231 protein-coding genes, 3 tRNA genes, 1 other RNA gene, 12 pseudogenes and 1 CRISPR repeat array (2 of these 248 running past the window's edge) are annotated in these 223108 nt (G+C 63.5%); of the genes and pseudogenes, 82 read left to right on the forward strand and 165 right to left on the reverse strand.

Annotation, left to right across the window (positions count from 1 at the left end):
• The 7 genes from JHW40_RS01145 to JHW40_RS01175 all read right to left on the reverse strand — a co-directional run.
• Positions 1 to 198, reverse strand: the 5' end (the start) of a protein-coding gene (locus JHW40_RS01145) for an MYG1 family protein (RefSeq protein ID WP_090617320.1). 744 nt of this gene lie to the left of the window's left edge; only the first 198 of its 942 coding nucleotides appear in the window; it begins with the start codon at positions 196 to 198; its stop codon lies off the left edge, out of view.
• A 170-nt stretch (positions 199 to 368) separates the two neighbouring features.
• The gene (locus JHW40_RS01150) at positions 369 to 680 is read right to left on the reverse strand and encodes an ETC complex I subunit (RefSeq protein WP_090617317.1); all 312 of its coding nucleotides are present in this window, start codon (positions 678 to 680) and stop codon (positions 369 to 371) included.
• A gap of 132 nt (positions 681 to 812) precedes the next feature.
• Positions 813 to 1322 carry a CarD family transcriptional regulator gene (locus tag JHW40_RS01155; protein ID WP_090617314.1) on the reverse strand — a complete coding sequence of 170 codons (510 nt, stop codon included), beginning with the start codon at positions 1320 to 1322 and terminating at the stop codon, positions 813 to 815.
• Positions 1323 to 1692: 370 nt separating this feature from the next.
• Positions 1693 to 2031, reverse strand: a complete 339-nt coding sequence (gene fdxA / locus JHW40_RS01160) for a ferredoxin FdxA (protein ID WP_090617312.1) — start codon at positions 2029 to 2031, stop codon at positions 1693 to 1695.
• A 32-nt stretch (positions 2032 to 2063) separates the two neighbouring features.
• Positions 2064 to 2360, reverse strand: coding sequence for an RNA-binding S4 domain-containing protein (locus JHW40_RS01165; protein WP_090617309.1), 297 nt, complete (start codon positions 2358 to 2360; stop codon positions 2064 to 2066).
• Positions 2357 to 5293: a helicase-related protein gene (locus tag JHW40_RS01170; protein ID WP_090617307.1), complete on the reverse strand. Its 2937-nt coding sequence runs from the start codon at positions 5291 to 5293 to the stop codon at positions 2357 to 2359. Before JHW40_RS01170 ends, JHW40_RS01165 begins: the two co-directional genes overlap by 4 nt.
• A gap of 10 nt (positions 5294 to 5303) precedes the next feature.
• On the reverse strand, positions 5304 to 5837 hold the full coding sequence (locus JHW40_RS01175; protein ID WP_090617304.1) for a tetratricopeptide repeat protein: 534 nt from the start codon (positions 5835 to 5837) through the stop codon (positions 5304 to 5306).
• A 113-nt stretch (positions 5838 to 5950) separates the two neighbouring features.
• Here JHW40_RS01175 and JHW40_RS01180 point away from each other — a divergent pair, with 113 nt between their 5' ends.
• The 3 genes from JHW40_RS01180 to JHW40_RS01190 all read left to right on the forward strand — a co-directional run bounded on the left by JHW40_RS01180 (position 5951) and on the right by JHW40_RS01190 (position 7659).
• A complete protein-coding gene (locus JHW40_RS01180) occupies positions 5951 to 6235 on the forward strand; it encodes an SCP2 sterol-binding domain-containing protein (RefSeq protein WP_090617302.1) in 285 nt (94 codons plus the stop codon).
• Positions 6236 to 6246: 11 nt separating this feature from the next.
• The gene (locus JHW40_RS01185; protein ID WP_090617299.1) at positions 6247 to 7188 is read left to right on the forward strand and encodes an alpha/beta fold hydrolase; all 942 of its coding nucleotides are present in this window, start codon (positions 6247 to 6249) and stop codon (positions 7186 to 7188) included.
• Positions 7189 to 7305: 117 nt separating this feature from the next.
• Entirely contained in the window at positions 7306 to 7659 is a 354-nt protein-coding gene (locus JHW40_RS01190) for a hypothetical protein (RefSeq protein ID WP_090617296.1), read from the forward strand.
• A 52-nt stretch (positions 7660 to 7711) separates the two neighbouring features.
• Here the strand turns inward: JHW40_RS01190 and JHW40_RS01195 are convergent, their stop codons facing one another.
• The 9 genes from JHW40_RS01195 to gatC form a co-directional block, all read right to left on the reverse strand.
• Positions 7712 to 8353, reverse strand: a complete 642-nt coding sequence (locus tag JHW40_RS01195) for a hypothetical protein (protein WP_090617294.1) — start codon at positions 8351 to 8353, stop codon at positions 7712 to 7714.
• Positions 8354 to 8363: 10 nt separating this feature from the next.
• Complete coding sequence (locus JHW40_RS01200; protein WP_090617329.1) at positions 8364 to 8798, reverse strand: ElaB/YgaM/YqjD family protein; 435 nt, start codon at positions 8796 to 8798, stop codon at positions 8364 to 8366.
• Positions 8799 to 8970: 172 nt separating this feature from the next.
• The gene (locus tag JHW40_RS01205; protein WP_090617291.1) at positions 8971 to 10110 is read right to left on the reverse strand and encodes a Hint domain-containing protein; all 1140 of its coding nucleotides are present in this window, start codon (positions 10108 to 10110) and stop codon (positions 8971 to 8973) included.
• Positions 10111 to 10553: 443 nt separating this feature from the next.
• A complete protein-coding gene (gene rpmG, locus JHW40_RS01210) occupies positions 10554 to 10721 on the reverse strand; it encodes a 50S ribosomal protein L33 (protein WP_011750518.1) in 168 nt (55 codons plus the stop codon).
• 134 nt (positions 10722 to 10855) lie between these two features.
• An RNA gene (gene rnpB / locus JHW40_RS01215) (RNase P RNA component class A) lies at positions 10856 to 11230 on the reverse strand.
• Positions 11231 to 11279: 49 nt separating this feature from the next.
• Positions 11280 to 11993, reverse strand: a complete 714-nt coding sequence (locus JHW40_RS01220; protein WP_473094005.1) for an N-acetylmuramoyl-L-alanine amidase — start codon at positions 11991 to 11993, stop codon at positions 11280 to 11282.
• Positions 11990 to 12583, reverse strand: a complete 594-nt coding sequence (locus JHW40_RS01225) for a hypothetical protein (protein WP_090617288.1) — start codon at positions 12581 to 12583, stop codon at positions 11990 to 11992. Before JHW40_RS01225 ends, JHW40_RS01220 begins: the two co-directional genes overlap by 4 nt.
• Before the next feature lie 33 nt (positions 12584 to 12616).
• Positions 12617 to 14098 (reverse strand): Asp-tRNA(Asn)/Glu-tRNA(Gln) amidotransferase subunit GatA, encoded by a 1482-nt coding sequence (gene gatA / locus JHW40_RS01230; RefSeq protein ID WP_090617286.1) that lies wholly within the window; start codon positions 14096 to 14098, stop codon positions 12617 to 12619.
• Positions 14095 to 14382, reverse strand: a complete 288-nt coding sequence (gene gatC, locus JHW40_RS01235; RefSeq protein ID WP_090617323.1) for an Asp-tRNA(Asn)/Glu-tRNA(Gln) amidotransferase subunit GatC — start codon at positions 14380 to 14382, stop codon at positions 14095 to 14097. Before gatC ends, gatA begins: the two co-directional genes overlap by 4 nt.
• A gap of 78 nt (positions 14383 to 14460) precedes the next feature.
• On the opposite strand from gatC, the gene JHW40_RS01240 reads away from it, so the two are divergent.
• Entirely contained in the window at positions 14461 to 15408 is a 948-nt protein-coding gene (locus tag JHW40_RS01240; RefSeq protein WP_170851960.1) for an AEC family transporter, read from the forward strand.
• 120 nt (positions 15409 to 15528) lie between these two features.
• Positions 15529 to 15603: transfer RNA gene (locus tag JHW40_RS01245), tRNA-Glu, on the forward strand.
• A gap of 14 nt (positions 15604 to 15617) precedes the next feature.
• Here JHW40_RS01245 and JHW40_RS01250 read toward each other — a convergent pair.
• Together JHW40_RS01250 and JHW40_RS01255 are read right to left on the reverse strand one after the other, a co-directional pair.
• A complete protein-coding gene (locus tag JHW40_RS01250; protein ID WP_090617282.1) occupies positions 15618 to 16490 on the reverse strand; it encodes a tyrosine-type recombinase/integrase in 873 nt (290 codons plus the stop codon).
• Between the two features lie 59 nt (positions 16491 to 16549).
• Positions 16550 to 17440, reverse strand: a complete 891-nt coding sequence (locus tag JHW40_RS01255; protein ID WP_272849019.1) for an IS5-like element ISPlc1 family transposase — start codon at positions 17438 to 17440, stop codon at positions 16550 to 16552.
• 99 nt (positions 17441 to 17539) lie between these two features.
• Between JHW40_RS01255 and JHW40_RS01260 the strand changes: the two genes are divergently transcribed.
• The gene (locus JHW40_RS01260; RefSeq protein WP_244519410.1) at positions 17540 to 18133 is read left to right on the forward strand and encodes a hypothetical protein; all 594 of its coding nucleotides are present in this window, start codon (positions 17540 to 17542) and stop codon (positions 18131 to 18133) included.
• Positions 18072 to 18365, forward strand: coding sequence for a hypothetical protein (locus JHW40_RS01265; RefSeq protein WP_139208312.1), 294 nt, complete (start codon positions 18072 to 18074; stop codon positions 18363 to 18365). The genes JHW40_RS01260 and JHW40_RS01265 overlap by 62 nt, the downstream gene beginning before the upstream one ends.
• 137 nt (positions 18366 to 18502) lie before the next feature.
• On the opposite strand, the gene JHW40_RS01270 is transcribed toward JHW40_RS01265, so the two are convergent.
• The 7 genes from JHW40_RS01270 to JHW40_RS01300 form a co-directional block, all read right to left on the reverse strand.
• Complete coding sequence (locus tag JHW40_RS01270; RefSeq protein WP_090617997.1) at positions 18503 to 18967, reverse strand: hypothetical protein; 465 nt, start codon at positions 18965 to 18967, stop codon at positions 18503 to 18505.
• 299 nt (positions 18968 to 19266) lie between these two features.
• Positions 19267 to 19752, reverse strand: coding sequence for a pyridoxamine 5'-phosphate oxidase family protein (locus tag JHW40_RS01275; protein ID WP_090617998.1), 486 nt, complete (start codon positions 19750 to 19752; stop codon positions 19267 to 19269).
• Positions 19753 to 20394: 642 nt separating this feature from the next.
• Positions 20395 to 20754 carry a hypothetical protein gene (locus JHW40_RS01280; protein ID WP_090618002.1) on the reverse strand — a complete coding sequence of 120 codons (360 nt, stop codon included), beginning with the start codon at positions 20752 to 20754 and terminating at the stop codon, positions 20395 to 20397.
• Between the two features lie 307 nt (positions 20755 to 21061).
• The gene (locus tag JHW40_RS01285) at positions 21062 to 21184 is read right to left on the reverse strand and encodes a peptidoglycan-binding domain-containing protein (RefSeq protein WP_211657462.1); all 123 of its coding nucleotides are present in this window, start codon (positions 21182 to 21184) and stop codon (positions 21062 to 21064) included.
• 27 nt (positions 21185 to 21211) lie between these two features.
• Positions 21212 to 21721 (reverse strand): N-acetylmuramoyl-L-alanine amidase, encoded by a 510-nt coding sequence (locus JHW40_RS01290; protein WP_090618006.1) that lies wholly within the window; start codon positions 21719 to 21721, stop codon positions 21212 to 21214.
• A gap of 908 nt (positions 21722 to 22629) precedes the next feature.
• Positions 22630 to 22932, reverse strand: a complete 303-nt coding sequence (locus tag JHW40_RS01295; protein WP_090618008.1) for a hypothetical protein — start codon at positions 22930 to 22932, stop codon at positions 22630 to 22632.
• A gap of 496 nt (positions 22933 to 23428) precedes the next feature.
• Positions 23429 to 23950, reverse strand: coding sequence for a hypothetical protein (locus JHW40_RS01300; protein ID WP_139208313.1), 522 nt, complete (start codon positions 23948 to 23950; stop codon positions 23429 to 23431).
• A 113-nt stretch (positions 23951 to 24063) separates the two neighbouring features.
• On the opposite strand from JHW40_RS01300, the gene JHW40_RS01305 reads away from it, so the two are divergent.
• A complete protein-coding gene (locus tag JHW40_RS01305) occupies positions 24064 to 24996 on the forward strand; it encodes an IS5-like element ISPlc1 family transposase (RefSeq protein WP_076612002.1) in 933 nt (310 codons plus the stop codon).
• A gap of 564 nt (positions 24997 to 25560) precedes the next feature.
• Here the strand turns inward: JHW40_RS01305 and JHW40_RS01310 are convergent.
• The 3 genes and pseudogenes from JHW40_RS01310 to JHW40_RS01320 all read right to left on the reverse strand — a co-directional run.
• Positions 25561 to 26519 (reverse strand): IS630 family transposase gene (locus tag JHW40_RS01310; RefSeq protein WP_272849013.1). Its coding sequence is split into 2 segments (ribosomal slippage): positions 25561 to 26175 and positions 26178 to 26519, totalling 957 coding nucleotides; the frame shifts between segments, so codons are not numbered across the junction.
• A gap of 67 nt (positions 26520 to 26586) precedes the next feature.
• A pseudogene (locus JHW40_RS01315) lies at positions 26587 to 27566 on the reverse strand (IS5 family transposase).
• 133 nt (positions 27567 to 27699) lie between these two features.
• Positions 27700 to 27864 (reverse strand): annotated as a pseudogene (locus tag JHW40_RS01320) (transposase); the annotation flags it as partial.
• A gap of 9 nt (positions 27865 to 27873) precedes the next feature.
• Here JHW40_RS01320 and JHW40_RS01325 point away from each other — a divergent pair.
• From JHW40_RS01325 to JHW40_RS01335, 3 genes and pseudogenes are all read left to right on the forward strand, one after another.
• The gene (locus JHW40_RS01325) at positions 27874 to 28455 is read left to right on the forward strand and encodes a sugar phosphate isomerase/epimerase family protein (RefSeq protein WP_272849020.1); all 582 of its coding nucleotides are present in this window, start codon (positions 27874 to 27876) and stop codon (positions 28453 to 28455) included.
• 141 nt (positions 28456 to 28596) lie between these two features.
• Positions 28597 to 29948, forward strand: a pseudogene (locus tag JHW40_RS01330) (IS5 family transposase).
• 39 nt (positions 29949 to 29987) lie between these two features.
• Entirely contained in the window at positions 29988 to 30920 is a 933-nt protein-coding gene (locus JHW40_RS01335; RefSeq protein WP_026155396.1) for an IS5-like element ISPpa3 family transposase, read from the forward strand.
• 400 nt (positions 30921 to 31320) lie between these two features.
• Here the strand turns inward: JHW40_RS01335 and JHW40_RS01340 are convergent, their stop codons facing one another.
• The 13 genes from JHW40_RS01340 to JHW40_RS01400 form a co-directional block, all read right to left on the reverse strand.
• Positions 31321 to 31614, reverse strand: coding sequence for a hypothetical protein (locus tag JHW40_RS01340; protein WP_139208316.1), 294 nt, complete (start codon positions 31612 to 31614; stop codon positions 31321 to 31323).
• 30 nt (positions 31615 to 31644) lie between these two features.
• Positions 31645 to 32079, reverse strand: coding sequence for a hypothetical protein (locus tag JHW40_RS01345; RefSeq protein WP_090618047.1), 435 nt, complete (start codon positions 32077 to 32079; stop codon positions 31645 to 31647).
• Between the two features lie 10 nt (positions 32080 to 32089).
• Positions 32090 to 34312, reverse strand: coding sequence for a hypothetical protein (locus JHW40_RS01350; protein ID WP_090618045.1), 2223 nt, complete (start codon positions 34310 to 34312; stop codon positions 32090 to 32092).
• 15 nt (positions 34313 to 34327) lie between these two features.
• The gene (locus tag JHW40_RS01355) at positions 34328 to 36523 is read right to left on the reverse strand and encodes a phage tail protein (RefSeq protein WP_170852001.1); all 2196 of its coding nucleotides are present in this window, start codon (positions 36521 to 36523) and stop codon (positions 34328 to 34330) included.
• 10 nt (positions 36524 to 36533) lie between these two features.
• A complete protein-coding gene (locus JHW40_RS01360) occupies positions 36534 to 37949 on the reverse strand; it encodes an IS4 family transposase (RefSeq protein WP_272848964.1) in 1416 nt (471 codons plus the stop codon).
• A gap of 126 nt (positions 37950 to 38075) precedes the next feature.
• Complete coding sequence (locus JHW40_RS01365) at positions 38076 to 38426, reverse strand: DUF6950 family protein (RefSeq protein WP_419182455.1); 351 nt, start codon at positions 38424 to 38426, stop codon at positions 38076 to 38078.
• A 33-nt stretch (positions 38427 to 38459) separates the two neighbouring features.
• The gene (gene tnpC / locus JHW40_RS01370; protein WP_272849022.1) at positions 38460 to 40025 is read right to left on the reverse strand and encodes an IS66 family transposase; all 1566 of its coding nucleotides are present in this window, start codon (positions 40023 to 40025) and stop codon (positions 38460 to 38462) included.
• 68 nt (positions 40026 to 40093) lie between these two features.
• Positions 40094 to 40447 (reverse strand): IS66 family insertion sequence element accessory protein TnpB, encoded by a 354-nt coding sequence (gene tnpB / locus JHW40_RS01375; protein WP_119752217.1) that lies wholly within the window; start codon positions 40445 to 40447, stop codon positions 40094 to 40096.
• Positions 40447 to 40863, reverse strand: a complete 417-nt coding sequence (gene tnpA / locus JHW40_RS01380) for an IS66-like element accessory protein TnpA (protein WP_119752218.1) — start codon at positions 40861 to 40863, stop codon at positions 40447 to 40449. Before tnpA (JHW40_RS01380) ends, tnpB (JHW40_RS01375) begins: the two co-directional genes overlap by 1 nt.
• 259 nt (positions 40864 to 41122) lie before the next feature.
• Positions 41123 to 42373 (reverse strand): Hint domain-containing protein, encoded by a 1251-nt coding sequence (locus JHW40_RS01385; protein ID WP_244519313.1) that lies wholly within the window; start codon positions 42371 to 42373, stop codon positions 41123 to 41125.
• Positions 42374 to 42598: 225 nt separating this feature from the next.
• Positions 42599 to 43192, reverse strand: coding sequence for a hypothetical protein (locus tag JHW40_RS01390; protein WP_090616118.1), 594 nt, complete (start codon positions 43190 to 43192; stop codon positions 42599 to 42601).
• On the reverse strand, positions 43183 to 43968 hold the full coding sequence (locus JHW40_RS01395; protein ID WP_090616115.1) for a hypothetical protein: 786 nt from the start codon (positions 43966 to 43968) through the stop codon (positions 43183 to 43185). Before JHW40_RS01395 ends, JHW40_RS01390 begins: the two co-directional genes overlap by 10 nt.
• Positions 43968 to 44129, reverse strand: coding sequence for a hypothetical protein (locus JHW40_RS01400; protein ID WP_170851921.1), 162 nt, complete (start codon positions 44127 to 44129; stop codon positions 43968 to 43970). Before JHW40_RS01400 ends, JHW40_RS01395 begins: the two co-directional genes overlap by 1 nt.
• A gap of 32 nt (positions 44130 to 44161) precedes the next feature.
• Here JHW40_RS01400 and JHW40_RS01405 point away from each other — a divergent pair, with 32 nt between their 5' ends.
• The 4 genes from JHW40_RS01405 to JHW40_RS01420 all read left to right on the forward strand — a co-directional run bounded on the left by JHW40_RS01405 (position 44162) and on the right by JHW40_RS01420 (position 45803).
• Positions 44162 to 44323, forward strand: coding sequence for a hypothetical protein (locus JHW40_RS01405; protein WP_170851920.1), 162 nt, complete (start codon positions 44162 to 44164; stop codon positions 44321 to 44323).
• Positions 44323 to 44598, forward strand: coding sequence for a hypothetical protein (locus JHW40_RS01410; RefSeq protein ID WP_090616111.1), 276 nt, complete (start codon positions 44323 to 44325; stop codon positions 44596 to 44598). The genes JHW40_RS01405 and JHW40_RS01410 overlap by 1 nt, the downstream gene beginning before the upstream one ends.
• An 11-nt stretch (positions 44599 to 44609) precedes the next feature.
• Positions 44610 to 44825, forward strand: coding sequence for a hypothetical protein (locus JHW40_RS01415; protein WP_090616107.1), 216 nt, complete (start codon positions 44610 to 44612; stop codon positions 44823 to 44825).
• Between the two features lie 126 nt (positions 44826 to 44951).
• A complete protein-coding gene (locus tag JHW40_RS01420) occupies positions 44952 to 45803 on the forward strand; it encodes a site-specific integrase (protein ID WP_090616104.1) in 852 nt (283 codons plus the stop codon).
• A 76-nt stretch (positions 45804 to 45879) separates the two neighbouring features.
• Here the strand turns inward: JHW40_RS01420 and JHW40_RS01425 are convergent.
• Both JHW40_RS01425 and JHW40_RS01430 read right to left on the reverse strand, forming a co-directional pair.
• A tRNA-Arg gene (locus JHW40_RS01425) sits at positions 45880 to 45956 on the reverse strand.
• 61 nt (positions 45957 to 46017) lie between these two features.
• Entirely contained in the window at positions 46018 to 47439 is a 1422-nt protein-coding gene (locus JHW40_RS01430) for a sensor histidine kinase (protein ID WP_090616101.1), read from the reverse strand.
• 268 nt (positions 47440 to 47707) lie between these two features.
• Here JHW40_RS01430 and rpmH point away from each other — a divergent pair, with 268 nt between their 5' ends.
• From rpmH to JHW40_RS01480, 10 genes are all read left to right on the forward strand, one after another.
• Positions 47708 to 47842 carry a 50S ribosomal protein L34 gene (gene rpmH / locus JHW40_RS01435; RefSeq protein WP_090616098.1) on the forward strand — a complete coding sequence of 45 codons (135 nt, stop codon included), beginning with the start codon at positions 47708 to 47710 and terminating at the stop codon, positions 47840 to 47842.
• Positions 47843 to 47934: 92 nt separating this feature from the next.
• Entirely contained in the window at positions 47935 to 48312 is a 378-nt protein-coding gene (rnpA, locus tag JHW40_RS01440) for a ribonuclease P protein component (protein ID WP_090616133.1), read from the forward strand.
• Positions 48309 to 48554 carry a membrane protein insertion efficiency factor YidD gene (gene yidD, locus JHW40_RS01445; RefSeq protein WP_090616096.1) on the forward strand — a complete coding sequence of 82 codons (246 nt, stop codon included), beginning with the start codon at positions 48309 to 48311 and terminating at the stop codon, positions 48552 to 48554. The genes rnpA and yidD overlap by 4 nt, the downstream gene beginning before the upstream one ends.
• A gap of 12 nt (positions 48555 to 48566) precedes the next feature.
• Positions 48567 to 49442, forward strand: coding sequence for a tRNA 2-thiocytidine(32) synthetase TtcA (ttcA, locus tag JHW40_RS01450; RefSeq protein WP_090616092.1), 876 nt, complete (start codon positions 48567 to 48569; stop codon positions 49440 to 49442).
• A 59-nt stretch (positions 49443 to 49501) separates the two neighbouring features.
• Positions 49502 to 50791, forward strand: a complete 1290-nt coding sequence (locus JHW40_RS01455; RefSeq protein WP_139208228.1) for an EAL domain-containing protein — start codon at positions 49502 to 49504, stop codon at positions 50789 to 50791.
• Positions 50792 to 50929: 138 nt separating this feature from the next.
• Complete coding sequence (gene yidC, locus JHW40_RS01460) at positions 50930 to 52783, forward strand: membrane protein insertase YidC (RefSeq protein WP_090616086.1); 1854 nt, start codon at positions 50930 to 50932, stop codon at positions 52781 to 52783.
• A complete protein-coding gene (locus JHW40_RS01465; protein ID WP_090616083.1) occupies positions 52780 to 53523 on the forward strand; it encodes an MOSC domain-containing protein in 744 nt (247 codons plus the stop codon). The genes yidC and JHW40_RS01465 overlap by 4 nt, the downstream gene beginning before the upstream one ends.
• Positions 53520 to 54170, forward strand: coding sequence for a ribosome biogenesis GTP-binding protein YihA/YsxC (yihA, locus tag JHW40_RS01470; protein WP_090616080.1), 651 nt, complete (start codon positions 53520 to 53522; stop codon positions 54168 to 54170). The genes JHW40_RS01465 and yihA overlap by 4 nt, the downstream gene beginning before the upstream one ends.
• Before the next feature lie 76 nt (positions 54171 to 54246).
• Positions 54247 to 55146 (forward strand): acetylglutamate kinase, encoded by a 900-nt coding sequence (argB, locus tag JHW40_RS01475; RefSeq protein ID WP_090616076.1) that lies wholly within the window; start codon positions 54247 to 54249, stop codon positions 55144 to 55146.
• A gap of 96 nt (positions 55147 to 55242) precedes the next feature.
• A complete protein-coding gene (locus JHW40_RS01480) occupies positions 55243 to 55761 on the forward strand; it encodes a SixA phosphatase family protein (RefSeq protein ID WP_090616073.1) in 519 nt (172 codons plus the stop codon).
• 67 nt (positions 55762 to 55828) lie between these two features.
• Here JHW40_RS01480 and JHW40_RS01485 read toward each other — a convergent pair whose 3' ends face one another.
• From JHW40_RS01485 to JHW40_RS01575, 19 genes are all read right to left on the reverse strand, one after another.
• A complete protein-coding gene (locus tag JHW40_RS01485) occupies positions 55829 to 56617 on the reverse strand; it encodes an amino acid ABC transporter ATP-binding protein (RefSeq protein ID WP_090616070.1) in 789 nt (262 codons plus the stop codon).
• Positions 56618 to 56626: 9 nt separating this feature from the next.
• Positions 56627 to 58081 carry an amino acid ABC transporter permease gene (locus JHW40_RS01490; RefSeq protein WP_090616066.1) on the reverse strand — a complete coding sequence of 485 codons (1455 nt, stop codon included), beginning with the start codon at positions 58079 to 58081 and terminating at the stop codon, positions 56627 to 56629.
• Position 58082: 1 nt separating this feature from the next.
• A complete protein-coding gene (locus JHW40_RS01495; RefSeq protein WP_090616063.1) occupies positions 58083 to 59339 on the reverse strand; it encodes an amino acid ABC transporter permease in 1257 nt (418 codons plus the stop codon).
• Between the two features lie 154 nt (positions 59340 to 59493).
• Positions 59494 to 60510: an amino acid ABC transporter substrate-binding protein gene (locus tag JHW40_RS01500; RefSeq protein WP_090616060.1), complete on the reverse strand. Its 1017-nt coding sequence runs from the start codon at positions 60508 to 60510 to the stop codon at positions 59494 to 59496.
• A 168-nt stretch (positions 60511 to 60678) separates the two neighbouring features.
• A complete protein-coding gene (locus JHW40_RS01505) occupies positions 60679 to 61392 on the reverse strand; it encodes an ATP12 family chaperone protein (protein ID WP_090616057.1) in 714 nt (237 codons plus the stop codon).
• Positions 61389 to 62045, reverse strand: a complete 657-nt coding sequence (locus tag JHW40_RS01510) for an HAD-IA family hydrolase (protein ID WP_090616052.1) — start codon at positions 62043 to 62045, stop codon at positions 61389 to 61391. Before JHW40_RS01510 ends, JHW40_RS01505 begins: the two co-directional genes overlap by 4 nt.
• On the reverse strand, positions 62042 to 63091 hold the full coding sequence (locus tag JHW40_RS01515) for an RluA family pseudouridine synthase (RefSeq protein ID WP_090616050.1): 1050 nt from the start codon (positions 63089 to 63091) through the stop codon (positions 62042 to 62044). The genes JHW40_RS01510 and JHW40_RS01515 overlap by 4 nt, the downstream gene beginning before the upstream one ends.
• Complete coding sequence (crcB, locus tag JHW40_RS01520) at positions 63088 to 63462, reverse strand: fluoride efflux transporter CrcB (RefSeq protein ID WP_090616047.1); 375 nt, start codon at positions 63460 to 63462, stop codon at positions 63088 to 63090. The genes JHW40_RS01515 and crcB overlap by 4 nt, the downstream gene beginning before the upstream one ends.
• A gap of 31 nt (positions 63463 to 63493) precedes the next feature.
• Positions 63494 to 64810, reverse strand: coding sequence for a replication-associated recombination protein A (locus JHW40_RS01525; RefSeq protein ID WP_090616044.1), 1317 nt, complete (start codon positions 64808 to 64810; stop codon positions 63494 to 63496).
• 60 nt (positions 64811 to 64870) lie between these two features.
• Positions 64871 to 65461 carry an acyl-homoserine-lactone synthase gene (locus tag JHW40_RS01530; RefSeq protein ID WP_090616040.1) on the reverse strand — a complete coding sequence of 197 codons (591 nt, stop codon included), beginning with the start codon at positions 65459 to 65461 and terminating at the stop codon, positions 64871 to 64873.
• A 65-nt stretch (positions 65462 to 65526) separates the two neighbouring features.
• On the reverse strand, positions 65527 to 66138 hold the full coding sequence (locus JHW40_RS01535) for a helix-turn-helix transcriptional regulator (protein ID WP_090616129.1): 612 nt from the start codon (positions 66136 to 66138) through the stop codon (positions 65527 to 65529).
• 323 nt (positions 66139 to 66461) lie between these two features.
• Positions 66462 to 66887: a 50S ribosomal protein L17 gene (gene rplQ, locus JHW40_RS01540; RefSeq protein ID WP_090616038.1), complete on the reverse strand. Its 426-nt coding sequence runs from the start codon at positions 66885 to 66887 to the stop codon at positions 66462 to 66464.
• A 114-nt stretch (positions 66888 to 67001) separates the two neighbouring features.
• Entirely contained in the window at positions 67002 to 68018 is a 1017-nt protein-coding gene (locus tag JHW40_RS01545; RefSeq protein ID WP_090616036.1) for a DNA-directed RNA polymerase subunit alpha, read from the reverse strand.
• A 115-nt stretch (positions 68019 to 68133) separates the two neighbouring features.
• On the reverse strand, positions 68134 to 68523 hold the full coding sequence (rpsK, locus tag JHW40_RS01550) for a 30S ribosomal protein S11 (RefSeq protein ID WP_090616034.1): 390 nt from the start codon (positions 68521 to 68523) through the stop codon (positions 68134 to 68136).
• 12 nt (positions 68524 to 68535) lie between these two features.
• A complete protein-coding gene (rpsM, locus tag JHW40_RS01555; RefSeq protein WP_090616032.1) occupies positions 68536 to 68904 on the reverse strand; it encodes a 30S ribosomal protein S13 in 369 nt (122 codons plus the stop codon).
• A gap of 205 nt (positions 68905 to 69109) precedes the next feature.
• Entirely contained in the window at positions 69110 to 69757 is a 648-nt protein-coding gene (locus JHW40_RS01560) for an adenylate kinase (protein ID WP_090616030.1), read from the reverse strand.
• 34 nt (positions 69758 to 69791) lie between these two features.
• Positions 69792 to 71162: a preprotein translocase subunit SecY gene (secY, locus tag JHW40_RS01565; protein ID WP_090616027.1), complete on the reverse strand. Its 1371-nt coding sequence runs from the start codon at positions 71160 to 71162 to the stop codon at positions 69792 to 69794.
• Between the two features lie 108 nt (positions 71163 to 71270).
• Complete coding sequence (rplO, locus tag JHW40_RS01570; protein WP_090616023.1) at positions 71271 to 71747, reverse strand: 50S ribosomal protein L15; 477 nt, start codon at positions 71745 to 71747, stop codon at positions 71271 to 71273.
• Positions 71748 to 71884: 137 nt separating this feature from the next.
• Positions 71885 to 73054, reverse strand: a complete 1170-nt coding sequence (locus JHW40_RS01575; protein WP_090616019.1) for an HPP family protein — start codon at positions 73052 to 73054, stop codon at positions 71885 to 71887.
• Positions 73055 to 73242: 188 nt separating this feature from the next.
• On the opposite strand from JHW40_RS01575, the gene JHW40_RS01580 reads away from it, so the two are divergent.
• A complete protein-coding gene (locus tag JHW40_RS01580) occupies positions 73243 to 73848 on the forward strand; it encodes a hypothetical protein (RefSeq protein WP_090616015.1) in 606 nt (201 codons plus the stop codon).
• Between the two features lie 10 nt (positions 73849 to 73858).
• Here JHW40_RS01580 and JHW40_RS01585 read toward each other — a convergent pair whose 3' ends face one another.
• The 23 genes from JHW40_RS01585 to JHW40_RS01695 all read right to left on the reverse strand — a co-directional run bounded on the left by JHW40_RS01585 (position 73859) and on the right by JHW40_RS01695 (position 85946).
• Entirely contained in the window at positions 73859 to 74482 is a 624-nt protein-coding gene (locus JHW40_RS01585) for a hypothetical protein (RefSeq protein ID WP_244519312.1), read from the reverse strand.
• A gap of 241 nt (positions 74483 to 74723) precedes the next feature.
• Positions 74724 to 74909, reverse strand: coding sequence for a 50S ribosomal protein L30 (gene rpmD / locus JHW40_RS01590; protein WP_090616012.1), 186 nt, complete (start codon positions 74907 to 74909; stop codon positions 74724 to 74726).
• A 12-nt stretch (positions 74910 to 74921) separates the two neighbouring features.
• Positions 74922 to 75500, reverse strand: coding sequence for a 30S ribosomal protein S5 (gene rpsE / locus JHW40_RS01595; protein ID WP_090616009.1), 579 nt, complete (start codon positions 75498 to 75500; stop codon positions 74922 to 74924).
• A 104-nt stretch (positions 75501 to 75604) separates the two neighbouring features.
• A complete protein-coding gene (gene rplR, locus JHW40_RS01600; RefSeq protein ID WP_090616005.1) occupies positions 75605 to 75964 on the reverse strand; it encodes a 50S ribosomal protein L18 in 360 nt (119 codons plus the stop codon).
• A 12-nt stretch (positions 75965 to 75976) separates the two neighbouring features.
• Entirely contained in the window at positions 75977 to 76510 is a 534-nt protein-coding gene (rplF, locus tag JHW40_RS01605) for a 50S ribosomal protein L6 (protein WP_090616002.1), read from the reverse strand.
• Between the two features lie 12 nt (positions 76511 to 76522).
• Positions 76523 to 76921: a 30S ribosomal protein S8 gene (gene rpsH / locus JHW40_RS01610; protein ID WP_090616000.1), complete on the reverse strand. Its 399-nt coding sequence runs from the start codon at positions 76919 to 76921 to the stop codon at positions 76523 to 76525.
• A 9-nt stretch (positions 76922 to 76930) separates the two neighbouring features.
• The gene (rpsN, locus tag JHW40_RS01615; protein ID WP_090615996.1) at positions 76931 to 77236 is read right to left on the reverse strand and encodes a 30S ribosomal protein S14; all 306 of its coding nucleotides are present in this window, start codon (positions 77234 to 77236) and stop codon (positions 76931 to 76933) included.
• A 19-nt stretch (positions 77237 to 77255) separates the two neighbouring features.
• Positions 77256 to 77816, reverse strand: a complete 561-nt coding sequence (rplE, locus tag JHW40_RS01620; RefSeq protein WP_090615993.1) for a 50S ribosomal protein L5 — start codon at positions 77814 to 77816, stop codon at positions 77256 to 77258.
• On the reverse strand, positions 77816 to 78121 hold the full coding sequence (gene rplX, locus JHW40_RS01625; protein ID WP_090615990.1) for a 50S ribosomal protein L24: 306 nt from the start codon (positions 78119 to 78121) through the stop codon (positions 77816 to 77818). The genes rplE and rplX overlap by 1 nt, the downstream gene beginning before the upstream one ends.
• The gene (gene rplN, locus JHW40_RS01630) at positions 78121 to 78489 is read right to left on the reverse strand and encodes a 50S ribosomal protein L14 (RefSeq protein ID WP_010400243.1); all 369 of its coding nucleotides are present in this window, start codon (positions 78487 to 78489) and stop codon (positions 78121 to 78123) included. Before rplN ends, rplX begins: the two co-directional genes overlap by 1 nt.
• A 78-nt stretch (positions 78490 to 78567) precedes the next feature.
• Positions 78568 to 78813 (reverse strand): 30S ribosomal protein S17, encoded by a 246-nt coding sequence (gene rpsQ, locus JHW40_RS01635; RefSeq protein WP_090615986.1) that lies wholly within the window; start codon positions 78811 to 78813, stop codon positions 78568 to 78570.
• A 12-nt stretch (positions 78814 to 78825) separates the two neighbouring features.
• Positions 78826 to 79032, reverse strand: a complete 207-nt coding sequence (gene rpmC / locus JHW40_RS01640; protein WP_090615982.1) for a 50S ribosomal protein L29 — start codon at positions 79030 to 79032, stop codon at positions 78826 to 78828.
• Positions 79033 to 79239: 207 nt separating this feature from the next.
• Positions 79240 to 79653 carry a 50S ribosomal protein L16 gene (gene rplP / locus JHW40_RS01645; protein WP_090615979.1) on the reverse strand — a complete coding sequence of 138 codons (414 nt, stop codon included), beginning with the start codon at positions 79651 to 79653 and terminating at the stop codon, positions 79240 to 79242.
• 13 nt (positions 79654 to 79666) lie between these two features.
• The gene (rpsC, locus tag JHW40_RS01650; protein ID WP_090615976.1) at positions 79667 to 80377 is read right to left on the reverse strand and encodes a 30S ribosomal protein S3; all 711 of its coding nucleotides are present in this window, start codon (positions 80375 to 80377) and stop codon (positions 79667 to 79669) included.
• Complete coding sequence (gene rplV, locus JHW40_RS01655) at positions 80377 to 80757, reverse strand: 50S ribosomal protein L22 (protein ID WP_090615973.1); 381 nt, start codon at positions 80755 to 80757, stop codon at positions 80377 to 80379. Before rplV ends, rpsC begins: the two co-directional genes overlap by 1 nt.
• 5 nt (positions 80758 to 80762) lie before the next feature.
• A complete protein-coding gene (rpsS, locus tag JHW40_RS01660; RefSeq protein ID WP_090615969.1) occupies positions 80763 to 81041 on the reverse strand; it encodes a 30S ribosomal protein S19 in 279 nt (92 codons plus the stop codon).
• Between the two features lie 3 nt (positions 81042 to 81044).
• Entirely contained in the window at positions 81045 to 81884 is an 840-nt protein-coding gene (gene rplB, locus JHW40_RS01665) for a 50S ribosomal protein L2 (RefSeq protein ID WP_090615965.1), read from the reverse strand.
• Between the two features lie 96 nt (positions 81885 to 81980).
• Positions 81981 to 82277 (reverse strand): 50S ribosomal protein L23, encoded by a 297-nt coding sequence (locus tag JHW40_RS01670; protein ID WP_090615962.1) that lies wholly within the window; start codon positions 82275 to 82277, stop codon positions 81981 to 81983.
• Positions 82274 to 82894 (reverse strand): 50S ribosomal protein L4, encoded by a 621-nt coding sequence (gene rplD / locus JHW40_RS01675; protein WP_090615958.1) that lies wholly within the window; start codon positions 82892 to 82894, stop codon positions 82274 to 82276. The genes JHW40_RS01670 and rplD overlap by 4 nt, the downstream gene beginning before the upstream one ends.
• Positions 82894 to 83757 carry a 50S ribosomal protein L3 gene (gene rplC / locus JHW40_RS01680; protein ID WP_090616122.1) on the reverse strand — a complete coding sequence of 288 codons (864 nt, stop codon included), beginning with the start codon at positions 83755 to 83757 and terminating at the stop codon, positions 82894 to 82896. The genes rplD and rplC overlap by 1 nt, the downstream gene beginning before the upstream one ends.
• Positions 83758 to 83767: 10 nt before the next feature.
• Complete coding sequence (rpsJ, locus tag JHW40_RS01685; protein WP_042247848.1) at positions 83768 to 84076, reverse strand: 30S ribosomal protein S10; 309 nt, start codon at positions 84074 to 84076, stop codon at positions 83768 to 83770.
• A gap of 491 nt (positions 84077 to 84567) precedes the next feature.
• Complete coding sequence (locus JHW40_RS24070; protein WP_419182466.1) at positions 84568 to 84879, reverse strand: transposase domain-containing protein; 312 nt, start codon at positions 84877 to 84879, stop codon at positions 84568 to 84570.
• On the reverse strand, positions 84819 to 85946 hold the full coding sequence (locus JHW40_RS01695) for a helicase-related protein (RefSeq protein WP_170851919.1): 1128 nt from the start codon (positions 85944 to 85946) through the stop codon (positions 84819 to 84821). Before JHW40_RS01695 ends, JHW40_RS24070 begins: the two co-directional genes overlap by 61 nt.
• A 94-nt stretch (positions 85947 to 86040) precedes the next feature.
• On the opposite strand from JHW40_RS01695, the gene istB (JHW40_RS01700) reads away from it, so the two are divergent.
• A complete protein-coding gene (istB, locus tag JHW40_RS01700) occupies positions 86041 to 86796 on the forward strand; it encodes an IS21-like element ISPve1 family helper ATPase IstB (protein ID WP_272849023.1) in 756 nt (251 codons plus the stop codon).
• A gap of 175 nt (positions 86797 to 86971) precedes the next feature.
• Positions 86972 to 88647: direct repeats of the CRISPR family, unit length 29 nt; unit sequence CGGTTCATCCCCGCGCATGCGGGGAACAG.
• A gap of 59 nt (positions 88648 to 88706) precedes the next feature.
• Here istB (JHW40_RS01700) and hpbA read toward each other — a convergent pair.
• Positions 88707 to 90743 carry an N-methyl-L-proline N-demethylase HpbA gene (hpbA, locus tag JHW40_RS01705; protein WP_090615125.1) on the reverse strand — a complete coding sequence of 679 codons (2037 nt, stop codon included), beginning with the start codon at positions 90741 to 90743 and terminating at the stop codon, positions 88707 to 88709.
• A gap of 146 nt (positions 90744 to 90889) precedes the next feature.
• On the opposite strand from hpbA, the gene JHW40_RS01710 reads away from it, so the two are divergent.
• The 9 genes from JHW40_RS01710 to JHW40_RS01750 all read left to right on the forward strand — a co-directional run bounded on the left by JHW40_RS01710 (position 90890) and on the right by JHW40_RS01750 (position 102432).
• On the forward strand, positions 90890 to 91513 hold the full coding sequence (locus JHW40_RS01710) for a TetR/AcrR family transcriptional regulator (RefSeq protein ID WP_090615128.1): 624 nt from the start codon (positions 90890 to 90892) through the stop codon (positions 91511 to 91513).
• A gap of 55 nt (positions 91514 to 91568) precedes the next feature.
• Positions 91569 to 92237, forward strand: coding sequence for a GntR family transcriptional regulator (locus JHW40_RS01715; RefSeq protein ID WP_090615131.1), 669 nt, complete (start codon positions 91569 to 91571; stop codon positions 92235 to 92237).
• An 84-nt stretch (positions 92238 to 92321) separates the two neighbouring features.
• Positions 92322 to 92879: a biotin transporter BioY gene (locus tag JHW40_RS01720; protein ID WP_090615135.1), complete on the forward strand. Its 558-nt coding sequence runs from the start codon at positions 92322 to 92324 to the stop codon at positions 92877 to 92879.
• Complete coding sequence (gene bioB / locus JHW40_RS01725; protein WP_090615142.1) at positions 92876 to 93862, forward strand: biotin synthase BioB; 987 nt, start codon at positions 92876 to 92878, stop codon at positions 93860 to 93862. Before JHW40_RS01720 ends, bioB begins: the two co-directional genes overlap by 4 nt.
• A 269-nt stretch (positions 93863 to 94131) precedes the next feature.
• Positions 94132 to 94554, forward strand: a complete 423-nt coding sequence (locus JHW40_RS01730; RefSeq protein ID WP_090615145.1) for a DcrB-related protein — start codon at positions 94132 to 94134, stop codon at positions 94552 to 94554.
• Between the two features lie 24 nt (positions 94555 to 94578).
• Entirely contained in the window at positions 94579 to 99324 is a 4746-nt protein-coding gene (locus JHW40_RS01735) for an RHS repeat-associated core domain-containing protein (protein WP_090615148.1), read from the forward strand.
• Positions 99325 to 99332: 8 nt separating this feature from the next.
• Positions 99333 to 99863 carry a hypothetical protein gene (locus tag JHW40_RS01740; RefSeq protein ID WP_139208214.1) on the forward strand — a complete coding sequence of 177 codons (531 nt, stop codon included), beginning with the start codon at positions 99333 to 99335 and terminating at the stop codon, positions 99861 to 99863.
• A gap of 149 nt (positions 99864 to 100012) precedes the next feature.
• The gene (locus JHW40_RS01745; protein ID WP_090615154.1) at positions 100013 to 101995 is read left to right on the forward strand and encodes a type VI secretion system Vgr family protein; all 1983 of its coding nucleotides are present in this window, start codon (positions 100013 to 100015) and stop codon (positions 101993 to 101995) included.
• Complete coding sequence (locus JHW40_RS01750) at positions 101995 to 102432, forward strand: DcrB-related protein (protein WP_090615157.1); 438 nt, start codon at positions 101995 to 101997, stop codon at positions 102430 to 102432. Before JHW40_RS01745 ends, JHW40_RS01750 begins: the two co-directional genes overlap by 1 nt.
• 3 nt (positions 102433 to 102435) lie before the next feature.
• Here the strand turns inward: JHW40_RS01750 and JHW40_RS01755 are convergent, their stop codons facing one another.
• Both JHW40_RS01755 and JHW40_RS01760 read right to left on the reverse strand, forming a co-directional pair.
• On the reverse strand, positions 102436 to 102816 hold the full coding sequence (locus JHW40_RS01755) for an MliC family protein (RefSeq protein WP_090615160.1): 381 nt from the start codon (positions 102814 to 102816) through the stop codon (positions 102436 to 102438).
• Between the two features lie 9 nt (positions 102817 to 102825).
• Positions 102826 to 103320: a GNAT family N-acetyltransferase gene (locus JHW40_RS01760; protein WP_244519296.1), complete on the reverse strand. Its 495-nt coding sequence runs from the start codon at positions 103318 to 103320 to the stop codon at positions 102826 to 102828.
• 148 nt (positions 103321 to 103468) lie between these two features.
• Between JHW40_RS01760 and pdxY the strand changes: the two genes are divergently transcribed.
• The 10 genes from pdxY (at position 103469) to JHW40_RS01810 (ending at position 114380) form a co-directional block, all read left to right on the forward strand.
• A complete protein-coding gene (pdxY, locus tag JHW40_RS01765; RefSeq protein ID WP_090615162.1) occupies positions 103469 to 104338 on the forward strand; it encodes a pyridoxal kinase in 870 nt (289 codons plus the stop codon).
• 191 nt (positions 104339 to 104529) lie between these two features.
• On the forward strand, positions 104530 to 105723 hold the full coding sequence (gene sucC, locus JHW40_RS01770) for an ADP-forming succinate--CoA ligase subunit beta (protein WP_090615165.1): 1194 nt from the start codon (positions 104530 to 104532) through the stop codon (positions 105721 to 105723).
• Between the two features lie 6 nt (positions 105724 to 105729).
• Positions 105730 to 106614, forward strand: coding sequence for a succinate--CoA ligase subunit alpha (gene sucD / locus JHW40_RS01775; protein WP_090615166.1), 885 nt, complete (start codon positions 105730 to 105732; stop codon positions 106612 to 106614).
• A gap of 65 nt (positions 106615 to 106679) precedes the next feature.
• Positions 106680 to 107081 carry a hypothetical protein gene (locus JHW40_RS01780; RefSeq protein ID WP_090615169.1) on the forward strand — a complete coding sequence of 134 codons (402 nt, stop codon included), beginning with the start codon at positions 106680 to 106682 and terminating at the stop codon, positions 107079 to 107081.
• A 65-nt stretch (positions 107082 to 107146) separates the two neighbouring features.
• Positions 107147 to 110113, forward strand: a complete 2967-nt coding sequence (locus tag JHW40_RS01785; RefSeq protein WP_090615171.1) for a 2-oxoglutarate dehydrogenase E1 component — start codon at positions 107147 to 107149, stop codon at positions 110111 to 110113.
• A gap of 4 nt (positions 110114 to 110117) precedes the next feature.
• Complete coding sequence (gene odhB / locus JHW40_RS01790) at positions 110118 to 111665, forward strand: 2-oxoglutarate dehydrogenase complex dihydrolipoyllysine-residue succinyltransferase (RefSeq protein WP_090615174.1); 1548 nt, start codon at positions 110118 to 110120, stop codon at positions 111663 to 111665.
• A gap of 57 nt (positions 111666 to 111722) precedes the next feature.
• Complete coding sequence (locus tag JHW40_RS01795; protein WP_090615178.1) at positions 111723 to 111977, forward strand: hypothetical protein; 255 nt, start codon at positions 111723 to 111725, stop codon at positions 111975 to 111977.
• A gap of 4 nt (positions 111978 to 111981) precedes the next feature.
• Positions 111982 to 112371, forward strand: a complete 390-nt coding sequence (locus tag JHW40_RS01800; RefSeq protein ID WP_090615259.1) for an MAPEG family protein — start codon at positions 111982 to 111984, stop codon at positions 112369 to 112371.
• Positions 112372 to 112444: 73 nt separating this feature from the next.
• Positions 112445 to 113836, forward strand: a complete 1392-nt coding sequence (gene lpdA / locus JHW40_RS01805) for a dihydrolipoyl dehydrogenase (RefSeq protein ID WP_090615181.1) — start codon at positions 112445 to 112447, stop codon at positions 113834 to 113836.
• A gap of 85 nt (positions 113837 to 113921) precedes the next feature.
• Positions 113922 to 114380, forward strand: coding sequence for a lytic transglycosylase domain-containing protein (locus JHW40_RS01810; RefSeq protein ID WP_090615185.1), 459 nt, complete (start codon positions 113922 to 113924; stop codon positions 114378 to 114380).
• 36 nt (positions 114381 to 114416) lie between these two features.
• Here JHW40_RS01810 and JHW40_RS01815 read toward each other — a convergent pair whose 3' ends face one another.
• Positions 114417 to 115373 carry a PepSY-like domain-containing protein gene (locus JHW40_RS01815; protein ID WP_090615189.1) on the reverse strand — a complete coding sequence of 319 codons (957 nt, stop codon included), beginning with the start codon at positions 115371 to 115373 and terminating at the stop codon, positions 114417 to 114419.
• Positions 115374 to 115483: 110 nt separating this feature from the next.
• Here JHW40_RS01815 and JHW40_RS01820 point away from each other — a divergent pair, with 110 nt between their 5' ends.
• The 4 genes from JHW40_RS01820 to JHW40_RS01835 all read left to right on the forward strand — a co-directional run bounded on the left by JHW40_RS01820 (position 115484) and on the right by JHW40_RS01835 (position 118307).
• Positions 115484 to 115879, forward strand: a complete 396-nt coding sequence (locus tag JHW40_RS01820; protein ID WP_139208215.1) for a PepSY domain-containing protein — start codon at positions 115484 to 115486, stop codon at positions 115877 to 115879.
• Between the two features lies 1 nt (position 115880).
• Positions 115881 to 116543, forward strand: a complete 663-nt coding sequence (locus tag JHW40_RS01825; protein WP_090615198.1) for a response regulator transcription factor — start codon at positions 115881 to 115883, stop codon at positions 116541 to 116543.
• On the forward strand, positions 116543 to 117841 hold the full coding sequence (locus JHW40_RS01830; protein ID WP_090615202.1) for a sensor histidine kinase: 1299 nt from the start codon (positions 116543 to 116545) through the stop codon (positions 117839 to 117841). The genes JHW40_RS01825 and JHW40_RS01830 overlap by 1 nt, the downstream gene beginning before the upstream one ends.
• A gap of 91 nt (positions 117842 to 117932) precedes the next feature.
• Complete coding sequence (locus JHW40_RS01835) at positions 117933 to 118307, forward strand: glycosyltransferase (protein ID WP_090615205.1); 375 nt, start codon at positions 117933 to 117935, stop codon at positions 118305 to 118307.
• Here JHW40_RS01835 and JHW40_RS01840 read toward each other — a convergent pair.
• The 9 genes from JHW40_RS01840 to JHW40_RS01880 form a co-directional block, all read right to left on the reverse strand.
• Entirely contained in the window at positions 118246 to 120579 is a 2334-nt protein-coding gene (locus JHW40_RS01840; protein WP_090615208.1) for an aldehyde dehydrogenase family protein, read from the reverse strand. The two genes, JHW40_RS01835 and JHW40_RS01840, sit on opposite strands and share 62 nt — an antisense overlap.
• A 7-nt stretch (positions 120580 to 120586) precedes the next feature.
• Positions 120587 to 121528, reverse strand: coding sequence for a deoxyribose-phosphate aldolase (gene deoC, locus JHW40_RS01845; protein ID WP_090615262.1), 942 nt, complete (start codon positions 121526 to 121528; stop codon positions 120587 to 120589).
• Positions 121525 to 122217: a DUF1523 family protein gene (locus JHW40_RS01850; RefSeq protein WP_090615213.1), complete on the reverse strand. Its 693-nt coding sequence runs from the start codon at positions 122215 to 122217 to the stop codon at positions 121525 to 121527. Before JHW40_RS01850 ends, deoC begins: the two co-directional genes overlap by 4 nt.
• 13 nt (positions 122218 to 122230) lie before the next feature.
• Entirely contained in the window at positions 122231 to 122512 is a 282-nt protein-coding gene (locus tag JHW40_RS01855; RefSeq protein ID WP_090615216.1) for a hypothetical protein, read from the reverse strand.
• A gap of 2 nt (positions 122513 to 122514) precedes the next feature.
• Positions 122515 to 123900, reverse strand: a complete 1386-nt coding sequence (locus tag JHW40_RS01860) for a DUF6638 family protein (RefSeq protein ID WP_211657367.1) — start codon at positions 123898 to 123900, stop codon at positions 122515 to 122517.
• On the reverse strand, positions 123897 to 125822 hold the full coding sequence (locus tag JHW40_RS01865) for an AAA family ATPase (RefSeq protein ID WP_244519297.1): 1926 nt from the start codon (positions 125820 to 125822) through the stop codon (positions 123897 to 123899). Before JHW40_RS01865 ends, JHW40_RS01860 begins: the two co-directional genes overlap by 4 nt.
• Before the next feature lie 34 nt (positions 125823 to 125856).
• Positions 125857 to 126990: a hypothetical protein gene (locus JHW40_RS01870; RefSeq protein ID WP_090615225.1), complete on the reverse strand. Its 1134-nt coding sequence runs from the start codon at positions 126988 to 126990 to the stop codon at positions 125857 to 125859.
• A 6-nt stretch (positions 126991 to 126996) separates the two neighbouring features.
• On the reverse strand, positions 126997 to 128070 hold the full coding sequence (locus tag JHW40_RS01875) for a hypothetical protein (RefSeq protein ID WP_090615229.1): 1074 nt from the start codon (positions 128068 to 128070) through the stop codon (positions 126997 to 126999).
• 112 nt (positions 128071 to 128182) lie between these two features.
• Positions 128183 to 130549, reverse strand: a complete 2367-nt coding sequence (locus JHW40_RS01880) for a UvrD-helicase domain-containing protein (RefSeq protein WP_090615232.1) — start codon at positions 130547 to 130549, stop codon at positions 128183 to 128185.
• A 167-nt stretch (positions 130550 to 130716) separates the two neighbouring features.
• Between JHW40_RS01880 and JHW40_RS01885 the strand changes: the two genes are divergently transcribed.
• On the forward strand, positions 130717 to 130884 hold the full coding sequence (locus tag JHW40_RS01885; RefSeq protein ID WP_090615235.1) for a hypothetical protein: 168 nt from the start codon (positions 130717 to 130719) through the stop codon (positions 130882 to 130884).
• 5 nt (positions 130885 to 130889) lie between these two features.
• Here the strand turns inward: JHW40_RS01885 and mtaB are convergent, their stop codons facing one another.
• Positions 130890 to 132143, reverse strand: a complete 1254-nt coding sequence (gene mtaB / locus JHW40_RS01890; protein ID WP_090615238.1) for a tRNA (N(6)-L-threonylcarbamoyladenosine(37)-C(2))-methylthiotransferase MtaB — start codon at positions 132141 to 132143, stop codon at positions 130890 to 130892.
• On the reverse strand, positions 132140 to 132979 hold the full coding sequence (gene dapF / locus JHW40_RS01895) for a diaminopimelate epimerase (RefSeq protein ID WP_170851901.1): 840 nt from the start codon (positions 132977 to 132979) through the stop codon (positions 132140 to 132142). The genes mtaB and dapF overlap by 4 nt, the downstream gene beginning before the upstream one ends.
• Before the next feature lie 84 nt (positions 132980 to 133063).
• Between dapF and JHW40_RS01900 the strand changes: the two genes are divergently transcribed.
• Positions 133064 to 133139, forward strand: a tRNA-Lys gene (locus tag JHW40_RS01900).
• 147 nt (positions 133140 to 133286) lie between these two features.
• Here the strand turns inward: JHW40_RS01900 and JHW40_RS01905 are convergent.
• From JHW40_RS01905 to JHW40_RS01915, 3 genes are read right to left on the reverse strand one after another with little or no spacing between them, the layout of a single operon-like run.
• Positions 133287 to 133613, reverse strand: a complete 327-nt coding sequence (locus JHW40_RS01905; protein WP_090615242.1) for a DUF2190 family protein — start codon at positions 133611 to 133613, stop codon at positions 133287 to 133289.
• A 3-nt stretch (positions 133614 to 133616) separates the two neighbouring features.
• A complete protein-coding gene (locus JHW40_RS01910) occupies positions 133617 to 133832 on the reverse strand; it encodes a phage head-tail joining protein (RefSeq protein ID WP_090615270.1) in 216 nt (71 codons plus the stop codon).
• Positions 133833 to 133834: 2 nt separating this feature from the next.
• Positions 133835 to 134791: a phage major capsid protein gene (locus JHW40_RS01915; protein WP_139208216.1), complete on the reverse strand. Its 957-nt coding sequence runs from the start codon at positions 134789 to 134791 to the stop codon at positions 133835 to 133837.
• Here JHW40_RS01915 and JHW40_RS01920 point away from each other — a divergent pair.
• From JHW40_RS01920 to JHW40_RS01945, 6 genes are all read left to right on the forward strand, one after another.
• Positions 134696 to 135547, forward strand: a complete 852-nt coding sequence (locus JHW40_RS01920; protein ID WP_244519299.1) for a DUF4123 domain-containing protein — start codon at positions 134696 to 134698, stop codon at positions 135545 to 135547. The two genes, JHW40_RS01915 and JHW40_RS01920, sit on opposite strands and share 96 nt — an antisense overlap.
• 367 nt (positions 135548 to 135914) lie before the next feature.
• Entirely contained in the window at positions 135915 to 136967 is a 1053-nt protein-coding gene (locus JHW40_RS01925) for a hypothetical protein (RefSeq protein ID WP_272849024.1), read from the forward strand.
• Positions 136961 to 137719 carry a hypothetical protein gene (locus JHW40_RS01930; protein WP_090615250.1) on the forward strand — a complete coding sequence of 253 codons (759 nt, stop codon included), beginning with the start codon at positions 136961 to 136963 and terminating at the stop codon, positions 137717 to 137719. Before JHW40_RS01925 ends, JHW40_RS01930 begins: the two co-directional genes overlap by 7 nt.
• 102 nt (positions 137720 to 137821) lie before the next feature.
• A complete protein-coding gene (locus JHW40_RS01935; protein WP_090615253.1) occupies positions 137822 to 138328 on the forward strand; it encodes a Panacea domain-containing protein in 507 nt (168 codons plus the stop codon).
• Between the two features lie 90 nt (positions 138329 to 138418).
• A protein-coding gene (locus JHW40_RS01940) for an IS630 family transposase (RefSeq protein WP_272848954.1) occupies positions 138419 to 139377 on the forward strand; the annotation gives its coding sequence in 2 pieces (ribosomal slippage) (positions 138419 to 138760 and positions 138763 to 139377; 957 coding nt in all).
• Positions 139378 to 139395: 18 nt separating this feature from the next.
• Positions 139396 to 139785, forward strand: a complete 390-nt coding sequence (locus tag JHW40_RS01945; RefSeq protein WP_211657467.1) for a hypothetical protein — start codon at positions 139396 to 139398, stop codon at positions 139783 to 139785.
• Positions 139786 to 140017: 232 nt separating this feature from the next.
• On the opposite strand, the gene JHW40_RS01955 is transcribed toward JHW40_RS01945, so the two are convergent.
• The 14 genes from JHW40_RS01955 to JHW40_RS02015 form a co-directional block, all read right to left on the reverse strand.
• Entirely contained in the window at positions 140018 to 141739 is a 1722-nt protein-coding gene (locus JHW40_RS01955) for a SulP family inorganic anion transporter (protein ID WP_090618064.1), read from the reverse strand.
• Between the two features lie 75 nt (positions 141740 to 141814).
• A complete protein-coding gene (locus JHW40_RS01960; protein ID WP_090618062.1) occupies positions 141815 to 142075 on the reverse strand; it encodes a helix-turn-helix domain-containing protein in 261 nt (86 codons plus the stop codon).
• A 449-nt stretch (positions 142076 to 142524) separates the two neighbouring features.
• A complete protein-coding gene (locus JHW40_RS01965) occupies positions 142525 to 144507 on the reverse strand; it encodes a 3'-5' exonuclease (protein ID WP_272849025.1) in 1983 nt (660 codons plus the stop codon).
• Positions 144501 to 144872 (reverse strand): response regulator transcription factor, encoded by a 372-nt coding sequence (locus JHW40_RS01970; protein WP_090618066.1) that lies wholly within the window; start codon positions 144870 to 144872, stop codon positions 144501 to 144503. The genes JHW40_RS01965 and JHW40_RS01970 overlap by 7 nt, the downstream gene beginning before the upstream one ends.
• On the reverse strand, positions 144872 to 145369 hold the full coding sequence (locus JHW40_RS01975) for a hypothetical protein (RefSeq protein WP_090618068.1): 498 nt from the start codon (positions 145367 to 145369) through the stop codon (positions 144872 to 144874). The genes JHW40_RS01970 and JHW40_RS01975 overlap by 1 nt, the downstream gene beginning before the upstream one ends.
• Positions 145370 to 145376: 7 nt before the next feature.
• Positions 145377 to 147188, reverse strand: coding sequence for a DUF294 nucleotidyltransferase-like domain-containing protein (locus JHW40_RS01980; protein ID WP_090618070.1), 1812 nt, complete (start codon positions 147186 to 147188; stop codon positions 145377 to 145379).
• A gap of 62 nt (positions 147189 to 147250) precedes the next feature.
• The gene (locus tag JHW40_RS01985; protein ID WP_090618090.1) at positions 147251 to 149062 is read right to left on the reverse strand and encodes a sodium:solute symporter family protein; all 1812 of its coding nucleotides are present in this window, start codon (positions 149060 to 149062) and stop codon (positions 147251 to 147253) included.
• Between the two features lie 13 nt (positions 149063 to 149075).
• A complete protein-coding gene (locus tag JHW40_RS01990; protein ID WP_090618091.1) occupies positions 149076 to 149333 on the reverse strand; it encodes a DUF4212 domain-containing protein in 258 nt (85 codons plus the stop codon).
• A 101-nt stretch (positions 149334 to 149434) separates the two neighbouring features.
• Positions 149435 to 151390, reverse strand: a complete 1956-nt coding sequence (acs, locus tag JHW40_RS01995; protein ID WP_272849026.1) for an acetate--CoA ligase — start codon at positions 151388 to 151390, stop codon at positions 149435 to 149437.
• Between the two features lie 270 nt (positions 151391 to 151660).
• Positions 151661 to 151942 (reverse strand): Ldh family oxidoreductase, encoded by a 282-nt coding sequence (locus tag JHW40_RS24075; protein ID WP_211657476.1) that lies wholly within the window; start codon positions 151940 to 151942, stop codon positions 151661 to 151663.
• A 69-nt stretch (positions 151943 to 152011) separates the two neighbouring features.
• A complete protein-coding gene (gene istB, locus JHW40_RS02000; RefSeq protein WP_272849101.1) occupies positions 152012 to 152716 on the reverse strand; it encodes an IS21-like element ISPve1 family helper ATPase IstB in 705 nt (234 codons plus the stop codon).
• Positions 152614 to 152979, reverse strand: coding sequence for a hypothetical protein (locus JHW40_RS02005; RefSeq protein WP_170852012.1), 366 nt, complete (start codon positions 152977 to 152979; stop codon positions 152614 to 152616). Before JHW40_RS02005 ends, istB (JHW40_RS02000) begins: the two co-directional genes overlap by 103 nt.
• 352 nt (positions 152980 to 153331) lie before the next feature.
• Positions 153332 to 153748, reverse strand: coding sequence for a hypothetical protein (locus JHW40_RS02010; RefSeq protein ID WP_090618164.1), 417 nt, complete (start codon positions 153746 to 153748; stop codon positions 153332 to 153334).
• 60 nt (positions 153749 to 153808) lie between these two features.
• A complete protein-coding gene (locus JHW40_RS02015; RefSeq protein WP_090618166.1) occupies positions 153809 to 154045 on the reverse strand; it encodes a hypothetical protein in 237 nt (78 codons plus the stop codon).
• A 168-nt stretch (positions 154046 to 154213) separates the two neighbouring features.
• Between JHW40_RS02015 and JHW40_RS02020 the strand changes: the two genes are divergently transcribed.
• From JHW40_RS02020 to JHW40_RS02040, 5 genes are all read left to right on the forward strand, one after another.
• Positions 154214 to 155242: an IS110 family RNA-guided transposase gene (locus tag JHW40_RS02020; RefSeq protein ID WP_090618173.1), complete on the forward strand. Its 1029-nt coding sequence runs from the start codon at positions 154214 to 154216 to the stop codon at positions 155240 to 155242.
• Between the two features lie 317 nt (positions 155243 to 155559).
• Entirely contained in the window at positions 155560 to 156492 is a 933-nt protein-coding gene (locus tag JHW40_RS02025; protein ID WP_272849027.1) for an IS5 family transposase, read from the forward strand.
• Positions 156493 to 156838: 346 nt separating this feature from the next.
• Positions 156839 to 157066: an AbrB/MazE/SpoVT family DNA-binding domain-containing protein gene (locus tag JHW40_RS02030; RefSeq protein ID WP_090617708.1), complete on the forward strand. Its 228-nt coding sequence runs from the start codon at positions 156839 to 156841 to the stop codon at positions 157064 to 157066.
• On the forward strand, positions 157056 to 157454 hold the full coding sequence (locus tag JHW40_RS02035; RefSeq protein WP_090617711.1) for a PIN domain-containing protein: 399 nt from the start codon (positions 157056 to 157058) through the stop codon (positions 157452 to 157454). Before JHW40_RS02030 ends, JHW40_RS02035 begins: the two co-directional genes overlap by 11 nt.
• A 369-nt stretch (positions 157455 to 157823) precedes the next feature.
• A complete protein-coding gene (locus JHW40_RS02040; RefSeq protein ID WP_170851983.1) occupies positions 157824 to 158468 on the forward strand; it encodes a DUF4123 domain-containing protein in 645 nt (214 codons plus the stop codon).
• Here JHW40_RS02040 and JHW40_RS02045 read toward each other — a convergent pair.
• The 3 genes from JHW40_RS02045 to JHW40_RS02055 all read right to left on the reverse strand — a co-directional run bounded on the left by JHW40_RS02045 (position 158403) and on the right by JHW40_RS02055 (position 160355).
• A complete protein-coding gene (locus JHW40_RS02045; RefSeq protein ID WP_090617714.1) occupies positions 158403 to 159164 on the reverse strand; it encodes a hypothetical protein in 762 nt (253 codons plus the stop codon). The two genes, JHW40_RS02040 and JHW40_RS02045, sit on opposite strands and share 66 nt — an antisense overlap.
• An 86-nt stretch (positions 159165 to 159250) precedes the next feature.
• On the reverse strand, positions 159251 to 160009 hold the full coding sequence (locus tag JHW40_RS02050; RefSeq protein WP_090617716.1) for a DUF2515 family protein: 759 nt from the start codon (positions 160007 to 160009) through the stop codon (positions 159251 to 159253).
• Positions 160002 to 160355 (reverse strand): hypothetical protein, encoded by a 354-nt coding sequence (locus JHW40_RS02055; protein ID WP_090617718.1) that lies wholly within the window; start codon positions 160353 to 160355, stop codon positions 160002 to 160004. Before JHW40_RS02055 ends, JHW40_RS02050 begins: the two co-directional genes overlap by 8 nt.
• A 679-nt stretch (positions 160356 to 161034) precedes the next feature.
• Here JHW40_RS02055 and JHW40_RS02060 point away from each other — a divergent pair.
• A complete protein-coding gene (locus JHW40_RS02060) occupies positions 161035 to 161343 on the forward strand; it encodes an alpha/beta hydrolase (protein ID WP_090617720.1) in 309 nt (102 codons plus the stop codon).
• A gap of 68 nt (positions 161344 to 161411) precedes the next feature.
• On the opposite strand, the gene JHW40_RS02065 is transcribed toward JHW40_RS02060, so the two are convergent.
• The 3 genes from JHW40_RS02065 to JHW40_RS02075 are packed head-to-tail and all read right to left on the reverse strand — an operon-like array spanning position 161412 to position 163755.
• A complete protein-coding gene (locus JHW40_RS02065; RefSeq protein ID WP_090617722.1) occupies positions 161412 to 162755 on the reverse strand; it encodes a sensor histidine kinase in 1344 nt (447 codons plus the stop codon).
• 8 nt (positions 162756 to 162763) lie between these two features.
• Positions 162764 to 163426, reverse strand: a complete 663-nt coding sequence (locus JHW40_RS02070; protein ID WP_090617724.1) for a response regulator transcription factor — start codon at positions 163424 to 163426, stop codon at positions 162764 to 162766.
• Complete coding sequence (locus tag JHW40_RS02075) at positions 163426 to 163755, reverse strand: PepSY domain-containing protein (protein ID WP_244519396.1); 330 nt, start codon at positions 163753 to 163755, stop codon at positions 163426 to 163428. Before JHW40_RS02075 ends, JHW40_RS02070 begins: the two co-directional genes overlap by 1 nt.
• A 135-nt stretch (positions 163756 to 163890) precedes the next feature.
• On the opposite strand from JHW40_RS02075, the gene JHW40_RS02080 reads away from it, so the two are divergent.
• The 4 genes from JHW40_RS02080 to JHW40_RS02095 all read left to right on the forward strand — a co-directional run bounded on the left by JHW40_RS02080 (position 163891) and on the right by JHW40_RS02095 (position 165860).
• A complete protein-coding gene (locus JHW40_RS02080) occupies positions 163891 to 164553 on the forward strand; it encodes a calcium-binding protein (RefSeq protein WP_090617726.1) in 663 nt (220 codons plus the stop codon).
• A 291-nt stretch (positions 164554 to 164844) separates the two neighbouring features.
• Complete coding sequence (locus JHW40_RS02085) at positions 164845 to 164997, forward strand: hypothetical protein (protein WP_170851984.1); 153 nt, start codon at positions 164845 to 164847, stop codon at positions 164995 to 164997.
• 221 nt (positions 164998 to 165218) lie between these two features.
• Positions 165219 to 165380, forward strand: a complete 162-nt coding sequence (locus JHW40_RS02090; RefSeq protein WP_170851985.1) for a hypothetical protein — start codon at positions 165219 to 165221, stop codon at positions 165378 to 165380.
• Between the two features lie 252 nt (positions 165381 to 165632).
• On the forward strand, positions 165633 to 165860 hold the full coding sequence (locus tag JHW40_RS02095; protein WP_139208290.1) for a hypothetical protein: 228 nt from the start codon (positions 165633 to 165635) through the stop codon (positions 165858 to 165860).
• A gap of 188 nt (positions 165861 to 166048) precedes the next feature.
• On the opposite strand, the pseudogene JHW40_RS02100 reads toward JHW40_RS02095, so the two are convergent.
• Positions 166049 to 166454, reverse strand: a pseudogene (locus JHW40_RS02100) (IS66 family transposase); the annotation flags it as partial.
• A gap of 59 nt (positions 166455 to 166513) precedes the next feature.
• Here JHW40_RS02100 and JHW40_RS02105 point away from each other — a divergent pair.
• A pseudogene (locus JHW40_RS02105) lies at positions 166514 to 166894 on the forward strand (transposase); the annotation flags it as partial.
• A gap of 91 nt (positions 166895 to 166985) precedes the next feature.
• Here the strand turns inward: JHW40_RS02105 and JHW40_RS02110 are convergent.
• Together JHW40_RS02110 and JHW40_RS02115 are read right to left on the reverse strand one after the other, a co-directional pair.
• Positions 166986 to 167138 (reverse strand): annotated as a pseudogene (locus JHW40_RS02110) (TrmO family methyltransferase domain-containing protein); the annotation flags it as partial.
• A 143-nt stretch (positions 167139 to 167281) separates the two neighbouring features.
• Positions 167282 to 167551 (reverse strand): annotated as a pseudogene (locus JHW40_RS02115) (transposase); the annotation flags it as partial.
• Between the two features lie 412 nt (positions 167552 to 167963).
• Between JHW40_RS02115 and JHW40_RS02120 the strand changes: the two are divergent.
• Complete coding sequence (locus tag JHW40_RS02120; protein WP_090618173.1) at positions 167964 to 168992, forward strand: IS110 family RNA-guided transposase; 1029 nt, start codon at positions 167964 to 167966, stop codon at positions 168990 to 168992.
• A gap of 304 nt (positions 168993 to 169296) precedes the next feature.
• On the opposite strand, the gene JHW40_RS02125 is transcribed toward JHW40_RS02120, so the two are convergent.
• The 3 genes from JHW40_RS02125 to JHW40_RS02135 form a co-directional block, all read right to left on the reverse strand.
• On the reverse strand, positions 169297 to 170229 hold the full coding sequence (locus JHW40_RS02125) for an IS5-like element ISPpa3 family transposase (protein ID WP_026155396.1): 933 nt from the start codon (positions 170227 to 170229) through the stop codon (positions 169297 to 169299).
• 99 nt (positions 170230 to 170328) lie between these two features.
• Positions 170329 to 170787 carry a hypothetical protein gene (locus JHW40_RS02130; protein WP_272849028.1) on the reverse strand — a complete coding sequence of 153 codons (459 nt, stop codon included), beginning with the start codon at positions 170785 to 170787 and terminating at the stop codon, positions 170329 to 170331.
• A gap of 9 nt (positions 170788 to 170796) precedes the next feature.
• Positions 170797 to 171720, reverse strand: a complete 924-nt coding sequence (locus JHW40_RS02135; protein WP_272849029.1) for a hypothetical protein — start codon at positions 171718 to 171720, stop codon at positions 170797 to 170799.
• A gap of 46 nt (positions 171721 to 171766) precedes the next feature.
• Here JHW40_RS02135 and istA point away from each other — a divergent pair.
• Together istA and JHW40_RS02145 are read left to right on the forward strand one after the other, a co-directional pair.
• Positions 171767 to 172380 (forward strand): annotated as a pseudogene (istA, locus tag JHW40_RS02140) (IS21 family transposase); the annotation flags it as partial.
• A 64-nt stretch (positions 172381 to 172444) separates the two neighbouring features.
• The gene (locus JHW40_RS02145) at positions 172445 to 172930 is read left to right on the forward strand and encodes a hypothetical protein (RefSeq protein ID WP_170852008.1); all 486 of its coding nucleotides are present in this window, start codon (positions 172445 to 172447) and stop codon (positions 172928 to 172930) included.
• A 63-nt stretch (positions 172931 to 172993) separates the two neighbouring features.
• Here the strand turns inward: JHW40_RS02145 and JHW40_RS02150 are convergent, their stop codons facing one another.
• A complete protein-coding gene (locus JHW40_RS02150; RefSeq protein WP_419182480.1) occupies positions 172994 to 173203 on the reverse strand; it encodes a hypothetical protein in 210 nt (69 codons plus the stop codon).
• A 52-nt stretch (positions 173204 to 173255) separates the two neighbouring features.
• Positions 173256 to 174013 (reverse strand): annotated as a pseudogene (locus JHW40_RS02155) (IS5 family transposase).
• A 153-nt stretch (positions 174014 to 174166) separates the two neighbouring features.
• Between JHW40_RS02155 and JHW40_RS02160 the strand changes: the two are divergent.
• Positions 174167 to 175125, forward strand: a protein-coding gene (locus tag JHW40_RS02160; RefSeq protein WP_272849030.1) for an IS630 family transposase whose coding sequence is annotated in 2 segments (ribosomal slippage) — positions 174167 to 174508 and positions 174511 to 175125 — 957 coding nt in all. Because the reading frame shifts where the segments join, the coding sequence is not laid out codon by codon here.
• A 102-nt stretch (positions 175126 to 175227) separates the two neighbouring features.
• Here JHW40_RS02160 and JHW40_RS02165 read toward each other — a convergent pair.
• From JHW40_RS02165 to JHW40_RS02205, 9 genes and pseudogenes are all read right to left on the reverse strand, one after another.
• Positions 175228 to 175401, reverse strand: a pseudogene (locus JHW40_RS02165) (IS110 family transposase); the annotation flags it as partial.
• Positions 175402 to 175638: 237 nt separating this feature from the next.
• Positions 175639 to 176361: an urea ABC transporter ATP-binding subunit UrtE gene (gene urtE, locus JHW40_RS02170; RefSeq protein ID WP_090617873.1), complete on the reverse strand. Its 723-nt coding sequence runs from the start codon at positions 176359 to 176361 to the stop codon at positions 175639 to 175641.
• Position 176362: 1 nt separating this feature from the next.
• Positions 176363 to 177103: an urea ABC transporter ATP-binding protein UrtD gene (gene urtD / locus JHW40_RS02175; RefSeq protein ID WP_090617871.1), complete on the reverse strand. Its 741-nt coding sequence runs from the start codon at positions 177101 to 177103 to the stop codon at positions 176363 to 176365.
• Positions 177100 to 178335: an urea ABC transporter permease subunit UrtC gene (gene urtC / locus JHW40_RS02180; protein WP_090617869.1), complete on the reverse strand. Its 1236-nt coding sequence runs from the start codon at positions 178333 to 178335 to the stop codon at positions 177100 to 177102. Before urtC ends, urtD begins: the two co-directional genes overlap by 4 nt.
• 1 nt (position 178336) lies before the next feature.
• On the reverse strand, positions 178337 to 180262 hold the full coding sequence (gene urtB, locus JHW40_RS02185; RefSeq protein ID WP_090617867.1) for an urea ABC transporter permease subunit UrtB: 1926 nt from the start codon (positions 180260 to 180262) through the stop codon (positions 178337 to 178339).
• 57 nt (positions 180263 to 180319) lie between these two features.
• Positions 180320 to 181603, reverse strand: coding sequence for an urea ABC transporter substrate-binding protein (urtA, locus tag JHW40_RS02190; RefSeq protein ID WP_090617865.1), 1284 nt, complete (start codon positions 181601 to 181603; stop codon positions 180320 to 180322).
• 694 nt (positions 181604 to 182297) lie between these two features.
• Entirely contained in the window at positions 182298 to 183890 is a 1593-nt protein-coding gene (locus JHW40_RS02195) for a GMC family oxidoreductase (RefSeq protein ID WP_090617861.1), read from the reverse strand.
• Positions 183891 to 184076: 186 nt separating this feature from the next.
• Positions 184077 to 184832, reverse strand: a complete 756-nt coding sequence (gene istB, locus JHW40_RS02200) for an IS21-like element ISPve1 family helper ATPase IstB (RefSeq protein WP_272849031.1) — start codon at positions 184830 to 184832, stop codon at positions 184077 to 184079.
• A pseudogene (locus tag JHW40_RS02205) lies at positions 184829 to 185287 on the reverse strand (IS21 family transposase); the annotation flags it as partial. The gene istB (JHW40_RS02200) and the pseudogene JHW40_RS02205, both read right to left, overlap by 4 nt.
• A 74-nt stretch (positions 185288 to 185361) precedes the next feature.
• Between JHW40_RS02205 and JHW40_RS02210 the strand changes: the two are divergent.
• A complete protein-coding gene (locus JHW40_RS02210; protein ID WP_090617070.1) occupies positions 185362 to 186525 on the forward strand; it encodes a recombinase family protein in 1164 nt (387 codons plus the stop codon).
• A complete protein-coding gene (locus tag JHW40_RS02215) occupies positions 186477 to 187292 on the forward strand; it encodes a recombinase zinc ribbon domain-containing protein (RefSeq protein ID WP_090617072.1) in 816 nt (271 codons plus the stop codon). Before JHW40_RS02210 ends, JHW40_RS02215 begins: the two co-directional genes overlap by 49 nt.
• Positions 187293 to 187505: 213 nt before the next feature.
• Here JHW40_RS02215 and JHW40_RS02220 read toward each other — a convergent pair whose 3' ends face one another.
• Together JHW40_RS02220 and JHW40_RS02225 are read right to left on the reverse strand one after the other, a co-directional pair.
• A complete protein-coding gene (locus JHW40_RS02220) occupies positions 187506 to 188516 on the reverse strand; it encodes a nucleotidyl transferase AbiEii/AbiGii toxin family protein (protein ID WP_090617074.1) in 1011 nt (336 codons plus the stop codon).
• Positions 188509 to 189102, reverse strand: a complete 594-nt coding sequence (locus JHW40_RS02225; protein ID WP_090617076.1) for a DUF6088 family protein — start codon at positions 189100 to 189102, stop codon at positions 188509 to 188511. The genes JHW40_RS02220 and JHW40_RS02225 overlap by 8 nt, the downstream gene beginning before the upstream one ends.
• A gap of 100 nt (positions 189103 to 189202) precedes the next feature.
• On the opposite strand from JHW40_RS02225, the gene JHW40_RS02230 reads away from it, so the two are divergent.
• Positions 189203 to 189604 carry a tyrosine-type recombinase/integrase gene (locus JHW40_RS02230; RefSeq protein ID WP_244519359.1) on the forward strand — a complete coding sequence of 134 codons (402 nt, stop codon included), beginning with the start codon at positions 189203 to 189205 and terminating at the stop codon, positions 189602 to 189604.
• Between the two features lie 15 nt (positions 189605 to 189619).
• On the opposite strand, the gene JHW40_RS02235 is transcribed toward JHW40_RS02230, so the two are convergent.
• The 7 genes and pseudogenes from JHW40_RS02235 to JHW40_RS02275 form a co-directional block, all read right to left on the reverse strand.
• Complete coding sequence (locus JHW40_RS02235; RefSeq protein ID WP_090617081.1) at positions 189620 to 189871, reverse strand: hypothetical protein; 252 nt, start codon at positions 189869 to 189871, stop codon at positions 189620 to 189622.
• A 162-nt stretch (positions 189872 to 190033) separates the two neighbouring features.
• Positions 190034 to 190708: a YcbK family protein gene (locus JHW40_RS02245; RefSeq protein ID WP_090617083.1), complete on the reverse strand. Its 675-nt coding sequence runs from the start codon at positions 190706 to 190708 to the stop codon at positions 190034 to 190036.
• A 73-nt stretch (positions 190709 to 190781) separates the two neighbouring features.
• Positions 190782 to 191069, reverse strand: a complete 288-nt coding sequence (locus JHW40_RS02250) for a DUF6127 family protein (RefSeq protein ID WP_085378178.1) — start codon at positions 191067 to 191069, stop codon at positions 190782 to 190784.
• 19 nt (positions 191070 to 191088) lie between these two features.
• The gene (locus tag JHW40_RS02255; RefSeq protein ID WP_090617085.1) at positions 191089 to 192165 is read right to left on the reverse strand and encodes a DUF2793 domain-containing protein; all 1077 of its coding nucleotides are present in this window, start codon (positions 192163 to 192165) and stop codon (positions 191089 to 191091) included.
• A gap of 10 nt (positions 192166 to 192175) precedes the next feature.
• Positions 192176 to 195784 (reverse strand): annotated as a pseudogene (locus tag JHW40_RS02260) (baseplate multidomain protein megatron); the annotation flags it as partial.
• A gap of 378 nt (positions 195785 to 196162) precedes the next feature.
• A complete protein-coding gene (locus JHW40_RS02270) occupies positions 196163 to 196885 on the reverse strand; it encodes an ImmA/IrrE family metallo-endopeptidase (RefSeq protein ID WP_090617087.1) in 723 nt (240 codons plus the stop codon).
• A gap of 10 nt (positions 196886 to 196895) precedes the next feature.
• Complete coding sequence (locus JHW40_RS02275; protein WP_090617089.1) at positions 196896 to 197222, reverse strand: helix-turn-helix domain-containing protein; 327 nt, start codon at positions 197220 to 197222, stop codon at positions 196896 to 196898.
• Between the two features lie 124 nt (positions 197223 to 197346).
• Here JHW40_RS02275 and JHW40_RS02280 point away from each other — a divergent pair, with 124 nt between their 5' ends.
• From JHW40_RS02280 to JHW40_RS02295, 4 genes are all read left to right on the forward strand, one after another.
• Positions 197347 to 198573 (forward strand): metallophosphoesterase family protein, encoded by a 1227-nt coding sequence (locus JHW40_RS02280; protein ID WP_090617090.1) that lies wholly within the window; start codon positions 197347 to 197349, stop codon positions 198571 to 198573.
• Positions 198573 to 201998 carry an ATP-binding protein gene (locus JHW40_RS02285; protein ID WP_090617092.1) on the forward strand — a complete coding sequence of 1142 codons (3426 nt, stop codon included), beginning with the start codon at positions 198573 to 198575 and terminating at the stop codon, positions 201996 to 201998. The genes JHW40_RS02280 and JHW40_RS02285 overlap by 1 nt, the downstream gene beginning before the upstream one ends.
• Before the next feature lie 75 nt (positions 201999 to 202073).
• Positions 202074 to 203873 carry a DUF262 domain-containing protein gene (locus tag JHW40_RS02290; protein ID WP_090617093.1) on the forward strand — a complete coding sequence of 600 codons (1800 nt, stop codon included), beginning with the start codon at positions 202074 to 202076 and terminating at the stop codon, positions 203871 to 203873.
• Positions 203870 to 206227: a DUF262 domain-containing protein gene (locus JHW40_RS02295; RefSeq protein ID WP_090617095.1), complete on the forward strand. Its 2358-nt coding sequence runs from the start codon at positions 203870 to 203872 to the stop codon at positions 206225 to 206227. The genes JHW40_RS02290 and JHW40_RS02295 overlap by 4 nt, the downstream gene beginning before the upstream one ends.
• A gap of 270 nt (positions 206228 to 206497) precedes the next feature.
• Here the strand turns inward: JHW40_RS02295 and tnpC (JHW40_RS02300) are convergent, their stop codons facing one another.
• The 12 genes from tnpC (JHW40_RS02300) to JHW40_RS02355 form a co-directional block, all read right to left on the reverse strand.
• On the reverse strand, positions 206498 to 208063 hold the full coding sequence (gene tnpC, locus JHW40_RS02300; protein ID WP_272848971.1) for an IS66 family transposase: 1566 nt from the start codon (positions 208061 to 208063) through the stop codon (positions 206498 to 206500).
• 68 nt (positions 208064 to 208131) lie between these two features.
• Complete coding sequence (gene tnpB / locus JHW40_RS02305) at positions 208132 to 208485, reverse strand: IS66 family insertion sequence element accessory protein TnpB (RefSeq protein WP_119752217.1); 354 nt, start codon at positions 208483 to 208485, stop codon at positions 208132 to 208134.
• Entirely contained in the window at positions 208485 to 208901 is a 417-nt protein-coding gene (gene tnpA, locus JHW40_RS02310) for an IS66-like element accessory protein TnpA (RefSeq protein WP_119752218.1), read from the reverse strand. Before tnpA (JHW40_RS02310) ends, tnpB (JHW40_RS02305) begins: the two co-directional genes overlap by 1 nt.
• Positions 208902 to 209200: 299 nt before the next feature.
• Complete coding sequence (locus JHW40_RS02315) at positions 209201 to 209578, reverse strand: hypothetical protein (protein WP_272849033.1); 378 nt, start codon at positions 209576 to 209578, stop codon at positions 209201 to 209203.
• 248 nt (positions 209579 to 209826) lie between these two features.
• Positions 209827 to 210738, reverse strand: a complete 912-nt coding sequence (locus tag JHW40_RS02320) for an SRPBCC family protein (RefSeq protein ID WP_090617334.1) — start codon at positions 210736 to 210738, stop codon at positions 209827 to 209829.
• Between the two features lie 27 nt (positions 210739 to 210765).
• Positions 210766 to 211605 carry a phosphoenolpyruvate hydrolase family protein gene (locus tag JHW40_RS02325; RefSeq protein ID WP_090617336.1) on the reverse strand — a complete coding sequence of 280 codons (840 nt, stop codon included), beginning with the start codon at positions 211603 to 211605 and terminating at the stop codon, positions 210766 to 210768.
• Positions 211602 to 212798 carry a Tm-1-like ATP-binding domain-containing protein gene (locus JHW40_RS02330; protein WP_090617339.1) on the reverse strand — a complete coding sequence of 399 codons (1197 nt, stop codon included), beginning with the start codon at positions 212796 to 212798 and terminating at the stop codon, positions 211602 to 211604. Before JHW40_RS02330 ends, JHW40_RS02325 begins: the two co-directional genes overlap by 4 nt.
• A gap of 34 nt (positions 212799 to 212832) precedes the next feature.
• On the reverse strand, positions 212833 to 213543 hold the full coding sequence (locus tag JHW40_RS02335; protein ID WP_090617342.1) for an ABC transporter ATP-binding protein: 711 nt from the start codon (positions 213541 to 213543) through the stop codon (positions 212833 to 212835).
• Positions 213543 to 214313 (reverse strand): ABC transporter ATP-binding protein, encoded by a 771-nt coding sequence (locus JHW40_RS02340; RefSeq protein ID WP_090617345.1) that lies wholly within the window; start codon positions 214311 to 214313, stop codon positions 213543 to 213545. The genes JHW40_RS02335 and JHW40_RS02340 overlap by 1 nt, the downstream gene beginning before the upstream one ends.
• A gap of 72 nt (positions 214314 to 214385) precedes the next feature.
• The gene (locus tag JHW40_RS02345) at positions 214386 to 215645 is read right to left on the reverse strand and encodes an ABC transporter substrate-binding protein (RefSeq protein ID WP_090617368.1); all 1260 of its coding nucleotides are present in this window, start codon (positions 215643 to 215645) and stop codon (positions 214386 to 214388) included.
• A gap of 22 nt (positions 215646 to 215667) precedes the next feature.
• Positions 215668 to 216660, reverse strand: coding sequence for a branched-chain amino acid ABC transporter permease (locus tag JHW40_RS02350; protein WP_090617347.1), 993 nt, complete (start codon positions 216658 to 216660; stop codon positions 215668 to 215670).
• On the reverse strand, positions 216657 to 217541 hold the full coding sequence (locus tag JHW40_RS02355; RefSeq protein WP_244519372.1) for a branched-chain amino acid ABC transporter permease: 885 nt from the start codon (positions 217539 to 217541) through the stop codon (positions 216657 to 216659). Before JHW40_RS02355 ends, JHW40_RS02350 begins: the two co-directional genes overlap by 4 nt.
• 193 nt (positions 217542 to 217734) lie before the next feature.
• On the opposite strand from JHW40_RS02355, the gene JHW40_RS02360 reads away from it, so the two are divergent.
• Positions 217735 to 218439: a phosphoenolpyruvate hydrolase family protein gene (locus tag JHW40_RS02360; RefSeq protein ID WP_170851963.1), complete on the forward strand. Its 705-nt coding sequence runs from the start codon at positions 217735 to 217737 to the stop codon at positions 218437 to 218439.
• Positions 218436 to 220169 (forward strand): phosphoenolpyruvate hydrolase family protein, encoded by a 1734-nt coding sequence (locus tag JHW40_RS02365; protein WP_090617354.1) that lies wholly within the window; start codon positions 218436 to 218438, stop codon positions 220167 to 220169. The genes JHW40_RS02360 and JHW40_RS02365 overlap by 4 nt, the downstream gene beginning before the upstream one ends.
• 8 nt (positions 220170 to 220177) lie before the next feature.
• Here JHW40_RS02365 and JHW40_RS02370 read toward each other — a convergent pair whose 3' ends face one another.
• From JHW40_RS02370 to JHW40_RS02385, 4 genes are all read right to left on the reverse strand, one after another.
• Positions 220178 to 220303, reverse strand: coding sequence for a heme-binding protein (locus JHW40_RS02370; protein WP_272849034.1), 126 nt, complete (start codon positions 220301 to 220303; stop codon positions 220178 to 220180).
• 316 nt (positions 220304 to 220619) lie between these two features.
• Complete coding sequence (locus JHW40_RS02375; RefSeq protein ID WP_090617359.1) at positions 220620 to 221162, reverse strand: hypothetical protein; 543 nt, start codon at positions 221160 to 221162, stop codon at positions 220620 to 220622.
• A gap of 22 nt (positions 221163 to 221184) precedes the next feature.
• On the reverse strand, positions 221185 to 222039 hold the full coding sequence (locus tag JHW40_RS02380; RefSeq protein WP_139208273.1) for an SH3 domain-containing protein: 855 nt from the start codon (positions 222037 to 222039) through the stop codon (positions 221185 to 221187).
• Positions 222036 to 223108, reverse strand: partial view of a vWA domain-containing protein gene (locus JHW40_RS02385; RefSeq protein ID WP_170851964.1) — the end only. 1210 nt of this gene lie beyond the right edge of the window; the window shows 1073 of its 2283 coding nt (coding positions 1211-2283); its start codon lies beyond the right edge, outside the window; its stop codon occupies positions 222036 to 222038. The genes JHW40_RS02380 and JHW40_RS02385 overlap by 4 nt, the downstream gene beginning before the upstream one ends.

Consider the following 223108-nt stretch of genomic DNA (forward strand, 5'->3'; position numbering starts at 1 on the left):
GTGGTCGAAGATCCCCGCATCGGCATCATAGGCCCCGCCGACATCATAGATGATGCGGTCAGGGCCGGGCGTGATCCATTCGGCCGCCCGGCTGCGGATGAGCTGTGCCTGAGGATAAAGCCGCGTCAGGATGACGGTCGAAAAGACCTCATCCGCATGAAAGCCGCCGGAATGGGTGACGAGATAGGCGGGGGGCATGGCTGATAGTCCTTGATGATGATGGACCGACCCTGAGCCCGTCCCCGGAACAGAAAAACGCCGGGGCCGGAAATCCGACCCCAGCAAAATCAAAGCGTTGACAAAACTATGCCCCGAATCCGGCCAAAACCACCCCGAGCCGGCACTAACTTTCGCCCGATTTACACAGGTCAGTGCGTCCAGGGGGCGCGGCGGTCGGTGGCGAAGTTCTCGCCATAGCCGCGGGGGCGGATGTTGGGGGCGCGTTTTTGCGGTTCCTGCACGACGAAATCCAGACCATGCGCACGGGCGTATTCCTCGGCCTGTTTGCGGGTCTCGAAGCGCAGGCGGACCTGGCTCTGCATGTCGTCGCTGATGGTCCAGCCCATCAGCGGGTCGATCTCGCGCGCGTCGGCCGACGGAAATTCCAGAACCCACAGCTTCGTCCGGGCAGAGCCGGATTGCATGGCGTTGCGGGCAGGTTGATAGATGCGTACTCGCATGGCGGTTTCCCTTGGCTGGTCGCGCAGGCGGTTATCGCCAAAATCACGCCGCGCTTCAAGTCCATGCAGTGATCCCGCATGAACAAGGGCCGGCCCGCAAGCCGACCCCGATCCGACCGGAACTGTAAAGGCTCAGGCCGCGCGCGACACCAGAACCTCGCCCACGCGTTGTTGCGCGGCGCCTTCGTCCAGCCCGCCGACAGCCGCGACCTCGCGGGTCAGGCGGTCCAGAGCGGCCTCATAGAGCTGACGCTCGGAATAGGATTGCTCGCGCTGGTCGTCATTGCGGTGCAGGTCGCGCACCACTTCGGCGATCGACATCAGATCGCCCGAGTTGATCTTCTGTTCATATTCCTGCGCACGGCGCGACCACATGGCGCGCTTGACACGGGCCTTGCCCTTCAGGGTTTCCAGCGCCCGGTCGATCGCGTCGGGCGACGACAGGCCACGCATGCCGATTTCGGTGGCGCGGGCGGTGGGCACGCGCAGGGTCATCTTGTCCTTGTCAAAAGAGATGACGAACATCTCAAGCCGCAGCCCCGCGACCTCCTGCTCTTCGATCGAGACGATCCGGCCAACACCATGAGCCGGATAGACGACAAAATCATCGGGGCGAAATTCGTTCTTCTTGGTCTTGGACATTTGGCTTCCTCTAGGTAGCGCCCCAAGCGATGGGACACAAAAAGACCGCAAGCGGCGATGCCGCCTTCGGATCCTGTTCTTATCTGTTCTTGAGCCTGCGACGGGCAGAAGACGCAGGGTCGGCAGCATGACCACCGCAACCCCCGGCCCCGCCCTGAAAGCGGTTAGGATGAATTACGACAGTGGCCTGAACATATCACGAATCGGGCACAAAAAAAAGCGCCGCGGCAGGAGGGCCGAAATGGCGTTTTCCTGTTACCTGTCAATGGCTTGGTTACATTCTCACGGATTCGCGAGAATCATCGATAAGCGAATCTTCCGCAAAACCGCATCGCGTGCAAGCCGGGCGGGCGGCAATCCGCCCGTCGGCTCAATCGCCCTCGCCCGGGGCCTCCGAGAAGTATTTGTCCAGCTTGCCCTCGACCCCGTCCAGTTCGGTGGCGGTGGGCAGCGGGTCCTTCTTCTGGGTGATGACCGGCCAGATTTCGGAGTATTTGCGGTTGAACTCGACCCATTCGTCCATAGCCGGCTCGGTATCGGGGCGGATGGCATCGGCCGGGCATTCGGGTTCGCACACCCCGCAATCGATGCATTCGTCGGGATGGATCACCAGCGTGTTTTCGCCTTCATAGAAGCAGTCCACCGGACAGACTTCCACGCAGTCGGTATATTTGCACATTATGCAGTTATCGGTCACCACGTAGGTCATCTGGCGCGCTCTCGCTTGATCCTTGCGGGCATTCACCTAGTCCCTTCATCCGGATCAATCAACCCATCCGTATGTTCAAGATAGAGACATTGTGCCTCAGTCGCGGGTCCCCGGCGGGTGCCAAGGGCCAGAACGCGCATGGCGCGCACATGGCCATGCGCTGAAATCGTCACCTCGTCGCCGACATGCAGCGACCGGCCCGGCTTGCGGCAGGGCTGGCCATTGATGCGGATTCCGCCGGCCTCGATCCGGGCTGTGGCCAGTCCGCGCGACTTGAAGAACCGCGCGAAAAACAGCCATTTGTCCAGACGCTGGCCGCCCTCGCTCACTTCTTGTCTTTGAGCGTCGCGAGGATGGCGAAGGGGCTGTCCGGGTCGATCCGGCGTTCCGGGCGTTCGGGTCGCGACGAGAAGGTCTTGGGCTTGGGTGCGCCTTTGGGCCCCTTTTTCGGCCCGCCCTTGCCGCGTGGCTTGCCGCCATCGCGGGCGGCACGGTCGCCGCCAGTTTCACCAGAACGGCGCTCGGCACGCTCGCCGCGCGGCTGACCACCTTGACGGCGGCCCTGTCCGGCTTCTTGCCCCTGGGCCTGCTGCGGGCGGCGATTGCCTCCGCGCGGACGCGGCGCCCAGCGGAAGGTATAGAACACCTCGGTCTCGGGCGCGTCTTCGGCCGCATCCGCTGCCGCTTCGTCGCCGGTCGGCTCGGTTGCCTGTTCAGGCGTCTCCGCGGCCTCGGCGGCGGCGGCCTCTGCCTCGATCCGGCGTTTCTCGGCCTGCTCCGTTTCCCATTTGGCGCGGGTTTCGGCGGCCAGAACGCTTTCCTCTTCGGTCAGCGGCGCGTCCGAGGGCTCGGCCTCGGGTGCGGGTTCGGCCACGGGGGCCTCGGCCGTCTTGACCTTCGCCCGCTCGCCCTTTTCGGCGGCATAGCCCAGACCCTGCATCAGTGCCGCGAATTGCTCCAGCGTCATGCCGGTGATCGACAGCATGTCGGGATTGGCCTCGAATCCACCGCGCGTATCCTGCGTACGCAGAAGGTCGGCCAGCCGTTCCAGCATGTCGATGCGGATCGCACGGTCACCTGCGGGGTGATAGCCCGACAGCGTGTAATAGCCCTGCGGCACCTCGGGGATATGCGGGATGGTGACCAGACCGGGGGGCGGGCTTTCGGGGAATTCGTCCAGCCCCTCGGCCAGCGACCACAGCACCAGCCGCAGCCGGGTCGGCGCGGGCTTCAGCAGCGCGGGCAGGAAAATGGTGAACTGGCCAAAGCGCACACCGTGCTTGCGCAGCAACCCGCGCATCTCCTGATCCAGTTCCTTGACCTCATTCGCCACGCCTTCGCGCGGCAGGATGCCCAAAGCCTCGACCAGACGGAAGGCAAAGCCTCGCGCCAGCCCGGTCAGTCCGTCATCCTTCTGCATCGCCAGCAAAGGCTCGAACAACGCCGCCACCTTGCGGTCGATGAAATGCTGCAAACGGCGGCGGACTTTCTCGGCGATATCGGAACCGGCCTCGTCATCGACGAAAACCTCGATACCGGGATGCAGCGCGTCGCTGCCCTTGACCAGCTTGCCGATGGCGGCGTCGCCCCACATCAGCCCACCCTGTTCGGTGAAATCCAGCTCGGTATCGGGGGCGTTATAGAAACGGTCCGCGCGCAGATGGAATTCGGGACGCAGCGCCTCGTATCCGGCGCGGTTCAGCATCCTGGCCTCGTCCGCCGTCGCGGTCTGGTCGGGGCGAAACCGGAACCCTTCAAGACGGCCGGCGAATTCACCCTCGACCGTCACTTCGCCCTTGTCATTCACTTCGGCCACAAGGCTCTCCTTCTGATTGAGCCGGCGCAACAATACCGAGGTGCGCCGGTCCACGAAACGTTGGGTCAGCGCCGCATGCAGCGCGTCTGACAAACGGTCTTCTACAGCGCGAGTTTCCCCGCGCCAATGGCTTTCGTCCTGCACCCAGCCGGTTCTTTGCGCAACATAGGTCCAGGTGCGGATATAGGCGAGCCGTTTTGACAGCGCGTCGATATCGCCATGGGTGCGGTCGATACGCTGAACGGCGCGGGCCAGCCAGTCCGAAGGAATCGCGCCCTCTTGCAGGAAACCGAAGATCCGCGCCAGCAGCCCGGCATGTTCACTGGCAGAAATACCACGAAAATCGGGCACCCGGCAAACGTCCCAAAGCAGCCGGACATCGCGCCCGCCCTGCACCCGGTCGCGGATCTCGGGCAGGTCGCGCAGCGTCTTCAGCGCAGCCAGATCGTCGGCCTCGCGCCCCCGGCCCAGCAATTCATGGCCCGAAGGCGCCTCAAGACTGGAGACCAGCCGCTCGGTGGTGCCGAATTCCAGCGCCGCGTTACGCCAGACCAACCGCTGGATCGGCGCAAAGCGGTGATTCTCGATGGCGTCGATCAGCCCTTCGTCAAGAATGCGCGCATCGCCGGTGACGCCGAATGTGCCCGCCTCGGTATGGCGCCCGGCGCGCCCGGCGATCTGGCCGATCTCGTGCGGGAACAACTCGCGCACCCGGCGGCCGTCGAATTTATGCGTGGCAGAAAAGGCGACATGGCGGATATCGAGGTTCAGCCCCATGCCGATGGCGTCGGTGGCGACCAGATAATCGACCTCTCCGGCCTGATACATGGCGACCTGCGCATTGCGGGTGCGGGGCGACAGCGCCCCCATCACCACCGCGCAGCCGCCCTTTTGCCGCCGGATCAGCTCGGCCATCGCATAGACGTCATCGACGGAAAACCCCACGATGGCCGAGCGTGCCGGCATCCGCGACAGCTTTTTCGAGCCCGACCATGTCAGCGTCGAAAACCGTTCGCGCCGCTGGAACTGCACATCGGGCACCAGCGCGGCGATGGCCGGGCGCATGGTGTCGCTGCCCAGAAACAGCGTCTCGTGCAGACCGCGCATATGCAGCAGGCGGTCGGTAAAGACATGGCCGCGTTCCGGGTCGGCGCAAAGCTGGATCTCGTCTATGGCGACGAAATCGGGGGCGATGTCGGGCATGGCCTCGGTGGTGGCGACCCAGTATTGCACCCGCTCGGGCACGATGCGCTCCTCGCCCGTGACCAGCGCCACGACCGAAGGGCCACGCATTTTGACGATGCGGTCATAGACCTCTCGGGCCAGCAGACGCAGCGGCAGGCCGATCACACCGGTCCGATGGGCCAGCATGCGTTCGATGGCATAATGCGTCTTGCCGGTATTGGTCGGCCCAAGCACGGCCGTGACCCGGCCCTTTGAAAGCATGTTCATGTGATCAGATCCGGGTGCCCGACGTTTCGCGTTCCAGCCGGGCGACGGCATCAAGCGCCTCTTGCTGGTAAGGATGGATCTTCAGGCTGGCGCGATAGGCCGCCAGCGCACGATGGGTATCGCCCATCTCTTCCAGCAGCGCGCCCAGTTGCGTCAGGGCGACGAAATGCCGCGGTTCCAGTTGCAGCGCGCGGCGCAGATCCTCGATGGCGGGGCCGGTCTGGCCCAGCATCGCAAAGGCCGCCGCCCGCGCCTGCCAGCCCGCCGCGAAATCCGGCGCGTGATCGGTCAGCGCGGTCAGATGACCGATGGCGCTTTCGGGATCGCCGATATCCAGCGCGCCCTCGCCCCGTTGCAGCAGCATGTCCATCGCGGCGGAACCCGATTTCGACCATTCGCGCAGAATGTCGGTTTCCGCGATGCGCCAGCCCTCGCCCTCGGGCGCGGCCAGCTTGCTGAACATTTCGTCAATTGCGTCGCCATCCTGCGCATAGGCAGTGGTCAGCACCGCAAGGTTCAGGCAAAGTGCAATCGACAAACGGCGAAATGCCGTTACGAAATGGTGGTAATGGAATCCGCAGGCGCCCATATACCAACTGTAACCCAGCCCGCGCGGCGGGCGCCAGAGATAGCGCGACCAAGAGGATGCAAATGAGCGATGTTGTGAACGCGGCGGTCACGAAACTTCAGGAAAAGCTGGGCAGTTTCTCGTCCACGGCGAAGTTCGTGATCGAGGATGAGGGGGCGATCATGATCGATTCCGACGGCGTGCGCGCCGGAGACGAGGACGCCGAGGTCACCCTGACCGCCAGCCGCGAGACCTTCGAGGGCATCCTGGACGGCAGCGTCAACCCGACCATGGCCTTCATGAGCGGCAAGCTCAAGCTGGACGGCTCGATGGGGGTCGCCATGCAGCTGGGTCAGGCACTGAGCTGAGCCGTTACCAGGTGGAACCCGCCCCCTTCCGTCAGTTTCCCGATGATTCGCGCGAACCGGCCTCTGCCTTCTGGGTCAGGGCCGATGACGGGCTGCGGCTGCGGCTGGCACTGTGGCGGGGCGGCGATGCCCCCCACGGCACCGTTCTGTTGTTTCCCGGCCGCACCGAATATGTCGAGAAATACGCCACCCTTGCCCATGATCTGAATGCGGCGGGTTTCGCCGTGCTGACGCTGGACTGGCGCGGTCAGGGATTGTCAGAGCGGTTGCAGGACGATCCGCTGCCCGGCCATGTCGGGGAATTCGCGGATTACCAGCGCGACGTGATCGAAATGATCGTGGCGGGGACCGATCTGGACCTGCCGCGTCCCTGGCATCTGCTGGCGCATTCCATGGGCGGCTCGATCGGGTTGGCCGCGCTGCATGCCGGGCTGCCGGTCGAACGGGCGGTGTTTTCCGCCCCGATGTGGGGGATTCAGCTGGGACGGCTGCCCACATGGTTCGTGCGCGCCATCACACAGCTGGCCGACCGGGCAGGCCGTGGCGGTCGGATCGCACCGCAAAAGGGCGGCGCGCGCAGCTATGTGCTGGATGATTCCTTCAACGCCAATCTGCTGACCCATGATGTCGATAACTGGACCCGCATGGTGCGCGAGGCCGCGACATGGCCGGAACTGACCATCGCCGGCGCCAGCTTTGGCTGGGTGTTCCACGCCATCGCCGAATGCCGCCGCCTGTCGGACCTGCCGCCGCCCGACCTGCCCACGCTGATCGCGATGGGCCAAGAGGAACGGATCGTTTCGCCCGGAGCCATCCGGCAGATGGCGGATCGCTGGCCCAGTGCCCGGCTGATGGAAGTGGCAGGCGCCCGGCACGAGTTGATGATGGAAATCCCGCCGCTGAGGCAGGCATTTCTGGAATCCGCCATCGACCATTTCCTGTCCGGCAGCTAGGCGTCACCAGCCGCTGCCCCTTCCGGGCGGGCAGAACGGATTTACCATTTATTATATTGTCTTGCGCCAAGCCGAAGATAATCTGTCAGTATTATGGCACATCACCACGCTCACTTCATGATTGTCGAGACCGACCCCTTCATCGCCCGCGACATGAGCGACGGGCTGATGGAAGCGGCGCCGGGCTGCACCGTCGAAATCTTCAGGTCAGCCGAGGAATTGGCTGATCTGCCTTCTGCCCCGGCGGCCCCGCATCCGGTGATCGTCACCAAGCTGTCGCTGGAGGCCATCGAGAGCAGCGGGCTGGCCACCACCGCCGCGCGAATGGGGGCCACGATCGTGGTGCGTCAGGGCGAGGACCCGCCGGAGGCCGTAGCGGCGCGCGGCTGGCTCAGCCTGCCCACGCCCTTCACCTGCGAAGACCTGTTTGAACTGGCCTCGTCGCTGCGGCTGAGGATTTCAGCCGCCTGAGACGACAAAAGGCCCCCGACGGGGGGCCTTCGGGTGATTCGAGGCGCGGCCTTCACACCAGATCGTCATCGTCGCGCCGGTTTTCGCGCAGTTTCGCGGCCAGCGTCACCCCTACCGCGAATGCCGCCAGCAACTTGGCCATGCTGCCTGCATTGCTGTTCGCCGCGACCCTTGCCTTGTCCGAGGCACGCCCCGCAGCCTGCCGCGCGGCGTCAACGTTTTCAGGCGTCAATCCGGCCTTGCGGGCGGTATCGCGGGCAAGGTCCTGCACCCGGCGCTCGGTATCGCTGGCGAATTTATTGGCGCGGAACGAGGCCTGATCCATGACGGAATGGACCTTGTTTTCGGCCATATCGACCATGCGAGAGGCTTCGGACCGGGCGCGGTTGACAGCCGCATCCGCCGCCAGATTGACCCGCGCCTGCACCTCTTTCTTCAGATCGTCGGTGGTGGGCATCCGGTGACGCGGGCGCGTCAGCAGCAGCAGGACCAGCCCGATGACGACGAAGCCAGCCCCGATCGCCAGCGAGGCATTGACCGACCCCCAGCCCAGACCGGTGGCAAGCCAGCTCCACAAGGCGGCCAGAAGGAAACCCGCACCGATGGCGAAAAGAACGCCCGCCACCGCCTTGAAGGCTGATCGGCGGGCGACATCACCCAGCGCGAGCTTCAGGCGCTGCGCGTAATCCAGCATGTGCCCGTCCTCAGCGACGCGCCAGAATCAGGCCGACAAGAAAGCCCACGCCCGCCGCGATGCCCAAGGCCTGCGCCGGATGGCGGCGCACCATCTCGGACACCTCGTCATAGCGTTCCTCGGCATAACCGGCGACTTCATGGGCGCGGCGCTGGCCTTCCTCATACAGATGCTCGGCCTGCGCGCGGGCGCGCCCGGCATATTCCTCGCCCGCCTCACGCGCGCGTTCGGCATATTCGCGGCCGGTTTCGCGCACGGAATCGGCCAGTTCGGCGCCGCGTTCCTTCAGCCGTTCGACCGGGGCATTGTCGGCGACCCGCCGCGCGGTTTCGCGCACATCATCGGCCACCTTGCGGGCACCGCTGCGCAGATCCTCGGCCGTTTCCTCGGCGGCGTCCCGGACGTCTTTTTTCATGTCTTCGGCGGTTTTTTCGATCTTTGCCATCTTCGGTTCCCTTTCGGTGTCGATGCCGTTTCGCGGCATCACCATTCGACAGCATTAACACGCGGAGGCAAGGCATCGTTCCCGTGTTCGCAAGAAATAACGCGCCTGCGACCCGGGCAGCAAAAGGCCGGGCGCAGGGCGCCCGGCCAAAGCGTTTCACACCGGTATCGGCTCAGTTGACCAAAGCGCGGCTGTTTTGCAGATGGCGCATGGCCAGCTTGCGGCCCTGACGGCCCGACGCCAGAATACGCGCAGCCTGCGGCGCGACATCGCTGTCGCGCAACTCGGGGAACAGGGCGAAGATTTCTTCCTTGGCTGCCGACCCGACCGCCTTCAGCGCCTCGGCACCGGTATAGAGCGATTCCGTCTCGGCGCCGTTCGAGAACACCACCTCGTGCCGGTCGAACAGCATGTGGAAATATTCCACGCCATCCGCCGCATCTGCAATGTCCACGCCCTCGATGGTCAGCAATTGCTTGGCCGCCACCAGAACCTCGCTGGTGCCGAACATGCGCTGCGCGATCCGCGACCGCACCAGAACCCGGTGCTGCGGCGAGACCAGCAGATCCTGCGCCGGAGTCGAGGCACCAAGCGCCCCTGCGGCAATGCGGATCGGACGCAGCGTCGGTTCCGCCGCCAGACGGTCGGCCGAAACCCCGACCGAGCCGATCCAGCGCACCGGCTGCAAGCCGTTGTCGCGGGTCATGACCAGATCGCCTTCGGCCAGATCCTCGATGGCCCGCAACCCCGCATCGGTCAGGATCATGGTGCCGCGGGTAAAGCAGGGCAGGTTGTTCTGATCGTGCGGCATCATCTTCTGGCGATCAACCGCGCTGCCCGGCACATAGGTCAGTTCCGAACCCGCATTCGGGAACTGCTGCAGGTCGAAAAATTTGCCTTCATAACCTTCAGGAGCGATGGCCTCGAAGGTGAAGCCGACGATGGTGTCGGTCTGCTGCCCGGGCGCATTGATGCTGATCGCGTTGACCCGGAACTCTGTTCCGTTCTCGTCGGTGACGCGGAACGAATATTCAAGCTCAATGGTATGACCGGCGGGCCAAGTCACGCCATCCAGCGTGATCCCCTCCTCCAGATGCTGACCCCAAGTGGGGTCATCCGAAAGGATTTCTCTTTCCGAGTAGACACTCGCCGGCACCATGCTGCCGGGGGCAAAGCTGAAGGTGGGCGGTGTGCCGTTATCATCCCAGCTGTCGCCCTGGCCGTCCTGCCAGTAAGTTTCGGGCGCTGCATCGCCGCCGGTAAAGGTAAACGCATCGATCGGAATGATCGGCAAAAGGAAATTGATGGGCATAACTGCTCCGTTCCTGAACTACTGGTGACAGACCCCCGAAGGGATCGACGTAGACCGAAGACGGAATAAGCCTGTGAGGAGGAGACGGATCTGTGCCCTGAAAAACAGGTGGGCTGAACTCATCACTTCGCTGCAGACGGCATCCGCACATCGAACCCGGCGCGAACACAGCATCGGGTAAGATTGCATTAACCACGCGGTGGCGCGGCTGGAAAGCTGTCTGTTAGGGCAGGTATGGCAATCCGGTAATGACCGGACCCGCCCGCGTTACAAATTGCAGGCTGGACGGGAAAGTTATCTGAAAAGACTGCATAAATGCACAGATGCCGGGGCGAATCAGGCCGCCTGATCGGGATTGCCGGGCAGGTCAGTGGCAGCGTCGCATGCCAAAAGACCGCACCCGGATGGGCGCGGCCTTTTTCATCGTCGGCAGGAAGGCGATCTTACTTGATCTTGCCTTCCTTGTATTCGACATGCTTGCGCACGACCGGATCGTATTTGTTGACCGTCATCTTCTCGGTCATCGTGCGGGCGTTTTTCTTGGTGACATAGAAATGCCCGGTTCCGGCCGTCGAGTTCAGACGGATCTTGATCGTCGTCGGCTTCGCCATGGTGCTTGCTCCTGCTGCGGGGCCGGACGCGCGGTGCAAACCCCGTGGAATTCTTGGAAGCCCGCCTTTTAGCGTGCGGGCAACGGAAGTCAACCGCGAATCGCCCCCGATCCGGGGGGCAATTCGGCGGTGTTGCGCGCGGAGGGCCTGTAAGCCGGATTCTGTCCACCGCTTGCGCGGCTGGATGACCATTCCTCTGGTCCGGCCGTTGCCGACCGGATCGTGCTGCCTACCCGGACCTGCTGGGGCAAGGCGGCCCCGCGAGGTTGCCCCCGCGCGCGGTCCCTATTCGGCATTGCTCCCGGTGGGGCTTGCCATGCGGGGGCTGTTACCAGCCCCCCGGTGGGCTCTTACCCCACCGTTTCACCCTTGCCGCTGCACGCAGCGGCGGTCTGTTCTCTGTGGCGCTTTCCCTGGGGTTGCCCCCGCCGGGCGTTACCCGGCACCGTCGCCTCATGGAGTCCGGACTTTCCTCGACAGTTGCCTGCCGCGGTCATCCGGCCCTCCGCGCAGGGGGGATATGGTGGGAAACGGGGGCGGGGTCAATGGGGCGACGGTTCAGGTGGGGCGCTGCCCCGTCGCGCTGGCGCGCGACCCCCCGGGATATTTGTTCGCCAAAGATGGGGCGGGTCGTTTGGTGATGGCGGCCAGCGCGGCGGCTGCGCGGCGGTCGGCCGGGGCTTCGGGGCCTTGCGCCCAGGGGCGGTAGTGCAGGCGAAAGGCGGCGAGGCGCGTTTCGGGATCGGCGGCGGGATAACCGATCGTGTCGAGGCTGAGGGGCAGCGGCTGATCGGGGCCGTCGGCGGGCCAGAGTGCAAGCCCGTCGCGGGCAAGCGCCTGCCAGTCGAAGCGCGGGCCGGGGTCGCATTTGCGGTCGGGGGCCATGTCGGAATGGCCGATGACAGCATCGGGACCGAGGGTCCAGCGGCGCATGATCTGGCGTAGCAGGTCGCGCAGGGCCGTCATCTGAGGTGCAGGGAAGGGGCAGTTGCCGGGATTGACGATCTCGATCCCGATGCTGCGGGAATTGATGTCGTCGCGCCCCTGCCACGACCCTGCCCCGGCATGCCATGCTCGACGCGATTCGGGGACCAGCGCCTCGGTGCGGCCGTCTTCGTGGACAAGCCAGTGGGCGCTGACCTCGGCTGCCGGATCGCAAAGGCGGGCGCGGGCCGAGGGGCCGTCCTCCATGCCGGTATAGTGCAGCACGATCAGTTCGGGTCGCTGGCCGCGCCGGTCACCGTGGTTGGGGCTGGGGAAGCCGTCGCTCAAGGCTGGCGCAGCGGGCGCGGGTCCCAGCCGCAGACGAAGCCGTCGCCATCGGGGTCCATGCCGCGCGTATCGGTCTGCGGGCCGCCTGCGCCGAGAAAGGCGATCTGCGCCGCCTCGGGGTTCTGGAAGCTGGCACAGACGCGCGCGGCCTGCTGGGTCGAGTCCGCGCCGCGCGGATAGACCGCCTGACCGGGCGCATGGCTGGTGGCAGCGGCAAAGCCCGATAGCACCGGGACCGAGCCCGGATAGGGACCGTCATTGGCCGCCAGCGGCTGGCCGGACGGACGGCGTGCGGGAGCCGCAGGCGCAGCAGGGGTGGCCGCGACCGTGATGCTGCGCCGGGCCGTCACGCCCATCGTGGCGGGAACCGGCACCGGCGATCTGCCTGCGATCCGTTCGGGTGTGGGTGCCTCGAACGGACGCACCAGCGGGATAGTCGAGGGGGCGTCGCCATTGCTGACCAGCGCGGCCTCGCGTTCAGCCAGATAGGTGCCATAGGGTGAGCCGCCGAACTGATAATTCGGGTTCACGCCCAGATGCTCGCCACAGCCGGCCAGCGCCAGCACCGAAATCAAGACCCAGCCGCGCATACCGCCTCCGTTATGTCCCTGTCTGGCCGAACCCTACCACCAGCGTTCCGGCTTGGCTACAAATCCTGCCGCGCGTTCCAGAACCAGCGCGTGATTCAGCAGGTCGCCCTCTTCGAAAGGCCGCCCGATCAGTTGCAGGCCAAGGGGCAGGCCCTGGCTGTCCAGCCCGACCGGAACCGAGATCCCCGGCAGACCGGCAAGGTTCAGCGTCACGGTAAAGACGTCGTTCAGATAGGCCTGCACCGGATCGGACTGGTCCAGCGACCCCAGCGCGAAGGCCGCCGAGGGCGTGGTCGGCGCAAGGATCGCGTCGATGCCATCCGCGAAAGCCTGATCGAAGTCGCGCTTGATCAGCGCACGGACCTTGCGGGCGCGGTTGTAATAGGCGTCATAGAAGCCCGCCGACAGCACATAGGTGCCGATCATCACGCGGCGCTGCACCTCGGGGCCGAAGCCTTCGGCGCGGGTCTTTTCATACATCTCGGTGATGCCGTCGCCCGCGCCCAGTTTCGCACGGTGGCCATAGCGCACGCCGTCATAGCGGGCGAGGTTCGAGGACGCCTCGGCGGGCGCGATGACGTAATAGGCCGGCAGCGCGTATTTCGTATGCGGCAGGCTGATCTCGACCACCTCGGCGCCCGCGTCACGCAGCATGTCGGCGCCCTTCTGCCACAGCGCGTCGATCTCGGACGGCATGCCGTCCACGCGGTATTCGCGCGGAATGCCGATGCGCTTGCCGCGAATGTCGCCGGTCAGCGCGGATTCGTAATCCGGCACCGGATGGTCGGCGCTGGTCGAATCCTGCGGGTCCACCGAGGCCATCGCACCCAGCATGATCGCCGCGTCGCGCACCGTCTTGGTCATCGGCCCGGCCTGATCGAGGCTGGAGGCATAGGCGATCACGCCCCAGCGCGACACGCGGCCATAGGTGGGCTTCAGCCCGACCGTGCCGGTAAAGGCCGCGGGCTGGCGGATCGAGCCGCCGGTATCGGTCCCGGTCGCCGCAAGGCACAGATCAGCCGCCACCGCCGCCGCCGAGCCGCCCGACGAGCCGCCCGGCGTCAGTTGACGCCCGTCCACCTTCCACGGGTTCACCGCCGGGCCATAGCAACTGGATTCATTGGCCGAGCCCATGGCGAACTCATCCATGTTCAGCTTGCCCAGCATCACCGCGCCCGCATCCCACAGGTTCCGGGTCACGGTCGATTCATATTCGGGGGTAAACCCTTGCAGGATCCGGCTGGCAGCCTGACCGGGCACGCCCTCGACGCAGAATACATCCTTTACCCCGACCGGGATGCCGGTCATCGGGGTTGCGTCGCCCGATTTCAGCCGCTGATCGGCGGCGCGGGCCATGTCGCGGGCACGTTCGGACGTGTGATGCACGAAGGCGTTCAGCGCCCCAGCCCCTTCTATGGCTGTCAGGCAGGCATCGGTCAGCTCGACCGAGGTCACATCGCCCTTGGCCAGCGCGTCGCGGGCATCAGCGATGGTCAGTTTGTTCAGATCGCTCATTCCATCACCTTCGGCACGGCAAAAAACCCCTCGCGCGCGTCGGGGGCGTTCGACAGGATCCTGTCGGGCATGCTGCCCGTGGTCACGACATCCTCGCGCCGTTTCAGCCGCATCGGGGTGACGCCGGTCATCGGCTCGACCCCTTCGACATCGACCTCGTTCAGCTGCTCCATGAAATGCAGGATGCCGTTCAGTTCCCGCGCCAAGGCGGGCAGCGCGGCGTCATCGACCGCGATGCGCGACAGATGTGCGACCTTGCGGGCCTCGTCTTCGGTGATCGACATGGCTTTTCCTTTCGTTGCAGCGCGGTCTACAACCGCACGGGCGAGGCTGCAAGAAGCCCGCGCAGCAAGGAGAAGATCGTGCATGCCGCCCTGACGATCCTGCCCGTCATCCTTCTGATCGTCGCGGGTCATCTGGCCAGACGCTGGAACATCATCGCGCCGGACAACTGGCCGGGGGTCGAGCAACTGGGCTTTCGCCTGTTGTTCCCGGCGATCCTGCTGACCTCGGTCTATCGGGCGGAACTGTCGCCCGGCGTGCTGGCCCCCTATCTGGGCGTGTTGCTGCTGACCTTCGCCGTCACCGGCATCGCCGCGCTGCTGATGCGCCGCCCGCTGAGGCTGACCAACCCGCGGCTGACATCGCATTTCCAAGGGGCGTTGCGTTTCAATTCGCTGCTGATTCTGGCCGTCGCGGCGCAGGGGCTGGGCCAGTCGGCGGTCAGCGATCTGGCGGTGGCGCTGGCGATCCTGATTCCGCTGTTCAATATCGCCGCCATCATCGCCCTGACGCTGTGCCCGCCGGAAAACCCGGATATGCCGCGTATCGCAAGGGCACAGGCGCTGCGCCGAATCACCGCCGAGATCCTGCGCAATCCGCTGGTGCTGGGCTGCGCGCTGGGGCTGGCGCTGAACCTGTCGGGGGTCGAGCTGCCGCCCTGGGTACTGTCGCCACTGGACTGGCTGGGTCAAGGCGCGCTGGCCGTCGGGCTGCTGACCGTCGGCGCGGGCATCCAGTTGCGGCGGCTGATCAACCGTGACCCGGCGCTGTGGGTATCGGTGGGCATGCGACTGGTTTTCTGCCCGCTGCTGTTTCTGGCTCTGGCCTTTGTCGCTGGCCTGCCCGGAGGCCAGATCGCCTCGGGCCTGCTGGCCACCGCCGCACCGGGCGCCTCGGTCGGCTATATCCTCGCACGCCAGATGGGCGGAGACGCCGAGTTCTTTGCCGACATCTTCACATGGCAAACGATTCTGGCGGCGATCAGCCTGCCGCTGTGGCTGTCTGTCGGCAGCGCGCTGGCGGGCTGAGGCCCGTTCCGGCGGCCCCCAAAATTTTCGACGGCGGGCGGATTTTTCCCCTTGCGCCTTCCGACGCCCTCGCCTAAACACCGCCCCACGCCGCCGGACACACCGGCAGAGCTGAAAAGCGGCCCGTTCGTCTATCGGTTAGGACGCCAGGTTTTCAACCTGGAAAGAGGGGTTCGATTCCCCTACGGGCTGCCACTTCACTCCTCAATTCATTGATTATCATTGATAATTTCTCCATCCACGTCCAACTTCTCTGACGGGTTGGACAATTTCCCAAGTTTTTCGAAGCCGCTGTCTGCCAGTTTCGAACGGTTGGCCTTACGCGTGTAGACCCTTGCTTGGGTCGTGTCGGCATGCGCCAGATAGGACGCGATTTCCCACTCGGAAGCTCCTGCATCTGCCAGCCTCGTCGCGCCAGCCTTGCGCAGTCCATGGATCGATCCGGGCACGCCCGCTTCCTGGCAACGCTTGCGAAACCAGTTACCGAACGAGGTAACCTTGTAGGGAAGCAGAGAACCCTCCTGAGTGACGAACAGGTTCTGCTCTACTGGCAGCTTAGCGATTTCTTCCGCCAATTCCGGGAGGATCGGCAGATCGGCTGCCACCGAGGTCTTTCCCCGCGCATAGGCGATCCGCAGCTTGCCATCGCGAACAGAAATCATATGGCGACCAGCCCCGCACAGGTCCTGACGCGCCATGCCAGTGTTAAGCGCGACCAGAATAGCCATTCGCGCCTTTGTCCCTGACCCGTGGCGCTCCAGAAACCGTGCAACCTCGGATTCGGTCCATGTGTGGTAACCTGCCGTATTCTCTTTCAGTCGCTCGGCGAATTTCGCCGGGTTGGGTCCGTCGTAGTCAAGCTTCTGGGCGGCGAAGTTGTATAGCATGGACATGTTCTTCTTCACGCCGTTCGCGGCGCTTGGTCCGGCTTTCTTCGCCATCAACGCTTCGACATGCCGGACCTTCATCTGCGCAAACGGAAGGTCACCGGCCTGCGCCCTGACCGCAACCTCCTGAAGCGTAAGACCCCGTAACTTTCTGATCTCTGCAATCCGGTTCTTCATCCTGCCAAAAATCAACATATCGTGACTCTGTTGCACAAATCGGGTGATGGCCGAGGTTCCCCCTTCCCCGGACGGACTTATCCCACAGCTTCCGTGACGGGTATGCCGAGCGCGGTGTAACCGTTCAGGACAGCGATACGGACCTGGAGTTCGGCGACCTGGCGGTCGAAGTCCCGCGCCATGAGGCGCTGGCCCAGCAGTTTCACACAATGCATCTTTGTTTCGATGCGGCTTCGGCGGTGATATCCGCTCCATCGTCGCCAGAGGGTGCGCCCCAGATATTTCGCGGCGCGAAGGGCTTCGTTTCGGGCCATGGCTCCGGCTGTGATAGCTTTCCAGGGCTTCGCGTTCTTGCGGGGCGGGATGACGGCATGAGCGCTGCGGTCGGCGATCGCATCGTGGCATTTGCGCGTGTCGTAAGCGCCGTCGGCGGTGACGCTGCCGATCTCCTGGTCCTCCGGGATTTGACTGAGAAGATCGGGCAGAACGGGCGCATCACCGATGTGGCTCCCGGTGACCTCGACAGCCCTGACCTCCAGCGTTTGCTCGTCGATCCCGAGATGAATCTTGCGCCAGACACGCCGCTTCGGGCCACCGTGCTTGCGCGCATGCCACTCGCCTTCGCCCTCGACCTTGATGCCGGTGCTGTCTATCAGCAGGTGCAACGGCCCTTTGGAACCACGATACGGGATGTTCACGGCGAGGGTCTTCTGACGGCGGGACAGCGTGCTGAAATCCGGCACTGCCCAGTTCAGGCCGACCAGCTGCAGCAAGCTCTCGACGAACCCGGTCGTCTGCCGCAAGGCCATGCCGAACAACACCTTCATCGACAGGCACGTCTGGATCGCGGCATCGCTGTAGCTCTGCTGGCGGCCACGCCTGCCTGACGGCGCGGCATCCCAACTCATCTCGGGGTCAAACCAGATCGTCAGCGAGCCGCGGCGCTTGAGCGCTTCGTTATAGGCCACCGATTGGGACCTGTCCACCCGCTATGGTCAGCCGCGCGCCTATCGTGTCGGCCTGCCCGAGATCGGCGGCGGGCGCTCCGAAACCGTTCTGGCCCCGAGGTGCTGCACTTCCGTATCGGCTGCGATGCCGTCACCCCTTGGGCCGGATCGGCACCGCTGGCCCGTGCCAAGCTGTCGGCGTCCCTGCTGGACGAAATCACCATTGCCCTGCGCGACGTGTTCCGGGATGCGCCCATCGGATCGCAGATCATCCCCGTTCCCGAAAGCAGCGCCGACGACATGGAGACCATACGGCGCAGTTTCCGGGGCAATCGGGGCGCGTCATTGGTCATTGAGGGCGTTGCGCAAGCAACCTCTGCCGGAATGAACCCGAATATCGGCAAATCACCGGACCAGCTTTCGCCTCACCTCGACAAGACGCTGGCCGACAAGCTGCTGACCGAGGCCAAGGGCGAGATTTACAACGTCTTCGGCATCCTGCCCGGCCTGACCAACCCGGCGACCACGGGACCTCTGGTGCGCGAGGCGCAGCGCCATCTGGCGCACCCGCCCCGATGGCCGTCCGTGGTTCACCGAACGCAACGACAAGGAGCTGGGCAAGCAATGGTCAGCGCACATGGTTGCCTGCGGATTGCGCCCGGAAGGCTATGCCGAGCTGCCGAAAGCGAAGAAGGCAGAGCATCTGCGTTTTAACGACGTGCGCGGAACGGCCGTCACGCTGCTGGCCGAGGCCGGAACCGCCATCCCACAGATTTGCGCCGTCACAGGCCATACACTGCAATCGGCGACGCGAATTCTGGAGAAATATCTGGCGATGACCCCTGCCCTGTCGAAGGCGGCGATCCTCGCGTTTGAGAACAGCCCGGCAACAGCTTTTGCAAACCGGCTGCAAACCGCCGCGCCGAACAGCAAGGAGGGTTTATAAATGTCACATATCTTCAATGAGATAAATGGCGGACCCGGAGCGATTCGAACGCCCGCCCCCCAGATTCGTAGTCTTACAAAAAGGCTGAGAAACCAAGGGCCGTTGAAATGGGCGTGGGCGGCCAGTCCGCCCTACCCTCACTTATCCGGCCACACCTCTTTCACTTTCGGCCTCTCGCCAGCCTCGTACCGTTGCCGCGTTCCGTCAGGCCAGACCAAATAGCCGCCGAGGGCCGGACGGTCATCCGCGGCTGATATGACTGTCGCGCTGACAACGCCGAACCACCCGCAGGCACTGCATCGGGCGCGGCGCTTTATGCCGTCAAGCAGCAGGTCAAACGGCACCACGATGACGGCCTCATGGCCGCACCGGCACCGGACCAGGCTGTAATGATCAGGGCCGATCGCCGGATGCCGCCCTACCGCCATAGCGGAGGCCTCGGCTGCACCAGTGCGCCGACCGGCTTCGCGACCGTCCACAATGTCGATTTCTACGATGCTGAGGATGGCCCCGGCGTCCAAGGCTACGAGGCTGACGGGAATGGCGTCTGGATTATCGATGGCGAATGATCGACCGATGAACCTCAAGTCCTCAAAGGCCATATCAGACCTGGTGGCATCGGGCCGTGCTTGGGGTGGTCACAATGCGATACCCCGAGGGGCAGTAGAAGGCCTTGTTGCGCGTGCTGAAGCTGGTGAGCGCCCCTATCAGGTCGCCCGCGATATGGGCATATCTTGGTCTGGTCTGCATGGCGCCCTCAAGAGGTATCCAGACCTGCATGACCGATACAAGGCCCTGCCTGTGAAGCGTGGGCGAAAGAAGCCCGCTGGGTGACGCCCAACGCGGGTCTGGTTTCGAGTTTTAGTGTCGCAAGAGTCATGGCGGGATTCCTTTCATGTCGTCAGCGTAGGTGATCAACCTTCGCGTTCTCGACCAGCTCAACATCGGCGCCGACCAGCCTTTCTGCGAGGATCTTGGCCCCGGTGATCACAAGGTGGCTGCCGTCCCACAGTTCGGCACTGTCGGGGTGAACCGTGACGACCCGAAGGTCAGGATTGTCAGGGGATTTGAAGAATGTCTCGTCGCTATATCGCCAAAGATCCTTCGCCTTAGCCGCATCTTGTTCGACCTTGGCGGTGCCATGGATCACTGCGTAGTCGTTACCACGCTCATCCGAGAATGCCAGCAAGACGGCAGGGTTTTCAGCGATCTGATCCAGTTTGTGGCCGTTGATGTCCGTCAGGACATAGATCGCCCCTTCATTCTTTCTCACACGTGCAAAGACCGGCCTGGCATGCGCCCTGTCGTTGGTGGTCGTAACGAACATGCAAGGGTCCATACGATCGGCCAACGCCCAGATGCGGTCGATAACGTCTTGGTCGTACATAATAATCTCCTTCAGTCTGCCATGCGCCGCGGTGCTCAAGATTGTTCAACCCAACGTCGAAAACCGCACTGAGGTTTCGCCAATTGCCAAGTCGATTGTCCACACAAGAACATTTGGCGCAGATCGGGGCGTAAATTAGCGGAGAGCGGGCCTCGTCTTGGGGTTGATGTTAAGCGGCGAGCTTGCGGTGCTGCAGGCGCCGATGTTTGATGTCCAGCACGGCTTTACCGCCGTGCCAGGCTGTCAGCCCCTCCCGCGTGATCGAGTAGGTCGCGGGAGGGGTCATGGACCTTACAAAAATCGCAGTCGCTCCTGTTGTGGATTAGTGGCAGTTGCCCGACGTACAGGACAGGCCACCAGCGACTGCACCAATGAGGGCGCCCTTGGTTTTCGACCCGCCGACAGAATCCGCCACCAGCGCGCCAGCACCCGCCCCGCCCACTGTGCGAACCGCCGCGCTGTTCATCGGGCTATTGTAGCCACCACCGCAACCGGCCAGCGCCAAAGTAAGCCCCAGAATAATCGCGTTTCTTTTCTGCATCTCGCTCTGCCTCATTTTTTGATTGTTGACGAGATGAGGGCTACACTTCTATGTCCATCAAGTGAAGTCTTGCCCCACTTCGACCGGCAGCGGCCGGCGCTTCAGCGCGCGATGGCATTGTGGAACGCGCCCGTCAGCATGTCCTGCGCATCCTTCAGCTTCGCCTCGGCCAAGTTCTGCAGCACCGCCGCGCTCGGCTTGAGCGCCCCGATCGCGTCCGGCACGCTGCTGCGCACATAGCCGAGGGTCAACTCCAGCGCCGCACGGCCGGTCAACTCGCGGGCAATCGCTAGCTGCGCCCCGGTCATCAGGGCGGAATGCAGCGCATCACGATGGCGCGCGGCGATGTCGATGCCCCATTTCTGGCGCGCCGTGGTGGCGGCCCAGCCGATGATGCCGGTCAGCGCGAGGCCGAGGATTTCGAGGACATGCGGCATGGCCGCGTTGATGATGGTTTGCATTTTCGTTCTCCATGATAAAAAAACCCGCGCGAGGCGGGACAAAATTGGGCAGTACAGGGCAAGGCTTGGATCAACTTTTGGCCAGCAGGGTTTGTGTGATGGCGCGGGCTCACTACGTTGGGCTCTTGCGAAGCAACTGACCCAAACCATTGGCCGGAATCATGAACGAAACCGTCCGAACACTAATTGCGCTGGCCTGCGTTGCACTTCTGATCACGGTCTCTTGGTCCGCCATGGATGACCTCAAGGAGGCTCACGACCGGAAGCACCGAGCGAACATCGTATTCGATGAGCGGGACGATTGAACTCAGCCCAGCAGCACGGCCCAGCTTTTCGGGCCGATGATGCCGTCGGCGCTCAGGCCGTTGGCACACTGGAATTGGCGGGTGGCGGCCTCGGTCTGCGGACCGAAGATGCCATCGGGGGCCACGTCATAGCCCCGGGCCTGCATGCGGCGCTACGCGGTCATGACGTGCTGGCCGCGCGAACTGCGCCGGATCGTCGGCGGGATCTCGGGGGTGGTGACGGTGCTGGCGCTGCCGGTATCGACCGAGGCCCACCAGCTGCGCACATCGAAGCCCGGGCATTGCGTCGGGCCGAGATCGCGGTGACCGACCACCTGGGCGCCGGGGTGCGTGGCCAGCAGATCGCGCACCAGCCGGATCGTCGCCGCCTTCTGCGCATCCGTGCGATTGTCCACGCCGACATTCGGGCCGGTGGCGCGCTCCAGCCCGCCGATGCAGCAGATGCCGAGGCTGCCGGTGTTGTGGCCAGCGACATGGGCGCCGACGATGCTATCGGCCCGGCCTTTCTGGACGGTGCCGTCGCGCTTGATGATGTAATGGTAGCCGACATCAGAAAACCCGCGGTCGAGGTGCATCCTACGGATGTCTTCGACGCCCAGATCCAGATCGGCATAGCTCGCGCTATAGTGCAGCACGATGTAGCGCACCGGTGCGTTGGTCATTGTCAGTTCTCCATGAAAAAACCCGCCGGTGAGGGCGGGCCGTGTCGGATCAGCTTGTCGGCGGCTGTTTGATCAGGCATCGACCCTCGCAATAGCTCGGATAGACGGGCATGTGTTTCTCCCATGCAAAAGTAGCCCCCGAGAGCATTCTTATATTGTGCATACAATTTAGCGGGTTATTGTTTGCGGGCCCTGCATGCTCGGGGTGGACCAAGGCGGTGTTCCCGCCTCACGCTATCCGCCTTGGTCCGGCCCCGAGTTCACACGCCGGTCAGGAATACCTGACCATAAGGACAAGATGACTTCCGCGTCAGCTTCGTCCAGAACAGCGTCACAGCCGAGCGACATGGTAAGCGTGTTTTCGAGTGACCGTGTTGTGGTATCGAGTGGCGTCGCTCGGCTGAAAAATCCCTATCGACGGAACATTTGCCGCCAGATGCAGTTGCCCACGCGTCTCCGGTTGTGCTGGCTGCAGCGGAGACGGCGGGGCGAGCGTCGGGATGCGTCAACTGCTCGCCCCGTTCGCGGCCCGGCATCGGTAATGCTGCCTATTGTCTGCTCTTAATCTTCGGCGTAGCGTCGCAATTGATGGGCCAGGCGGTTCCGCTCAAGTTCCCCCTGCCCATCATCCCCATCCCTTGTCAGTCTCGGTTGCCCCTCCATCGGGCATGAATATCTTCGCAATGCGCGGCTTCCCCGAACAGGAAGTTCATCGCCCGCATGAAAGCGCTGCGCCAGACTGAAGGTGGCTGCCGATAGACGCGAGAGCAGAGGGGTTCGCCCCTGCTACCGCAAAGCGCGCGATTGATCGTCACCGAAGTCCGCCACCAAGCATTCATGGCCGCCTCTCTCGCTGTTTGGGGCGGATATAGCGCCGAAATGTGACGGCATCGCAAAATGTACTGCATTCACCTCGGCGGCAGCGTCTTGTCGTTCCAGTGCTGGATGCGCCGCTGATCCGAGATCTGCCCATAGATGCGGTCGAGCGTCAGCTTGATGCCCGACAGCGATTCCTCGATCCGGGCGAGCTGCAATGCCTGCTGCTGTTGCGTCGTTTCGAAATGGGTCAGGCGACCTTCATGCCGGTCCAGCCTCTCGCTGTGGTCTTTCGTGCGAAGGTCGATCTTACGGCTCCACCAGACGATGTAGAAAATGGCCAGCAGCTGTGGCCAGCCCGAGCTGATCGTGCGGAAAACATCATTTTCGGGCATCACGCCTCCTGCGCATCACAAAGCCCCGCGCAGGGCGCGAGAGAAGTCGGTCAAAGTAAACATATGTCAAGTTGAGGTCGCCGCCGGTCATAGGTAAGGAAACCCCCACCAGCGTTACGGCATCCGGGCCGCCGCCCGCATCCAGCCTATATTAGGCGGTTGGACGTTTCGCTGCGCAGCCCGGCTCGAGGTACCATCAATACAGTGAGCCGGGCGCTATTCCGGGCGCCCGCGATCGAGCGCCACAGGTTGGGATCGTCGGCCATCGCGGCTCCTATTGATGTGCAGATATGTCGCAGCAGGACCTGCCCTTGGCCATCTTGGAATATTCGCCGCTAAAGGTAAGGTTTTCCTTACCAGCGATTCGGCAACCTTCCCGCACGGCCGCTGGCAGCCCGGCTCAGGTACCGTCAATTCTATGAGCCGGGCGCTATACCCCACAGCGCATAGAAAAACCCGCCACTAGGGCGGGTCGGGCGGCGAGGCAAGATTGCTTTTAGGCGGGTATCGGCCATTCCTTTGGGTTGATGGGGATAGGGTCATCGCCAATCATTACATGAAATGCCGCGGCAGATTTTCGCTCTTCAAAGGGAACGCCGAGCAGCGTTTCCCATATGCGACGCGCATTGAATGGGATGAAAGCCTCTGCATAGAAGTCTCTCTCGAGCATGTTCAGCCCATGCCACGCCGTCATCCTATGCTCCCAATAAAACTGATCAATGATATCTCGAGCAGCATTGAAATCACTATCGCAAAGAAACTCACTAAAATATTTTTCAGAGGCCTCGCGATATCGATCGATACCATATGCGTCTATTTCATCGCGTGAACCACGGGGCATCGTTTTGCGATGCAGCTCACACATTGTCTCGCACGAGGTTGGAGGCTCTGCCGTGTGCTTCGCATAGAACGTTCGACCAATTTCTAAAAGATTCGCTGTCATACACAGCTCGCCGTTAAACCGTTCAGACAGTGCTCCAACTGCTCCATAATGATGACTAGCATAGCTGGCAGCCATTAGCTTCCCACGCAGATCCGTCGCTGGCTGCTTTGTCGGGATCGCCAAGTGGCTCTGTTGCACAAATCCCGTGAGGGATTCATCTTGTGAATCCAGTGTGGTAGCTGTGATTCATGAGCAGACCCAAGCCCCCGACCTACAAGACCAGGAACTGGCCAGCCTATAACGAAGCGCTCAAGCGCCGCGGCTCGCTGACGATCTGGTTTGACCCCGAGATGAGTTGGGATGCCGCGCCGTCAGGCAGGCGTGGCCGCCAGCAGAGCTACAGCGATGCCGCGATCCAGACGTGCCTGTCGATGAAGGTGTTGTTCGGCATGGCCTTGCGGCAGACGACCGGGTTCGTCGAGAGCTTGCTGCAGCTGGTCGGCCTGAACTGGGCAGTGCCGGATTTCAGCACGCTGTCCCGCCGTCAGAAGACCCTCGCCGTGAACATCCCGTATCGTGGTTCCAAAGGGCCGTTGCACCTGCTGATAGACAGCACCGGCATCAAGGTCGAGGGCGAAGGCGAGTGGCATGCGCGCAAGCACGGTGGCCCGAAGCGGCGTGTCTGGCGCAAGATTCATCTCGGGATCGACGAGCAAACGCTGGAGGTCAGGGCTGTCGAGGTCACCGGGAGCCACATCGGTGATGCGCCCGTTCTGCCCGATCTTCTCAGTCAAATCCCGGAGGACCAGGAGATCGGCAGCGTCACCGCCGACGGCGCTTACGACACGCGCAAATGCCACGATGCGATCGCCGACCGCAGCGCTCATGCCGTCATCCCGCCCCGCAAGAACGCGAAGCCCTGGAAAGCTATCACAGCCGGAGCCATGGCCCGAAACGAAGCCCTTCGCGCCGCGAAATATCTGGGGCGCACCCTCTGGCGACGATGGAGCGGATATCACCGCCGAAGCCGCATCGAAACAAAGATGCATTGTGTGAAACTGCTGGGCCAGCGCCTCATGGCGCGGGACTTCGACCGCCAGGTCGCCGAACTCCAGGTCCGTATCGCTGTCCTGAACGGTTACACCGCGCTCGGCATACCCGTCACGGAAGCTGTGGGATAAGTCCGTCCGGGGAAGGGGGAACCTCGGCCATCACCCGATTTGTGCAACAGAGTCTCGCCAAGTGCTCAACACCGGCCCGCCTGGCGAGCTCCGAAGCCACCGCTGCGTCCCGGATGGTGCCTCCTTCCTTGCTGACATAGGTGTAAACGCCAAATTCCCGACCGCTTTGCGAGGCAAGGGTGAACATCACCCGACTATCCAGTCCCGCAGTCATCGCAAGTCGAAACGGCCTGCCTGCATTGCGTATGGATTGTATGACCCAACTTGACACGTCGCGGGCGGCGCTCTCCGCAGTTTGTGCTGGGATTGCATGCCGCGGCCAATACCTTTCGACCTTGCAGTTCGCGATCATCGTATTCGCAGTCAGTATCTTGACTCCGACATACGGTGTTCCGTTTCCTGGGAATCCATAACGAAACGGAAGGTCGGACTCTAGCTCCTCACCTTTCAATAGCCCGGCGTGGGATGCTATCGCAGACATATCGGATTGGCGTTGTTGCGCAACTATCGCTTGAGGCGTGACTGCCCCTTCCCCCACTCAACTCAGGCTAAAGCATTTCTGTTTTAACCTGCGACATATCCTGCGGCCTTGAAGTAGTTCCAACATTCGCCGGGATCGAAGAGATCACAGACTTCGCCGATGGCCTTGAAGACGTCGGTAAATGTTCTTGCCCCGATCCTGCGCAGGTGCGCCTTGAGTTTTGCGAATGCCATTTCGATGGGGTTCAGGTCCGGCGAATATGGCGGCAGATAGAGAAACCAGCAGCGATGGGCACGCAGAGCCTCAGCAGCCTGCTTGTTGTGGTGGGTGGCAAGGTTGTCGAGGATCACCACGGTTCCCGGCTCGATCTCCGGGATCAGGACCTCGCGAACCCAGGCTGCGAAGGCGGGGCCGTCCATTGCGCCCCGGATGCACCAGGGCGCAATCAGGGCATCCGGTGTGAGCCCGGCGATCAGGGTCTGTGTTCCCCAGCTGCCGAAGGGCGCATCCATGGTCAGGCGTGTGCCGCGCAGGGCACGACCCCGCAGACGGGTGAGATTGGTCTTCACCGAGGTCTCGTCTATGAAAACCACGCGTTCCGGCCGATCCGCGATGGCTGGCAAGCGATGCTCGAACCAGTCGGTTCGCCGCTGTCTTACCCTGGCACCACGGCGTTCGGCGGCCACCAGCGACTTTTTTTATAGGTGAACCCAAGCCGCGACAGCAGACTGGCAATGGACGAGTGATGGACACGAACGCCTTCCGCTGCGACCAGCGCGTCCCTGAGTTCGAACAGCGTGATGTCGGGATCCTGTGCGAGCAGTTCCTCGAAAAAGGCCCGGTGCGGGGCAAGCTTTCCATGCCCTTTGGGACGTCCCTGGGGCAATGGTTCGGCATGCCCCCTGGTCCTGATCGCCCGGCCCCAACGTGCTCCGGTCGCCGGCGAGAGTTTCAGCCGCAGCGCCGCCGCCCGACCGCTTAAACCTTCCTCGATATATCGCTGAAACCGCGTCCGGAGCGCCGACGGCAATGGTGCTGACATGATCTATCCTCCCAGACAGAAGGGAATCACGATCCGCGCTGCGACGGAACCCCAAACGATTCAGGGTTCAGTAGAAATGCTTTAGGCGGACGATGTCGGCTTTGCCGAGGGCGTTGAAGCGGTTCATGAGTGCGACGCGGATGTGGACTTCGGCGGTCTGGCGATCCGGGTCTCTCGCCATGATGCGTTCGCCGAAGGATTTCAGGCAGCGCATCCTCGCCTCGATCCGGCTGCGGGCGTGGTATCCAGTCCAACGTTTCCAGAAAGCCCGACCGTAATGTCGGGTGGCGCGCAGGGTGTCGTTTCGGGCGCGTGCCGCCGGGCAATCTTCCTTCCACAGCCGCCCGTTCTTGCGGATCGGAATGATCGGGGTGGCCTCACGCGCGAGGATAGCGGTGTGGCAGCGGCGCGTGTCATAGGCGTCGTCGGCGGTGACCGTGCCGATCTTCTCGTCCGCCGGGATCTGGTCGAGTAGGTCGGGCAGAACGGGGCTGTCGCCGTCACGGCTAGGGGTGAATTCCACCGCGCGGATGTCGGACGTGGCCGGGTCCATCGCCAGATGCACCTTGCGCCATTGGCGCCGCCCCTGCACCCCGTGCTTGCGCGCCTGCCATTCGCCGTCGCCGAGGAACTTGATGCCCGTGCTGTCGACCAGCAGGTTGAGCGGCCCGTCGGCGCGGCGATAGGGGATCTGCACGGCCAGGGTCTTCTGTCGGCGGCACAGCGTGAAAAAGTCAGGCACCGGCCAGTCCAGCCCCGCCAGCTTCAGCAGGCTCGCCACCATCCCGCCTCGCCAAGGTTCCTCGAACCAGTGGCGGAACCTGGCTCGATCTGGCGAAGCGGCAGCTTGAACAGGACCTTGATCGACAGGCAGAACTGTATCGCCGCATCGGAAAACACCGCTGGCCTCCCAGGCCTCCCATCACGCGGCGCAAGCCAGGTCATGTCCGTGTCCACCCAGATCAGCAGCGACCCCCGCTTGCGCAGCGATGCGTTGTAGCTGGACCAGTTCGTCGTGCGATAGCGGGCGGGTGATGGCTTGCTCATGCAGCGCGTCTAACGGCATGGATTCGCAAAGTGAATCACTTGCCGTCAGGCTTGTGCAACAACGCCGAGCGACAGGCATCGGTGTTCAGGTAGTCTCCACGCGCGAGACGGCGCCCGGAGCCGCTTATCGGGCTCATGCTGGTAGCAGCCGAGGCAGTCTGGCGAGGTTGTTGGCGGCCATCGTCAGGATGAAGCGAGAACGCATCCGCTCGACGCCACGATAGACGGTTTGGACCATGCCGCCGACAGTCTTGGCCCAACCGAACGCCTCTTCGATCCGTTTGCGGCGCTTTATGGAAAGGCGGTGATGGACGATTTTCACGCCTCGATCGACATGGCGGCGGAACTGGGCGCGCCGGTCCTGACCATCGTCACCGGCGGGGTTCAGTCCGGAACGCGCGGCGTCACCGACAGCCTGCGCCTGGTGACCGACCGTGTGGCCGAGGCCGCCCCCTACGCCGCCTCGCGCGGCGTCAGGCTGGCGCTCGAGCCGCTGAACCCGGTCTATGGCGGCGACCGCTCCTGCCTGACCACCCTGCGCGACGCGCTGGACATCTGCGATGCCGTCGGCGCGCCCAATCTCGGCGTGGCGGTCGATGTCTATCATGTCTGGTGGGACACCGACCTGCCGCGCCAGCTGGCCCGCGCGGGCGACCGTATCCTCGGCTATCATCTCTGCGACTGGCTGGCCGATACCTCGGATGTGCTGCTGGATCGCGGCATGATGGGCGACGGCGTAGCCGATCTGAAGGCCATCCGCTCCGCGGTCGAGGCGGCGGGCTATGAAGGTCTCTGCGAGGTCGAAATCTTCTCGGCAAACAATTGGTGGAAGCGCGATCCGGCCGAGGTGCTGGATATGATTGTCATGCGTTTTCGGTCAGTTTGCTGATCTGTAACTGGAGGAAATCATGAGTCGACTCTGACCAACGCGGAACGCGTTGATATTGCGTGATCATCCTGCGGTTTTGTTGGTGTTTTCTTGCAGGATTTTGTAATCTTGACGCAGAAACCCTGCAATTTGTGATCGCCAATGAAGCCCCATTTCCGGACCGCCGAACAGGATGATCTTCTGCGCCCCAGGCTGGTGGATATGATCGATCCGCGCCACGAGTTGGTGAAGCTCGCGGCGCTGATCGACTGGGAGTTCTTCGAGCGGGAATGGGCCGGGTTCTTCCCCTCGGCGACGGGGCGCCCGGCGACTTCTCCGCGTCTGATCGCCGGGCTGATGTATCTGCAGCATGCGTTCAAGCTGTCGGACGAGGCGGTGGTCGCCCGTTGGGTCGAGAACCCCTACTACCAGCATTTCACCGGCGAGACCTTCTTTCAGCATCGCCCGCCTATTGATCCGTCATCGCTGGTGCGCTGGCGCAAGAGGATCGGTGAGTGAGGCGTGAGCCGCCACTGGTTCAAGGCCACGCCGAACGCGTGGAATGGCTGTTGACCAAGACGATCGAGGCTGGCCGCAGTTCCGGGACGATCACCGACAAGGTCCTGAAACGGGTGGTGGTCGATACGACGGTCATGGAAAAGAACATCGCCCATCCGACGGACGCCCGGCTCTACGAGCGGGCCCGCGCCCTGCTGGTTGGTCTGGCGAAGAGGGCCGGGATCGAACTGCGCCAGAGCTATGCCCGTCTTGCACCGCGGCTGGCGATCCAGGTCGGGCGCTACGCCCATGCCCGCCAGTTCAAACGCATGCGCAAGGCGCTGCGCCAACTCAAGGGCCATGTCGGCCGGGTGCGTCGCGATCTGCGCCGGCACCTGCAGGACATCCCGCAAAGCCCCCTGCGCGAGAGGGTTGTGGACGCCCTCTGGCTGGTCGGCCGCCTGCTGGAACAGGGACCAAAGAGCCGCGACAAGGTCTATTCCCTGCACGAGCCCGAGGTCGATTGCATCTCCAAAGGCAAGGCACGGGTGCGATACGAGTTTGGCACCAAGGTCAGCCTCGCCACGACCCTTGTCGGCGGCCTCATAGTTGGCGCCCGCAGCTTTCCCGGCAATCCCCATGACGGCCACACCCTGGCACCGGCCCTCGAACAGGTCGAAATTCTGACCGATACGAGGCCCACACTCGCCCTGGTCGACCGCGGCTATCGCGGGCATGGCATCGAGACCACCCGCGTCCTGATCAGCGGCCAGCGGCGCGGTATCACCCCGGCGCTGGCGAAGCTCCTCAAACGGCGCAGCGCCATCGAGCCCGAGATCGGCCACATGAAATCAGACGGCAGATTGACCAGATGCCCCCTGAAGGGCAGGATCGGCGATGCCATCTTCGCCGTGCTCTGCGCCTGCGGCCACAACATCCGAAAGATCCTCGCCCATATCAGGGCTCTTTGGGCCTTCGTCATCCGCTTGGCGTTGTTGCAGAACTCCGTTTTCTGAGGGATTCACACTGCGAATCCAGTGGGCTAAGGGGCGAGTATGAGCAAGCCTGAGCCGACCCGCTACCGCACGATGAACTGGAAGTCCTACAACGATGCCTTGAAGCGGCGCGGGTCCCTTCTGATCTGGCTGGACAAGGACATGGTTTGGCGCGCACCCAAATCCGGATGCAATGGTCGGCCGCCGGTCTTCTCTGATGCCGCGATCCAGTTCTGCTTGATGGTGAAGGTTCTGTTCGGCCTGCCTCTGCGGCAAACGACAGGGATGGTGGCGAGCATCCTTTCGATGGCCGGGCTCGACTGGCGGGTGCCCGATTTCTCGACCCTGAGCCGCAGGCAGAAGCGCATCACGGTTCAGATCACGAGCCGCCGTGCGCCGGGGCCGCTGAACCTGCTGGTGGACAGCACCGGGATCAAGTTTCTTGGTGATGGGGAATGGCTTGCCCGCAAGCATGGCCCGCATCGCCGACGCCAATATCGTAAGGTTCATCTGGCGATGGACACGGCTACAGGTGACATCCGCGCCGTCGAATTCACCTCAAGCCGTGAAGGCGACAGCCCTGTTCTGCCCGACCTGCTCAACCAGATCCCAGAGGATGAACAGATCGGCACCGTCACCGGCGACGGTGCCTTTGACACCCGACGCTGCCACACCGCGATCCTGGATCGAGGCGGCACCGCCATCATCCCGATCCGGAGGAATGGCCGTCTCTGGAAGGAGGATTGCCCCGCAGCCAGGGCGCGCAACGAGATCCTCCGGGCAACCCAGCGCTTGGGCAGGGCCATATGGAAGCGCTGGTCAGGTTATCACGTCCGAAGCAGGATCGAGGCAAGGATGCGCTGCCTCAAGGCCTTCGGTGAACGCATCTCATCACGAGACCCGGACCGCCAGACCGCCGAAATCCATATCCGCATCGCCCTCATGAACCGCTTCAATGCCCTCGGATCCGCCGAGATCAAACGCGTGGCATGAACTCAACGCGGAAAGGGAAAACTGCGCTCACACACTGACTTCTGCAACAACGCCCATCCGCTTCATCCTCGGCATCATCGTGGTCGTTAACAGACCACTTCAGATGCAGGGCGCGGCATAACCGCGTTGTTCAGAACCGACGATGTAGCCGGTTTCCGCCGATTTTTCTGTTCGAGCGCAAGTGCTGCAAGCAGACGGGGGAATCGATGTGCCAGAACCGCCCAACTGACGCTTGGGCGTCATTCTCAAAGTGCGGCGCCACGATCCTTTTTTCTGATCGCCACCTCGCAACATTCGCGGGGGATGGCGATCATGATTTCTGGCATTGTCGTCGATGCAACGACCCGGAATGGCAGTCGCTCTCGCCTCTTGATGCCTTGCGCGATCTGGCGAAACGGCCTTAGCTGATCCCGTATTTGCCCAGCAGGAATGCCTCCATGCGGCGTCGATAACCGGCATTCTCGGCCAGCCCGAGATCGGTCGCGAGAACGCCGCTCATGCCAATATTTATGCGGGAGGCATAGTGCCAATACCATTGTCCTGCCGCCGTGCCATCTGTCATCCGCGCGTCAATATTTCCACGGGCGACCTCCTCTCCATCCAGCCAGATGCTGGCACCGTGGGCGGAGCCGCAGAACATGACCAGTGCCGGACGCCCCACCAAGCTGCCGCTGGGTAGAGCATAGGTCAGCAAGATATTATCGGACCCAGAGACCCCGCCGCTTCAGATCGTGAGGGCGGTGGCCGTGTTATTCAGTCCCATCCGCACCGACTTTCTTGTCGGGTCGGCCTGATCGGTTACGGAGCGGGCCAGAAGCTTGTCGCCAGCACTCTCCGTGACCTCCACCACCGCAAATACAGTCCAGAAGGGCCGGGGAAATTGGCTGGAGGGCAACATCCGTCTGGGGGTCCCGTCCGGAATGCTAAATGCAGGCTGTCCGTTGATGACCCCATATGACAGCGATGCGCTATCGATCGGCACAACGCTATTAGCCCGCGTCCGATCCAGCGTCGATCCGCCAGACGGATAGTCGGGATCGGTGAAGATTTCCCATCCGGGAACACCGCCCATGGCGGCACCCTCGGGCGTGCGGGTGATCTGCGGCAAGGCGGCATCAGGTGCGATGGCGATTCCGGGGTGATTGATGATAGGGCGCATGCACTGATCCTCAGTTTACGGTGACGGTGATATCTTGATGGCAGGCCCAATTGCGGAGTGGCCGGCCGTCAAAGAGTGAAATGTCGGGCGCAGAGTCGCGGACATTTCCGCGCGGAATGGTCGCTTCTTCGCGGGGTGTGCCGTCATGCCCCAGCGAGGCATAAAGCACCTGCTCGGATGTCCCGCTCGGAGCCGACGCCAGAGTCAGCGTGATCTGGGCCGGGCCGGTGACAGCGGCGCTGGCGATCGCGATCGACCCGGTGCTGTCCTGATAGCGAAATCCTGCCACGTCCCGCTCTGGCACGGTCACAGTGTCGATGACCAGCGGCGCGACCGGCACCTCGTAATCGATCACGACGCTGGTGCCGGTGCGCGTGGCGGACAGCATCTGCGTGATCGATGATTTGCCTTGCGAGGACCACAGCACCTGCCGCCATGCGCGGGCCAGATACTCGCCAGACACAAAATATCCCGGCCCGGTCATATGAACGAAATCGGTGTGGTAGAGGTCAGCGAACGGATAATCCGGGCCGCAGAGATTAATGTGCGGATTGGCATTATGTGCATCCAGCATGCGGCGAGAAGCATTCCCCGGACCGGAAAAGCTGCTGGTCTGTGCCACAACGAATTTGACCGTCGCATCCTGACCGGTGATCGCTTTGACATCGTCATCAACATCAGACTGCCATTCGGTCAGCATCTGGTCATAGATATTGCTGGTCGCGTCACCCTCTCCGTGCCTGACCACGCATCCGTCCACTATGACCCGCCATCCCTGCGCCTCGGCAAGCGCCTGTGCGCGCTGGAGCGCCAGCAGCATATTGGTGTAGGTCTGGGTGCCCTTTTTCAGACTATTGTAAGGGGTCCCGCCCATCGCTGCGGTAAAGGCGAGCATGCGGTGCCGCGCATTCAGCGCCTTGGCCTGCGCCTGCAAAGCCCGACAAAGCGCCTCTATCGGCGTCTCGCCCCGCGATCCAGCACCTTGCCCGACACGAGCAACAAGCGGCTCGAAGCCGATCAGGTCATCGGGATCGAGCGCCGGTGCGCCGTCGCCATCCGAAGTCACGAGACCCATGCGCACATCCGACAGCCCGTCACCGCGCCTGAACATCATCACCCAGTCCGGCCAATTCTGCTCGGTCGAAACCAGAGACGATGCCGAGGTCGAGCCGACCATCAGAGACTGACCGAGGCCGATCATGACATGCAGAACCTGCTGTTGATCGGGCACCAACAGCCCGGCGCCAGCAGCCACCACCCGAGACGGACCAAGCGCCGGCCAGTCGATGATCGCACGCACTGATGCAGGCGATCCACCGTCAAGGGCCAGCGCCTGATAGCTGCCAAGGGGCGCCGCAACCTCATCCGTCGCACCCACGGCTCGCAGGTCGGTGCCATCGACATAGCCGATCAGGGGGCTGCCAGCAGACGGGCCACCGCTGCCGATGGGATTTCCGTCTGCGTCGATCAGCATCAGCGCCCGATCACCCGCCGCCAGCACATAGGACCAATCATCGGCATAGCCGTGAAATTCGGAATCGACCGCCGGAACAACCTGACCCGTGCCATCGACGCGGATCAGGGTGTTGTCGCCAGTGGTCAGCGCCGCCTGCCACCCCTCATCGTAGCCGTGAAATTCGGCTTCGCCCGGCAGCAGAAACCGAGCGTCCTGATCGACCAGCGCGTAGGCCTCGCCGTTGATCATCAGCGGAGTGAATTGCCGATCTTCCGGGCCACTGTGAAACTCTGCGTCTTGCATGGCCCCGACGGTTGCCAGTTCGATGGACGCTTCGTCCCCTTCGACACGGGATTGCGCTTCCGCATCAAGACCAAGCGCCAGAGCGTCATCCGCAGCCTCCCGCTGAGCCGCTTCGGCGGTCAGTTCGGCAACGTCCGCCTTGTCATCGAGCAAAGCAGCACTCGGCACCCGCAGCATCACCCCCCAGCGAGGCGCGGTCGCGAACAGTGGATCATCTGCGGTCAGTCCCGGCGCACGATAGACGATGTAATCGCCCTCGCGTGTGGCGATCATGCCCAGAGTGTTGGGCAATGCAGCCTGCCCGGCGCTGACGGCGGCGGCGCGGGTGTGGAAGGATTTGGCGGTATTGGTCTGAAACGCATCATACACTTCATCCACAAACGCCTGAACCGCCGCTTCCAGCGCCTGTTCGGTCGAATACTGGTTCGGTGCCGAGCCATAGGTCGGCAGATTGAAGGTGGCCGGTGCGGGCATGTGTCCCTCTCGATGTCAGGCTGTGGTTGCGCTGGCGCTGTCGGTGAAACCGGACAGGTTCCCAAACTGGTCGCGAGCGCGCGCGAAATAGTATCGGGTGGTGGCGCTGCTCAGACCGGTTTCGGACCGCGTGACCGACACGGATGCGCCGGCGGCAACGGTCCAGAGCAGCTCGGCCGTCAGTGAAGTGTTCACGTCATTGCCGTAGATCAGCAGATGCCGGGCGTTGTTGTCGCTGGCCTGGGTGGTGGTGATATTGATCCGGTTTGCACTCTGGGCTGTGGCCGTGATCGCGGCAGGGACGGCAACCGCGGACGATGGTCCTGCCGCGATTATCGGATCTGATGTGATCCAGTCGGATTCGCCATAGATGCCGATCGAGCGCACCCGGATCTGGTATTCAGCGCCGATCACCACGAACTGCAGCGGGACCGTAAACACGCCCAGTTCGTCCGCCGCATCCAGCGGCAGCTTGCCACCGGGCCGGATTGCAAGCGTGAAGTTCAGCAGGCTATGCTCGATCCATTCATACTCATAGCCAGTGACCGATGCCGAGGTAGATCCGTTCCACGCCGCGATCACACCCGGAATGACCGTGTCGCCGCTTTGCTGAGCCGCAGCCGTGCCAGTCGTCATCACGATCGCTGGTGGTGGCTGGACGCGACCAATGCCACCATCGAAAGCGCCCGGCATGACATCCTGTTCATCCGTGGCCGGGTTCCAGGCAAAGACCGCGTCCGAGCTTTCGGCCAATGTCACCGGCAGGCGGATGGTGATCGATTCATCATCGTTGATGCCTGCGGTCGGGGCGATACTCTCGACTTCGTATTTCCCCTGCCACGATCCATAGGGCGCGCCCAGATCAACGTCGCAGACAGATCCGGCCACCAGATCGAAGCAATCGGGGAACAGCTCGCCGCTGATCCTGCGCTGCAACCGGCTGCGTTCCACCGCAATCTTTGCCAAGCGCCCGGCCTGCCGGTAATCGGTCACGAAATCCAGATCGAGTTGCAGGCGCTTGGCCACGCCGCCATCGGCAGCCTGTGCGCCCGGCACGACATAGACCGGGGTCTCGGCGCTTTCATAGGCGCGGTCGGGGGCCGGATAGCGGGCGACAGCCTCGGTATAGAGGTCATCCGATGATCCCCAGCGCACCAGATCCAGCGGCTGGCCATCGGTGAAATCGGTGATCGTCCTGACACTGGCGCGAGGCGTGGCCGGGATGATGCCCAGCCTGCCGCCGATCCGGGTCAGACGCGATCCGCCCGCTGCCAACAGTGGCTCCAGCTGATCCTCCAGCTCGGCGCCGTCGCTGAACACCAGCACCCCGTCGCAGCGATAACACGGGATGGTGCCGCCGACCTTGACCGGCACGGTCTGATCCGCAACATCCGCCGCCCAGGAAAATGTGTCGAGACGCAGATAGCGATCATCATAGGGCCGCACCGGGTTGTTGCGCAGCGCATCCAGAACGATCAGCGCCTGATTGCGCGAGAAACTGGCCGCCCCGCCGCTGCGCGGATCCTCGACCAGCGACCAGTTGCCATCGACGTTCAGTTCGGGCGGGCTGGCAGGCCAGCGTTCCCGCGCGCTTTCGTCGGGGCCGAATTCCAGCCGCGCCCAAAGAACCGTGCGGCCCCGCCATGCATCCGAGGCAGTGAAATACCCATCCGTTTCACTGACGATCCGCGCCGGGCATGTGGTCTGGTCACCCCTGCCGATCCAATAGGTGGCATGGGAGGCGAAACCACCGGGCCAGCTGAAGGGCGAATTGGTTGCCCGTGCCCCGCCATTCACCCCGAAATCGAACTCATTGCCGTCTTTCTCGACCTGCCGCTTGTCGAAGAGGACGGTGAACGGCCCCGCCGATGGCCGACTGTTCAGCAGGTAGCAGATATAGAGCACACGCCCGACCACCTTGAAGCCGACCGGCGTGCCGGGTGCCCAGGTCTTGCCATAGACAAAGCGATAGGCGGGCAGCGATGTCGGGCGGGTCAGTTCGGCCCGGACGGCCTCTTGCTTTGGTTTGCCGCGCAGCTTCTGGGCAATCAGGTTGATGCCGACCGAGATCGCCATGGTGACCACGCCCGCGACAACGGCAAAGGCGGCGGTCCCGGCGCTGAGACCGATCGCGGAAGCGACCCAGACGCCGACCGGTGCCGCCTCGGCCGGTTCGGCCATGGAAAAGCCGACCAGCGCAGTGGTGATCATCAGCTTGCAGTTACCCATATGTCTCGGATGATGGTGTTTCGGCGATGCGAGCGCCTTCGACAAGATCGGCGAGGCGGGAGAGGCCGCGCCATATGACGGTGGTTCCTGGTGGCGCATCGGAGGTCCGATCGAGATAGCCGCCGAGCCGCGCGACGAGTCTGACATAGAAATCGAGGTCACGCGGAAGCTTTTGCTTGCTCTCGGGCGCTGTGCGCTCGAGCAGTTGGCGTTCGGCGTCGGTGAAGACGGCAGCAGGCGATGCTTTCGGCACCTCTCGGCCGAGCATCGTCATCCATGACACGCGCCAGGACACGACGCAGCACAACGCGATACAGTTTGCCAGTCGATCAGCCGTGGCCAGGCGCAGCTCTTCGATCCGGCACCCGGTCTTCAGGGTCCGGAAGAATGTCTCGATCTTCCAGCGCAGCGCATACCATTGGAGCTTGTGGATTGCGTCCGCGTGGGTCGCCACCGGCAAGTTCGTGATCAGCTTCCAGAAGACGGGCACCCGGCCTTCCGGCGGGTCAAGCTCCTCGGCATGGATGATCTGAAGATTCTGATGCCGGTATTTCCGCTGCTTTCCGATCGGCGGGCGGACCGTCATTGTAGCGTGCCGGACCGAGAGCACGGCGCAATGATCCTTGCCCTGCGCATCGCGGAACCGGACCTCGTGGGTGCCGCTGGACTGCACCTCTGCCATCACCTTGGCAATGGTCGTGCCGCCATCCTCCGCCAGACGGTCGACGCAGCTGCGGACGAGGAACCCGGTCCCGAGTTCTTCGGACAGGCAGTAGAGTTCGTATATGTCGCTTTCCCGATCACCGATATGCACGCAGCGCTCTGGCACCCCTGTCAGTTCGGTGGACAGGCGCAGATTGTCGAGCCAGCGCATGCTTTCCTTCTGTTCGATCGGCACCCGGGTCGGATTGATCTTCCGTTTAAGAGCGGCGGTTCCCTTGAACTTGCTGCGCGACCAGAACTTGGCCGCCGTCAGGCCGAGCGGCAGCCCATCCGGCGTGATGGCCATGCTGGCATGCATCAAAAGCCCGCAGACCGCATGTTTCTGATAGCGACCTTCCTTCAGTTTGCGTCCAGTCGACACCGTCGTGAACCCCACCTTCTCCGGAGCCGAACGCTTGAAGGAGAATTCCGTGGTGTCCTGCAGGATCAGGATGGGACCATCGGTTGCCCGGATGCGCAGGGCAGAGGCAGCGAAATGGCCCTCGAGGATCTTGTCCTCGCTGACATTGCCGTTAGCAAAGAAGCGGTAGGCGGCCTTGGTATTCGACCAGTCCTGGAATGCCGTCGGCAGCGATTTTCCCGGCCGTTCCCCGAGGGCCTCGAGCATTGCCTCAAGCCGCCTGTTCAGCCTGACATCTCCCAGATCGCATCCGGCCGTTTCCGTTTCCACCCAACTCTGTCCCATGTCTGCACCTCAATTATTCGGTGCCACATGACGAATCATGATCGCTTGTGCTCAGGCAAGGCCAAGTCTGGTGGGTGAATCAATTCGCCGCACCACTTGTGGGTAACTGCAAGGATCATCAGCAGTTTACGCATGCCAGCCCTTGTCGGCGCATCGCAGGATCGCGAAGCCGTTTGGTGATTTTCCGGCCCAGAAGCCCGGCTCAATACAGATCAGGATCGACGGGCGCCCCGATGGTGCGGAAGGCGTGACGATCGCCAGCCCGCCGACGGCGTGGCCTTCCCGCAGGCCCGCACGGCGGGTCAGATCATCTGCCAGCGCGGCAAGACCACCGGGACGGGCCATCAGCTGCGCGGCCTCGCGCGCGCCGTGATAGCCGCGCACCGGCGCCATGGGATCGAATCCCCACAGCGCCGCGAACACATCACATGCGGCGGTGCAGCAGTCGCACCGCCCCCATTCGAACGGGCGCGACATGACGCGTTCGACCGTAAGCGCGACGTTGCGGCCCTATGCTGCGAGGCTTGACGGCTGGTTGAAGCGCCATGGCATGAGGTCTTCGATACCGCTTTGTGGGTGACCGTCGAGGATGGCGCGCAGTGTGGCGGCGAGATGGTCGACCGGGTTCACGTCGGACATCTTGCAGGTAGCGACCAGCGAGGCGAGCATAGCCCAGTTTTCGGCGCCGACTTCATTCCCGGCGAAGAGTGCATTTTTTCTTGTCAGGGCAATCGGCCTGATCTGGTTCTCGACCGGGTTGGTGTCGAGTTCCAGCATGCCGTGCTCGAGGAAGCGGATCAGTCCGGGCCAGTGCGCGAGGGAGTAGCGGATGTCTTCGGCAAGCTGGGATTTCTGCGGTATGCGCGAGAGTTGGGCTTCCAGCCAGGGTTTCAGCGCCGCGATGATCGGGGCCGAATGCTCACGCCGGGCAGCAAGGCGCATAGCGGCCTCCTTGCTCCGCACGGACTTCTCGATCTGATAAAGCAGCGCGATCTGGCGCAGCATTTCCTCGGCAATGGGTGAACCATCGCTCTCGAAGCGCTTTACGAAGCGGCGGCGGACATGGGTCCAGCAATAGACCAGTTGCCACGGGCCATTGTCGCGCGCGATCTCGGTCATCGCGTTGTAGGACTGGTAGGCGTCGCATTGCAGGAAGCGGCCGTGGTATCCGGCGAGGAAGTTCAGCGGATGCGCCTTACCCCGGCCAGGGGCATAGTGGAAGAGCACGATGGGTGGGCCAGCCCCGCCATGGCCGCGATCATCGGATACGACGGCCCAGAAGAATCCGCTCTTGGTGCGTTTCAGGCCCGGTTCCAGCACCGGCGCGCGGGTTTCATCCACGAAGATGCGGTCTGCGCCACGCAGATGGGCACGCATCTGGTTGATGACGGGCATCAGGTGGAAACAGGCGCGCCCGACCCAGTTGCCGAGTGTGCCGCGGTCCAGATCGATCCCTTGCCGCTTGAAGATCTCGGCCTGCCGATAAAACGGCAGGTGGTCACCGAACTTCGAGACGATAATCCAGGCGATGAAGAGTTCCGTGGGCAGCCCGCCGGGCACGACATGCTCGGGGGCATGGGCCTGCGCGACAGCTTGCGAGCAACGGCGGCAGGCGTATTTCGGGCGCCGCGTGACCAGCACCCGGAACTGGGCGGGGATCACGTCGAGACGTTCGGACACGTCTTCCCCGATCCTGGACATCTCGCCGCAACCGCAGGGACAGAGCGTGCTGGCAGGCTCGATCACGCGCTCAACCCGAGGCAGATGGGACGGCAGATGCCCGCGGTTGCGCTTGGGCTTGCGGGGTGTTTCCCCGCGCGCCCGCTGCATCGCCGCTTCGGCCTTTTCTTGTGCTGCCTCGAGCACACCTTGAGCAAATTCGGCATCTTCCAGGGGCAGGTTGAACTGGTCGGGCGAGAGCTTTTCGGAGCGCTTGCCGAATTTCTCGCGCTGCGCCGCGTGCAGGATATCCTGCAGCCGCCGATTGGCCTCTTGCGTCTCGGCCAGCGTCGCCTCCACCTCGGCGAGGCGGGCCTTCAGCAGGGCGTTTTCGCGCGCAAGATCAGCTGTTTCCATGGCGGGAAGTGAATCACAGGATGCCCTTGCAGGCCAGCAAAAACAGGCGTTTCGACGCAGCCTGCCAGTCACCCCGCCGCCAGCGGGCGCCGCGCCCGTTCGGGTCGGACCAGCCGCCAATCCACGCCCTCAAACAGCGCTGCAAACTGCGCTCCGGACATGCGCATGACCCCGTCGCGCACCTGTGGCCAGACGAACTTGCCGCCCTCGAGCCGCTTGTGAACCAGCACCATCCCGGTCTGATCCCAGATCAAGAGCTTGATCCGATCCGCCCGCTTCGCTCGGAACACAAAGGCGGCTCCGCAGAACGGGTCCATCCCGAACATCTCCTGCACCGCCAGTGCCAGACCGTCGATCCCCTTGCGAAAGTCGACAGGCCGGGTCGCCACGAAGACCTTCACCGGGCCGCCCTGGCCGAACATCACGACGCCGCTGCCCGTGCCGCGCGGATTGCCCGGGTCAGTTGGCCCTCGTCGACACCAGGACCCGCGCGGATGACGATGTCGCCCACCACGATTTCGAGATCAGACCCGGGGACGGCCGCCGAAGCCTCAGTCGCGCTGTCATCAACCACCAGTTCCGCGAAGAACGGCAAGGCCGCCACGCTTTCGGGCACCACCAAATTACCTTTGCGTATCTGCTTGCGCCAATCGTAAATCTGCCAGCGGGTCGTGCCGTGCTTGCGCGCAGTATCTGCGACCGTCACCCCGGGCATCATGCTCTCCGCCGCGATCCGCGCCCGCTCTGCCTTCGTCCGCCGCCGACGACCGCTTGGCCCCCCGATCACCTCAAGCCGCGAGACCCCGACGCCTATAGAGCCGTCCAATTGGACGCCCATTTTGCCGTCTCTCTCCAAATCCAAAACCTCCGCCGCACATGTGCGTGGAGAATGAAGGCATCAACTCAAAAATGGCAGGAGGGGATCGGCGTCGCGCTTACGTTCGACCTCGGACATGACGTGAGCCGGAGTTTTCGCCAAGCTGCGCTCCAAATAACAAGGCCCCGAAGCCTGCCCGAATGAGCCTGCCGCGGAGCCAATGAAGAAGGCCGGAGCTTTGCCCCGGCCTTGTATTTGTCGTTGATCTAATCGCTCTGGATCAGTTGACCACAGCCTGTTTGTTCTGCATCAGCCGCATTGACAGTTTGCGTGCCTGCCTACCCGAAGGAATGGTCCGCGCCGCCTCTGCAATTGCGCCAACTTCTTCAAGCATGGGGAACAACTCAAGGATTTCTGCGCGGGCGGCCTCGCCAACCGCTTCAAGAGCTTGTGGGCCCGTGAACAGGCTTTCGGTTTCGGCACCGTTCGATACGATCACCTGGTGCTTGTCGAACAGAATGTGGACATATTCCACAGACGCCACGCCGTCGTCATAATCGATACCATCCAGCTGCAACAGCTGCTTGGCAGCGACCAGAACCTCGACCGTTCCAAACATACGCTGCGCAATGCGCGAGCGGACCAGAATGCGGTGCTGTGGTGAAACGAGCAGGTCAGAACTCGGAACATCCTCGCCCAATGCGCCTGCCTTGATCCGGATCGGGCGAAGGTTCGGTTTGCGGCTCAACGTGACGGCGGGGATTCTGGCAGTGCCGATCCATCGGATCGGTTGGTAGCCTTCATCCTTGGTCAACACCATGTCCCCGATCTCGAGATCCTCGACTGCAACCGGCCCGTTCTGCGTTTCGATCATCGTGCCTGCGGCAAAGCAGGTAAACTGACCTTCCGGAATGTCGAAAGTTCCGTCGGGATTGTAGGACATGTTCTGGATGGCGGCATCCAGGGTGCTCTGAACGGCATTCATGGCCAAATCAGTGATCTGGTTTGTGAGAGCGCCGATCAAGGGAATATCTCCGATGGTGTCGGCCAATGCATCTTCCAACCCTGAAATCGGCACAGTGATCGTTGGAGCGTTCAGCCCAAGCAGGCTGAAGTCAACCGTGACACTGAGGTGATCTTCGTCCAGCGGTTCGTCGGAAACAAAATATACGTTTCCCTCGGCATCGGACATGATGCTGCCGGTCACGGGATTCAGCGTAACGTTCAAAGAGCCAAAATCTGCGGGGATGGGAGGAAAAAGCGGGTTGGTAAGTGTTACCCCTGCATTCGCATTCGACGTCGTCGCCTCTCCACCGTAGGTCAGGTTCTGTAGGGGGTTCTCGTTTTCGTCGAGTAGCGAAACGCCCTCCCCACGCTCCAAAGTATCGTCGCCACCGACCCCAACATCGAAGAAGCTGAATTCTGTCGAATCTGGCAATGTGTTCAACACGGTATTTTCACCAATCGAAAGTATTGGCGTGTCCAGATCCAGATCAAGCAGGGAGTCAGGTAGGGTAGTAAAGTAGGGCATTTTCCGTCCTTTTCAGAAGGTCGTGCAATCACGACATTTCGATGGACTCGTTACCGCAAACAGGCGCAAAATCGCTTATGCGCTCAGGCAAGAAGACGCCTAAATCAAACATTTGCAACCATTAGTTGCGCAACGTCACTCTTTTTAGTTGGTTTTCCTGTCAATCTTTGCTGATTCCGGTGTTCGCAAGAACCTGCCTCGTCAACCTTAGGTAGATTTTTCCGCTCACGGCTCTGGCCAGTAGGTCTTTTCTGCCAGCGACTGGGCGAACATCAGGTGGCGCCCGGCGGTGTCGGCCGGGTATTGCCGCGACTGATCCTCATGGCTGTGGGCAATGGCGGCCATCGAGCGATAGGAGGGACCGGTGGTGACGGTGACCCGCAGCCCGAACATGGTGACCGGCTGGCCGTTTTCGTCGGTGACCTCGACCGTCATGCCAAGCCCGTCTGCCGTACCGGTGGACACCTCGACCGCGCCGATCAGGCTGTTGCCGCCGCGCTCAGACACCTCGCCCATGTAGATCGAGGCATCGGCGCCCTTGATGGCGGTATCGGTATAGGCCTCAAGATCAGGGAAATCCGTGACCAGCATCATGGTGAACTCGGTCGGAATACCCGCGGCGGCCTCCTCGGGCACATCCACCGATCCGAACTTGCCGACGCCCAGCCAGGTCTGTCCGTCCCAACTGATATTGCCACGGCCGCTATGGGCACGCAGCGGCGCGCCGGGCCAGTCGATATAAGCCAGAACCACCGGGTGGAAATATCCGCCCGAAATGGCGGTCATCAGGGCGGGCGGAACGTCTCGGGTCAGTTCCATGTGTTCGGCCTTTCGCTGAGACCGCCGACCTCTTCGGCAAAGACCTCGCGGAAATTCCACGTATAGGACCAGTCGCCCGAGATCGGCTGGACGGCGCGCGGCAGCGCACCATCGACCCGGAACACCGCCTCATCCTGACCTGCCATGCTGATGCGCCCATTCGATATCGACGGCATGCGATCCAGCTTCAGGGCCACTTCGCCAGCCGCATTGGTCACCGCCTCACGCATCAGCCGGGCCACTTCGCTGACCGAATCGTCGGCCAGATCATGGATCCGGATAAAGTCACCCGGCGCACCGACGCGCGTCCGGGCAGGCAGCCCCCAAGCCGGAAGCGTGGTCCATGCTCCGGACGCCGAAGGAACGCCCCCGCGCACGACGATGCCGCTATACCAGCGCAGAGGGTTGGGCCCCGGGCCAACCTGCCATGCCAGAGGGTTCGGGCCGCTGCCTGCCCGCCACGCAAGTGGCATGGAATTCATCGTCGCGCCCCGCCGCGCCAATTCATCCAGCCACCAGTTGATCGGCGAGGATTGCAGCCGGACGGCGTGGATGCCTCCGTCGAGAAGCTGTTTCAGCATCTCGCAATAGCCCGCGCCCATGCGCCCGGCGGCCAGCGCCGACACCGTGATCGTGGCGACCCGACGCCTCGGTTGCGAGGCCTGCATCTGATCCCGCCCGGTCAGTGCCGAACGCAGCCGGGCCACCGGAGCGATATGGGTCCATTCCGCCCCGACGACGCCGACCGGGGGCCAAGGATAGACGAATATCGCCATCAGAGACGCCCCCCGAAAGACTTGGTCTGGCGCATGGCCCGACCGGCACCCGCGACCGAATCCCTGACGATGGTCTGACGCGCCGACGACACAACGTTGCCCGCGATGTCATACATGGTCGCGGTCAGGTCCCCGGTCGATTGGTCGAAGCCGATCGACATATGGCCGTCACCCGTCCAGCTGGTGCTACCTAATGCGCTGGAAGCTGGACTTCACCGGCGAGGGAAGCCCACCGCAGCGCAATGCATGGTTCATCTGGGACCGGCGCGATCCGCGCGGGCGAACACAGGGCAAGGCAGACCCGGATTTCCGGTGGATGGACAGGATCGATGCACGACAGGAGGTGATGTTCTGATGGGCAAGCCAGCAAGTGACAGGACCTTCGATGCCGTGGCAGCCTACGGCTCCGAACACTGGATTGCTGCTCGTTTTGGTCGATCCCACGATTGGCTGAAGCGCGAGCGGCAGCGCCTCGAGGCCGAGGGCTTTCCGCCGCGCGACCCCCTTACAGGGTTTACGCTGAAAGCGGATGTTGATGCATGGCTTGCCAAGCGTCGGCGCGTTGCCGACCCTGCCGGTCGTCAGGATTTCCCTGACAGAATCGGCGGGGTCAATCTCGCCAAGCTTTAGGAGGAACCGCGATGGACTATCGCCCTGCCCTCTGGGACGGCAGCGATCCGCTGTACGCCCCAAACACAGCCAGAACCAAGGACTGGCTATACTGGAAGCCCACCAAAAAATTCGTGGATGCGGGCTTTCCGAAAACCCCAAGGCGGCTGCCGGGCCGTATCGGCGATGACAACGGTGAGATGCGCGCTCAACTCGCGCGAGAATACACGCGGGAAATGCTGCGCTGATTCGACAACGCAGAACCCAAGATCGAGCCGGGCACCTGGAAACACCTGATCGCGGCATATCTTACCGACGATTTCAGCCCGTTTCAGGACCTGAAGGAGAACACCAAGGTAGAATACCGCCGCAACATGACGCGCTGGGAAGAAGCGATCGGCACAGCCATGGTCCGCGATGGCACGCTGCCCGAGATCAAGGGCTGGCAGCGCGCCATGGCAACCAACGGCCGATCTACCGCCTATCAGAAGCGGCAGTTCACGGCGCTTCGCATCCTGATCAGCTATGGCGTGTCCGTTCATTTCGAGGGCGCAAAAGCAGTTGAGGATGTGCTGCGGAAGATCCGCGTGAAGGGCGTTCGCGCTAGGGCCGTCTCGCCGACCGAGGCGCAGATCACGGCCATTATCGCAGCCGCCGACGACGCCATGGATCATATGTTCGCCCTCGGCCTGTCGCTTCAGTGGTGGCTGACCTTGCGGGCGGTCGATGTGCGTGGTCAATGGCTGGCCGGGGATGTCGGCGGCATCAGGAAGAACGGCAAGTATTGGGCCGATGGCCTCACGTGGGACATGATCGACCGCGATCTGACCGTTCTGCGCAAGACGCCATCGAAGACCGAGGAGACCCTTCCCGACGAGCTGGTCTACGACCTGATGCTGGTCCCGGATCTCCGCAGGCGCCTGGCCGAGATCCCCAATGGAAGCCGGGTCGGGCCGGTGATCGTGCAGAGGAATGGCGTCCCCTATTCGAAGCGGAGATGGGCAACGCTGTTCGCGCGCTATCGGAAGGCGGCGCAGGTTCCAGATCATATCTGGTGCATGGACACTCGGGCGGGTGCGATCAACCACGCCAAGCGCGCTGGGGCGTCCCACATCGAGCTGCAGCACCAAGCGAACCATGCGCAGGCCTCGACCACGGATCGCTATATCCGCGAACGCAGCGAATCGGTGAACAAGGTGATCCAGCTGCGCACGAGAACTGGTTGAGAACAGATGAATCAACCGGCGTTTCAACCGCGTCTCAACCGCCCCGAAGGGCACTTGTCTAAGTATCTGGAAAATATGGCGGACCCGGAGCGATTCGAACGCCCGACCCCCAGATTCGTAGTCTGGTGCTCTATCCAGCTGAGCTACGGGTCCGTCGTAGGGCGGTGATCTATCCCTCTGCCTCGGGGGATGCAAGAGGGGATCGAGAAAAAATTCAGCGTGCCGCCGCGCCGTGGCGCAGGGGCATGATGCCGATGTCGCGCGGCAGGTGGATCATGAACTCGCTGCCCTCCTCGTCGCTGCGCAGCAGCTCCAGCCGGCCGCCATGGGCGCGGATCAGGTCGGCGGCGATGGACAGGCCCAGACCGGTGCCGCCCTTGCGGACGCTGCCGGTGAAGGGCTGGAACAGGTATTCGCGCGCCTTCTCGGGCAGGCCGGGGCCGGTATCGCCGACGCGCAGCCACCATTCACTGTCGGTTTCGCCTGCACCGATCTCGACCGTGCCGGGCTGGCCGGTGCCCTCGATCGCCTGCCTGGCATTGCGCGACAGGTTGGACAGCACCCGATACAGCTGGTCGCGATCGGCGCGGATGGTCAGGCTGGGCGGGATGTCGGTCAGGAACTCGACCCGGCCTGCGGCCTCTCCGGCAAGGGTTTCGGCCTCGATCACCTCGGTCACCAGTTGCGACAGGTTGAAGCGTGACAGAAGCGGCGCCGGTTCCTCGGCCTTGCCGAAGGCCAGCGTGGTTTCGCACAGATTGACCGCACGGCTGATCGAGTTGACCAGCTTTGGCGCGGCGCGGCGCACCTTGGGATCGGCGCTGTCCTCAAGCCGGTCGGCAAAGATCTGCGCCGTGGTCAGGATATTGCGCAGATCGTGGCTGATCTTGGCCACCGCCTGCCCCAGCTGGGCCATACGCTCCTTCTGCTTCAGCGAGGACGTGACGGTCTTCTGCATCGCCTCCAGCGCGGACTCGGCCTCGCGCAGTTCGGCCAGCCGCGCATCGGGGGTGATGATATGGCGCACATCGTCGGGCGATTTGGCATAGGCGGTGACATTGCTGATGACCCGGCGGATCGGCACCAGAATCAGCCGCTGCGCCGCAAGGTTCAGAAGGGTGGCGGTCAGGATCGCGAATGTCGCCGACAGCACCAGCAGGCGCAGCGCGAATTCGATCATGGCATCGCGCAGGGGTTCGGTCGGCATGGTGATCTCGATCAGCTGCCCGGCCTGATTGACCGGCGCCCCGATCACCCGGATCACCCGGTTTTCACTGTCCGCCAGCGTCCACAGCGCATCGCGGATGGCGCCGGGCATCCCGTCTTCGCGCAGGTCATGGGTCGCCGCGACCGGGCCGGGAATGGGCGAGGACAGCACCAGCTGCCGGATATCGTTCCGCCGCAGGACGACGTTGAAGACCCCCGCATTCTGCAGCAGTTCCGATTCCAGATCGCTGGCCAGCGAATCATCCGTTGCCAGCAGCGCCAGCGAGGCGATCTGCCCCCGCTCCAGCCGGGTTTCCAGATAGTCCAGCCGAAAGCTTGCCAGGGCCGGAAGCAGGATGAACAGTTCGGCCAGCAGGACAAATATGATCGTCACCGCCGCGAATCGGCCGGAAATCGTGTTCAGTCGCATGTCGCCCCGGTTGTGACGTCCTTTGGCCAGCTTTTCAGCCCCGAACTGCTGGATTGCACATCAAACGAATGTGATCGCACGGAAGTTCCCCTGTCTTTGCCCCTCTGCACGCCGTAAAGGAAATTCCATCCATTGCAGGTTGACGGCAAGGCCGGTCTGCACTATCCAGCCGACTTCAAATAACCGGCGTGCATGCGCGCAGGATGGGACGAGCTGTCCGATTCTGTGCCTTTTCGCCAACCGCAAGCTATCACCCGGAGACCTGACCATGAAGCGCACTTTCCAACCCTCGAACCTTGTTCGTGCGCGCCGTCACGGCTTTCGTGCCCGCATGGCCACCAAAGGCGGCCAGCGCGTGCTGAACGCCCGCCGCGCCAAGGGCCGCAAACGTCTGTCGGCCTGACCCCATCGGGCAGGGAAACCTGCCGATTCAAGGCTTTCGTGATGCCGTCATCGTCCCATCCCAATGCTGAACGCCAGCCGGGGGATGCGGTCATGACGGCGTTTGTCGTGGAAGATCCGGCCGGGCGAGAGAAGGCACACCCCCTGCCCGTCCTGCGCAAGCGCGCCGATTTCCTCGCCGCTGCCCGTGCGCGCCGTCAGGGAACCGCGGGCTTTCTGTTGCAGGCCCGCAACCGGGGCGACGATGGCCCGGCGCGTGTCGGCTTTACCTGCTCGAAAAAATTGGGCAATGCCGTCGCCCGCAACCGCGCCAAGCGCCGGCTGCGCGAGGTGGCAAGGCTGGGTCTGCCCGGACTTGCGCGCGCCGGTTGGGATTACGTCCTGATCGGGCGGCCACAAGCCACGGCCGGCCGCGATTTCGCCGATCTGTGCAACGATCTGGCCTTTGCCCTGCGCAAGGTTCATAAATGAGCCCGCTGGCGCATCTGTTGGCGCTGCCGGTCCGCGGCTATCGGCTGCTCTTTTCGCCCTGGGTGGGGCATGGCTGCCGGTTCCAGCCGACCTGTTCCGCCTATGCGCTGGAGGCGTTGGAGCGTCATGGCGCGTTTCGCGGCGGCTGGCTGGTGCTGCGGCGGATCGGGCGCTGTCATCCCTGGGGCGGGCACGGCTTCGACCCCGTTCCCGATAACAAGCAGCCGGACAAGACCCGCTGAAGGACCCCCGCGATGCTGGACGATACCGACGATACCGAGATCCACCCGCTGTTTGCGGGCGCCCCTTCCTCGACCGAGTTCCGCAAGCTGCGCAAGCGTCTGGTCCGCGAGACCCGCGCCGCGATCGAGGATTACGGCATGATCCGGCCCGGCGATCGCTGGCTGGTCTGCCTGTCGGGTGGCAAGGACAGCTATACCCTGCTGGCGGTGCTGCACGAGCTGCAATGGCGCGGCTTGCTGCCGGTCGATCTGCTGGCCTGCAATCTGGATCAGGGCCAGCCGGGTTTTCCCGCGACGGTCCTGCCGGAATTCCTGAAACGGCGCGGGGTCAGGCACCGGATCGAATATCAGGACACCTATTCCATCGTGAAGGAAAAGGTGCCGCAGGGCCGGACCTATTGCGCGCTGTGTTCGCGGCTGCGGCGCGGCAACCTGTATCGGATCGCGCGCGAGGAAGGCTGTTCCGCCGTGGTTCTGGGGCATCACCGCGACGATATTCTGGAAACATTTTTCATGAATCTGTTTCACGGCGGACGTCTGGCAACGATGCCGCCCAAGCTGTTGAATGAAGAGGGTGATCTGACCGTGTTGCGGCCGCTGTCCTACGTCGCCGAGGCCGATTGCGACCGTTTCGCCCGCGCCATGATGTATCCGATCATTCCCTGCGACCTGTGCGGCAGCCAGGAGGGTTTGCAGCGTGTGCAGGTCAAGAAGCTGCTGGATGAATGGGAATCGCGCAGCCCCGGCCGCCGTCAGGTCATGTTCCGGGCGCTGATGAATGTGCGGCCCTCGCATCTGCTGGACCCGAAGCTGTTCGATTTCAGCCAGCTTTTCCCCGATGATTCAAATGCCACCGAAATTCCTCGCCTGCGGCCTCAGGAACATTAACCTAACATAAGGCTTTCGGCGCTAATCCTTGTCAGGTGATTCCATGACGGGGACATGCTGTGACTGACACATCGCATTCGCGCTGGCGGACCTTCTGGGACCGTATTCTGCCCTCTCGCCACAGCGAAGGGTGCAATACCGTGCTGCTGCTGCGGGTCGAAAACCTGATGCTGCTGGCCAACCGGCTGGGACAGGCCGGGCTGACACAGCTGTTGATGCAGGTCCTGATGCGGTTCGGCGGGGGGATCCGTCAGCAGGATGCCATCCGGATCGTCGGACAGGGGCAGTTCTGCATCACCATATCCGACCGGTCAGAGACCGAGGCGATGCGTATCGCCTTGCGATTGCAGGATCAGGGCCAGCAGCCTGTGGGCGTGGCCGGGCATCAGGCCCATCCCGTGCTGACCGGGGTGCTGATCCGTGACGGTGAGGCGGCGTCCGAGGACATGATCCAATGCGCCCACCAGCGGCTGTCGATGCTGCCCGCCGACCGGCTTGGCCGCATCAGCCTGTTCGATCTCTACTCCGCCGCCCCTGACAGCCACCTGCCCGCAACGGTGGCGCAGGCCGCGTCAGAGGGTCAGATCACCGCACTCTTCCAGCCGCAAATCTGCTGCGATTCCGGGCGCGTGACGGGGTTCGAGGCTTTGGCACGCTGGAATCACCCCACGCGCGGGCTGTTGAACCCCGCAGCCTTCATGCCGGGAATGTCCCCGGCAGATCATGGCGCGCTGTCGCTGTGCATCCTGCGCCAGTCGTTGACGGCGCTGAAACGCTGGGATCAGGCCGGGCACAGCGTCCCGACCGTCTCGCTCAACATCTCGGATTGCGAGCTTTCCGATCCGGATTTCGCCTCGGCCATCCTTTGGGAGCTGGACCGACAGGATCTGCTGCCCTCGCGGCTGGTGCTGGAGGTGCTGGAAACGGTCGGCCCGATCAACTGCTCGGATCAGGCGCGGCGCAATCTGGCCCGGCTGTCGCAATCCGGCTGCCATCTGGATCTGGACGATTTCGGCACCGGCTATGCCAGCCTCGACGCCATCCGCCAGTTCGGCGTCCACCGCATCAAGATCGACCGCAGCTTCGTGACCGCCTGCGATCACGATCCGGCCCAACAACGCATGGTGCTGGCCATTCTTGCGCTGGCCGACAGGCTGGGCATCGCTACGCTGGCCGAAGGCGTCGAAACGAAAGAGGAACATTCCTTTCTGGCCCAGATCGGCTGCGATCAGGTGCAGGGCTTTGCCATTGCCCGCCCGATGCCGTTCAGCGACACGCTTGGCTTTCTGGAAAACCACGAACGCCACATCGGACCGATATTGCCCCTTGCGCGCAAAGGGACGGGCTGACACCGTCGGCCCTGCCGAAACAGGTCGGATTCGTAAAAACCCCTTGTGCCGGGGCCGATCGGGGGCAAATCCGCTTGACCTTTGATGGCCCCTTCTGTTGAACCGGCGCGACTGACGCGGAAGCACGGTGGAAACGGAATGAACGACAACAACCGCAATCTCATCCTGGCGACGGTGCTGTCGTTTCTGGTGATCCTGGTCTGGTACACCGTATTCGCACCGGAACCGGTCGAGCAACGGCCCGATCAGCCCGCGATCACCCAGACCGAGGACGGGGCCGCCGTCCCGCCCGGCACCGCAACCAATGGCGGCGCGGATCTGGGCGACAGCGAGGCCGAGACCCCGCGTGCCGCCCGCGTCAACATCGAATCGCCGTCGCTGGCGGGGTCGATCTCGCTGGCCGGTGGGCGGATCGACGATCTGCAACTGACGCAATACAAGGAAACCCTCGACGCCGGTTCGTCCGCCGTGCGGCTTCTGGCGCCCTCTTCCGCCACCGCCGAACCCGCAATCGACAGCGCCGGGTCGAAACCCTATTATGCGGTCTATGGCTGGACGCCCGGTGCCGGTGTCGATCCGTCGCTGGTGCCCGGCCCCTCGACCCTCTGGACGCTTGAATCGGGCGAAACCCTTGCGCCGGGCCAGCCGGTCACGCTGATCTGGGACAACGGCGCCGGTCAGGTCTTCCGCCGCACCTTCGAGCTGGACGAGCATTACCTGTTCACCGTCTCGCAAAGCGTGTCCAACAATTCCGACGCCCCCTTCGTCGCAGCCCCCTATGGCATCATCGCCCGTCATGGCCAGCCCGACACGCAGAACTTCTTTGTGCTGCATGAAGGCGCCGTCGGTATGCAGGATGGTCAACTGGTCGAGCTGAAATACAAGAAGATCGCCGATCTGGACCCCGTGGACCGCGAAGGCCGCGCCGAGATCCTGAATATCGACGCCAATGGCTGGATCGGATTTACCGATAAATACTGGATGACGACGCTGGCACCCGCGCCCGGTCAGGCCTTTACCGCCGTTATCAAATACGCCGACAGTGCCGACATCTATCAGACCGAGGCGCGTTATCCGATGCAGACCGTGCCCGCGGGCGGCGAGCATACATCCAGCGGCTATCTGTTCGCCGGCGCCAAGGTGTGGGAGGTCATCAACGACTATCAGGAGGCCCCCGGCATCCAGCGATTCGTCGATTCGATCGACTGGGGCTGGTTCCATTTCCTGACCAAACCGATCTTCCGCCTGCTGCACTGGCTGCATGGCATGATCGGCAATATGGGCTGGTCGATCATCGCGCTGACCTTCATTCTCAAGCTGCTGGTCTTCCCGCTGGCACGCAAATCCTACATCTCGATGGCCAAGATGAAGGAATTGCAGCCGCAGATGGAGCAGTTGAAAGAGCGTACCGGCGACGACCGCGCAAAGTTCCAGAAAGAGATGATGGAACTGTACAAGCGCGAGAAGGTGAACCCCGCCGCCGGCTGTCTGCCAGTGCTGCTGCAAATCCCGATCTTCTTTGCCCTGTACAAGGTGATCTTCGTCACCATCGAATTGCGACACGCGCCCTGGGTCGGCTGGATCCGCGACCTTGCCGCGCCCGACCCCTCCAGCCTGCTGAACCTGTTCGGGCTGCTGCCATTCGCCGCGCCGGCGCAGGGCACGCTGCTGCATTCGCTGTCGCTGCCGGTTCTGGCCATCGCCCTGGGCATCAGCATGTGGGTGCAGCAAAAGCTGAACCCGGCGCCCACCGATCCGGCACAGAAGATGATCTTCGCCTGGATGCCGTGGATCTTCATGTTCATGCTGGGCGGTTTCGCCTCGGGGCTGGTGCTGTACTGGATCACCAACAACGTGATCACCATCGGCCAGCAATATACGATCATGTCGATGCACGGCCACCGGCCCGACCTGTTCGGCAATATCCGGTCCTCGCTGCCCGCCCGTTCGCGCAAATCCGCACAGGACAAGGGCGAGGGTAAGGGCAAGTGACCGCCACGCTGGCCCATATCCACCGCCACCCGATCAAGTCGATCGGGGGCGAGGGGCTGGCCAGCGTCACGCTGTCCCCCGGTCGCCGCCTGCCCGGCGATCGCGAATGGGCCGTCCTGACCGAAACCGGAGAGCGTCACGCCACGGATCCGCAACGCTGGCTGCCCAAAACATGTTTCCTGCGCGGCGTCGCCTCATTCCCGCTTCAGGCGGTCAGCGGCGGCTGGCAGGGTGACCGGATCGTGCTGAGCCATCCCGACCGGCCCGAACTGTCATTCGACCCGCAAAGCGACGGCGATGCGCTGCTGGACTGGCTGCGCCCGCTGTGGCCCGCCGATGCGCCCGCGCCCACGCGCCTGCTGCATGGCGCGGCGATCTGGACCGACCAGAAATGGCCCTGGCTGTCGATCCTGTCGCTGAACAGCCTGGCCGATCTGGAACAGCGCAGCGGCCAAAGCCTCGGCCTCGACCGCTGGCGCGGCAATCTGTGGATCGACGGCTGGGAACCTTTTGCCGAGCGTGATCTGATCGGCCACACCTTCCATATCGGCCCGGTCGAGCTGCGCGTCACCGACCATATCGGCCGTTGCGAGGCGACCAGCGCCAATACCGGCAGCGGTCAGCGCGACATCGACATGCTGGACACGCTGAAACGGCATTACGGCGATACCAATTTCGGCATCTTCGCCGAAGTGGTCACCGGCGGCGCCATCACCATCGGAGACAAGGTGCAATCATGAAGGTCGCCTTCCCCACTGCCCCCGATCCCGACCCCGATACCGCCGAGGCCGCGCGCCAGCTGTTCGCCGGGCCGGTCGATTTCGTCAAGGGCGTGGTCGCCATGGACGGCCTGCCCGGCGCCGACCGCCCCGAGGTCTGTTTCGCGGGTCGCAGCAATGTCGGAAAGTCAAGCCTTATCAACGCTCTAACCGGTCGTAAGGGGCTGGCCCGCGCATCGAACACGCCGGGCCGCACGCAGGAAATCAACTATTTCGCGCTTGGCGATCAGGCCTATCTGGTCGATCTGCCCGGCTATGGTTTCGCCAAGGCGCCGGTCGCCGTGGTGGCGAAATGGCAGGCGCTGCTGAAATCCTATCTGGCCGGGCGCCAGACCCTGCGCCGCGCCTTCTGCCTGATTGATTCGCGCCACGGCGTCAAACCCGTGGACCACGAGATCATGACGCTGCTGGACCGCTCTGCCGTGCCGTTCCAGGTGGTCATGACCAAGGCCGACAAGCTGGGCCCCAACGCGATGCAGCCCGTTCTGGCGCAGGTCGAGACCGAATTGCAGAAGCACCCCGCCGCCTTTCCGCAGCTGATCGTCACTTCTTCGGACAAGGGTCAGGGTATCGCCACCCTGCGCGCGATCATCGCCAATCTCGACTGACGGCGGCTGGACGCTGCCACGCACCGGCTCTAGGGTCGCCATGTCGCATAAGGGCCTCAACATGAGAAAGCAGAAGATGAACCGGGACTGGATCGCCACCGCTCGTACCCTGTCGGAAGCCCTGCCCTATCTGCAACGCTATTCCGATGCGGTCGTCGTGGTCAAATTCGGCGGCAACGCGATGGGCGATGACGAGGCGATGGCCGAATTCGCCCGCGACCTCGTGCTGATGAAACAGGTCGGCATGAACCCCATCGTCTGCCACGGCGGCGGCCCGATGATCAACGAGATGCTGGCCAAACTGGGCATCGAAAGCACATTCGTGCGCGGCAAACGGGTGACCACCAAGGAAACCGTCGAAGTGGTCGAGATGGTGCTGTCCGGTCTTGTCAACAAGCGCATCGTGCAGGCCATCAACGACGCGGGCGGGCGCGCGGTCGGCATCAGCGGCAAGGACGACGACATGATGGTGTGCGAGGCCGACGACCCCGAACTGGGCTTTGTCGGCCGCCCCGTTGAAATGAACGTCCAGATCATCCGCGACCTCTACGGCGCCGGCATGATCCCGGTCATCGCCCCGGTCGCGACGGGGATGGCGGATAACGAGACCTTCAACGTCAATGGCGACACCGCCGCCGGCGCCATCGCCGGCGCGCTGCAGGCCGACCGGTTGCTGCTGCTGACCGATGTCGCCGGTGTCAAGGACGCCTCGGGCGAGGTGCTGACCCAGCTTCACCCCGGTCAGGTCCGCTCGATGATCGCCGACGGCACCATCGCGGGCGGCATGATCCCCAAGACCGAAACCGCCCTGAAGGCGATCGACGAAGGCGTCCGCGCCGTGGTCATCCTCGACGGTCGTGTGCCCCATGCCTGCCTGCTGGAACTGTTCACCGAACACGGCGCGGGCAGCCTGATCCGCTCGACCGAACCGCGCGTGAAACCCCACGGATTGCGTCAGGGCGAAACCGGCCTCTAGGACAGATCGTCCAGCGGCGATCCAAGGGTGCTTGCCCTTATGGCAGGCGCTGTGGCAGGCTTCCGCCAACCGGCTTGGCAAATAGGGCAAACCCACATGACCCCACTCGGACATCGCCGCCTGATCCTGACCCGTCATGCCAAATCGGCATGGGACGATCCGACGCTGGCAGATCACGACCGCCCGCTGAACGCGCGCGGCCGCCGCGCGGCACGAGAGCTGGGAGACTGGATGGCATCGCGCGGCTATGAACCCGAAGAAGTGCTGTGCTCTTCCTCGCGCCGCACGCAGGAAACATGGGCGATGGTCGCCGGCGCCCCGCTCGAGGTGCGCCCGCTGCTGCGGCTGGAACCCGGCCTCTATCACGCCAGCCCGGAAAAGATGCTGATGATCCTGAAAACGGCCTCGCATCCGACGGTGATGATGCTGGGCCACAATCCGGGCATCGCCGAATTCGCGGCGATGCTGCCCGCGCGCGTGCCGCTCGACCCCGATTTCCGCCGCTATCCCACCGCCGCCACACTGGTCGTGGACTTTCAGGTGGACAACTGGTCCCAGATCGCACCGGGCCTTGGCAGCGTGATGGATTTCGTCCGCATCGACGGCCGGGACTAGATCCCCTCGCACTCCTTTCAAATACCTCGCGGGGGTCCGGGGGCGCGAAGCCCCCGGGGTTTGCCGCTCAATGCCCCAGAATCTGGCTGAGAAACAGCTTGGTCCGCTCGGATCGCGGGTTGTGAAAGAAATCGTGCGGGTTGTTCTGCTCGACGATCTGGCCCTGATCCATGAAGATCACCCGGTTCGCCACCGCCTGCGCGAATCCCATCTCGTGGGTCACGCACAGCATGGTCATCCCTTCTTCGGCCAGCTCGATCATCGTATCCAGCACTTCCTTGATCATCTCGGGGTCCAGCGCCGAGGTCGGCTCGTCGAACAGCATGATCCGGGGCTGCATGCACAGTGACCGCGCGATGGCGACGCGTTGCTGCTGACCGCCTGACAGCTGGCCGGGATATTTCAGCGCCTGATCGGGGATCTTGACCTTCTCCAGATAGCGCATCGCCGTCGCCTCGGCCTGCTTCCTCGGGATCTTGCGCACCCAGATCGGCGCCAGCGTGCAGTTTTCCAGCACAGTCAGATGCGGGAACAGGTTGAAATGCTGAAACACCATCCCGACTTCCGAGCGGACCTTGTCGATATTCTTGATATCGCTGGTCAGTTCCACACCATCGACGACGATCCGCCCGGCCTGATGCTCTTCCAGCCGGTTGATGCAGCGGATCAGCGTCGATTTCCCCGATCCCGAAGGACCGGCGATCACGATCCGCTCTCCGCGATGCACGGTCAGGTCGATGTCGCGCAGCACGTGAAAGGTGCCATACCACTTGTTCATCTTGTGGATCTCGATCGCCACCTCGTCGCTGATCTGCATCTGACTGCGGTCGATCTCGCGGGTAATGGGCTCGCTCATTACGGCCTCCTATCTGTGGTCACGGGCCAGCCGGCGTTCGAGATACATCGAGTATCGCGACATGCCGAAGCAGATGATGAAGAAGATCACGCCGACGAAGATATAGGGCTCCCAATAGATGCCCTTCCAGGACACACTGGCGCGAACCGCGTCGGACATGGATTTCAGCGGATCATAGAGGCCGACGAAGGTCACCAGCGTCGTATCCTTGAACATGCCGATGAAGGTCGAGACGATGCCCGGAATGCTGATCTTCAGCGCCTGCGGCAGGATGATCAGCCGCTGCGCCTTCCAGTAATCCAGCCCCAGCGAATCGGCCGCCTCGTATTGCCCGCGCGGCAACGCGGCCAGCCCGCCCCGGATCACCTCGGCCATATAGGCGGCGGCAAAGATCGTCACCATGATGATGACCCGCAGGATGATGTCGAAATTCGTCCCCGGCGGCAGAAAATAGTTCAGCAGCAAGGACGCCACGAACAGCAGCGTGATCAGCGGCACACCACGGATGAACTCGATGAACATCACCGCCAGCGACTTGACAAGGAACATGTCCGAACGCCGCGCCAGCGCCAGAATGATCCCCAGAGGCAGCGACATGGCGATGCCCGCCAGCCCGATGGTGATCGACAGAAGAAAGCCGCCGAACTGGTCCGAACGCACGAAGGGAATGGCGAAGGACAGCAGGTTTTCGGCATCCCGCGCTGCGCGGGCGCTGTAGAGCAACCACCAGCCGAAGGTCACCACCGCGCCCGCCACCGGCGCCAGCAGCGGGATGAAACGGGCCACCAGCCGCCAAGCCAACAGGCCCAGCAACGGCCCGGCCAGCGCCATGATCGGCGACCACAGCGAACCGCCCCACAAAAACCAGACCCCAAGGAAGGGATACAGCACCGAGAAGATCAGCAGCCAGCTGACATTGCGCTCGGATATCAACAGCCCGCCCAGAAACACGACGGCGGCAAAGATCATCCATGCGCCCGGCGCGTTCAGCCGCAGCATCATCCACAGGGTCAGCACCGTGGTGACGATCAGCACCGTGCGGCGGATCTTTTGTGATTCGGAAAACAGCACCGGCGCCAGCGCCACGAACAGCAACCCGAAACCCATCGTCGGGCGCCAGTACAGCGCAGGTGGATAGAAGCCGAACATATACTGGTTCCAGCGTTCGCGGATAACGGCGAAACAGGCGCCGCGCTGACCCTCGCCCCAGGTTTCGGCGATGATCTGGCGGCATTGGCTGAGGCTGTCGGCATTCCAGACACTGTGACTGAACCAATCCCCGAAATGGCGCAGCATGAACCAGACGATGGCCAGCGCCAGCAGGGTCAGCACGGTATTGACCGGCCCCGAGAACAGGTTTTCGCGCAGCCATTTCACCACCCCGGCTTCGGCGATGGGGGGTGGCGCGGGCGGCAGCATGGTGTCGCGGACAAAGGCGACGGTTTGGGCATGGGTCTCGCTCATCTCACCGCTCCTTCAGCTTGACGCGCGCATTGAAGATGTTCATCCCGGCCGAGATCAGCAGGCTGAGCACCAGATAGATGCCCATCATCAGCACGATGGCCTCCAGCTCTCGTCCGGTCTGGTTCAGCGTCGTGCCGCCAAGCGTGCCGCGCAGGTCCATATAGCCCACCGCGATCGCCAAAGAGCTGTTCTTGGTCAGGTTCAGATATTGCGAGATCAGCGGCGGAATGATCACCCGCAGCGCCTGTGGCAGAATCACCAGCGACATGGTGCGGCGGGGGCGCAGGCCAAGCGCGAATGCGGCCTCGCTCTGACCGTGGCTGACGGCCAGAATCCCGGCGCGGACGATCTCGGCGATGAAGGCGCCGGTATATAATGTCAGCGCCAGCCAAAGCGCCACGAATGAGTTCTGCACATTGACGCCGCCGGTAAAGTTGAAGCCTTGCAACGATGGCGGCTCAAGATGCAGGCCGAACCAGAAGATCAGCAGCAGCGACGGCAGCACCATCACCGCAAGGTTCTTCCACCACGTTTTCGGACGCAGGCCGGTGCGGTCCTGCACCGCCTGCGCGTGTTTCAGGATCGCACGGCGGATGAACCAGCCGCCCACCAGCACGACGACAAAGGCGATGGTGGCCCAGCTGATGGTGATCCGCGCGCCCAGATCCAGCACCCCGGGATCGTTGGTCATGCCCAGGCCCGGGATCGCGGTATAGCGGTTGGTCAGCGCCACATTGTCGAAAAAGATCATCGAGGCGGCGGGATCGTCGCCGCGATAGGCGTTGGGCGGCGGCATGACCTCGGTAAAGACCGCATAGAGGATCAGGATCCACAGCAGCAGCGGCACATTGCGGAACGCCTCGACATAGACGGTCATCAGCCGCGCGAACAGCCAGTTCTTCGACAGCCGCGCGACGCCGACGGCAACGCCCAGAAAGGTCGCCGCGACGCAGCCCAGAACGGAAATGATGATGGTGTTCAGCAGGCCGACAAAGGTGGCCCGCAAATGGGTGTCGTCGGATGTATAGGGTATCGCGGTCTGCGGAATGTCATAGCCCGCGCGCTGGAAAAGAAAGCCGAAATTGAAATCCTTGCCAAGAACCGCAAGGTTCCGGATGGTGTTGTTCACCAGCCACCATGCTGCGGCCATGACCAGAATGAACACGATGACCTGAAATGTCAGCGACCGGTATCGACGGTCATAGATCAGCATGCTCAGACGGAACGGTGGGTCCACCGATGCCGTGACATCTGTCATTGTTTTTCCCCTGTTGTCGCCTGTGTTTCAGCCCTCTGGGAGGAAGGCCCGGCTTTTTATCTTTGGACCGAAGGCAGGGCGGCGCCGCGCCTTCGGCAGTGTCGAGGGTTTCGGGCAGGATCACCGGCCCGATGGGATCACCGGTCCGACCGGATCACCGGAACGGCATCGCGTACATCAACCCGCCCTGCGTCCATTGCGCGTTCAGGCCACGTGCCAGCCCGATCGGGGTCTGTTCGCCGATATTGGCGGCGAAGATCTCGCCATAGTTGCCGCCGGCCAGAATGGCGCGTTTCGCCCATTCGGCATCCAGCCCGATCATCGCGCCCAGATTGTCGGTCACGCCCAGCAGGCGCTGCACTTCGGGGTTCTGCGAGGATTTGGTCAGTTCCTCGATGTTTTTCGAGGTCACGCCATATTCCTCGGCTGCGATCAGCGCATAAAGCGTCCAGCGCACGACATCGCCCCAGTTGTTGTCGCCATGACGCACGGCGGGGCCAAGCGGCTCTTTCGAGATGATCTCGGGCAGGATGATGTGGTTTTCGGGATCGGCGAATGCCGCACGGGTCGCCGCAAGCCCGGATGCGTCGGTCGTATAGGCATCGCAGGCCCCGGCCATGTATTGCTGTTCACCCTCGGCATTGCTGTCGATGCTGACCGGCTGATAATCCATGTTGTTGGACTTGAAGTAATCGGCCAGATTCAGCTCGGTCGTGGTGCCGGTCTGGATGCAGATCGTCGCGCCTTCCAGTTCCTTGGCCGAGGTCACGCCCAGATCCTTGCGCACCATGAAGCCCTGACCGTCATAATAATTGACGCCCACGAAATCGAGCCTCAGATCGGTATCGCGCGAGAAGGACCAGGTCGAGTTGCGCGCCAGCAGATCGACCTCGCCCGAGGACAGCGCGGTAAAGCGCGTCTGACCGGTGGTCGGCACGAATTTCACCTTGGTCGCATCACCCAGAACGGCGGCCGCCACGGCCTTGCAGATCGCGACATCGAAGCCCGTCCAGTTGCCATTGGCATCGGGCGCGGAAAAGCCGACAAGGCCGGTATTGACGCCGCAGTTCAGCTCTCCCCGAGCCTTCACATCGTCCAGCGTGTCGGCCATACCCATCCCCGCCACCAGACTGGCGGCAATGGCGGTGCCCAGAAATACCGAGTGGTTCATATCTACCTCATTGTTGGATCGCCGGTCCGGTTGCCGAAACCGGCGCATCAGGGCAATGCTCCCGCCCCGTTCAGGTCGGACCTGCCTGTTTGGGGTTGCGGGTCCAATAGGCAACAATGTGCCGATCGCCCCTGACACGTCAAGTAAAAGCCCGGCAACGGTGGTCGTTCAACCGGCGCGCGACAGGCTGCGGAACCGCGCCGCGGTCAGCATGGCATGGCGGCGATTCGCGGCGGCCTCTTCAGCCTCTTCGTCGCTGCCCCAGCGTTCGGCCTGGAATGTCTCGTCGATGCGCGACAGCCGGAAGGCCTCGTCCGCGTCGATGCGCTGATGCAGGACGGCCAGCCCGATGACCAACGATCCGGGCAATGTCACAAGGTCATGCAGCGCGGTCAGCGCGAATTCGTCCAGCCCGTCCAGATGGCCGCGCAGCCGCGCCAGCACCGCCGGATCCTGCGCCACGGGCAGGATGCCGTGGGTGATCCGCAACGGCGCCTGCAAGCCCGTCGCGGCCCAGTCGATCAGCGGATCCCAGGCTTCGGCCTGACGTTGCACCAGTTCCTCGGGCTGCTCTGCCCGATAGGACAGCAGGTCGGTGCCGCCATATTCGGCCAGCATGTCGGCCACGGCGGCAGTATTGGGACGCACCCTTTCGATGGCCGAGTTCGCGGCCCGGGTCAGCGGCATCGCGCCGGGGTCGATCACATCCGCCTGCGCATCCCATTCGGCGCCGATGGCGCTGGCAAGGGCCTCGGTTGGCAGGATCAGCGGTTGCTTGCCGGGCGTGCGCAGGGGGCGGTCGTCCAGCACGACCTCCCACCCCTCGGCCGTTCTGCGGATCGAGGCCAGTTTCCAGAAACGCCGGGCCTTCCATTCGCTCATTGCGCCCACTCCTCGAGCGCGCGGGTCAGCGCGGGAAAATCGCCCGCCACCAGCGACGCCCCGGCGTCCGTCAGGATCTGCGGCGGGTGATAGCCCCAACCGACGCCGAAACCAGCCATGCCCGCCGCCTGCGCCATCTCGATGTCAAAGCTCGTGTCGCCGATCATTACCGCGTCCCGCGCGTCGATCCCGGTCTGCGACAGGATGCGTTGCAACATCGACGGATGCGGCTTGGACGGATGTTCATCCGCGGTCTGCGTGCAGATGAACCGGCCTTGCAAGCCATGCGCCGCGATCATCGCATCCAGCCCGCGCCGTGCCTTGCCGGTGGCGATGCTCAGCAGCCAGTCGTCGCGCCGGGCCAGCGCGTCCAGACACTCCAGCGCGCCCTGATACAGCGGCGAATGCCCCGCCGTCCGCGCCGCGATGAAGGCCGCGCGATAGCCTGCGACGATGCTGTCCTGCTCGACCGCGCCAAGCGCCGGGGCCAGCCGCGCCACAGCGACGGGCAGCGACAAGCCGACAATGGACAGGATCGCCTCTCGTTCCGGCGCGGACTGCCCCGCCGCGTCAAAGGCCTGCACCATAGAGGCGCAGATCATGTTCTGGCTGTCGATCAGCGTGCCATCGACATCGAAAACGATCAGTTTCATTCAGTCTCCGCAAAGGGATCGTCGGGCACGTCGTTCTCGTGCCAGCCAAGCGATTGCCATGTGCGCCGCATGTGATCGGGCAAGGGCGCGGTCAGGGTGACGCGCTTTTTGGTGATCGGGTGATCGAAGGACAGGCTGCGAGCGTGCAGATGCAGCTTGCGGCTGATCTCTCCGCCCAGCTGCGCGCCCCAGCCATCGCCAAGGTTTTCCTGACCCGAGCCACCATATTTGCCGTCGCCCACGATCGGGTGGCCCATCTCGGCCATATGGGCGCGCAGCTGATGGGTGCGGCCGGTGATCGGCACCAGCGCGCACCAGCTGGCCCGCGTTCCCAGCGCGTCCAGCACCGCGTAATCGGTGGTCGCGCGCTTGGCGCCCTCGGTCCTGTCGATGTCGCGCGGGTGGACGGCCAGCATCTTCTCGCCCTCGCCGCCCCGCCCGTGACCCGGTGCCTTGACCAGACCAAAGCGGATCGTGCCCATGCGCGGATTGGGCACGCCGGCGACGGCGGCCCAATAGATCTTGCGGGTGGCGCGGGACCGGAACGCCTCGGACAGGGCGCGCGCGATGCGGTCGGTACGGGCCAGCAGCAGCACGCCAGAGGTGTCCTTGTCCAGCCGATGAACCAGCTTGGGCCGATCCTTGAAACCGAATTTCAGCGCCTCGGCCAGCCCATCGACATGGCGGTTGCCCTGCCCGCTGCCGCCCTGCGACGGCAGACCCGGCGGCTTGTTCAGCGCGATGATATGTTCGTCCCGCCACAGCACCGCGCGCTGGATCATCTGCTGATCGCTCTCGGCGATGCGCGGACGGGGCGCCTGCGCCGTGGCGGGGGTGGCGTCGGGCAAGGGCGGCACGCGCACTTCCTGCCCCGCCTCGATCCGGGTCGCGGGTTTGACCCGGCCACCATTGATGCGCAACTGCCCGGTGCGGCACAGCTTTTCCACCGCGCCCTGCGTCAGTTGCGGGAAACGCTTCTTCAGCCAGCGATCAAGGCGCTGCTCGCCCTCGTCCATGCCGATGACGATCACCTGAACGCCGCTCATGCCCATATCCCCCTGCCGATGATCAGTCCCGCCCCGACGGCCAGCAGGCACAGCAGGACCGACCCCAGAACATAGATCCCCGCAGCCCCCGGCTGGCCCTGTTCCCACAGCGTTGCGGCATCCAGCGAAAAGGCCGAAAACGTGGTAAACCCGCCAAGGACGCCGGTCGCCAGCAGCGGCGCATAGGCATGACCCCAGCGCAGCGCCATCAGCGCGGTCAGCAGCCCCATCAGGAAACTGCCCGCCACATTGACGGCCATCGTCGCCACCGGAAAGCCCGAAGCGCCCACCGGCATCGCCCGATAGACCGCATAGCGCGCAACCGAGCCGAACGCCCCGCCAATCGCCACCTGAAGGAATGGATTCATCATGGCGCGTAACTGTGGCGCGGCGGGCGCAAAGTCAACCGCCGCGCTTCAGACGTTGTGCCACGAACCAGTCGAGGCGCTTCTTCAATTCCCGCTCAAAGCCACGCTCGACGGGGACATACAGAACCGGACGCTTCATGCCCTCGGGGAAATAGTTCTGGCCGCTGAACCCGTCCTCGGCATCGTGGTCATAGGCATAGCCCGCGCCATAGCCCTGCTCCTTCATCATCTTCGTCGGCGCGTTCAGGATATGGGCGGGCGGCATCAGGCTGCCGGTGCGCCGCGCCTCGGCCCGCGCGCCCTTATAGGCGACGTAACCCGCGTTCGATTTTGGCGCCAGCGCCAGATAGATCACCGCCTGCGCCAGCGCCAGTTCCCCCTCGGGGCTGCCAAGGCGCTCATACATCGCCCAGGCATCCAGACAATGACGCTGCGCGCCCGGGTCGGCCAGCCCGATATCCTCAACGGCCATGCGGGTGATGCGCCGCGCCAGATAGCGCGGATCCTCGCCCCCCTCCAGCATCCGTCCAAACCAGTAAAGCGCCGCGTCTGGGTCGCTGCCGCGCACCGATTTGTGCAAGGCCGAGATCAGGTTGTAATGCTCATCCCCCGACTTGTCGTATTTCGCCGCCCTGCGCATCAGGCGCTGCGCCATGGCCTGCGCGTCGATGGGCGCATCGGTTTTCCACGCCGCCACCTGCTCGATCAGGTTCAGCGCCGCGCGGCCGTCGCCATCGGCCATCTCCAGCAGCGCCTCTCGTGCCTGCGCGGTCAGCGGCAGCTTGCGGCCTAGTTCGCGCTCGGCCCGCTGCGCCAGCAGTTCCAGATCCGTCAGCCCCAGCCGCTGCAACACGATAACCTGCGCGCGCGACATCAGCGCGGCGTTCAACTCGAATGACGGATTTTCGGTCGTGGCGCCGACCAGCAGGATGGTGCCATCCTCCATATGCGGCAGGAAACCGTCCTGCTGCGCCTTGTTGAAACGGTGGATCTCATCGACGAACAGCAGCGTCCCGCGCCCCTGCTGGCGGCGCAGCTTTGCGGCCTCGAACACCTTGCGCAGCTCCGGCACGCCGGTGAAGATCGCGCTGATCTGCACGAAGGCCAGATCGGTCTCATCCGCCAGCAGCCGGGCGATGGTGGTCTTGCCCACACCGGGCGGCCCCCACAGGATCAGCGAGGACAGGCTGCCCGCCGCCAGCATCGAGCCAAGCGGGCCGTCCTGTCCCAGAATCGCCTCTTGCCCGATCACATCGCCAAGCGATGCGGGGCGGATACGGTCGGCCAGAGGCCTCGTCGCGGGACGAGGCGCCGGTTCGTTTGCGGGGCTGGTATCGAACAGATCTGCCATGACAACGCCATTCTAGGCGCAGCACGGCAGGCCGAACAGCCCCGAAGCGGTCATTGCGACTTAATGCAGCTTGTCCGCCAGATTGATCGAAACGCACTGGAAATTGCCGTCATCGATCCACATGACCCGGCCGATCGCCTCGGCATGCAGACCACAGCGGCCATACCAGCGCGGCCATGTCGCCCCGGTCAGCGCAATCAGCCTGGTGGCGCCCAGTTCGCGTGCAGCGCCCGTCATCGCCTCGACCATCTTGAAATGCACCTTGCGGCGAACCGATTGCGGCACGGCGTGGTTCACGAAAACCCGCGAACATTCCCAGACCCCTTCATCCACCGGCGCCTCTTCATACAGCAGGTCCTGCGGGATCGACCCGCCCAGAACCCCCCGCTGCGCGTCGCGGATCATATAGCTGTAGAGCCCGCATTTCGCGGTGGTGGGCGTCAGCCGGAACCCGGCCAGAACCTCTCCGACCTCGTGGATCGCGATCCAGCGGCTTTGCGGCGTGTCGTACTGGTCGAACTCCATATCCTCGGATTCGGGCAGGTCCCAGTTTTTCTGGACGATGAAGCTTTGCTTCCGGGCCCGGAACAGATTGGCGAACAGCTCTCCGTGGTTATGTAGGTTCGCGAATGAAAGGGTCGTGGTCTGCATGTTACTTTACTCCTGGGGTGTGAGGTGACCCCTCACTGCCTCACGGACCCCTTGGGCGATGCCTCCTACAACAGACGATATTCCTTGGCCCTCTGCAGCGCCTCGGCGGTGGTTCGGGCCATCAGCCTTTCCCGGACCGATATCAGTCTTGCCTTGAACGCGCTTTCGGTAATGCCAAGTTTGGCCGCTGCCGCTGCATGACGATCGCCCTCCGCGATGCACCGAAGGGCTTCTTTCTGAGCCTTTGTCAGGCTCGTCGGCGGCTCCGTGATTTCGTGAAGCCGACGAACTGTGGTCGAGATCTCTTCGATCTCGGCATCCTCGAACTCGCGATCGGCACGCGCACAGCTGACGATCGAGCGGGAATTGATCGGACCGTAGGACACGGTCAGCCCGAAGGTCAGGCCGTGATTGGCTGCCTCCTTCAGAATGTTGAACGGATCGGGAATAGGCAGCGCGGACCAGCGGCAGGCCCCAGTGGTCGAAAAGCCCCAGGCGATCGTCGGATCGCGGAGAGCATAGCCATTGTTCGAATAATGTTCCGCCCATTCTTCGGGATAAGTCTGAAATTGCATGAGCGGCGCGGCAAAACGGATGTGCAGACCGACGAAATAGCCGGCCGACGCAACCTTGCTCAGCTTCCGCAACCCGGCATTTACATCTGCGCGTGAGGACATGATCATTTATACAAATTGTTTAAGGTACCATCGCCGCTAAAATAGTAGTCGCATGATTTACTTGCCAGACCGTTAACGTCTGGGGGAAGTTTTATTCCTGCGGCGGGAAAGCGCCGACAGGGGGTATGTGCAACCGGTAATGGTAAAGAAAACAACAGGGTTCAGCTCTCTATCCGCAGATTCGAGCAGACAAATGGATGTCGGCCGGCCACGCCCAAAATCCCGCGACAATCCGTCATCGCCCCAAAATGCCTGTTTCCGAACGGAAAATCCCCGCAATCCAGTGAATTGCGGGGACGGTGATTCGGTAGGCGCGGCGTCGATCAGTCCTGATCTGCGTTCTCGGCCTCATCTTCCAGGCGGGCGCGGTCGGCAGCGCCCTTGGCGGCGGGATCGCGATCGACCAGTTCGATGATCGCCATCGGGGCCATATCACCATAGCGGAAGCCGGCCTTCAGGATACGGACATATCCGCCCTGACGTTCCTTGTAACGCTCGCCCAGAACGCCGAACAGTTTGGCAACGTGCAGGTCCTGCTTCAGTTGGGCATCGGCCTGACGGCGCGCATGCAGATCGCCGCGCTTGGCCAGCGTGATCAGCTTTTCAACGATCGGGCGCAGTTCCTTGGCCTTGGGCAGGGTCGTCTTGATCTGCTCATGCTCGATCAGAGAGCCGGCCATATTGGCGAACAGCGCCTTGCGGTGTTCGTGGGTGCGGTTGAGGCGGCGATAGCCACGGGCGTGACGCATGATGATTCTCCGTTTACGTCTTTTGCTTTGTCCGGCGGCCCATGCGTGCGGGCCACTCTCCTTGGGGCGGAATGCCCGGATGACAGGGAGGGTCACCCCTCCCCGCCTGTCAGATCAGAACTGGTCGTCGAAACGCTTGGCCAGATCCTCGATGTTTTCCGGCGGCCAGTCGACGACATCCATGCCCAGATGCAGACCCATGCCCGACAGCACTTCCTTGATCTCGTTCAAGGACTTGCGGCCGAAGTTCGGGGTCCGCAGCATCTCGGCCTCGGTCTTCTGGATCAGATCGCCGATATAGACGATGTTGTCGTTCTTCAGGCAGTTGGCCGAACGGACCGACAGCTCCAGTTCGTCCACCTTCTTCAGCAGACGCGGGTCGAATTCCAGACCATCGTCGCTGTCCTGACGGTTGGCCGATTCCGGCTCGTCGAAGTTCACGAAGACCGACAGCTGGTCCTGAACGATGCGCGCGGCATAAGCCACGGCGTCTTCCGGGGTCAGCGAACCGTCGGTTTCGATCTTCATCGTCAGCTTGTCATAGTCCAGCACCTGACCTTCGCGGGTCGGCGTGACCTCATAGCTGACGCGCTTGACCGGCGAGAAGATCGCGTCGATCGGGATCAGCCCGATGGGCGCATCCTCGGGACGGTTCTTGTCGGCGGCGACATAGCCCTTGCCCGTGGCGACGGTCAATTCCATGCTCAGATCCGCACCGTCATCCAGATGGCAGATGACGTGATCGCGGTTCAGCACGGTGATGCCCGCGGTTTCCTGAATGTCGCTGGCCTTCACCTCGCCCGGACCTTTCGCGGTCAGGGCCAGACGTTTCGGGCCTTCGACGTCCATTTTCAGCGTGACGCCCTTGAGGTTCAGCACGATGTCGGTCACATCCTCGCGGACGCCCGCCACGCTGCTGAATTCGTGCAGCACGTTGTCGATCTGCACCGAAGTGATGGCGCCGCCCTGCAACGAGGACATCAGCACCCGGCGCAGCGCATTGCCGAGCGTCAGGCCAAAGCCCCGCTCCAGCGGTTCGGCGACCAGCGTCGCGGTGCGGGTGGCATCCGCGCCCGGCTTGACGACCAGCTGGGTAGGCTTGATAAGCTCGGCCCAGTTCTTGTGGATCATGGGTTTGCCTCCATACTTGTCCCCGACCCATGACCAGGCCGGAAACGCCCGAGGTTGAAAGCGAAAAACCCGAACCGCGCAAACGGGTGCGCGATCCGGTCAATCTGGACTGAAATCAGACCCGGCGGCGTTTCGGCGGGCGGCAGCCGTTATGGGCGATCGGGGTCACGTCGCGGATGGCGGTGATGTTGAAACCAACAGCCGCCAGCGCACGCAGCGCCGATTCACGGCCCGAACCCGGGCCCTGCACTTCGACTTCCAGCGTTTTCACGCCATGTTCCTGTGCCTTGCGACCCGCATCCTCGGCGGCCATCTGCGCGGCATAGGGGGTCGATTTGCGCGAACCCTTGAAGCCCATCGTTCCCGCCGACGACCAGGCAATCGCATTGCCCTGCACATCGGAGATCAGGATCTTGGTGTTGTTGAAGCTCGAATTCACATGAGCAACGCCAGTGGCGATGTTCTTGCGCTCTTTACGCTTCATGCGGGTCTTGTCGCGTGCCATGTCCGTTCCCCCTTATTTCTTCTTGCCGGCGATAGGCTTCGCCGGGCCCTTGCGGGTGCGGGCATTGGTGTGGGTGCGCTGACCGCGGACCGGCAGGCCGCGACGGTGACGCAGACCGCGATAGGAACCCAGATCCATCATCCGCTTGATGTTCATCTGGGCTTCGCGGCGCAGATCGCCCTCGACGGTCAGATTTGCATCGATATATTCGCGGATCTGCAGGATTTCGGCATCCGACAGATCATTGACGCGACGGGCGCGGTCGATACCGGCGGCCTCGCAGATCTGTTCGGCGAACATCGGGCCGATTCCGTGGATATAGGTCAGTGCGATGGGGACACGCTTCCCCGTCGGAATGTTGACGCCAGCAATACGAGCCACGCGCTTTCCTTTTCAGTTGCGGTTCCGTAGCACCGGAACCTTTTTTCACAACGCAAGGCCCGAAAGCCATGCCTTCGGGCCATTCGATGGGCCACCCGATTCTGCGGGTGATTCTCTTACGAGATGTCGTGACTTAAAGGTCAACCCCGCCATGGTCAAGGGGCGGGGTCACAATCTTTTCATCAGCGGGAACCGGTGCCAGCGGTCAGCCGTCCAGCGCCTTGGAAATCTCGGCGGAAACCTCGTCCATCTCGGCCAGGCCATCGACGGAAACCAGCTGATCCTTGGCGTAATAATAGCCGATCAGCGGCGAGGTCTTCTTGTAATATTCCAGCAGACGGGTCTTGAGGCTGTCCTCGTTGTCATCCGCCCGCCGCTTCAGATCGGTCGAGCCACAGACATCGCAGGTGCCGGCGACCTTGGTCGGGCGGGTCTCGTCGTGATAGACCTCGCCGCAATTGCCGCAGGTAAAGCGACCGGTGATGCGGCGCACCAGCGCCTCGTCATCGACCTGCATCTCGATCACCGAATCAAGGCCCTGCCCGGTTTCGTCCAGCAGTTTCCCCAGCGCGTCGGCCTGCGCCAGCGTGCGCGGGAAACCGTCGAAGATGAAGCCCTTGCCGCCCTCGGCCAGCTTTTCGCGGATCAGGCCGATCACGATCTCATCGGTCACCAGCTGGCCGCGATCCATGACTTCGGCCACGCGCTTGCCCATCTCTGTCCCAGAAGTGCGGGCCGCGCGCAGCATGTCGCCGGTGGACAGCTGCACCATGCCGCGTTCTTCGACCAGACGGCGTGCCTGCGTACCTTTACCGGCACCCGGAGGCCCGAGCAAAATGATATTGATCGTCATCTTCTGTCCCCTTCGGCTGGCCTTTTCGGCCGGTTCAGCGACGCGTCGGAGCGCGACGAGGTTTGGTCGAACCCGCTTTGCGTTTACCACGCAGTTGCGATTTCTCAATCAGGCCTTCGTACTGGTGGGCCAGCAGATGGCTTTGAACCTGATTGATCGTGTCCATCGTCACCGACACAACGATCAGCACCGAAGTGCCGCCGAAATAGAAGGGCACAGACCACTGGCTACGCAGGATTTCAGGCAACAGGCAGACGGCGGTCAGATAGGCCGAGCCGATCACCAGAACACGGTTGACCACATAATCCAGATAGTCCTGCGTCCGCTGGCCGGGACGGACCCCTGGAATGAAGCCGCCCTGATTCTTCAGGTTCTCGGCCACTTCCTCGGTCTTGAAGGACACGTTCTGGGTATAGAAATAGGTGAAAAAGATGATCATCGCCGCGAAGAACAGCAGATAGAGCGGCTGTCCCGGGCCGAAATAGGCCAGCAGCAGCGACATGGCCGGACCGCTTTCCTGGCCCGAGAAGGTCGAGATCGTCACCGGCAGCAGCAGCAGCGAACTGGCGAAGATCGCGGGAATGACGCCCGCCGGGTTGACCTTGATCGGCAGGTGGCTGGACTGGCCGTCATAGACCTTCATGCCAACCTGACGCCGCGGATACTGGATGCGGATCTTGCGCAGCGCCCGCTCCATGAAGACGACAAAGCCGATCACCACCACAACCATCAGGATCACGCCCAGAATCACCGGGGTCGAGATCGCGCCCGAACGGCCCTGCGCAAAGAAGGCGGCCAGTGCGGCGGGAATCTCGGCGATGATGCCGACGAAGATGATCAAAGAGATACCGTTGCCGATGCCGCGCGCGGTGATCTGCTCACCCAGCCACATCAGGAACATGGTGCCGCCGACCAGCGTGATGACGACCGACGCCTGGAAGAACAGCCCCGGTTCATGCGCCAGCCCGCCCGCCTCAAGGCTGCGGGCAAGGCCGTAAGCCTGAAACAGCGCCAGCGCGACCGTGCCATAGCGCGTATATTGGTTGATCTTCTTGCGCCCGGACTCGCCCTCTTTCTTGATCGCCTCCAGCGAAGGCACCATGGATGCCATCAACTGCACGATGATCGAGGCCGAGATATAGGGCATGATCCCCAGCGCGAAGACGCCCATCCGTCCCAGCGCGCCGCCGGTGAACATCGACAGGATGCCGCCGATGCCCGACTGCGCCTGGTCCATGAAGTTGCGCAGCGCGATGCCGTCGATTCCCGGCACGGGAATATATGTGCCAAGGCGATATATGATCAGCAGGCCGATCGTGAACCAGATGCGCTGGCGAAGTTCCGTGGCCTTGCCCAGAGCCCCCCAGGAGAGGTTCGCGGCCATCTGTTCTGCGGCTGACGCCATGTTTATCCGTCCCGTGTCATGACAGCGCCGCCGACCCGTTTCCGGGGACCGGCGGCGCCTGGAAAACCTTGTTGCTATCTATGGGGCGCGCTGACCCCATTCAACAGCTTATTCGGCCGCCACGGCTGCCGCCGCCAGCGTCACCTTGCCGCCGGCTTTCTCGACCGCCTCGACAGCGGCTTTCGACGCGCCGGTCACGGCGATGTTCAGCTTGGCGCTCAGTTCGCCCTTGGCCAGCAGGCGCACGCCGTCCAGCTTGCGGCGCACCAGACCCGAAGCGACCAGCGCATCCTCGGTCACGTCGGCGCTGGCGTCGATCTTGCCCGCATCGATAAAGCCTTGCAGCTGGCCCAGATTGATGACGGCGAATTCCAGCCGGTTCGGCTTGCTGAAGCCGCGCTTCGGCAGGCGCCGGTACAGCGGCATCTGGCCGCCTTCGTAACCGTTCAGCGCGACGCCCGAACGCGATTTCTGGCCCTTGATACCACGGCCGGCGGTCTTGCCCTTGCCCGAACCGGGACCACGCGCGACGCGCTTTTTCTTGCGGTTCGCGCCTTCGTTGTCGCGAATTTCATGCAGTTTCATATCGCTTCTCCTTGCCGGACGCGCCCCCGAAGCGAAACAGGACGGCCACGGCGTTTCTTGATTGTGAGTCGGTGCCATCACGGGCACCCGGCGCGTATAAACGGAACCGCCGGTCCGGGCAAGTCCCGCCCGCGTGCCTATTTGTCACGCAGACTTTGGCGTGCAAGGGCGGCGATCAGGTCGGTCTGCGTCACCACGCCGACGATGCGCGACCCCTCCAGCACCGGAACCGCATCCATCCCGCTGGTCGCCAGTTGTGGCAGAACGGCGGCGATGGGCGTCTGCGGCGTGGTCGCCACCGGCGCGACATCCATGATCGCCGAGGCGACCATGCCATTGCCCTTCGGGGCCCGCAGCCGGGCGCGGATCTGCCGCAACAGCGACCCTTCGGCGGGCCTTTCCTTGCCAAAAGCCGCGCCGATCATATGCAGCTGAAAGATCACGCCCAGAAACTGATCGTCCCGACCCACCACCGGCAACGAGGTAAAGCCGTGCCGCATGAACAGTTCCGCCACCTTGTCTGCGGGCATGTCGGGCGGCACAGTCACCAGATCGCGCGACATGATGTCACCCACCTGTTGCGGTCCGTCCAGATGGCCCGCCGCCTGCATCTCGGCCGCCGCGATCAGCCGCGCCAGATCCTCGACCCCAAGGTTCAGCGACTGGCGATAGCGCGACAGGATCCCCGACAGTTCCTCTTCGCTGAGGCCCAGACGCTCGGTCGCGACCGGGTCCAGCGTACCGTTGGGGTTCACTTCGCCGAACTGCCGCAGGGGATAGCGTCGCCCGGTCAGCCAGGCATAGAGGATCCCGGTCAGCACCAGCGCCAGCGTGCCCGCCGCCACCGGCATCAGCGCGAAGCCGAAACCATAGGGCAGGATGTTCTCGGCCCCCAGCGCGACCGTCATCGCCACCGCGCCGCCGGGCGGATGGGTCGCGCGCAACAGCGCCATCGCCATGATCGCCAGGGCCACGGCCAGAGGGATGCTCAGCAACGGTTCCGACACCATCTTGCAGGCGGCAATCGCGGCCAGCGCCGAAGCGGCATTCCCGACAATGGCGGGCCATGGTTGCGCCAGCGGGCTGTTCGGCGCTGCAAAGATCAGCACCGAAGTCGCCCCGAACGGCGCCACCAGATAGATCACCAGCCATTTCTCGGGCGACAGCAGCAACGCCAGCCCCGCCGTCACCGCCAGACCGATGGCCGCGCCTAGCCCGGCGCGGATCGCCTCGCGCGGCGGAACGGCGGCCACGGGCCCCAATGCACGCAGCCGCAGATGGCCGGACAGATCGGCAATGTTTCGCATTCGTCCCTCGTGCGGCTGCTGCCTGTTCGCTAGGCGGTTGTGCCTAAATTTGCAACATCGGCCATGGGCGATCCGCCATCATCCGACTTCTGGCGGATGCCGCACATCACCCGAACCGGACAAGCGGATGTGAATTGCCGATTTACGGCACGGGTCTATGACGGCGGCAGACAGCGACGGATCGTGCCATGCCCCTTGTTCTTCTTCTGCTGATTGCCGTTCTGCTGGGCACGCCCCCGGCGCAGGCGGCCAGCTTCTGTTCCGCCCGGATCAGCGGGCAGGATGTCGTGCTGGCCTATGACCGGGACGAGCCGGGCCTGCGGGATCACTTCACCCGGCGCGAGATCCTGTCCTCGACCTGGGGGCGCGGCACTTGCCCCAGCTATGTGGTGCTGCGCAGCCTGACGCCCGAGCTGACCGACGATCAGCGCGGCCCCTTCTGCCTGCGCCACGATGCCGACAGCGATTCGATCATCGGACATGATCTGGGGCGGCGGGATGCCAATGGCCATTGCGTCCAGCCCGCGAAAACCGTCTGCCAGCGCGTGAACCAGACCAGGGATGCCGCCGTTGCGATCAGCGGCGCGGCGGCCCGGGGCGCGGTCAGCGGCGCCCGCGCGCTGCCCGACGGGTCCGGCGCGGTGATCCTCAGCGGCTCGAAAGGGTATATTTCGGGCGCGCTGTCCTCTATCGGCGGGGCGGCGGCGGGGCTGGCCTCGTCCCCGGCCATCGTGGCGGGCGCGGCGGTGACGGTGGTCGCGGTCGGTGGCGCGGTCTATGCCTGCCGAGACTGAGCCCGCCGCATCAGAACGCGAACCATGTTCCGGCGCGCAGGGCGTATTCGCCCTCTCCGGCGACGGGGGCGATGACACCAAGCTCCAGCTTGACCGGGCCGCCGATGTCGCGAACGATCGAAGCGCCCAGCTTGGCTGAAAACGCCATGTCCTGCCGATCCTCCAGCCGCAACTGATTGATCAGCATCATCTTTGGCGTTGCATTCCAGCCAAGCGTCACATCGGCCTTGGCGGTGTATTCCGGCGTCAGATAGCCATATTCGACCACGGTCATTCCCTGTCGCAGGATAACGCTCTCGGTCTCTGCGGTGACTTTCAGCCGGGCCTCGACAGAGATCCAGCCACCGCCCGGCAGCCGGTCCAGCCCCCTGCCCCATGCCACGCCGACCTGCCCCAGGGGCACCAGTTCGCCGTCGCGCTCGATCACGCCCACACCTGAGGACACCGTCCAGCGATTCGCCCCGGTGCCATCATCCAGCGCACGTTGCAGCCACAGAAGCGCGCTGACCTCTCCGGCACTGGCATGGCCCAGTTCCAGCCCCAGCGTGCTGCGCGCACTCAACCCGTATTCGCCATAAAGCCCGGTATAGGAATTGCCGTCGCGGTCATGTTCAGTCGAAATCGACAGGAACACGGTCTTTTCCTGCCGCGGCCACGGGCCGGCCAGAGCAGCCCCGGCCTGCAAAAGCAAAAGGCAACTGACCCATATACGCAGCACAAGCGCACCCCTTACACAACAGAGTCATTCACCCTGAAGTATAATTGATCGCCATCAACACATCCAGAAATAAGCGCGGGGGACCCGGGCGTCAGCGCAAAACAAAACGCCCCGGAACAGGTCCGGGGCGTTTATATCTGTGTGAAACGGCCTGAATTCAGGCGCGTTCTTCGATGATTTCAACCAGATGCGGGATCTTGGCGACCATGCCGCGGATCGCGGGCGTGTCTTCCAGTTCCCGCGTGCGGTGCATCTTGTTCAGACCCAGACCTTTCAGCGTCGCGCGCTGGTCGGCGGGGCGCCGGATCGGAGAACCGATCTGCTTGACAACGATCGTAGCCATTCTTGCCTCTCCTTACGCTTCGACAGCGGCTTCGGCCGGCTTTTCGGCAGAATTCGTGGACGAGGGCAGGATATCCGCCACCTTCTTGCCGCGACGCTGCGCGACAGCACGGGGGCTGGCGCCGCTTTTCAGACCGTCAAGCGTGGCACGGATCATGTTATAGGGGTTTTGCGACCCCAACGATTTGGCCACGACGTCCTGAACGCCCAGCATCTCGAACACGGCACGCATCGGACCGCCGGCGATGATCCCGGTACCCGGAACGGCGGTGCGCATCACCACCTTGCCAGCGCCGTGACGGCCCTCGACATCATGGTGCAGCGTGCGACCATCGCGCAGCGGCACGCGGACCATGCTGCGCTTGGCCTGCTCGGTCGCCTTGCGGATCGCCTCGGGGACCTCTTTGGCCTTGCCCTTGCCGAAGCCCACGCGGCCCCGCTGGTCGCCGACAACGACCAGAGCGGCAAAGCCGAAGCGCTTGCCGCCCTTGACGGTTTTCGACACGCGGTTGATCGCGACCAGGCGATCGGCAAATTCCGGGGTTTCGTCACGGTCTTCGCGACGGCCCCGACGGTTATCACGTTCTGCCATAAGGCATTCCTTATACGCTGGCGCACATCCCGCGCCGTTGAATCCAATCCAGGTGGGCCGGTCGCCCCCGGATCATCGGGGTGGCGTGACCGCCACCCGCAGCATCAGAACTTCAGACCACCTTCGCGGGCGGCGTCGGCCAGTGCCTTGATCTTGCCGTGGAACAGGAAACCGCCACGGTCGAAGACGACTTCTTCCACACCGGCTTTCTTCGCACGTTCCGCAATCGCGGCGCCGATTTTCGCGGCGGCCTCGACATTGTTCTTGCCGACCAGACCAAAATCCTTCTCCAGCGTGCTGGCCGAAGCCAGGGTCACGCCCTTCAGGTCGTCGATGACCTGAACCGAAAGGTTCTTGGACGAACGGTGAACCGACATCCGCGGACGGCCATTGGCCATCGCCCGCAGTTTGTTCCGCACGCGCAGGCGGCGCTTCTGGAACAGCTCTTGCTTTTTCAGTGCCATTTCATGCGCCCCTTACTTCTTCTTGCCTTCCTTGCGGAAGACGAACTCACCCTTGTAGCGGATGCCCTTGCCTTTATAGGGCTCGGGGCGGCGCCACTCGCGGATATTCGCAGCCACCTGACCAACAATCTGCTGGTCGATGCCTTCCACAACGATTTCGGTCTGCTTGGGCGCCGTGATCGTGACACCTTCCGGCGTCTCGAAGTTCACGTCGTGGCTATAGCCCAGTTGCAGCTTCAGGGTCTTGCCCTGCATCTGCGCGCGGTAACCCACGCCCTGGATCTCCAGCTCGCGCTTGAAGCCTTCCGACACGCCGACGGTCAGGTTCTCCACCATCGAGCGGGTCATGCCCCATTGCTGACGCGCACGTTTCGACAGACCACGCGGCTTGACACTGATGGCGCCGTCTTCCAGCACCAGATCAATATCGTCGGTCGCGGTAAAGCTGCGGGTGCCTTTCGGCCCCTTCACTTCGATGGTCTGGCCCTTGATTTCGGCCGTCACGCCCTTGGGCAGTTCGACCGGTTTTTTACCAATCCGAGACATCTGCTGCCCTCCTTAGAACACGGTGCAGAGGACTTCGCCGCCGACATTGGCATTGCGAGCCGCTGCATCCGACATCACGCCTTTCGGCGTCGAGACGATCGAAACGCCCAGACCCTGACGGACCTGCGGGATCTCCCGCGCGCCGGCGTAAACGCGGCGACCGGGTTTCGACACGCGCGACAGCTCACGGATAACCGGAGTGCCGTCGTGATACTTCAGACCGATTTCCAGCTCTTTATGGCCGGCATCGGTGGTCACTTCCTCATAGCCACGGATGTAGCCTTCGGATTTCAGCACATCCAGCACCCAGGCACGCAGCTTGGAGGCGGGGGTGCGGACGGTCGATTTGCCACGCATCTGCGCGTTGCGGATGCGGGTCAGCATATCGCCGAGAGGATCGTTCATCGACATATTGCCCCCTTACCAGCTCGATTTGACCATGCCGGGGATCTGACCGAACGAGCCAAGCTCGCGCAGCATGATCCGCGACAGTTTCAGTTTGCGGTAATACGCATGCGGACGACCGGTCAGTTGGCACCGGTTGTGCAGACGCGTTTCCGACGAATTGCGCGGCAGTTCGGCCAGCTTCAGCGTGGCCTTGAAGCGCTCTTCCATCGGCAGGGACTGGTCCTTGATGATCTCGTTCAGCGCGGCACGCTTCTCGGCGTATTTCGCGACCAGACGTTCGCGCTTCTTCTCGCGCTCGACCATGGATTTCTTAGCCATATCTTCTTTCCCTCCGCGATCAGCTGTTGAAGGGCATGTTGAATTGCTTCAACAGCGCTTTCGCTTCCGCGTCGGTCGGCGCGGTGGTGCAGATGATGATGTCCATCCCCAGAACTTCGTCGACCTTGTCGAAGTTGATTTCCGGGAACACGATATGTTCTTTCAGGCCCATGGCATAATTGCCGCGACCATCGAACGATGTGCCCTTGACGCCGCGGAAGTCGCGGACGCGGGGCAGCGCGATGTTGATCAGGCGATCCAGGAATTCATACATCCGGTTGCCGCGCAGGGTCACCTTGGCACCCAGCGGCATTTCCTCGCGGACGCGGAAACCTGCGATCGAGTTCTTGGCCTTGGTGATGACAGCCTTCTGACCGGCGATCAGGGACAGCTCTTCGGCGCCCTGTTTCACCTTCTTGGTGTCCTTCACCGCCTCGCCGATGCCCATGTTCAGGACGATCTTGTCCAGACGCGGGATCTGCATGTCGTTCTTGTAACCGAACTCTTCCTTCAGAGCGGCACGGAACTGTTCGCGATAGGCCAGCTTCAGGCGCGGCGTGTATTTGCTTGCGTCCAGCATCAGATCACGTCTCCCGTGGTCTTGGCGAAACGGACCTTCTTGCCGTCTTCCTCGCGGAAGCCGACGCGGGTCGCTTTGCCGTCCTTGTCCATCAGCGCCAGGTTCGACAGGTCGATCGGCATCGCCTTCGGCACCCGGCCGCCCTGAGAATTCTGGGTCTGGCGCTGGTGACGGATAGAAATGTTGATGCCGTCAACGATGGCTTTGTTGTCCTTGGGCATGACAGCGGTGATTTCGCCCTGCTTGCCCTTGTCCTTGCCGGCCAGCACGACGACCTTGTCGCCCTTTTTCAGCTTGGCAGCCATTACAGCACCTCCGGCGCAAGCGAGATGATCTTCATGAAGTTCTTGGCACGCAGCTCGCGCACGACCGGCCCGAAGATACGGGTGCCGACCGGTTCGCCCTGGTTGTTCAGGATGACGGCGGCGTTGCGGTCGAAGCGGATCGAGGTGCCGTCCTCGCGCTTCACTTCTTTCGCGGTGCGGACGACGACGGCCTTGCGGACATCGCCTTTCTTGACCCGGCCCCGCGGGATGGCTTCCTTGACGGAAACGACAATGATGTCGCCCACCGACGCATAGCGACGGTGCGAACCACCCAGGACCTTGATGCACTGAACCCGGCGAGCGCCGGAGTTGTCAGCAACATCCAGATTGGTCTGCATCTGGATCATTTGGTTTCTCCCGACCTTTGGGGACCGGCCTTATTCCGGCCCCAGGGTTTCGATCATTTCTGATCTGTGATGATGGACTTATGCGGTAGCCGCTTCGTCCGTCAGGACAGTCCAGCGTTTGGTCTTCGAGATCGGCGCGCATTCGATGATGCGAACGGTATCGCCAACCTTGAAGCGGTTCTCTGCATCGTGCGCCCGGTATTTCTTGGACGAACGGACAGTCTTGTGCAGCAGCGGGTGCTTGAAGCGGCGCTCGACCAGAACGGTAACGGTTTGTTCGTTCTTGTCGCTGGTCACGCGGCCTTGCAGGATGCGTTTAGGCATGGGCCGGTCTCCTTAGTTCGAGGCCGCGGCTTCCGCCGCTTTCTGGTTCAGAATCGTTTTCACACGCGCCACATCGCGGCGCACGGCGCGCATGCGGGCGGTGTTCTCAAGCTGGCCGGTGGCCTGCTGGAAACGCAGGTTGAAGGCTTCTTTCTTCAGCGCGACAAGCTGATCCTTCAGCTGATCGGGCGTTTTCGACGCGAAATCTTGCGCAGCCATTGCGCTGGTCCTTTCCAACATCACCGGAGAGCCCCTGACACGCAGGGCCACCCTGATTCCCGGTGGAGTTTCGTGATGAAGGCCTGCGCATACAGCCAGACCCCGTTTCATGCAAGCCCTTTCCCGGCGTTTCACCGGAAAAAGACAAACCCCGCCGTTGTCCCGGCGGGGTTCTGGGTTCATGGAACGCGCCTCGGCGCGCCCCGATCACCAATCTTCGCGAGCAACGATGCGGGTCAGCACCGGCAGCTTCTGCGCGCCAAGGCGCAGGGCTTCGCGGGCGATCTCGTCGGCCACGCCGTCGATCTCGAACATGATCCGGCCGGGATGGACGCGGGCGGCCCAGAAATCGACCGAGCCCTTGCCCTTACCCATCCGCACTTCGGTCGGCTTGCCCGTGACCGGAACGTCCGGGAAGATCCGGATCCAGACCCGGCCCTGACGTTTCATGTGACGGGTGATCGCGCGGCGGGCCGCTTCGATCTGGCGGGCGGTCACACGCTCGGGCTCGGTCGCCTTCAGGGCGTAAGAGCCGAAGTTCAGATCGAACCCGCCCTTCGCCTGACCGTGAATCCGGCCCTTGTGCTGTTTGCGGAACTTTGTCCGTTTTGGTTGCAGCATCTTGTTCTACTCCTCAGCGCGCGTCGCGACGCGGGCCACGCGGCGCCGGCCCTTCCTGGGCCTCGGCTGCGCGACGGTCGCGGGCTTGCGGATCATGTTCCATGATCTCGCCCTTGAAGATCCAGACCTTCACACCGATGATCCCGTAAGGGGTCGTGGCTTCGGCCAGCGCATAGTCGATATCGGCCCGCAGCGTATGCAGCGGCACACGGCCTTCGCGATACCACTCGGTCCGGGCGATCTCGGCACCGCCAAGACGGCCACCGACATTCACGCGGATCCCCAGCGCACCCATGCGCATCGCGTTCTGGACCGAGCGCTTCATGGCGCGGCGGAACGAGACACGACGCTCGAGCTGCTGGGCGATCGATTCGGCGACCAGCGCCGCGTCGACTTCGGGCTTGCGAACTTCGACGATGTTCAGGTGCAGCTCGGAACCGGTCAGATTGGCCAGTTTGGTGCGCAGCACCTCGATATCGGCGCCCTTCTTGCCGATGATCACGCCCGGACGCGCCGCATGAATGGTCACGCGGCATTTCTTGTGCGGCCGTTCGATGATGACGCGGCTGATACCGGCCTGCTTGGCTTCCTTCTTGATGAAGTCCCGGATCTTCAGGTCTTCAAGCAGCAGATTGCCATAGTCCTTGTCATCGGCATACCAGCGGCTGTCCCAGGTGCGGTTGACCTGCAGGCGCATGCCGATCGGATTGACCTTCTGACCCATTACGCTTGCTCCTCGACTTGGCGCACCTTGATGGTGATTTCCGAAAACGGCTTCATGATCTTGCCATAGCGGCCACGCGCCCGCGGACGGCCACGCTTCATCACCAGGTTCTTGCCGACCCAGGCTTCGGCGACGATCAGGTTATCGACGTCAAGGCCGTGGTTGTTTTCGGCATTCGCGATTGCCGATTGCAGGCATTTCTTCACATCGCCGGCCACACGCTTGTGCGAGAAGGTCAGATCGGCCAGCGCGCGATCGACTTTCTTGCCGCGGATCAAAGCTGCCACGAGGTTCAGCTTCTGCGGCGAGGTGCGAAGCATCTTGATCTTCGCGAAGGCCTCGTTCTCCGCCACGCGGCGCGGATTTTGTTCCTTACCCATGACGATTACTTCCTCTTGGCTTTCTTGTCCGCCGCGTGACCGTAATAGGTCCGGGTGGGCGAATATTCACCGAATTTCTGACCGATCATCTCTTCGGTGACGTTCACGGGGATATGCTTGTGCCCGTTATAGACGCCGAAGGTCAGGCCGACGAATTGCGGCAGGATGGTCGAACGACGCGACCAGATCTTGATGACGTCGGATCTTCCCGACTCGCGGGCCTTTTCCGCCTTCTTGAGCACATAGGCATCAACAAAGGGGCCCTTCCAAACAGAACGTGCCATGGATTAACGCCCCTTCTTCTTCGCGTGACGCGAACGCAGGATATATTTGTCGGTCGCCTTGTTGCTGCGGGTCCGCTTGCCCTTGGTGTCCTTACCCCAGGGCGTGACCGGCGTGCGGCCACCGGACGTGCGGCCCTCACCACCACCATGCGGGTGGTCGATCGGGTTCATGGCAACACCGCGAACGCTGGGACGGATGCCCTTGTGGCGGTTGCGGCCAGCCTTGCCGAAGTCCTGGTTCGAATGGTCGGCATTCGACACGGCACCGATGGTGGCCATGCATTCCTGACGCACCAGCCGCAATTCGCCCGAGGACAGGCGGATCTGGGCATAGCCGCCGTCGCGGCCGACGAACTGGGCATAGGTGCCAGCCGAACGCGCGATCTGGCCGCCCTTGCCGGGCTTCAGTTCGACGTTGTGGACGATGGTGCCGATCGGCATGCCGCTGAAGGGCATGGCGTTACCGGGCTTCACATCGACGCGGCTGCCGGCGACGACCTTGTCGCCCACGGCCAGACGCTGCGGCGCCAGGATATAGGCGCGCTCGCCATCTTCATAATTGATCAGCGCGATGAAGGCGGTCCGGTTGGGATCGTATTCGATCCGCTCGACCACCGCGGTCACGTCGAACTTGTTGCGCTTGAAATCGACGATGCGATACAGGCGCTTCGCCCCGCCGCCAATGCGGCGCATGGTGATCCGTCCGGTGTTGTTCCGGCCGCCGCTTTTGGTCAAACCTTGCGTAAGGGATTTGACCGGGCGACCTTTCCAAAGCTCCGAACGGTCGATCAGAACCAGCCCGCGCTGGCCAGGCGTCGTCGGCTTATACGACTTCAATGCCATCTTTCTGTCTTCCGTTGCTTTGGACCGAGGTGGTCCGTTTCTTCCAAAAGATCAGCGGCCCCGGGATACCCGGAGCCGCAGATTCGTGACCTGCTATCAGAGTCCGGTGGACACGTCGATAGTGTTCCCCTCCTCAAGGGTCACATAGGCCTTCTTCACGTCGCTGCGGCGGCCCAGCTGGCCCCGGAAGCGTTTCTGCTTGCCCTTGGTGATGGTGGTGTTCACCGCCTTCACCTTGACACCGAACAGGGCCTCGACCGCTTCCTTGATCTGCGGTTTGGTCGAATCCTTGGCCACCTGAAAGACCACGCCGTTGTTTTCCGACGTCATGGTGGCTTTTTCGGTGATGACCGGCTTGACGATCACGTCGTAATGTTCAGCTTTCGCGCTCATTTCAGGCGAGCCTCCAGAGCTTCGACACCCGCCTTCGTGATCACCAGCGTGTCACGCTTCAGGATGTCATAGACATTGGCGCCCATCGACGGCAGGATATCCACTCCTTCGATATTGCGGGCGGCACGGGCAAAGCCCTCGTTCACATCGGCGCCGTCGATGACCAGAACGCGTTTCCAGCCATTTTCCTTGACCGCCTTGGCAACGGCCGAGGTCTTGGCATCGGCGAGGTTCAGATCCTCGACGATCACCAGTTCACCAGCGGTGGCCTTGGCCGACAGCGCGTGTTTCAGACCCAGGGCACGGACCTTCTTGGGCAGATCGAAAGCATGCGAACGCGGGGTCGGGCCTTTATAGACGCCGCCGCTGCGGAAGATCGGCGCCTTGCGGGAACCGTGGCGTGCGCCGCCGGTGCCTTTCTGGCGATAGATCTTCTTGGTCGAATAGCTGACTTCGGATTTCGTCAGCACCGAATGGGTGCCCTGCTGCGCCTTGGCACGCTGCCAGCGAACGACGCGCTGCAGGATGTCGCCGCGCGGCTCCAGCCCGAAGATCTCGTCGGCCAGCTCGATTTCACCGGCCTTGCCGGCGTCCAGCTTGATCACATCGAGTTTCATCACTTGTCTCCTTCGGGCGCAGCACCGCCGTCGTCAGCCTTGTCGGCCTCGATCGAGGCTTCGGCTTCCTTCAGCGCGGCTTCCTGCTCGGCGGCGGCGGCTTCTTCAGCGGCCTTGCGGGCGGCTTCTTCCTCGGCGGCGGCCTGGGCGGCAGCCTCCTCGGCCAGACGCTTCGCTTCCTGGGCTGCCGATTTCAGCGCGGCGGGATAGATCACGTTGTCAGGGGTCGGTTTCTTGACCGCATCCTTGATCGTGACCCAGCCACCTTTCGAGCCCGGAACCGAACCCTTGACCATGATCAGGCCACGGTCGGCATCGGTACGCACCACTTGCAGGTTCTGCGTGGTGATGCGTGCGGCACCCATATGACCCGCCATCTTCTTGCCCTTGAACACCTTGCCGGGGTCCTGGCACTGGCCGGTCGAACCGTGCGAGCGGTGACTGATCGACACGCCGTGCGAGGCGCGCAGACCACCGAAGTTGTGGCGCTTCATCGCACCCGCGAAACCCTTACCGATCGAGGTGCCCGCGATATCCACGAACTGACCGGCAAAGTAATGGTCAGCGGTGATTTCCTCACCGACATTGATCAGGTTTTCTTCGGCGACGCGGAATTCCGCGATCTTGCGCTTGGGTGCAACCGACGCCTTGGCAAAGTGACCACGCATCGCGGCGGTGGTGCGCTTGGCCTTGGCCTCTCCGGCGCCCAGCTGAACGGCGGTATAGCCGTCACGTTCGGCGGTGCGCTGATCGACGACCTGCAGGCTGTCCAGCTGCAGGACGGTGACGGGAACCTGACGGCCGTCGTCCATGAACAGACGGGTCATGCCCAGTTTCTTGGCGATAATACCAGTACGCAGCATCATCCCCTCCTTACACCTTGATCTCGACATCCACGCCGGCGGCGAGGTCGAGCTTCATCAGCGCGTCAACGGTCTGCGGGGTCGGATCGACGATGTCCAGCAGACGCTTGTGGGTACGGATTTCCCACTGGTCGCGCGACTTCTTGTCGATATGGGGACCGCGAAGAACGGTGAATTTCTCGATCTTGTTCGGCAGCGGAATCGGGCCGCGAACGGTCGCACCGGTACGTTTGGCCGTGTTGACGATTTCCTGGGTGCTGGCGTCCAGCACGCGGTAATCGAACGCCTTCAGCCGGATGCGGATATTCTGGCTTTGCATAGTCATCCCTCTTGCGGGGAGTTCCAGTCGAGAGGCTGACCACGCACCACGCGAAGCCAGCGTCGGACCGTATAAAAACTGCAAGGCCGCCCATCTACATGGCGGCCACACGCAAAGCAACCGATTCGCCCTATATGAAAAGGCCGACGGCAGCGATGCCTGCGCCATACAGAGTTCACCACCCCACGTCAAGCGCCCCGACGGCATCTGAACCCGCAGATGCGAACCGGTTCATTGTCACTGCCGCTGCGTCCGGGGTCCGTCGGCTTGCCCAGACAATGTGGCTCCATCTTCGCCCACTGGGCGTCCGTCAGTACGAAGCGATCCATCAAAAGCTTGAATCATATCCAACCGCTTTTGTGAATCCCCACAGACCTTAGACAAGGTGAACAGTGCTGGTTCTCATCAGGATCGGCACCGGCTTGCATTAAGCTTCGGCACCCAGTGCATGACCTTCGGCACCGGGAGCCACTGAAGTACCGCTCGCAGCGTTAGCGAAGGCGAGAAGCGCGGAGACCCCAGCTATCGCAGCGGTTCTCGCCTTCGCGGTTACGGAAAGCATCGAAGAAGAAAGGGCGGAAGGACGAAGCCGCTCGCGCGGCATTGGCGCCTGTTGCCGGCTGCCGGTTCCAGTGCCACGGGAGCAGGTCATCGTGCTTGTTGATCTTGTAGTCCGGGATGCGGGCGAGGGTGTCGGCGAGCCAGGCGTTGGGATCGACGGCGTTGAGCTTGGCGGTTTCGATCAGGGTGTAATCCCCTCCGGGAAGAGGGCGATGATGCGTCGAAGCTTGGGGCGCCTGAATGGGAGACCTGAAACCACGACGTCAGCCGCAAGTTTCTTGCACAGCACGTCAAGAGTCGAACGCTCAGCAGTAGTGGGCGAGAAGCTGCCATTCTCTCCGGGCTCCATGCTGTTTAGCCGCACCAGCAGTTCCCAATCGCGAAGCGCCACCGCTGCATCGCCGCTGCCCTCAATTCCGACAACGATCCTGTGCACCGTTGCGCCGGTCCCGGTGATCTCATCCTCCACCTGAGCGACGAGAAGGGGGGCCGAAATACCGCGAGTGCGTGACAGGAACACCTGCTGGTCCATGCTGTGTGCGATTGCACGGTCGAGCAAGGGATGGCCAACGCCAATAAGCTTGGCCAGGGCGTTATCCGCGCGCATGAAGCGATCAAAGGTCAGCGCATCATATCTATCGCGTAGCTCGACGCCTCCTCGCCATGCCTCAGGTGTGGCGACCGAAAGCCCCTCATCGCCTTTTGTCACGCGGCGGCCAGCCAGCGCCATGGCGTTGCGGAAGAAGGGCTCTAATGCCGGCAGGTCGAGTTTGGGGATTTCCGCCCCTGCCGACTGAAAGTCGTAGCGGGCGACATTCCCGAGCATGGCACGCACTGTTTCAACAGCATCACGGCCGCCAAATTGCTGCGTATTCTGGTCGAACCAGCCTGCAAGGCCGTTGCTTCTTCGTGTGGCCCCCTGTGAGTAGAGGTCATCAAAGAACTGGCTGCCGGCCATACCGATGACCAGCTGAGAAATGTCTTCTGGATCATCCATCGAGGCGGAAAGGGTCTCCTGAATCCGTGAAAGTTTCTCCTGCAGGAGAGACCAGATCCGTGCCTCCACCGTCTGCGGATTGCGCAGCAGGAAGACGCTGACGGCGCGCTTCTGACCATAGCGGTTGAGCCGGCCTACCCGTTGATGCAGTCGCATCGGATTCCATGGCATGTCGATATGGACCAGCACGGCACAGCGTTCCTGCAGGTCAATGCCTTCGCCGCCAGCCTCGGTGGAAATCAGAAAGCGGGTCCGACCGGCATTGAAATCGTCAGCAGCAACGTCGCGTGAAAGCGAGAGAACCGTTTCCATGTCGTCGGTATCCCTACCTGCCCAAGGCAACGGTCGAGAAGACCGAGGCCCGCTCCTACATGCGGCTGCTGTCTGGCGGCGCGGAGGGCGCGGCATGAGCGATGCCCCGGAAATCCTGCTTGCCCATCACCTCAAGGCTCTCAAGCTGCCCACGTTCCTGCGCGAGCATCAGAAGCTGGCCCGGCAATGTGCGGCGGAAGGCGTGGACCATGTCCGGTATCTCGCCCGGCTGGTCGAACTGGAACTGATCGACCGGGAGCGGCGGATGGTCGAGCGCCGCATCAAGGCCGCCAGGTTCCCGGCCGTCAAAAGCCTGGACAGCTTCGACTTCGCGGCCATTCCCAAGCTGAACAAGATGCAGGTGCTGGAACTGGCCCGCTGCGAATGGATCGAGCGGCGCGAGAACATTATTGCCCTCGGCCCCAGTGGCACGGGCAAGACGCACATCTCGCTCGGCCTTGGTCTGGCCGCCTGCCAGAAGGGCCTGTCCGTCGGCTTCACCACCGCCGCGGCCCTGGTCAGCGAGATGATGGAAGCCCGCGATGAGCGCCGCCTGCTTCGCTTCCAGAAGCAGATGGCCGGATACAAGCTGCTCATCATCGACGAGCTCGGCTTCGTGCCCCTGTCGAAGACTGGGGCGGAACTGCTGTTCGAACTGATCTCGCAACGCTACGAGCGCGGATCGATCCTGATCACCAGCAATCTGCCCTTCGATGAATGGACCGAGACCTTCGGTTCCGAGCGCCTGACCGGCGCGCTGCTCGACCGCATCACCCATCACGTCAACATCCTCGAGATGAACGGCGAAAGCTACCGTCTCGCCCACAGTCGCGCCAGAAAGGCCGACTGACCCACCCTCGAAAATCGCCAACGACGCCGGCACGGAACTCTGGTCGGGCTACCCCCTCCCGACGTTCCGTGCCGGCGTCGCTAACTGGCAGACTTTTGCGCCGCCCCGTGGCAGGTTTTTACGCCGCCGTTGACAGGGAACAGCCAGCGGCTCTATTTTGCGCGCTGGCGGGCATCGGTTCATCCCCGCGCATGCGGGGAACAGAGTGAAAAAATCGTTGTGCTGGCCCGTGCTGACGGTTCATCCCCGCGCATGCGGGGAACAGGCTTCCTCGGCCTTACTGTCGGCAGCGACCGCCGGTTCATCCCCGCGCATGCGGGGAACAGGTCATCGACAGCGAGATCGGAACAGCGGCCTGCGGTTCATCCCCGCGCATGCGGGGAACAGTGGGCGGGGACGTCGGCTCCGGGGTCGTGTGACGGTTCATCCCCGCGCATGCGGGGAACAGGATAAGATGCTCGTGCTCAGCTACACACAGGGCGGTTCATCCCCGCGCATGCGGGGAACAGAGCGCCAGCCCGTAGGCCAGCGCGCGCTGGTACGGTTCATCCCCGCGCATGCGGGGAACAGCCGAGGTGCGTATCATGGACCATATCTCAAGACGGTTCATCCCCGCGCATGCGGGGAACAGGACCACGGCGCTGGATAACGGCGCACTTCCAGCGGTTCATCCCCGCGCATGCGGGGAACAGTCCGGCGCGGGTGCGTCAGTCATGGCAGTTTCCGGTTCATCCCCGCGCATGCGGGGAACAGTCACCACCAGCCGCTTTGTGCCGGTGGATGTTCGGTTCATCCCCGCGCATGCGGGGAACAGAAGGAGGTTATGTCTGACCCATCAGTTGTGAACGGTTCATCCCCGCGCATGCGGGGAACAGAGGGTGAAGTTCCAGAAGATAACATGCTACAGCGGTTCATCCCCGCGCATGCGGGGAACAGGTAGTTCACAGAACCTGTTTCAGTTGGGTAGTCGGTTCATCCCCGCGCATGCGGGGAACAGTGCTGATGGATCGCTCAATGCGACCGCTGCGGAGGTTCATCCCCGCGCATGCGGGGAACAGTTATGGCGATCCGAAGGGCCGCTAAGCGTGGCCGGTTCATCCCCGCGCATGCGGGGAACAGGGGGGCGCGCTTAGGTGGAGGCCGCACATCTTCGGTTCATCCCCGCGCATGCGGGGAACAGGCGACCTCCGCGATTACGATTACGCCGCCAAGCGGTTCATCCCCGCGCATGCGGGGAACAGATCATGCCCTGGGCGAACAGTCGCCCCGCCGCCGGTTCATCCCCGCGCATGCGGGGAACAGGTATCGCGCTGGTCGCGCAACGGGATCAGCTGCGGTTCATCCCCGCGCATGCGGGGAACAGTCCCTGCTGAGCTGCCGGTTGTCATTGGCGGCCGGTTCATCCCCGCGCATGCGGGGAACAGGGCGCGTCTTTACCTGCCGGGCGGTTCAGCCGCGGTTCATCCCCGCGCATGCGGGGAACAGTTCGTGGGGTTGAGTTCGGCCAGCAGTTCAGCCGGTTCATCCCCGCGCATGCGGGGAACAGTTCGTGGGGTTGAGTTCGGCCAGCAGTTCAGCCGGTTCATCCCCGCGCATGCGGGGAACAGCACGTCCTGCAATAGGACATTGGCCCAACCGCCGGTTCATCCCCGCGCATGCGGGGAACAGCGGCGCTGAACAACATCACCGCTGGCATGACGCGGTTCATCCCCGCGCATGCGGGGAACAGTCCGCGAAAATGATGACCCCGCCGTTCTTCGACGGTTCATCCCCGCGCATGCGGGGAACAGTCGATCAGAAGGTTCTCGAATGCGCCGGTGCGCGGTTCATCCCCGCGCATGCGGGGAACAGCAGCCGCCCGTCGAAAAGGCGGCGCTCGACGCCGGTTCATCTCGCGACCACACTCGACGTTACAGATCCTTCACCAGCCGCAATGCGTCATAGATCGCGGCGTGGGTGTTGCGGGCGGCGATGGCGTCGCCGATGCGGAACAGGCGGAACCGGGCTTCGGGATTGGGGCGCAGCCCCTGCGCCGTCCCCGCGATCAGCGCGTCGTAATCGACCTCGCCCAAGTTCGACGACAGCGGCCTCAGCTCGAAATAGAGATCATCCAGCGGCCTTGTGCCGTGGTTGACCACCACCTGATCGACGATCCGGTCGCGGCTGAAGTCTCCGTAATCGCTGCCCAATGTCGCGCGCAGCATGTTGCCTTCGCGCGCCACCGACATCAGCCGCCACGTCACGGTGAAGGTCGTGTCGCGCTGTTGCAGGTTGCGCATATAGGGAACCAGATTCATCGCCATCACCTCGGGCGAGAAACTGCGGTCGGGGGTGACGATCTCGACCGCCGCACCGGTGCTTGAGATCAGATCGGCGGCTTGCAGCGCGGCGTGATCGCCCGCGTCATCGAAGATCAGCACGTTCTGGCCCGGCTTCACATCGCCCGACAGGATATCCCAGGCCGAACAGATCAGGTCATTGCCCGCGCTGAGCACCTCGATATGCGGCAGCCCGCCGGTGGCCACGATCACCTCGTCGGGGTCGGTCGCCAACACGTCCCCGGCATCTGCGAAGGTGTTGAAGTGGAACCGCACGCCGTGCTTTTCGCATTGTGCCTGCCGCCATGCGATGATCGAGATCATCTCGCGCCGGCGTTCGTCCAGCGCGGTCAGGCGGATCTGGCCGCCGGGCTGGTCGGCGGCCTCGAAGACCGTCACCTCATGGCCGCGCTCGGCGGCGACGCGGGCGGCCTCCATCCCCGCAGGTCCGGCGCCGATGATGGTGATGCGCTTAGTTGCGGGCGCGGGCGGGATGGTATGGGGCATGGTTTCCTCGCGCCCGGTCGCGGCGTTGTGCAGGCAGAAGGCCAGCCCGCCCTGATAGATCCGGTCCAGGCAGTAATTCGCACCAACGCAGGGGCGGATATCATCCTCGCGCCCCTCTATCACCTTACGGACCAGATGCGGGTCGGCCATATGCGCCCGCGTCATGCCGACCATGTCCAGCAGGCCCGAGGCGATGGCATGACGCGCGGTCGGCACATCGGGGATTTTCGCGGCGTGGAAGGTGGGGAAGTTCGTGGCCTTCCTGATCTGGCCCGCGAATTCCAGATGCGGCGCATTGCGCATCCCCTGCACCGGGATCACGTCGGTCAGCCCGGCATCGGTGTCGATATGGCCCTTGACCACGTTCAGGAAATCGACCAGCCCACTGTCCTTCAGCTTTTGCGAGATGGTGATGCCGTCATCCGCCGTCAGCCCGCCCGGCAAATCCTCGTCGCCGGTATAGCGGACGCCGACGATGAACTCCTCGCCGCAGCGTTTGCGGATTTCGCGCAGAATATCAAAGGTAAAGCGCAGCCGGTTGTCCAGGGAACCGCCATAGGGATCATCCAGATCATTGGTCAGCGGCGACCAGAACTGGTCCATCAGGTGGCCGTAAGCCTGCAATTCGATCCCGTCCAGACCCGCCGCCTTCATCCGCTCTGCCGCGTCGGCGTAATCGCGGATGATCCGCGAAATGTCCCAGTCCTCCATCTTCTTGGGGAAAGAGCGGTGCGCCGCCTCGCGCTCATGGCTGGGCGAGACGACCGGCAGCCAGTCGGCCTTGTCCCAGCGGGTGCGGCGGCCCAGATGGGTCAGCTGGATCATCACCGCCGCGCCGTGATCGTGACATTCGTCCACAAGCTGCTTCATCCAGCCGACGACCTCATCCTTCCACGCAAGGATGTTGTTGAAGACCGGCGGGCTGTCCCTGGACACCGCCGCCGACCCCGCCGTCATGGTCAGCGCCACACCGGCCCGGGCGCGCTCGACATGATAGGCACGGTAACGCCCCTTCGGCATACCGTCCTCGGGATAGGCGGGTTCATGGCTGGTGATCATGATCCGGTTGCGAAGCGTCAGGTGCTTCAACTGATAGGGCTGCAAAAGGGGATCGTTCGACATGGGATCTGCCTGTGAAGGTGGAGCGTCGCCCCTCAGGTTCGGTAAAATGTTCACTTGTGTCAATTAAAAAATCATGGATGAACATAACGCGGTCATCTCAGGACATTTTTCTTGAAGCGGGGCCTTGGCCGGACTAGAAAAACACCATGAAAAGCCCGGCGACAGTTGACAGTGGATGGCGTGGATCGCGCGAAGGGTGGTTGGAAACCGGCTATCAGGCGCTGATCGACGGCGGCGTCGATGCGGTCAAGATCCAGCCTCTGGCGAAACAGCTGAACCTGTCGCGCACCAGCTTTTACTGGTTTTTCGAGGATCGCGAGGCCCTGCTGACCGCCCTGATCGAGGGATGGGCGGAACGCACCACCGCGCCGCTGATCTCTGCCACGCAGGAATATGCCGAATCGCGGGCCGAGGCGATGCTGAACGTGCTGGCCTGTTTTCTGTCCGGCGCTTTCGACGCGCGGCTGGAGTTTGCGGTGCGCAGCTGGGCCTTGCAGGATGAGGGCGTCGCCGAACGGGTGCGGATCGCGGATGAGGCCCGGCTGAACGCCCTTCGCGACATGCTGATACGCTGGCACCAGCCCCGGCAAGAGGCCGATATCCAGGCGCGGACGATCTATCTGACGCAGATCGGCTATATCTCGATGCGCGCACAAGAGGATATCGAGACACGGCTGGCCCGGATCCCGACCTATGTCGAGATCTATACCGGCCAGACCGTCCAGCCGCGAGAGATGGCGCGCTTCACCGCCCGGATCAGAAGCGCATAGTGCCCGCCGGAAGGGGTCATTGCCACCTGGCCGCGCATGAATTATCTATAATCCTATGAAAACGCCGCCAGACGAGACACAGCCCGCCCGCATCGCCCGCATTCTTGCGGACCGGATCATCTCGGGCGCGATCACTCCGGGCACCCGCCTGCGGCAAGAGCACGTCGCAGCGGAATTCGGGGCCAGCCATGTCCCGGTACGAGAGGCGTTCCGGCATCTGGAATCGCAGGGGCTGGCCGAAAGCCTGCCGCGTCGCGGGGTCAGGGTCACGGATTTCGACATGGCGGAACTGCGCGAGGTCGCGGAAATGCGCGCCAGCCTTGAATCGCTGGCCTTGCGCCATGCCGCGCCCAATATGACGCGCGATATTCTTGATGAAGCAGAAGAGGTTACGCGCCACGGCGACCGCGCCGACAATGTTCGTGACTGGGAGGCCGCGAACCGGCATTTTCACCGGCTGATCCTGTCGCCCTGTCGTATGCCCCGGCTGTTACGCAGTATCGAGGATCTGCAAACCGCCAGCGCCCGCTTTCTGTTCGCGGCATGGCGGCAGGATTGGGAAGCCCGCACCGACCACGATCACCGCGCCATTCTGGATGCGCTGCGCAAACGGCAGACCGATCTGGCCTGCGCCACATTGGCGCGTCATGTCGGCTGGATCGGAAAGCGCAAGGCACCCGCAAAAAGCGGTGAGTTCCGAATGGTTTACGGGATTTCCGGATAATTATCTACAATTCGCATTGCCGCCCCAGCATAACCCATCCGTAAATATAGATAGATTCGCTGTCTGCTTTCGGAGGGTTCCGCCATGACAACATTTATCCGCCCCGCGTCTCATTGGGTCACGCGCTGGCGCAACCCGGCCATTGCGCTGTGCGGCGCGGCGCTGATCACCATCGGCGCCAAGTTGCAGGTGCCGTTCTGGCCGGTTCCGATGACGCTGCACACGCTGGCGGTGTTCCTGATCGCTGCCGCGCTGGGGCCGCGTCTGGGGCTGGCGGCGATGGCCACCTATCTGGGCGCGGGAGCAATGGGGCTGCCGGTCTTTTCCGGCTCGCCCGAGCGTGGCGTGGGGCTGGCCTATCTGGCGGGGCCGACGACGGGCTATCTGCTGGGCTATCTGGCGGCCTCGGGGCTGATCGGCTGGCTGGCTTGTGGTCGCGGCGTGATGGCGCTGGGGGCTGCGATGCTGGCCGGGCTGGCGGTGGTCTATGCCGCAGGCATCATCTGGCTGGCCGCCTTCGTGCCGGCGGGACAGTTGCTGGCTGCGGGCGTGCTGCCCTTTCTGGCGGGCGATCTGGTCAAGATCGTGCTGGCCTGCGCGCTGCTGTCGGGACTGCACCGCCTGACGGGGCGCAGCCAATGACGCGCGGGATCAGGACCGACTGGACGCTGGACGAGGCAACGGCGATCCACGCCCTGCCGCTGCCCGACCTGATGGCCCGCGCCGGACAGGTCCACCGGGCGCATTTCGACCCCTGCCGGATCGAGACCGCCAGCCTGCTGTCGATCAAGACCGGCGGCTGTCCCGAGGATTGCGGCTATTGCTCTCAATCGGCCCATCACCAGACCGGCGTGAAGGCCACCCGGCTGATGGATGCCGACGAGGTGATCGCCGCCGCCCGGCGCGCCAAGGCATCGGGGGCGCAGCGGTTCTGCATGGGCGCGGCATGGCGCAGCCCCAAGGATCGCGACATGGACAAGCTGTGCGACATGGTGCGCGGCGTCGCCGATCTGGGGCTGGAAACCTGCATGACGCTGGGAATGCTGTCGTCCGCGCAGGTCGCAAGGCTGAAGGCGGCGGGGCTGGATTTCTATAACCACAATATCGACACCTCGCCGGATTATTACCCGCAGATCGCGGCCACCCGGACGATGGAGGACCGCTTGCAGACCGTCGATCATGTCCGCAGGGGCGGCATCAAGGTCTGCTGCGGCGGCATCATCGGCATGGGTGAATCCGATCAGGACCGGATCGCCATGCTGGTCACGCTGGCCACCCTGCCCGCCCATCCCGAAAGCGTGCCGGTGAACCTGTGGAACGAGATCGAGGGCGTCCCCGTACAGTCCCGCGCCCGCCCGGTCGATCCGTTCGCGCTGGTGCGCACCGTGGCGCTGGCGCGGATCCTGATGCCGGCCTCGGTTGTGCGACTGTCGGCCGGTCGCACGGGGATGAGCGACGAGTTGCAGGCGCTGTGCTTTCTGGCCGGGGCCAATTCGGTCTTCGTGGGTGACCAGTTGCTGACGACCGAAAACCCCGCCGCGTGGAAGGATGCCGATCTGTTCGCCCGGCTGGGCCTGCATGTCGCGCCGGTGGCCGCCCGCGCCGAACCCGTGGCGGCGGAATAGGCCGCGTTTTTCCGTCCCGCGCGGGAATCCGCCAATCCTTCCGCCCATCCCGTCCCGGCCGGTTGCGATTCCGGTCGGGAGGCCGCAAAGTCCCGGCAGGCTGCCTCTGGTGTGGATATGGCGGCTTGGTTGCCAGCAGGAAGGCGGAAGATCGTGTCCGACTGTTCACAGCTTCTCGGTGTCTTTTCCGCAACCCGCCCTGTCATCCCTTCACATGCTTTTGCGCATGGATCGCATCGCAGCCCCCTGATATCGCGGAGGCCGCGCTGATGTATCTGATGAACGAATGCTCGATCGAGCTGCCCGAGGGCTGGAACGACCAGTCGATCAATGTCGTCTCTTCCAATTCCGCGATGGCGCCGGGCCTGACCCTGACGGTGACCCGCGACAACCTGCCCTTTGGCATGTCGTTTCAGGAATATCTGGACGAGCAGGTCGAGCAGGTCAGCAAATCCATGGTCGATTTCACGATGATGGGCCGCCAGAATGTCCGTCTGGACGGCACCCCCGTGGCCGAGATCGAATGCAGCTGGCTGGCCAAGGATGTCAGGATGCATCAACTGATCTATATGCTGCCCAGCCCCGATGGCCGGGCGATGGTCATCACCGCCTCGATGCCCGGACAGATGACGCCCGGCCAGCTGGCCGAGGTGCGCCGCATCGTGCAGACGCTGAAATTCCGCCGAACATAGCGCAAAGGCCGCCGGGGGGCGCAGATGAGCTTGCTTGAATATTCCATGCGCGTCGCGGGTCAGAACTCGACCCATCTGATGGGTTTCGGGTCCGAAGGCAGCGCGCCCCCCGCCTCGGGCTCGACCCCGCAGATGCAACAGGCCATCGCGGATCAGCCGGGCGCGCGCAACGCGCTGGAGCAGGGCTGGGATTCCACGCTGGATTTCATGGAAAGTCCCGGCGTGCAGTATTCCGTGATGGGCACCGCCGCCGTCGCCGCGATGGTCAAGGGCGGGCTGGGTATCGCGGGCTGCGCGGCGGCGGCGGGCTCGACCGCCACCGCAGGGGCGATCACCCTTGGCGCGGTGGGCGGGCTGATCCCGATTGCGGCAGGGGTCGCGGCGGGCTTTGCGGGGCACTGGGTGGGCACCCATATCGGCGATTTCATCGGTGGCCAGATGGGGCTGGAGCCGCTGTCCGGCCCCAGCGAGAAACCGGCCTGCGTCGGCGACAAGATCTATCACGCGCCCTCCGGTCTGGTCGCGGGACTGATGGGGGCCGCCGTCGTGCTGGGCGCGGTTGCGGCCATCGGCGCGGCGGCGGTCCTGACGGCGGCCACCGGCGGCGCGGCGGCACCGCTTCTGGTGGCCACGGTCGCCTTCGTCGCGGGCGGTCTGGTCGGCGGCGCCTGCATGGGCGCGGCCAGCAGCCTAGGCAATCAGGGCGAGGAAAAGGGCGAAATCCGCACCGGATCGCCCGATGTGTTCTTCGAGTCCAAACCCGTGGCGCATGTCAGCTGCTTTATCGACTGCGACGATCACGGGATGGAAAAGCAATGCGCCCAAGGCTCGGACACGGTTTATGTGAACGGCTTTCCGCTGTCGCGTCAGGGCCACAAGACCACCTGCGACGGCACCATCCAGACCGGCCGCGATACGATCATGCTGGATGTGACCACCTCGGCCGATATGCTGGATATCGACGGCGGCTGGCTGAACCGGCTGACGCGCACGGCGGTGGTGATCTCGGATTTCCTGCCATTCCCGCGCGGTCGCAAGCCGTCGCAGGGCGACAGGACCCCGCCCGCCCCGCGCACGCCCGACGGCCCGGCGAAACCGCCGCGCTTTCCGCGTGTGAACGCCGCCGCCAATGCGCTGAACAACGCCTTTCTGCGGATGGAGGGCGATCCCGTCGATGTCGCCTCGGGTCAGGTGGCCGAGTTCCGCACCGACCTCACCATTCCCGGCACCATCGACCTGCGGCTTGACCGCAGCTATCGCCGGGGGGCAACCGGCATTCAGGGTCGCGACTGGTCCGGCACATGGGCGCAGCATCTGCGGCTGGAGCCGGGCGCGGTCGTCTGGCAGGACCCGGACGGCGTGCAGTTCACCTTCGAGACGCCCGAGGACAATGTCTGGTCCGTCAACCTGCGCTGCCCGCATATCGCGCTGATGGGATCGCGTTCGGGGCGGTTGTATCTCTATGACCATCGCAGCCAGTTGTTCACCATCTTCGGTCACCGGGTCGGCAAGCACCTGCTGCTGACCGAGATACAGGACCGCAACGGCAACGAGATCACTTTCCACTGGGGACCCGAGGGCCTGACTTCGGTCCATCACAGCGACGGTTTCGGGCTGATCGTGGACAGCCGCGGCATGCTGATCCGCCATGCCACGCTGTTGGGCCATGACGCAGGAGATTGTGTCTTTACTTGGCAGTATGACGCGGGCGGGCGGTTGCAGCGGGTCGATTCCGCGCAAACCGGGCAGTTGAATTACGGCTATGACCCGCAGGGGCGGCTGGCCATGTGGTCCGACAGCCACCTGACGCGGGCGCATTTCGCCTATGACGACCACGACCGGGTGATCCGCAACTGGACCGACAGCGGCCATCTGTCGGTCGAGCTGGCCTATGACCTGTCCGCCCGCCGCACCCGCGTCACCGATGCCGCCGGGGCGGTCAAGCTGTTCGACTGGACCGAGCGCGGGTTGGTCTGGCGGGAGATCGACGCCGCCGGGGGCGAATGGCTGACCGAATGGGGCACCGGGGCCGAAGTCCTGACGCGGCAGGATCCGCTGGGGAACATCTGGCGCTATGACCATGACGGGGTGGGCAACCTGATCCGCGCCACTGACCCCGAGGGCAACAGCGAAAGCTGGGAATACGGTCCCGACCGGCTGCCCGTGGCCCATGTCGATGCCAATGGCGCCCGCACCACCTTCCGCCACGACCAGAGCGGCAACCTGATCGCCGTGACCGATCCCACCGGCGCGCAAAGGCTGTTCCGCCGCGACGAACAGGGCAAGATCCTGCGGATCGACCAGCCGCAGGATCGGCAGATGCGGATCTATTACGACCGGCTGAACCGACCCGCGCGGGTGCAGGCGCCCTCGGGACAGTCGATCCGCCTGACCCATGACACCGAGGGCCGGATGGTCAGCCAGATCGACGAGATCGGTGCCGAGACGGTGATGGATTATACCCGCAGCGCGCGCAATCCGCGCGGCGCGCTGGCCAGCGTGACCCTGCCCGATGGCACCGTGATCAATGCAAGCTATGACAGCGAAGGTCTGCTGAGCGCCGCCAGCAATGGCGAAGGCGACATGCGCAGCTTCCGTCATGGCGCCTTCGATCTGCCGCTGGAGACGCAGGACCCGCAAGGCCATCGCGTCCGGCTGGAACATGACTTCGCCCTGCGCGTCACCGCCGTCGTGAACGAGATGGGGCAGCGTCACGAACTCAGCTATGACGCCGTGGGCAATCTGGTGGCCGAGCGCGATTATTCCGGCCTCATCACCCGCTATGAACATGATGCGGCGGGGCGGCTGGCGCTGCGCATCGCCCCGGATGGCGCGCGCACCCGCTATGAATGGTCGCCTGCGGGCCGGTTGCTGGGGACCGAGGTGACGGATGGCGACCGGGTGCTGACCACGCACTCGACCTATGATCCGGCAGGCCGTCTGGTCGGGATCGAGGACGACAACAGCCGGATCACCCGCCGCTTTGATGCCGCGGGCCGTCTGGTCAGCGAAACCGTCAATGGCCGCGAGACCAGCTTTGACTATCGCCCGGGCGAATCCACCCCCGTCGCGCGGGGCGGCGACGGGCTGGGGATCGAGATCGACCATGCCATCGACGGCCATGTCTCGGCGATGCGCTTTGCCGGGACCGAGCTGCGCTTCAAGCATGACATGCGCGGGCTGGAGACGCTGCGCCACAGCTCGGGCGGGTTCAGCCAGGAGCAGGGCTGGGACGTCATGCGCCGCCTGACCGGGCAACTGGCAGGCCCCGGCCTGATGCAGGGCCGCCCCGGCGCGGCGCGGATCGAACGCGGCTATCGCTGGGACCGCGCCGGCCGGGTCGTGGCGATCAGCGACCGCGCGGCTGGCCTGACCCAGATGCGCTATGACGCGCGCGGGCTGGTCACCGATACCAGCCAGCAGCGCCCGGACGGTTCGACCCCGCTGTTGCGTCGCTTCGACTATGACCCCAGCCGCAACCTTGCCGGTCTGATCGAGGATATGCGCGCCGAGCAGGTCGAGAAACACGCAGGTCGCATCCGCCGCCGTGGCCGCATCACCTATCAGCATGACGATTGCGGCCGGGTGATCCAGAAGCGGCACGAGGAACCGGGCTTCCGCCCGCGCATCTGGGCGATGGCCTGGGATGCGCAGGACCGTCTGGTGCGGCTGACGGCGCCGGACGGCTCGGTCTGGCGCTATGACTATGACGCGCTTGGCCGCCGCATCCGACGCTTGCGGGTGATCGATGGCGGCAAGCCCGAACGCGATCCCGACGACTGGAGCCTGCCCGCCCCCCCGCCATCCGGCGAAGCAACGCGCGCAGGCGGGTCATCGCGGATGGGCAGCGCCTATCAATGGGACGGCGACCGCATCGTGGCCGAGGCACCGGTCTATGCCGATGGCACCGTCGCGTGGGATCAGGCCGAGCATTGGGTCTATGATCCCGACAGTTTCCGCCCGCTGGCCCGCGTCCATCAGGGCCATGTCGCCCATGTCGTGACCGACCATCTGGGCACCCCGCGAGAGCTGGTTTCAGACGATGGCACCCGCGTCCTGTGGCGCGCCGAACTGGGCCTGTGGGGCGGTATCGACCGGATCGAGCAAGCCGCCAATGACGACCACCCGCCGGTCGATTGTCCGATCCGCTTTCAAGGGCAATGGGCCGATCCCGAAAGCGGCCTGCATTACAACCGCCACCGCTATTACGACCCCGACGCGACCCAATACCTGACCCCCGACCCGATCGGATTACTGGGCGGCATCAGACCGCAGGGCTATGTCGATGATCCGAACGGCTGGGTCGATCCGCTGGGGCTGGCGCGGTGTACCGTCAATGATTGCCCTGCCGGTGGTCGAGGTAACATCGGGGGAATAACTGTTGGCCCTTACAGCACGATAGGTGGCCACCACCTGAATCAGGGTGCGGCCTATCGTTCCCAAATACCTTATCGGGATGGGCTAACGGCAGATATTCCGGGCAATATCTTCACTCAGCCGAATTCGCCCCACTACAGGGCACATCAAAGTCTCGAAGCATTTTGGGACCTCTATCGGAAAGGTGGGCCGTTCGAAGGTCAGGTTCCAACAAACGCGCAATACGATCAGGCGCTGAGGCAGTCCCTGCTGGCTGCCGGCTACCCTCCGCTGCAGGCACACAGACTTGCCGACGCAGCTGCCGCCGAAAGAAAGGCTCATGGACTGTCGAAGCACGACAAGGTACCGAAAGTCCCCGGACCGATTTCAAGCGTGCGTAATCCCAGGAGGTAGGCCGAACCATGTCCAGCATCGTTGACACAGTTATAATGCGAGTATTCGACGCCATGGATGCGGGCATCGGTCGCAAGGTGGGTCAACATGGAGATCTGCCCCAGACCATCGCAACACCACTCCAATGGGCAGAGAGTCGCATGGCGGCAGAGAAAGGACAGTCATCGATTGTTTTTGAATCGTGGCTAGAGACCTTGCGTCCCGATCCATCGACGAATAGTGCCCTCTCAGCCGAGGATCTCAATCATCAGCAAGTGGTCCTGTCGGATGTAGCCAGTATCGTCAGCCAGGCGATCGAGGTTGAGCTGGGCCAGGTTCAGATCGAAAACTTCGATATGGAACCGCAAGGATTTGGCCCACCCCATGTGATCTCGAATTTTCGATGGGTTGCGATCACATTGGCTCAGCAAGCGCTGTTGCAAGAAGATTTTGGGTGGCCGCCCGGACAGGCCGAGGATTTCATGCGCATCTATGAAGCTGGGCACCTGCCCGTAGGTTGCATTGAAAAGCCCCATTCAACGACGCTGTTGATCTGGTAGATCATTGACGATCAGGCTTGCGCGATGTTTGCAGCGCACAATGCCCCCATCGTCAAGAATCCGCCGGTGCCGGGCATCCGGTCTGGCACCGGCTGCCATTCGGTGCCATCCTTCCCCCGACTGCCTGATTCATGACTGCGAGATTTCCAATGAACGCTCCTTTCAAACAAGCTGGCCGTCTGGGGCGTCTGACGACGACGCTGGGGCCGGATGCTCTGGCGCTGCTGCGCTTCGACGGCAGCGATTTCATGAATGACCTGTTCGAATACCGTGTCGAGGCGCTGGCGCCGCGCGGGGATATCGATTTCGACCAGCTGATCGGCACCCATGCCAGTGTCAGCATCGACGGACCCGAAGGCAGCCGCGTCTTTGACGGCATCGTCACCCGCGCCCGATGGGCCGGAACGGGCGAGAACGGCCACCGCTATGACATCGTGCTGCGTCCGTGGCTGTGGCTGGCCGGGCGGCGGCGCAACCAGCGCATCTTTCACGGCAAGACCGTCATCCAGATCATCGAGGAAATCCTGTCCGATTACGCCTCGCTGGGTGATCCGGCGTTGCAGGTGCAGGTCTCGGAACAATATCCGGTGCTGGAATATACCGTCCAATATCGCGAAAGCGATCTGGATTTCGTCCGCCGCCAGATGGAGCGGCACGGCATCAGCTTTCATTTCCGGCACGCGATGGGCAGCCATACGCTGGTGCTGACCGATGACGTGCTGGCGCATGAAAGCATCGGTGAACGGCCCTTCAAAAGCTATGACGGCCATCATCAGGCCGAGGGCGAGCATATCTGGGACTGGTCGCCCGAACGCAACCTGACCACCGGGGCGGTGCGGCTGATCGACTATAACTTCAAGGCACCGACATCGCTTATGGAGGTCGAGGATCGCGGCGATGCGGCCCATGCCTTCGGCCATCTGGAAAGCTATGAATATCCGGGCGACTATCTGGACGAATCCGCCGGGCGCATCATGTCGCGGGTCAGGATGAGGCAGGAACGCGGGCAGGACAGCCGTATCCGCGCGGTGGGCGACTGCCTGTCGCTGAGCGCGGGCAAGGTCATGCAGCTGGGTGGCGATCCGGTGCCGGGAACCGGGCTGCGTTATCTGTGCCTTGCCGCGAATTATCACTTCGTCAGCGAGGCTTACGGCTCGGGCGGGCAGGGCAGCGACGGCTACAGCTTTACCGGCAGCTATACGCTGATGCCGGACAATGCGCCGATGGCGCCGCCCAAACGGACCCCCCCGCCGGTGGTCGAAGGGCCGCAGACCGCCGTGGTCGTGGGCGAAGGAGAGATCGACTGCGACGAATTCGGCCGCATCCTCGTGCGCTTTCACTGGGATCTGGCGGATGCCCGCTCGATGCGCTGCCGGGTGGCGCAGAACTGGGCCGGCAATGGCTTGGGCGGGGTCGTCATTCCGCGCATCGGCATGGAGGTGGTGGTCGACTTCATCGATGGCAGCCCCGACAAGCCCATCGTCACCGGCTGCGTGGTCAATGGCGCAAACGGCAATGTCTATGGCCTGCCTGCGGGCAAGACGAAAAGCGGCTTCAAGACCAAGACCCATGAGGGCGGCGGCTTCAACGAACTCAGCTTCGAGGATGCCAATGGCGCCGAGAAGGTCTTTCTGCACGCCCAGAAGGACATGGAGCGGGTCATCAAGGACAATGAATCCACCCTCGTCGAGGCCGGAAACCGCAGCATCACCGTGCAGACCGGCGACGAAAGCAAGAACATCGCCAGCGGCAACCTGTCCGAGACCGTGGCCCTGACGCGAGGCACGCAGGCGAATGTGATCGCGGCCTCGGCGCTGGCCGGACAGGCCGGGCCGGGCGTGATTTCCTATTCCGCCGACGACGATATTGCGATGACCGCCAAGAAGAAGGTCATGGTCAATTCGGATCAGGACATGCAGCACACGGCGACGGACAACATGCTGCTGGACAGTCAGGACCTGATCGGCATCACCGCCACCAACAGCATCACATTGCAGGTGGGCGATTCCCGCATCGTGCTGACCCAGGACGGGATCGTGCTGGAATACGGCTCGACCAGAATCACGCTGGCCGGGGATGTGCTGGATCAGGTCGCGACCGAGATCCACCTGAACCGGGGCGTCGGCGCCTGATGTATCGGATCAATGAAGGCGCCTTCAGCCTGCCCGGTGACTGGCAGGACCGCACGGTGAACATCCTCGCCTCGGACAATTCGCCTGCGGGCGTGTCGCTGACCATCACCCGCGACGACATCGCCTGGGGGGTCAGCTTTGCCGAATACATGGAGGATCAGCTGGCTCGGGTCGACAAGGCCCTGTCGGGGTTCGAATTGCTGGAGCGGCGCGAGCTGCACCTCGGGGCCATCCCGGCGCAGGAAATCGAATATCGCTGGATGCGCAATCAAAGCCCGGTGCACCTGCTGACCACGACGCTGCATCTGGGGCGCAAGGCACTGGTGATCAGTGCGTCGGTCGAGGGGCAGATGAGCCTGAGCCAGAAATCCGAGATGCGCCGGATCATGGCCTCGTTCCAGCCCGATCCGGCGCTGTTTCAGGCTGCGTCGCTGTAACCGTCAGCCCTCGGTGACGGCCTCACCGGCCACGCATTCGCCCAGCAACTGCCGGGGTTCGTCCTCGTCACCGTAATAGACGAAGGCCATGTCGCCCTTGCTCCAGAACTCATAGGCCTGATCGCCATCGGCGCGATAGCGCGCCCCCGAGGCCGAAATCACCTGCGGCAACGTCATCATCCGACCCTCGATCAGCGCGACGACATGGCCGGGCCCGTCCTGCTGGTTGATATAGACCACGGGCAGTTCGACCCCGCGTTCGCATTCATAGGTCACGCTGACCAGTGCCGCGAAATCGGGGGCGTCATCCTGCGCTGCCTCGTCCTGCGCCATGACCGGGCTGGCAAGGGCAAGGGTTGCAAGGGCGGGAATGATCATTCGCATCGGGTCACCTCAGATGGTTCGGGTCATGAAAACGCTGTTCGGATCGGGGCCATAATCGGCAAAAGGCCCACATTCCGCAAAGCCTTCGCGTTGATACAGCTGCCGCGCGGCGATGAAGGTCGGCTGTATCCCGGTCTCCAGCGACAGGCGCTGCAATCCGGCGGCCTTCGCCTCGGCGATCAGGTGGTGCAGCATCAGGCGCGACAGGCCGCGCCCGCGATATTCGGTCAGGACATGCATGGATTTCAGCTCTCCATGCCTGTCGTCCAGTCGCTTGATCGCCCCCATCGCCACCGGCAGGCCAGACAGCCGCGCCACACAGAAGATGATCGCGGGCGATACCAGCGCCTCGCGCGGGATCATGTGGATCGACTCGGGCGGGGTGTCGGCATGCATGTCGGCGTTGTGACGCTGAAACAGCAGCGCCAGATCCCCGGCCAGCGGGCTTTCCTGCGCCATGCGCAGATCCTGCGTGGTGATGCCCTGCCCTGCCATCCGATCCATTGCTGCCCTTACCCGCGACCTTCGCGCCCAGTTTCGCGCAGCCCGCCGCCAAGGTCCAGAGGCCCCGGCGATTGCGCCATGCGGGTTCTGGGCCTAACTGTTGTATCCGGCCCCCTTGTCGGCGGGTCGCGACGCGCAAGGACACGCCATGAGTGAAACCGCCCCCGCCCAGCCGCCCCTTATCATCTCGATCCAGAGCCAGGTGGTTTACGGCCATGTCGGCAATTCCGCCGCGCTGTTTCCGATGCAGGCCGCCGGGCTGGAGGTCGCGCCGATCCCGACGGTGATCTTTTCCAACACCCCCAATCACCCGACCCTGCGCGGCCGTGCCCTGCCCGCCGATTTCTTCGCCGATCTGCTGCGCGGCGCCGAGGAACGCGACCTGCACCGCCGCGCCGCCTTTATCGTCTCGGGCTATATCGGATCGGTCGAGGTGGCGGAACTGACCGCCGCCTTCATCACCCGCGCCAAGGCGCTGAACCCCGATCTGATCTATCTGTGCGACCCGGTTCTGGGCGATACCGGACCGGGCGTCTATGTCCCCGAGGCGATTGCCGCGATCATGCGCGACCGGCTGCTGCCGCTGGCCGATCTGGCGACCCCAAACCCGTTCGAGCTGAGCTGGCTGACCGCGGTCGAAATCAACCGGATCGAGGATTTACGTCAGGCCGCCGCCCGGTTGCAGATGGCGCCGGGCGGGCAGCTGATCGCCACCGGCTGTCAGTTAAAGGACACGCCGCCGGACATGATCGAAAGCGTGATCGTCGGCCCGTCGGACATCAGCCGCCATCCGGTGCAGCATCTGCCGATCTATGTGGCCGGGACCGGAGATCTGTTCGCGGGGCTGATCACCTCGGGGCTGGCCCGCGGACTGGCGCTGCCCGATGCCGTGGAACTGGGGCAGGAGCTGACCAGCCGCGCCCTGTGCAGCGCCCGCGATCTGGGCACGAAAGAGGTCGTGCTGACCGATCCCGTCTTTCGCGCGCGCCTGCTGGAACTGGGCCGACTGGTGGATTGACAGACCGCCAAGAGCCGCGAATCAACCACATTCCCGCCGCCCGGCCCCATTGTGATCACACCCTGTCGCGCTGTGATCACAATCATCGCATAACCCCCGGTTTTGGCCGCTTTCCCCGCAATACGGTTTCGTTTCATCGCGCGGCTGTGCCAGAACATCGCCAAATCAGTGAACCGAATGAGGGGGTCGCGATGAACATCCACGAATATCAGGCCAAGGCGCTGCTGCGTCAGTACGGCGCGCCGGTCAGCGATGGCCGCGTGGTGGTAAAGGCCGATGAGGCGAAATCGGCAGCGGGCGAACTGGACGGCCCGCTTTGGGTCGTCAAGGCGCAGATCCATGCCGGCGGTCGCGGCAAGGGCAGCTTCAAGGAAGCCGAAGCCGGTGAAAAAGGCGGCGTCCGTCTGGCGAAATCGGTCGAAGAGGCCGAAGAGCTGAGCCGCCAGATGCTGGGCCGCACCCTTGTGACCCATCAGACCGGCCCGGTCGGCAAACAGGTCAACCGCATCTATATCGAAGACGGTAGCGATATCTCTCGCGAGCTTTATCTGGCGCTGCTGGTCGATCGCGGCACCTCGCGCGTCAGCTTCGTCGCCTCGACCGAAGGCGGCATGGATATCGAGGAAGTCGCGGCCTCGACCCCCGAAAAGATCGTCAGCTTCAGTGTTGATCCGGCCTCGGGCCTGTCGGATTTCCACGGCCGCCGCGTGGCCTTCGCCCTTGGGCTGGAGGGCCAGCAGGTCAAGCAATGCGTCGCGCTGGTGCGCAACCTGTATCGCATGTTCATCGAGAAGGACATGGAGATGCTGGAGATCAACCCGCTGATCGTGACCACCGACGGCAACCTGAAATGCCTCGACGCAAAGATGGGTTTCGACAACAACGCGCTATATCGTCAGGCGGACGTGCTGGCGCTGCGCGACGAGACCGAGGAAGACCCCAAGGAACTGGCCGCGTCGAAATTCGACCTGAACTATATCGCACTGGACGGCGAGATCGGCTGCATGGTGAACGGCGCCGGTCTGGCGATGGCGACGATGGACATCATCAAGCTGTTCGGCGCCGAACCGGCAAACTTCCTTGATGTCGGCGGCGGCGCCACCAAGGAAAAGGTGACCGAGGCGTTCAAGATCATCACCTCGGATCCGCAGGTGAAGGGCATTCTGGTCAACATCTTCGGCGGCATCATGCGCTGCGACATCATCGCGGAAGGCATCATCGCCGCCGTGAAAGAGGTCGGCCTGCAGGTCCCGCTGGTCGTGCGTCTGGAAGGCACCAATGTGGAACTGGGCAAGCAGATCATCGGCGAGTCCGGCCTGAACGTGATCGCGGCGGACGACCTGTCGGACGCAGCGCAGAAAATCGTCAAAGCGGTGAAGGGGTAATTCAAGATGGCCGTTCTCGTCAACAAAGACACCAAAGTCATCTGCCAGGGGATCACCGGGTCTCAGGGCACCTTCCACACCGAGCAGGCGATTGCTTATGGCACGCAGATGGTCGGCGGCGTGACGCCCGGCAAGGGTGGCAGCGAACATCTGGACCTGCCGGTCTTCAACAGCGTGCATGAGGCCGTGGCGAAAACCGGCGCCAATGCGTCGGTAATCTATGTGCCGCCCCCCTTCGCAGCGGATTCGATCCTCGAGGCCATCGATGCCGAGATCCCGCTGATCGTCGCCATCACCGAAGGCATCCCGGTGCTGGACATGATGCGCGTCAAGCGGGCGCTGATCAATTCGAAGTCGCGCCTGATCGGGCCGAACTGCCCCGGCATCATGACGCCGGACGAATGCAAGATCGGCATCATGCCGGGCAGCATCTTCAAGCGCGGCTCGGTCGGCGTCGTCTCTCGTTCCGGCACCCTGACCTATGAGGCGGTCAAGCAGACCTCGGATGTCGGGCTGGGCCAGTCCTCGGCGGTCGGTATCGGCGGTGACCCGATCAAGGGCATGGAACATATCGACGTGCTGGAAATGTTCCTCGACGATCCGGAAACGGAATCGATCATCATGATCGGCGAAATCGGCGGCAGCGCCGAGGAGGAAGCCGCCGAATTCCTGGCCGAGCAGAAGAAGAAGGGCAGATGGAAGCCCACCGCCGGCTTCATCGCCGGGCGCACCGCGCCTCCGGGTCGTCGCATGGGCCATGCCGGCGCCATCGTCTCGGGCGGCAAAGGCGATGCGGAATCGAAGATCGAGGCGATGAAACGCGCCGGAATCGTCGTCGCCGACAGCCCCGCCGGGCTGGGCGAGGCGGTGCTGAAGGCGATCAAGGGCTGATGATTTGACAGTCCGCGCCCCCGACCTAAGTATGGGGGCGCGGAGATCGGTCATTGAGAGGGGTGATGGAGGTGCAGCGCGATCATTGGCAGGCCAAGGGGGCACTTCCGGCCCCGTCGGGTTTTGCACGACATCTGGCTGTGCCCGTCACGATGATTACGCTGCTGGCCATCAGCGCCTGCAGCCGCCCGCCGACCGACGACATCCTGCCCGGCGGCATCCCCGCCCGCACCAATCTGCATCAGGCCAGCACGTTGCCGCCGGACTCGGTCCGCACGGTCGCCCGTCGCGATTTCGGCTGGCGCCTGATCTATCACCCGACCCGCGCCCCGGTGAACGCCGAACAGGGCGCGGCCTTTGCATTATGCGGGCTGGAACGCAAACGCCCGGCGCGGATCGAGATCCAGCCCCGCATCGACCCCACCGCCGATCCCGGCGCCCGCATGATCGACATCTATTGTTCCTGAACCCGCCCGAACTGCACTGCGTCAACCCTTAGCCTGAACCCCTTAGCCCTAACCGGGGATGAGCCATGACCGACCAACCCAAGAATACCGATTTTCACGATTCCTCATTCCTGCAAGGGCATAACGCCGCCTATGTGGAACAGCTTTACGGGCAATGGGCCGAAAACCCCTCTGCCTTTGACGCGCAATGGGACGCTTTCTTCCGCAGCCTTGGCGATGACGGTGCCGATGCCATGCGCGAGGCCAGGGGCGCCAGCTGGAAGCGCGCCGACTGGCCACCGGCTGCCTCGGATGACAATACCGCCGCGCTGACCGGCGAATGGCCGATGGCCTCGAAGGCCGAGGCGCAGGCGGCGATGAAGAAGATCGCCGCCAAGGCCGAGGAAAAGGGCGTCAACCTGACCACCGAGCAGATGCGTCAGGCGGTGTTGGATTCGATCCGCGCCATCATGCTGATCCGGTCCTTCCGTATCCGCGGCCACCTGCATGCCGATCTGGACCCGCTGGGGCTGCGCGACATCCCCGATCATGGCGAGCTGGACCCCGCGACCTATGGTTTCGGGCCCGGCGATCTGGACCGCCCGATCTTCATCGACAACGTTCTGGGGCTGGAGATCGCCTCGATCCGCCAGATCACCGATCTGATGAAGCGCACCTATTGCGGCACCTTCGCGCTGCAATACATGCATATCTCGAACCCCGAGGAAGCCTCGTGGCTGAAAGAGCGTATCGAGGGCTACGGCAAGGAAATCGCCTTCACGCAGGAAGGGCGTCGCGCCATCCTGAACAAGCTGGTCGAGGCCGAGGGCTTCGAGAAGTTCCTGCATGTCAAATACATGGGCACCAAGCGCTTTGGCCTTGATGGTGGCGAGGCGCTGATCCCGGCGATGGAACAGATCATCAAGCGCGGCGGCGCGCTTGGCGTTCAGGAAATCGTCATCGGCATGCCGCACCGGGGCCGGTTGTCGGTGCTGGCCAATGTGCTGTCGAAACCCTATCGCGCGATCTTCCACGAATTCCAGGGCGGCAGCTTCAAGCCCGAGGACGTGGACGGTTCGGGCGACGTGAAATATCACCTCGGCGCTTCGTCGGACCGCGAATTCGACGGCAATGTCGTCCACCTGTCGCTGACCGCGAACCCCTCGCACCTTGAGGCGGTGAACCCGGTCGTGCTGGGCAAGGCCCGTGCCAAATCCGACCAGCTGGACGACACGCTTGACCGCAGCTCGGTCCTGCCGATCCTGCTGCATGGCGACGCGGCCTTCGCCGGTCAGGGCGTCGTGGCCGAATGTCTGCAACTGTCGGGCATTCGCGGCCACCGCACCGGCGGCTGCATCCATATCGTGGTGAACAACCAGATCGGTTTCACCACCGCGCCGCATTTCAGCCGCACCTCACCCTATCCGACCGATATCGCGCTGATGGTCGAGGCGCCGATCTTCCACGTCAATGGCGACGACCCCGAGGCGGTCGTCCATGCCGCCCGCGTGGCCACCGAATTCCGGCAGAAGTTCCAGAAGGACGTGGTGCTGGACATCTTCTGCTATCGCCGCTTCGGTCACAACGAAGGCGACGAACCGATGTTCACCAACCCGGCAATGTACACCCAGATCAAGGCGCACAAGACGACCTTGCAGCTTTATACCGACCGGCTGGTCGCCGACGGGCTGATCCCCGAGGGCGAGATCGAGGACATGAAGGCCGCGTTCCAGGCGCATCTGAACGAGGAATTCGAGGTCGGCAAGAACTTCAAGCCCAACAAGGCCGACTGGCTGGACGGCAAATGGTCCGGCTTCGGACGCGAGGGCGCAGAATATGTCTCGGGCGATACCGGCATCCCGGTCGAGATGATGACCCGCATTGGCCATGCGCTGACCACGGTTCCCGAGGGGCTGAACCTGCACAAGACGGTCGGCCGTCTGGTCGAGGCCAAGCGCCAGATGTTCGAATCCGGTCAGGGCTTCGACTGGGCCACCGGCGAGGCGCTGGCCTTCGGGTCGCTGCTGGCCGAGGGGCACGGCGTGCGGCTGGCCGGTCAGGACAGCACCCGCGGCACGTTCAGCCAGCGTCATTCCTCGTTCATCGACCAGAAAACCGAGGATCGCTATTACCCGCTGAACCATATCCAGCCGGATCAGGCGAAATACGAAGTCATCGACTCGATGCTGTCGGAATATGCGGTTCTGGGCTTTGAATACGGCTATTCGCTGGCCGAACCCAACGCGCTGGTGCTGTGGGAGGCCCAGTTCGGCGATTTCGCCAATGGCGCGCAGATCATGTTCGACCAGTTCATCAGTTCGGGCGAGAAGAAATGGCTGCGCATGTCCGGTCTGGTGATGTTGCTGCCGCATGGCTATGAGGGTCAGGGGCCGGAACACTCTTCCGCGCGTCTGGAACGCTTCTTGCAGATGTGCGCCGAGGATAACTGGATCGTCGCCAACTGCACGACCCCGGCCAACTATTTCCACATCCTGCGTCGTCAGATCCATCGCGGTTTCCGCAAGCCGCTGGTGCTGATGACGCCGAAATCGCTGCTGCGCCATCCCAAGGCGATCAGCAAGGCCGAGGATTTCCAGACCGGATCGACCTTCCACCGCCTCTTGTGGGACGACGCCGAACGCGGCCATTCCGATACCAAGCTGGTCGATGACGCGCGGATCCGTCGTGTCGTCATCTGTTCGGGCAAGGTCTATTACGACCTGCTGAAGACGCGGGACGAGGCAGGCATCGACGATGTTTATCTGCTGCGTCTGGAACAGTTCTATCCCTTCCCCGCGCAGGCGATGGTCAAGGAACTGGGCCGTTTCAAGCAGGCGGAATTCGTCTGGTGTCAGGAAGAACCCAAGAACCAGGGCGGCTGGACCTTCGTCGAGCCCTATCTGGAATGGGTGCTGGAACGGCTGGGGGCCAAGCATGGCCGCGCCCGCTATGCCGGTCGCAACGCCGCCGCCTCGCCCGCCACGGGTCTGGCTTCGCGCCACAAGGCCGAGCAGGAGGCGCTGGTCGCCGAAGCGCTCGACCTCAAGGATTGATCTGATGACGACCGACGTGAAAGTGCCCGCTCTGGGCGAATCCGTGACCGAAGCCACTGTCGCCACATGGTTCAAGAAGCCCGGTGAACGGGTCGAGATGGACGAGATGCTGTGCGAGTTGGAAACCGACAAGGTGACGGTCGAGGTTCCCAGCCCCGCCGCCGGTGTGCTGGCCGCCATCGTCGCAGCCGAGGGCACGACCGTCGCCCCCGATGCGGTGCTGGCGCAGATCGATGAAACCGGCGCCGCAGCAGGCGCCGCCCCCAAGACCGACAAACCGCAGGCCGAAACAACCCAGGCCGAGAAGACCCAGGAGGGACAGAAGATGAGCGGGAAATCCGTGGATGTAATGGTGCCGGCACTGGGCGAATCGGTGACCGAAGCCACCGTCGCCACCTGGTTCAAGAAACCCGGCGACAGCGTCGAGATGGACGAGATGCTGTGCGAGCTGGAAACCGACAAGGTCTCGGTCGAGGTTCCCGCCCCCGCCGCTGGCGTTCTGGCCGAAATTCTGGCCGAGGAAGGCGCGACTGTCGATGCCAAGGCGCGGCTGGCGATCATCACCGAAGGCGCGGCTGGCGCGAAACCGGCCGCTGCCACCCCGTCGGAAAAGGCCCGCGATGCCGGCCCCGAAACCCCGACGCCGCGCGCCGACGCCGGTCAGGGCAAGGATGTCGAGGATGCGCCCTCGGCCAAGAAGGCGATGGCCGAAGCGGGCATCGGCCGCGATCAGGTCACCGGCTCGGGCCGTGATGGCCGGGTGATGAAGGAAGACGTGGCCCGCGCCGCATCCGCCCCGCAACCCGCCGCGGCCCCTGCGGCGCCGCGCGCGCCCTCGGCCCCGCAGGATGCCTCGCGCGAGGAGCGGGTGAAGATGACCCGCCTGCGCCAGACCATCGCCCGCCGCCTGAAGGACGCGCAGAACACCGCCGCGATGCTGACCACCTATAATGAGGCCGACATGTCGGGCATCATGCAGCTTCGCAACGAATACAAGGAAGCCTTCGAGAAGAAGCACAAGGTCAAGCTGGGCTTCATGTCCTTCTTCGTGAAGGCCTGCTGCCACGCGCTGAAAGAGGTGCCCGAGGTCAATGCCGAGATCGACGGCACCGACGTGGTTTACAAGAACTTCGTCAATATGGGCGTCGCGGTCGGCACGCCCAACGGGCTGGTCGTGCCGGTGGTCCGCGATGCCGAGCAGAAATCCTTTGCCGAAATCGAAAAGGAAATCGCCGAGCTGGGCGCCAAGGGCCGCGACGGCAAGCTGTCGATGGCGGAAATGCAGGGCGGCACCTTCACCATCTCGAACGGCGGCGTCTATGGCTCGCTGATGTCCTCGCCGATCCTGAACCCGCCGCAATCGGGCATCCTTGGCATGCACAAGATCCAGGAACGTCCGATGGTCGTCGGCGGTCAGATCGTGATCCGCCCGATGATGTATCTGGCGCTGTCCTATGACCACCGGATCGTTGACGGCAAGGGCGCGGTGACCTTCCTCGTCCGCGTCAAGGAGGCGCTGGAGGATCCGCGCCGCCTGCTGATGGATCTGTGATCCCGCAAGGGACGTTGAGTTTGCCTCAACGTCCCTTTTTTCCGACAGGAGAGTGTCATGCAGGCCCTTGTTCACTATACCATCGCCGATTTCGCCACATTCCGCACAGCCTTCGATGCCGATGCCGAGGATCGCGGCCAGAACGGTCTGTCGCTGCTGCAATTGTGGCGCGAAAGCGACGCCAGCGCATGGGCGCTGTATCAGGTGAGTGACGCGGGTGCCGCGCGCGGCTATCTGACGGTCGGAGGCGCGGCATTCGCCGATCAGGCCGGGGTATCGGCCACCGATTTCCATTTCGTCGAGACCGCCTGAGATGATGGGGGCCGAACTGACCGCGCTGGGTCTTGCGGCATTCTTGCAGGCCCTGCAGATCGGTTTGGCCGGGTGGTCGATGAATCGCGATGTGGGCGTGGCATGGAATGCCGGGCCGCGCGATACGGCGCCCGAAATGTCGGCGCTGACCGGCAGGCTGCGCCGGGCGGTGGACAACCATTTTCAGGGGCTGGTGCTGTTTGCCATCGCGGTATTGCTGGTCACGCTTGGCGGTCAGGGCAATGCGCTGACCGCCGGTTGCGCATGGGTCTATCTGCTGGCGCGGGCCCTTTATGTTCCGGCCTATGCGTTCGGCTGGTCGCCCTGGCGTTCGCTGATCTGGGCCGCGGGCTTTGCCGCCACCATGCTGATGATACTCGCGGCGCTGATCTGAGACGCGCCACGAGCGGTATTTTACGGGCCTGCGGCTGGGTCGCAGCACCCAAGGGGACAAGAAGGAGTTCAAGATGTCCTATGATCTGATCGTGATCGGCGCTGGCCCCGGCGGCTATGTCTGCGCGATCCGCGCCGCCCAGCTGGGCCTGAAGGTCGCCTGTGTCGAGGGCCGTGAAACCCTTGGCGGCACCTGTCTGAACGTCGGCTGCATCCCGTCCAAGGCGCTGCTGCATGCCAGCCATATGCTGCATGAATCCCACGAGAATTTCGAGAAGATGGGCCTGATGGGCGCGGCACCCAAGGTCGATTGGGCGAAGATGCAGGGCTATAAGACGGAAACCGTCGGCGGCAATACCAAGGGCATCGAATTCCTGTTCAAGAAGAACAAGATCGACTGGCTGAAGGGCTGGGCCAGCATCGAGGCCCCCGGCAAGGTCAAGGTCGGCGAGACCGTGCATGAGACGAAGAACATCGTCATCGCCTCGGGCTCGGTCCCGTCCAGCCTGAAGGGCGCCGAGGTCGATAACGACAAGGGCATCGTGGTGGATTCGACCGGCGCGCTGGCGCTGCCGAAGATCCCGAAATCCATGGTGGTGATCGGTGCGGGCGTGATCGGGCTGGAGCTGGGTTCCGTCTATGCCCGGCTGGGCGCCGAGGTGACGGTGGTGGAGTATCTGGACGCGATCACCCCGGGCATGGATGCCGAGGTGCAGAAGCAGTTCCAGAAGGTGCTGACCAAACAGGGGCTGAAACTCATCCTTGGCGCGGCGGTGTCCGAAGTCGAGACCAGCGGCGGCAAGGCCGAGGTGAAATACAGCCTGAAGAAGGACGGCAAAGAGCAGGAGATCAAGGCCGATTGCGTCCTGGTCGCGACCGGGCGGCGTTCCTTTGTCGATGGGCTGGGGCTGGACGGGCTGGGGATCGAGCTGGACCCGCGCGGCTTCATTCCGGTGGACAAGCACTGGCAGACGGCGGCGGCGGGCATCTATGCCATCGGCGACGCGGTGCCCGGCCCGATGCTGGCCCACAAGGCCGAGGATGAGGGCATGGCGGTGGCCGAGGTCATCGCGGGCAAGGCGGGTCATGTGAATTACGACGTGATCCCGGGCGTCATCTATACCACGCCCGAAGTCGCCAGTGTCGGACTGACCGAAACGGCGGCGAAAGAGGCCGGGCGCAAGGTGAAGGTCGGCAAGTTCCCTTTCATGGGCAATGCCCGCGCCAAGGCGATGATGCAGGCCGATGGCTTCGTCAAGCTGATCGCCGATGCCGAGAGCGACCGCATTCTGGGCTGTCACATCATCGGCCCCAATGCGGGCGAGATGATCCACGAGGTCTGCGTGGCAATGGAATTCGGCGCCTCGGCCGAGGATCTGGCGCTGACCTGCCATGCGCATCCGACCACCTCGGAAGCGGTTCGCGAGGCCGCCCTGGCCTGCGGCGATGGCGCGATTCATGTCTGAACCGGAGGCATTGCGGGCAAGGAGGGGGGCGCTGCCCCCCTCGGCGCGGCCGCGCCTCACCCCCCGGGATATTTCGGCACCAGAGATGGGCAGGCGGGGGGTATTGCTTTCGGTGCTGGCGCTGGCGGCCTGTGGCGGGTCCGGGGGCATGCCCGAGGGACGGGGCAGCGCGGGGCTGTATCCGAACGAGACGCCCTGGCTGCGGTCGCGGATCAATTACTGGGCCGGGCATTACGGGGTTCCGCCTTCGCTGGTGCAGCGGGTGGTGATCCGCGAGTCCGGGCACCGGCCCGAGGCGCGCAACGGGCCTTATTACGGGTTGATGCAGATCCTGCCGCAGACGGCGCGGACCATGGGTTATCGCGGGCCGGATCGCGGATTGCTGGATGCCGATACCAACCTGCAATATGGTGTGAAATATCTGCGCGGGGCCTGGCTGGTGGCCGATGGCAATCACGACCGGGCCATCAGCTGGTATGCGCGGGGCTATTACTATGAGGCCAAGCGCAAGGGGCTGTTGAAAGAGACCGGGTTGCGGGGCTGAAATCGCGCCCCCGAAGGGGCGCGACGGGTGATCGGATCAGCGGGCGGTTTCGCGCAGCACCTCGCCCGCGGGATCGAGTTCGAGGGTGACGGCCTCTCCTGCCGGGTTCTGGGCGTCGAGGGTCAGGCGGCGGCCGTCATGGCGCAGAAGGCCGAAGGCGGAATAGCCGGACTCGGTCAGGCGCTGGTTCAGTTCGACGGGATCGAAGGAAAGCTCCGGGGCCCTGGCGCGCTGATCGCGGCGGGTTTCGCGATGCGGGTTCTCGCCGCGCATCGTCCTGGCGTGGCCGCGCGGGTCCTTGTTGTGGAAGCCGCGTTCGCCCCAGCCGCCCTTGCGGTCGCCGCCGTCGCGGCCAAAGCGCAGCATCCGCCCGTCCTGATCGACCATCACCGCGATATCGTGACCGGCTTCGTCCTCGCCTTCGATGCGGAAGCGGGTTTCGCCATGTTGCTTGATCTCGTCGATGGTCGCGAACTGGGCCAGTGCATCGCTGTCACGCACCGCCTGCGGCAGCAGCGCGTCGATCAGGCTTTGCGGCAGGGGCGTATCGTCGGCGTCGATCGCGATCAGGCGGCCTTCAGGGTCGAATTCCAGCTCCAGATCGTTGCCGTTCTGCTGATAGCCTTCGATCTCGGTCTTTTCGCGTTTGACCGAAATCTCATGGACCCGCGAGAACAGGCCCATTGCCTCGTGGCTGCGGATCGCATCGGACAGGATCGCGTCGAGGGCGGGCTGCGGCAGGGCGGCGTCGTCGGCCTCGATCTCGATCAGCTTGCCGTCGCGGTCGAACAGCGCCTCGATCTTGCCGCCACCCGGCAGACGGCCCTCGATTTCCCGCGCGCCGTGGCGTTTGGTTTCGGTCTGCACGTTCTGCAGGTCCATCTGTTGCAACCAGTCGGGAATGTCGGTCGCATCCTGCGCCAGCGCCACGCCGCCCCATGCACCTGCCAATGCGATGATCGCGGCCGAGGTCGTCAGTCTGATCCTGCTCATGTTCTTGTCCTTTCCTCAAATTCGAATCATGTTCTAACCGGCCCTGCCTGAATGAACCGCCAACGGGCCGTTTGGGTTCTGTTGGGCAGGCGCGGCGCATGATCGCAGGCATGACACGTCTTGCGTACAGCCTTGCCCTGCTGATGATGGCCTTGCCGGTTGCCGCGCAGGACAGTCAGGAGGTGCCGCCCCCGCCCGCCCCTGTTTTCGACGAGTTCCGGCCGCTGCCGCTGCATGAGGTCGCGCGGCAGGTCAGCGACCGTTATGCCGGGCGGCTGGTTGCGGCCGAAATCCGGCCACCCCGGCCCGAAGAGCGTGAAAATGGCGTTTCGCTGGTTTATGAGTTCCGCCTGGTGACGCCGCGCCGCCATATGCTGCTGATCCGCGTCGATGCCCGCGACAGCCGCTTTCTGGAGGTTGCGGGGCGCGGCCAGATCGAGGCATTGCGAAGCGGCGCCCGGACATCCGGCAAGGAGCCGGGCAGATGGGACCAAGGGGGCGAATGACATGCGGGCTCTGATCGTCGAGGATGATCCGGTGCTGGCCGGGCAGCTGGTCACGGCCATGGAGCAGGCGGGCTTTGTCACCGACCATGCGGGCGACGGCCGCGAAGGCGAATTCATGGGCGCCACCGAAAGCTATGACGTGGCGATACTGGATCTGGGCCTGCCGGGGATGCCGGGGATCGAGGTGCTGACCCGCTGGCGCGATCAGGGCATCGGCGTGCCGGTGCTGATCCTGACCGCGCGCGGCGACTGGACCGACAAGGTGGCGGGGTTTCGCGCCGGCGCCGATGATTACGCCGTCAAGCCCTTCCGGCTGGATGAGGTCGTGCTGCGCTGCCAGACCCTGATCCGCCGCGCCGCCGGCCATACCCGCCCGGTCATCAGCGCCGGGGCCTTGCAGCTGGACAGCCAGCTGGGCGTCATCACCCGCGACGGCGTGGCGCTGAAACTGACCCCGTTCGAGCTGCGGATCATGTCCTATCTGATCCATCACCAGAACCGCATCGTCAGCCGCACCGAACTGTCGGAACATCTGTATGACGCCGATGCGGACCGGGATTTCAAGTCGATCGAGGTGGTTATCGGACGGTTGCGCCGCAAGATCGGCGACGGCATGATCGAGACCCGGCGCGGCGAGGGTTATGTGCTGCGGTCGGGCGGCTGATGCGCTCGATCCGGGGGCGGCTTCTGGTTCTGGCGGCGGTCTGGCTGACGGCGGCGCTGCTGGCGGCGTTCCTGTTCCTGTCGGCGCTGCTGGAGGATTTCGTCACCGACCGTTTCGATGCCGAGGCCGGGGCCATCGCCGACGCGCTCAGCGCCAGTCTGGAGGTCAGCGACAGCGGCCGGATCGAGGTCGATGACCCGCCCGCCGATCCGCGCTTCCGGCTGCCTCTGACCGGCTGGTATTGGCAGGCCGAGGCCGATGGCCGGGTCTTCGACCGCTCGGATTCGCTGCTGGACGGCTGGCTGACCGGGCCGGGCGGTGAATTTGCCGGTGGGGCCGGACGGGGTGCCGACGGCGCGCCCCTGCGGATCATGCGGCGGGAACTGACCATCCCCGACAGTGATGCGCTGATCGCCCTGACCGTCACCGCACCGCAAGAGCAGATCACGCAAAGCCTGCGCCAGATCCGCCAGCCGCTGGCGCTGGCGCTGATCGTGCTGGGGCTGGGGCTGGCCGCCGCCAGTCTGGTGCAGGTCACGGCGGGCCTGCGCAGTCTTGACCGGCTGGGCGCCGATCTGCGGCAGGTGCGGGCGGGCCGGACCGAGCGGCTGGCACTGCCCGATGTGTCCGAACTGCGCCCCCTGACCGCCGAGATCAACGCCGCGCTGGACCAGAACACCACCCTGCTGGCCCGGTCGCGTCAGCATCTGGGCAATCTGGCCCATTCGCTGAAAACGCCGCTGGCGGCCCTGGCCAACGAGCTGCCGCCGGGCCATCCCGGCCACAACCTGATTACCCGCATGGACCGGCTGATCGGCTGGCATCTGCGCCGGGCGCGGGCGGCCTCGCCCCGGATGCTGGGCCAGCGCACGCCGGTTCTGCCGGTGGTCGAGGATATCATGCTGGTTTTGCGCTGGCCGATGCAGGACCGGGGCATGACCGCCGGGATCGACTGCCCCCCCGATGCCAGCTTTGCCGGCGAACGACAGGATCTGGAAGAAATGATCGGCAATCTGGCGGAAAACGCCGTCAAATGGGGCCGGTCGCGTTTGCAGATCGGCGTGACCTGCCAGACCGGACGGCTGCGGATCGTGATCGAGGATGACGGCCCCGGCATGGCCGAAACCGACGCGCCCAAAGCGCTGATCCGTGGCGCGAGGCTGGACGAACACGGTCCCTCGGGCAGCGGGCTGGGGCTGGCCATCGTCGCCGATCTGGCCGCCCTGCACGGGGGCGAACTGCTGCTGAGCCGCTCGGAGTTGGGCGGCCTTGGCGCAACACTGGACCTGCCCGCGTAACCGGGCCGACCCTGGCGCCGGTTTGGCCTTGACCCTCGGCCCATAACCGTGATGGTGCCTATCCTGAGCGACTTTTACCGATGGGGTCGGGATGAAGATTGTTGGCATCTGCCGTTTTTCACTGCTGGGCCGTGGCGACTGGAAGGTTTACCAGGGCAAACCCGACTCCGAGGTGGAGGCCATCGCCGCCGAACAGGCAAGAAAGCTTTTTGCACCCGAGCGTATGGAGCAGCGGCTTGCCGCATTCGAGCACCTGACTCTGGCCTGGCGCACAGGCAGATATAATCAGTGGCAAGCCAGAACCGGCCTCGTTTCGGGCGGCTGGGTCACAAGCATCGTCGTGATGATGACCCGACTGCGTCAGAGTCACACCGTCTCCAATTTCCACCGATGCAGAACGCCCATCAATAAGCCGCGCTGCCAGTGCCTGCGGGCAATGCGCCATAGGGCAGCCAGATCGTCTTGAGCTGCGTGGCGTGGTGCAGGAAGGTTTCGCCCTGCGCCTGATCGCCGGTCCAGTCGCGGTTGGCCGGCGAGCAGACGGGTTTCAGATTGCCGCCTGCCGCCTGTTCCACCGCCGTCAGACCGGCGCTGTCGCCTGCATACCACATCGCGGCGACCTCATCATGGGCGGCCAGCACCTGCGCCAGATCATACCTGCCTCCGGTCACGATATTGACCACGCCGCCGGGCAGGTCCGAGGTGTCGAAGACCTGATACAGGTCCAGCACCGGCAGCGGATCGTCCTGCGCGGCAATCGCAACCACACGGTTGCCCATGGCGATGGCGGGCATCACCAGCGACATGAACCCGGCCAGCGGCTGCCTGTTCGGGCAGGCGATGCCGATCACGCCGAAGGGCTCGGGGATCACGTTCACCAGATGACCCGGTTTCGCCTGTACATTCGCGCCGTCGAACTTGTCGGCCCAGGCGGCATAATGAAAGGCGCGGGCAATGGCGGCCTGAACCTCGGATTTGCTGCTGCGGGCGGCGAATTCGGGGGCGCGGGCCGACAGGTTCTCGGCGATGTAATAGAGCACCTGCGCACGGGCATGACCGCCCATCGCGGACCATTTCCCGGCCTTGGCGGCGGCCTCGACCGCGCCGCGGATATCCTTGCGGCTGCCAAGGGGGGCCAGCCCGCCCGGCACCGCATACATTGCCCCGCCATCGGGGCGTTTCTGCGCGCCGCCGATATACAGCTTGGCGGTGCGGTCGAGGCCGCTGCCCTGCCCTTCGCCACCCGGCGCGACGACAGGGGCCGAGGGTGCGGGTTCGCGGACCGGTTTCACCGCCGGTTCGGCCAGATAGTCCAGCATCCCCGCGCACCCGCCTTCGCGGCCAAAGCCGCTTTCGCGATAACCGCCAAAAGGGGCCGCGGCGTCAAACAGGTTGGCGCAGTTGATCCAGATCACGCCCGCCTTGATCTTCGCCGCGATATCGGTCGCGACGGTGGCGCTTTCGGACCAGACCGAACCGGCAAGGCCGTAGCGGGTGTTGTTGGCCAGCTCAATCGCCTCATCGGCGGTGCGGAAGGTGGACAGCGTGGCGATGGGGCCGAAAATCTCCTGCTCCATCCCCGGATTGGCGGGGGCGATATTGCGAAGATAACCGGGCGCGATAAAACAGCCCTCCGCCGCCTGACCGCCGACCAGTTCCGCGCCCGCCGCCACCGCAGCCGCGCAGATCGAGGTGATCCGGTCCTTCTGCACCGGATCGACGATGGCGCCGATATCGGTGGACTTGTCCAAAGGTGGGCCGACGCGCAGCCGGTCCATGCGTGCGCGCAGCAGTGTTTCGAACCGTTCGGCCACCGCCTCGGCCACCAGAATGCGCGAACCGGCGCAGCAGACCTGCCCCTGATTGAACCAGATCGAATCGACCACGCCCTCGACTGCCGCATCCAGATCGGCATCGGGCATGACGATGAAGGGCGACTTGCCGCCCAGTTCCAGCGTCAGCCGTCGCCCTGTCCCGGCCAGCCGGGCGGCAATGGCGCGGCCCACCTCGGTCGAGCCGGTGAAGGCGATCTTGTCCACATCCGCGCCCACCAGCGCCGCGCCGGTTTCGCCATCACCGGTCACGATGTTCACCACCCCAGCGGGCAGGCCGACCTCGCGGCAGATTTCGGCGAAGGCCAGCGCGGTCAACGGCGTGTATTCAGCGGGTTTCAACACCACCGTATTGCCCGCCGCCAGCGCGGGGGCGATCTTCCATGCCAGCATCAGCAGCGGGAAATTCCACGGGATGATCTGGCCGCAGACGCCAAGCGGCGCATGGCCGGGGAATTGCGTATCCCGCAGCTCGGCCCAGCCCGCATGGTGATAGAAATGCCGCGCGACCAGCGGAATGTCGATGTCGCGCGATTCGCGGATCGGCTTGCCATTGTCCAGCGTTTCCAGCACCGACAGAAAGCGTTCGCGTTTCTGCACATGCCGCGCCAGCGCATAGAGGTAACGCGCCCGTTCCGTCCCCGACAGCGCCGCCCAGCCCTTCTGCGCCTTGCGCGCGGCCTTGACCGCCGCCGCCACATCATCCGCGCTGCCCTGCGACACCTGCGCCAGCAGATCGCCCGTCGCGGGGGCGCGGGTCCCGAACGTGCTGCCGGGCTTGGTGAATTTGCCGCCGATGAAATGGCCGAATGACCCGCGCGTGTCCAGCCAGTCGCGCACCGCGCCGCTGTCCTCGACCGAAGGGCCGTATTCCATGCTTTCCATGATCTCGCTCACGCTGGTCATCGGTCCCTCAGGCAATGGCTTGGCGATGGGCGCCGGCATAGCGGCCCGTCACATGATGGCTGATCTGGCGCTCGATATCGCCCAGCAGGCTGGAGGCGCCGATGCGGAACAGATCGGGGCGCAGCCAGCCGCGGCCCAGTTCCTCGGCCATCAGCACCTGCCAGTTCAGCGCGTCTTTCGCGGTGCGCAACCCGCCTGCGGGCTTGAAGCCGACGACATGGTCGGTCTGCGCGCCATAGTCCCGGATCGCCCGGCACATGACCAACGACACCGGCAGGGTGGCGTTCACGCCCTCTTTCCCGGTCGAGGTCTTGATGAAATCGGCCCCCGCCTGCATCGCGACATGGCTGGCTTTGGCGACGTTTTCCAGCGATTTCAGATCGCCGGTGGCAAGGATCGCCTTCATCTTCGCTGCCCCGCAGGCCTCGCGCATGGCGCGCAATTCGTCATAGAGCGCGGCCCAGTCGGCGCGCAGCACATGGGCGCGGGTAATCACGATGTCGATCTCATCCGCGCCCTGATCCACGGCATAGCGGATCTCGGCCAGACGCAGATCCAGCGGCATCAGCCCGGCGGGAAAGCCGGTGGCGACACTGGCCACAGGCACCCCGGAATTTCCAAGCGCACGCTTCGCCGCCGCCACCATTGTCGGATAGACGCAGACCGCGCCCGTGGTCAGACCGCCAACGCCCATCGCGGCCAGCAGATCGGGCGCGACGGGCTGGCGCGCCTTGGCGCACAGCCGCGCCACCCGGTCGGGCGTGTCGCCGCCCGCCAGCGTGGTCAGGTCGATGCAGCGGATCGCGTTCAGCAGCCACGCCGCCTGATGGTCCTTCTTCAGGCTGCGCCGCGCAGGCAGGCTGGCGGCCCGGCGTTCGGTGGCGGGCGTGTTGATGTGGATCGTCTCGAACCAGTCCACGCGCAGATCGGTGCCGGGATTGCGGGTCATTTGCGCGGCTTCCCCCTCCATGTGCCCAGCCAGTTGCGGAACCGGCCACGCGCCTCGGCGGTCCCGTCCGAGACCCGGTCGCGGGCGGCATCGGCACGGGCCTCGACCCGGTCCCAACGTTCGTCCACGCGGCGCACTGCGGGTTCGATGGTGCGTTCGTGAAACTGCGCCCACATCCGCCACAACAGCGCGATGAAGATCAGCAGCACCACGCAGACGATCGAGGCCGCCCAGTTGCGCGGGCGCTCATTCGGGCCGGCCAGCGTGTCGATCGCGATGGCGTTCGGATAGGCCGTCAGCCACGGAATCCGCCAGCCATAGGCGGTGATGCTGACCCATTGCGGATCATTGCCCGTGGATCGCAGATTGGTCGCCTCGGCATGCAGATTGGCGCTGTCATATTTGAAATAGGGCGGCCAGATCCAGCCGGTATCCTCGTTGCGATAGACGAAGACCTTGCCATTGGGCCGCACCGTTTCGACAAAGCGGACGTCGCGCTGGCCTGCGGCATTCTCGACCGTACCGGTATCGTCCGCGGCATAGAAGATCGCGTTGGACGAGGTGATGGAGGTCAGCCGGTTATAGGTGTTGGTGATCCGCACCGTGTTCTTGGACGGCAGCGAATAGTCGAGGAACATGAAGACCACGACCCCCAGCAAGACCCCCAGAACGACCTTGACGTAATGCATGATGCGGCGGCTCCTATTGCCAGTTGACCAGAATGACGATCGCCATGATCGCCGCTGTGGGTATCACGAAAACCAGCCAGATCAGGCGGGATTTCAGGGATTTTTCAAACCCGACCATGGATTTGCGGACGAACTCTTGCCGCGCCGCGTTGTTCCCGGCCATGTCGGGGTGGCGCTGGTCCCAGATCTCTTCCAGTTTCTCGTGGCGCAGCGACCGGATATAGAGCCGAAGCAGCAGGAAGAACATCACCTCCAGCAGAAACACCAGTATGACCAGCCGGAACAGTGCCGCCATGCCTATGCCCCCCACGGACCGGCCGGGCGCGAGGCCCCCCGGTCGGACAGGCTGACACGCGGCAGGCGGGTGGTCGCCGGCCCCCACGGACCGGGGGGCGCGGACGCATCGGGTTCGGCCATGTCGGGTTCGGATCCGAACAAGGCGTCGCGGGTGCCCTGTTTGTCAATCTGGTATTCACGGGCCAGCACCTCGGCCACATAGGCGCGCTTGCCCTCGTCCCAAGTCTGGTAAAGCCGATAGAACAGCGGCTTATGGGTAATGAACAACTGCCGCAAGTCATGCGGCGCCAGTTCCGACAGCAGCCGGTTGACCAGATCGCGCGCAGGGCCGGGCGTGGCGCGCAGGGCGTAAAAATAGGCCGGATCGCCACTGTCGATCACCGGCCAGTCTCCGCCCTGTTCGGCATAGCGCAGCAGCGCCGACAGCCCCCGGATCTCGGGCGGCAGGCCATCGCCCATCCGCGCCGCCGCGCGCCGCAGTTCCTGCCTGCCGCCATTGCCGGTCTCCAGCCCCAGCCGCGTGGCCGCATCGACCAGCACGAAATCCATCTTCTGCCGCAGGATCGGTGCGGCATCGGCACCTCTGGCCGAAATGATCGGCTCGGCCAGCGCATTCCGGGCCAGCCAGGCGGCGATCTGGTGGCGCTGGGTCAGATCGAAGCTGACAACCCCCGCGATGTCGGCCTTGCGGTCGGGATCGGCAAAGATCATCGCCGGTTCCTGCGCCGAACGCAGCAGATAGACGCCGCCGAAATCATCGGTCCAGAAATCCGGCACCGGGAAATCGGTGTGATCCAGCCGCACCGGATGGCGCAGCACATCGCCGGATTTCTTCGCCTGTTCGATCATCCGCGCGATCAGCACATCGTCCCACCACGCATCGCGCCCGTTGCGGAAAGTGTCGATCATCGCGGTCAGCCGGTCGGCCTCGGCAACGTGGTTGCCGGTCGTGTCGGCGCTGATGCGCAGGCTGCGGATCTGGGTCAGATCGGCGGGGCCGTCCATCTGCCAGACATGATCGTCGATCTGGCCGATCACCGCGTCGCGGGCGGTCAGGCTGAACAGCTGGCTTTCGTTATCCGCAATGAAACGGCGCAGCACGTCGCGCAGCACCGACAGATCGGCGGCCAGCATCGGCGCGGTCTTCTGTTCGGTCGTCAGCAGGATGAACTGCCGCGTGCCGCCATCGGGCGCCAGATAGTCCATATCGCCCAGCTCGTCCCCGATCTCCGGGGAATAGCCGGTGATGTCGATGTGGAATTCCTTCAGCGCCGTCTGCCGCCCGGTCAGCTTTTCCAGCGCACGATTGTAAAGCCCGGTCCAGGCGGCAGAGCTCACCCGGATCAGGTTGCCGAACATCAGCCCCTTTTCGATCAGGCGCTTCATCTGCCCCCCTCGAAGCGGCGCTTGGCCTCGGCCATGCGTTCCATGTTGCGCACGGCGTCCTCGATCGCGCTTTCATCCGCGCCCTCGGCATAGCGGAATTCGCTGTCGGCATAGCGGTTGATTTCCTGCACCACCATGGCCACCGTCACCGGCTTGCGCAAGGCCGCAATCATCTCGAGCTTGCGGGGATAGGGCTGGTGCATGAAGGGTTCGGGCCGGTCGAACCAGTCGTCGGGCATGTCGAAATCCATCGCCCGGGCCTTGACTGCATCGGTGATGTTCTTGACCGCGCGGCCCGTGAAACGCGGCTCGGCCTCGGCGATGGCGTGCAGATAGCTGCCCAGATCGGCCAGCGTGTCCAAAGCGCCGAACTGCCGGTTGACCTGATCGAAGACCCGCGCCAGCCCGGGCTCGGCCGGGCGGGAATGGCCTTCATAACTTTCGGCCACGGCGCGTTGCAGCGCCTGCGCCCGCATCAGGTCGTGCTCGCCCACCGGAATGTCGTGACGGCTGCCCAGCAACAGGGCAAGGATGTCGATATAGTCGGCCTGCGTCTTCGGCCCGTCGATCAGAAAGCGCGCGCCGGCACGCTGGCGCAGGGCGTCGTCGATATTCTCGGCATGGTTGGAAAACATCCCGAAGGCGCAATTGCCGCGCACCACGGTCGAGGCGCCCGCAAAGGCCTCCATCAGCACGGCGGTGATTTCCTGCTGCCCTGACGAGGACTGCCGGTCGCCGCGCCTGCCCGCGATCTGGTCGATATCGTCGATGGTGCCGAAGCCGATCACGGAAGGGTCGATCACCGCATTGATGAAGGCGCGGGCGTTCTGGCCGGACTTGCCCTGATAGCTGTCGATATTGTCCACCGACAGGTTGCGATAGCGGAAATCATAGCCCGCCACCTGACAGTAATCGTTCAGCATCCCGGCCATCATCTGGATCAGCGTGGTCTTGCCGGTGCCCGGGCGGCCATCGCCCAGAAAGGTAAAGATGAAGCCGCCCAGTTCCACGAAGGGGTTCATCTTGCGGTCGAAATCATAGGCGACCATCATCCGCGCCAGCCGCATGGCCTGATGCTTGGCGATGGCGTTGCCGACGACCTCTTCGGGTTTCTTGAAGCTCATCGACAGGGGCGTGCCGCGCGATTTCACCGCCGGGGCAAAGCCTGCGATGGGCAGATCGTCGCCATCCACCCGCCAGCTTGCGCCGGTAAAGGCGGCGATGCGGGGGGCGTTTTCGCCACGGACCGCAACCGCCGCCGACATCGCCTCGGCCCAGGCCAGCGCGGTGGCCAGCAGTGATTTGTCGTCACGGGCGTGGCGGGCAAGGTTCTGGTCCAGTTCCCACAGCGCGCCCTGAAGCGCCGCCAGCGGGTTGTCGGTCACGATCTCGTCGGCGCTGATGCCCTCGATCGTCTCGGACCCGGCATGTTCGGCCAGCAGAAAGGCGATGGCATTGGCGCAGACCGACAGTGCCGCAAGCGATTCGACCGCCAGCAGTTCGGCAAATTCGCGGTGACGCTCGGCAGGCAGGCGGCTTTCCAGATTGATGCGCTTCAGCTCCACCGCGCCGGACCGGGCCGCGACCTCATCGGCGACGGCCAGCGCGATGGCGGTGGCGCGGCGCAGCACGCGGGCCATGGTCGCGGCGGCAGGGGTCAGCAATTCGTCGCCGCCCGCATTCTCGATCCGCTCCAGCAGATGCACACCATCGGCCCGCGCCACCGGCCGCGCCGCCAGCCCCGGCGTCGTCGGCCGAAACCGCGAGGTGGACGGAACCCCGGGCGAGCGTTCGGCCACCTGCGGCTTTGCCTGCTGGCCAAAGCGCGGCGCGTGGTCGAACGCCGTCAGCAGCGACAGCGCCTGCGGGTAATAGGCGCGTATCCGGTCCTCGGGCAGTTCCATTTCGTTGCGGGCGTTCATCAAAACCTCTGCCTGTCAAATACCGTCATCAAATCTATCTGTAGGATCGCATCTGCCCATCGGGGCCGGGCACATATTTGCGAATATCGCGCAGACCCTGCGGCGACAGCGCGACCAGCGCCTGATAGGGCCGTTGCGGCAGCACCAGAACCCGCGTGACCGAACTGGCGCCCTGCCCTGCCCCGCCCTGATTCAGCGGGTCCAGCCGGAAGATCTGCCGCTCGGTCACGCCGAACAAGCCGCTGCTTTCAAGGGTGGCGCGTTCGGATTGCAGATCCTCGATGGTCATCGCCATGGTCCAGTCCTCGCCCGCGGGGGCGGCGGCATTTTCCAGCACCTGCCGGATCGGGCCTTCCTGCATGGTGAAGCCCTGCGAATAGATCGGCCCCAGCACGATCCGGCGCAACCGGCGCGGATGCAGCCGGTCGAAATCGCGGTCAAAGCCCTGCGCGATGGTCACAAGCTGCAACGAGGTCACGGATTGCGCCAGCAGATGCGCGCGGACCTCGGGCCAGCGGCGGGCATCGTCGGTCAGCGGGCGGCGGCCGCTGTCATCGACATCCATCAGATACAGCACCGGCACGTTCAGCTGGCTGTCATAGACCGCCCAATGCAGCAGCCAGCGCCGCCTTTGCCTTTCGCTGCCCGACAGCCAGTATCCCTGCGGATGCATCTGCGGCCAGAACAGCCCGCCCTGTTGCAGCATCTCATAGTAAAGCCGCTGCGACATCGCATATTGCAGCCGCGTCGGAATGGTCAGGTCGCCGACGATCTGGCGGATCATGTCGTCCCTGATCGACCTGGCCGAGGGGCTGCGCGCCAGTTCCTCGGCCGCCTGCGCGGCATCGGCGGCGGTCTGGGCGATCTCGGACCAGACCGGCAGGCCGGATTCGTGAATGTCGATGGTGACATGGCGGCGCAAGGGGCCCTCGATCCGCCCGGCGATCAGATATTTCATCGCCAGCGCGTCCAGCGTGACCTTCAGCGCGTCCAGATAGCCGCCGATGATCTCGGTCTCGATGCGGCTGAACAGCCCGTCGCGCACCATCCCGGCCAGCGCGGCAGGCAACAGATCCGCCACCCGGCGCGTCTGCGCGAAAAAGGCCCGCGCCGTCGCCTCGTCCTCCAGCGCGCGGTGATCGGCATCAAGCGTTCCGGTCCGGCTCACGGGCGCTTATCCACCATAAAGGTTGCTGTCATGCTTCTTGACGATTTCGGCAAAGCGGCGGGCAAAGCGTTCGTCGGCGCGGGCCTTTTCCTCCAGCACCTTGCGGGCAAAGACCATGTGATCGCCATGTGCCTCCAGCATGTCGGCCATCCGGTCGTTGGTGGCGGTGCCGATGGCGGCCATCGCGGCCTGCGCTTCCTGATCCGTCTTGACGCCGATCTCGTTGATGCGGTGGGCCACGTCCTGCTGCTGCGCGGTCTTCAGCGATTTGGTCAGCGCGTCATACAGCACCACGCGCTGCCTTGTGTCGGTTTGCAGCTTGTTGATCAGCACCATCTGCGTCGCGGCCTGATTCTGCAGGCTGTCCACCCAGGTCTTGCCCGCCTCGATATAGCGTTCCAGCGTCTGCGAGCGGGCCAGCGCGACCTGTTCCTGCTGCACCAGTTCGTTGTGATCCTTGTTGGCCAGCGCCAGATCGCTTTCCAGCTGCGTGCGGGTGCTGGGATCGGTGGTGGTGGCGATGCGGTTTTCCAACTCGATCAGCTTCGGGTCCATCGCGGTGATCGTCTGGCGCAGGTTTTCCAGCGTCGAGACGGCCTCTTCGCGTTCCGACAGGGTGCTGACCAGATTGGCCTCGACCTTCGTCTTCTGGTCGTTCAGCAGGTCCAGCTGACCTTGCAGCAGCCGGGTGATGCTGTCCGATTTGGCGATGAGGTCCTGCAACTTGTCGTCGATGCTGGCGGCCCGCAGGCGTTCCTGCCGCATCGCCTCGGATTTGCCGCTGGCAAAGATGCCGACGAATTTCTCCCACCCGGTCTTGTTGCGCAGATCGTCGAAATCGCGCGAAAAACCGGCGGTCACATCGTCCAGCCCCATGATGAGTTCGGCGATATTGGCGTTCATCGCCTCGGTATGGGCGTGAACATCGGCCAGCGTGGCATTGGCAACATCCAGCGGCAATTCCGCCACATCCGCCCGCGCGGTCGCCCGGTCCAGCGCAGAGGTCATCTCGGATATCTTGTCCTGCGCCAGATGCACCTGTTTCTGGCTGTCGGTAATCTGTTGTTCCAGCGATGCCATTGGCCGCCTCCCGATGAATACCGGTCAAATGTGCGGCGCATGAACGACTGGCGCAAGGGGCGCGCGTCGATTGCAACAGGTTTGCGCAGGGAAACGCCCGGCCCCCCATCCCCTAGAACGGCACGTCACCCGCATCCGCCGGCTGGACATAACCCGCCTTGATGGTCTTGAAGCCTGTTTCGAACTGCACGGTCAGCGTATCCTCGGCGATGCCCATGACCTGACCTTCGCCGAATTTCGCATGAACCACGCGGTCTCCGACGCTGAACCCGATGGCGTCGATGGTGACCGGCGCGCGATGCACCGGCCCCTTACGCTCGGCCGCGCGCGCCTGCATCCGCTTCCAGCCGGGCGAGTTATAGACATCCGCCCGCGCCGCGCGTTCATACATCGCATCGCCCGGATTGGCCCCGGCAAAGGCCATCGCCGCGCCATAGCCGCCGCCGTAAAGGCCCGGCGGCGTCAGCACCTCGACATGTTCGGACGGCAATTCGTCGATGAAACGCGAGGGCATCGAGCTTTGCCATTGCCCGTAAAGCCGCCGGTTGCCGGCAAAGCTGATCGTCGCCAGACGTTCCGCACGGGTGATGCCGACATAGGCCAGACGGCGTTCCTCCTCGACGCCCTTCAGGCCCTGATCGTCCATGGCGCGCTGGTTGGGGAACAGCCCGTCCTCCCACCCCGGCAGAAAGACGACCGGAAATTCCAGCCCCTTGGCGGCGTGCAGCGTCATGATGCTGACCTGTTCGACCGTCTCGCCATCGTCGCGGTCCATGACCAGCGCGACATGTTCAAGAAAGCCTTGCAGGTTCTCGAATTCCTCCAGCGCCTTGACCAGTTCCTTGAGGTTGTCCAGACGGCCCGGCGCATCGGGCGACTTGTCGTTCTGCCACATGGCGGTATAGCCGGATTCGTCCAGTATCCGCTCGGCCAGTTCGACATGGCTGGCGGTGCTGTCGATCGCATCCGCATGCCAGCGCCCGATCGCATTCACGAACAGCCGCAGATTGGCCAGCCCCTTGCCGCCCAGATGGCCGTCCTGCACCACGATCCGCGCGCCTTCCAGCAGCGGCACCCCGTTCTGGCGCGCCACGCCCTGGATGGTTTGCAGGGCCTTGTCGCCAAGGCCGCGTTTCGGGGTGTTCACGATCCGCTCGAACGCCAGATCGTCCGAGGGGCTGACCACCAGCCGGAAATAGGCCATCGCATCGCGGATCTCGGCCCGTTCATAAAAGCGCGGCCCGCCGATCACCCGATAAGGCAGACCGATGGTCATGAAGCGATCCTCGAAGGCGCGCATCTGGTGGGACGCGCGCACAAGGATCGCCATCTGGTCCAGACTGACCTGACCCAGCGCGGCACGGTGGCCGCCCTGAAACGCCTCGATCTCTTCGCCGATCCAGCGGGCCTCGGCCTCGCTGTCCCAGTGCCCGATCAGGCGCACCTTCTCTCCCGGTTCGGCATCGGTCCACAGCGTCTTGCCCAGCCGCCCCTGATTGGCCGAGATCAGCCCCGAAGCCGCCGCCAGAATCTGCGGCGTGGACCGATAGTTCTGTTCCAGCCGGATCACCTGAGCGCCGGGAAAATCCTTTCCGAACCGCAGGATATTGCCCACCTCGGCGCCGCGCCAGCCATAGATCGACTGGTCGTCGTCCCCCACGCAGCAGATATTGCGATGCCCCTGCGCCAGCAGCCGCAGCCACATATACTGCGCGATATTGGTATCCTGATATTCGTCCACCAGGATATAGCGGAACCGTTCCTGCCAGCCGCGCAGCACACCGGGATGCGCCTGAAACAGCGTCACGCAATGCATCAGGAGATCGCCGAAATCGACCGCGTTCAGCGTCAGCAGCCGTTCCTGATAGGCCGCGTAAAGCCGCCCGCCCCAACCGTCGAACGCCCCGGCCTCGCCCTTGGGCAGATTGGCCGGCGTCAGGCAGCGGTTCTTCCAGCCGTCGATCAGATGTGCCAGCTGCCGCGCGGGCCAGCGTTTCTCGTCCAGATTTTCGGCCTGGATCAACTGCTTCATCAGCCGGATCTGGTCGTCGGTATCCAGAATCGTAAAGCCGGGCTTCAGGTGCAACTGGCCGTTGCCGATCAGTTCTGCATGGCGGCGCAGGATCTTGACGCTGATGCTGTGGAAGGTACCCAGCCACGGCATCCCCTCGACCGCCTCGCCCAGCAGACGGCCGATGCGGTCCTTCATCTCTCTCGCGGCCTTGTTGGTGAATGTCACGGACAGGATCTGTCCCGGCCGCGCCCGTCCCAGCATCAGCAGATGCGCGATGCGCGTGGTCAGCGCCCGCGTCTTGCCGGTGCCCGCGCCCGCCAGCATCAGGACCGGGCCATCCAGAACCTCGACCGCGGCGCGTTGCGCCGGGTTCAGCCCGTCCAGATAGGGTGCGGGCCGCGCGGCCATCGCCCGTTGCGACAGCGGCACGCCATCGAATTCGTCGGAATCGTCCATCAGCTCCATCCCGTCAACATAGGCGCAATGACAGGTCAAGGAAAGCCCGTGTTCGCCCTATGTTCTACACACATCCGCCGATCCGGGCGGTTTGACGGAACCCGCATAGCGTTTCAAACGTCATCTTTCCATCACCGGCCAGCCTTGGCCGACCCAGAAAACGGGAGAATAACAAGATGAAACGGTTTTCGATCATCGCGGCGGGCGGGTTGCTGCTGGCCCTTGCCGCCTGCGGCAGCAATCCCACCGAACGCGCCGCAACCGGCGGAATCGGCGGCGCCGTGATCGCGGGTCCGGCTGGTGCGGTCGTCGGCGGAACGGTCGGCGCGGCCACGGCGGATTAAGCCGCTCACGCCACCAGCCGCGCGCCATCATGGCCGCTGATGCGCAGTTCCATCAGCGCGCCTTCCGGCTGGTCCGAAGCAAACGCCACCTCGGTGAATTGCTCGGTCCGGCCAAGCCGCGGCCCCTCGGTCAGCACCTTGTGGCTGCGCCCGACCTGAGCCTGAAGGTGATGGTGCAGCGCCGCCTCGCCCGCCGCGCGCAGACGGGCGGCACGTTCGCGGATCACCGGGCCGCGCAGCGCGGGCATCCGGGCGGCAGGCGTGCCCTTGCGGGCGCTGAACGGAAAGACATGCAGGAAGGTCAGCCCGCAATCGCCGATCAGCCGGACCGAGTTTTCGAACATCGCCTCGGTCTCGGTCGGGAAACCGGCGATGATGTCGGCCCCGAACACGATATCGGGGCGCATCCGCCGGGCGTCCTCGCAGAACCGGATGGCGTCGTCGCGCAGGTGGCGGCGCTTCATCCGCTTCAGGATCATGTCGTCGCCCGCCTGAAGCGACAGATGCAGATGCGGCATCAGCCGGGGTTCCGTCGCGATGGCCAGCATCAGGTTCTCATCCGCCTCGATCGAATCGATGGAACTGATCCGCAGCCGGGGCAGATCCGGCACCAGCCGCAGGATCCGCATCACCAGATCGCCCAGACGCGGCTGACCCGGCAGATCCGCGCCCCATGAGGTCAGATCGACCCCGGTCAGCACCACCTCGTTAAAGCCGCGATCGCGCAGCCGCTTGATCTGTTCGACCACGACCCCCGCCGGGACGGAACGGGAATTGCCGCGCCCGTAAGGGATGATGCAGAACGTACAGCGATGATCGCAGCCGTTCTGCACCTGAACATAGGCGCGATGCCGCCCGAACCCGTCGATCAGATGCCCCGCCGTTTCACGCACGGACATGATGTCATCCACGCGGATCTTCTCGGTCTCGCCGATCAGATCGGGCGTGCGCAGGCTGGCCCATGTCTCGGGCTGCATCTTTTCGTGATTGCCGATGACGCGGGTCACCTCGGGCATGGCGGCGAAGGTCTCGGGCTCGGTCTGCGCCGCGCAGCCGGTGACGATGACCGGAGCCCCCGGATTTTCCCGCGCCAGCCGCCGGATTTCCTGCCGGGCCTTGCGCACCGCCTCGGCGGTGACCGCGCAGGTATTGACCACCACCGCGCCGTTCAGGCCCGCAGCTTCGGCCATTTCCCGCATGGCTTCGGTCTCATAGGCGTTCAGCCTGCAACCCAGCGTGGAAAAGACAGGCGCGCTCATCCGTTCAGCCATTCGCTGGTGAAAACCCCGGTAAAGACATGCGCGGTCGGCCCCTCCATCCAGACGCCGTCCTCGCGCCAGTCGATATGCAGCACGCCGCCCGGCACGTTGACCTTGACCCGCCGTCCCGTCAGCCCCCGCCGCGCCGCCGCCACCGCCGCCGCGCAAGAGCACGACCCCGAGGCCAGCGTCGGCCCCGTGCCGCGTTCCCAGATGCGCAGGTTGATTTCGCTGTCGGACAGGACCTGCACCACCTCGACATTGGTGCGCTGGGGATAAAGCGGGTGATGTTCATGCGCGGGGCCGAACGTCTCCAGTCCGACCGCCGCCGCATCCGGCACGAAAAAGGTCATATGCGGATTGCCCATGCCGGTCGCGACCGGATCGCCATCGACCGGCAGGTGCAGCGTATCGACATCCCGGGCCAGCGGGATCGCCTGCCAGTCCAGAACCGGCGGCCCCATATTGACGCGGGTCAGCCCCTGCCCCGCATCCTCGGCCTGAAGGATGGCATGATCGGTGCGCAGCCGCAGGCGGGTCTGGCCGGTCCGGTCCATCTCCCGGCGTGCGATGCAGCGCGTCGCGTTCCCGCAAGCCGCGCTGCGCGACCCGTCGGCGTTCCAGAACACCAGCCGCAGATCGGCCTGCGCGTCGTCTTCGATAGTGGCCAGCTGGTCGAATCCGACCCCGCAATGACGGTCGGCGATACGCGCGATCAGCCCCGGCGCCAGAGGCCGCCCTCCGTCGCGCAGATCGATCACCACGAAATCATTGCCAAGCCCATGCATCTTCATGAAGCCCAGCCCCGCCGAGTCATTTTGTTCCATGCCCGCCATATATGCCTGTCCATAGATTTCCGCCAGTGGCCTTCATTTTTCGTCTTGACGCGCCCGGCCCACCCCCCTAGGTAGCCCCTCGTTGGGCCCGTAGCTCAGTTGGTAGAGCAACTGACTTTTAATCAGTGGGTCACAGGTTCGAATCCTGTCGGGCTCACCAAGAAAAACAAGGGCTTAGCTAGAAATAGCTGAGCCCTTTTTCGTTGCGGGGGCACAATGGGGGCACATTCGTTGACCCTATAGAGAAAGCCCCCGACACCATTGCCGGGGGCCCTTCACGCGCGCCACCACTCAAAGGCGGCGTGAGTTAACCGATAAGTCGCACCTTGACCGTTGCCGCGCCACTGGCGGCGGCTTCAACGGCGGTGCCGAGTCGCGTGTTGCCTGCTGCGGTCGTCGTCGCAAGCGAGTCGTCGGCATCCCAGTAGATCGGGGCCCCAACGGTGACAGCATCGGCCGCAACCTTCGGCAGTTCCCAGACGCCAACCGTGGTAACGTCGCAGGGTTCGCCTGCACCGGCGTCGCCTTGAGCAATGCCGACGATCTCGCCGGCGATGACAACATCACCTGACAGGACGCCAGCAGGGGCGGGAATGGTCAGGGTGTTGCCGGGTTGAATGAAGTTCTTTGCCATGGGTCAGACTCCTTTTGATGTCTGCAAGTAAACGATTGAGTTGCGGCGCCGGGTCAGCGCCGCGATTTGGCTGTCGATGTCTGCAAGGGCGCGGGCCATCTCGGCATCGCTCTTGAAATGGACTTCCTCGCCGTTACTGTCGCGCGTGCTGCGAATGCCCGAGTAACGGGCATCCTGTAGGTCGTCGCGATAGCGCCGCAGGGCTGACAGGTCGGCCACGATCAAGCCCCCGCGTTGCGATAGGCGCCGCGATGATCGACAGCACCGCAACCGAAGTCGAGAACCACGCGGAACTCCCGGCCCAATACCTCCCAACCGTCGCGGGATGCCAGTTGCGGCCCTTGCGCGCTGGACAGATAGGCATATTCCAGCACCGGGGCGGTTGCCGGATCGCCAAAGACGAACCAAGCGGGACCGCTCAGCCGGGGTTCAACAAGAACCTGCAACCGGCCCGCCATTGCGTTCACGTCGCTGGTGCTGACAGCGTAAATGGCGCTGAGGATCTTTTCTGCGTTGGTTTCGTTCTCGGGGCTGACCAGCAGGAATTTCGGCGTGACGTTCACCGGGGTTTCGCCGTCGAGTCCCTTCTGGCGGCGCAGCGCAAGGCGGGCATCGCTCAGCGGGTCATCTTCGGCGGTCAGTTCCAGCGGGCCGGGATCGGTTGCGACGTTGCCGTGATCGGCATGGAACAGCGGCAAGCCGTCATCCATCGTCACGCCGGCGCCGCCGTTCGCCAGCAGAAGGCCCAACAGTTGCTTGGCTTCGGCTTCAGCAGCAGCGGTGCCCATCATTTCGCCCCAACGGCCGAACGCCCCCAGGTCATCATTGACGATCGCCTTTCGCGACAGGCTGAACATGCCGCCGAACGTTTCCAGCGAATAACCTTCCTTCGCCTCGCCCGTGGTCATCGCCTGAATCTCGCCGTGCTCAGAAACGGGTTTCAGGCCGCTGAACTCGCCCAGCTTCAGAATCGACAGCGCGCGAAAATCGCTGGCGGTTCGCTGGCGCGCAAGCTGTTTCAGCGGCGATTGCGCCCGGCCACCCGATATCGCGAAGAAGAGCTTGAAGCCGAACTGGAACGTATGCTCCGCGACGACACGCGGGCCTGCTTTGCCCTTGTCGATGGAGCCAGCTTCCCGGGTCTTGCAGAACTGCTCGACGCATCCTCGCTCGAACATGATTGCCTCTTTCGGGGAACGGCGCGAGACACTGCCGGCGCCGTTGCACCCTGGATTATTCGGATAGGGTCACACGATACCGTCAGCCGCCGCCTGGTTAGAGCGGCCCTCGGCAAGCAGGGTGGATACCCTGCAGCTCCGACGATGATCCTGAACACCGAGCATTCGATCGATGAGGTCGGACGCCATTTTCGGCGCCTGACGCGCGTCAGGGCGGAAAGCGATGGTCGATGGCTGTATTTCCGCTACACCGATCCTCACACGATGGACGATCTGCGGGCATCCATGAATCCCGAAGACGCCGCTGCCGTGCTGGGACCCTATGCGCCAGTGGTTCTGCATCCCGCCGGGGCTTTCCGCCTGGCGCGCCGCCACCTCCGGTCCGAAGCCCGAAGCAACAGTTTCGCGTTCAGGCTGGCCGACAGACATGTCAGGGCCATGCGCCATCGTCAGCGCGCGCGTTTTGCGCAGGTTGTTGCAGGGGATCTGGCGGCTCTCGTGCCCAACATGAGAAGATCGGCGATCGAGGAACTCGTCCGCCGGGGCATGGATCTTTGCCGCGACACGGGCATGTTCCAGCAGGACAGCACGGCAGGCTATATCCTTCTCTCGGGGCTTCTTGGCCCGCGCTTCACGCAAACCTATAGTCGATACGCACCAATCCTTGACCCCCGCCGCAGCGAAACGGAGCGAAAGACCATGATCCACAGCACCCTTTCCGAGGTCCAGAAACGGAGCCTGTCCAATGGCCGGTGATGCCGCCAGCGAGGTGATGGAAGGATATCCCGCCGCGCCGGTTGGCGGCACATCCCTGCAGTGCCGGCAGGGCAACCGGCTATGGCTGGAAAACCTGAGCGGGCGCGACGCGTCGGTCGCCGTGACAGTCGGATCGGAGACCAGCCAGATCCTTCCGCAGACGGCATCCGACTTCACGCTGTTGACAAACACGCTTGCGGGCAGTTCCGGCTCCGTTTCCATCGCGATCAATGGACAAAGCTGCACTCCGATCGCGGGCCTTCGCCCGGAATTGCTGACCTGCCCCGAGGATGTGACGGTCGGCCTTGTCACCGGGCGGGCCAGAACAACCCCCAACCCGCTGAGCGGCGCCGAACGCGGCATACCCGTGGAACTGAATGCCGCCGAGGCGGATCTTTCGCAGTTCCTGCCCGATGGCATGACGGTCGCGAACACCGAGATCGACATGGTTTTCGTCGGAATGGCCGCCGAGGGGCCAGGCGCGATGCCGCCGGGCCTCCATGATGTCGACAGCACCTCGGATGCGGAGGCCCAATGGCTTGCCCAGTCGCTGATCTCGAACACGATCAGCAGCGTGGGCAATGAAGCTGGGGTGGTCATCTCCTTCGGGCTCCAGACAGGGCAGAGCAGTCCCGGACAGGTTCGCACCGCGCTGAAGGAGGTGATCTGGAACGGGCGATTCTACGTCAGACAGATCGCCGCATGGGGCGGGCAAAGCGCGATCATCTTCAAGGGGGCTGCCCGATCCCGCAGCTTTCTGACGGCGATTTCCTATGGCTTGCGAAACAGCAAGATGAGCTATCTCAGCAGCTATGCCCTGGGCATGGAGGCGGTGCAGAACCCCTCGGCCCGAAGCATCGGTCAGGTCGCGCAAACTGCCGCGAAGGGCAACCTGATCGGCTTTGTCATCGCCAGCCATTCCGATGTCAGCGAGTTCATCCGGCGCGAGGATCCCGAGAAGAACTGGGGGGAACTGCTGGGCGCCCTCAGCGTCACGTTTGTCAAGGTCTGGGCCGCCGGTTTTGTCGGGATTTTGGGCGCCGCTGCTGCAGCCTCAGTCGCGCTGGCGGTTGGTGCCGCGGCGGTGCCGGTGGCCGTGGTTGTCGGCCTGGGTGTCGGGATTGCCATCGGTGCCGGCCTTTTCTTTGATTGGCTTGACAACATAACGGGCTTCAAGGCCGCTGCGCGCAGGATCGGGCATAAATTCGGTCTGGCGGTCCAGAAAGGTTTCAGCGCGGTGTCGGCATTTGTCGAAAGGATTTCGACGAGTGCCGAAGGCATTATCGACGGGTGGTTCCAAAGCTTCAGCAACAACCTGCGCCAGAACGATCCGAACGGATGGTGCGCGCTGTTCTGTTCCAGTTCACTTGACCAGGCCCGCGCGTGGCAGAGAGCATTCACAGGGCGAGGCGGATGGTAGAGAAGGCTCGCACGTCGGGGCCCATATTGCCCACGGATAAAGGATTTACATTTCTTGGCTGTATCATGCTGTTGGTGCCAGCCTTGCTGGCTGCGGGCGCCGCCTTTGCGCCGACCGCTCGCGGGCCATGGATAGCTTCGGCATTCCTGTTGCCACCGATCCTCTTTGCCGTTGTTCGCGGAGTAGAGCGGCGTTCTTCGGGCTATCGGATGGCCACGGCTCTTGCCGTCCTGCCCATGGCCGGCATTCTTGGAATCGTGGCGGCATTCCTGTTGCCCTTCGCCTTTGTCGGTCTGGACGCACCGTTTCTGTGGTGGCTGTGGATTGCCCTCGGGGCCGCGCTGTCTGCCGGCATTCTCGTCGGCCTGGCACGCCACGATCCCGATGATCAGAAACGGCTCATATCCCGGCGGTACAGGCCAGAAAACGGACACCTGACAATCGACCCCGACAAGACCGGAGTAATGGCCATGCGGGCCAGCACCGGCTCGCCTGCGATCGACATATTGCTGAAAGTCCTCTGGTGGTTCTACTCGGGCCTGATCATTGTGGGCATGTTCTTGGGCGGAGGAGCTGGCTTCGTCCTGTCCGATGTTCTGGGGGGCCTTCTGGTGCCGCCGCCAGGAGTGGACATGAGGGTGCTGATCATCGAGGGCGTTGCCCTGATCGCAATAGGTCCATTGGGCATGATCATGCCATCCTTGTGGCGAGGATGGAGAGAGGTCGCCCGGTTGGAAAAGCTTGCGCGCTGATGGGCGGGAAGCGGTCTGACGGCCGCGCGGCATGGCGCTAATGGCCGGTTGCGCCTTGTTCTTGGCTCGCTTTCGGTGTACGAACAGACAGGGAACAGGGACATGACCATAGGATACGACGGACGCAGCATCGCTAACTTCGTGCTCGATTTCTGTGAGAGGAATGGCCGAACGGTCACAAACCTTTCGTTGCAGAAAATCGTATACTTCTGTCATGTCTGGTCACTGATCGAGCTTGGGAAGCCGCTGATCCGTCACAAATTCGAAGCTTGGGAATATGGGCCTGTGCTCCCCTATCTCTATAGAGAATTCAAAGGGTTCGACCGCTCGCCTATTATGGGCCGAGCAAAACAGATCGACCCGATGACCGGGCAGCATCGCATTGTCGAATGTAGCTTTGACCATGAGACGGATGTAATGCTGAGCAAGATCGTCGCATTCTACTCTCGGTTACGCGCAAGCGATCTTGTAGAACTTAGTCACGCGGAGGGAGGGCCGTGGCACGCTGTTTGGAATCATGGTGGAAAAGTGAACCCCGGCATGAAGTTAGACGACGTGGCGATTCGTGACTTTTACTCTAGGGCCGTGCGGCCTTACTCTTTGCAATAAAAGGACTAAAGCATTTCTACTGAACCCTGAATCGTTTGGGGTTCCGTCGCAGCGCGGATCGTGATTCCCTTCTGTCTGGGAGGATGGATCATGTCAGCACCATTGCCGTCGGCCCTCCGGACGCGGTTTCAGCTATATATCGAGGAGGGTTTAAGCGGTCGGGCGGCGGCGCTGCGGCTGAAACTCTCGCCGGCGACCGGAGCACGTTGGGGCCGGGCGATCAGGACCAGGGGGCATGCCGAACCATTGCCCCAGGGACGTCCCAAAGGGCATGGAAAGCTTGCCCCGCACCGGGCCTTTTTCGAGGAACTGCTCGCACAGGATCCCGACATCACGCTGTTCGAACTCAGGGACGCGCTGGTCGCAGCGGAAGGCGTTCGTGTCCATCACTCGTCCATTGCCAGTCTGCTGTCGCGGCTTGGGTTCACCTATAAAAAAAGTCGCTGGTGGCCGCCGAACGCCGCGGTGCCAGGGTAAGACAGCGGCGAACCGACTGGTTCGAGCATCGCTTGCCAGCCATCGCGGATCGGCCGGAACGCGTGGTTTTCATAGACGAGACCTCGGTGAAGACCAATCTCACCCGTCTGCGGGGTCGTGCCCTGCGCGGCACACGCCTGACCATGGATGCGCCCTTCGGCAGCTGGGGAACACAGACCCTGATCGCCGGGCTCACACCGGATGCCCTGATTGCGCCCTGGTGCATCCGGGGCGCAATGGACGGCCCCGCCTTCGCAGCCTGGGTTCGCGAGGTCCTGATCCCGGAGATCGAGCCGGGAACCGTGGTGATCCTCGACAACCTTGCCACCCACCACAACAAGCAGGCTGCCGAGGCTCTGCGTGCCCATCGCTGCTGGTTTCTCTATCTGCCGCCATATTCGCCGGACCTGAACCCCATCGAAATGGCATTCGCAAAACTCAAGGCGCACCTGCGCAGGATCGGGGCAAGAACATTTACCGACGTCTTCAAGGCCATCGGCGAAGTCTGTGATCTCTTCGATCCCGGCGAATGTTGGAACTACTTCAAGGCCGCAGGATATGTCGCAGGTTAAAACAGAAATGCTTTAGGCATGGCACAACTTCGCGTCCCCTCCGTCCAACATTTGGCACGAAACTGGAGCGGCAACCCACAGTTAATCTCGCGCGCCCTCGTGCGGCTGGTCAGGAATCCTCCGACCTTCAGTTATAACCCGCTCTATGGTGCTGTCAGGGATATGCTTGTTTTAGGTGTTCCCTACGAAGATGTCGTCAGGGGCATCCAGAAGATTAAGCGTGAAAGTGTCAGGCAGAACCTTCTCAGTGTGCTCCCGCTGATCCGCGATCATTTTTCTGGAATTTCACCAGACTACTACCAGACCATCGACAAGCGCTATTACCCGGTGGGGCGCGGGTTGATGGTAGGGCATCCCTCCATTCCTGAGAAAGGATCGCACCATCAAACCGTGGGATCAAACAGCTAGGTTCCACACTCATTGATTCTAAACGACTGCGGCGAGTGCGGTGGCAGACATGTAGGCGATGGGGCACCTGTCGTGTCGTGTTGCAGCCCGCCTCCAGCCCTTTAGCAATGGTGTGCACCCCGGTTGCTCAGGTCGAGTGTATGCCGCAATCCGCCCCTGTCCGGGGTGGTTTCGGGATGGCACGATGAAGCAATGCTTTTGATCTGGCGCCGCTCTGTCGCGGCATCGGGTGTCACGTGGCGTCTTGGCGATCATCGGTGCGCCCAAGGACGACCGTCAGCGCGTCCTCTATGGTCGTCGCGTAATGCACCAGCGGTCGCTTCAGGCCATGGGTCACGAATACCCGCTGGATATCGCGGCTGGCGCCCGTCAGCCACAGCGCCACACCGCGGCTATGCGCCTTGTGTGCAAGGCCCTCGATCATGTTGGCGCCGGTCGAGTCGAGGAAGGGCACGGCCGCGAAATCGACGATCAGCGCCTTGTGGCTGTCCTGGATACGGTCCAGCACCGAACCGATGGAGGCCGTCGCACCGAAGAACAGCGCGCCCGTGATGCGATAGACCACGACCTCGGGATTCGCCGCCACATCCTCGGCATAGATCCCGCGCGGGTGGGCGGTGTCCGCCTCGTCCCGACCGACGAAGGGGGTGTGGGTATCGACGGCGGTGGTCCTGCTCATCCGCTGGATGAAGAGAACCGAGCCGAGCGCGAAGCCGACCACGATTGCCTCGGTCAGGTCGCGGAAGATGGTCAGCAAGAAGGTGGCACCAAGTACCGTCGCCTCGCCCCAGCCGGACCGGACAAGGATGGCGATGGCCGGTTTCTCGATCATGTTCCAGGCGACAACGGCAAGGACACCCGCAAGCGCAGCCAGCGGAATATAGGCGGCCAGCGGCGCTGCGACGAGCATGAACAGAAGCAGAAAGACCGCATGCAACATGCCGGCCACGGGTCCGTGCGCGCCCGAACGCACATTGGTCGCCGTCCGCGCGATGGTCCCGGTGACGCAAAAGCCGCCGAAGATGGCCGAGCCGATATTGGCCGCGCCCTGAGCTACCAGTTCACAGTTCGACCGGTGCCGCCGGCCGGTCATGCCATCGGCGACAACCGCCGAAAGAAGCGATTCGATCGCCCCCAGCAGGGTGAAGGAGATCGCTGCCGGAAGCACCGCCATGATCCTGTCCGGCGACAGCTCCGGCAGTGCGGGGGCCAGCAGGGTCGAGGGAATCCCGCCGAACTTCGTGCCGATGGTCTGCACCGGCAGACCGAGGGCCGCCGTCGCAACCGCCGCCACGCCGACCGCGATCAGCATGCCCGGCCAATGCGGTCGCCACCGGCGCAGCCCAAGGATGATGCCGATGGTGGCCCCAGAGACCAGCATCGCGGCGGGCGCCAGACTGTCCCGCACCACCCACAGCGCCGGTATTTTTTCTAGAAGCTTGCCCGGCTCATGTTCCAATGTCAGGCCGAAGAGTTCCTTGATCTGGCTGGCGAAGATGATGACCGCGATTCCGGCGGTGAAGCCGACCGTCACCGGGAAGGGAATGAACTTGATGAAGGTGCCAAGTCGCAGAAAGCCGACAGCCGCCAGCATCAGACCCGACAGGAAGGTGGCAAGGATCAACCCCTCCATTCCATGTTGGGCGACGGTCGCTGCGACCAGGACGATGAAGGCCCCGGCCGGGCCACCAACCTGAAACCGAGAGCCGCCGAGAAGCGAGACGAGGAAACCGCCGACGATGGCCGTGTAAAGCCCCTGTGCCGGGGTCGCGCCGGAGGCAATGGCGATGGCCATCGACAGAGGCAGTGCGACGATGGCGACCGTCAGGCCGGCGATGGCATCGGCGCGCAACTGCGTCAGGCCATAGCCCTCGCGCAGGACGGTTACCAGCTTCGGGGTGTAAAGCTCGGCAAAGCTGGGTGCATCGCCATGTTTACGGGTCTTGTCTTTCATCAGGGCCGCACCTTGTCTGGGTGTGCGGCGGGATCGTCGGCTTGTCGTCGGCGGTCGCCGTCGCGGAATCTGTCTTCAGGGTTTCGGGGTTGGAGATATCAGGCGGACGCCACGTCCGCCTGCCGTGCTGGTTGTGCCTTCTCCGATCAACTCGACCCCCGCCCGTTCCAGCGCGCCGACAACCCTGGTCAGACTATCGACCACGCCACGAACATTGCCCGTGCTCGCCTCCATGCGCTGGATCGTCGGAACCGACAGGCCGGAAAGCTCGGCCAGAGTTTTCTGGTCGATGCCAAGAAGAACACGCGCGGCGCGCATCTGGGGGCCAGTGATCATGGGTATATCCTTAGGGGACATGACCGATATGAACCATGCATAATGATATGTCAAATATCATTATAGGTATGTAAAACATATATACAGGTGATCTTGCGCCTTGATTGGCGGCTGTGTCTGAAAGCCTGTGAAACGAGTGGTTCGGCGATCGTATCGCGTGGCGAAACGACGGAAATTCCTGAGGCGGCCACGGTTTCACTCAGACGCGAAACTGGAGTGGTCTATCGTCGCAAAAAGGCTAAGGCCGCTCTGCTTCGGGTCAGGCTCCAGACTCATTGATTTCAGCGTCAGAACAGGACGGTTGCGCAAGCACGATAGCTGGGAGGAAGGCGATGGGGCACCTGTCCCTGACGAACATTGGCAGCGGATCGAGGGTCATCTCCCCGGCCGGATGGGGCCTGCCGCCAGCTTCTGATCGGGGTTTTGACGGACCGCATTTCTGTCAGGTTTCAACTTTTTCTTGCTTCTGCTGCGCGGTTGTTTGCGTCTTCGATCAGGCGGCGGTGGCGGCGTGCTTCTGTCAGGATATCCTCGAACCGTTCCAGTCCCTTGGCCTCCAGCGCGGCGATCAGCCGCAGATAGGCCTCGGCGGTGGCCAGCGTGTCGCCCATCGCGGTGTGGCGGTCGCCCTCGGGGATGACGATGCCCAGACGCTCGGTCAGCGCGTCCAGCGAATGCGGCGCCGATTGCCCCCACAGCATCGCCGACAGCAGCACCGTGTCCAGCACGCGATTGTCGAAATGGGCCCCGGTATCAAGCGCGGCATTGCGCAGGAAGCCCATGTCGAAGGGCGCGTTATGGGCCACCAGCACCGTGTCCTCGGCGAAGTGGCGAAAGGCGGTCAGTGCGGCGGTCATGTCGGGGGCGTCCGCGACCATCGCATCGGTGACGCCATGCACGGCGGTCGAAGAGGCCGGGATCGGGCAGCCCGGATTGACCAGCGTCTCGAACCGCTCTCCGGTCAGGCGGCCACGGGCGATGCGGACCCCGGCGATCTGCACGATCCGGTCCGAGGGATCGAGGCCCGTGGTCTCGGTATCGAAGACCACGCAGGTCAGGTCGGCCAGTCGGGTCGAGGCGGCCTCGCGCCGCGACAGCGCAAAATCATAGGTCAGGCCGGGATCACCGCCACCGGCGGCGGGGGCGATCTGCAGCGGCAGGACCAGTTTCGAATCCCCGCCGTCACGCTCGGGCCAGATGCCGGTTGCGTGGGCGGCAAGGATTTCGTGGCCGGTCAGGTCGGGCTGCGCGGGATCGGGGGGCTGGGACAGCCAGCTTTCCAACCGGTCCATCGGTACCGGCGCGCCGGTCCATGTCAGCGCCAGCCGCGCCTCGGCGTCGTCGCCTTCGGTATCGGCGACAAGGCGCGGGGTGATGCCCATGTCGCGCAGCCGCCCGTCCAGATGCCGCAGCAGCCCGTTCAGCCCGTCGGCATCGACCAGCAGGGTCAGCGGGCGCTGGCCCTCGGCCAGTTCCAGCCCGGCGGCCAGTTCCGGCAGATCCGCCCGCCCGACCGGGGCGTCGGCGGTCATCGTCGCGGTCAGTTCCCGCACGGCATTGGCCAGACCCTGACCTTCGGCCTGAATGGCGCGGGCCAGCGCGGGCGGGATCGGGCCGTCCAGCGCCTCCAGCATCGGCACCAGCGTCGCGGCATTGCGGCGCAGCGCCTCGAGCGTGTCGCGCGGGACCGGCTGGCGCGCGGGGCGGTCGCGCAGGATCAGCAGCGTGCCGCCATCGACCCGGCGCATCCGCCCCCACAGCGGCAGGCCCTGAAGGCTGAGGCAGCGGATATCGGTGGCCCCGGACCCGGTGGCAAGGCGGGCCTCTGCCGCCGCCAGCGCCGCCCCGGCCAGATGGCCCGCGATCGGGCGGTCCAGCGCGATCCCCGGCAGCAGCTGCGCCGCCGAGGCGTTGTAGAACACGATCCGCCCCCCGGCATCGGTCATCACCGCCGCGGCGCCGATATCGGCCAGGATGGATTCCAGCGTCGCCTTTTCGCGTTCCAGATCGGCGGCATGTTCCGAGATCGCCCCGGCCAGCGCCTCGGCCGAGCGGGCCCTGGCCTCGGCGGCATCGCGCGCGGCGGGGCCAAGATCGGCCAGATAGCGGGCCTCGGCGGGGTCGGATGTCTGGCCGGTGCGCAGCCCGCCCGCCAGCATCTCGATCGGGCGGGCGACGTTGCGGTCGAACAGGAACCAGACCCAGGCGGTGACCGCCAGCACCCCCAGACCCGCGATCAGCGCCGCCAGAACCAGCGCGTCCAGCACCAGCGCATCCGGCACCGCGCCCGACATCGCACCGGTATCGGCCCCCTGCCCGGTCAGCCGCCGGCCGGCCACCCACAGCGCCAGCACCAGAAAGCCCAGCACCGCCGCCGCCAGTCCCGCAAAGATCAGCAGGATCCGCAGCCGCAGCGCCAGCCGCGTCAGCATGGCCCCTCCAGCAGCCGCGTCAGCTCGGCGCGCAGCTCGGACAGCTCGAACGGCTTGGCGATGAAGCCATCCGCCCCCAGCGCCAGCCCCTTGCGCCGCTCGACCACCGAGCCGCGGGCGGTCATCATCACCACCCGCACATCGCCAAGCCCGGGATCGGCCCGCACATCCTGCACGATCTGATAGCCCGAGACATCGGGCAGCATCACATCCAGCAGCACCAGATCGGGATGCAGGGCGCGGATCCGCTCGACCGCGCCCGCGCCGGTATCCATGCGGTCATGCTCGTGCCCCTCGCGCGTCAGCAGGAACTCCAGCGCGGTGGCGATATTGTCCTCGTCCTCGATCACCAGAATCGATGCCATCAATCCCCCCCTTCGCAGACGGCGGCAAAGGCCGGGTCCTGCGGGCCAGACGGCGCCCAGTCGCTGCGCGGCATGCGGATCAGGCCCTTGTCGCAATCGAAATCCTGCGGCACCACCAGCGCCGGGCCGCGCCGCTCGATCAGCATGATCTCGGCCCGGCGGGTGCCCCCGGTGGTGCCGGAAACCGTGGCCGGGTCCAGCACGGCAAAGCGCGTCTCGACCGGGAACAGATAGGTCCAGGGCGCCCAGGGCAGGCGGTCATGGCCGACGACCAGCACCTGCGCGCCTGCCGGCAGCCGCGATTTCGCCCGCCCGGACCAGGCGTAATCGTTCCACACCGAATAGACGACCATCGACAGGCCGATGCCGGCGGGCAGCAGCCAGCGCGCCGGGGCCATCCCCAGTTTGCGCAGCAGGTGCATCGCGGCATAGATGACCGCCGCCGCACCCACGCCGACGGCGATGACCCCCAGAAGTTCGACCCCGACACCCGTCATATGCGCCTCATCCCAGCATTCCCTTACCATGCCCTATTGCGGATTGCATGCCGCGCACCACCACGAAAGCGTCGCGCAGATGGCTGCGTTCGAAATCGGGCAGGCCGGCAGGCGACAGAAAGTTGTCGGGGCGCTGCCCGGCCCGGATCTGTTCGGCCTGATTTTCCAGCCGCGCCGTCTGGATCAGGTCATAGGCGGCGATCAGATCCTGCCCGCCCCGCTCCGACACGATGCCGCGCGCCGCGGCCTCGGTCAGCCGCGCGCGGGTGTTGACCGGGCGCAGCCGCCCCTGCAACGCATGGATCCGGGCCAGATCGATCACCGGCACCACGCCGTTATGCTTCATGTCGATGCGGTGGCGGTTCTCGCCCGAGCGGATGGTGGCAAAGCCGCCGATCAGCCCCAGCGGCGGCCGGTGTTTCAGCGCGTTCGAGGTCAGGTTGTACAGGAAAATGGTATTGTCCGCCGCCAGTTCCAGCGTCTCGGCCTGCAAACCCTCCAGCAGCGCGGCATCGCCGCCGATCGCCCGCAGGTCGAACATGACCGAGGCCAGCATCTGCGCCTGCGGATCGGGATGGTCGATCCAGTCGCGGAAATAGCCGCGCCAGACCTGCCGGGGCTGGCGCCAGCGCGGATTGGTCGCCATCATGTCGCCGGGGCAATAGACATAGCCGCATTCGTTCAGCCCGTCGCAGACGAAACGCGCCAGTCCGGCAAACCACGGATCGGCGGGATCGCAGCCGTCTTCCAGGATCAGGCAATTGTCCTGATCGGTCTGGCCGGTCTGTTCCTGCCGCCCCTGACTGCCGCAGGCCGCCCACAGCCAGCGGCCCGGCGCCGGACCCAGCCGGGCCCCGGCCATGGCCAGCAGCCGGCGGGTCACCGCATCGGCGATATCGGTGATCATCCGGGTGACGATCTCGTGGCGGTGATTGCCGCCGACCAGCTGCACCAGCAAATCCGGAATCCGGGCGGTGCTGCGCGCCATGTCGGCCACGCTGTCGGCACGGGCAATGTCATGGATCAGCGCCGAAGAGGAAATCGCCTGCACCCGCGTCAGATCGGTCTGGCTGACCATGCCGATGAAACGCCCGCCATCGACCACCGGCAGATGGCCGATGCCCCGTTCCAGCATGATGTTCAGCACGTCATAGCCCAGCTGGTCCGGCGACAGCGTGATCGGGTCGGGGGTCATCACCGCGCTGACCGCGATGGCGGGATCGCGCCCCTCGGCCACGATCCGGTTCGACATGTCGCGGATGGTGACCAGCCCCAGCAGCCGCCCGTCCCCGACCACGCCGATGCTGCTGGCATGGGCGTCGCGCATGGCGCGGGCGGCCGCCAGCACCGGCGTGTCGGGGGGGCAGCTCAGCGCGTCCCGCCGCCCGATCAGATCGCCCACCTTCAGCACCGCCAGATCATTCTGGCGCGGACTGGACAGGCCGCCCCGGTCGAAGAACCGCGCCACCGAACGATAACTGCCGATCAGCCGCATCAGCTCGGCATGCGGCAGCATCAGCACCGTCGCCTCCCCGATGGCCGTCGCGGTGGTCACCGCCACCCCCTCGCGCAGCAACCCGCGTTCGCCAAAGGAATTGCGCGGGCCCAGTTCCGACACGCTGTCACCGGCGGCGTCAGAGATCCGGACCGCCCCGCTCTCGATCAGATGGATCCCCGGCAGCTTTTCGCCATGGCGATAGATCACGTCGCCCGCCCTGTATTGCCTGCGGCCGAAGGAACCGGCGACACGCGCCAGCTCGTCCCGCGGCAGGCTGTCATAGGGGTGAACCGTCGCGAGAAATGCACTGATACCGGTCATGGCCCATGCCCCGTGGCAGAAAAAATAACCGCGCCCCCGGAACAGGGGCGCGGTACGTAGGGTCAGTGAGAAACCGCTCCTCCGGCGCCGCGCGGAACACGGATCGATTCGACCAGTTCCCGCACTTCTGCCGGCGGCTCTTTGGTGGCATTCGACACGGTGAAGGCCACCGCGAAGTTGATCAGCGCACCGATCGTCCCGAACGAGGCCGGGGCGATGCCGAACAGCCAGGCATCCGGCGTGTCAGGCAGCATGTTGGTGCCCGCCACGAAGAACCAGCCCTTGTAGAGGAAGATATAGACCGTCGTTGACACGACGCCCGCGATCATCCCCCAGATCGCACCATGCTTGTTCACGCGCGAGCTGAAGATCCCCATCATCAGAACCGGGAAGATCGAGCTTGCGGCAAGACCGAAGGCCAGCGCCACCGTCTGGGCGGCAAAGCCCGGCGGATTCAGCCCCAGGATCGTCGCCACCAGGATCGAGATCCCCATCGAGATCCGGGCGGCCAGCAGCTCGTTCTTTTCGCTGATGCCCGGATTGATGGCGCCCTTGATCAGGTCGTGAGACACCGCGCCCGAGATCGCCAGCAACAGCCCCGCCGCCGTGGACAGTGCCGCGGCCAGACCGCCCGCCGCCACGATGGCGATCACCCAGCCCGGAAGATTGGCGATTTCCGGGTTGGCCAGAACCATGATGTCATCCGACACCCGCGTCAGCTCGTTGCCGACCAGACCCTGTTCCTCGATGATCGCGGCGATGGGCGCATCGGCGGCACCGGCCTCGTCATAATACTGGATCAGGCCGTCACCGTTCTTGTCCTCCCATTGCAGCAGGCCGGTGACCTGCCAGTTGCGCATCCATTGCAGGTCGGGATCGTTCTCGATCGATTCCAGCGACACGGCGGGCTGGCTGAAGGTCTCGCCCGTTTCGGCACCCGGCCACATGGTCGCGGTCAGGTTGAAGCGCGACATCGACCCCACCGCCGGCGCGACGGTATAGAGCAGCGCGATGAACACCAGCGCCCAGCCCGCCGATTTGCGCGCATCCGACACTTTCGGCACGGTGAAGAAGCGGATGATGACATGCGGCAGACCGGCGGTGCCGATCATCAGCGCCATGGTGAACAGGAACATGTTCAGGGTCGAACCGTGATGCCCGGTATAGGACCGGAAGCCCAGATCCGTCACCACCTGATCCAGCTTGGTCAGGAACTTGACGCCCGAGGCGCTGTGGTCGCTGAACATGCCGGTCTGCGGCAGCACATGGCCGGTCAGCTGGATCGCGATGAACACCGCCGGAATGGTATAGGCAATGATCAGCACGATATACTGGGCCACCTGCGTATAGGTGATGCCCTTCATCCCACCCAGCACCGCATAGCTGAAGACCAGCGCCGCGCCGATCCACAGCCCGGTCGAGTTCGACACCTCCAGATAGCGCGAGAAGGTGACGCCGACCCCGGTCATCTGGCCGATCACATAGGTGATCGAGATGATCAGCAGGCAGATGACGCCGATGATCCGCGCGGTCTGCGAATAATAGCGGTCGCCGATGAATTGCGGCACGGTGAACTTGCCAAACTTGCGCAGATAGGGCGCAAGCAGCAGTGCCAGCAGCACATAGCCGCCGGTCCAGCCCATCAGATAGGTCGAGTTGTCATAGCCCGTGAAGGCGATCAGACCCGCCATCGAGATGAACGAGGCCGCCGACATCCAGTCGGCCGCGGTCGCCATGCCGTTCATGACCGGCCCGACGCCGCGGTTGGCGGCATAGAACTCGGCGGTCGAACCGGCCCGCGCCCAGATCGCGATGCCGATATACAGCGCGAAGGACAGACCGATGACGATCAGGTTAAGGGTAAACTGGCTCATGATTCAGGTCCTTTCACTCATCCACGCCATATTCGCGGTCGAGCTTGTTCATGCGCCAGGCATAGAAAAAGATCAGCACGATGAAGATCAGGATCGAGCCTTGCTGGGCGAACCAGAAGCCCAGATCGGACCCTCCGACCGAGATCCCCGAGATCAGCGGCCTGAGCAGGATCCCGAAGCCATAGGAAACCAGCGCCCAGATGGCCAGACAGGTCCAGATGATCCTGAGATTTGCCTGCCAATATGCATTTGATGATTTTCTGTCACTCATGTCCTGCGAACCCTCCCTGTTCAGACATACCACGTTCCGCCCTTGATGTTGCCGTCGCATCCCCGTCAGGGCGAGTGAACCGGGATGCGTTCCCCGCGTTTTTATTCGCGGTTCATCCGGTTGTTGATGAGGTCGTCGACGACCTCGGGTTCGGCCAGGGTCGAGGTATCGCCGAGGCTGCCATAGTCGTTCTCGGCGATCTTGCGCAGGATCCGGCGCATGATCTTGCCCGAACGCGTCTTCGGCATCCCCGGCGCCCACTGGATCAGGTCCGGGCGCGCGATCGGGCCGATCTCGGTACGCACCCATTTCTCCAGCTCGGCGCGCAGATCCTCCGAAGGATCCACCCCGTTCATCAGCGTCACATAGGCATAGATGCCCTGACCCTTGACCGGATGCGGGTAACCCACAACCGCCGCCTCGGCCACCTTCGCATGCGCCACAAGCGCCGATTCGACCTCGGCCGTGCCCATCCGGTGGCCGGACACGTTGATCACGTCATCCACCCGCCCGGTGATCCAGTAATAGCCGTCCTCGTCGCGGCGGCAGCCGTCGCCGGTGAAGTAATAGCCGGGATATTGCTGGAAATAGGTCTCTTCGAACCGCTGGTGATCGCCCCAGATGGTGCGCATCTGGCCGGGCCAGCTGTCGGCGATGCACAGCACCCCCTCGGCCGGGTCGCCCTCGATCAGCTTCGCCGTTTCGGCCTCCAGCACCGCCGGGCGGATGCCGAAGAAGGGCAGCGTCGCCGAACCCGGCTTGGTCTCGATCGCCCCGGGCAAAGGCGTGATCAGATGGCCGCCGGTCTCGGTCTGCCACCAGGTGTCCACGATCGGGCAGCGGCCCTTGCCGATATTGCGGTCATACCAGTTCCAGGCCTCGGGGTTGATCGGCTCGCCCACCGTGCCCAGCAGGCGCAGGCTGGACAGGTCGTGGCCCTCGATGAATTCGGTGCCCTTGCCCATCAGCGTGCGGATCGCCGTCGGCGCGGTATAGAACTGCGTCACCTTGTGCTTGGCGCAGACCTGCCAGAAGCGGCCGGCATCGGGGAAGGTCGGCACGCCTTCGAACATCAGCGTGGTGGCGCCATTGGCCAGCGGGCCATAGATGATATAGCTGTGGCCGGTCACCCAGCCCACATCCGCCGTGCACCAGAAGACGTCGCCATCGTGGTAATCGAAGGTGTATTGATGCGTCATCGCGGCATAGACCAGATAGCCGCCGGTGGTATGGACCACCCCCTTCGGCTTGCCGGTGGACCCCGAGGTATAGAGGATGAACAGCGGGTCCTCGGCCCCCACCGGGCGCGGCGGGCAGTCGGGGCTGGCGGTCTCCATCAGCGCCTTCACATCGACATCGCGGCCCTCGACCCAGGTGGTCTGGTCGCCGGTATGCTTGACCACCAGGCAGCGCACCCTGTCCGAGCAATGCAGCAGCGCCGCATCGGCATTCGATTTCAGCGCCGTGCGCCGCCCGCCGCGCGGCGCGGTATCAGAGGTGATGACCAGTTTCGCGCCGCAATCGTTGATCCGGTTGGCCAGCGCATCGGGCGAGAACCCCGCAAAGACAATGGAATGGATCGCCCCGATCCGGGCGCAGGCCAGCATCGCATAGGCGGCCTCGGGGATCATCGGCAGATAGATCACCACCCGGTCGCCGCGCATCACCCCCTGAGACAGCAGCACATTGGCAAAGCGGTTCACCTTGTCGGACAGCTCCGCATAGGTGATGTGCTGCGCCGGATCCTTCGGGTCGTCGGGCTCGAAGATGATCGCGGTCTGGTTGGCGCGCGCCGGCAGATGCCGGTCCACGCAGTTGACGCAGGCGTTCAGCACCCCGTCGCCGTACCACTTGATGCTGACCTTGCCGAAGGTGAAATCGGTCTCTTTCACCTTGCTGTAGGGTTCGATCCAGTCCAGCCGCCGCCCTTCACGCCCCCAGAACCCCTCGGGATCCGACATCGATTCGGCATAAAGCCGCCCATAATCCTCAGGACCAACATGCGCTGACCCAAAACCAGCAGGAATCCCGTGCTTTTCAACGATTTCAGTGCTCATGGCTCCCCCTCACAACAATTATCCCCCTGCAGCCAACCCAAAGATCACCCAAGGACGAGGACTTCGGAATGGACTGACACAAACGAACACTATGAACAGTAAACACACTCCATAAACCACGTTAAGTGATTTCTGTATAAGGAAAATTTTGTAAATTTATTAACAGAGTTTGGTATAATACTGTAAATTAATTTACACATGCCTGCCTTGCCCGGCCAGACACGCCGCAGCGCCAGCATCAAGGCCCGCCAGAATTCCGCACCCGTCACCTCACCCAGGGCCATCCCGCCAAACGGCTATGACGCGGATTATACAGCGGCTGAGTGGCACGCCCGAAGCCAGCGCCCTACGCCTGCGTTCAAGGCCCGCCTCGCCCGGCAGGCGGACCGAAGTCACGCCGGGCCGCGGCAGGTTTGAACGGCAAGCATCGGCGAGCCAGCCAGTCTGCCTCAGGAATGCCTCGCGTCCGCCGAAGGCCTCAGGATCGAAGACCTGAACGGTGACCGCGGCAGTCTCGGATTTGGGTGCGTCCGCGCGACCGAAGCCACTCAGGCCTTGAGTAAGAGCCTCTACGCCCTCCCGACGTTCCGTGCTTGCGCCGTTGGTATTTTTTGAAAGGGGTCAGCCGGCCTTTCGGGCGCGGCTTTGGGCGAGACGATAGCTCTGGCCATTCATTTCGAGAATGCTGACGTGGTGGGTCAGCCTGTCGAGAAGCGCGCCGGTGAGGCGTTCGGAGCCGAATGTCTCGGTCCACTCGTCAAAAGGCAGATTGCTGGTGATCAGGGTCGATCCGCGCTCGTAGCGTTGCGAGATCAGCTCGAACAGGAGCTCGGCGCCGGTTTTCGACAAGGGCACGAAGCCGAGTTCGTCGATGATGAGAAGCTTGTATCCGGCCATCTGCTTCTGAAGGCGGAGCAAACGGCGCTCATCACGGGCTTCCATCATCTCACTGACCAGGGCTGCGGCGGTGGTGAAGCCGACGGAAAGACCCTTCTGGCAGGCGGCCAGCCCGATGCCGAGCGAGATGTGCGTCTTGCCCGTGCCACTGGGGCCGAGGGCAATAATGTTCTCGCGCCGCTCGATCCATTCGCAGCGGGCCAGTTCCAGCACCTGCATCTTGTTGAGCTTCGGGATGGCCGCGAAGTCGAAGCTGTCCAGGCTTTTGACGGAAGGGAACTTCGCCGCCTTGATGCGGCGCTCGACCATCCGCCGTTCCCGGTCGATCAGTTCCAGTTCGACCAGCCGGGCCAGATAGCGGACATGGTCCACGCCTTCCGCCGCACATTGCTGGGCCAGCTTCTGATGCTCGCGCAGGAACGTGGGCAGCTTGCCAGCTTTCGGCCGAGGGTCGGCATGAAGCCCTCGAACCGCTCGACGTCCTTGGCTCGCGCCGAGGCCTGCGCGTGGTCCGGCAGCGGCGGCGTGATGGTCAGCCAAAAATGGATGAACTGCGCGAGGATTTTGCCGAGCACGGCCAGATCCTCGTCGAACCCGTCGATCCTGCGCGTGAGGGCCGCTTCCATCTGCTCGGCGAAATCTCCCAACAGGAAGGAGGCGACCGCCGCCTCGACGATGGCGGATTGCGACATGGCCGGAGACGACGAGTTGAGATAGATTCGATTGTCGCTTGAGTTAGATGGTTATGTCGCGAGAGATATAAAATTTAGCAATAACAATGCACTACAAGACAACCTGAGTTACTCACCCGTGTCGCCTGACATCCCGTGCGGATCAATAACTTGCAGAAATCCGTATTTTTCGGATGCAGGCTTATTGATGCCCTTGGGGGACACATGGGGGACAATGTTCCGGCGCTGCTGCCACTCTTTTCCCCCGCGTCAACCCGACCTCAATCCGGTCCTGCGGACGACGAATCATTACCTCGCACATGAGCAGGAGGCCGCGCCCTGGAGGGGCGATTGGCCTGACCATCGTTTTCCATCACATGACGGACTGACATAACTGACGAAAGCCGTTCGAGGCCTGCCGGATCAGACCGGCACGGAAAGCCCGCAGATCCAGCAGCCACCAAAGATCAAATCCCGTCTCGGCGGCATTGGCATGGCCGTAAAACAGCCAGTCGCCATCGCCGTTCACAATCTTAGCCAGTTCGGTGGGGCTGCCGGACGGCAGGCGCGAGCGGATGGTGAAGTCATAGGGATAGCGACCGGCATATCCATGGCGCCGCACACGGGCCGCAATCCTCACATCCCGGCCATCCAGCATCAGCAGATCGGTTGCCTGACGCATGTCCAGATGATCCGGGGCTACGCTGAGCAGGTGCGCGCCGACAATACGGCGGATCTCGGGAATGAATTGATCCGACCAGTGCCGGTTGATGGAATAGGCCGCGTCCATGATGATGCGCCAGTTGTTGAAAAGGGGAAACGCCCGACCGAAGCCGGGCGCGCTGTTTTGTCAGGCCGAACGCTTGCGCTCAAGCGCTTCGTGAATCTGGTTATGGACTTCCTTACGGGCTTTCTCCAGTTGGCATCTCATCGCTTCGACAAGCCCGACTGTGGCGTCGCGACATTGCCGGGAATATTCGTCGTCAGCGGCTGTCAAGCTCTCTGTGGCCAGTTCCAGCGCCGATATGAGATTAGACAGCTTGGAGATTTCGCAGCTTATGTCCTCAAGGGAATTGACCGTAATCATTCGTGTTCTCCTTCGGAATACATCCATTCGACGGGAAAATCGGAAACGAGAACCCGCTTTCCTGCGTGGTAACGATCCACCAACCGATGGGCGTTGATGGTGTAACCGCCCCCCGACGGCATCTGTGTGCCAGGGTGGGTTTGCGATGATCCACATAGGAGAGCGGTCATGTCGGAGGTTATCACTGTCGGGCTCGATCTGGCGAAGAATGTGTTCCAGGCTCACGGGGCTGATGCCTTGGGGCGTGTTCTTTTTCGCAAGAAACTGAGGCGGGATCAGGTTCTGCCGTTTTTCAGCCAGCAGCCGAGCTGCGTTGTCGCGATGGAAGCTTGCGGTGGCGCGCACTTCTGGGGCCGCGAGCTTGGCAAGCTCGGGCACGAGGTGCGGCTGATCCCGCCTGCCTATGTCAAACCCTTCGTCAAGCGCCAGAAGAACGACATGGCCGATGCCGAGGCCATCTGCGAAGCGGCGACACGCCCGACGATGCGTTTTGTGCCCGTAAAGAGTGAGGAGACCCAGGGGGCGGCAATGGTCTTCCGCATCCGGGAACTTCTGATCCGGCAGCGCACACAGGCAATCAACGCCCTGCGTGGGCATTTGGGCGAGTTCGGTCAGATCGTGCCGCAGGGTGCTGGCAACGCGGCTCGGCTGATTGCGATCATCGAGGACCCCGACAGCGGTCTGCCCGCCGATGCCATCGCCACACTTGATGTGCTGGTCGCGGCGCTCCGACACCTCGAAGCGGAGATCGGGAAGCTGGACGCCGAGATCAGCCGGCGGGCCAAGGATAACGAAGTCGCGCGGCGCTTGATGACAATCCCGGGCATCGGCCCCCTGATCGCAACGGCCATCGCCACACTTGCTCCCCCGCCTGAACTCTTCCGGAAGGGGCGGGACTTTGCAGCATGGCTCGGGCTCACGCCCCGCCAGCACTCGACGGGCGGCAAACAGCGGCTTGGCGCCACGACGAAGATGGGGGAACGGTCCCTGCGGCGCTTGATGATCATCGGCGCCAACAGCGTGGTCATCAAGCGGCACGTTCATGCCTCGGCTCGGCCAGGCACCTGGTTGGGCGGAATGCTGACGCGCAAGCCACCCATGCTGGTGCGGGTAGCGCTGGCGAACAAGATGGCGCGCATCGTCTGGGCTTTGATGGCCCACGGTGACGTCTACAAAGCTCCGGCCGCAGCGGCATAAGCCGTCAAGGTCGCGAGGACGTCGGAGCAAAAGAGGGCAAGGAGACGTTTGGCGCAACGGTCGTGAGACGGGATCAGAGGAACCAGCCTGCAACAAAGTGCCTTCGAGCACGCGGCGTTGATTTGGGACCTGATCCGCGAACACCATACGGGCCGGCGGCATGACGATGGCCGCAACAGAGGCCGGATACATGTCAGCACCCGACAGCGCGCGAAACTGATCCACAAACCCTCTTGCGCAAGGGGCGGTTATACATGTTGCAGAACTGATCATCATCCGGGATTCACGGCGTGAATCTGGTGGGTTAAGAGCCTGCCATGAGCAAGCCCGAACCTGCCCGCTACGGTACGACCAACTGGCAATCCTATAACGACGCGCTGAAGCGGCGCGGATCTCTGCTCGTCTGGCTGGACCGGGACATGGACTGGCCTGCGCCGAAGGCAGGCAAGCCCGGACGTCCGCCGGTCTTCTCCGATGCCGCCATCCAGTTCTGCCTGATGATGAAGGTGCCCTTCGGCCTGCCGCTTCGGCAAACGACCGGACTGGTCGCCAGCATCCTTGAGATGGCTGGTCTGGACTGGCCGGTCCCGGACTTCTCCACGCTCAGCCGCCGCCAGAAGACAATCACGGTCCAGCTTTCGTCGCGCCGGGCTCCGGGCGCTCTGAACCTGCGGGTGGATAGCACCGGGATCAAGTTCCTGGGTGACGGAGAGTGGCTGGCGAGGAAGCATGGCACCCACCGCCGGCGCCAGTACCGCAAGGTCCATCTGGCGATGGACACGGCGACCGGCAACGTCCGGGCGGTGGAATTCACCTCCAGCCGTGAGGGCGACAGCCCCGTTCTCCCTGATCTTCTGGACCAGATCCCGGAAGACGAGGAAATCGGCACCGTTACCGGTGATGGCGCCGAAGGCACCCGCCGTTGCCATTCGGCGATCCTCGCGCGCGGTGGCACAGGGATCATTCCCATCCGCAGAAATGGCCGCCTCTGGAAAGAAGATTGCCCCGCTGCCCTGGCCCGCAACGACATCCTGAGGGCAACCCGGCGTCTCGGCCGGACGATTTGGAAAAGATGGTCCGGCGACCATGTCCGCAGCCGGGTCGAGGCCCGGATGAGGAACCTGAAATCCTTCGGCGAGCGGATCGCCTCGAGGGACCCCGACCGTCAGACAGCCAAGATCCACATCCGCGTGGCCCTGATGAACCGCTTCAATGCCCTCGGCACCGCCCAGATCGAACGCGTGGCATGAACTCAGCCGAGAAAAGCGGCATTATGTCCTGAAAACGACTTCTGCAACAATGTCGCAGCAACCTATAATGGGGAGACGGGTGCGCGTCTGGATCACAGGGCGGTGCCACTCGTTGCTTTGGGCTCAACTGTCATTTCCCAGTCTGCTTCTCGGATGATCCGATCGGGCTGCGATAGCGGATGTCACCGTCCACTTGGATCATGTCGCCTCGGCGCCACCTGTTTCGTTTCAAGTTCAGTCCCAAGGGCGTACTTGTCGCAATCAGCATCATCACCGACCACACTTGAATCTGCTCTGAACTGGATATACATTTCTGAACAGTATATCCATTGATGAGGACCGGCTGATGCATGTCGCCAAATGGGGAAATTCGCTGGCTGTCAGGCTGCCTGCTGACCTGGTGCGCGAGCTTGGTCTGAAGGCCGGCGACGAGATCGAGCTGAAACGCGCTGATGATGGCCTGGCCATCCGCCGTCGCCCCTCGGCAGACGATGTGCTGGAAGATCTGCGCCGTTTCCGGGGGCGACTCCCTGCATCTCAGCGACTGAGCCGCGACGCCGCAAATGAGCGCTGACTTTTTCGATACCAACGTCATCCTGTATCTGCTCGATGATGGACCCAAGGCAGATCGGTCTGTCGAGTTGCTGGCAAAGGGCGGACTGATCAGTGTTCAGGTGCTGAATGAGACCCTTGTGAACTGCATCAGGAAAGCCGGCATGTCATGGCGGGACGCGGGCGCTTTCCTCGCCGGGGTGCGAGATCTGTGCGACGTGACCGCCCTCTCGGCCGAGATACACGATGTTGGCCTGGCTCTCGGCGAACGGTACGGTTTTTCGGTCTATGACGCGATGATCGTCGCGGCCGCGCTGACCAGCGGCTGCGAACGGCTTTACACAGAGGACCTTCAGCACGGTCAGTTGATCGAAGGTAGCCTGCGGATCGTCAGTCCATTCCGGGAATGATGATGGCGCCATGTCCGATCCAGGACAACGGTACAGGGGTCCCGCATGCTCGGCGCTCTCGGCGGGCATGCGGGAGACACACCCAATCTGAAGACCGAGAGGACGGTTTCGGACTACATTGCCGCATTGCCGCACCATGGGTATTGCGAATGCGTGTTGAGAGGCATCTGGATATGAGCCCGCTCATAGCAGAGCGGGCATCAGCGCCTGCGCGGAAACCATCCGCCGCGGCGGACAGGCACTTGCCGAGCGGACACTTTACCTGACCCCGCGTAGGGAGAAGCGGTCACTGTTCCCAGATGTGAATTCGTCCTAAGCTGCCGCCGACAGGCGCCGTGGATGCCTGGATCAGATTGGCGAGGGAGGCACATGACCGACCATTCAGAGATCCATATCCGGCACCCCGATCTTTTCCAGATCGAGATCGTCCAAGGGGTCAAGCCCATGGATTCCCAGTTCGGTCAAACCGACAGGAAGGCCGTTCCCGACCTGCTGCGCGACCCGCTGTTTGGTCAGCCCGACCCGCTTCCGTCCGAGATCGAGGCGGCGGGCGGCGATCCCGCCAAGGTGCCCGCCATGCAGACCTTTGCGATCCTTGACGCCGCCAAGGTCGCGAACCTGCCCGCGCTGCTTGACGCCAGCGGGCTGGAACATCGCTGCCTGTTCAAGGGCGGCACCGCCGAGGAACTGGCCGAGGTCGCGCCCTGGCTGGTCAGGCTGACCGAAGACAGCCGCCTGACCCGCTTGCTGTTCACCGGCAAGGATGCGATCGGCGGATTGTGGCAAAGCGAACCGGGCATCTATATCCGATCGCGCGCCTCCTTCGAGGACATCTGGCGCCATTTCCGCCGCTTCACCCGCGTGCAGGATGAATGCGGCAACTGGTTCCTGTTCCGCTTCTGGGAGCCGCGCTGGCTCGAAGCGAATGCGGCGGTGCTGGGCGGCGGTTCAGAAGCCGCCATCCCATCCCGCTGGCCGCCAGTCAGGATCGTCCAGCCATATCGCCGCGGGTAAGTCCTCGTAGGCCGGATCCAGCCCTTCCGCCGCCCGGCGCGACGAGACAAGTTCGCTGAGTTTGCGGGACAATTGCTGCGTAGCCGGCGTGAAATTCGCATAGATCAGAAACCGGTCCGCCGCATCCTCGGACAAGGGCGCGCTCAGGGCGGCGGGCGGGGTGAAGCTGCTGCCGGTTGACGAATTGTAATGCCTGACCGTGATATGGACCTGGGCCGGGCCGTTTCCGCACTGCCGCCATCGCCCGATAGTCGCGACTTTCGTTCCGGCATCCGTGCTGAAATCCCCCTCGGTCAGCCCCTCGCGCACCTTGCCGACGCGGGGCCAGCCCCGATCGAACTGGCCGACGATTTGGGCCACCATTTGACGCGCCTCGGCCAGGGTCATCGGCTCCATCGGGAAGACCATCGAAATTCGACCGACAACCGGTCCCTCCAGGCCCGCCATGAACTGCCGACCTCCGGGCAGTTCGATCGGGCAGTTCCTGTCCTGATAGCGCAGCACGATCGGCCCGCCCGTCATCGTCGGCTTCAGATTGCTGCCCGATGCGAATTCGGTCAGGTAGAGGGGCATGGTGTCCCAGTTATCTGGACCGCGCATGTCCTCGCGGTAATAGGCCATCGGTTCCTGCGCCAGAAGCTCGGCCGCCGGTTGCAGCAAGGCGACCGAGACGATACGCGGCGTGCTGTCATTCATGGAACTCTCCTGTTTCAGAACTTTCGTCGCCAGCCCAAGGACCAGAGCAAGCCCGATCACCCCCACCCCCGCAAGCCGGGCGCCCCCTACCATGTGCCCGTCGCCCCGTGCCGGGACGTCCGTTCCTGCTGCAGCATGCGGTTCACGAGGCGCCGGTAATATTGCACGCGGTCCCGCGGATCGCGGACGTCCAGCCCGTCGATGCTGACCAGATTGTCCCGCGTGCAATGTTTCGCGATCGGAATGCTGGTCTGATCAAAGGGAATCAGTGCCTCAGCGCGCATCAGATCGCGAAAGGTATCCGCATGGCGTTCATAGACCGGTTGGACGATATCCACCTGTTCATGTTCTGCGATCAGATCCGAGGCGGTCCGCAATTCGCCCTTTTCAAGCATATCCATCGCGTCCAGAAGCGAGGGGTCCGCTTCAAATGCGCCACTTTCGACGCAGCGGCGAAGCTGCTTTGCACCGCATTTCTGGGCGAAGCGGGCCACCGGATAGATGTTGGAAAAGATCGTGCGATTGGCATCTTGCAAGGCGTCCATCGCTTCGGACGGGTTCACCACCATCCGGCCGAGCGTCTGCGCATCCCAGGCTTGGGTCCGCTGCATGGCGCAACCGCCCTGAACCGAGACATAGCTTGCCAGCCTGACCCAGATATTGCGGGGATCGGCCTCAGCCAGCCCGTCATAGGCCGCAGTGATCTGGCGGTTGCGCTCCAGCGGATCATCGCTGCGCAGCGCCTGATTGACCTCGTCCTGAACATCCTGCCAGCCACGGTCGCAACTGCATTCGCAACCCGCGACCGGATCATTAGCCGCGCGGGTCGTGCTGAGATCATCCATGCGCCACCTCTGCCGTTTCAAGGGTCAGGAAATGCCGCCGCAGCCTGACCGCCTTTTCCTCCTGCGACCGGAATGGACGGGTCATGATGGCACGGTAGGCCGGATCGTCGATGACCCGGTTGCCGTGGACCACCATGACCTCCAGATGATCCAATACATGCTGCTGGGCGGTGACGCCGATCCGGGCCAGCCATCGGCGGCGATCGGTCACCCAGTCCAGCCGAACCTGTTCGTCGCACGCGGCGAAGGCGGGATAGCGGGCGGCCAGACGGGCGGCGATGTCGCGGTCGAACTGCCGTTCCCGTGCATCCTGCAAGCTCGCCTGAAAATTCGCGGGAAGACGCATTCTGCAGAGATCCCCTGAGCGGTATCCGTATGAAGATGCGGACCAATTCCATTCAAAAACAATGGCTCTCCGACCCTGGCCGAAGACCCTATAGCGATAGCCGCCAGAGCCTGTCTTGTCCAGATCGGCCAAGGGTCCGACCGGCCCCCACGGACGGGCCCGTTTTGATTGTTAGTGCAATGTTGGTCGTGTTTCCAACGCGCAGGGCATTGCTGGCCGGATTGCAGAGGCCTGCGCGCTGGAAACACGTGGATGAAGACTTCCGGAGGCGGCTTGTAGCCGAGCGATCCATGAAGGCGCACGGTATTGTAGTGCCGGCGCCCGCCTTGCAGCGCATTCGACAGGCGCCCTTGCTTTCGCCGCTTGTCCCTTGCCTGAAACGACTCCGATGCTGCAATTTGACCTTGAAGATCAATCGGGAGGCTTCGGATGATCCGCCTTGTCGCCGTGACGGTGCTGCTGGCCCTGCTGGGCGGATGCGCGGGCGACCCCCGCAGCGTGGCCGTTACCCCGACAGGCTCCGCAGCCGGTGAGCGAGCCGTCGATTTTCTGCTGGCCACGAATCGGGCCGGACATCCGGACCAGCCGAGCGACTTCGACGCCAATCGCAGCGGCAGCCTGTCCTATGCGCATTACACAGTGACGGTGCCGCCGCGCCACAAGCCCGGACGGGGTCGAGATGCCGCGTTCCGTGCCCGATCCAGGCCAGAGCTTTACCGTCGCCCGGCGGGAAGACCTGGAGCGCAGCGCGTTCCACGATCGCATCGCGCAGGGGCAGGGACGCCATGATGTCTTTGTCTATGTGCATGGCTATAATACCAGTTTTCCGCGCGCGCTTTATCGCCATGCCCAGATAGTGGCGGACGCGCGGCAACCCGGAACGGCGGTTCTGTTCTCCTGGCCCTCGCAAGGCGTACTGACGGATTATACCGGAGATCCGCATTTCCCGATCACCTTGCTGGCGCTTCTGGTTGATAGACACGGCTGACGGGGCAGACACTGGCTTCAGGTCCACAGTCCAACAGGGGCAGCCGCTCAAGAAGAGTCGCGCGGCCATCATGAGCAATCCGAACACAAACGCAGTTCGGCGCACAGGCCGGGATGCGCATTGCAGAGGCTGAGCCGGCCCAATGCGGCTTCCGCTATATCCGCGACGATGGCCAGACCGATGCCCTGACCATCATCTGACGGGTGGCCGCGCACGCCGCGTCGCATCAGCCGGTCCAGCCGAGCATCCGGCACACCCGGACCATCGTCGCGGATGGTGATGACGATCTCGGCGCCGCAGCGCCGGGCGTGGGCTTCGATCCGGCCCGAGGCATGATGCATGGCGTTTTCCATCAGCGCGCCCAGAGCCTCGGTCAGGTCGTCGGGGTCGATCCTTGCCTTCAGCGCCGGTGATGCTCGGATGTGCCAGTCAAGGCCCGCACCCTCGGGGGTGCGGCGCAGGACCCGGGTAATCTTTTCCAGAACCTCGGCGGGCCGGGCCAGACTGGCATGCGGAGCCGACTGAAGCCGAGCGCGGGCCAGTTCGCGGTCAACGAGGCGGCGCATCGTGGTCACGACCGTCTCGATGCTGTCGGCCAGTTCGGTTTCATCCTGAAGGCGCAACCGCCCGGCATCACCCAGCAGCGCCTGCAACGGCGTCTTGAAACCATGCGCCAGATCGGCGGCGCGGTGACGGGCACGCTGCAATTCGCGGTCCCGGTCGTCCAGCAGGCGATCCAGTTGCCCGGCCAGCGGCATCACCTCGGCGGGCAGGTCACCGCCGATGCGCGACCGGCGGCCTTGGCTGAGCGCCGAAACCCGTTCTCCGATCCGGGTCAGCGGGCGCAGCCCCACGGTGATCTGCATGAAGGACGCCATCAGCAGCAGCGTGACCAACAGGCCCAGATAGGGCAGCAGATCCCGGAAAAAGGCACGGCGCGCCTGTTCCAGATCCTCGCGGTCGGTGGCCACCACGATCCGCAGCGGCACCGGATCAGGCCCGCGCCCGACGGCAAGGCTGCGTTCGACCGCCAGCAGGGACTGATCGCGCGGACCCTCAAGCGTCAGTATCCGATGTGCGCCAGTGGGGGGCGCGTCATCGACGGGCAGCGTATAATCCCACAGCGACCGCGATCGCGTCACCTCTTTGCCCAGCCAGATCTGCCAGTAATGCCCCGAGAACGGACGGTCATAGATTGGATCGCGCGGCACAGTGTGCAAGCGCGGCAGGCCGCCATCCTGTTCGACCATCGCGATCAGCGAAAGCATCCGGTCCTCCAGATCGGCCAGCGCGACCCGTTCCACATGCCGGTCAAACAGCACCGCCAGCCCGATCGCCGCCGCCCCCAGGGCCGCAAGAATGGCCGCGCCACCGGCCAGAAGAAGCCGCCAGCGCAGGGACAGCGGCCGCATCCTTGACCTCATCCCGTCGCATCCAGACCATAGCCGAAGCCGCGCCGGGTCGCGATCATTCCCGGCCCAAGCTTGCGGCGAATGCGGGTGATCACGGCCTCCAGCGCGTTGGCCTCGCGTGCATCGTTGTCACCATAGAGATGTTCCAGAAGCTCGGTTGGCGGCACCACCCGATCGCGATGCAGCGCCAGATAGGCGATCAGCCGGAACTCCAGCGGTGTCAGCGCCACCGGAATGCCATCCACGTCCACCGTCATCCGGTTCAGATCCAGACCAAGCCTGCCGATGGTCTGCTGCGGGGTGCTGTAACCGCCGGCACGGCGGATCAGGGCGCGGACGCGCGCCACCAGTTCCTCCATGCGGAAGGGCTTGGGCAGATAGTCGTCGGCGCCGGCGTCGATCCCCTCGACACGTTCGGCCCATGCCCCGCGCGCGGTCAGGATCAGCACCGGACAGTCGCACCCCTCGCGTCGCCAGCGTTTCAATACGCTGAGCCCGTCCATGCGTGGCAGGCCCAGATCCAGAACGATCAGGTCATACCGCTCGGTCCCGCCGCGAAACCACGCATCCTCGCCGTTATCGACATGTTCGACACGGAACCCCGCTGCCGAAAGCGCATGTCCCAGATCGCCCGAGATGCGACTGTCATCCTCTGCCACCAGCACACGCATCAGTCGTCGTCTTCCTCATATTCGAGGATCTCGCCGGTGGCCGCATCCAGATCGATCTCGATCAGCCGCCCGTCCGGTGTCACCAGCTCGACCTCATATTCCCAGACGCCATCCTCGAACTCCAGTTCGATTTCGATGATCTGGCCGGGGTGATCACGCGAGACGATGGCAAGGATTTCCTCCAGCGGCAGGAATTCGCCACGGCTGACGGCATCGCGGGCCATCTCGTAATCGGGTGCGGAATCGTTGGCGGGCTGCCCGCCGCCCGTCAGCGGAGACAGCGCGAACAGGGCGGCAAGGCATGACATCGGGGGGGTAAAGCGGCTCATGGGCGGTTTCTAGCCGCTTCATGCTGACATTTCCCTGACAGCCCGGGTCAGCGGGATGTCAGCAAACCGGCGCTATCGCTGCGGTATCGGCCGCGCGGCGACCGAATCGACACGCAGAATGGAAAGGACGCAAAGATGGTACGCAGGATCGGAACGAACGGAAACGACAGGCTGGACGGCAGCAGTGTCGCGGATCTTCTGTATGGGCGCGGCGGCAATGATCTGCTGCGGGGCTTTGGCGGCAATGACGAGCTGGAAGGCGGAGATGGCCATGACACGCTGATCGGCGCGGCCGGTAATGACGAACTGGAAGGCGGGCGCGGCAACGACATCCTGACCGGGGGCAAGGGCCATGACGAGTTGGAGGGCGGCGCGGGCAATGACATCCTGAACGGCGGCAGTGGCAATGATGAACTGGACGGCGATTCCGGCAACGACACCCTGCGCGGTGGCGCCGGCAATGACGAGTTGGACGGCGGCAGCGGCAACGACCGGCTGTCCGGCGGGGCGGGTAATGACAGGCTGGAGGGCGGGCGCGGCAATGACATCCTGACCGGGGGCAAGGGCGCCGATGTGTTCGAGTTCGAATTCGGCGACGGTCGCGATGTGATTACCGATTTCCGCAATGGCGTGGACCACATTCATCTGGACGACATGAGCCGCGGTCAGGTCCGCTCGGTGATCGAGAATGCCACCCAGCAGGGCAGCGATCTGGTGCTGACGCTGAATGACGCGACGACCGTCACCATCGAGGATTTCCAGAAGTCCCAGCTGGATATGGGCGATTTCATCTTCTGAGCCGCGATGAATTAACGCGGGCCAACCCTTCGCCGCCGCTAACCATAGAAACGACGATACCGGCTCTCTGGCTCCTCAGCCCCTCCGGCGCGAGGCCCTCTCGGGATGGCACTGCGGTATCTCGCGGCTGGGCATGAAGGTAAGCAAGGACGCTGATCGAGCCATGCGCTCCGTGCAATGCCGCAATGCAGAATTGTCCCTTCACAATTCACTCGTGGGATACCATATACCATAGCGAAGGCAGGCCACGTTATCATCCACAGGCCCGCCAAACTGAAGGAGGGTTAAACCATGACGACCGCAACCATGCAACGCCGCGCCTCGGGTCCCCGCGCCGCCATCCTGGCCATCTTCACGGCCGTTTCCGCGAAGCTTGCAGAGGTCTATGGCCGCGTCGGTTCCGCTGAACCCAAGGCCGAAAGCTGGCACTATTTCTCTGCGTAACGGCACTTCCGTGCGCATTCGGGCCGCTTCTTTCATAAGCGGCCCGAATAACATCCATGTCGTGCCCTTGCGTCTCGCGGCGTGGCAGGAGGGGCAAGTTCCCCACGTTCCCCGAGCCCTGCGCGATAGTTGCCGCCAGCCGGATGTATTCGGCGATGCGCGAGCCTATATCTGTATCGACGGGACGGTATTGTCCGCCCCGCGATATGGAGGACCCAACCATGGGTGCCGACAAGACCAATCAGGAAAATTCCTCGAAACCCGAACAGGCTCAGCAGAACGAGTCTGCGCCCGGGAAGTTGGGTGACGAGCCCAGGCAGGCCGAACCCGGCAAGGATGCCGCGGCCAACGAGGAACAACGCAAGTCCCGCCTTCCGGGCTGAGCGACAGGCAATCCCATCATTGCTGAAATTCACGACTGCGCGGCGGGGGAAACCTCGCCGCTTTGCTGTCGAGCGAGCGAGGTGCGGGAAAGAACGGCTCTCTGAGCGACTCGGGTTGACCCTCCCCCTGGCGTTTATCTGATCTGGTCGATGCCGGGATTGTTGGCTTGTGCCTGATGTAACCATGCTGCCGGCACCCTACCTTCTGGGCATCCGCGAAGAATTTTCACGCGGTGTCATGGAGGGCCCAGGGTGGGCACCAACAAAGAGAACGACAACGACCGGAATGCTGGACTGGGTATGGCTTCCAGGCCGCATATGCTGCGAGGGCCGATGACAAGATCCAAGCCCAACCAGGTTCAGATGGATGAAACCTTCAAACAAAGGGTGGAAGATCTGGATAACGAAGATGCCCGCAAGTCGGCGTCTCGTCAGGAAAAGGGCAGCGATACGCCGCCTGCGCCCAAATCCCCCCGCTGAATAGTCTGGACGGGTTGTCGGTCCGACGGGGCAGCGACCCATGACCAATGACGCATTCGACTTGGGGAGGGAACAACCGTTTTCCCCCTTGCGCTTTATATAGGTGTCCCATGCCGGGCTCCGGCGAAGGAGACCATATGCAGATTTCATCAGACAGCCGCGTCCGCCTGACGGTGCTGGACAGAGTCGGCATAGACCTGGATCGTACCATCGAAGCCAGCGACGATTTCCGCTGCATATTCGCCTTTACGCCCGGGTCGGTAGTGGAGCACCACGCCGGGCGGAGCGGTGCCGCCCCAGCCCCGGTCGTTCCGCAATACCGCCCAGAGGTAGCCGGTTTTCGTCGTGCCACGCCCCGGATCGAGCACCGGGGCGGTTGTCTCATCGACATAGAGCCGGGAGCTTTCGACATCAACCGCCGGGCCATGTGGTCGACCACGGGCGCGATCAGGGCGCCGGTTCGGCCCATCCAGTCGGCCAGAACCGAGCGTTCGATCGGCACCCCGTGCCGGGCCATCACCCTGCCTGCCGGTTCAGCGGCATGTGTTCGGAATGCTTGGCGACGGCGATCTGGACCAGCAACGCCTCGGTCGGTCGTTCACAGCCCTCTCGAACCAGTGGCGTTCCCATGGTTCGAGTGACCATGGCGAGGCGGGTTTGTCGAGAGCCTGCTGCGGTTGATCGGTCTGGACTGGGCGGTGCCGAACTTCAGCATGCTGTCGCGGCGCCAGAAGACCCTGAAGGTCAGCATTCCCTACCGCGGGTCAGAGGGTCCGCTGCACCTGCTGGTGGACAGCACGGGCATCAGGGTTGAGGGCGAAGGGGAGTGGAACGCGCGCGCGGCTCGAAACGGCGGGTCTGGCGCAAGCTCCACATCGGGATCAACGAGAGTGAGGAGGATCAGGAAAGGCCCCGGTGGGGCGTTCCCGCGACGAACACTGGAGATCCGGGCCGCGGAATTCACCACCAGCGATGTGGATGATGCCCCCATCCTGCCCGAACGGCTCGACCAGATCGCGTCCGATCAGGAGATGGTCACCTCGCGCCCGGTGGTGTCGGTGATGCTGCGTTCGGCCAGCGCAGGCAGCGCGGCAAGCATCAGCAGGGCGGCGGCTATAACGCGCTTCATGGGGTGGCTCCGAACTCTGCCTTGATGTCGATCAGCGGCGTGCCGTCCAGGCAGTCCAGCCCCCGCACCGTCAGCACCGGCCCATCCACCGCCAGCAGCCGCACGACGGACGAGGCAACAGGATTGGGCCGGACCGGAGAGCGCAGAGCGCTGAGCTTCATGACTGGACCTCCTCCTTCGAGGTTGCGTGGGCTGTGTTCAGACAGGCGGCGTGCAGCCAGCCCAGCACTTCGTCCTCTTGGGCGGGCAACGGATCGGCCTCGCCAGCCGCGAAGGCAAGAAACGCTGATCAGCCCCTGGAAGCCTCCGTCAGGATCAGCTTGTCCAGCGTCAGATCCGAAACAGCACGCCTGAGCCGTTCATTCTCCTGCTGAAGCCGCTTCAGTTCCTTCAACTGATCCACGCCCATCCCACCGTATTGCTTCCGCCAGCGGTAATAAGTCTGTTCGACAACGCCGATCCGCCTGATCGCATCAAGACGCGACAGACCTTGCCCCATCAGACCCTCAACCTGCCGCAACTTCGAGACAATCTCTTCCGGCTTCGGTCGCTTGTTGGACATTCTCGATCCTCCGTTTCCTAATCATAACGGCGGACCACTTCACTGGGGGAGGATCACGCAGGTCCGCAGCAAACCCAGAAAGCTTGACAAGAGAGGCGTTCTCGAACCTATCAGCCTTGGAGTTCCTGCAATTGCAAGCAGATTTTTTTCTACAGAATCAGGATATTGCGAACGTTCGCTGCGGTAGAGACGAATGACGGAAAATCGTAAGCAAGGAAAGCGGTTTTTGACGCCGAGCGCGGGACCGGAAATCTTAATTTGCCGCGTATGCTACGGGAAGATTTCAACCGCGAGGCAGTTTGGCATACTCGAACGAGAAGGGCAGGTATAGGCGGCGTTGATGGTGTAACCGCCCCCCGACGGCATCTGTGTGCCAGGGTGGGTTTGCGATGATCCACATAGGAGAGCGGTCATGTCGGAGGTTATCACTGTCGGGCTCGATCTGGCGAAGAATGTGTTCCAGGCTCACGGGGCTGATGCCTTGGGGCGTGTTCTTTTTCGCAAGAAACTGAGGCGGGATCAGGTTCTGCCGTTTTTCAGCCAGCAGCCGAGCTGCGTTGTCGCGATGGAAGCTTGCGGTGGCGCGCACTTCTGGGGCCGCGAGCTTGGCAAGCTCGGGCACGAGGTGCGGCTGATCCCGCCTGCCTATGTCAAACCCTTCGTCAAGCGCCAGAAGAACGACATGGCCGATGCCGAGGCCATCTGCGAAGCGGCGACACGCCCGACGATGCGTTTTGTGCCCGTAAAGAGTGAGGAGACCCAGGGGGCGGCAATGGTCTTCCGCATCCGGGAACTTCTGATCCGGCAGCGCACACAGGCAATCAACGCCCTGCGTGGGCATTTGGGCGAGTTCGGTCAGATCGTGCCGCAGGGTGCTGGCAACGCGGCTCGGCTGATTGCGATCATCGAGGACCCCGACAGCGGTCTGCCCGCCGATGCCATCGCCACACTTGATGTGCTGGTCGCGGCGCTCCGACACCTCGAAGCGGAGATCGGGAAGCTGGACGCCGAGATCAGCCGGCGGGCCAAGGATAACGAAGTCGCGCGGCGCTTGATGACAATCCCGGGCATCGGCCCCCTGATCGCAACGGCCATCGCCACACTTGCTCCCCCGCCTGAACTCTTCCGGAAGGGGCGGGACTTTGCAGCATGGCTCGGGCTCACGCCCCGCCAGCACTCGACGGGCGGCAAACAGCGGCTTGGCGCCACGACGAAGATGGGGGAACGGTCCCTGCGGCGCTTGATGATCATCGGCGCCAACAGCGTGGTCATCAAGCGGCACGTTCATGCCTCGGCTCGGCCAGGCACCTGGTTGGGCGGAATGCTGACGCGCAAGCCACCCATGCTGGTGCGGGTAGCGCTGGCGAACAAGATGGCGCGCATCGTCTGGGCTTTGATGGCCCACGGTGACGTCTACAAAGCTCCGGCCGCAGCGGCATAAGCCGTCAAGGTCGCGAGGACGTCGGAGCAAAAGAGGGCAAGGAGACGTTTGGCGCAACGGTCGTGAGACGGGATCAGAGGAACCAGCCTGCAACAAAGTGCCTTCGAGCACGCGGCGTTGATTTGGGACCTGATCCGCGAACACCATACGGGCCGGCGGCATGACGATGGCCGCAACAGAGGCCGGATACATGTCAGCACCCGACAGCGCGCGAAACTGATCCACAAACCCTCTTGCGCAAGGGGCGGTTATACATGTTGCAGAAGTCAGTGTGTGAGCGCAGTTTTCCCTTTCCGCGTTGAGTTCATGCCACGCGTTTGATCTCGGCGGATCCGAGGGCATTGAAGCGGTTCATGAGGGCGATGCGGATATGGATTTCGGCGGTCTGGCGGTCCGGGTCTCGTGATGAGATGCGTTCACCGAAGGCCTTGAGGCAGCGCATCCTTGCCTCGATCCTGCTTCGGACGTGATAACCTGACCAGCGCTTCCATATGGCCCTGCCCAAGCGCTGGGTTGCCCGGAGGATCTCGTTGCGCGCCCTGGCTGCGGGGCAATCCTCCTTCCAGAGACGGCCATTCCTCCGGATCGGGATGATAGCGGTGCCGCCTCGATCCAGGATCGCGGTGTGGCAGCGTCGGGTGTCAAAGGCACCGTCGCCGGTGACGGTGCCGATCTGTTCATCCTCTGGGATCTGGTTGAGCAGGTCGGGCAGAACAGGGCTGTCGCCTTCACGGCTTGAGGTGAATTCGACGGCGCGGATGTCACCTGTAGCCGTGTCCATCGCCAGATGAACCTTACGATATTGGCGTCGGCGATGCGGGCCATGCTTGCGGGCAAGCCATTCCCCATCACCAAGAAACTTGATCCCGGTGCTGTCCACCAGCAGGTTCAGCGGCCCCGGCGCACGGCGGCTCGTGATCTGAACCGTGATGCGCTTCTGCCTGCGGCTCAGGGTCGAGAAATCGGGCACCCGCCAGTCGAGCCCGGCCATCGAAAGGATGCTCGCCACCATCCCTGTCGTTTGCCGCAGAGGCAGGCCGAACAGAACCTTCACCATCAAGCAGAACTGGATCGCGGCATCAGAGAAGACCGGCGGCCGACCATTGCATCCGGATTTGGGTGCGCGCCAAACCATGTCCTTGTCCAGCCAGATCAGAAGGGACCCGCGCCGCTTCAAGGCATCGTTGTAGGACTTCCAGTTCATCGTGCGGTAGCGGGTCGGCTCAGGCTTGCTCATACTCGCCCCTTAGCCCACTGGATTCGCAGTGTGAATCCCTCAGAAAACGGAGTTCTGCAACAACGCCGGCCCATATCCTCGCAGCGGCGATCTTGCCTGTCATTTCGACCGTTTTCGCGCGGCGTCGCGGCGAGCCTCCCATCCGGGGTCAACCGGGAGCATGATCGGAGGGTAGCCGTTCACTTCCGTGAACTTATTCAGAAGATAGGTCTTTGCGTCATCGAGGTTCAAACCCATGGTTTTGAGCACCTCCTTCGCTTCATCCTCGGAAATCAGACTGTGGTCGCCAACGTCGCCGTATTCCTCACGGTCCTTGAGCGCACTCAAACCATCCCAGAACCATTGCATACGCTTTGTTCCGCGAACGGCAGAGCCCTTGATGTTGTAGTTTTTTTCCGGCACCAGCCATTCCATGACGATGAATACTGCAATCTCTATCTCTTTGAACTCATTATTTTCGTCCAGATAATAGTTGAAAGCATAGGTCCATTTCTTTGCTGCTTCCCGGTCAAAATTTTCCAAATGTTTCTCAACGCCTTCTTTTGTCCAATATTTCATTAATTTCCCCTATAAGTTTAGAGCGCCTGGTGGAACTTGAACTGCATCAAAGATGGCATTTTGTTGATTTTCCAAGTCCATCCACTCCGGCGATCTTTCAGGCAGAAGTCTCTGCCGTTCGTAAAGTGCATGGGTTCCACCTTCCTTCGCGCTGTGGCTCGCACTGGTATGGAATTGAAGCTCGAATTTGAAACCCTCTCGTGTCTCATACACGGCATTGATTCCCTTGTATCCGGTATCGCCCCAAGTGTTCTTGAATTTCACCTCACGGTATCCTTGGGCGGTCAGCTCGGCGCGGGTCGCGCGAACGCCAGTTGCGTAAGTATCGTCCGGAAACACCGTCGTATAGCGTAGCACGTCCTTGATACTTTCGGCCACTTCTGAGGGCAGCTGTCCTGTTTTGACCACCGCATCGGACAGCTTCCTCGTCAGCGACTCTTCCGATTTGAAGCGGAATTCGAGACCGATCATCCGGCCGTTAAAGCGTGCCGCAAGAGTCTGCAAAAGCTCGGTAATCTGCGGTTCGACCGCCTGGGCGGCCCTTTGCATGACGAATATGACGGACTGGATCGTCTCCGTATCGAAGATGTAACGGTACTGCGTCTTCAGTATCACGACCATCCGGTTCAGGCCTGATCGCATGACACGCAGCGCGCGCACGAAACGCTCCAGCACCAGACCGAAGAGGAGGCCCTCAAGGGCGTTCTTCAGCCGCCCTTCCGCTAAGCTGTCATTGGGATCGGATGCGAGATATTCGGCAACCGCGTTTTGCAATTGCGGATACTGCTGAACCAAGTTGGCAAGGCGCTGTTCATGCGGGTCGAACACCGTCGCATCTGCAATCGCCCCTGCGGCCATTGAGAAGGGCGGTGCGAAATTAGTCCACGTTAGCGGCGGCATGGTGCTGCTGCGGGCGGCGTAAAAGTCGTCCACCTTTGTCCCTTTCTGCGGCTGCAGGGAGGATGGGAGGATCTACAGCGTGGAACTCTATCTCAGGGTTCGTCAGGCCTGTGCGACGGGCATGAGCCAGCGTCAGGCGGCGACGGCATTCAACATATCGCGCGACACGGTCGCGAAGATGATGATGTTCTCGGTTCCTCCGGGCTACCGGCGGACGGCCGATGTCAAGCGCCCGAAGCTTGATCCGTTCATCCCGATCATCGAAGAATGGCTGGAGGTGGACCGGAGCATGCCGCGCAAGCAGCGGCATACGGCGAAGCGTGTGTTTGACCGGCTGCGCGCGGAATGCGGGTTCACCGGCGGCTACACGATCATCAAGGATTATATCCGGGAGCGTGAACGGCGGGGCCAGGAGGTATTCGTGCCGCTGGCGCATCCCCCGGGCCACGCGCAGGCCGACTTCGGCGAGGCGATGGTTCGGATCGGCGGTGTCGAGCGAGACAGGCGCATTTCTTCGTGCTGGACCTGCCGCACAGCGATGCGTGCTATGTGCGGGCCTATCCTGCGGCGGTGGCCGAGGCCTGGGTGGACGGTCACATCCACGCCTTCTCCTTCTTCGAGGCGGTTCCTCAGTCGATCGTCTATGACAACGACCGCTGTCTGGTGGCGAAGATCCTGCCGGACGGCACCCGCATCCCTCCATTCCTGAGAAAGGATCGCACCATCAAACCGTGGGATCAAACACCTAGCTGTCCCGGTGCTGGCGGCCACCTTCGCCGCGCTTCACCTGACATGGCGGCTGCTGCGCTGGCTGGTATGGGACAAGCTGCTGGGGTTCGGCACGGCACCCAAGCGGATCGGTTTCCTGATCCTTGCCCTTTTCGTCCTTGCGGTGTCGCTGGTCTATTCGGACCACCGCAATATTGCCCCGTCCTTCGAGGCAGAGTTTCTGGCGACAACCGGCGGCGCAACGGCTGGCGGCGGGACGTTGCACCCGCCGCCCGAAGGCGGATGGAACCTGATCGACGCCATGGCCATCGGGCTGCGGTCACATATTCCGATGATCGACTGGGGCCTGCGCGACGGCTGGCAGCTTGCCGGCGAGGGGCCGCTGTATGTTGCCGGCAGGGCGGTGGCGATCATGCGGCCCGAGGATTTCGGGATGCTCATGGCAGTGCTGAACTTCCTGGCCTGGCCGCCGTTCCTGGCCTTCGCGCTGCGCCGCGCGTTCCGCTATGCCTGATACCTGACGCCGGGGCGGCGGGCGCGGCGGGAGACCGCGCGCGAAGGGCTGGCCCGCCCTTTCTCACTGATTGCGGTCGATCCAGCACGACAGCAGTTGCCGATTCCAGAAGTATTCGTCCGGCACGGCACGGCGCTTGATGCGGGCGATCCGCTTGGCAGAGACCACCTGCTTCGAGGTCGGCCCGTTTCCAGCGACGGGCGCCAGCCTTGCCTGCGCGTCGATCCATAGGCTCAGCGCGCAGCGATCCTGCCGGGCATCCGGAGGCAGCAACGTCCCGTTGCGCGTGGCAAGCGTGCGGGCAAGCGCTAGAGGACGTCTTCATTTAAGCGATCCATGCCATTGCGCAGGCGAGCTCAACGAATGCCTTGAACGAGGTGGCGGTTTTCTCGCACCTCAGGGTGATACGACGGAAGCGTTTGATCTGATTGAAGAAGCACTCCACGAGGTGGCGTTCTTCGTAGAGGGCCCGATCCAGGGGGCGGCTCCCGGCACGACTGCGGTTGCGCTTGATCTGGGCGGTGGCGCGCAGGTCCTCGGCGATGAACCGGCGCAGCGCACCGGTATCGTATCCGGCATCGGCAATGACGTGGCTGACGCCGTTGAGCCTGCGGATCAACCCTTCGGCCTGCGGACTGTCGGCCCAATGGCCGGGCGTGATCGTGAACCGGACCGGCAGGCCGAGGGCGTCCACCGCGACATGGATCTTGGTCGTCAGCCCGCCGCGGGACCGGCCGATGGCGTGAGCCTCAAGCCCCCCTTTTGCGAGGTCGCATCGGCGTGGACCTTGGAAATAGTGGCATCGAGCAGCACGTATTCGAAGTCGGGATCGGCGCTCGACTCCTTGAAAAGACGCCCCCATACCCCGGAGCGAGACCAACGGCGGAACCGGGTGTAGACGCTCTTCCAGTGTCCCAGTTCCGGCGGCAGGTCGCGCCAGGGCGACGCGCCCCGCGCCAGCCACAGCACTGCGCGATGAACAGCCGGTTGCCCACGCCGCTGCGGCCCCGATCACTGGCCTTCCCAGGCAGCAGTGGCCCGATCCGCTCCCCATTGCCCGTCAGTCAAGGTTCGCCTGCTCAAGATCGCCTCCGTTTTCGATCTTGAATCAGAACTCAGCCAATATGGGAATCCTTAAATGAAGACGCCCTCTAAAGCATTTCTACTGAACCCTGAATCGTTTGGGGTTCCGTCGCAGCGCGGATCGTGATTCCCTTCTGTCTGGGAGGATAGATCATGTCAGCACCATTGCCGTCGGCCCTCCGGACGCGGTTTCAGCGATATATCGAGGAGGGTTTAAGCGGTCGGGCGGCGGTGCTGCGGCTGAAACTCTCGCCGGCGACCGGAGCACGTTGGGGCCGGGCGATCAGGACCAGGGGGCATGCCGAACCATTGCCCCAGGGACGTCCCAAAGGGCATGGAAAGCTTGCCCCGCACCGGGCCTTTTTCGAGGAACTGCTCGCACAGGATCCCGACATCACGCTGTTCGAACTCAGGGACGCGCTGGTCGCAGCGGAAGGCGTTCGTGTCCATCACTCGTCCATTGCCAGTCTGCTGTCGCGGCTTGGGTTCACCTATAAAAAAAGTCGCTGGTGGCCGCCGAACGCCGTGGTGCCAGGGTAAGACAGCGGCGAACCGACTGGTTCGAGCATCGCTTGCCAGCCATCGCGGATCGGCCGGAACGCGTGGTTTTCATAGACGAGACCTCAGTGAAGACCAATCTCACCCGTCTGCGGGGTCGTGCCCTGCGCGGCACACGCCTGACCATGGATGCGCCCTTCGGCAGCTGGGGAACACAGACCCTGATTGCCGGGCTCACACCGGATGCCCTGATTGCGCCCTGGTGCATCCGGGGCGCAATGGACGGCCCCGCCTTCGCAGCCTGGGTTCGCGAGGTCCTGATCCCGGAGATCGAGCCGGGAACCGTGGTGATCCTCGACAACCTTGCCACCCACCACAACAAGCAGGCTGCCGAGGCTCTGCGTGCCCATCGCTGCTGGTTTCTCTATCTGCCGCCATATTCGCCGGACCTGAACCCCATCGAAATGGCATTCGCAAAACTCAAGGCGCACCTGCGCAGGATCGGGGCAAGAACATTTACCGACGTCTTCAAGGCCATCGGCGAAGTCTGTGATCTCTTCGATCCCGGCGAATGTTGGAACTACTTCAAGGCCGCAAAATATGTCGCAGGTTAAAACAGAAATGCTTTAGTCGCCGCAGCGAAATCTCGGCCATGATGGCAGCGACGCGGATGGATTTGTCGTTCGCACTGACTGAACTTTGTGCGCCAACTATAACAGCAGACGTGCAATACCCTCTGCATCCCGCCGGTCCGTCTTGATCGGCATGGCCTTCAGGGCGCCTTTTACCTGCCTGGTTTCCATCAGGACGACAGGTAGTCCCGCATTTGACAACCCACGATGCAGCCACTGCGACAATGGGCCAGCCTCAAGCCCGACGGCGGCAATTGCCGGGTTTCGTATGCTTCCACCGGAAACCCTGCAGTTTGGGATCGCCGATGAAGCCCCATTCTCTCGCCCCTGAACAAGATTATCTGCTGCGTCCGCGGCTGATCGACATGATCGACGCCCGCCCTGATCCGCGACATCCTCGCTGTCGAGGCCGAACTTAACCTCCACCCGGTCTTTGCCTTCCAGCGCCTTACCTGAAGGGAAATCCGATGCCGGACGCAACAGAGTCGGGCACTGTCAACCGGCCGAGAGGGCGCTTTCGGCATGGCCCGCCAGACGGGCGCGCAGGTCCTCTCGCCGCAGGGTGGATTTCGGACCCTGCATGACCGCGAGGCCGCGTTCCAGCACCAGAAATGCATCGCCCAGATCCCAGGCGAAGTCGAAAAACTGCTCGACCAGCACGATGGCAATGTCGCCCCGGTCCCGCAGACCCGCAATGACGCGACCAATCTGGGCGATGATATTGGGCTGGATGCCCTCGGTCGGTTCGTCCAGCAGCAGCACGCGCGGCCGGGTGATCAGCGCGCGGGCGATGGCAAGCTGCTGCTGCTGGCCGCCCGACAGATCGCCGCCGCGACGATGCGCCATCTGGGCCAGAACCGGAAAGCTGTCGAAGATCTCGTCGGGGATGCGCCGATCCGGGCGGGGCAGGCAGGCAAAGCCGGTTTGCAGGTTTTCCCGCACAGTGAGCATCGGGAATATCGCCCGGCCCTGCGGGACATAGCCCACACCCAGCCGCGCCATTTGCTGCGCACTCACCCGACCCAGTTCGCGCCCGTCAAAGGTGATCTGCCCGCCCGAACGCGGATGTCGCCCGGCCAGCAACTGCATCAATGAGGTCTTGCCCACGCCATTATTGCCCATCACGCAGGTCACGGCGCCGGGGCGTGCGGTGATGTCGATGCCGTACAGGATCTGGCTGCCGCCATAGTGAAGGGTCAGGTTCGTCGCGTTCAGCATCTTATCGCCCCAGATAGACTTCGATCACGTCGGGATTGCGGGTGACATGGTCGAGGCTACCCTCGGCCAGCACCGATCCCTGATGCAGCACCGTCACCTTGCAGTTCAGACGGCGCACGAAATCCATGTCGTGCTCGACCACCACCACAGCCCGCGTTTCCGCCAGACGGCACAGCATCGCCGTGGTCTGTTCGCGTTCGGCCAGCGTCATGCCCGCCGCCGGTTCATCGACCAGCAGCAGGCGCGGCGCCGAGGCCAGCAGCATGCCGATCTCCAGCCATTGCTTCTGGCCGTGGCTCAGCTCTCCGGCCTTGCGCGCGACGTGATCGGCCAGTCCGACCTCGGCGGCCAGTTCGGCCATCCGCGCGGCGCTGACGGGCGAGGGCCGCCAGCCCAGCACCGCGAAGGGGTTGCGGTTCGCCTTCAGCGCCATGATCAGGTTGTCGGCGACGCTTTGATCCTCAAAGACAGTGGGGCGCTGGAACTTGCGACCGATGCCTGCGCGGGCAATCTGCGCCTCGTTCATCTTCAGCAGCGAGCGGGACTGTTCGCCCCACAGCACCTCGCCCTGATCGGGACGGGTCTTGCCGGTCACGATATCCATGAAGGTGGTCTTGCCCGCGCCATTGGGGCCGATCACCGCGCGCAGTTCCGCCGGACCGATATTGAAGGACAGGTTGTTGATCGCCCGGAACCCGTCGAAGCTGACCGACACGCCCGAGACTTCCAGAAGCGCGCTCATGCCTTGGCCTCCTGCTGCTGAAGCGCGCCTTGGTCGGGGCCGAGATCGCGGCCATGGCGGCGGGGCGGGCTCAGACCGGCCAGCCAGTCGAAAATGCCCGCGATGCCCTTGGGCGCGAACAGTGTCACCAGCACGAAGGACAGGCCAAGCGCCACCTGCCACCAGTCCACCCAACTGACCACATAACCCGGCAGATGCAGGTCGGGCGCCCGCCCGCCGGTGAACCAGCTGGACAGCAGCGACACCACGATTGCCCCGATCATCGCGCCATAGAGCCTGCCGCGCCCGCCGATCGCCACCCAGACCGCCAGATAGATCGAGGCGATGGGCATCAGTTCTGCCGGGTTGATGATGCCCGCCTGCGGATAATAGAGCGCGCCCGCGACGGCGGTCATCATCGCGGCAAGGGTAAACACCACCAGCTTGAAGCCCTCGACCGGATAGCCGAGGAAGCGCACGCGGGTCTCGTCGTCGCGGATCGCGCGGATCACGCTGCCGAACTTGCCGCTGACCACCCATGCCGCCAGCACATAAAACAGCGCCAGCGCCGCAGCGGATGCCCAGAGGAACCAGACCGACAGCGTGGCCTGCGACACGCCCTCCAGTCCGGGGATGTTCTGCAAGCCCGACAGGCCGTTATTGCCCCGGAACCCGCTGTCGTTCTGAAACAACCACAGTGCCAGCGCCAGCGTCATCGCCTGCGTCAGGATCGACAGATAGACGCCGTTGACCCGCGACCGGAAGGCCAGCCAGCCAAAGACCAGCGCCAGAAGGCCCGGCACCGCGACGACAAGGATCAGTTGCAGCGTCAGCGAATGGGCGAAGGACCAGACCAGCGGCAACTCGGACGCCCCCACGACGCCGAAAATCTGGTTGGCGACGGCCTCTTGCAGTTCCTGCGCGGTGGGCGGGATCGGGTTGTTGGCCATGCTGGCGGCGACGATGGCTTCGGTTCGGGCATACATCAGCCATTGCCCGATCATATAGCCGCCAAGCGCAAAGAACGCCATCTGCCCCAGCGACAGGATGCCAGCATAACCCCAGACCAGATCCATCGCGACGGCGGCCAGCGCAAGGCACAGCGTCTTGCCCAGCACCTTGACGGTCGAGGTCGGGATGGCGCCGGTCCCATAGGCCTGGCTCAGCACCGTGACGGCGGCGGTGAAGACGGCCAGCATTGCCAGCACGATCAGGATCGAGGGGTTGTGCAGGATGAAGGGTTTGCGGGTCATGTCACGCCTCGGCTGCACGGCCGCGCATCGGGATGATCCCGCGTGGCCGGAACTGGATGAAGATGATGATGAACAGGATCATGAAGGTCTGCGCTGCCAGCGTGTTCGAGGGGTTGAAGGACTCGATCACCTTGGACAGGATGCCGATCAGTCCGGCACCCGCCAGCGTGCCCCAGATATTGCCGACGCCCCCGACCACCACGGTCATGAAGCTTTGCACGATATAGCCTTGGCCCAGCTCGGACGTGACCTGCGCGAACAGACCGATGGCCACCCCCGCGATCCCGGCGATGCCGGATCCAAGTCCAAAGGTCATCATCGCGATGCGATCAGGGTTGATGCCCATGCTGGCCGCCATGCCGGGGCTCTGGGTGACGGCGCGGACCTCCAGCCCCAGCCGGGTGCGCTGCATGATGAACAGGAACAGTCCCAGAAACAGCAGCGCCAGCACGAAGATCGCCACCCGGATCGAGGAAATCGAGATCACGTCGTTCACCGTGATCGCGCCATCCAGCCAGCCCGGCGCGGTCAGCGGGCGGGCCTGTGTGCCGAAGATGTTCTTGGCGATCTGTTGCAGCGCGATGGACACGCCGAAGGTCGCCAGCAGCGTCTCCAGCGGGCGATGCGCCAGATGCCGGATCACCAGCCGATACAGCACCACCCCGGCGGCGAAGGTGACGGCGAAGGCTGCGGGCAGCGCGACGATCAGCGACAGCGTGCGGTCGGCGATCATCGTCTGGGTGACATAGCCGGTATAGGCGCCCATCATGATGAATTCGCCATGCGCCATATTGATGACCCGCATCACCCCAAAGGTGATCGCCAGCCCGATGGCGGCGAGGAAATAGATCGAGGCCAGCGACAGCGCGTCAAGGCCAAGGTCGATCCCCTGCATCGCCATCAGCCGCCATTCCGCGCCGGTCCGGGCGGCGCGGGCGGCATCGGTCACGCGGGGGTCGGGCTCGGCATAGATATCGAAAAAGCGATGGGCGTCGATGGCGGCTTCGGCCTCGGCCATCGAGGCGGCGGGGGGCAGGGTGCCTGCGGCCTCCAACGCCTCATAGGCGCGGTCGCGGGCCTCGGGGTCGGACAGATCCGCCACCGGCACGCCGCCGACATGGCCATCGGTGATATGGGCCGCCAGCGTATTGCGTTGCTCGGCAGGGGTCAGGCGCGGCTGAAGCAACCCTTCCGAGGTCATCAGCGCAATGGCCGCCTCGCGCGGGAAATCCTTGCCGCCGATGCGCAATTCGCGGGCGATGTTGGCGCCCTCGGGCTCAGTGGGCGCGGCGATGCGACGGGTCGCCAGCAGCGGGTTCAGCGCGGCGCGGAAATCAAGGCCGACATCGCCCGCCATGTCCTGAACGGCGGCAACACGGGCGGCGGGATCGCTGTCGAACTGGATCACCAGCAGCTTTTCCAGCCGGTCGCGCCGGGCGGCAAGCCGGGGCAGGGTTTCGGCGGGCGCATTGCGCAGCGCCTCCAGATGGGCGGCGGTGCCGGATCGCGCGATGCTGTTCAGCGCGGCGGCGCGGCGGCGCGGATCGGGGTCGGTGATCTCGGCCGCGACCAGCGCGGCCTCTATCACGCCGCGCACACCCGAATTGGGCCGCAGCATCCGGGGATCGGCCCTGCTGACCGCCGCACCCGTCACCGCATCGATCGCGCCGTCCCCGCTGACGATCAGCGCCCGCCCGTCATCACTCAGCCCCAGATTGCGGCCTGCCCATGCGCGCAGCAGCGCCATCCCCTCAGGGCCGGTCGCGGCGATCTCTGTCACCAGAGGTTCGATCGTGCGGCGCGAAGGACGCTCGATCTGGTCCAGATGATCGGCGATGATCCGGTCCAGCGCCGGATTGGCCAGGGCGGGCAGGGTCGGGATCAGCAGGGCCAACGCAAGAAGGCAGGCGATCAGCGGGCGCGGCATGGACGATCCTTCCGTAAGAGCAGAGGGCGGAACGGGCCGCCCCCGATTGAATGGCGGTCAATAGTTCGACTGCACCTGCACGCAGGTTTCGGTCTGGGTGTTCCACATCCCGCATTGCTTGCCCGGCCAGTCGGCCTCCAGCACCGCCGATTCCGGCAGGAAGTCGGTCCATGCGTCGCCCGGCACCGGATCGGTCTGGCTGACGATGTCGAACTGGCCGTCGTCGCGGATCTCTCCGATCAGCACCGGCTTGGTCAGGTGGTGGTTGGGCAGGATCGTCGCCGTGCCGCCGGTCAGGTTCGGCACTTCAAGGCCGACGATGGCGTCCAGCACCGGATCGACCTCGGTGGTGCCCGCCGCCTCGACCGCCTGAACCCACAGGTTGAAGCCCAGCATCGTGGCCTCCATCGGGTCATTGGTCACACGCGATTCGCTGCCGATGAATTCGTGCCACGCGGCGATAAACTCCTCGTTTTCCGGGGTCTCGGCGCTTTGGAAATAGTTCCAGGCGGCCAGATGCCCGACAAGGTTGGCCGTATCCAACCCCGACAACTCCTCTTCGCCGACCGAGAAGGCGATGACCGGAATATCATCCGCCGACACGCCTGCCGCCGCCAGTTCCTTGTAAAAACCCACATTCGCGTCGCCGTTGATGGTGGAAACCACGCCCACCTTCTTGCCGTCCGCCCCCAGCGCCACCACGTCCGAGACGATCCGCGACCAGTCCGAATGGCCGAAGGGGGTATAGTTCACGAAGATGTCGCCCGCCGCGACGCCACTATCCTTCAGATAGCTTTCCAGAATGTTGTTGGTGGTGCGGGGGTAGACGTAATCGGTGCCCAGCAGCGCCCATTTCTCGACGCCCAGTTCCTCCATCATGTATTCCACCGCCGGGATTGCCTGCTGGTTCGGCGCCGCGCCGGTATAGATGACATTCTTTGAGGATTCCTCGCCCTCGTATTGCACCGGATAGAACATCAGCCCGTTCAGTTCCTCCAGCACCGGCAGGACGGATTTGCGGCTGACCGAGGTCCATGCGCCGAAGATCACGTCCACATTGCTGACCGTCAGCAGCTCGCGCGCCTTTTCCGCGAACAGCGGCCAGTCAGAGGCCGGATCGACCACCACGGCCTCCAGCGGGCGGCCCAGCACGCCGCCTTTGGCGTTCTGCTGTGCGACCATCATCAGGACCGTGTCCTTCAGCGTGGTTTCCGAGATCGCCATCGTGCCGGACAGCGAATGCAGCACCCCGATCCTGATCGGTTCGCCCTCTTGCGCCCATGCGCCATTCGCCAGCGCCAACGCGCTGCCCAGCATCAGCATTCTGGTAAGCTTCTTCATCGCTGCCTTTCCACCCGGCCGGGGCCGAGGTCCCTGTTGCCAATCCGTCGAAGATCATTGCCTTCGCATTTGCAGAAAAGCGTCTGAATCGACTGGCTGAACAGGATTCGGGCAGATTTCGCGGCGCCGGGACAGGGGATGACCGGATCGCGGGCAGGCTCTGCCGGTTCTGCCCATCTGTCGGGCAGGGTCAGGCCAGGCGCGGCTGCAACCCTGCCCCTCACGCCGGGAGGCGCTACGCGGGCCATTCTGGCACGTTGCGTGGCTTTCCTCGTCCTTGTTCTTGCAAAGGTTATGTTCCGCTATAATCCCAGTCCTGCGGGCGTATGTCGTTGGTTTGGTAAAATTGCCGGACAAGGTTCAGATAGTCTGTAAAATCCGTGCTGGATGCGGCCAAACGGTTCGCGCTATTCCAGTCAATCTCCGTTCGTTCCTTGGCCGGGATAAGAATTTCGCTCTCGCTGGGGTTCTCAGGGTCCAGCCGGATCAAGCCCACAGAGGCTGGACCGGTTTGTCGAGTCAGCCGTTCTGGATTCGCACCTCGTAGAAGTGCTGGTCCAGTGCGTCACTGTGGAGCGCGGCTTTCAAGGGAGCTGCGGAAGTCATAGTCATCTGTCGTGATGCCCTTCAGATGGATTTCGGAATGGTCAGGGACCGGTTTTTGCCAAGGTAACGTGCCTCGGGACGAAACATGTCATCGTTGCCTGCCGCCCAGCACCAGATCGGCCCCCTTTTCTCCGATTGCCATGCTGATGGCATTCAAGTTGCAACTGGGGATCTGCGGAATGATCGAGGAATCGATGACACGCAGGCCTTCGACACCGATCACCTTCAGATCGGGTGAGACGACGGCAAGCGGGTCGATGCCCATCTTGCAGGTTCCGCAGGGGTGATAGCTGCCGCTGGCATTTTCGCGGATATAGGCGATCCACTCGTCATCGGTTTGCACATCTCTGCCGGGCTTGCACTCCCCGGTGACGTAGGGCGCGAAAGCGCGACTCTGCAAAGCCGCGCGCGCGATGCGCGCACCCGCCATCAGCGTCTGGATGTCATAGGCATCGCTGAGCATGTTAAACTGGATTAGGGGTTGATCCTTCGGATCGCCCGATTTCAGTTTGAGCCAGCCACGACTGCGCGAATTGTTGACATTGGGTTGCAGGTTAATGGCGGCCTCATCCTGCATCTCGATGCCTTGATGGGTATAATTCGCGGAAAACGCGCCGAAATGATACTGGATGTCGGGATATGTCAGCTCGGGCCGGGTCCGCACCAGCCCGATACCGGTATATGTATAGGTCGCATAACCCGAGCGGTCGAACAGGAATTGCAGGCCATATTTCAACATGCCGCGCAGGTTGAATTCCTGGTTGGCAGTTTTGACATTGACGTAAGCCTTGACCTGCGTGCTGGGATGTTCCTGCAAATTGCCGCCGACGCCGGCGCTGTCATGGATGACCTGGATGCCGTGGTCGCGCAGATCCCGGGCCGGCCCGATGCCCGACAGCATCAGGATCTTGGGCGAATTGATGGCACTGGCAGACAGCAGCACCTCGTGAGTGCTGCGTTCGACCCGGCGCTGGCCGCCTAGCTCGAACTCCACGCCGGAGGCCTTGCGACCATCGAACAGGATGCGATTGACCGTGGCGCCCGTGATGATCCGCAGATTCTTGCGTCTCTTGATCGGGTCCAGATAACCACGCGCGGCATTAAACCGAGTGCCGTTATGCTGGGTGACATGGATAAAGGCCGCGCCCTCGGTCGGCTCGGCGTTATAGGCGGCATTAATAGGGTAGCCGAGCTCTCGCATAGCATCCAGATATACATAGGCCAGCCTGGGCGGCCTGCGCACGGCCGAGACGACAATCGGTCCGTCCTTGCCATAGATATCGGTGACGCCGTCGCGATTTCCCTCAACTTTCTGGAAATAAGGTAAAATCTCGTCATAGGACCAACCGCGATTGCCCAGTTGCGCCCAATGATCATAATCGCCGCGATTGCCCCGCACATAGAACATGGCGTTTATCGAACTGGAGCCGCCAAGCGCCTTACCACGCGGAACCATATCGCGACGGTTGTTGCGGGTGGGGTCGGGCTCCGACATGAACTGCCAGTTGGTACGCGGATCAGTCATCGCTTTGAAGGCCAGCGAGGGCAGGATGATGTTAACTCTTTTGTCGCTACCGCCCGCTTCCAGTAAAAGCACCTTGGTGTCAGGGTTGGCACTAAGCCTGTTAGCCAGCACGCAACCGGCTGAACCAGCCCCGATGACGATATAGTCCCAGTCCATAGGAAATTCCTGTCTCAGCCGGCGGGCCGGTTCTTGTCAATTATCTTTGCATGTCAACGGCGGCGTAAAAACCTGCCACGGGGCGGCGCAAAAGTCTGCCAGTTAGCGACGCCGGCACGGAACGTCGGGAGGGGGTAGCCCGACCAGAGTTCCGTGCCGGCGTCGTTGGCGATTTTCGAGGGTGGGTCAGTCGGCCTTTCTGGCGCGACTGTGGGCGAGACGGTAGCTTTCGCCGTTCATCTCGAGGATGTTGACGTGATGGGTGATGCGGTCGAGCAGCGCGCCGGTCAGGCGCTCGGAACCGAAGGTCTCGGTCCATTCATCGAAGGGCAGATTGCTGGTGATCAGGATCGATCCGCGCTCGTAGCGTTGCGAGATCAGTTCGAACAGCAGTTCCGCCCCAGTCTTCGACAGGGGCACGAAGCCGAGCTCGTCGATGATGAGCAGCTTGTATCCGGCCATCTGCTTCTGGAAGCGAAGCAGGCGGCGCTCATCGCGGGCTTCCATCATCTCGCTGACCAGGGCCGCGGCGGTGGTGAAGCCGACGGACAGGCCCTTCTGGCAGGCGGCCAGACCAAGGCCGAGCGAGATGTGCGTCTTGCCCGTGCCACTGGGGCCGAGGGCAATAATGTTCTCGCGCCGCTCGATCCATTCGCAGCGGGCCAGTTCCAGCACCTGCATCTTGTTCAGCTTGGGAATGGCCGCGAAGTCGAAGCTGTCCAGGCTTTTGACGGCCGGGAACCTGGCGGCCTTGATGCGGCGCTCGACCATCCGCCGCTCCCGGTCGATCAGTTCCAGTTCGACCAGCCGGGCGAGATACCGGACATGGTCCACGCCTTCCGCCGCACATTGCCGGGCCAGCTTCTGGTGTTCTCGCAGGAAGGTCGGCAGTTTCAGCGCCTTGAGGTGATGGGCAAGCAGGAATTCCGGGGTGTCGCTCATGCCACGCCCTCCGCGCCGCCAGACAGCAGCCGCATGTAGGAGCGGGCCTCGGTCTTCTCGACCGTTGCCTTGGGCAGGTAGGGATAGCAGTCCAGATCCAGCCGAGGTGGCCGGCGCTCCACCCGGCACAGCAGAAGATGCTTGACCGCATCGAAGCCGATCGCACCCATCTGCAGCGCCTGCCGCACAGCCGCATGCAGATCGGCCAGATGGAAGGTTTCCAGCAGCCGCAGGACCTGGACATATTCGCGTCGGCCGTGCCGGTGCATCCGCGCCTCCATCAACCGGCGCAAGGTGGCGAACTCCTCTGGCAGATTCCAACCCTGCAGCGGCGCGGCCTGATCGAGTGCATTGATCTTCTGCTCCAGCAGCGGAAGGTAGTGGATCGGGTCGAAGACGATCTCGTCGCGATCCCAGCACCGGGGATGGCGGGCGATCACTTCACCCCGGCAACCGTAATCCCCCGTCCTGGGCTTCTCTGGCCCATCACGCCATCCGCTCCCTGCAGGACGATCTGGCCGAAAGACTGATGCCGTCCTGGGATCCGGCGCTCGACCCGGAAGATGCGGATCTGCCCGAGTTGCTTGAGGCCGCCATGGCACCTCAGGGATCCGCCGTGCTCGATGCCCTGAACCGCAGCCCGGCCGCACAAAACATCTCCCCGGAAGAATACGAGGCAATCGCGGGCGCCGGCGGCGATCCCACCGCAACCAACGGCACCTCGCAGCCCCGCATGCGCCTGCCCGTAACGAAGCCCCCTTTGCGCGTGGCGATCTACGCCCGCTTTTCGACCGACAAGCAACGCGATGCCTCGATCGAGGACCAGATCGACTCCTGCCGCGATCTCGCCGCGCGCGAAGGCTGGGAGGTCAGCGCCACCTATCATGACCGGGCGATCTCGGGTGCCAGCATGTTCCGCCCCGGGATCGAGGCACTGCAACGTGATGCCAAGGCCGGCAAGTTCGATATCGTCCTGGCGGAAGCCATGGACCGGTTATCGAGAAAGCTCGCCGATATCGCGAAGTTCCATGAGCGGATGGAGCATCTGGGCATTGAGATCCACACCCTGACCGAAGGCAAGGTCGATGCCATGCTGATCGGCATGAAGGGCACGATGAACCAGATCCTGTTGCGCGACATCGGCGTCAAGACCCATCGCGGCCAGAAGGGCCGGGTCAAAGACGGCAAACTCGCCGGCGGCAATGCCTACGGCTATGACGTACTGCCACCAACCCAGGTCAACGGCAAATCGGAACACGGCGGCCGCGCGATCAACCGGACGGAGGCCGAGGTCGTGCGGCGGATCTGTCGCGACTACGCGCAAGGAATGTCGGCGGGCAAGATCGCCGAGGCCCTGAACCTTGAACAGATCCCCGGTCCGCGCGGCGGGTTCTGGGGCGCATCGACCATTCTCGGCAACCGCGAACGCGGAACCGGCATCCTGAACAATGAGCTTTATATCGGCCGGCTGGTCTGGAACCGGCTGCATTTCAGCAAGGATCCGGATACCGGCAAGCGGAACTCGCGCCTGAACCCGGAGAACCGGGTGACCTCTGTCCCCGTGCCGCATCTGCGGATCATCGACGATGTGCTGTGGGACCAGGTGAAGGCCCGGCAGGGCGCGATGAAGACAAAGAACACGATGTGCCGATCTGGGACCGGCGGCGTCCCAAGTTCCTGTTCTCGGGCCTGATGACCTGCGGGTGCTGCGGCGGCGGGTTTTCCAAGGTGTCCAAGGATAGCTTCGGCTGCTCGACCGCCCGCAAGAAGGGTGCCGCTGCCTGCACCAACATGGCCGTCATCAAACAGGCCGACCTTGAGACCCGGGTGCTGCATGCGCTGGAACACCACCTGATGGATGATGAGGCGGTGCGGATCTTCTGCGAGGAATACGCCGCCGAGCGCAACAGGCTGCAAGCCACCCGGGAAGCGGGCCGCGCCGATCTGGAAAGAGAACTGAAGCAGATCTCTGCCGATCACAAGAGGCTGGTGGATGCGATCATCGCCGGTGTTCCCGCCGACCAGGTGAAGGACCGGATGATCGAACTGGACGCGCGCCGGACGGATCTGGAACGCCAGCTTTCGGCTGCCCCTGCCCCGGATCCGATTCGCATTCATCCGAGCATGGCGAATACCTATCGCGCCCGGATCGCCCAGTTGATCGCTGGCCTCTCGGATGCCGAACGGATGGACGAGGCGAAGGAGGCGCTGCGGGCACTGATCGAAAAAGTGGAACTGGTGCCGGTTTCGGCAGAAGAGAGCGAGACCGGCAAACCCGGGCTTGCAACTCACCTTCACGGCGGACTGGCGAGCCTGCTGCGGCTGGCTTGTGGGCTGCCGGTGCATGAGGTTGTTGAAGCGGCGGCCCAAATGCAAAAAACCCCGCGGGGCATGGAGGGTCAAACAGTGCGCATCAGGGTGGCGCGCAACATCAACCCATTGATAGCATTGGAGAATTAATTTTGGTTGCGGGGGCAGGCAACCACCGAGACCAACACTCGCTAGAAGTCCTTGTATAGAAAGAGATAATCGCCTTTTCGGCTACTTTCTATGGACGCGAAAATCGATATCGGCCACCGGAATAGCGATGACCGGTCTCTCCTCCTTGACCCTTACCCGCCCTGCTCAATCTGTTAATGCCAAGCTGGGCTGCCGACCCAAATGCTACCGGCGCTAACTCTGATTAGCCCGGGCCTGGATTTCACCGCATCGCTCGATGACGGCCTCGAAAGGCGGCGCATCCGCGAGCAGAAGCCCGTCCTCGGTCATGCGCCGGTAATCATCGCCAAGCGCCGCCAAAGCATCCCCCTCGGGGACAAGCCGCAGTTGCCCAGCCGCGGCCGCTTTGTAGTCGATCATCGAACGGTCGGCGGCCTTCTCGGAAAAGAACATCTGCTTGTGCGCGGCGACCGCCTGCGCCAGATCGCGATCAGCCAGCGCGGCATCGGCAAGACCTGCTTCATCAAGCTTGGCCAGATCATACCAATGCCGGGCAAAGCGATCACCGCGCAGGCGGGCCTGAAGGCAGAAGACATGCGCGGCAGTCGCCTTTTCCCAGAATGTCCGCTCGGCATGCATGACCCGTGGCCGGGCAGCGGGAAAGGAAACGCCTTCGACAAAGCCGGCAGCATCGCAGGCAACGTCCCGAGGACTTGCCGGCTCGCCGGTGGAGCGCGCCCCGAATTCCAGCATCACCGAGGGTGGCACATAGCCCGATCCGCGCCCGGCCGGTTCATAGTCGATGAACAGTTTGTCGCCCTCGATGCGGATGGTGCCGGGAACGCCCTCCCTCGTCATCGCCTCAGCAATCAAGGGCTGGACATCCTTCACCACCCATTCCGGCAGGCGCTCGCGAACCGCAGCAGACCAGCGCTTCTCCTCGCTCCGGGTTTTCGGCAGGGCCTCTTCGCCATCACCGACGAGATCGGACACCAGCCTGCGAATATCATAGGTCAGATCGACATCCTCGGAGAAACGTTGGATAACGCCATAGGCCTTCGACAGCGAGGTTCCACCCTTGAACACGAGATGCTCGCCAACCGCGGAGCCGAAAAGGGTCTGCAGCGCCCAGACGACCCAGATATCCTTTTCCAGCAGATGCAGCGGACGACCGGAGCGATCGGCGGCCACGCGCAATGCCTCCCGCCGATCCTCGGCCGACAGGGTGAAGAAAGCCTCAACCATGGGCCGCCTTGCTGACGCTTCTGGCAAGCCAGGCCGGGAATTGAGGCGCAGCCGTCACCAGTTCCGCAAATGCGGTCGGTGGCAGCTTTCGCTTCAGGGCATTCAGCGCCAGATCGGCCTTTTCGGGCCCCAGCCATGCCAGGGCGCGAACAGCCTGACCGGCCGGCTTGTCGGCCAAAGCAAGCTGCCAGCGCGGTGCATGGCGCAGTTCCACGACCTGCTTGCCGAGGGGGATCGTCCGGCTGCGCCCAGAAGTCAGATACACCGACCGTATCGGAACATGGGTGGTCAGGCCGAGGTCGTTCGCGGCCGCCGCACCGTTCGGCACGATCACTTCGCCACGCTGCATCGCCAGTGCCTCGACAGTCTGTTCCACCGAAGGCGCGCGGGTGCCAAACCGATTCGTAATCGGGCGCAGGTAAAGCCCCCGGCCGGCGCGGATCAGTTGACCACGCTCGGCAAGACGCGACAAGGCCTGGTCCACCCCTGCCCGACTGCCGAGATGCAGCAAGCCCTTCGCCGTCAGCGGCGTTCCCTCGGGAAGCCGCGCTGCATGCGCGAGAATCTGTTCGGTCAGTCGTTGCATGGGTTTTATCTCCTGTCAGGAATATATGTAGTTTTCTGACAGTTTGCAACGAGCGCTCCCAGGATGGGGGCAGGCCACACCGTCACCACGAATCTAAGGGGTGCGCCGATCCGAACTGCCACTCCAGCCAGCCAACACCGAAGGCAACCCGCGAAAGCACATCAAGAAGTACCCCGAGGAGAAGCGCGAGCGCTTTCTCAGCGGGGCCGAACTCCGCCGGATCGGCGAGGTGCTGCGCGAGATGGAGGCAGAGGGGATCGAGCTGCCCTCGGCCATCCTCGCTGCCCGCCTGCTGATCCTGACCGGCTGCCGCCTGAACGAGATCATGACGCTGCAATGGGCGCACGTCGATCTGGCCGAGCGCGTTCTGCGCCTGCCGGATTCCAAGTCCGGCGCCAAGATCGTCCATCTCGGACAGCCCGCCGTCGAGCTGCTCCGCGACGCCCAGCGCATCGACGGCAACCCGTGGGTCATCACCGGCAACAGCGCACGTCGATCCTGAGCGGACCTCGCTGGGCTATTCGCAGGCCCGCGCCTGGTCCCGCATGACGGCAAAGTCGCTCAGCAACTCTACAATTGCGGACCCCTCAGGCAGCAGATCGAGTTCATCGGCCGCGCGCGCCTCGAACTCGCGGCTGTACTCGACAACCGGTGGGCAGACGGTGGCGATGCGCGGCTCAGAAATGCCCGTCACGCAGCCGCCCAGAAAGATCGTCGCGATCGCGAGGACGGCGAGCTGCAGCGTCGAGCATCTGGCGTTGGGCGTCATTGGTCTTCTCCGAGGTTTCAAGGCGTTCGGCGAGGCGGCCCGCTCGTTCCCCTGTGCGCCGAAGCGAAAGCAGGAACAGGAGCACTGCCAACGCGATGGCTCCGTAGCGCAGCGCCGCCCGCATCCATGTGCGCGTGGCGATCCCGGTGAGCAGCCCACCGATCATCGCCGCCCCCGCTTCCAGTCGTCGAGGCGGGCATAGATCGTGACTGCGATGCCGCCGAGCGCGACGGCGATGAACACCCAGCGAAGCGTGTCGAGATACGGCACGAGCGGCAGAATGGCGGATTGCGTCTCGGCCAGGACGCTCTGCGCAACCTCGACCCCGGCTGCGCCCAGCGTCGCCACTCCGGCTGCCCCGCCACCCTTCATGGTGCGGCTGTCGGCCAACACTTCGCGCGCGGGCGGCGTCTCAGCCGCAAAGGCCGTCTCCCGGACCGAGAAACGCTCACCCCACTGACGCGCGGGCCCGAGGTCGATGTGCATGAAACCCGAGCGCGGATAGAAGCCGAAGCCGAGGAACCCGACCTCACGCGCCGCGGCCTCGAACGCCACCGGGTCGTGGTTCGTCATGGCGATGTCGAAGGCGGCGCCATCAAGGTGCTTGGAGAGGGTCGCGCCGCCGACGGCCCGGTTGTGCTCGGGGCTGCGATAGGCGGAGCGGACGATCAGCGGCTTGCCCAGCCGGTCGCGCAGCGCCTGCAGCTTGTCGAGTGCGGGTTCGTTGACGAGCAGCTTGCCGGTGCCCCGGCACGCGATCTCTGCCGGGCTGAAGTTCGGCCAGCGCCACGCGCTCACCGGGACGTCGCGCCAATGGCGATGGAATGTCGTGGTCATGGGGGTCCTCCAAAACGAAAAACCCGCCTCAAGGGCGGGTCATTGCGGGCTGATGAATGGGGATGGGGCGCGGCTACGGGCTGCCGCCGAAGATCTTGAGCTTGATGGCGATGCCGGCGAGCAGCGCCAGCATGACGCCGGTGGTGATCATGCGGACGGCGGTCTGCATGGCGGTGCGGCGCACCAGGCGGATGCAATCGACCAGGGAGCGCAGGTCGCGGATGTCGAGCGCGGCCTCGTCGCCGTCGAGACCGACATCGGCGAGCGCGCGCTTCGCGCCTTCCTCTGCGGCCCGGGTCAGGATCGCCTCGAACTCGGCGTCGGGCATGCGCACGAAGCCCTCGGATCGGGGTGGGGTCATCGGGTCCTCCTTCCGCCGCTCAGCCGATCTTGCAGCCCCAGAAGGATGTTTGGTCGGCGGCGAAGTAGCCGTCCGCAACCCGGAAATACCCCTGCAGCTCGACGGTATCGCCCGCGGTGAGGGGCACCATGGTCTGCAGCCAGATGGCTGTGGCGAGCGAGACATGGGTGGCGGAGATTTCGCCGAGGGAGCCGCGGATTTCGGTCGTCCCGTTCAGCACGAGCCGCCCGCGCATGCGGGCCGTGGCGCTGGCGTTGATCTTGTAGAGCAGCGTCGCGCCGAAGAGGTAGGTGCCGTCGACAGGGGCCACGAAATGGTTATTCGCGGCGTCGAACGCGCCCTGATCGTTGTAGTCGGTGTTGTTGAGGCCGATCTTGGTCCAGGCCCCGACGCCGACATAGTTGTCGTAGTTCGTGTACGCCTTGAACCGCGGCAGCCGGGGCTGATCGACGATGCCGTTGGCGTTGTCGACGCTGAGCCCGTCGAAGAAGGTGCCGCCGTCGGCCGATACGGCGAGCCGGAACCTGTCGGAGCCGAACAGCCCGACCAGCGCCTTGGTCACGAAGTTGGTCTGAAGCGTCAGCCCGAGATCGTCGGCTGCGGCCTCCTTGTTCATGGTGTAGAAGAGATCGCCAGTGCCGCCCTCGGCCACGGTCTTCGCCGTCCAGAGCGCGGCGTTGAGCTTGGCCGAGAACGGGTTCGACCCATCCGCGGTGGTCCCGAGCCCCAGCAGCGCGAGGTTCTGCAGCGCGTCCGGGGTGGTCCCGACCCAGCCCGCGCCGTCGTAGACCAGCAGCAGGCCCTCGTCCTCGACCCACGCCCGCCAGCCGGTCCGTGGTGGAAGGCGCAGCCAGGTGCCGTCCGTCCAGAGCGCGACATTCAAGTCCCAGCCCGCCCAGTCGCCCGTCGCGCCCGAGCCGACGATGTATCGGTCGCCGTCGGCGGGGCTCGCTGGGGGTGCTGCCAGATCGCGGTCGAGCACAGAGAGATGGACAAGCCCGTCGAGCAGCCGCAGCGCCTCGTTGTGGGTGACATGCTTCTGGGCCTGCGCCGCCAGGATGTAGGGCAGCAGGAGATGGGTCGTGGCGTCGGACATGGCATGGCCCTCAGAATGTGAGAGTGACGGTTTTCGGCGCGCCCCGTCCCACGAGGGCGGAGAGCTGGAAGATGCGGATGTCGAGCGTGTCGCCGGGCTCAAGCGGCGCGCCCCAATCGGCGGTCTGGGCGGCGGCGGTGTAGACCGCGCTGGTGGTGGTCGTGGACAGGGTCCGCTTCACTGCAGCGCCGTCGAGAATCTCGACATCGTAGGCTTCGAGCTCCTCGGCCAGCGGCACTTCGAGCCCGCCCCAGCTGTCGGCCGAGAGCGCGCGGGACCGGCGGGTCCAGCGTATCGTCAGATCGCCGGGCGCACGCGGCTTGCGCCACGGCTGCTCGACATGGGCGACCGAGAACGGCCGCAGCCCCACGCCCCGAGGCGTGAAGGATTGCGCGACATAGGTCTCGTCGCTGACCGAACGGCTGGCCGGGCCGATGCGCCAGTTCCACGGGATCCCAAGGTCGGCCTCGGCGATCGGCAGCGTTGCGAGGCTGTCGTCGAGCACCACGACCCGCGCGCCAGCAGGTGCCGGGTTGCCCATGGCGCCCTCGGTCCCGCGCTGGCCACGCAGGAGCCCGGTCAGACGATATCGACCCGGCGCCAGAAGCTCTGCCACGCCCGCCTGCACGATTTCCCAGACGCCGGGCGCACTCTCGATGGCGAGCGCGTTCGCCCCGCCGAACAGGGTCAGGTCGGTGACGCTCTCCAGCGTGCCGGTCAGCAGATCGACCACCAGCGCATTGCCGAGATCGAAGCGCGACGTGGGGCCCGTGTAGAAGTCCGAGACCAGTGTCCCGATCCGGGCGCGGCTGCCGAACGTCGTGAGTAGCTCGAGGCCATCGGTCGAGGGGCTGCGAAACACCGCCATCTCGCCCGGCCATGGAACCGCGTGCGCGGCGATCAGCGGTCGATGCGCGGCCTGGTCCTCGGTCAGTTGCGGCAGATCCATCAGCACCGCATCCGGCGCGCCGAACACGACCGCCCGCGTCAGCGACGCCGCGCGGGGATCGCCGGGCGGCAGGTCGTAGGTCGCCCGGTCCTGGCGCACCGCCTCGATGCCGCGCGCCTCGGCGTCGGCGATGGAGACGAGCCGCAGGTCGACCAGCCGGCCGTCATGCTCCAGCCGGATCGCATCGGCCGGATCGAGCGCCAGGCGCGAGGGCGGCAGGCGGAACGCAGCCGTCTCCCGGCCCACCCACGCCTCCATCAGGGCACGGCGGCAGCGGCGCTCGGCCTCCTCGGGCGGCACGGCCATCGAGAAGGACTCGGACGCGATCCGGGTCGTGTCCACCGTGATCCGCCGCGCCTCGACGAGGGCCGCGTCGTAATCCTCGTCGGCACGCGCGACCTGCCACTTCAGCGCTTGAGGCAGTTCGGTCTCCTGGCCGCGCGTCAGTTCCAGCACGTCGCCCTCGCGGGCGGCCACCAGATCGTCGGGTGCGAGGGTGGCAACCGACGCTCGGCCGCGCATCACGAAGCGGATCCCCCCCTCGGTTTCCACGGCATCGAAGCCGAAATGCCGCGACAGCGTGGTGATCGAGGCGCGCGGGCTCTCGAGCGCAGTGATGGCGTAGCCCTCGACCGCGCCCCAGAGGCCGGAGACGTCGATCCTCGACTCGGGCATCCCGGCCCGCAGGCAGAGGTGCCGGACCAGCGCCGCAAGCGACACCGCGCCGAGCCGCCCCGTCAGCCAGTGGCCGAACCGCCAGTTCGCCCCGTCCGTCCAGACGTCGGTCAGCGCCGGAAAGAACGGATAGGGCCGCGCGTCCCAGGTCCAGGCGGCGCATTCGGGCACATGCACCATCCGGCCGCCGTAGACCGAGGACACCGGGTTGTTCGCGGCCTCGCCCCACCAGAGATAGGTCGCCTCGAGATAGGCGCGCTGGATGGAGTCATCGCGCCAGCCCCGCGAGAAATGCGGCGTGAAGCTCTCGGACGACTTCGGGTCGAAGAAGACGTTGGGCTGGTTGGTACCACGGTCGATGGCCGGGCAGCCCAACTCGGTGAACCAGATCGGCTTCGACTGCGGCACCCACGCCGTCGGCGTCCCGCTTTCCACTCCGCCCGGACGGTCGTAATGCGGGTTCGACCACCAGGCGCGCAGATCCTTGTAGCGGAAGACCCACGGCTTGGCCGCCGCACCGTCCGTGATCGGCGTGCGCACCTGCGCGGAGCGGTCCGCTGCGCTGGCATAGAACCAGTCGAAGCCTTCGCCGCCCGCGATGTTCCCCTGCAGGTAGGCGCGGTCGTAGATCGCGGGCCAGCCCTCGGCCGCGTCGAGATGCTCGAAGCCGTCCCGCCAGTCGGAGAGCGGCATGTAATTGTCGATCCCGACGAAATCGATCTCCGGATCGGCCCAGAGCGGGTCGAGGTGGAAGAACACGTCCCCCGAACCATCGCCCGGCTGATGCCCGAAGTACTCCGACCAGTCGGCCGCATAGCCGATCTTCGTGTTGGCCCCGAGGATCGAGCGCACATCAGCGAGCAGATCCCGGTAGGCCTGCACCGCCGGATAGGTGCTGGCGCCCGAGCGGATCGTCGTCAGCCCCGGCATCTCGGTGCCGATCAGGAAGGCGTCCACCCCACCCGCCGCCGCGCAGAGATGGGCGTAGTGCAGCACCATGCGTCGCAGGCCCCAGTCACCGGATGGCCCGGTCCAGCTGACGCTCTCACCCGAGACGCTGAAGCTGGCGGGCGTGGCCGCGCCGAACAGCGCCGCGACCTGGCTTGCGGCCGTGGCGGTCTTGTCGACGGTCCCGGCGAAACCCGCCGCTGGAGAACAGGTGATCCGCCCCCGCCAGGGGAATACGGGCTGGCCCGTCTCCGCGGCGTTGTCGGAATAGGGGTTCGGCAGGGTGTTGCCGGGCGGCACGTCCATCAGGATGAACGGATAGAATGTCACCCGCAGCCCGCGCGACTTCATCTCCTGGATCGCCTGCACCACCGCGAAGTCGGATGGCGTGCCGCCATAGACCGGGCGGTCCTCGTCGTCGCGGCTGACGAGGAAGGCGCTGGCGCGGCTCACGCCATTGACCGACCAGCTGGCGGGCGTGGTCGACTTGGCCGATACCTCGACGCCCGGCCGCACCTTGCAGGATCCCGCGCGCAGATCGTCGCCGAACCAGGCGACGACGAGGCTGACGCTCTCGACCGCCGGGGCCATGGCCTGCAGCCGGTCGAGCGCTTCGACCATGTCGGTGGAGTCGGCCAGCGCGTTCAGGTTCTCGGGCACCGTCGCGCCGCCATCGGTCTTGCGGATGGCCTGCGTGGCATAGGTGAACTCGCCCGAGGCCGGGATCATGGTGACGGCGCGGGTGAGCCCCTCGGCGGTGTCGGGATCGGCGAGCGGGCGGAACACCTCGAAGGACAGCTGCGGCAGCCGGTTGCCATAGGTCGAGAGCGCCAGCTCCTCGAAGACGACATAGGCGGTGCCGCGATAGGCGGGGGTGCTGGCCGCGCCCATCCTCGCGGCGATGAACGGGTCCGCCGTCTGCGCCTCATTGCCCGGATACCAGCGCCAGGTGACGCCGGAGAGGTCCATCGGCTTGCCGTCGGCCCAGATGCGGCCGATGCCGGTGATCGGGCCCTCGCACAAGGCGACGGCGAAGCTGGCGTAGTAGCCCGTCGAGGAAGGCGGGATCCTCGGCCACGCTGTAGATTGCGGCCTGCCCGGGCTCATCGGACAGGCCATGGACGCGCTCGGCGTCGTTAGAAATGCGGTCGCGCTGGACGCGGGACATCTTCTCGATGGCGCCGAGAAGCGGCCCGGACAGATCGGCGTCCGATGCGGGCCAGTCGAATTCGGTGGGCAGGCCAATCTCCGGCCGGTCGAAGTATTCGCGCAGCGCCTCGCCGGGCGTCTTGCGAAGGAAGGCGGACAGTGCAGTCACCATGATCTCCTTTCTGGCGATTCCATTCATCGGCTGATCTGCTAATCAGCGTATCTCGCGCCAGAGGGGAGTCAATCGAAAAAATACGCACTTCCGCGGATTCGCGATCAGCGCCCGAAGAGCGAGGGCTGCCCGTGCGTCGAAGTGATCAGGTTCAGCTTTAACAGCCGGATACGCGCAGCTTCTTCGGAAACCGCGAAACGCTCCATAACCATCTGGATCAGCTGCGTGGCATGCTCCGTCGAAACATGGATATCGCCATGCAGCTCACGCGGGCCGCAGTAGTCGGAAACGAGGCGACGGACCGGCGTGGCCGGCATCAGCAGCGCGCCACTGATATAGCCGGCCTGCCATTCCATCCAGTCGGACTGCGGGGCGTCCAGCATGTTGTCGCGCTTGGAGATCGCCTTGTTCGCATTCACCCCGCGCTCGAGCAGGTCGCCGTTGGCGAACTTCTGCGCCCAGAGAGGCCCGTGGAACTTCACGTGCCCGAACTCATGGGTGAGCGTGGTGCGGAAGCGATTCTCGCGCCGTTCGTCGGCGGCGATACGTTCCGAGATGGAGACCTTGGGTCCCCGGTTTGGGAAGAACTCGGTGACCCCTTCCACATCGGACCCGTACGCGGAAAGGTCGGCGTACGGGTCGAGATCCGCGTGGTGCATCTCGATCAGCACGGTCAGGTCGTCGGTCTCCACGGGATAGTCGACCTTTCCGTGGCGCTTCATCAAGAGCTCACGGATCAGCCGCTCGCATTCATCGTCGAGATCCCGCTCGCGGTAGAAGGGTCGCTCGGCAAAGCGGCCCGTGTTGTCACGGATCATCTTCACCATGCAAACCTCCTTACTCTTTCAATGTCTTTCTGAAATTGGCGAAGGCCTCGACGACCTTGTCCGGGGTGGACGCGTCCGGCCGCAGATCATCCGGCAGCCGGCCTGCGAGTGCGTACAGGTAGTCCTCCGGTATGTTCAGGATGCCGGAGAACTGACGGATCAGGTGCCCCGAGCTGGGGCTGCGTCGGTCGTGCTCGATGTCGTTGAGGTACTGCGGGGATATCGACCCGCCGCCCTCTTCCTTCATCACGCGCGCTGCGAGCTCCTTCTGGCTGAGACCGAGTCCCTTGCGGGACTTCGAAATCGCCTGGCCGAAGGTCACACCGTCGGCGGACATGGCCGGTTCATCGCTTGCTCTCCCTGTCAATCCGCTTGTTCGCGGATATGCGAACTGTTACGCCTTATCCCCAAGAGTATCAACAGCGAAGCGGGATGTGACGTTCGGAGCCGGGAGCAACTAAATGATCAGGATCCTTCACACGGCCGACGTTCACCTCGACTCCCCGTTGAGGTCCCTAGCGCTGCGCGACCCCGAGCTGAGGGATCGGGTCCGGACATCGAGCCGTACCGCGCTAACCAGGATCGTCGACACCGCGCTTGCCGAGGAAGTAGCCGCCCTGCTGATTGCAGGCGATCTGTTCGACGGGGCAGAGCGTAGCGCGCGGACTGCCGCCTTCCTGACGCTCCAACTGGAGCGCCTACGCGAACGCGGGATCCAAGCATTTTATATCAAGGGCAACCACGACGCCGAGAACCCTCTCACCGGCGAGTTGACCTTGCCCGATAACGTTCATGTCTTTGACGGGCGCGGCGGCAAGGTGCAGCTCGCGGAGGACGTCTGGATCCACGGCGTCAGCTTCGCCAACCGTCACGCCCCGGAAAGTCTGCTGCCAAAGTTCCCGGCGCCGGTCGAAGGCGCCGTCAACATCGCGATGCTGCATACCTCCCTCGCGGGCGCAGAGGGCCACGATCCCTACGCACCCTGCACGGTCGGTGAACTGACTGCTGCTGGCTTCGATTACTGGGCGCTGGGGCATGTTCACCGCCGGCAGGTCCACGCCGAGGCGCCATGGATCGTTATGCCCGGAACGCCACAGGGACGCGATATGGGCGAGCCTGGTCCGAAATCCGCGACGCTCTTGACCATCGATAAGGCAATCGAGATCGAAGAAGTACCGACCTCGGCCGTGGAGTTCCTGCACATCCAGGTCGACGTTGCTGATACCGACAGCGACGACGCGCTGCGCGATGTGCTTAGGCGGACCCTGCGAGACACGGCGCGAAACCTGGTGTCGGAAAGCGCCGTGGTTCGCCTGGAGCTTACCGGTAGCACGCGCCGTCGTTGGCAGGTCCTGCGTGATCAGGACGTCTGGAAAGAGACCGCGGCGCAATATGCTCGGGAGACGGGCACGCTTTGGCTGGACAAGGTCGTGTTCGACCTGTCCGACACCGCAGAGCCCGGGCACAGCGCCACGGACGAGTTGGCTGGGATCATGAAGACCATCCGCGAGGAACCCGGGTTTTCCGAAACCTGCCGTGCTGAGATTGAAGGCATTCTGCAGGAGTTGGCGCCGCAACGACGTGCCGAGCTGTTGCCTGACGAAGCGGCAATGGACCAGCTTGCGCGGCGTCTCGCCGAAGCCGGCGCAGATCGGATCCTTGCGCGAATGAAGGGAGCGACGCCCTGATGCGGATCGAACGGCTCTCTCTCGACTTTTTTGGTCACTTCACGGGCAAGGTCCTCGATTTTGGGAAAGCCGGTCAGGCTTCGGATTTCCACGTGATCTACGGCTCGAACGAAGCCGGAAAAACCACAGTAATGGAAGCCTATCTGCGTCTTCTCTACGGCTTCCCCCATCGGGAGCCCTACGGGTTTCAGCACCAGCGACAGAATCTTCGGATCTCAGGTCTGCTCGACATCGGAGGCGAAACCCGCCTGTTTACGCGACTGCCGTCCCGCAGTGGCAATCTCAGGGGAGAGGCCGACGCGGCCATACCCGAGACCGCGATCGCCTCTCACCTCGGCGGGCTGTCGCTCGACGACTACCGCAGCCTGCTTTGTCTCGACGACGACACCATCGAGAAGGGTGGCGAAGACATCGCCAGCGCGCGAGGCGATATCGGCCGCTTGCTGTTCTCCGCGGCAGCCGGTGTCGCGGACCTCAATGCAGTTCTGGAACAGGCGCGGGCCGAGGCAAACGGCCTTTACAAGAAGCGCGCCAGCACCACGCGCGTCGCGGAACTGAAGCGCGAGTTGAGTGAGGTCGAGACCAACATCCGCACCCTCGATGTCAGCGCCAACGCGTGGCGAAAGCTGAAGGATGCGCTTCAGGCCGCCAGGGATGAAGAGATGCAATCTCGGCAGGCACGGGACGAGCTTCGGGCCGAACAGGCGCAGATTGCCGCGCTGCGCCGGGCCCTGCCCGAACTGGGTGAGATGGACCGCCTCGCGGACGAGATCGCCGACTGCGCCGACTATCCCGAGCGGATCGACATCAATCCCGAAGATCTGGTCACGATGAGGACCGACCGGGGACAGGCGGATGCCGAGTTGCGGCGGCTGCTAGACGAACTTGACGAGGCGGAAAAGGCGCGCGCCGCGCTGGTGATAGACGCGGACCGCCTAGCCGTCGCCGAGCAGTTGGACGATCTGGACGAACTGCGCAGCCGGATGCAAACGGCGGTGCTGGACCTTCCCAGACGCGAACGGGCCCACGAGGAGGCTCTTTCGGACATGGCACGCATCGCCCAGGATCTGGGGGCACCCGAAGATTGCGATGTCACCGCACTTGTCACGTCTCCGGGAGAAATTGCCATCCTTGAAGACCTGCGTGACAAGATGCGAGACGCCGCCGCGGCTTGGGAGACCGAGCAACGCGAGATCACGGGCTTGCAGACCCGAATCGAGCAGGCCCGGAAGGCACATCAATCATTGCTGGAAGCTCCGCCGCAGATGGGTTTAGTGGATCTGCTCAAGCGGTTCGACGCCGATGCCCTGGCACCAGCAGTCGCCACGGCGACACAAGCCATCGCGTCTGCCGACACGGCCCTGGAGCAGGTGCTCGACGCGCTTTCCATCGGTGCATGCACCTTCAGCGCCCTCCCGGTCTGCCAGGCCGATCCATTGACAGCAGCAGACACTGCCCAACGCCATGCCGATCTGGCGGAGAAGCTCGGACGCTTTGACGACAGGTTGGAGCGTTTGGACGAGGACATCGCCGCCGTGAAGGCGAAAACCACCCGGCTCTCGGAAGACGCAAGGATTGCCAGTGACGAAGTGGAACAGGAGGCCCGGGCCCGGCGTGACGCCCTGTGGCAAGCGCATCGCGAGACACTGACTTCCGAGAGCGCCGACAGCTTTGCGCCGGCGATGAAAACGGTGGACGACATCAACGCTGCGCGTCTCGCCCACGCTAGCGAGCTCGGCGAACTGCGAAAGCTCCTGCAGGATCTGGCGGACGCGGAAGCACGCGCGACGACGACCCGGGAACAGCGCGATGGGCTCGCCGAGCAGGCACGAGAGCTCGAGAGCCAAGTCCACGGTCTATGTTCGCAGATCGGGCTTCCAGCGCTTTCCCCTTCGGCTTTTTCGGACTGGGTTGCGCTCTACGGCAAAGCCATAACCGCTGAGCGGCAACGGAACAGGCTTGCCGAACACCACCGGGAGACGCTGGATCGGGCGGAGCGGCTTCGTAAGGCGCTCACGCCCCTCGTCGCGTTGGAGACCCCGACATTGGATGCAGCGTTGCTCGCCGCGCGGCGTCTTGCCGAAACCGAACGGCGCTATCAGGACGAGGTGCGGACAGCCTCAGACAAGACCGCCGCCCTCGATGAGGATCTCGAACGCCGGCAAGGCGAGCAAGGAGTCCTTGAGGACGCCGCAGAGAGGACTGCTGCGGCCTGGAAAGCAAAGGTACATGAGCTTTTCGGCGAGACGCTTTCACCCGGCCAACTTGCCGCAGCTCTCGGGCAGCTGCGTGAAATACGCGAACATAACGAAAAGCGACGACAAGCCGAGCGCCAGGTTAACACGATGCAGGACGATCAGCGCCGGTTCACGGAAGCCTCTGGCGCCCTTGGTGCACGTTTCGGCATCGGGGAGAGCGACCCTCTCGACACGTTCCGGCGCCTGCGGGAGCTCGCAGAACAAGCGCAGGCTGACAAGTCACAGCACGAGAAGCTCGGCACTAGGCTTGAGGACGGTGCAACTCGGCGAACGGAACTCGAGGCGAAGCTCGAAGACATCGACAGGAAAGTGGTGGAACTTGGTGCGGTGTTCCCGGAGACGGTGGATACCAGCACTATTGACGCCCTGCGGACCGCTGTGGGCAAGGGCCTCGACGTCATCGCAAAAAGAGAACGAGTCGCCGAACTCGAACGGCAGATCCTCGACGACCTCTCGCTGCGGAAGGTGGAGGAAGCCCGCCAGCTACTTGCCGATGAAACCGCTACAACGCTCGAGGCGAAAGCGAAGTCCCTAGATACCGATCTCAACCTCGCAGAAGAGCGGATGTCCACCGCCACCGTGGCCCGAGCCAATGCCGAGCGGGACCTCGGCAGTGTTACCGGCGGCGCAGAGATCGCCGAGCTGGTCGAGCGGCGCGCCACGTTGCAGATTCAGATCGAAGAGGCGGTTCTTGACTATCTGGAGCGGGACTTCGGTCTACGCCTCGCCGAAGACGCCATCCGCCGCTATCGCGACAGGCATCGGAGCGACATGATGGCAGCCACTGAGCGTGCATTTGCGGAGCTCACGAATAACGCCTACCAGAAGCTGCTGACACAACCGGACGGTGCGGCTGAAATCTTGTTGGCGGTCGATGCGAGCGGCACCCCCAAGCAGATCGGCGACATGTCGAAGGGAACGAGGTTCCAACTCTATCTGGCGCTGCGCGCCGCGGCCTACGAACAAATGGTAGCACAGGGGGTTCAGCTACCCTTCTTCTGTGACGACGTTTTCGAGACCTTCGATGAGGATCGTACGCGCGCAGCGTGCCGATTGATGGAGCGGATCGGCAGAAGTGGCCAAGCAATCTACCTCACGCATCACCGTCACGTCGTCGAAATAGCCAAGGAAGTTTGCGATGTGCAGCCTGTCGTACACATGCTGTGAGATGGCGCACGTGGTTAAGACCCCCCGTGTCGTTCGCTCCGGTTGGCAGACAGTAAAAAGGACAAGGAGGAATGGATGCCATCTGAGAGTGCAGCGATCGAGCTGAGATCAATAAATAGGCTGCTCGTTGATGAAGACGGCTCCCCGGCACGGTACTGGATCCCCGCATACCAGCGCGGATATCGCTGGGACCGGCTACAGGTTACCCAACTCCTTGATGACATCTGGGACTTTATCCAAGCCAGCGAGGAGAAACGCCGAACCTCCTTTTACTGCCTCCAGCCATTAGTTGTCCGCAAGCTGGAAGACGGGGGATACGAGGTCGTCGATGGGCAGCAGCGTTTGACAACCATCTTTATCCTGCTCTCCCACCGAAATGAAATCCTCACACTGCTCGGCAAACAACGCTTTTCCATCGACTACGAGACGCGTGACCGCGCCTTTCTTGATGAAATCGATCTCGACCGATCCAACGAGAACGTAGATTTCTACCACATCTGCCAGGCTTGGCTAGCGATTGAGGAATGGCTTGCCGGCCGCGACCGAATGCATGCGCTAAAGCTGCTGCAGCATCTGCTCAACGACGATGAGGCCGGTCGGAACGTGAAGGTCATCTGGTACGAGCTGGCGCCCAATGACGATCCGGTTGCAGCTTTCACCCGACTGAACATAGGGAAGATACCACTTACAGAGGCTGAACTGGTCCGTGCCTTGTTCCTGCGCCGCGCGGCCCAGGACGATGCTACCGGCAATCTTTCGTTGCGGATTGCTTACGAATGGGATCAGATCGAAAAACGGCTGCAGGATAACTCAGTCTGGTATTTCCTGCAGAACGCCGACCTCGATGACGCAAACCGGATCGGCCTTGTCTTTCGGCTCGCTGCAAGGATGGAAGGCCATGCGTTGAACGGGGAAGACTACGCGGTATTTTCCCATTTTTCAGACCTGTTGAGCGCAGAACTAAGTGCCGAGATCGAATGGCGCAAGGTGAAGGATATCTTCATGGCGCTGGAGGAATGGTACGAAGACCGATACCTCTTCCACGTCCTTGGGTTTGTTCTCAATCAGACCGGTGGTGGACTTTCCACGATTACCGAACTCCTTGCTGACAGCCAAGCATTTAGCAAACACGATTTTTCCCAAGGTCTTCGCAATCGGGTCTATCGGATGGTGCTCGGAAGTGATCTATCGGCGGCTTCCCCAGATGAACTTGAGGAAGAGATCACCAATCTCTGCCGTACAGTCGACTACGCAAATGCACCCAAGGTGCGGAGCCTGCTCCTTTTGTTCAATCTGGCAACGCTGCTTGAGGATCCGCGATCAAACATCCGATTCCAGTTCGATAGTTTCAAGCGAGAGTCTTGGGATATCGAGCACATACGCTCAGTGAGCGACGAACGACCTTCACGCCCCCGAGAGCAGGACGAATGGCTGCGCCACTGCTTGATGTTCCTGCGCACTGCCAAGGAAGAAGACGAGCAAGCGCTTGCTGAAAGCATTGAAGCCTACCTCGACCCAGATTCTGAGCCAGGCAGCCGAGCGAGCTTCGAGGAAATCGACGGCAAGATTCTATCGTTCTTCAACGAGGCGATGGACGGCCCTGACCACGACCTCGCAAACCTGACACTGCTGGATTCGCGGACCAACCGCGGCTATCGAAATGCGGTCTTTGCGGTAAAGCGCAGCGTTTTGTTGGAAAACGACAGGTCCGGTATTTTTGTCCCTCTCTGCACTCGTAACGTCTTCCTGAAATGCTACAGCCGCACGGTTGGCAACGTCATGTTTTGGACCGATCAGGACGGACAAGACTACCTAGATGCGATCAGTCGAACGCTGACGCGATTCTTCCTTGGGCAAGCAGGGGCAAGCCGATGACTTCGCGAACCACCTTCGGCAAGCTGATCGAACGTCACGGCCGTGTTGAGATCCCTGTTATCCAGCGAGACTATGCGCAAGGGCGGGCGGACCAGCACATCGTCCGAGACGACTTCCTTAAATCCCTTTACGACGCGCTGTGCCTGCCTCAAGAAGACCCAACACTGCCCCTCGATCTCGACTTTGTCTACGGGAGCATCGTAAACGGCTCCTTTCAGCCGCTCGACGGCCAACAGCGGCTCACCACGTTGTTTCTGCTGCACTGGTATCTCGCTTGGGTCGACGGCTGCAGCGAAGACCTCCGCAGTCGGATCGTCACATCGGGACGGTCTCGCTTCAGCTACGAAGTGCGTCCCAGTAGTCGGGATTTCATCAACGCCTTTGCCAACTATATACCGGACATCTCGGCCGGGGAGTGCGAAGACATTGCAGGGATGATAACTGACCAGCCTTGGTACTTTCGCAGCTGGCGGTTCGATCCAACGATTCGTGCAGCACTATCAATGTTGGACAGGATGCACGAGGTCTTCCGGAAAACGTCGGGCCTTTATGCCCGATTGATCGACGAAACGGCTCCCGCGATCACATTCCAACTTCTTGATCTTGAGCAGTTTGACCTCTCGGATGATTTGTACATCAAGATGAATGCGCGTGGGAAACCGCTAACTCCATTCGAGACATTCAAGGCACGTTTCGAGAGGCATCTGGAAAACCAATTCAAGGACGCTCCGCCGGATCTCTGCAATGGGACGCCACTTGCAGACTTCTTCTCTCATCGGATTGATACGCGCTGGTCCGATTTTTTCTGGCCGTTCCGTGATAAGAAAACCGCCACCTTCGACGACGCCATCATGAACCTGCTGCGGGCAGTGATCATGGTGACGAGGGATCCCGAAGCTGCTGCAACCTCGCTTGATCTGGCCGACCTTCGCTCGATGGCGCGAGCTAGCAGCTATACGTGGTTTCACGACAGGGGTTGGCTGGATCAGGAAATGGTCCTGGCTCTGATCACGCTCTTGGAGCGGTGGAGCGCGGGGCCCGAAACGTTCTGCTGCTATCTTCCCGACACGCGGCATCTCGATGAACAGGCTCTTTTTCAGGACATACTCACCAAGCCGACCAGCCTTACCTTCCAACAGCTTGCTCAGCTTGCCGGTTATACCCAGTTTCTCGTCCATTCGCCCGGAGAGATTGATTCCACTGCTTTCGATGCATGGATGCGGGTCGTCTCCAACCTCGCAACCAACACCGATTACAATCGCCCCGAAGACCTGCGTCGGAGCTTTGCTGGTCTCCGGGACCTCACGCCGTGGATGAACGATATCCTCAACCACCTCGCGAGTTCGGACGGCGACGTGAGAGGTTTCTCCCGCGAGCAGGTCGCAGAGGAGCGGATCAAAGCTCATCTCATCGGTTTCGGCGGCGGCTGGCCGGAACGGCTCGCCCGGGCAGAGCGGCATACCTATTTTCGAGGGCAGATTGGGTTCTTGCTACGCTGCTGCGGCTTGAAGCTTGGTGAGGTGGATGCCGAACTTGAGCGTCTCGACACAGCTACCGCAAGCGAACTAGTGGAACCGTTCGAACATTATCTCGCATGCGCCTCACAGATGTTCGACGACCTTGTGCAACACCCGAAGGGATCTGGCCGGCTCTGGGAGCGCGCACTTCTCGCGGTCGGAAATTTCCTGCCGAATGTCGGCAGAAATCGATCGTTGCTGACCACGTCATACGACGAGGCCTGGGGTTGGAAGAGACTTCTTCGCAGTGCAGCTGCGGGTGGTCAGCCAAGCCAGATTCTAAAGGCCCTCTGGGACCAAATTGATGACCCAGACACATATGCCGCTGATCTTGGCGGCGTCATCGAGTCTGCATCGGAAATCGATCCGTGGCGTGAGGCGATCCTTGCAACGCCGTCGGCCTACGACTACGGCACTTACAGAATGATGCGCTTCTCAGAAGATGGAGGCGTCTACCTTCTTAGAAAGACGCAAATGAACGGACGACATGCGGAACTGTTTACCTACTGCCTGTACGACAGCCTCGCGTCTGACATGAAGCCATACGGCTTTTCGACAATTTATTACGAGGCAACGTCGACAGAAGAGGAACCTGGTCTGTATTTCGTGCGAGACTTCGACGGTGACGTTGCCAAGTTCTACCTGTGCATCAGTGAGGGTCCAGATAGCTATGAGCTCTATCTCGAGGAGCCCGAGGAGCCGAAGGACGAACTAATCGCTATCCTGAAAGGGGCCGGCTTCGAGGAAAAGGACGGCTGGTTGACCAAAGACGTGAAACGCAGCGACATAGAATCCGAAGCGCTCGCACTCGCGCGCGCCTTCGCACATGAGACGTAAGCGTTTTGCGTGAGCACGGTCAGAGATTCACGCAGCGACATGAAGGACTTCGACCCCTCTTGCTTCCACAGTGCTTCCACGGTGGTCCCAAACGCAAACGCCGCCCCGGAGGGCGGCTCTTAAGCATTTGATAACGCGTAGGAATTTGGTTGCGGGGGCCCGAATTGGACACTGTTTCGCAATGTCGAGGGCGCTCAATCTCCCCTACCAGCAGGGACTTAGAAGCAGCGTGAACCTAAACGCTTCAACCGTAAGCGCGACGTTGCGGCCCTATGCTGCGAGGCTTGACGGCTGGTTGAAGCGCCATGGCATGAGGTCTTCGATACCGCTTTGTGGGTGACCGTCGAGGATGGCGCGCAGTGTGGCGGCGAGATAGTCGACCGGGTTCACGTCGGACATCTTGCAGGTAGCGACCAGCGAGGCGAGCATAGCCCAGTTTTCGGCGCCGACTTCATTCCCGGCGAAGAGTGCATTTTTTCTTGTCAGGGCAATCGGCCTGATCTGGTTCTCGACCGGGTTGGTGTCGAGTTCCAGCATGCCGTGCTCGAGGAAGCGGATCAGTCCGGGCCAGTGCGCGAGGGAGTAGCGGATGTCTTCGGCAAGCTGGGATTTCTGCGGTATGCGCGAGAGTTGGGCTTCCAGCCAGGGTTTCAGCGCCGCGATGATCGGGGCCGAATGCTCACGCCGGGCAGCAAGGCGCATAGCGGCCTCCTTGCTCCGCACGGACTTCTCGATCTGATAAAGCAGCGCGATCTGGCGCAGCATTTCCTCGGCAATGGGTGAACCATCGCTCTCGAAGCGCTTTACGAAGCGGCGGCGGACATGGGTCCAGCAATAGACCAGTTGCCACGGGCCATTGTCGCGCGCGATCTCGGTCATCGCGTTGTAGGACTGGTAGGCGTCGCATTGCAGGAAGCGGCCGTGGTATCCGGCGAGGAAGTTCAGCGGATGCGCCTTACCCCGGCCAGGGGCATAGTGGAAGAGCACGATGGGTGGGCCAGCCCCGCCATGGCCGCGATCATCGGATACGACGGCCCAGAAGAATCCGCTCTTGGTGCGTTTCAGGCCCGGTTCCAGCACCGGCGCGCGGGTTTCATCCACGAAGATGCGGTCTGCGCCACGCAGATGGGCACGCATCTGGTTGATGACGGGCATCAGGTGGAAACAGGCGCGCCCGACCCAGTTGCCGAGTGTGCCGCGGTCCAGATCGATCCCTTGCCGCTTGAAGATCTCGGCCTGCCGATAAAACGGCAGGTGGTCACCGAACTTCGAGACGATAATCCAGGCGATGAAGAGTTCCGTGGGCAGCCCGCCGGGCACGACATGCTCGGGGGCATGGGCCTGCGCGACAGCTTGCGAGCAACGGCGGCAGGCGTATTTCGGGCGCCGCGTGACCAGCACCCGGAACTGGGCGGGGATCACGTCGAGACGTTCGGACACGTCTTCCCCGATCCTGGACATCTCGCCGCAACCGCAGGGACAGAGCGTGCTGGCAGGCTCGATCACGCGCTCAACCCGAGGCAGATGGGACGGCAGATGCCCGCGGTTGCGCTTGGGCTTGCGGGGTGTTTCCCCGCGCGCCCGCTGCATCGCCGCTTCGGCCTTTTCTTGTGCTGCCTCGAGCACACCTTGAGCAAATTCGGCATCTTCCAGGGGCAGGTTGAACTGGTCGGGCGAGAGCTTTTCGGAGCGCTTGCCGAATTTCTCGCGCTGCGCCGCGTGCAGGATATCCTGCAGCCGCCGATTGGCCTCTTGCGTCTCGGCCAGCGTCGCCTCCACCTCGGCGAGGCGGGCCTTCAGCAGGGCGTTTTCGCGCGCAAGATCAGCTGTTTCCATGGCGGGAAGTGAATCACAGGATGCCCTTGCAGGCCAGCAAAAACAGGCGTTTCGACGCAGCCTGCCAGTCACCCCGCCGCCAGCGGGCGCCGCGCCCGTTCGGGTCGGACCAGCCGCCAATCCACGCCCTCAAACAGCGCTGCAAACTGCGCTCCGGACATGCGCATGACCCCGTCGCGCACCTGTGGCCAGACGAACTTGCCGCCCTCGAGCCGCTTGTGAACCAGCACCATCCCGGTCTGATCCCAGATCAAGAGCTTGATCCGATCCGCCCGCTTCGCTCGGAACACAAAGGCGGCTCCGCAGAACGGGTCCATCCCGAACATCTCCTGCACCGCCAGTGCCAGACCGTCGATCCCCTTGCGAAAGTCGACAGGCCGGGTCGCCACGAAGACCTTCACCGGGCCGCCCTGGCCGAACATCACGACGCCGCTGCCCGTGCCGCGCGGATTGCCCGGGTCAGTTGGCCCTCGTCGACACCAGGACCCGCGCGGATGACGATGTCGCCCACCACGATTTCGAGATCAGACCCGGGGACGGCCGCCGAAGCCTCAGTCGCGCTGTCATCAACCACCAGTTCCGCGAAGAACGGCAAGGCCGCCACGCTTTCGGGCACCACCAAATTACCTTTGCGTATCTGCTTGCGCCAATCGTAAATCTGCCAGCGGGTCGTGCCGTGCTTGCGCGCAGTATCTGCGACCGTCACCCCGGGCATCATGCTCTCCGCCGCGATCCGCGCCCGCTCTGCCTTCGTCCGCCGCCGACGACCGCTTGGCCCCCCGATCACCTCAAGCCGCGAGACCCCGACGCCTATAGAGCCGTCCAATTGGACGCCCATTTTGCCGTCTCTCTCCAAATCCAAAACCTCCGCCGCACATGTGCGTGGAGAATGAAGGCATCAACTCAAAAATGGCAGGAGGGGATCGGCGTCGCGCTTACGGGCAGACTCTACATCGCGGCGAAGAAACTTCCGGGGGGCAGGTCAGGGCCAGTGCCATCATACTTGAACTTGCCGCTCTTGATGACGGACGTTCTTTGCGGGCGCTTGCATCATAACAGCGTTTATCTGCATTCCTTTCCGCCGCAATACCGCTGAGGGCTGCCCCCAATATCAGAACCCGATGCCGTTGGAGGTGGTCACGACGTCAATGGCTGTTGCAAGATCGAAGGGTTGTCACCCCGCAGCAGTGATGCAGTATCTCGCCCATGTCGGCTGTCTCGGGCACATCGCCTCAGTTTGATCCTTGGACGGATGGTCTTGCACAACATGGCGATAAAGCCCGTCTCGGCAAGCTCACCCCGGTCGAGATGATCGAAGATGTCGTGCCTCTGGATCGTCAGTTCGGGATTTGGCCTAAACGGTGCGTATCGGAACCGGCAGCAATGGGCACGCAGAGCCTCGGCAGCCTGCTTGTTGCGGTGAGTGGCAAGGTTGTCGAGGATCACCACGGTTCCCGGCTCGATCTCCGGGATCAGGATCTCGCGCGTACAGGTTGCGAAGGCGGGACCGTCCATCGCCCCCTGATGAACCAGGGGGCGATCAGGGCATCCGGTGCAAGGCCGGGAATCAGGGTCTGTGTCCCCCAACTGCCAAAGGGCGCATCCATGGTCAGGCGTGTGCCACGCAGGGCCCGGCCCCGCAAGCGGGTAAGATTGGTCTTCGCCGCGGTTTCGTCTATGAAAACCACGTATTCCGGCCGGTCTGCGATGGCTGGCAAGCGATGTGTAAACCAGTCGGTTCGCCGTTATATTACCCCGAGAAACTATCCCATCCGCAGCTTTGCATCCAGCGTGTCTAAAGCCAGCTGGAACACATGGTCATGCACCAGCGGGATCAGCGTCACATCGTCATTGGGAGATGCCACCCAATCCGCCGTCCAGACCGCCAGCGTGGAGTTATCTGCGGTGACCGGCCAGAGCCGCGCGCCCGCGTGATAGTTCATCCAGGGTTGCGGGCTCTTCAGGATGCGATAGCGAAACGCCCGATCGGTATCCGACAGCAGCGTCAGCTGCTCATGCAGCCGCCCTGGTCCGAACTGAAAATCACGCACGGCTGAGACCTGATCTGATGGCGCACCATCCAGCATCACCATTGCGCTGATGTCAGGATGCCAGCAATCCATGCCCGCGAAGTCGCGCATCTCTTGCCATACGTTATCGACCGGAACCGCCATCGGCGTCGAGACAAAGACCTTGGCCGGACGCCAGCCCTGCCAGAGGGGCTCATCGGTGGCAGGCAGATCTTTGACGAAAAGCTCCAGCGCCTCCAGCCCGGCGGCAAAGACAGCGTCGGAAATGAGCTCAACGTATTTGCCCTGATCTTCCGGAGCCTCGTCGAATTCCGCCCACCATTGCACATAGGTGCCACCGGTTTTCGTGACCGGGATCAGGTCGATCCCGGCACGGTAATCGGTGACAGGGAAGGCAGGGGTTTCGAAATTGTAGCTGAGGCCGTAGCGGCTATCGTCAAGCGACAGGAGTCGTTCGCGCACAAGCGTCCCGTCCTGCAGGTGGAAGGCGCGGATCACCCCGACCTGATCGGCGGGCGCGCCGGTTTCGATTTCACTGTCGCGGATCGCCGGATGCCATTTCGGCAAGCCATTGAAGTCCCGGACCACAGCCCAGACCACTCCTGTAGGCACATTGATGATCCGGCTGGCAAAGGCGCGTGCCATAGCAATTTCCTTATTTTCAGGGCTGGTTCAGAACGTCAGAGATTTGAAACGCCGGGTCTGGTCAACCAGCGCCAGTTCTGCCGGCAACCGCTCCATCGAGCTGGCACCATAAAAGCCGTTGATCCCGGGCGCGTTGCGCAACACATATTCCGCATCCGAGGGCGACGAGATCGGTCCGCCGTGGCAAAGCACCAACACATCCTTGCGCACCACCCGTGCAGCCTCGGCCCATTCCGTGATGTCACGCACACAATCATCCAGCGTGCGCGCGGTCTCGGCCCCGATCGAGCCGCCGGTCGTCAGCCCCATATGCGGCACGATGATATCGGCTCCGGCGCGGGTCATCGCTACTGCCTCATCGGCGGAAAACACATAGGGCGTGGTCAGCAGGTCTTTGGCATGTGCCGCCGCGATCATGTCGATCTCCAGCGCAAAACTCATGCCGGTCTCTTCGAGGTTCTGCCGGAAGACACCGTCGATCAGCCCGACGGTGGGGAAGTTCTGCACCCCGGAAAATCCAAGCACCTTCAACTGGTCAAGGTGATGGTCGAGGATCAGAAAAGGATCGGTGCCATTGACCCCGGCCAGAACCGGCGTGTTACGGGTAACGGGCAGCACCTCGCGCGCCATATCAAGAACGATTTCATTGGCGTTGCCGTATGCCAGCACCCCGGCAAGCGAACCCCGTCCGGCCATTCGGTAGCGCCCGGAGTTGTAGATCACAATCAGATCGATGCCGCCCTCTTCCTCGCATTTGGCGGATAGGCCGGTGCCCGCGCCACCGCCGATAATTGGCTGACGGCGGGCGGCCATATCTTGGAACCGCTCCATCAGGGCCTTGCGGTCGGGCACGTTTCTTCTGCTCATTGGATAGTCTCCCGGTAGTGACGCGCGACGTCCGCCGCAAAGGCGGGCGCGTTGATGTGATGCTCGGTCTCGATCAGCCGGCGGTTTGGCCCGGAACGGAAAGTCGCGCGGATCTCATCGAAAAGCGCCTGATCGGCCTCGGGGTCGTGGAATGGCATACCCGGCGCGTCGATGGCGGAAACACCGCCCAGCGGCAGAAAAAGCCGCACCTCGCCCTCGCAGTGGTTCAGCGCATCAGTGATGAAGCGCGCTATGGCACGATTTTCCGGGGGCGTGGTGCGCATCAGCGTGACCTGCGCATTGTGGAAGTAGAGGTTCCGGTCCCGGTATTTCTCCGGCACCGTTTCCAGCGCGCCGAAGTTCACCATATCCACCGCGCCGACCGAACCGACCCAGGGGCGGCGGGTGCGGGCAAAGACGCCGTAGCGATCCGTTGTGCAGGGGAAGACGCCGCCCATCAGCAGGTCAGGCACTTCGGTTGCGGTGATATCAAGGGCCGCAGACAAAAGACCGGCCTCGACCAGCTTTTCCATCGACTGGCCGCCGGTGCCGGTGGCGTGAAAGACATAGGGCTCGATCTCGCCCGCGAGTTCCGCGCGCAGCTGGTCGATACACGTGGTGGTGACGCCGAACATGGTCATGCCGATCCCAGGCAGGCCACCCACATCTGCCGGGACCGGCCATTTCACCATCCCCGCGATGGCATGTGCCGCATTGCCGATCACCCGGCGCGAAATCGCATTCAGCCCCGCGACATCGGTCACCGAATACATCATGGCAATATCCGTCGGGCCGACATAGGGCGCGACATTCCCGGAGGCGACGGTGGAGACCATCAGCTTTGGCAGCGTCACCGGCAGCGCCCGCATCCCTTCGGTCACCAGCGCCGTATTGCCGGAGCCGCCGAGCCCCAACACTCCGCCGATATCCTCCTGCGCCAGCAGCCAGCGGGTGAGCGCCACCGCCATGCCGGAAACCGCCCGCCCGCGGTCCTCAAGACCGAGCGCCGCGCCCCGCCCTTCCGGATGACTGGCGGCGACCTCCTCGGCGCTGACATCGGCACCGGCGACGCTTGTTGCTGTCGAGACGTCGACCAGCCGCACCGGCACCCCCGCCGCACGGATCAGATCCGCCGCGAAACGCAGCTCATCCGCCTTTGTGTCCATCGTTCCGATGACGAGAACCGTTTTCATCTTTGCTTCTCCCCCCAAATTCCCTCCCTCAAACTCAGACCCCCACACCCAACCAGCGCTGCTGCGCCGTCGGATCGCCGGCCAGCACCGCCGATGCCATCGGCTGGGTCAGCTGACCGTTCACCATCACCGCCACCTGGTCAGAGACCGAGGTCGCGACATGCAGCGCCTGTTCGATCAGTAAAACGCCCATCCCTTCAGCTGCGATCTGGCGCAGCACCTGGATAAGATGGTCGACGATAACGGGCGCGAGGCCCTCGGATGGTTCATCCATCACCACCAGAGCCGGGTTCATCAAAAGCGCGCGGGCAATGGCGACCATCTGCGCCTCGCCGCCCGAAAGCTGGTTGCCCCGGTTCTGGCGGCGCTCAGCCAGACGCGGGAACGTGTCATAGACGCGTTCAATCGTCCATGCGACATCACCGGGCGTGCCCGGCTGCGCCACAAGCCGCAGATGTTCATGCACGGTCAGCGAGCGGAAAAGCCTGCGCCCCTGGGGTACCAGCGCGATCCCGGCGCGGGCGATGGTGGTCGGCCCTGTCCCGCGCAGCGCGCGCCCGTTCAGCCTGATCTCGCCCTTCTGCGCCGTGACCAACCCCGCAATCGCTTGGCAAAGCGTGGTTTTCCCCATGCCATTGCGCCCCACGATGGACAAAGGCGCGGCCCCCAACTCCAGCGAGACGCCTTGCAGAATATGTGCCTTGCCGAAATGGACATGCAGGTCCGAGATTTGCAAAAGGCCCATCAGTGATGCCCTCCGCCAAGGTAGATCTCGCGCACCACGGCATTGTCGGAAATGCGGCCGGGAAGGTCTTCGGCAACCACGCGGCCATCTTTCATCACGGTGACCATATCGGCATTCCTGAGCGCCACATCCATATCGTGTTCGATGAGAACAAGGGTCAGATCGCGCGGCAGACCGGCAAGGATGCGGTTCAGTTCGGGGCGCTCAGCAGCGGAAAGGCCTGCGGCGGGCTCGTCCAGCATCAGAACTTTTGGCTCCGCAGCCAGCGCCATGCCGATCTCGACCTGGCGGCGCTGGCCATGCGACAGATCGCTGACATCGCGGGACAGCAAATGGCTGATCCGCATTCGTTCGGCCGTAGCGCGCGCCTGTGCCAGCGCCACGTCTCCCCTGCGCGGGCGCAAAAGCGACAGCCGGTTCGTCCGCATGCCGCGCACCGCGAGATAGAGGTTTTCTTCGACATTCAGCCCGTCGAAAAGGAGCGAGGTCTGATAGGTGCGCCCCATCCCACGCCGGATCCGGTGCTGCGGGCGCATGCGGGTGATATCTTCGCCAAAAAGCGAAATCGTGCCAGAGGTCGGCGGGAAATCACCAAGTAACGTATTGAAAAGAGTCGTCTTTCCAGCACCATTTGGCCCAAGGATCGCGCGGCGCTCACCGCTCGCGATGGCAAGCGTAACATCGGCCACCGCCCTCAGGCTGCCAAAGGTACGCCCGACCGCGCGTAAATCAAGCGCTGGCGGTGCGGCGGTGTTCTGGACGGATCTCATCGCAACCTCTTCGGGAACAGGACAGGGTCCGGGCCGGGGATGATGTCCCGGCCCGGCAGCGTCACAGGGGGATCAGGGCGCGCAATCAGGGTTATCGCGCGAGGGCGCCCCAAGCGCGAGGAAGGCTTCTGTCTCCATCCCGAGGCTTTGCGAAACCCCTTCGGTCTTGCCGAAGGCTTTGGTCCGCATGGTGCCGTCATCATTGATGATCTCGGTCAGGAAGATATCGGAAATCGCCTGACGGTTGCTGTCGAGCGAGACCTTCGCCCCCACCGGATTGACGAACTCAACCTTCGCCAGCGCCTCCTGGAAGGCTTTCTGATCACCTGACAGATCACCGCCGATCTCTTCCAGCGCCAGCAGCACCGCTTTGGTATTGGTGTAGTAGTTCACGCCGTGGATCGACGGGCTTTCAAACCCGTCCGGGAATTTCTCGCGATAGGTGGCGACGAATGTGGTCCAGTCCTCATCATCAATCACATCGGCAATCGGACCTGCCGCAACCATCCCCTCCATCAGCCGCTGATGCGGACCACGGGCGGAAAGCAACGTCTGGTCAGCGGTAATCGAGCCACCCATGATCGGCAGCTCGCCCCCGTTCTGCGCATATTCGGTCAGGAAAGCGAGCGCATCAGTGCCGCCCTGCACCACCAGAAGCCCATCAGAATCCGCCGGGATCGAGGTGATGATCGATGCAAAATCAGTTGTGTTCAGCGGTGACCAGAGTTTGGTGACCTTACCACCCGCCGCGCAATATTCATGCATGAAGCCAAAGACCTGCGCATAAGGGAACGCATAGTCTGCCGCCACGATGGTCACATGGCGCAACCCTTTTTCGTTATAGGCATGGCTGCCCAGGCCCGCCATCCACTGGGTGCCTTCGGTATTGAAGCGGAAGAAGTTCTCCGAGACATCGCGCAGGGTCGCATCCGCCGCCGCCGCCGAGCCATTCACAAAGGTCTTGCCGGGCACCGTTTTGGAATAGTCGCGCAGCGCCATACCCTCGGCGCCCGACAGCGGACCGATCACGATATCAACGCCATCCTGTTCGATCAGCTTCCTCGCCCGCGCCAGCGCGACATCGGCCTGGGCGTTGGAGCTTTCGCGGATCCATTCGATCTTCTTGCCGTTGATCTCCCAGCCGACTTCTTCAAAGGCCAGTTCCATCATGCGGTAGGCATCCTGGCCGCCGGTGGCAAAGGGCCCCTCCAGCGTAGTGACCGAGCCGATCCGGATCACATCGTCCTCGGCGAAGGCCGGGCTGCCAAAGGCGGCGAAAAGGGCAATCGCTGCGACCATCGGCCGGAACGGGTTGGTTTTGACAGCTTGCATGTTTTCCTCCCTCATGCGTGCTTCATCCTTGGTTGCCAGGGCGCTCCTCAACACCCCGGTAGAGCTTGCGCATCTGACGGCGGGCGCTTTGGATCAGGCCCGGCACCCCATCGGGCGACAAAAGGACAATCCCCAGGAAAACCATACCGATCAGGGTGTTGAATCGATCGCGGTCATAGATCGAGGCCGCGAATGTATCGAGCAGCGTAAAGATCAGCGCGCCGATGAAGGCGCCGGCCGGGTGGCGCATCCCCCCGATCACGCACATGACCAGAATATTGACGGTCGCCCCCATGCCGATTGAAGCGGGCGTGATGCCGATATTGTAAATCGTCACCATGATACCGCCGACACCCGCGATGAAGCCCGCCACTGCGAATGCCATGACGCGATGCAGCCCGGCGTCAAAACCAAGCGCGGAGACCCGGCGAGGATGGCTGCGCAGCCCCTGCAAGACCAGCCCGAAGGGCGTCTTCACCAGCCAGAGCACCGCCAGATAAAGCATGGCCGCAATCGCCAGCGCGGTCAGGTAAAAGACCAGCGGATCGCGTAAAGGCAGGCCCAGCACCTCAGGCCCCAGCACATTGCGGATACCCTCATAGCCATTCAGAAGCGCGGTATTGGCCTGGGCGAAAAGGCTGCCCCCCACCGCCAGCGCCAGTGTGATCATCAGAAGATAGATGTCATTGGTGCGCATCGAAATCATGCCCACCAGCAGACCGGCAAGGGTTGCCGCCAGCAGCGCCAGCGGAATCGCCACCGCGTAAGGCAGTTGCGCGCCATTCGCCGGCACCGCCTCGGGCACGGTGATCGCGATGGTATAGCCCGCCACGCCCGCGATCATCGTTTGCGCCAGCGAGACAAAGCCGCCATAGGTCGCCAGAAAGGTCAGAGACAGCGCGATGATGCCGTAAACCAGCGTGCGGCCAAGGATATTCATCAGCCAGAAGTCGCTCAGCAGCAGCGGCGCCGTAAGGAGGCAAAGCCCGGTGATCAGATGCAGCGCGCGGATCATTTCGCCGCCCCCATGATACCCTGCGGCCGGATCGCCAGCGTCGCCACCATGATTGCGAAGGTCAGGATGACCGACCAGGTCGGGAAGAGGGCCAGCCCCCATTGCTCGGCCAGCCCGATCAGCAGCGCGCCAACCGCAGTGCCGCCGATCGAGCCCATGCCGCCCACGATCACCACCACCAGCGAGGACAGCAGAAACCGCGTATCGACCCCAAGCGCCACCGGCTGCGCCGTTGCGCCGATCACGCCGCCAAGCCCCGCCAGCGCTGCACCGAGCGCAAAGACCAGCGCAGAGGTCAGGGGCACATTGATGCCGCAGGCCGCCAGCATCTCGCGGTCATCGACACCCGCGCGCACCATGATCCCAAGTCTGGTGCGGTTCAGGATCAGCCAGAGGCCAACGCCCACCGCCAACGCCGCAATGACCTGGAACAGGCGGAAAAAGGGATAGCGTCCGACACCCGGCAGTACCACCGGCCCGAACAGCGCATCAGGGGCAAAGAACTGGAACGGCGAGCCGCCGAATTGCGCAAGGATCTGATCGGCAATGATGATCGAAAGGCCGATGGTCACCATTGCCTGGCGCAGTTCCTGGCCCTGCATCCAGCCGAGGAAGGCGACCTGCATCACTATCCCCGTCAGAGCCGCCGCCGCCATCCCTGCAAGGATCGCCAAATACCAAGCATAAGCGAATGTCGCGTCATTAGCATAAAGCGGATCATAGACCGCATAACCGACATAGGCCCCGATCAGATAGAGCGATCCATGCGCCATATTCACCGTGCGCATCAGGCCGAAGATCAGCGAAAAGCCGCAGGCAACGATGAAATACAGCGCGGCAAGAGTCACACCATTGAGTGTGACGGTCAGAAACCAGGCCAAGGCAAAATTCTCCCCCGCGCGCAGAGGCAGTACCGCCGCACGTCTCTTTTCAGCATTCAGGACAAAGGCCAATGAGGTTCCTCTCCCCATTGGCTCTCTATTGGTTGCATGGGACTGCGGAAGTGAGTAGTGGCCTTTTGGCAGAATGATGGGTAAAAATGGGTAATTTCTCGCATGCCAGATGAGGCGCAGAATGGGTCTGCCCTATGATTCCCCCTGCCCTGCGAGGCATATGCCGGGGCAACAATGGCGGCTCTCCAGCCGACCGGCGGGCGATACAGCATGGCGCGAGATCGTTTGCCCGGGGCTGGCGCTGTTGCCGCAGGGCCATGAAGAAACCGCAGCCCTGCTGCCGCTGACCGATCTGAACGGAGCAGCGCTTGGTTATTGCCGGGATCGGATCCGGGCGCGGGATCAGGATCAGGGAGGAGCACTCGCCCTGATGATGTCGGACCCGTTTCTGAACCCGGCCCGCATCGCCGATACGCTGCGCGATGCGGGCGTGGACACCGTGTTCAACTGGCCAAGCTGCCAGGTCCTTGACGGGGATACCGCACGCGCCGTGGCCAGTGCCGGGCTTGGCGTCGCGCGCGAGGTGGCGCTGATTGCCGAATTCACCGCGCTAGGGTTTCAGACGCTCGGTCTCGCCAGGGGCGCGGGCCATGGCGCCTTGATGGCCGGGGCGGGCGCGACGCAGATCGTGCTCCATCCCGGGGTCTCCTTGCGCGACTGGCGCAGCCGGGCCATGTCGGCCCGACTTATGGAACAGGAAATGCGCGCCGCCTCAGAGCAGGGGCTTCCCTTTCTCGTATTCCGCCCGCGTGGCTATGGCAGTGAACTTGACACGCTGATCGCGCGCGGCGCGGGGGTGGTGTCCCTCGGGGACAGGGCCGCATGATCTCCGACGACAGCCGCCGCAGCCTGATTGCCCGCGCCGAACGCCGCCTTGGGTCCGGCGAGCCGCTGGTCGGCGCAGCGGTGGGCGCGGGGCTTGCAGCCCAGGCAGCCGTTCAGGGCAGTGCGGATTTCATCCTTGCGCTGAATGCCGGGCGCTACAGGATGATGGGGGCGGCATCGATTGCAGCCATGCTGCCTTTGGCCGACGCCAATGATTTCACGGATGATTTCGCGCAGCGCGAGATCCTTGGAACGGTGGCTGTTCCGGTCCTGCGCGGTGTCTCGGCCTTTGACCCCCGCCTTGATCTGGCACGGCTTGCCGCCGTGACGCGACAGGCAGGCTATGCCGGCATCGCCAATTTCCCCACCGTCATCCATCACGATGGTCAGTTCCGTCAAGCGCTGGAAGAGGCAGGCATGGGGTTTTCGCGCGAGATTGCCCTGATGCGCGAGGCGCGGGCGGCGGGGCTCGCCACTCTCGCCTATGTCAAAACTCGTGACGAGCTGGAGGCCATGACTGAGGTCGGCCCGGATGTCCTTTGCCTGAATTTTGGCTGGAATGCCGGGGGCATGCGCGATGTCGCGCAGGAATTCACCCTTGACGAGGCTGCCGACCGCGCCCGCCATATGTTCCGTCAGCTGCGGCGGACGAACCCCGATATCCTGTGTCTGCTCGAAGGTGGGCCGATCATCAGCCCCGGGGATATGTTCCGCGTCTGGCAAAGCTCCGAAGCCGATGGCTATCTCGGCGGATCGACGCTTGACCGGATGCCGCTCGAACGCGCGATCATTGAGGCCACGTCGGCCTTCAAGACCGTGGGTGCGCTGCGCGCCGCTGAGAGTTCGCGCAGCCGCACTCTGACCGAGGTGCGACGGCTGACCGGGATCTTTGGCCATTCCGATAGTATGAACCACGCGGTTGATCAGATCAGCCGGCTCGCCGGGCTGGAAATGCCGGTGCTGGTTCTGGGAGAGCCGGGCTCTGGACGGATCAATATCGCGCGCAGCCTGCATACGCTCAGCCGCCGCGCGGGCGGACTGCTGCAGGTCACCGCCGAGAAGGTCAATCGCGACCCCGAGGCCATCCTGCTGGGCCGGGGACGCGCCGATCGGCGCGCGGCGCTTTTGCGGCGCGAAGGGGGGACGCTGATCTTCTCCGACGCCGGACAACTACGACCCGAGGCGCTGCAGATCATCCACGACTGGGCCGAGACGACCGAACCCGGAGCAGAGCGCAGCCGCGCCATTCTGATCGGCAGATCGGCGACTGAATTCGACCGCGAGACCCTGCGCCTCTTTCGCGCCGCACTGATCGAAATCCCGCCCTTGCGAGACCGGCCGGAAGACATCCTGCCTTATCTGCGCCAGTTCCTCATGCTGCTGACTGGACCCGTTGCCGCTGGCCCGCGCCCGGAGATTTCGCCCGACGCACTCAGGCGGCTGCTTTCCCATTCCTGGCCCGGCAATATCCGCGAGTTGCGTCGCGTGGCGGAAGGCGCGCTGGCGCGGATGCGCGGCAATGTGATCAGCGCGACCGAGCTTGCGGGACTGATCGACGGCCCCGACACCGAGCCAGCCCCCGCCGCCACGGCGCAGGTCACTGATGAAGCTGAATGGCTTCTCGATGCCCTGCGCCGCAACCGTTTCCGCAAGGGCGACACCGCGAACTTCCTCGGGATATCGCGCAAAACGCTCTATAACCGTATGAAAGCGCTCAGAATCGGGAAATGAGCGGGCACTCAGACAGCGGCCCAGGCCGCGATCGCGGCTTCGGCCACGTCGCGATCCTGGGCCGACGTGCCCGAAGAAATGCCGATCCCGCCCACAGCCTCGCCTTCAAGATAACCAGCAAGCCGGGCCGTCATAAGCCGGAGCCATGGCGTGGTAAGCGGGATCGCCCGCATTTTGTGCATCGACCCGAAGCGCCATGCGCCACAGCGGCGATCGTGCCCCGCCATGAGCCGACCAGCCTCCCGCGGTTCATGACGTCATAGGCGTCCGCGTAGGGCGCGTCTGGATCGACGGTCTGGGCCGCGGCCTGCGGGACGAACGCGAGGGTCGGCAAGGCAAGCGCACAGATGAGCGCGCAATTTTTCAACCACGGCATCACCGTCCGATAGCCTACCATACACGTCCCCCTTTCAGAGCGCCCGATACCGGTGCGCCCGCGAATTCCCCGTCTCAATCGGCCTTGCGCAATGCGGTATCGAACGTGCCCTCGACCGGCAGGCAATTGCTCGTGTCGGCTTCCGCGAGCAAGCTGTCCCTGCGGCAGAGGACGGCCGAGAAGCGGCCCTGCGCGCTGCCCCCATCTTCCAGGGAAAGCCTATCGAAGACGACTTCGGGTGCCGTCCCGCTGTCTTCGCCGAGATAATAGGGCGGGCTCATTCCTTCCGGCCACCAGGAAATGGTCGTTTCCATGATCGAGGCGGACGCGTCGCTCCCCATCAGCGAAACCTCGATCGTCAGGACGTTGCGCATGAGGCTGTCGGCCTCGGGGTCGTGCGCCTGTATCTGGATAGAGGTCACCGGGCCGAAGGATCGGATCTCGGCCGTCGATGTTCCCTCCGATGGTACATTGAGCGTTTCGCCGGAATAGGCCCTGTCGCCGATCGTCGCCTCGACTGAACCCATCGCCGTTTTCGCGATTTGCGCCAGTGCAGGTTGCGCCAGGCACAGGGTGAGGCCGAATGCTGCCAGGATAGGCGCTTGATACAGTTTCATTGAAGAAGTCCTTTTTATGCGCTTACGGGTACGACCAGCCATCGTGCTCGATGCGGAAGATGCGCAAGGGTGCGTCGGGCCGAGTGGTGTCTCCGCGCAGGCGGAAGACGGCCGTGTGCGTCTGGCCGAAATTCTCGACCTCGACATTGATCGTGATCATGCCCCGGAACATGGGTTGATCGGGGTCCGGCATCGGCTCGGAAACCGTGCCCTGGAAATCCTGCGCGCCAATGAGCAGGTCCGCGCCGGGCGGGCGGGATCGTAGCGCATCCCTGAATTCACTGGAGAAAAACACATCGGGCGCGGCCGGATCGCGATGGCTCACCCCACGAGCAGGATCATCATAGGCATATAGCGCCGCAACGAGCCCACGCGCGTGTTCGATCAGTTCGTCGCCTGACCACGCGTGAGGACCGGCCGTGGGCGCGGGAAGGATCTTTTCGACATCCACCACCTCCTCGGGCTCGTCATACCCTCCGCCATTCCCGAAAAGGACGTCATCATCGAAATCGGCGATCAGATAGCGTTGCGCCACCCAGCCTGCCTTGCTCAAATCGGCTGAACGCATCAGGCACCAACTCGGCGGAAGGGCGTCGATCTCCGCGTTGGTCATCACCGAAAAATGCGCCATCGTGTAAAACGGAACGCAGGTGATCTGCTGCAGGCCCCGCTCGTCATGCGCGAAGGTTTCGATAACCGGATAATTGGTGCCTGGACCCATCCGAACATTGAGTACGTCATTGGCCGGAACGACGGTCACCCGCCAGGCATCCGGGCCGGATGCGTCGGCATGGGCGGCGGAGGCGAAGCAGGGCAGCACAAGAACGGCGGCCGCCACAGCAAGCCCTTGAGACTTTTTGGGAAGAAACATGGTCATTCCACCTCCACAATGGCGCGGCCAAGAACAACCTGCCCGCTGATATCGAGATACCGGACCTCATAGCGGCCCGGTTCATTTGGCATGGTCAATTCGAGTGTCGTTTCCTCAGCGATACGATGAGCTTCGATCCAGCTGAAATCGGCCTGATCGGCCCGGGCAAGCGCCAGGCGCTGGTCGGCGCTGCCGGCACCACCGGACCAGGAAACGGTGATTATCTCGCCAGGGCTGGCCTGCGAAGGAACGACCAAACCGACACCGTCATCAAGCGGAGCGTCAGCCCCTACGACTTCCAGCATGCGGCTGGAAACCGTGCGGTCGCCCTCCTGCAGAACATATCTGATCTCGTAAAGGCCTGGCTCCGCGGGCGCGTCGAGGTCACCCTCAAGATTATCCCTGACGCGCATATAATCCCGATAGGTACCCTCGTCGGCGCCAGCCGGGACGATGGTGATATAGTCCTGGGGGTGAATGGCCATAGACCAACTGATGCGCAGCGGTGTTTGCGCACGCGCCACGTCCGGGCCATTCAGGACAACCTCCGCGGCGACGACCTCCACAGGCCTCGAAACCAGGGTCCTTGATCCCTCGTTCAAGACATAACGGACCTCGTAGACACCGGGTTCGGCCGGGGCCGTCAGGCTGTTTTCCGTGTCCTCGCGAACGCGTTGGTAATTGGTGTAGGAGCCCTCATCTGCGCCAGCGGGAACGATGGTCACGTAGTCCTGCGGGTGATTGGAGGACGACCAGGAAACAGAGAACCGCGCCCCTGTCGTGACCGCCTTCGGGGCAGAAATGGAAATCTCGGCCTCGACCACCTCCACCGGGATCGATGCCAGCGTCCTCGATCCCTCGTTTAGCACATAGCGTACTTCGTAAAGTCCCGGGTCGGCTGGAGCGACCAGGCTGTTTTCGGTTGTCTCGCGCACCCGCTGGTAATTGGTGTAGCTCCCTTCATCGGCGCCAGCAGGAACGATGGTGACATAATCCTGCGGATGGACCGAGGATGACCAGGAAACAGCAAAGCTCGCCCCTGTCGTGACCGTTTCCGGGGCCGAAACGGACATCT

The sequence above is a fragment of the Paracoccus alcaliphilus genome, from assembly GCF_028553725.1.
In the GTDB taxonomy this organism is placed as follows: Bacteria; Pseudomonadota; Alphaproteobacteria; order Rhodobacterales; family Rhodobacteraceae; genus Paracoccus; species Paracoccus alcaliphilus.

Excerpts from the sequence above, each read along its gene's own strand:
- JHW40_RS01430 (WP_090616101.1), bottom strand. The coding sequence starts at position 47,439 with ATGCGACTGAACACGATTTCCGGCCGATTCGCGGCGGTGACGATCATA.
- urtE (WP_090617873.1), bottom strand. The coding sequence starts at position 176,361 with ATGCTGAACGCGACGAACCTGACCCTTCACTATGGCGGCAGCCAGATC.
- rpsN (WP_090615996.1), bottom strand. The coding sequence starts at position 77,236 with ATGGCTAAGAAATCCATGGTCGAGCGCGAGAAGAAGCGCGAACGTCTG.
- JHW40_RS01860 (WP_211657367.1), bottom strand. The coding sequence starts at position 123,900 with ATGAAGCGCCTGATCGAAAAGGGGCTGATGTTCGGCAACCTGATCCGG.
- JHW40_RS02125 (WP_026155396.1), bottom strand. The coding sequence starts at position 170,229 with ATGAGCAAGCCTGAGCCGACCCGCTACCGCACGATGAACTGGAAGTCC.
- JHW40_RS01200 (WP_090617329.1), bottom strand. The coding sequence starts at position 8,798 with ATGGCAAAGATCGAAAAAACCGCCGAAGACATGAAAAAAGACGTCCGG.
- rpsK (WP_090616034.1), bottom strand. The coding sequence starts at position 68,523 with ATGGCACGCGACAAGACCCGCATGAAGCGTAAAGAGCGCAAGAACATC.
- rplQ (WP_090616038.1), bottom strand. The coding sequence starts at position 66,887 with ATGCGTCACGCCCGTGGCTATCGCCGCCTCAACCGCACCCACGAACAC.
- JHW40_RS02080 (WP_090617726.1), top strand. The coding sequence starts at position 163,891 with ATGGTACGCAGGATCGGAACGAACGGAAACGACAGGCTGGACGGCAGC.
- JHW40_RS01490 (WP_090616066.1), bottom strand. The coding sequence starts at position 58,081 with ATGAGCGAGACCCATGCCCAAACCGTCGCCTTTGTCCGCGACACCATG.
- rplO (WP_090616023.1), bottom strand. The coding sequence starts at position 71,747 with ATGAAACTGCATGAAATTCGCGACAACGAAGGCGCGAACCGCAAGAAA.
- urtB (WP_090617867.1), bottom strand. The coding sequence starts at position 180,262 with ATGCCGCGCCCGCTGATCGCCTGCCTTCTTGCGTTGGCCCTGCTGATC.
- ttcA (WP_090616092.1), top strand. The coding sequence starts at position 48,567 with ATGCTGGACGATACCGACGATACCGAGATCCACCCGCTGTTTGCGGGC.
- gatC (WP_090617323.1), bottom strand. The coding sequence starts at position 14,382 with ATGTCGATCACCGAAGACGAGGCCCGCAAGGTCGCACATCTGTCGCGC.
- rplX (WP_090615990.1), bottom strand. The coding sequence starts at position 78,121 with ATGGCTGCCAAGCTGAAAAAGGGCGACAAGGTCGTCGTGCTGGCCGGC.
- JHW40_RS01170 (WP_090617307.1), bottom strand. The coding sequence starts at position 5,293 with ATGCTTTCAAAGGGCCGGGTCACGGCCGTGCTTGGGCCGACCAATACC.
- JHW40_RS01225 (WP_090617288.1), bottom strand. The coding sequence starts at position 12,583 with ATGCGCGGCTGGGTCTTGATTTCGGTGCTGGCGCTGGCCGGCTGTGGC.
- rplP (WP_090615979.1), bottom strand. The coding sequence starts at position 79,653 with ATGCTGCAACCAAAACGGACAAAGTTCCGCAAACAGCACAAGGGCCGG.
- JHW40_RS01850 (WP_090615213.1), bottom strand. The coding sequence starts at position 122,217 with ATGCATTACGTCAAGGTCGTTCTGGGGGTCTTGCTGGGGGTCGTGGTC.
- JHW40_RS01480 (WP_090616073.1), top strand. The coding sequence starts at position 55,243 with ATGACCCCACTCGGACATCGCCGCCTGATCCTGACCCGTCATGCCAAA.
- JHW40_RS01785 (WP_090615171.1), top strand. The coding sequence starts at position 107,147 with ATGACCGACCAACCCAAGAATACCGATTTTCACGATTCCTCATTCCTG.
- JHW40_RS01875 (WP_090615229.1), bottom strand. The coding sequence starts at position 128,070 with ATGGCATCGCTGGAACAACAGATTACCGACAGCCAGAAACAGGTGCAT.
- JHW40_RS01915 (WP_139208216.1), bottom strand. The coding sequence starts at position 134,791 with ATGTTCGAGCGAGGATGCGTCGAGCAGTTCTGCAAGACCCGGGAAGCT.
- JHW40_RS01195 (WP_090617294.1), bottom strand. The coding sequence starts at position 8,353 with ATGCTGGATTACGCGCAGCGCCTGAAGCTCGCGCTGGGTGATGTCGCC.
- tnpC (WP_272848971.1), bottom strand. The coding sequence starts at position 208,063 with ATGGAAACAGCTGATCTTGCGCGCGAAAACGCCCTGCTGAAGGCCCGC.
- JHW40_RS01575 (WP_090616019.1), bottom strand. The coding sequence starts at position 73,054 with ATGCGAAACATTGCCGATCTGTCCGGCCATCTGCGGCTGCGTGCATTG.
- JHW40_RS02020 (WP_090618173.1), top strand. The coding sequence starts at position 154,214 with ATGTCGGAGGTTATCACTGTCGGGCTCGATCTGGCGAAGAATGTGTTC.
- JHW40_RS01250 (WP_090617282.1), bottom strand. The coding sequence starts at position 16,490 with ATGTTGATTTTTGGCAGGATGAAGAACCGGATTGCAGAGATCAGAAAG.
- acs (WP_272849026.1), bottom strand. The coding sequence starts at position 151,390 with ATGAGCACTGAAATCGTTGAAAAGCACGGGATTCCTGCTGGTTTTGGG.
- JHW40_RS01535 (WP_090616129.1), bottom strand. The coding sequence starts at position 66,138 with ATGTCCTCACGCGCAGATGTAAATGCCGGGTTGCGGAAGCTGAGCAAG.
- rpmC (WP_090615982.1), bottom strand. The coding sequence starts at position 79,032 with ATGGCTGCGCAAGATTTCGCGTCGAAAACGCCCGATCAGCTGAAGGAT.
- JHW40_RS02245 (WP_090617083.1), bottom strand. The coding sequence starts at position 190,708 with ATGACCACGACATTCCATCGCCATTGGCGCGACGTCCCGGTGAGCGCG.
- lpdA (WP_090615181.1), top strand. The coding sequence starts at position 112,445 with ATGTCCTATGATCTGATCGTGATCGGCGCTGGCCCCGGCGGCTATGTC.
- JHW40_RS01730 (WP_090615145.1), top strand. The coding sequence starts at position 94,132 with ATGTATCTGATGAACGAATGCTCGATCGAGCTGCCCGAGGGCTGGAAC.
- JHW40_RS01415 (WP_090616107.1), top strand. The coding sequence starts at position 44,610 with ATGGACTATCGCCCTGCCCTCTGGGACGGCAGCGATCCGCTGTACGCC.
- JHW40_RS01190 (WP_090617296.1), top strand. The coding sequence starts at position 7,306 with ATGATTGTCGAGACCGACCCCTTCATCGCCCGCGACATGAGCGACGGG.
- JHW40_RS01815 (WP_090615189.1), bottom strand. The coding sequence starts at position 115,373 with ATGAGCAGGATCAGACTGACGACCTCGGCCGCGATCATCGCATTGGCA.
- JHW40_RS02280 (WP_090617090.1), top strand. The coding sequence starts at position 197,347 with ATGATCAGGATCCTTCACACGGCCGACGTTCACCTCGACTCCCCGTTG.
- JHW40_RS01295 (WP_090618008.1), bottom strand. The coding sequence starts at position 22,932 with ATGCCCGAAAATGATGTTTTCCGCACGATCAGCTCGGGCTGGCCACAG.
- JHW40_RS01545 (WP_090616036.1), bottom strand. The coding sequence starts at position 68,018 with ATGATCCACAAGAACTGGGCCGAGCTTATCAAGCCTACCCAGCTGGTC.
- crcB (WP_090616047.1), bottom strand. The coding sequence starts at position 63,462 with ATGATGAATCCATTCCTTCAGGTGGCGATTGGCGGGGCGTTCGGCTCG.
- JHW40_RS01405 (WP_170851920.1), top strand. The coding sequence starts at position 44,162 with ATGCGCTGGAAGCTGGACTTCACCGGCGAGGGAAGCCCACCGCAGCGC.
- rnpA (WP_090616133.1), top strand. The coding sequence starts at position 47,935 with ATGACGGCGTTTGTCGTGGAAGATCCGGCCGGGCGAGAGAAGGCACAC.
- JHW40_RS02010 (WP_090618164.1), bottom strand. The coding sequence starts at position 153,748 with ATGGACGCGGCCTATTCCATCAACCGGCACTGGTCGGATCAATTCATT.
- JHW40_RS01835 (WP_090615205.1), top strand. The coding sequence starts at position 117,933 with ATGAAGATTGTTGGCATCTGCCGTTTTTCACTGCTGGGCCGTGGCGAC.
- JHW40_RS01810 (WP_090615185.1), top strand. The coding sequence starts at position 113,922 with ATGGGCAGGCGGGGGGTATTGCTTTCGGTGCTGGCGCTGGCGGCCTGT.
- JHW40_RS02065 (WP_090617722.1), bottom strand. The coding sequence starts at position 162,755 with ATGCGGCCGCTGTCCCTGCGCTGGCGGCTTCTTCTGGCCGGTGGCGCG.
- JHW40_RS01180 (WP_090617302.1), top strand. The coding sequence starts at position 5,951 with ATGAGCGATGTTGTGAACGCGGCGGTCACGAAACTTCAGGAAAAGCTG.
- pdxY (WP_090615162.1), top strand. The coding sequence starts at position 103,469 with ATGAGTGAAACCGCCCCCGCCCAGCCGCCCCTTATCATCTCGATCCAG.
- JHW40_RS01990 (WP_090618091.1), bottom strand. The coding sequence starts at position 149,333 with ATGAGTGACAGAAAATCATCAAATGCATATTGGCAGGCAAATCTCAGG.
- JHW40_RS01800 (WP_090615259.1), top strand. The coding sequence starts at position 111,982 with ATGGGGGCCGAACTGACCGCGCTGGGTCTTGCGGCATTCTTGCAGGCC.
- JHW40_RS01965 (WP_272849025.1), bottom strand. The coding sequence starts at position 144,507 with ATGCTGACGCGGCTGGCGCTGCGGCTGCGGATCCTGCTGATCTTTGCG.
- JHW40_RS02060 (WP_090617720.1), top strand. The coding sequence starts at position 161,035 with ATGCCGCGTTCCGTGCCCGATCCAGGCCAGAGCTTTACCGTCGCCCGG.
- JHW40_RS02330 (WP_090617339.1), bottom strand. The coding sequence starts at position 212,798 with ATGAAAACGGTTCTCGTCATCGGAACGATGGACACAAAGGCGGATGAG.
- mtaB (WP_090615238.1), bottom strand. The coding sequence starts at position 132,143 with ATGAGCGCGCCTGTCTTTTCCACGCTGGGTTGCAGGCTGAACGCCTAT.
- JHW40_RS01505 (WP_090616057.1), bottom strand. The coding sequence starts at position 61,392 with ATGAGCGAATGGAAGGCCCGGCGTTTCTGGAAACTGGCCTCGATCCGC.
- JHW40_RS01390 (WP_090616118.1), bottom strand. The coding sequence starts at position 43,192 with ATGGAACTGACCCGAGACGTTCCGCCCGCCCTGATGACCGCCATTTCG.
- rpmG (WP_011750518.1), bottom strand. The coding sequence starts at position 10,721 with ATGGCGAAGCCGACGACGATCAAGATCCGTCTGAACTCGACGGCCGGA.
- JHW40_RS02270 (WP_090617087.1), bottom strand. The coding sequence starts at position 196,885 with ATGGTGAAGATGATCCGTGACAACACGGGCCGCTTTGCCGAGCGACCC.
- rplD (WP_090615958.1), bottom strand. The coding sequence starts at position 82,894 with ATGAAACTCGATGTGATCAAGCTGGACGCCGGCAAGGCCGGTGAAATC.
- JHW40_RS02290 (WP_090617093.1), top strand. The coding sequence starts at position 202,074 with ATGCCATCTGAGAGTGCAGCGATCGAGCTGAGATCAATAAATAGGCTG.
- rplC (WP_090616122.1), bottom strand. The coding sequence starts at position 83,757 with ATGCTGCGTACTGGTATTATCGCCAAGAAACTGGGCATGACCCGTCTG.
- JHW40_RS01740 (WP_139208214.1), top strand. The coding sequence starts at position 99,333 with ATGTCCAGCATCGTTGACACAGTTATAATGCGAGTATTCGACGCCATG.
- JHW40_RS02345 (WP_090617368.1), bottom strand. The coding sequence starts at position 215,645 with ATGCAAGCTGTCAAAACCAACCCGTTCCGGCCGATGGTCGCAGCGATT.
- JHW40_RS02025 (WP_272849027.1), top strand. The coding sequence starts at position 155,560 with ATGAGCAAGCCCGAACCTGCCCGCTACGGTACGACCAACTGGCAATCC.
- JHW40_RS01150 (WP_090617317.1), bottom strand. The coding sequence starts at position 680 with ATGCGAGTACGCATCTATCAACCTGCCCGCAACGCCATGCAATCCGGC.
- JHW40_RS01400 (WP_170851921.1), bottom strand. The coding sequence starts at position 44,129 with ATGTCGATCGGCTTCGACCAATCGACCGGGGACCTGACCGCGACCATG.
- JHW40_RS01385 (WP_244519313.1), bottom strand. The coding sequence starts at position 42,373 with ATGCCCTACTTTACTACCCTACCTGACTCCCTGCTTGATCTGGATCTG.
- tnpB (WP_119752217.1), bottom strand. The coding sequence starts at position 40,447 with ATGTTCGGCCAGGGCGGCCCGGTGAAGGTCTTCGTGGCGACCCGGCCT.
- rpsJ (WP_042247848.1), bottom strand. The coding sequence starts at position 84,076 with ATGCAAAGCCAGAATATCCGCATCCGGCTGAAGGCGTTCGATTACCGC.
- JHW40_RS01350 (WP_090618045.1), bottom strand. The coding sequence starts at position 34,312 with ATGCCCGCACCGGCCACCTTCAATCTGCCGACCTATGGCTCGGCACCG.
- JHW40_RS01365 (WP_419182455.1), bottom strand. The coding sequence starts at position 38,426 with ATGTCGCGCCCGTTCGAATGGGGGCGGTGCGACTGCTGCACCGCCGCA.
- JHW40_RS01930 (WP_090615250.1), top strand. The coding sequence starts at position 136,961 with ATGGTAGAGAAGGCTCGCACGTCGGGGCCCATATTGCCCACGGATAAA.
- JHW40_RS02250 (WP_085378178.1), bottom strand. The coding sequence starts at position 191,069 with ATGACCCCACCCCGATCCGAGGGCTTCGTGCGCATGCCCGACGCCGAG.
- JHW40_RS02320 (WP_090617334.1), bottom strand. The coding sequence starts at position 210,738 with ATGGCACGCGCCTTTGCCAGCCGGATCATCAATGTGCCTACAGGAGTG.
- JHW40_RS01720 (WP_090615135.1), top strand. The coding sequence starts at position 92,322 with ATGACAACATTTATCCGCCCCGCGTCTCATTGGGTCACGCGCTGGCGC.
- JHW40_RS01205 (WP_090617291.1), bottom strand. The coding sequence starts at position 10,110 with ATGCCCATCAATTTCCTTTTGCCGATCATTCCGATCGATGCGTTTACC.
- JHW40_RS01780 (WP_090615169.1), top strand. The coding sequence starts at position 106,680 with ATGGAGGTGCAGCGCGATCATTGGCAGGCCAAGGGGGCACTTCCGGCC.
- rpsH (WP_090616000.1), bottom strand. The coding sequence starts at position 76,921 with ATGTCGATGAACGATCCTCTCGGCGATATGCTGACCCGCATCCGCAAC.
- JHW40_RS02085 (WP_170851984.1), top strand. The coding sequence starts at position 164,845 with ATGACGACCGCAACCATGCAACGCCGCGCCTCGGGTCCCCGCGCCGCC.
- urtC (WP_090617869.1), bottom strand. The coding sequence starts at position 178,335 with ATGACCCGCAAACCCTTCATCCTGCACAACCCCTCGATCCTGATCGTG.
- deoC (WP_090615262.1), bottom strand. The coding sequence starts at position 121,528 with ATGACCCGCAATCCCGGCACCGATCTGCGCGTGGACTGGTTCGAGACG.
- rplB (WP_090615965.1), bottom strand. The coding sequence starts at position 81,884 with ATGGCATTGAAGTCGTATAAGCCGACGACGCCTGGCCAGCGCGGGCTG.
- yidC (WP_090616086.1), top strand. The coding sequence starts at position 50,930 with ATGAACGACAACAACCGCAATCTCATCCTGGCGACGGTGCTGTCGTTT.
- gatA (WP_090617286.1), bottom strand. The coding sequence starts at position 14,098 with ATGAGCGATCTGAACAAACTGACCATCGCTGATGCCCGCGACGCGCTG.
- JHW40_RS01880 (WP_090615232.1), bottom strand. The coding sequence starts at position 130,549 with ATGGAGCTGATGGACGATTCCGACGAATTCGATGGCGTGCCGCTGTCG.
- JHW40_RS02055 (WP_090617718.1), bottom strand. The coding sequence starts at position 160,355 with ATGCGTCTTCCCGCGAATTTTCAGGCGAGCTTGCAGGATGCACGGGAA.
- JHW40_RS01955 (WP_090618064.1), bottom strand. The coding sequence starts at position 141,739 with ATGAAAGACAAGACCCGTAAACATGGCGATGCACCCAGCTTTGCCGAG.
- sucC (WP_090615165.1), top strand. The coding sequence starts at position 104,530 with ATGAACATCCACGAATATCAGGCCAAGGCGCTGCTGCGTCAGTACGGC.
- JHW40_RS02045 (WP_090617714.1), bottom strand. The coding sequence starts at position 159,164 with ATGAATGACAGCACGCCGCGTATCGTCTCGGTCGCCTTGCTGCAACCG.
- JHW40_RS01560 (WP_090616030.1), bottom strand. The coding sequence starts at position 69,757 with ATGACGATCAATATCATTTTGCTCGGGCCTCCGGGTGCCGGTAAAGGT.
- JHW40_RS02130 (WP_272849028.1), bottom strand. The coding sequence starts at position 170,787 with ATGAAATATTGGACAAAAGAAGGCGTTGAGAAACATTTGGAAAATTTT.
- JHW40_RS01525 (WP_090616044.1), bottom strand. The coding sequence starts at position 64,810 with ATGGCAGATCTGTTCGATACCAGCCCCGCAAACGAACCGGCGCCTCGT.
- JHW40_RS02315 (WP_272849033.1), bottom strand. The coding sequence starts at position 209,578 with ATGGACGGTCCCGCCTTCGCAACCTGTACGCGCGAGATCCTGATCCCG.
- JHW40_RS01715 (WP_090615131.1), top strand. The coding sequence starts at position 91,569 with ATGAAAACGCCGCCAGACGAGACACAGCCCGCCCGCATCGCCCGCATT.
- JHW40_RS02285 (WP_090617092.1), top strand. The coding sequence starts at position 198,573 with ATGCGGATCGAACGGCTCTCTCTCGACTTTTTTGGTCACTTCACGGGC.
- argB (WP_090616076.1), top strand. The coding sequence starts at position 54,247 with ATGAACCGGGACTGGATCGCCACCGCTCGTACCCTGTCGGAAGCCCTG.
- rplR (WP_090616005.1), bottom strand. The coding sequence starts at position 75,964 with ATGGCACTGAAAAAGCAAGAGCTGTTCCAGAAGCGCCGCCTGCGCGTG.
- JHW40_RS01510 (WP_090616052.1), bottom strand. The coding sequence starts at position 62,045 with ATGAAACTGATCGTTTTCGATGTCGATGGCACGCTGATCGACAGCCAG.
- JHW40_RS01500 (WP_090616060.1), bottom strand. The coding sequence starts at position 60,510 with ATGAACCACTCGGTATTTCTGGGCACCGCCATTGCCGCCAGTCTGGTG.
- tnpC (WP_272849022.1), bottom strand. The coding sequence starts at position 40,025 with ATGGAAACAGCTGATCTTGCGCGCGAAAACGCCCTGCTGAAGGCCCGC.
- rplV (WP_090615973.1), bottom strand. The coding sequence starts at position 80,757 with ATGGGTAAGGAACAAAATCCGCGCCGCGTGGCGGAGAACGAGGCCTTC.
- JHW40_RS01485 (WP_090616070.1), bottom strand. The coding sequence starts at position 56,617 with ATGAGCGAGCCCATTACCCGCGAGATCGACCGCAGTCAGATGCAGATC.
- JHW40_RS02030 (WP_090617708.1), top strand. The coding sequence starts at position 156,839 with ATGCATGTCGCCAAATGGGGAAATTCGCTGGCTGTCAGGCTGCCTGCT.
- JHW40_RS01270 (WP_090617997.1), bottom strand. The coding sequence starts at position 18,967 with ATGGCCTTTGAGGACTTGAGGTTCATCGGTCGATCATTCGCCATCGAT.
- JHW40_RS01355 (WP_170852001.1), bottom strand. The coding sequence starts at position 36,523 with ATGATCACCACTGCGCTGGTCGGCTTTTCCATGGCCGAACCGGCCGAG.
- sucD (WP_090615166.1), top strand. The coding sequence starts at position 105,730 with ATGGCCGTTCTCGTCAACAAAGACACCAAAGTCATCTGCCAGGGGATC.
- rpmH (WP_090616098.1), top strand. The coding sequence starts at position 47,708 with ATGAAGCGCACTTTCCAACCCTCGAACCTTGTTCGTGCGCGCCGTCAC.
- rpsC (WP_090615976.1), bottom strand. The coding sequence starts at position 80,377 with ATGGGTCAGAAGGTCAATCCGATCGGCATGCGCCTGCAGGTCAACCGC.
- JHW40_RS01795 (WP_090615178.1), top strand. The coding sequence starts at position 111,723 with ATGCAGGCCCTTGTTCACTATACCATCGCCGATTTCGCCACATTCCGC.
- JHW40_RS02235 (WP_090617081.1), bottom strand. The coding sequence starts at position 189,871 with ATGACGCCCAACGCCAGATGCTCGACGCTGCAGCTCGCCGTCCTCGCG.
- JHW40_RS01755 (WP_090615160.1), bottom strand. The coding sequence starts at position 102,816 with ATGCGAATGATCATTCCCGCCCTTGCAACCCTTGCCCTTGCCAGCCCG.
- JHW40_RS02075 (WP_244519396.1), bottom strand. The coding sequence starts at position 163,755 with ATGAGCCGCTTTACCCCCCCGATGTCATGCCTTGCCGCCCTGTTCGCG.
- JHW40_RS01495 (WP_090616063.1), bottom strand. The coding sequence starts at position 59,339 with ATGACAGATGTCACGGCATCGGTGGACCCACCGTTCCGTCTGAGCATG.
- hpbA (WP_090615125.1), bottom strand. The coding sequence starts at position 90,743 with ATGTCGAACGATCCCCTTTTGCAGCCCTATCAGTTGAAGCACCTGACG.
- JHW40_RS02195 (WP_090617861.1), bottom strand. The coding sequence starts at position 183,890 with ATGGACTGGGACTATATCGTCATCGGGGCTGGTTCAGCCGGTTGCGTG.
- JHW40_RS02225 (WP_090617076.1), bottom strand. The coding sequence starts at position 189,102 with ATGCAACGACTGACCGAACAGATTCTCGCGCATGCAGCGCGGCTTCCC.
- JHW40_RS02370 (WP_272849034.1), bottom strand. The coding sequence starts at position 220,303 with ATGACGGCCCGGCTTGCTGGTTATCTTGAAGGCGAGGCTGTGGGCGGG.
- JHW40_RS01855 (WP_090615216.1), bottom strand. The coding sequence starts at position 122,512 with ATGGCGGCACTGTTCCGGCTGGTCATACTGGTGTTTCTGCTGGAGGTG.
- JHW40_RS01735 (WP_090615148.1), top strand. The coding sequence starts at position 94,579 with ATGAGCTTGCTTGAATATTCCATGCGCGTCGCGGGTCAGAACTCGACC.
- JHW40_RS01530 (WP_090616040.1), bottom strand. The coding sequence starts at position 65,461 with ATGCAGACCACGACCCTTTCATTCGCGAACCTACATAACCACGGAGAG.
- odhB (WP_090615174.1), top strand. The coding sequence starts at position 110,118 with ATGACGACCGACGTGAAAGTGCCCGCTCTGGGCGAATCCGTGACCGAA.
- JHW40_RS01580 (WP_090616015.1), top strand. The coding sequence starts at position 73,243 with ATGCCCCTTGTTCTTCTTCTGCTGATTGCCGTTCTGCTGGGCACGCCC.
- JHW40_RS01970 (WP_090618066.1), bottom strand. The coding sequence starts at position 144,872 with ATGGCATCGATTCTGGTGATCGAGGACGAGGACAATATCGCCACCGCG.
- JHW40_RS01325 (WP_272849020.1), top strand. The coding sequence starts at position 27,874 with ATGGACGATTTTCACGCCTCGATCGACATGGCGGCGGAACTGGGCGCG.
- fdxA (WP_090617312.1), bottom strand. The coding sequence starts at position 2,031 with ATGACCTACGTGGTGACCGATAACTGCATAATGTGCAAATATACCGAC.
- JHW40_RS02220 (WP_090617074.1), bottom strand. The coding sequence starts at position 188,516 with ATGGTTGAGGCTTTCTTCACCCTGTCGGCCGAGGATCGGCGGGAGGCA.
- JHW40_RS01980 (WP_090618070.1), bottom strand. The coding sequence starts at position 147,188 with ATGACCGGTATCAGTGCATTTCTCGCGACGGTTCACCCCTATGACAGC.
- rpsS (WP_090615969.1), bottom strand. The coding sequence starts at position 81,041 with ATGGCACGTTCTGTTTGGAAGGGCCCCTTTGTTGATGCCTATGTGCTC.
- JHW40_RS02380 (WP_139208273.1), bottom strand. The coding sequence starts at position 222,039 with ATGACCATGTTTCTTCCCAAAAAGTCTCAAGGGCTTGCTGTGGCGGCC.
- JHW40_RS01305 (WP_076612002.1), top strand. The coding sequence starts at position 24,064 with ATGAGCAGACCCAAGCCCCCGACCTACAAGACCAGGAACTGGCCAGCC.
- dapF (WP_170851901.1), bottom strand. The coding sequence starts at position 132,979 with ATGGCGGGCATGGAACAAAATGACTCGGCGGGGCTGGGCTTCATGAAG.
- JHW40_RS01945 (WP_211657467.1), top strand. The coding sequence starts at position 139,396 with ATGGCACAACTTCGCGTCCCCTCCGTCCAACATTTGGCACGAAACTGG.
- rpmD (WP_090616012.1), bottom strand. The coding sequence starts at position 74,909 with ATGGCTACGATCGTTGTCAAGCAGATCGGTTCTCCGATCCGGCGCCCC.
- JHW40_RS01960 (WP_090618062.1), bottom strand. The coding sequence starts at position 142,075 with ATGATCACTGGCCCCCAGATGCGCGCCGCGCGTGTTCTTCTTGGCATC.
- JHW40_RS01395 (WP_090616115.1), bottom strand. The coding sequence starts at position 43,968 with ATGGCGATATTCGTCTATCCTTGGCCCCCGGTCGGCGTCGTCGGGGCG.
- yidD (WP_090616096.1), top strand. The coding sequence starts at position 48,309 with ATGAGCCCGCTGGCGCATCTGTTGGCGCTGCCGGTCCGCGGCTATCGG.
- JHW40_RS02120 (WP_090618173.1), top strand. The coding sequence starts at position 167,964 with ATGTCGGAGGTTATCACTGTCGGGCTCGATCTGGCGAAGAATGTGTTC.
- JHW40_RS01300 (WP_139208313.1), bottom strand. The coding sequence starts at position 23,950 with ATGGCTGCCAGCTATGCTAGTCATCATTATGGAGCAGTTGGAGCACTG.
- JHW40_RS01975 (WP_090618068.1), bottom strand. The coding sequence starts at position 145,369 with ATGACGGGTGTCGGGGTCGAACTTCTGGGGGTCATCGCCGTCGGCGTG.
- JHW40_RS01885 (WP_090615235.1), top strand. The coding sequence starts at position 130,717 with ATGAAACGGTTTTCGATCATCGCGGCGGGCGGGTTGCTGCTGGCCCTT.
- JHW40_RS01865 (WP_244519297.1), bottom strand. The coding sequence starts at position 125,822 with ATGAACGCCCGCAACGAAATGGAACTGCCCGAGGACCGGATACGCGCC.
- JHW40_RS02255 (WP_090617085.1), bottom strand. The coding sequence starts at position 192,165 with ATGTCCGACGCCACGACCCATCTCCTGCTGCCCTACATCCTGGCGGCG.
- JHW40_RS01410 (WP_090616111.1), top strand. The coding sequence starts at position 44,323 with ATGGGCAAGCCAGCAAGTGACAGGACCTTCGATGCCGTGGCAGCCTAC.
- JHW40_RS01935 (WP_090615253.1), top strand. The coding sequence starts at position 137,822 with ATGACCATAGGATACGACGGACGCAGCATCGCTAACTTCGTGCTCGAT.
- JHW40_RS01275 (WP_090617998.1), bottom strand. The coding sequence starts at position 19,752 with ATGTACGACCAAGACGTTATCGACCGCATCTGGGCGTTGGCCGATCGT.
- JHW40_RS01830 (WP_090615202.1), top strand. The coding sequence starts at position 116,543 with ATGCGCTCGATCCGGGGGCGGCTTCTGGTTCTGGCGGCGGTCTGGCTG.
- JHW40_RS02375 (WP_090617359.1), bottom strand. The coding sequence starts at position 221,162 with ATGAAACTGTATCAAGCGCCTATCCTGGCAGCATTCGGCCTCACCCTG.
- JHW40_RS02090 (WP_170851985.1), top strand. The coding sequence starts at position 165,219 with ATGGGTGCCGACAAGACCAATCAGGAAAATTCCTCGAAACCCGAACAG.
- JHW40_RS01840 (WP_090615208.1), bottom strand. The coding sequence starts at position 120,579 with ATGACCAGCGTGAGCGAGATCATGGAAAGCATGGAATACGGCCCTTCG.
- JHW40_RS01155 (WP_090617314.1), bottom strand. The coding sequence starts at position 1,322 with ATGTCCAAGACCAAGAAGAACGAATTTCGCCCCGATGATTTTGTCGTC.
- JHW40_RS02295 (WP_090617095.1), top strand. The coding sequence starts at position 203,870 with ATGACTTCGCGAACCACCTTCGGCAAGCTGATCGAACGTCACGGCCGT.
- JHW40_RS01750 (WP_090615157.1), top strand. The coding sequence starts at position 101,995 with ATGTATCGGATCAATGAAGGCGCCTTCAGCCTGCCCGGTGACTGGCAG.
- rpsQ (WP_090615986.1), bottom strand. The coding sequence starts at position 78,813 with ATGCCTAAACGCATCCTGCAAGGCCGCGTGACCAGCGACAAGAACGAA.
- JHW40_RS01920 (WP_244519299.1), top strand. The coding sequence starts at position 134,696 with ATGCTCCGCGACGACACGCGGGCCTGCTTTGCCCTTGTCGATGGAGCC.
- JHW40_RS01710 (WP_090615128.1), top strand. The coding sequence starts at position 90,890 with ATGAAAAGCCCGGCGACAGTTGACAGTGGATGGCGTGGATCGCGCGAA.
- JHW40_RS02365 (WP_090617354.1), top strand. The coding sequence starts at position 218,436 with ATGATCTCCGACGACAGCCGCCGCAGCCTGATTGCCCGCGCCGAACGC.
- istB (WP_272849031.1), bottom strand. The coding sequence starts at position 184,832 with ATGAGCGACACCCCGGAATTCCTGCTTGCCCATCACCTCAAGGCGCTG.
- JHW40_RS02335 (WP_090617342.1), bottom strand. The coding sequence starts at position 213,543 with ATGGGCCTTTTGCAAATCTCGGACCTGCATGTCCATTTCGGCAAGGCA.
- rplE (WP_090615993.1), bottom strand. The coding sequence starts at position 77,816 with ATGCTGGACGCAAGCAAATACACGCCGCGCCTGAAGCTGGCCTATCGC.
- urtA (WP_090617865.1), bottom strand. The coding sequence starts at position 181,603 with ATGAAGAAGCTTACCAGAATGCTGATGCTGGGCAGCGCGTTGGCGCTG.
- JHW40_RS01905 (WP_090615242.1), bottom strand. The coding sequence starts at position 133,613 with ATGGCAAAGAACTTCATTCAACCCGGCAACACCCTGACCATTCCCGCC.
- JHW40_RS02325 (WP_090617336.1), bottom strand. The coding sequence starts at position 211,605 with ATGAGCAGAAGAAACGTGCCCGACCGCAAGGCCCTGATGGAGCGGTTC.
- JHW40_RS02040 (WP_170851983.1), top strand. The coding sequence starts at position 157,824 with ATGACCGACCATTCAGAGATCCATATCCGGCACCCCGATCTTTTCCAG.
- urtD (WP_090617871.1), bottom strand. The coding sequence starts at position 177,103 with ATGAGCGCGCTTCTGGAAGTCTCGGGCGTGTCGGTCAGCTTCGACGGG.
- JHW40_RS02015 (WP_090618166.1), bottom strand. The coding sequence starts at position 154,045 with ATGATTACGGTCAATTCCCTTGAGGACATAAGCTGCGAAATCTCCAAG.
- bioB (WP_090615142.1), top strand. The coding sequence starts at position 92,876 with ATGACGCGCGGGATCAGGACCGACTGGACGCTGGACGAGGCAACGGCG.
- JHW40_RS01820 (WP_139208215.1), top strand. The coding sequence starts at position 115,484 with ATGACACGTCTTGCGTACAGCCTTGCCCTGCTGATGATGGCCTTGCCG.
- secY (WP_090616027.1), bottom strand. The coding sequence starts at position 71,162 with ATGGCGTCAGCCGCAGAACAGATGGCCGCGAACCTCTCCTGGGGGGCT.
- JHW40_RS01280 (WP_090618002.1), bottom strand. The coding sequence starts at position 20,754 with ATGCAAACCATCATCAACGCGGCCATGCCGCATGTCCTCGAAATCCTC.
- istB (WP_272849023.1), top strand. The coding sequence starts at position 86,041 with ATGAGCGATGCCCCGGAAATCCTGCTTGCCCATCACCTCAAGGCTCTC.
- JHW40_RS01420 (WP_090616104.1), top strand. The coding sequence starts at position 44,952 with ATGACGCGCTGGGAAGAAGCGATCGGCACAGCCATGGTCCGCGATGGC.
- JHW40_RS01335 (WP_026155396.1), top strand. The coding sequence starts at position 29,988 with ATGAGCAAGCCTGAGCCGACCCGCTACCGCACGATGAACTGGAAGTCC.
- rplF (WP_090616002.1), bottom strand. The coding sequence starts at position 76,510 with ATGTCTCGGATTGGTAAAAAACCGGTCGAACTGCCCAAGGGCGTGACG.
- tnpB (WP_119752217.1), bottom strand. The coding sequence starts at position 208,485 with ATGTTCGGCCAGGGCGGCCCGGTGAAGGTCTTCGTGGCGACCCGGCCT.
- yihA (WP_090616080.1), top strand. The coding sequence starts at position 53,520 with ATGAAGGTCGCCTTCCCCACTGCCCCCGATCCCGACCCCGATACCGCC.
- JHW40_RS01360 (WP_272848964.1), bottom strand. The coding sequence starts at position 37,949 with ATGGGACAGAGTTGGGTGGAAACGGAAACGGCCGGATGCGATCTGGGA.
- JHW40_RS01345 (WP_090618047.1), bottom strand. The coding sequence starts at position 32,079 with ATGCGCCCTATCATCAATCACCCCGGAATCGCCATCGCACCTGATGCC.
- tnpA (WP_119752218.1), bottom strand. The coding sequence starts at position 208,901 with ATGGGCGTCCAATTGGACGGCTCTATAGGCGTCGGGGTCTCGCGGCTT.
- rplN (WP_010400243.1), bottom strand. The coding sequence starts at position 78,489 with ATGATCCAGATGCAGACCAATCTGGATGTTGCTGACAACTCCGGCGCT.
- JHW40_RS02350 (WP_090617347.1), bottom strand. The coding sequence starts at position 216,660 with ATGATCCGCGCGCTGCATCTGATCACCGGGCTTTGCCTCCTTACGGCG.
- JHW40_RS01695 (WP_170851919.1), bottom strand. The coding sequence starts at position 85,946 with ATGGAAACGGTTCTCTCGCTTTCACGCGACGTTGCTGCTGACGATTTC.
- JHW40_RS02275 (WP_090617089.1), bottom strand. The coding sequence starts at position 197,222 with ATGTCCGCCGACGGTGTGACCTTCGGCCAGGCGATTTCGAAGTCCCGC.
- tnpA (WP_119752218.1), bottom strand. The coding sequence starts at position 40,863 with ATGGGCGTCCAATTGGACGGCTCTATAGGCGTCGGGGTCTCGCGGCTT.
- JHW40_RS01985 (WP_090618090.1), bottom strand. The coding sequence starts at position 149,062 with ATGAGCCAGTTTACCCTTAACCTGATCGTCATCGGTCTGTCCTTCGCG.
- rpsE (WP_090616009.1), bottom strand. The coding sequence starts at position 75,500 with ATGGCAGAACGTGATAACCGTCGGGGCCGTCGCGAAGACCGTGACGAA.
- JHW40_RS02070 (WP_090617724.1), bottom strand. The coding sequence starts at position 163,426 with ATGCGTGTGCTGGTGGCAGAGGATGACAGTCGCATCTCGGGCGATCTG.
- JHW40_RS02050 (WP_090617716.1), bottom strand. The coding sequence starts at position 160,009 with ATGGATGATCTCAGCACGACCCGCGCGGCTAATGATCCGGTCGCGGGT.
- JHW40_RS02210 (WP_090617070.1), top strand. The coding sequence starts at position 185,362 with ATGCCGTCCTGGGATCCGGCGCTCGACCCGGAAGATGCGGATCTGCCC.
- JHW40_RS01515 (WP_090616050.1), bottom strand. The coding sequence starts at position 63,091 with ATGAGCGGCGTTCAGGTGATCGTCATCGGCATGGACGAGGGCGAGCAG.
- JHW40_RS01670 (WP_090615962.1), bottom strand. The coding sequence starts at position 82,277 with ATGAGCGCGAAAGCTGAACATTACGACGTGATCGTCAAGCCGGTCATC.
- JHW40_RS02035 (WP_090617711.1), top strand. The coding sequence starts at position 157,056 with ATGAGCGCTGACTTTTTCGATACCAACGTCATCCTGTATCTGCTCGAT.
- JHW40_RS02005 (WP_170852012.1), bottom strand. The coding sequence starts at position 152,979 with ATGTCGCAATCCGCCATCGTCGAGGCGGCGGTCGCCTCCTTCCTGTTG.
- JHW40_RS01825 (WP_090615198.1), top strand. The coding sequence starts at position 115,881 with ATGCGGGCTCTGATCGTCGAGGATGATCCGGTGCTGGCCGGGCAGCTG.
- JHW40_RS02360 (WP_170851963.1), top strand. The coding sequence starts at position 217,735 with ATGGGTCTGCCCTATGATTCCCCCTGCCCTGCGAGGCATATGCCGGGG.
- JHW40_RS02340 (WP_090617345.1), bottom strand. The coding sequence starts at position 214,313 with ATGAGATCCGTCCAGAACACCGCCGCACCGCCAGCGCTTGATTTACGC.
- JHW40_RS01745 (WP_090615154.1), top strand. The coding sequence starts at position 100,013 with ATGAACGCTCCTTTCAAACAAGCTGGCCGTCTGGGGCGTCTGACGACG.
- JHW40_RS01760 (WP_244519296.1), bottom strand. The coding sequence starts at position 103,320 with ATGGATCGGATGGCAGGGCAGGGCATCACCACGCAGGATCTGCGCATG.
- JHW40_RS01290 (WP_090618006.1), bottom strand. The coding sequence starts at position 21,721 with ATGACCAACGCACCGGTGCGCTACATCGTGCTGCACTATAGCGCGAGC.